The 230,686-nt window shown below is 54.4% G+C and carries 215 protein-coding genes, 3 tRNA genes, 2 pseudogenes, 1 riboswitch and 1 other annotated feature (2 of these 222 only partly in view); of the genes and pseudogenes, 96 read left to right on the top strand and 124 right to left on the bottom strand.

Going from position 1 to position 230,686, the window contains the following annotated elements; genetic code table 11:
- Nucleotides 1-175: the 3' portion of an adenosylmethionine decarboxylase gene (gene speD, locus DK872_RS17465; protein ID WP_007373183.1), read on the top strand. Its footprint begins 620 nt before the window's first position; only the last 175 of its 795 coding nucleotides appear in the window; its start codon lies beyond the left edge, outside the window; its stop codon occupies nucleotides 173-175.
- Between the two features lie 28 nt (nucleotides 176-203).
- Here the strand turns inward: speD and yacL are convergent, their stop codons facing one another.
- The 7 genes from yacL to pdhR form a co-directional block, all read right to left on the bottom strand.
- Complete coding sequence (gene yacL, locus DK872_RS17460) at nucleotides 204-566, bottom strand: protein YacL (protein WP_043954975.1); 363 nt, start codon at nucleotides 564-566, stop codon at nucleotides 204-206.
- Between the two features lie 317 nt (nucleotides 567-883).
- On the bottom strand, nucleotides 884-3,481 hold the full coding sequence (acnB, locus tag DK872_RS17455; RefSeq protein ID WP_144135729.1) for a bifunctional aconitate hydratase 2/2-methylisocitrate dehydratase: 2,598 nt from the start codon (nucleotides 3,479-3,481) through the stop codon (nucleotides 884-886).
- 272 nt (nucleotides 3,482-3,753) lie between these two features.
- Nucleotides 3,754-5,166: a hypothetical protein gene (locus DK872_RS17450; RefSeq protein WP_035943158.1), complete on the bottom strand. Its 1,413-nt coding sequence runs from the start codon at nucleotides 5,164-5,166 to the stop codon at nucleotides 3,754-3,756.
- A gap of 158 nt (nucleotides 5,167-5,324) precedes the next feature.
- Nucleotides 5,325-6,749 carry a dihydrolipoyl dehydrogenase gene (gene lpdA, locus DK872_RS17445; protein ID WP_161518631.1) on the bottom strand — a complete coding sequence of 475 codons (1,425 nt, stop codon included), beginning with the start codon at nucleotides 6,747-6,749 and terminating at the stop codon, nucleotides 5,325-5,327.
- Nucleotides 6,750-6,952: 203 nt separating this feature from the next.
- Nucleotides 6,953-8,833, bottom strand: a complete 1,881-nt coding sequence (gene aceF / locus DK872_RS17440; RefSeq protein WP_161518594.1) for a pyruvate dehydrogenase complex dihydrolipoyllysine-residue acetyltransferase — start codon at nucleotides 8,831-8,833, stop codon at nucleotides 6,953-6,955.
- 14 nt (nucleotides 8,834-8,847) lie between these two features.
- Nucleotides 8,848-11,511 carry a pyruvate dehydrogenase (acetyl-transferring), homodimeric type gene (aceE, locus tag DK872_RS17435; RefSeq protein ID WP_007373175.1) on the bottom strand — a complete coding sequence of 888 codons (2,664 nt, stop codon included), beginning with the start codon at nucleotides 11,509-11,511 and terminating at the stop codon, nucleotides 8,848-8,850.
- 161 nt (nucleotides 11,512-11,672) lie between these two features.
- Nucleotides 11,673-12,437, bottom strand: coding sequence for a pyruvate dehydrogenase complex transcriptional repressor PdhR (gene pdhR, locus DK872_RS17430; RefSeq protein ID WP_007373174.1), 765 nt, complete (start codon nucleotides 12,435-12,437; stop codon nucleotides 11,673-11,675).
- 532 nt (nucleotides 12,438-12,969) lie between these two features.
- On the opposite strand from pdhR, the gene aroP reads away from it, so the two are divergent.
- The 3 genes from aroP to DK872_RS17415 all read left to right on the top strand — a co-directional run bounded on the left by aroP (nucleotide 12,970) and on the right by DK872_RS17415 (nucleotide 16,870).
- Nucleotides 12,970-14,343, top strand: a complete 1,374-nt coding sequence (gene aroP / locus DK872_RS17425) for an aromatic amino acid transporter AroP (RefSeq protein WP_090398224.1) — start codon at nucleotides 12,970-12,972, stop codon at nucleotides 14,341-14,343.
- A 170-nt stretch (nucleotides 14,344-14,513) separates the two neighbouring features.
- Complete coding sequence (locus DK872_RS17420) at nucleotides 14,514-15,920, top strand: glycoside-pentoside-hexuronide (GPH):cation symporter (RefSeq protein WP_007373171.1); 1,407 nt, start codon at nucleotides 14,514-14,516, stop codon at nucleotides 15,918-15,920.
- Nucleotides 15,920-16,870, top strand: a complete 951-nt coding sequence (locus DK872_RS17415) for a family 43 glycosylhydrolase (protein ID WP_007373170.1) — start codon at nucleotides 15,920-15,922, stop codon at nucleotides 16,868-16,870. The genes DK872_RS17420 and DK872_RS17415 overlap by 1 nt, the downstream gene beginning before the upstream one ends.
- Nucleotides 16,871-16,884: 14 nt before the next feature.
- Here the strand turns inward: DK872_RS17415 and ampE are convergent, their stop codons facing one another.
- Together ampE and ampD are read right to left on the bottom strand one after the other, a co-directional pair.
- Nucleotides 16,885-17,739: a beta-lactamase regulator AmpE gene (ampE, locus tag DK872_RS17410; protein WP_007373169.1), complete on the bottom strand. Its 855-nt coding sequence runs from the start codon at nucleotides 17,737-17,739 to the stop codon at nucleotides 16,885-16,887.
- Nucleotides 17,736-18,299 carry a 1,6-anhydro-N-acetylmuramyl-L-alanine amidase AmpD gene (gene ampD / locus DK872_RS17405; RefSeq protein ID WP_007373168.1) on the bottom strand — a complete coding sequence of 188 codons (564 nt, stop codon included), beginning with the start codon at nucleotides 18,297-18,299 and terminating at the stop codon, nucleotides 17,736-17,738. Before ampD ends, ampE begins: the two co-directional genes overlap by 4 nt.
- 129 nt (nucleotides 18,300-18,428) lie before the next feature.
- On the opposite strand from ampD, the gene nadC reads away from it, so the two are divergent.
- The 4 genes from nadC (at nucleotide 18,429) to hofC (ending at nucleotide 22,525) form a co-directional block, all read left to right on the top strand.
- Nucleotides 18,429-19,322, top strand: coding sequence for a carboxylating nicotinate-nucleotide diphosphorylase (gene nadC, locus DK872_RS17400; RefSeq protein WP_071921823.1), 894 nt, complete (start codon nucleotides 18,429-18,431; stop codon nucleotides 19,320-19,322).
- Nucleotides 19,323-19,500: 178 nt separating this feature from the next.
- Nucleotides 19,501-19,935 (top strand): prepilin peptidase-dependent pilin, encoded by a 435-nt coding sequence (ppdD, locus tag DK872_RS17395; protein WP_007373165.1) that lies wholly within the window; start codon nucleotides 19,501-19,503, stop codon nucleotides 19,933-19,935.
- A 9-nt stretch (nucleotides 19,936-19,944) separates the two neighbouring features.
- Nucleotides 19,945-21,333, top strand: a complete 1,389-nt coding sequence (gene gspE, locus DK872_RS17390; RefSeq protein WP_161518592.1) for a type II secretion system protein GspE — start codon at nucleotides 19,945-19,947, stop codon at nucleotides 21,331-21,333.
- Entirely contained in the window at nucleotides 21,323-22,525 is a 1,203-nt protein-coding gene (hofC, locus tag DK872_RS17385; protein ID WP_161518590.1) for a protein transport protein HofC, read from the top strand. Before gspE ends, hofC begins: the two co-directional genes overlap by 11 nt.
- 36 nt (nucleotides 22,526-22,561) lie before the next feature.
- On the opposite strand, the gene DK872_RS17380 is transcribed toward hofC, so the two are convergent.
- Nucleotides 22,562-23,605, bottom strand: coding sequence for a GMP reductase (locus tag DK872_RS17380; RefSeq protein ID WP_007373162.1), 1,044 nt, complete (start codon nucleotides 23,603-23,605; stop codon nucleotides 22,562-22,564).
- A 323-nt stretch (nucleotides 23,606-23,928) separates the two neighbouring features.
- Here DK872_RS17380 and coaE point away from each other — a divergent pair, with 323 nt between their 5' ends.
- From coaE to yacG, 3 genes are read left to right on the top strand one after another with little or no spacing between them, the layout of a single operon-like run.
- Nucleotides 23,929-24,549: a dephospho-CoA kinase gene (gene coaE / locus DK872_RS17375; protein ID WP_071920213.1), complete on the top strand. Its 621-nt coding sequence runs from the start codon at nucleotides 23,929-23,931 to the stop codon at nucleotides 24,547-24,549.
- Nucleotides 24,549-25,292, top strand: a complete 744-nt coding sequence (zapD, locus tag DK872_RS17370; protein ID WP_007373160.1) for a cell division protein ZapD — start codon at nucleotides 24,549-24,551, stop codon at nucleotides 25,290-25,292. The genes coaE and zapD overlap by 1 nt, the downstream gene beginning before the upstream one ends.
- A gap of 9 nt (nucleotides 25,293-25,301) precedes the next feature.
- On the top strand, nucleotides 25,302-25,496 hold the full coding sequence (yacG, locus tag DK872_RS17365) for a DNA gyrase inhibitor YacG (protein WP_035886527.1): 195 nt from the start codon (nucleotides 25,302-25,304) through the stop codon (nucleotides 25,494-25,496).
- Nucleotides 25,497-25,519: 23 nt separating this feature from the next.
- On the opposite strand, the gene mutT is transcribed toward yacG, so the two are convergent.
- The 23 genes from mutT to leuO form a co-directional block, all read right to left on the bottom strand.
- On the bottom strand, nucleotides 25,520-25,909 hold the full coding sequence (gene mutT, locus DK872_RS17360; protein ID WP_007373158.1) for an 8-oxo-dGTP diphosphatase MutT: 390 nt from the start codon (nucleotides 25,907-25,909) through the stop codon (nucleotides 25,520-25,522).
- Nucleotides 25,910-25,968: 59 nt separating this feature from the next.
- The gene (gene secA / locus DK872_RS17355) at nucleotides 25,969-28,674 is read right to left on the bottom strand and encodes a preprotein translocase subunit SecA (protein ID WP_007373157.1); all 2,706 of its coding nucleotides are present in this window, start codon (nucleotides 28,672-28,674) and stop codon (nucleotides 25,969-25,971) included.
- Between the two features lie 59 nt (nucleotides 28,675-28,733).
- Nucleotides 28,734-29,240 (bottom strand): secA translation cis-regulator SecM, encoded by a 507-nt coding sequence (gene secM / locus DK872_RS17350; RefSeq protein WP_071921822.1) that lies wholly within the window; start codon nucleotides 29,238-29,240, stop codon nucleotides 28,734-28,736.
- Between the two features lie 279 nt (nucleotides 29,241-29,519).
- Nucleotides 29,520-30,437: a UDP-3-O-acyl-N-acetylglucosamine deacetylase gene (gene lpxC / locus DK872_RS17345; protein WP_007373154.1), complete on the bottom strand. Its 918-nt coding sequence runs from the start codon at nucleotides 30,435-30,437 to the stop codon at nucleotides 29,520-29,522.
- A gap of 100 nt (nucleotides 30,438-30,537) precedes the next feature.
- Nucleotides 30,538-31,686, bottom strand: coding sequence for a cell division protein FtsZ (gene ftsZ, locus DK872_RS17340; RefSeq protein WP_007373153.1), 1,149 nt, complete (start codon nucleotides 31,684-31,686; stop codon nucleotides 30,538-30,540).
- A 63-nt stretch (nucleotides 31,687-31,749) separates the two neighbouring features.
- Complete coding sequence (ftsA, locus tag DK872_RS17335) at nucleotides 31,750-33,006, bottom strand: cell division protein FtsA (protein ID WP_007373152.1); 1,257 nt, start codon at nucleotides 33,004-33,006, stop codon at nucleotides 31,750-31,752.
- Entirely contained in the window at nucleotides 33,003-33,851 is an 849-nt protein-coding gene (gene ftsQ, locus DK872_RS17330) for a cell division protein FtsQ (protein ID WP_007373151.1), read from the bottom strand. Before ftsQ ends, ftsA begins: the two co-directional genes overlap by 4 nt.
- Nucleotide 33,852: 1 nt before the next feature.
- Entirely contained in the window at nucleotides 33,853-34,773 is a 921-nt protein-coding gene (locus DK872_RS17325) for a D-alanine--D-alanine ligase (RefSeq protein WP_035886528.1), read from the bottom strand.
- The gene (murC, locus tag DK872_RS17320; RefSeq protein WP_007373149.1) at nucleotides 34,766-36,241 is read right to left on the bottom strand and encodes a UDP-N-acetylmuramate--L-alanine ligase; all 1,476 of its coding nucleotides are present in this window, start codon (nucleotides 36,239-36,241) and stop codon (nucleotides 34,766-34,768) included. Before murC ends, DK872_RS17325 begins: the two co-directional genes overlap by 8 nt.
- A gap of 55 nt (nucleotides 36,242-36,296) precedes the next feature.
- Entirely contained in the window at nucleotides 36,297-37,364 is a 1,068-nt protein-coding gene (murG, locus tag DK872_RS17315) for an undecaprenyldiphospho-muramoylpentapeptide beta-N-acetylglucosaminyltransferase (RefSeq protein WP_071920212.1), read from the bottom strand.
- Nucleotides 37,364-38,605 carry a cell division protein FtsW gene (ftsW, locus tag DK872_RS17310; protein ID WP_007373147.1) on the bottom strand — a complete coding sequence of 414 codons (1,242 nt, stop codon included), beginning with the start codon at nucleotides 38,603-38,605 and terminating at the stop codon, nucleotides 37,364-37,366. Before ftsW ends, murG begins: the two co-directional genes overlap by 1 nt.
- Nucleotides 38,605-39,921 (bottom strand): UDP-N-acetylmuramoyl-L-alanine--D-glutamate ligase, encoded by a 1,317-nt coding sequence (gene murD, locus DK872_RS17305; RefSeq protein ID WP_007373146.1) that lies wholly within the window; start codon nucleotides 39,919-39,921, stop codon nucleotides 38,605-38,607. Before murD ends, ftsW begins: the two co-directional genes overlap by 1 nt.
- Nucleotides 39,922-39,923: 2 nt before the next feature.
- Nucleotides 39,924-41,006, bottom strand: a complete 1,083-nt coding sequence (gene mraY, locus DK872_RS17300) for a phospho-N-acetylmuramoyl-pentapeptide-transferase (protein WP_007373145.1) — start codon at nucleotides 41,004-41,006, stop codon at nucleotides 39,924-39,926.
- Entirely contained in the window at nucleotides 41,000-42,358 is a 1,359-nt protein-coding gene (murF, locus tag DK872_RS17295) for a UDP-N-acetylmuramoyl-tripeptide--D-alanyl-D-alanine ligase (protein WP_007373144.1), read from the bottom strand. The genes mraY and murF overlap by 7 nt, the downstream gene beginning before the upstream one ends.
- A complete protein-coding gene (gene murE, locus DK872_RS17290) occupies nucleotides 42,355-43,842 on the bottom strand; it encodes a UDP-N-acetylmuramoyl-L-alanyl-D-glutamate--2,6-diaminopimelate ligase (RefSeq protein WP_007373143.1) in 1,488 nt (495 codons plus the stop codon). The genes murF and murE overlap by 4 nt, the downstream gene beginning before the upstream one ends.
- The gene (locus tag DK872_RS17285; protein WP_007373142.1) at nucleotides 43,829-45,595 is read right to left on the bottom strand and encodes a peptidoglycan glycosyltransferase FtsI; all 1,767 of its coding nucleotides are present in this window, start codon (nucleotides 45,593-45,595) and stop codon (nucleotides 43,829-43,831) included. The genes murE and DK872_RS17285 overlap by 14 nt, the downstream gene beginning before the upstream one ends.
- 25 nt (nucleotides 45,596-45,620) lie before the next feature.
- Nucleotides 45,621-45,986, bottom strand: a complete 366-nt coding sequence (gene ftsL / locus DK872_RS17280) for a cell division protein FtsL (RefSeq protein ID WP_007373141.1) — start codon at nucleotides 45,984-45,986, stop codon at nucleotides 45,621-45,623.
- Nucleotides 45,983-46,924, bottom strand: coding sequence for a 16S rRNA (cytosine(1402)-N(4))-methyltransferase RsmH (gene rsmH, locus DK872_RS17275; RefSeq protein ID WP_007373140.1), 942 nt, complete (start codon nucleotides 46,922-46,924; stop codon nucleotides 45,983-45,985). The genes ftsL and rsmH overlap by 4 nt, the downstream gene beginning before the upstream one ends.
- Before the next feature lie 2 nt (nucleotides 46,925-46,926).
- Nucleotides 46,927-47,385: a division/cell wall cluster transcriptional repressor MraZ gene (gene mraZ, locus DK872_RS17270; RefSeq protein WP_007373139.1), complete on the bottom strand. Its 459-nt coding sequence runs from the start codon at nucleotides 47,383-47,385 to the stop codon at nucleotides 46,927-46,929.
- A gap of 617 nt (nucleotides 47,386-48,002) precedes the next feature.
- On the bottom strand, nucleotides 48,003-49,007 hold the full coding sequence (gene cra / locus DK872_RS17265) for a catabolite repressor/activator (RefSeq protein ID WP_043955019.1): 1,005 nt from the start codon (nucleotides 49,005-49,007) through the stop codon (nucleotides 48,003-48,005).
- A 177-nt stretch (nucleotides 49,008-49,184) separates the two neighbouring features.
- Entirely contained in the window at nucleotides 49,185-49,676 is a 492-nt protein-coding gene (gene ilvN / locus DK872_RS17260; protein ID WP_007373137.1) for an acetolactate synthase small subunit, read from the bottom strand.
- A gap of 2 nt (nucleotides 49,677-49,678) precedes the next feature.
- Nucleotides 49,679-51,403, bottom strand: coding sequence for an acetolactate synthase 3 large subunit (ilvI, locus tag DK872_RS17255; RefSeq protein ID WP_064568436.1), 1,725 nt, complete (start codon nucleotides 51,401-51,403; stop codon nucleotides 49,679-49,681).
- A gap of 383 nt (nucleotides 51,404-51,786) precedes the next feature.
- Complete coding sequence (leuO, locus tag DK872_RS17250; RefSeq protein WP_007373135.1) at nucleotides 51,787-52,749, bottom strand: transcriptional regulator LeuO; 963 nt, start codon at nucleotides 52,747-52,749, stop codon at nucleotides 51,787-51,789.
- 478 nt (nucleotides 52,750-53,227) lie between these two features.
- Between leuO and leuL the strand changes: the two genes are divergently transcribed.
- The 5 genes from leuL (at nucleotide 53,228) to leuD (ending at nucleotide 58,085) form a co-directional block, all read left to right on the top strand.
- Complete coding sequence (gene leuL / locus DK872_RS28030) at nucleotides 53,228-53,314, top strand: leu operon leader peptide (protein ID WP_107146878.1); 87 nt, start codon at nucleotides 53,228-53,230, stop codon at nucleotides 53,312-53,314.
- 92 nt (nucleotides 53,315-53,406) lie between these two features.
- Nucleotides 53,407-54,978, top strand: coding sequence for a 2-isopropylmalate synthase (gene leuA / locus DK872_RS17240; protein ID WP_007373134.1), 1,572 nt, complete (start codon nucleotides 53,407-53,409; stop codon nucleotides 54,976-54,978).
- Complete coding sequence (gene leuB, locus DK872_RS17235) at nucleotides 54,978-56,069, top strand: 3-isopropylmalate dehydrogenase (RefSeq protein WP_007373133.1); 1,092 nt, start codon at nucleotides 54,978-54,980, stop codon at nucleotides 56,067-56,069. Before leuA ends, leuB begins: the two co-directional genes overlap by 1 nt.
- A gap of 2 nt (nucleotides 56,070-56,071) precedes the next feature.
- Nucleotides 56,072-57,469, top strand: a complete 1,398-nt coding sequence (gene leuC, locus DK872_RS17230; RefSeq protein ID WP_007373132.1) for a 3-isopropylmalate dehydratase large subunit — start codon at nucleotides 56,072-56,074, stop codon at nucleotides 57,467-57,469.
- 10 nt (nucleotides 57,470-57,479) lie between these two features.
- Nucleotides 57,480-58,085 carry a 3-isopropylmalate dehydratase small subunit gene (gene leuD / locus DK872_RS17225; protein WP_007373131.1) on the top strand — a complete coding sequence of 202 codons (606 nt, stop codon included), beginning with the start codon at nucleotides 57,480-57,482 and terminating at the stop codon, nucleotides 58,083-58,085.
- Between the two features lie 57 nt (nucleotides 58,086-58,142).
- On the opposite strand, the gene DK872_RS17220 is transcribed toward leuD, so the two are convergent.
- Together DK872_RS17220 and sgrT are read right to left on the bottom strand one after the other, a co-directional pair.
- Nucleotides 58,143-59,318: a sugar efflux transporter gene (locus tag DK872_RS17220; RefSeq protein WP_007373130.1), complete on the bottom strand. Its 1,176-nt coding sequence runs from the start codon at nucleotides 59,316-59,318 to the stop codon at nucleotides 58,143-58,145.
- A 122-nt stretch (nucleotides 59,319-59,440) separates the two neighbouring features.
- Complete coding sequence (sgrT, locus tag DK872_RS17215; protein ID WP_007373128.1) at nucleotides 59,441-59,593, bottom strand: glucose uptake inhibitor SgrT; 153 nt, start codon at nucleotides 59,591-59,593, stop codon at nucleotides 59,441-59,443.
- An 87-nt stretch (nucleotides 59,594-59,680) separates the two neighbouring features.
- On the opposite strand from sgrT, the gene sgrR reads away from it, so the two are divergent.
- From sgrR to thiQ, 4 genes are all read left to right on the top strand, one after another.
- Complete coding sequence (sgrR, locus tag DK872_RS17210; protein WP_161518587.1) at nucleotides 59,681-61,336, top strand: HTH-type transcriptional regulator SgrR; 1,656 nt, start codon at nucleotides 59,681-59,683, stop codon at nucleotides 61,334-61,336.
- Between the two features lie 36 nt (nucleotides 61,337-61,372).
- Nucleotides 61,373-61,473, top strand: a riboswitch (TPP riboswitch).
- A 32-nt stretch (nucleotides 61,474-61,505) separates the two neighbouring features.
- On the top strand, nucleotides 61,506-62,489 hold the full coding sequence (gene thiB / locus DK872_RS17205; RefSeq protein ID WP_144135748.1) for a thiamine ABC transporter substrate binding subunit: 984 nt from the start codon (nucleotides 61,506-61,508) through the stop codon (nucleotides 62,487-62,489).
- Nucleotides 62,465-64,075, top strand: coding sequence for a thiamine/thiamine pyrophosphate ABC transporter permease ThiP (gene thiP / locus DK872_RS17200; RefSeq protein WP_007373125.1), 1,611 nt, complete (start codon nucleotides 62,465-62,467; stop codon nucleotides 64,073-64,075). The genes thiB and thiP overlap by 25 nt, the downstream gene beginning before the upstream one ends.
- Nucleotides 64,059-64,760 (top strand): thiamine ABC transporter ATP-binding protein ThiQ, encoded by a 702-nt coding sequence (gene thiQ / locus DK872_RS17195; protein ID WP_161518586.1) that lies wholly within the window; start codon nucleotides 64,059-64,061, stop codon nucleotides 64,758-64,760. The genes thiP and thiQ overlap by 17 nt, the downstream gene beginning before the upstream one ends.
- Here thiQ and DK872_RS17190 read toward each other — a convergent pair.
- Complete coding sequence (locus DK872_RS17190; protein ID WP_007373123.1) at nucleotides 64,754-65,524, bottom strand: DedA family protein; 771 nt, start codon at nucleotides 65,522-65,524, stop codon at nucleotides 64,754-64,756. The genes thiQ and DK872_RS17190 overlap by 7 nt on opposite strands.
- Nucleotides 65,525-65,651: 127 nt before the next feature.
- Nucleotides 65,652-66,497, bottom strand: a complete 846-nt coding sequence (gene araC, locus DK872_RS17185) for an arabinose operon transcriptional regulator AraC (RefSeq protein ID WP_007373122.1) — start codon at nucleotides 66,495-66,497, stop codon at nucleotides 65,652-65,654.
- A 338-nt stretch (nucleotides 66,498-66,835) separates the two neighbouring features.
- Between araC and araB the strand changes: the two genes are divergently transcribed.
- From araB to rluA, 6 genes are all read left to right on the top strand, one after another.
- The gene (gene araB / locus DK872_RS17180; RefSeq protein WP_007373120.1) at nucleotides 66,836-68,527 is read left to right on the top strand and encodes a ribulokinase; all 1,692 of its coding nucleotides are present in this window, start codon (nucleotides 66,836-66,838) and stop codon (nucleotides 68,525-68,527) included.
- A gap of 10 nt (nucleotides 68,528-68,537) precedes the next feature.
- Nucleotides 68,538-70,040 carry an L-arabinose isomerase gene (araA, locus tag DK872_RS17175; RefSeq protein ID WP_007373119.1) on the top strand — a complete coding sequence of 501 codons (1,503 nt, stop codon included), beginning with the start codon at nucleotides 68,538-68,540 and terminating at the stop codon, nucleotides 70,038-70,040.
- A gap of 99 nt (nucleotides 70,041-70,139) precedes the next feature.
- Nucleotides 70,140-70,835 (top strand): L-ribulose-5-phosphate 4-epimerase, encoded by a 696-nt coding sequence (gene araD, locus DK872_RS17170; RefSeq protein ID WP_161518585.1) that lies wholly within the window; start codon nucleotides 70,140-70,142, stop codon nucleotides 70,833-70,835.
- Nucleotides 70,836-70,908: 73 nt separating this feature from the next.
- Entirely contained in the window at nucleotides 70,909-73,266 is a 2,358-nt protein-coding gene (polB, locus tag DK872_RS17165; RefSeq protein WP_161518584.1) for a DNA polymerase II, read from the top strand.
- A 160-nt stretch (nucleotides 73,267-73,426) separates the two neighbouring features.
- Nucleotides 73,427-76,333, top strand: coding sequence for an RNA polymerase-associated protein RapA (gene rapA, locus DK872_RS17160; protein WP_071920204.1), 2,907 nt, complete (start codon nucleotides 73,427-73,429; stop codon nucleotides 76,331-76,333).
- 11 nt (nucleotides 76,334-76,344) lie between these two features.
- A complete protein-coding gene (gene rluA, locus DK872_RS17155; protein ID WP_090398211.1) occupies nucleotides 76,345-77,004 on the top strand; it encodes a bifunctional tRNA pseudouridine(32) synthase/23S rRNA pseudouridine(746) synthase RluA in 660 nt (219 codons plus the stop codon).
- Between the two features lie 37 nt (nucleotides 77,005-77,041).
- Here rluA and djlA read toward each other — a convergent pair whose 3' ends face one another.
- A complete protein-coding gene (djlA, locus tag DK872_RS17150) occupies nucleotides 77,042-77,869 on the bottom strand; it encodes a co-chaperone DjlA (protein WP_072440129.1) in 828 nt (275 codons plus the stop codon).
- A gap of 196 nt (nucleotides 77,870-78,065) precedes the next feature.
- On the opposite strand from djlA, the gene lptD reads away from it, so the two are divergent.
- The 6 genes from lptD to apaH are packed head-to-tail and all read left to right on the top strand — an operon-like array spanning nucleotide 78,066 to nucleotide 84,787.
- Nucleotides 78,066-80,408, top strand: a complete 2,343-nt coding sequence (lptD, locus tag DK872_RS17145; RefSeq protein WP_071920202.1) for an LPS assembly protein LptD — start codon at nucleotides 78,066-78,068, stop codon at nucleotides 80,406-80,408.
- Between the two features lie 53 nt (nucleotides 80,409-80,461).
- Nucleotides 80,462-81,748 (top strand): peptidylprolyl isomerase SurA, encoded by a 1,287-nt coding sequence (gene surA, locus DK872_RS17140; protein WP_007373112.1) that lies wholly within the window; start codon nucleotides 80,462-80,464, stop codon nucleotides 81,746-81,748.
- Complete coding sequence (gene pdxA, locus DK872_RS17135) at nucleotides 81,749-82,735, top strand: 4-hydroxythreonine-4-phosphate dehydrogenase PdxA (protein WP_161518583.1); 987 nt, start codon at nucleotides 81,749-81,751, stop codon at nucleotides 82,733-82,735.
- Nucleotides 82,732-83,553 (top strand): 16S rRNA (adenine(1518)-N(6)/adenine(1519)-N(6))-dimethyltransferase RsmA, encoded by an 822-nt coding sequence (gene rsmA / locus DK872_RS17130; protein WP_035886538.1) that lies wholly within the window; start codon nucleotides 82,732-82,734, stop codon nucleotides 83,551-83,553. Before pdxA ends, rsmA begins: the two co-directional genes overlap by 4 nt.
- 3 nt (nucleotides 83,554-83,556) lie before the next feature.
- A complete protein-coding gene (gene apaG, locus DK872_RS17125; RefSeq protein WP_035886540.1) occupies nucleotides 83,557-83,934 on the top strand; it encodes a Co2+/Mg2+ efflux protein ApaG in 378 nt (125 codons plus the stop codon).
- 4 nt (nucleotides 83,935-83,938) lie between these two features.
- The gene (gene apaH / locus DK872_RS17120) at nucleotides 83,939-84,787 is read left to right on the top strand and encodes a bis(5'-nucleosyl)-tetraphosphatase (symmetrical) ApaH (protein WP_007373108.1); all 849 of its coding nucleotides are present in this window, start codon (nucleotides 83,939-83,941) and stop codon (nucleotides 84,785-84,787) included.
- 34 nt (nucleotides 84,788-84,821) lie between these two features.
- Here apaH and folA read toward each other — a convergent pair whose 3' ends face one another.
- The 7 genes from folA to DK872_RS17085 all read right to left on the bottom strand — a co-directional run bounded on the left by folA (nucleotide 84,822) and on the right by DK872_RS17085 (nucleotide 91,992).
- Nucleotides 84,822-85,301 (bottom strand): type 3 dihydrofolate reductase, encoded by a 480-nt coding sequence (folA, locus tag DK872_RS17115; RefSeq protein WP_007373107.1) that lies wholly within the window; start codon nucleotides 85,299-85,301, stop codon nucleotides 84,822-84,824.
- Between the two features lie 187 nt (nucleotides 85,302-85,488).
- Entirely contained in the window at nucleotides 85,489-87,351 is a 1,863-nt protein-coding gene (gene kefC, locus DK872_RS17110; protein ID WP_007373105.1) for a glutathione-regulated potassium-efflux system protein KefC, read from the bottom strand.
- Nucleotides 87,344-87,874: a glutathione-regulated potassium-efflux system oxidoreductase KefF gene (gene kefF / locus DK872_RS17105; RefSeq protein ID WP_007373104.1), complete on the bottom strand. Its 531-nt coding sequence runs from the start codon at nucleotides 87,872-87,874 to the stop codon at nucleotides 87,344-87,346. The genes kefC and kefF overlap by 8 nt, the downstream gene beginning before the upstream one ends.
- Before the next feature lie 122 nt (nucleotides 87,875-87,996).
- Nucleotides 87,997-88,491, bottom strand: a complete 495-nt coding sequence (locus DK872_RS17100) for a heme-degrading domain-containing protein (protein WP_071920199.1) — start codon at nucleotides 88,489-88,491, stop codon at nucleotides 87,997-87,999.
- A gap of 11 nt (nucleotides 88,492-88,502) precedes the next feature.
- On the bottom strand, nucleotides 88,503-89,810 hold the full coding sequence (locus tag DK872_RS17095) for an MFS transporter (RefSeq protein WP_007373102.1): 1,308 nt from the start codon (nucleotides 89,808-89,810) through the stop codon (nucleotides 88,503-88,505).
- A gap of 29 nt (nucleotides 89,811-89,839) precedes the next feature.
- A complete protein-coding gene (locus DK872_RS17090) occupies nucleotides 89,840-90,790 on the bottom strand; it encodes a 2-hydroxyacid dehydrogenase (RefSeq protein WP_035886541.1) in 951 nt (316 codons plus the stop codon).
- Nucleotides 90,791-90,999: 209 nt separating this feature from the next.
- Entirely contained in the window at nucleotides 91,000-91,992 is a 993-nt protein-coding gene (locus DK872_RS17085) for a LacI family DNA-binding transcriptional regulator (RefSeq protein ID WP_007373099.1), read from the bottom strand.
- Nucleotides 91,993-92,231: 239 nt separating this feature from the next.
- Here DK872_RS17085 and idnO point away from each other — a divergent pair, with 239 nt between their 5' ends.
- From idnO to DK872_RS17070, 3 genes are read left to right on the top strand one after another with little or no spacing between them, the layout of a single operon-like run.
- Nucleotides 92,232-92,996, top strand: coding sequence for a gluconate 5-dehydrogenase (idnO, locus tag DK872_RS17080; protein ID WP_007373098.1), 765 nt, complete (start codon nucleotides 92,232-92,234; stop codon nucleotides 92,994-92,996).
- Between the two features lie 10 nt (nucleotides 92,997-93,006).
- Nucleotides 93,007-93,537 carry a gluconokinase gene (locus DK872_RS17075; RefSeq protein WP_079516957.1) on the top strand — a complete coding sequence of 177 codons (531 nt, stop codon included), beginning with the start codon at nucleotides 93,007-93,009 and terminating at the stop codon, nucleotides 93,535-93,537.
- Nucleotides 93,534-94,004: a YhcH/YjgK/YiaL family protein gene (locus tag DK872_RS17070; RefSeq protein WP_161518582.1), complete on the top strand. Its 471-nt coding sequence runs from the start codon at nucleotides 93,534-93,536 to the stop codon at nucleotides 94,002-94,004. Before DK872_RS17075 ends, DK872_RS17070 begins: the two co-directional genes overlap by 4 nt.
- A 52-nt stretch (nucleotides 94,005-94,056) precedes the next feature.
- Here DK872_RS17070 and DK872_RS17065 read toward each other — a convergent pair whose 3' ends face one another.
- From DK872_RS17065 to DK872_RS28025, 11 genes and pseudogenes are all read right to left on the bottom strand, one after another.
- Entirely contained in the window at nucleotides 94,057-94,287 is a 231-nt protein-coding gene (locus DK872_RS17065; protein ID WP_035886663.1) for a YgdI/YgdR family lipoprotein, read from the bottom strand.
- Nucleotides 94,288-94,479: 192 nt separating this feature from the next.
- The gene (gene carB / locus DK872_RS17060) at nucleotides 94,480-97,704 is read right to left on the bottom strand and encodes a carbamoyl-phosphate synthase large subunit (protein WP_007373094.1); all 3,225 of its coding nucleotides are present in this window, start codon (nucleotides 97,702-97,704) and stop codon (nucleotides 94,480-94,482) included.
- Between the two features lie 17 nt (nucleotides 97,705-97,721).
- Nucleotides 97,722-98,870 (bottom strand): glutamine-hydrolyzing carbamoyl-phosphate synthase small subunit, encoded by a 1,149-nt coding sequence (carA, locus tag DK872_RS17055; RefSeq protein ID WP_161518581.1) that lies wholly within the window; start codon nucleotides 98,868-98,870, stop codon nucleotides 97,722-97,724.
- 454 nt (nucleotides 98,871-99,324) lie between these two features.
- Entirely contained in the window at nucleotides 99,325-100,146 is an 822-nt protein-coding gene (dapB, locus tag DK872_RS17050; RefSeq protein WP_161518580.1) for a 4-hydroxy-tetrahydrodipicolinate reductase, read from the bottom strand.
- A 138-nt stretch (nucleotides 100,147-100,284) separates the two neighbouring features.
- Nucleotides 100,285-101,199 (bottom strand): ribonucleoside hydrolase RihC, encoded by a 915-nt coding sequence (rihC, locus tag DK872_RS17045; RefSeq protein WP_161518579.1) that lies wholly within the window; start codon nucleotides 101,197-101,199, stop codon nucleotides 100,285-100,287.
- Nucleotides 101,200-101,275: 76 nt separating this feature from the next.
- Entirely contained in the window at nucleotides 101,276-102,226 is a 951-nt protein-coding gene (gene ispH / locus DK872_RS17040) for a 4-hydroxy-3-methylbut-2-enyl diphosphate reductase (RefSeq protein WP_007373090.1), read from the bottom strand.
- Nucleotides 102,207-102,677 (bottom strand): FKBP-type peptidyl-prolyl cis-trans isomerase, encoded by a 471-nt coding sequence (fkpB, locus tag DK872_RS17035; RefSeq protein ID WP_007373089.1) that lies wholly within the window; start codon nucleotides 102,675-102,677, stop codon nucleotides 102,207-102,209. The genes ispH and fkpB overlap by 20 nt, the downstream gene beginning before the upstream one ends.
- Before the next feature lie 118 nt (nucleotides 102,678-102,795).
- Nucleotides 102,796-103,296 carry a signal peptidase II gene (gene lspA, locus DK872_RS17030; protein ID WP_007373088.1) on the bottom strand — a complete coding sequence of 167 codons (501 nt, stop codon included), beginning with the start codon at nucleotides 103,294-103,296 and terminating at the stop codon, nucleotides 102,796-102,798.
- On the bottom strand, nucleotides 103,296-106,112 hold the full coding sequence (gene ileS / locus DK872_RS17025) for an isoleucine--tRNA ligase (protein WP_071920195.1): 2,817 nt from the start codon (nucleotides 106,110-106,112) through the stop codon (nucleotides 103,296-103,298). Before ileS ends, lspA begins: the two co-directional genes overlap by 1 nt.
- A gap of 45 nt (nucleotides 106,113-106,157) precedes the next feature.
- Nucleotides 106,158-107,099: a bifunctional riboflavin kinase/FAD synthetase gene (ribF, locus tag DK872_RS17020; protein WP_161518578.1), complete on the bottom strand. Its 942-nt coding sequence runs from the start codon at nucleotides 107,097-107,099 to the stop codon at nucleotides 106,158-106,160.
- Nucleotides 107,100-107,106: 7 nt separating this feature from the next.
- Nucleotides 107,107-107,321: pseudogene (locus DK872_RS28025) on the bottom strand (DUF2575 domain-containing protein).
- Nucleotides 107,322-107,425: 104 nt separating this feature from the next.
- Here DK872_RS28025 and rpsT point away from each other — a divergent pair.
- Nucleotides 107,426-107,689 carry a 30S ribosomal protein S20 gene (rpsT, locus tag DK872_RS17010; RefSeq protein WP_035886553.1) on the top strand — a complete coding sequence of 88 codons (264 nt, stop codon included), beginning with the start codon at nucleotides 107,426-107,428 and terminating at the stop codon, nucleotides 107,687-107,689.
- Between the two features lie 48 nt (nucleotides 107,690-107,737).
- Here the strand turns inward: rpsT and nhaR are convergent, their stop codons facing one another.
- The 4 genes from nhaR to dnaK form a co-directional block, all read right to left on the bottom strand.
- Nucleotides 107,738-108,637 carry a transcriptional activator NhaR gene (gene nhaR / locus DK872_RS17005; RefSeq protein ID WP_007373083.1) on the bottom strand — a complete coding sequence of 300 codons (900 nt, stop codon included), beginning with the start codon at nucleotides 108,635-108,637 and terminating at the stop codon, nucleotides 107,738-107,740.
- A 22-nt stretch (nucleotides 108,638-108,659) separates the two neighbouring features.
- Nucleotides 108,660-109,823 carry a Na+/H+ antiporter NhaA gene (gene nhaA, locus DK872_RS17000; protein WP_161518577.1) on the bottom strand — a complete coding sequence of 388 codons (1,164 nt, stop codon included), beginning with the start codon at nucleotides 109,821-109,823 and terminating at the stop codon, nucleotides 108,660-108,662.
- A gap of 166 nt (nucleotides 109,824-109,989) precedes the next feature.
- On the bottom strand, nucleotides 109,990-111,135 hold the full coding sequence (dnaJ, locus tag DK872_RS16995; protein ID WP_007373081.1) for a molecular chaperone DnaJ: 1,146 nt from the start codon (nucleotides 111,133-111,135) through the stop codon (nucleotides 109,990-109,992).
- 85 nt (nucleotides 111,136-111,220) lie between these two features.
- Nucleotides 111,221-113,134: a molecular chaperone DnaK gene (dnaK, locus tag DK872_RS16990; protein ID WP_007373080.1), complete on the bottom strand. Its 1,914-nt coding sequence runs from the start codon at nucleotides 113,132-113,134 to the stop codon at nucleotides 111,221-111,223.
- 298 nt (nucleotides 113,135-113,432) lie between these two features.
- On the opposite strand from dnaK, the gene satP reads away from it, so the two are divergent.
- Nucleotides 113,433-113,999: an acetate uptake transporter gene (gene satP, locus DK872_RS16985; protein WP_007373072.1), complete on the top strand. Its 567-nt coding sequence runs from the start codon at nucleotides 113,433-113,435 to the stop codon at nucleotides 113,997-113,999.
- A 183-nt stretch (nucleotides 114,000-114,182) separates the two neighbouring features.
- Here the strand turns inward: satP and DK872_RS16980 are convergent, their stop codons facing one another.
- From DK872_RS16980 to DK872_RS27355, 4 genes are all read right to left on the bottom strand, one after another.
- Nucleotides 114,183-115,490, bottom strand: a complete 1,308-nt coding sequence (locus tag DK872_RS16980; RefSeq protein ID WP_007373071.1) for an MFS transporter — start codon at nucleotides 115,488-115,490, stop codon at nucleotides 114,183-114,185.
- Between the two features lie 126 nt (nucleotides 115,491-115,616).
- A complete protein-coding gene (gene mog / locus DK872_RS16975) occupies nucleotides 115,617-116,204 on the bottom strand; it encodes a molybdopterin adenylyltransferase (protein ID WP_007373070.1) in 588 nt (195 codons plus the stop codon).
- Nucleotides 116,205-116,311: 107 nt separating this feature from the next.
- Complete coding sequence (tal, locus tag DK872_RS16970; RefSeq protein WP_007373069.1) at nucleotides 116,312-117,265, bottom strand: transaldolase; 954 nt, start codon at nucleotides 117,263-117,265, stop codon at nucleotides 116,312-116,314.
- Nucleotides 117,255-117,611: a hypothetical protein gene (locus DK872_RS27355; RefSeq protein WP_167290016.1), complete on the bottom strand. Its 357-nt coding sequence runs from the start codon at nucleotides 117,609-117,611 to the stop codon at nucleotides 117,255-117,257. Before DK872_RS27355 ends, tal begins: the two co-directional genes overlap by 11 nt.
- Between DK872_RS27355 and DK872_RS16965 the strand changes: the two genes are divergently transcribed.
- Both DK872_RS16965 and yaaA read left to right on the top strand, forming a co-directional pair.
- On the top strand, nucleotides 117,562-118,992 hold the full coding sequence (locus DK872_RS16965) for a sodium:alanine symporter family protein (protein WP_007373068.1): 1,431 nt from the start codon (nucleotides 117,562-117,564) through the stop codon (nucleotides 118,990-118,992). The two genes, DK872_RS27355 and DK872_RS16965, sit on opposite strands and share 50 nt — an antisense overlap.
- Before the next feature lie 80 nt (nucleotides 118,993-119,072).
- Entirely contained in the window at nucleotides 119,073-119,846 is a 774-nt protein-coding gene (gene yaaA / locus DK872_RS16960) for a peroxide stress protein YaaA (protein ID WP_007373067.1), read from the top strand.
- Nucleotides 119,847-119,883: 37 nt separating this feature from the next.
- Here the strand turns inward: yaaA and DK872_RS16955 are convergent, their stop codons facing one another.
- The 7 genes from DK872_RS16955 to yjjY all read right to left on the bottom strand — a co-directional run bounded on the left by DK872_RS16955 (nucleotide 119,884) and on the right by yjjY (nucleotide 126,635).
- Nucleotides 119,884-120,171 carry a DUF2502 domain-containing protein gene (locus DK872_RS16955; RefSeq protein ID WP_035886556.1) on the bottom strand — a complete coding sequence of 96 codons (288 nt, stop codon included), beginning with the start codon at nucleotides 120,169-120,171 and terminating at the stop codon, nucleotides 119,884-119,886.
- 195 nt (nucleotides 120,172-120,366) lie between these two features.
- Nucleotides 120,367-121,653, bottom strand: a complete 1,287-nt coding sequence (gene thrC, locus DK872_RS16950; RefSeq protein WP_072440111.1) for a threonine synthase — start codon at nucleotides 121,651-121,653, stop codon at nucleotides 120,367-120,369.
- A gap of 3 nt (nucleotides 121,654-121,656) precedes the next feature.
- Nucleotides 121,657-122,586 carry a homoserine kinase gene (thrB, locus tag DK872_RS16945; RefSeq protein ID WP_007373064.1) on the bottom strand — a complete coding sequence of 310 codons (930 nt, stop codon included), beginning with the start codon at nucleotides 122,584-122,586 and terminating at the stop codon, nucleotides 121,657-121,659.
- A 1-nt stretch (nucleotide 122,587) separates the two neighbouring features.
- Nucleotides 122,588-125,050: a bifunctional aspartate kinase/homoserine dehydrogenase I gene (gene thrA / locus DK872_RS16940; RefSeq protein WP_072440109.1), complete on the bottom strand. Its 2,463-nt coding sequence runs from the start codon at nucleotides 125,048-125,050 to the stop codon at nucleotides 122,588-122,590.
- Between the two features lie 24 nt (nucleotides 125,051-125,074).
- Nucleotides 125,075-125,192, bottom strand: a sequence feature (Thr leader region).
- Complete coding sequence (gene thrL / locus DK872_RS16935) at nucleotides 125,131-125,199, bottom strand: thr operon leader peptide (protein WP_071532065.1); 69 nt, start codon at nucleotides 125,197-125,199, stop codon at nucleotides 125,131-125,133. (Overlaps the previous feature by 62 nt.)
- Before the next feature lie 210 nt (nucleotides 125,200-125,409).
- Entirely contained in the window at nucleotides 125,410-126,096 is a 687-nt protein-coding gene (locus DK872_RS16930) for a tRNA/rRNA methyltransferase (RefSeq protein WP_035886559.1), read from the bottom strand.
- 398 nt (nucleotides 126,097-126,494) lie between these two features.
- Entirely contained in the window at nucleotides 126,495-126,635 is a 141-nt protein-coding gene (gene yjjY / locus DK872_RS16925; RefSeq protein ID WP_086870418.1) for a protein YjjY, read from the bottom strand.
- Between the two features lie 94 nt (nucleotides 126,636-126,729).
- Between yjjY and arcA the strand changes: the two genes are divergently transcribed.
- A complete protein-coding gene (arcA, locus tag DK872_RS16920) occupies nucleotides 126,730-127,446 on the top strand; it encodes a two-component system response regulator ArcA (RefSeq protein WP_003856501.1) in 717 nt (238 codons plus the stop codon).
- Nucleotides 127,447-127,496: 50 nt separating this feature from the next.
- Here arcA and creA read toward each other — a convergent pair whose 3' ends face one another.
- Entirely contained in the window at nucleotides 127,497-127,970 is a 474-nt protein-coding gene (gene creA / locus DK872_RS16915) for a protein CreA (protein ID WP_071920192.1), read from the bottom strand.
- A gap of 215 nt (nucleotides 127,971-128,185) precedes the next feature.
- Here creA and robA point away from each other — a divergent pair, with 215 nt between their 5' ends.
- On the top strand, nucleotides 128,186-129,058 hold the full coding sequence (gene robA / locus DK872_RS16910; RefSeq protein WP_007373059.1) for an MDR efflux pump AcrAB transcriptional activator RobA: 873 nt from the start codon (nucleotides 128,186-128,188) through the stop codon (nucleotides 129,056-129,058).
- On the opposite strand, the gene gpmB is transcribed toward robA, so the two are convergent.
- Complete coding sequence (gene gpmB, locus DK872_RS16905; protein ID WP_007373058.1) at nucleotides 129,055-129,702, bottom strand: 2,3-diphosphoglycerate-dependent phosphoglycerate mutase GpmB; 648 nt, start codon at nucleotides 129,700-129,702, stop codon at nucleotides 129,055-129,057. The genes robA and gpmB overlap by 4 nt on opposite strands.
- Nucleotides 129,703-129,801: 99 nt before the next feature.
- On the opposite strand from gpmB, the gene yjjX reads away from it, so the two are divergent.
- On the top strand, nucleotides 129,802-130,317 hold the full coding sequence (gene yjjX, locus DK872_RS16900) for an inosine/xanthosine triphosphatase (protein WP_071920191.1): 516 nt from the start codon (nucleotides 129,802-129,804) through the stop codon (nucleotides 130,315-130,317).
- Here yjjX and trpR read toward each other — a convergent pair.
- Together trpR and sltY are read right to left on the bottom strand one after the other, a co-directional pair.
- On the bottom strand, nucleotides 130,308-130,637 hold the full coding sequence (trpR, locus tag DK872_RS16895; RefSeq protein ID WP_007373056.1) for a trp operon repressor: 330 nt from the start codon (nucleotides 130,635-130,637) through the stop codon (nucleotides 130,308-130,310). The genes yjjX and trpR overlap by 10 nt on opposite strands.
- 98 nt (nucleotides 130,638-130,735) lie before the next feature.
- Nucleotides 130,736-132,676, bottom strand: coding sequence for a murein transglycosylase (gene sltY, locus DK872_RS16890; RefSeq protein WP_161518576.1), 1,941 nt, complete (start codon nucleotides 132,674-132,676; stop codon nucleotides 130,736-130,738).
- A gap of 214 nt (nucleotides 132,677-132,890) precedes the next feature.
- Here sltY and ettA point away from each other — a divergent pair, with 214 nt between their 5' ends.
- Entirely contained in the window at nucleotides 132,891-134,558 is a 1,668-nt protein-coding gene (ettA, locus tag DK872_RS16885) for an energy-dependent translational throttle protein EttA (RefSeq protein ID WP_035886665.1), read from the top strand.
- Between the two features lie 343 nt (nucleotides 134,559-134,901).
- Nucleotides 134,902-135,411: a hypothetical protein gene (locus DK872_RS16880; protein ID WP_007373051.1), complete on the top strand. Its 510-nt coding sequence runs from the start codon at nucleotides 134,902-134,904 to the stop codon at nucleotides 135,409-135,411.
- Between the two features lie 27 nt (nucleotides 135,412-135,438).
- Here the strand turns inward: DK872_RS16880 and nadR are convergent, their stop codons facing one another.
- Genes nadR through serB form a run of 3 tightly spaced genes read right to left on the bottom strand, consistent with a single transcriptional unit; the run spans nucleotide 135,439 to nucleotide 139,057 of the window.
- A complete protein-coding gene (nadR, locus tag DK872_RS16875; protein ID WP_035886562.1) occupies nucleotides 135,439-136,665 on the bottom strand; it encodes a multifunctional transcriptional regulator/nicotinamide-nucleotide adenylyltransferase/ribosylnicotinamide kinase NadR in 1,227 nt (408 codons plus the stop codon).
- Between the two features lie 29 nt (nucleotides 136,666-136,694).
- A complete protein-coding gene (gene radA / locus DK872_RS16870; protein WP_161518575.1) occupies nucleotides 136,695-138,077 on the bottom strand; it encodes a DNA repair protein RadA in 1,383 nt (460 codons plus the stop codon).
- 8 nt (nucleotides 138,078-138,085) lie between these two features.
- Entirely contained in the window at nucleotides 138,086-139,057 is a 972-nt protein-coding gene (serB, locus tag DK872_RS16865; RefSeq protein ID WP_161518574.1) for a phosphoserine phosphatase, read from the bottom strand.
- 118 nt (nucleotides 139,058-139,175) lie between these two features.
- Here serB and DK872_RS16860 point away from each other — a divergent pair, with 118 nt between their 5' ends.
- Together DK872_RS16860 and lplA are read left to right on the top strand one after the other, a co-directional pair.
- A complete protein-coding gene (locus DK872_RS16860; protein WP_007373047.1) occupies nucleotides 139,176-139,820 on the top strand; it encodes a YtjB family periplasmic protein in 645 nt (214 codons plus the stop codon).
- 51 nt (nucleotides 139,821-139,871) lie between these two features.
- The gene (gene lplA, locus DK872_RS16855; RefSeq protein WP_071920188.1) at nucleotides 139,872-140,888 is read left to right on the top strand and encodes a lipoate--protein ligase LplA; all 1,017 of its coding nucleotides are present in this window, start codon (nucleotides 139,872-139,874) and stop codon (nucleotides 140,886-140,888) included.
- A gap of 86 nt (nucleotides 140,889-140,974) precedes the next feature.
- Here the strand turns inward: lplA and deoD are convergent, their stop codons facing one another.
- The 4 genes from deoD to deoC form a co-directional block, all read right to left on the bottom strand.
- The gene (deoD, locus tag DK872_RS16850; RefSeq protein ID WP_007373045.1) at nucleotides 140,975-141,694 is read right to left on the bottom strand and encodes a purine-nucleoside phosphorylase; all 720 of its coding nucleotides are present in this window, start codon (nucleotides 141,692-141,694) and stop codon (nucleotides 140,975-140,977) included.
- A 57-nt stretch (nucleotides 141,695-141,751) separates the two neighbouring features.
- On the bottom strand, nucleotides 141,752-142,975 hold the full coding sequence (gene deoB, locus DK872_RS16845; protein WP_007373044.1) for a phosphopentomutase: 1,224 nt from the start codon (nucleotides 142,973-142,975) through the stop codon (nucleotides 141,752-141,754).
- 51 nt (nucleotides 142,976-143,026) lie between these two features.
- A complete protein-coding gene (gene deoA / locus DK872_RS16840) occupies nucleotides 143,027-144,349 on the bottom strand; it encodes a thymidine phosphorylase (protein ID WP_007373043.1) in 1,323 nt (440 codons plus the stop codon).
- A gap of 138 nt (nucleotides 144,350-144,487) precedes the next feature.
- Nucleotides 144,488-145,267, bottom strand: coding sequence for a deoxyribose-phosphate aldolase (deoC, locus tag DK872_RS16835; protein ID WP_072440101.1), 780 nt, complete (start codon nucleotides 145,265-145,267; stop codon nucleotides 144,488-144,490).
- A 256-nt stretch (nucleotides 145,268-145,523) separates the two neighbouring features.
- Between deoC and DK872_RS16830 the strand changes: the two genes are divergently transcribed.
- Together DK872_RS16830 and DK872_RS16825 are read left to right on the top strand one after the other, a co-directional pair.
- Complete coding sequence (locus DK872_RS16830; protein ID WP_161518573.1) at nucleotides 145,524-147,074, top strand: YjjI family glycine radical enzyme; 1,551 nt, start codon at nucleotides 145,524-145,526, stop codon at nucleotides 147,072-147,074.
- Nucleotides 147,046-147,909: a YjjW family glycine radical enzyme activase gene (locus DK872_RS16825; protein WP_161518572.1), complete on the top strand. Its 864-nt coding sequence runs from the start codon at nucleotides 147,046-147,048 to the stop codon at nucleotides 147,907-147,909. The genes DK872_RS16830 and DK872_RS16825 overlap by 29 nt, the downstream gene beginning before the upstream one ends.
- Here DK872_RS16825 and DK872_RS16820 read toward each other — a convergent pair.
- The 8 genes from DK872_RS16820 to DK872_RS16785 all read right to left on the bottom strand — a co-directional run bounded on the left by DK872_RS16820 (nucleotide 147,898) and on the right by DK872_RS16785 (nucleotide 154,391).
- On the bottom strand, nucleotides 147,898-148,680 hold the full coding sequence (locus DK872_RS16820; RefSeq protein WP_090398200.1) for a metal-dependent hydrolase: 783 nt from the start codon (nucleotides 148,678-148,680) through the stop codon (nucleotides 147,898-147,900). The genes DK872_RS16825 and DK872_RS16820 overlap by 12 nt on opposite strands.
- Nucleotides 148,677-149,786 carry a patatin family protein gene (locus DK872_RS16815; RefSeq protein ID WP_035886568.1) on the bottom strand — a complete coding sequence of 370 codons (1,110 nt, stop codon included), beginning with the start codon at nucleotides 149,784-149,786 and terminating at the stop codon, nucleotides 148,677-148,679. Before DK872_RS16815 ends, DK872_RS16820 begins: the two co-directional genes overlap by 4 nt.
- Before the next feature lie 120 nt (nucleotides 149,787-149,906).
- A complete protein-coding gene (locus tag DK872_RS16810; protein WP_007373037.1) occupies nucleotides 149,907-150,068 on the bottom strand; it encodes a DUF1328 domain-containing protein in 162 nt (53 codons plus the stop codon).
- 127 nt (nucleotides 150,069-150,195) lie between these two features.
- Nucleotides 150,196-150,813, bottom strand: coding sequence for a molecular chaperone OsmY (gene osmY, locus DK872_RS16805; RefSeq protein WP_007373036.1), 618 nt, complete (start codon nucleotides 150,811-150,813; stop codon nucleotides 150,196-150,198).
- Nucleotides 150,814-151,197: 384 nt separating this feature from the next.
- The gene (gene prfC, locus DK872_RS16800; RefSeq protein WP_007373035.1) at nucleotides 151,198-152,787 is read right to left on the bottom strand and encodes a peptide chain release factor 3; all 1,590 of its coding nucleotides are present in this window, start codon (nucleotides 152,785-152,787) and stop codon (nucleotides 151,198-151,200) included.
- A 91-nt stretch (nucleotides 152,788-152,878) separates the two neighbouring features.
- Nucleotides 152,879-153,556: a pyrimidine 5'-nucleotidase gene (gene yjjG / locus DK872_RS16795; protein ID WP_007373034.1), complete on the bottom strand. Its 678-nt coding sequence runs from the start codon at nucleotides 153,554-153,556 to the stop codon at nucleotides 152,879-152,881.
- Nucleotides 153,557-153,568: 12 nt separating this feature from the next.
- The gene (gene rimI, locus DK872_RS16790; protein WP_007373033.1) at nucleotides 153,569-154,009 is read right to left on the bottom strand and encodes a ribosomal protein S18-alanine N-acetyltransferase; all 441 of its coding nucleotides are present in this window, start codon (nucleotides 154,007-154,009) and stop codon (nucleotides 153,569-153,571) included.
- Nucleotides 153,978-154,391, bottom strand: a complete 414-nt coding sequence (locus DK872_RS16785) for a DNA polymerase III subunit psi (protein WP_007373032.1) — start codon at nucleotides 154,389-154,391, stop codon at nucleotides 153,978-153,980. Before DK872_RS16785 ends, rimI begins: the two co-directional genes overlap by 32 nt.
- A gap of 264 nt (nucleotides 154,392-154,655) precedes the next feature.
- Here DK872_RS16785 and rsmC point away from each other — a divergent pair, with 264 nt between their 5' ends.
- The 4 genes from rsmC (at nucleotide 154,656) to DK872_RS16765 (ending at nucleotide 156,175) form a co-directional block, all read left to right on the top strand.
- Entirely contained in the window at nucleotides 154,656-155,684 is a 1,029-nt protein-coding gene (gene rsmC / locus DK872_RS16780; RefSeq protein WP_071920184.1) for a 16S rRNA (guanine(1207)-N(2))-methyltransferase RsmC, read from the top strand.
- Nucleotides 155,685-155,854: 170 nt separating this feature from the next.
- Nucleotides 155,855-155,941, top strand: a tRNA-Leu gene (locus DK872_RS16775).
- 28 nt (nucleotides 155,942-155,969) lie between these two features.
- Nucleotides 155,970-156,056, top strand: a tRNA-Leu gene (locus tag DK872_RS16770).
- Nucleotides 156,057-156,088: 32 nt separating this feature from the next.
- Nucleotides 156,089-156,175: transfer RNA gene (locus DK872_RS16765), tRNA-Leu, on the top strand.
- A gap of 33 nt (nucleotides 156,176-156,208) precedes the next feature.
- On the opposite strand, the gene DK872_RS16760 is transcribed toward DK872_RS16765, so the two are convergent.
- Nucleotides 156,209-156,487 carry a DUF1435 domain-containing protein gene (locus DK872_RS16760; RefSeq protein WP_007373030.1) on the bottom strand — a complete coding sequence of 93 codons (279 nt, stop codon included), beginning with the start codon at nucleotides 156,485-156,487 and terminating at the stop codon, nucleotides 156,209-156,211.
- Between the two features lie 217 nt (nucleotides 156,488-156,704).
- On the opposite strand from DK872_RS16760, the gene DK872_RS16755 reads away from it, so the two are divergent.
- Together DK872_RS16755 and fhuF are read left to right on the top strand one after the other, a co-directional pair.
- Nucleotides 156,705-157,769, top strand: coding sequence for a GGDEF domain-containing protein (locus DK872_RS16755; RefSeq protein ID WP_071920183.1), 1,065 nt, complete (start codon nucleotides 156,705-156,707; stop codon nucleotides 157,767-157,769).
- 103 nt (nucleotides 157,770-157,872) lie between these two features.
- Nucleotides 157,873-158,661: a siderophore-iron reductase FhuF gene (gene fhuF, locus DK872_RS16750; protein WP_161518571.1), complete on the top strand. Its 789-nt coding sequence runs from the start codon at nucleotides 157,873-157,875 to the stop codon at nucleotides 158,659-158,661.
- A 45-nt stretch (nucleotides 158,662-158,706) separates the two neighbouring features.
- On the opposite strand, the gene DK872_RS16745 is transcribed toward fhuF, so the two are convergent.
- Complete coding sequence (locus tag DK872_RS16745) at nucleotides 158,707-160,047, bottom strand: PTS cellobiose transporter subunit IIC (protein ID WP_007373027.1); 1,341 nt, start codon at nucleotides 160,045-160,047, stop codon at nucleotides 158,707-158,709.
- A 337-nt stretch (nucleotides 160,048-160,384) separates the two neighbouring features.
- Here DK872_RS16745 and DK872_RS16740 point away from each other — a divergent pair, with 337 nt between their 5' ends.
- Complete coding sequence (locus DK872_RS16740; protein ID WP_007373026.1) at nucleotides 160,385-160,843, top strand: YbaK/EbsC family protein; 459 nt, start codon at nucleotides 160,385-160,387, stop codon at nucleotides 160,841-160,843.
- A 47-nt stretch (nucleotides 160,844-160,890) separates the two neighbouring features.
- Here DK872_RS16740 and bglJ read toward each other — a convergent pair whose 3' ends face one another.
- Both bglJ and DK872_RS16730 read right to left on the bottom strand, forming a co-directional pair.
- On the bottom strand, nucleotides 160,891-161,511 hold the full coding sequence (gene bglJ, locus DK872_RS16735; protein ID WP_071920181.1) for a DNA-binding transcriptional activator BglJ: 621 nt from the start codon (nucleotides 161,509-161,511) through the stop codon (nucleotides 160,891-160,893).
- Nucleotides 161,508-162,245 carry a LuxR C-terminal-related transcriptional regulator gene (locus DK872_RS16730; RefSeq protein ID WP_161518570.1) on the bottom strand — a complete coding sequence of 246 codons (738 nt, stop codon included), beginning with the start codon at nucleotides 162,243-162,245 and terminating at the stop codon, nucleotides 161,508-161,510. The genes bglJ and DK872_RS16730 overlap by 4 nt, the downstream gene beginning before the upstream one ends.
- Before the next feature lie 548 nt (nucleotides 162,246-162,793).
- Between DK872_RS16730 and DK872_RS16725 the strand changes: the two genes are divergently transcribed.
- From DK872_RS16725 to opgB, 9 genes are all read left to right on the top strand, one after another.
- A complete protein-coding gene (locus tag DK872_RS16725) occupies nucleotides 162,794-163,570 on the top strand; it encodes a threonine/serine exporter ThrE family protein (RefSeq protein WP_090398194.1) in 777 nt (258 codons plus the stop codon).
- Nucleotides 163,561-164,034, top strand: a complete 474-nt coding sequence (locus tag DK872_RS16720; RefSeq protein WP_007373022.1) for a threonine/serine exporter — start codon at nucleotides 163,561-163,563, stop codon at nucleotides 164,032-164,034. Before DK872_RS16725 ends, DK872_RS16720 begins: the two co-directional genes overlap by 10 nt.
- Before the next feature lie 65 nt (nucleotides 164,035-164,099).
- Entirely contained in the window at nucleotides 164,100-164,741 is a 642-nt protein-coding gene (locus DK872_RS16715; protein ID WP_035886576.1) for a TetR family transcriptional regulator, read from the top strand.
- Between the two features lie 44 nt (nucleotides 164,742-164,785).
- Nucleotides 164,786-165,235 (top strand): MarR family winged helix-turn-helix transcriptional regulator, encoded by a 450-nt coding sequence (locus DK872_RS16710; RefSeq protein WP_071920180.1) that lies wholly within the window; start codon nucleotides 164,786-164,788, stop codon nucleotides 165,233-165,235.
- Nucleotides 165,236-165,320: 85 nt separating this feature from the next.
- Nucleotides 165,321-165,749 carry an organic hydroperoxide resistance protein gene (locus DK872_RS16705; RefSeq protein ID WP_071920179.1) on the top strand — a complete coding sequence of 143 codons (429 nt, stop codon included), beginning with the start codon at nucleotides 165,321-165,323 and terminating at the stop codon, nucleotides 165,747-165,749.
- A gap of 158 nt (nucleotides 165,750-165,907) precedes the next feature.
- On the top strand, nucleotides 165,908-166,447 hold the full coding sequence (dnaT, locus tag DK872_RS16700; RefSeq protein WP_007373018.1) for a primosomal protein DnaT: 540 nt from the start codon (nucleotides 165,908-165,910) through the stop codon (nucleotides 166,445-166,447).
- Between the two features lie 2 nt (nucleotides 166,448-166,449).
- Nucleotides 166,450-167,187: a DNA replication protein DnaC gene (gene dnaC, locus DK872_RS16695; RefSeq protein ID WP_007373017.1), complete on the top strand. Its 738-nt coding sequence runs from the start codon at nucleotides 166,450-166,452 to the stop codon at nucleotides 167,185-167,187.
- A gap of 74 nt (nucleotides 167,188-167,261) precedes the next feature.
- Nucleotides 167,262-167,762 (top strand): DUF2501 domain-containing protein, encoded by a 501-nt coding sequence (locus tag DK872_RS16690; protein ID WP_007373016.1) that lies wholly within the window; start codon nucleotides 167,262-167,264, stop codon nucleotides 167,760-167,762.
- A 240-nt stretch (nucleotides 167,763-168,002) separates the two neighbouring features.
- Nucleotides 168,003-170,294, top strand: a complete 2,292-nt coding sequence (gene opgB, locus DK872_RS16685; RefSeq protein WP_161518569.1) for a phosphatidylglycerol--membrane-oligosaccharide glycerophosphotransferase — start codon at nucleotides 168,003-168,005, stop codon at nucleotides 170,292-170,294.
- Nucleotides 170,295-170,311: 17 nt separating this feature from the next.
- Here the strand turns inward: opgB and DK872_RS16680 are convergent, their stop codons facing one another.
- Together DK872_RS16680 and tsr are read right to left on the bottom strand one after the other, a co-directional pair.
- Nucleotides 170,312-171,124: a GNAT family N-acetyltransferase gene (locus DK872_RS16680; protein WP_035886580.1), complete on the bottom strand. Its 813-nt coding sequence runs from the start codon at nucleotides 171,122-171,124 to the stop codon at nucleotides 170,312-170,314.
- A gap of 86 nt (nucleotides 171,125-171,210) precedes the next feature.
- Nucleotides 171,211-172,884: a methyl-accepting chemotaxis protein gene (gene tsr / locus DK872_RS16675; RefSeq protein ID WP_071920177.1), complete on the bottom strand. Its 1,674-nt coding sequence runs from the start codon at nucleotides 172,882-172,884 to the stop codon at nucleotides 171,211-171,213.
- Between the two features lie 326 nt (nucleotides 172,885-173,210).
- On the opposite strand from tsr, the gene btsT reads away from it, so the two are divergent.
- From btsT to yjiA, 3 genes are all read left to right on the top strand, one after another.
- Nucleotides 173,211-175,364, top strand: coding sequence for a pyruvate/proton symporter BtsT (gene btsT / locus DK872_RS16670; RefSeq protein ID WP_007373012.1), 2,154 nt, complete (start codon nucleotides 173,211-173,213; stop codon nucleotides 175,362-175,364).
- Nucleotides 175,365-175,518: 154 nt separating this feature from the next.
- A complete protein-coding gene (locus tag DK872_RS16665; protein WP_007373011.1) occupies nucleotides 175,519-175,722 on the top strand; it encodes a YbdD/YjiX family protein in 204 nt (67 codons plus the stop codon).
- Nucleotides 175,723-175,732: 10 nt separating this feature from the next.
- A complete protein-coding gene (gene yjiA, locus DK872_RS16660) occupies nucleotides 175,733-176,689 on the top strand; it encodes a GTPase (protein WP_007373010.1) in 957 nt (318 codons plus the stop codon).
- An 87-nt stretch (nucleotides 176,690-176,776) separates the two neighbouring features.
- On the opposite strand, the gene DK872_RS16655 is transcribed toward yjiA, so the two are convergent.
- From DK872_RS16655 to DK872_RS16645, 3 genes and pseudogenes are all read right to left on the bottom strand, one after another.
- Nucleotides 176,777-177,082, bottom strand: coding sequence for a BrnA antitoxin family protein (locus DK872_RS16655; RefSeq protein WP_144136272.1), 306 nt, complete (start codon nucleotides 177,080-177,082; stop codon nucleotides 176,777-176,779).
- Between the two features lie 17 nt (nucleotides 177,083-177,099).
- Nucleotides 177,100-177,231: pseudogene (locus tag DK872_RS16650) on the bottom strand (BrnT family toxin); the annotation flags it as partial.
- 126 nt (nucleotides 177,232-177,357) lie between these two features.
- Complete coding sequence (locus tag DK872_RS16645) at nucleotides 177,358-178,728, bottom strand: NAD-dependent succinate-semialdehyde dehydrogenase (protein WP_007373007.1); 1,371 nt, start codon at nucleotides 178,726-178,728, stop codon at nucleotides 177,358-177,360.
- A 198-nt stretch (nucleotides 178,729-178,926) separates the two neighbouring features.
- Here DK872_RS16645 and DK872_RS16640 point away from each other — a divergent pair, with 198 nt between their 5' ends.
- A complete protein-coding gene (locus tag DK872_RS16640) occupies nucleotides 178,927-179,448 on the top strand; it encodes a VOC family protein (RefSeq protein WP_072440629.1) in 522 nt (173 codons plus the stop codon).
- A 1-nt stretch (nucleotide 179,449) separates the two neighbouring features.
- Here DK872_RS16640 and DK872_RS16635 read toward each other — a convergent pair whose 3' ends face one another.
- Genes DK872_RS16635 through DK872_RS16625 form a run of 3 tightly spaced genes read right to left on the bottom strand, consistent with a single transcriptional unit; the run spans nucleotide 179,450 to nucleotide 181,721 of the window.
- Complete coding sequence (locus DK872_RS16635; protein ID WP_007373005.1) at nucleotides 179,450-180,553, bottom strand: M20 peptidase aminoacylase family protein; 1,104 nt, start codon at nucleotides 180,551-180,553, stop codon at nucleotides 179,450-179,452.
- Nucleotides 180,554-180,577: 24 nt separating this feature from the next.
- Complete coding sequence (locus DK872_RS16630; RefSeq protein WP_007373004.1) at nucleotides 180,578-181,045, bottom strand: YjiG family protein; 468 nt, start codon at nucleotides 181,043-181,045, stop codon at nucleotides 180,578-180,580.
- Complete coding sequence (locus DK872_RS16625; RefSeq protein ID WP_161518568.1) at nucleotides 181,038-181,721, bottom strand: nucleoside recognition domain-containing protein; 684 nt, start codon at nucleotides 181,719-181,721, stop codon at nucleotides 181,038-181,040. The genes DK872_RS16630 and DK872_RS16625 overlap by 8 nt, the downstream gene beginning before the upstream one ends.
- Before the next feature lie 379 nt (nucleotides 181,722-182,100).
- On the opposite strand from DK872_RS16625, the gene DK872_RS16620 reads away from it, so the two are divergent.
- From DK872_RS16620 to DK872_RS16590, 7 genes are all read left to right on the top strand, one after another.
- Nucleotides 182,101-182,997, top strand: a complete 897-nt coding sequence (locus tag DK872_RS16620) for a LysR substrate-binding domain-containing protein (protein ID WP_007373002.1) — start codon at nucleotides 182,101-182,103, stop codon at nucleotides 182,995-182,997.
- A gap of 44 nt (nucleotides 182,998-183,041) precedes the next feature.
- Complete coding sequence (locus DK872_RS16615; protein WP_161518567.1) at nucleotides 183,042-183,806, top strand: AraC family transcriptional regulator; 765 nt, start codon at nucleotides 183,042-183,044, stop codon at nucleotides 183,804-183,806.
- A 49-nt stretch (nucleotides 183,807-183,855) separates the two neighbouring features.
- Entirely contained in the window at nucleotides 183,856-184,500 is a 645-nt protein-coding gene (locus DK872_RS16610) for a LysE family translocator (protein ID WP_144136275.1), read from the top strand.
- A gap of 40 nt (nucleotides 184,501-184,540) precedes the next feature.
- A complete protein-coding gene (locus DK872_RS16605) occupies nucleotides 184,541-185,821 on the top strand; it encodes a DUF445 domain-containing protein (protein ID WP_072440635.1) in 1,281 nt (426 codons plus the stop codon).
- A gap of 87 nt (nucleotides 185,822-185,908) precedes the next feature.
- Nucleotides 185,909-187,060: a double-cubane-cluster-containing anaerobic reductase gene (locus DK872_RS16600; RefSeq protein WP_035886588.1), complete on the top strand. Its 1,152-nt coding sequence runs from the start codon at nucleotides 185,909-185,911 to the stop codon at nucleotides 187,058-187,060.
- A 9-nt stretch (nucleotides 187,061-187,069) separates the two neighbouring features.
- Entirely contained in the window at nucleotides 187,070-187,834 is a 765-nt protein-coding gene (gene yjiL / locus DK872_RS16595) for a putative 2-hydroxyacyl-CoA dehydratase activator YjiL (RefSeq protein WP_035886589.1), read from the top strand.
- Entirely contained in the window at nucleotides 187,834-188,070 is a 237-nt protein-coding gene (locus DK872_RS16590) for a DUF3343 domain-containing protein (protein WP_007372996.1), read from the top strand. Before yjiL ends, DK872_RS16590 begins: the two co-directional genes overlap by 1 nt.
- Nucleotides 188,071-188,112: 42 nt before the next feature.
- Here DK872_RS16590 and DK872_RS16585 read toward each other — a convergent pair whose 3' ends face one another.
- The 9 genes from DK872_RS16585 to DK872_RS16545 all read right to left on the bottom strand — a co-directional run bounded on the left by DK872_RS16585 (nucleotide 188,113) and on the right by DK872_RS16545 (nucleotide 194,972).
- A complete protein-coding gene (locus tag DK872_RS16585) occupies nucleotides 188,113-189,180 on the bottom strand; it encodes a DUF2955 domain-containing protein (protein ID WP_007372995.1) in 1,068 nt (355 codons plus the stop codon).
- Complete coding sequence (locus tag DK872_RS16580) at nucleotides 189,170-190,237, bottom strand: HlyD family secretion protein (RefSeq protein WP_035943128.1); 1,068 nt, start codon at nucleotides 190,235-190,237, stop codon at nucleotides 189,170-189,172. The genes DK872_RS16585 and DK872_RS16580 overlap by 11 nt, the downstream gene beginning before the upstream one ends.
- A gap of 4 nt (nucleotides 190,238-190,241) precedes the next feature.
- A complete protein-coding gene (locus DK872_RS16575; protein WP_007372993.1) occupies nucleotides 190,242-190,709 on the bottom strand; it encodes a MarR family winged helix-turn-helix transcriptional regulator in 468 nt (155 codons plus the stop codon).
- Between the two features lie 108 nt (nucleotides 190,710-190,817).
- Nucleotides 190,818-191,234, bottom strand: coding sequence for a FosA family fosfomycin resistance glutathione transferase (locus DK872_RS16570; protein ID WP_035886670.1), 417 nt, complete (start codon nucleotides 191,232-191,234; stop codon nucleotides 190,818-190,820).
- Nucleotides 191,235-191,256: 22 nt separating this feature from the next.
- Complete coding sequence (locus DK872_RS16565; protein WP_369878902.1) at nucleotides 191,257-192,498, bottom strand: type II toxin-antitoxin system HipA family toxin; 1,242 nt, start codon at nucleotides 192,496-192,498, stop codon at nucleotides 191,257-191,259.
- Nucleotides 192,495-192,812 (bottom strand): helix-turn-helix domain-containing protein, encoded by a 318-nt coding sequence (locus tag DK872_RS16560; protein ID WP_172825163.1) that lies wholly within the window; start codon nucleotides 192,810-192,812, stop codon nucleotides 192,495-192,497. The genes DK872_RS16565 and DK872_RS16560 overlap by 4 nt, the downstream gene beginning before the upstream one ends.
- A 132-nt stretch (nucleotides 192,813-192,944) precedes the next feature.
- Nucleotides 192,945-193,994 carry a DUF1176 domain-containing protein gene (locus DK872_RS16555; protein ID WP_161518566.1) on the bottom strand — a complete coding sequence of 350 codons (1,050 nt, stop codon included), beginning with the start codon at nucleotides 193,992-193,994 and terminating at the stop codon, nucleotides 192,945-192,947.
- 115 nt (nucleotides 193,995-194,109) lie between these two features.
- Nucleotides 194,110-194,718: an ATP-dependent Clp protease proteolytic subunit gene (locus tag DK872_RS16550; RefSeq protein ID WP_007372988.1), complete on the bottom strand. Its 609-nt coding sequence runs from the start codon at nucleotides 194,716-194,718 to the stop codon at nucleotides 194,110-194,112.
- An 89-nt stretch (nucleotides 194,719-194,807) separates the two neighbouring features.
- Entirely contained in the window at nucleotides 194,808-194,972 is a 165-nt protein-coding gene (locus DK872_RS16545) for a DUF1127 domain-containing protein (protein ID WP_071920170.1), read from the bottom strand.
- A gap of 176 nt (nucleotides 194,973-195,148) precedes the next feature.
- Here DK872_RS16545 and DK872_RS16540 point away from each other — a divergent pair, with 176 nt between their 5' ends.
- Nucleotides 195,149-196,564 carry a PLP-dependent aminotransferase family protein gene (locus DK872_RS16540; RefSeq protein WP_007372986.1) on the top strand — a complete coding sequence of 472 codons (1,416 nt, stop codon included), beginning with the start codon at nucleotides 195,149-195,151 and terminating at the stop codon, nucleotides 196,562-196,564.
- Between the two features lie 83 nt (nucleotides 196,565-196,647).
- On the opposite strand, the gene DK872_RS16535 is transcribed toward DK872_RS16540, so the two are convergent.
- On the bottom strand, nucleotides 196,648-197,340 hold the full coding sequence (locus tag DK872_RS16535; protein ID WP_072440642.1) for a FliA/WhiG family RNA polymerase sigma factor: 693 nt from the start codon (nucleotides 197,338-197,340) through the stop codon (nucleotides 196,648-196,650).
- A gap of 488 nt (nucleotides 197,341-197,828) precedes the next feature.
- On the opposite strand from DK872_RS16535, the gene murQ reads away from it, so the two are divergent.
- Together murQ and murP are read left to right on the top strand one after the other, a co-directional pair.
- Nucleotides 197,829-198,740 carry an N-acetylmuramic acid 6-phosphate etherase gene (murQ, locus tag DK872_RS16530; protein ID WP_071920168.1) on the top strand — a complete coding sequence of 304 codons (912 nt, stop codon included), beginning with the start codon at nucleotides 197,829-197,831 and terminating at the stop codon, nucleotides 198,738-198,740.
- Nucleotides 198,740-200,179 carry a PTS N-acetylmuramic acid transporter subunit IIBC gene (murP, locus tag DK872_RS16525; protein WP_072440644.1) on the top strand — a complete coding sequence of 480 codons (1,440 nt, stop codon included), beginning with the start codon at nucleotides 198,740-198,742 and terminating at the stop codon, nucleotides 200,177-200,179. The genes murQ and murP overlap by 1 nt, the downstream gene beginning before the upstream one ends.
- 42 nt (nucleotides 200,180-200,221) lie before the next feature.
- On the opposite strand, the gene foxA is transcribed toward murP, so the two are convergent.
- The 3 genes from foxA to DK872_RS16510 all read right to left on the bottom strand — a co-directional run bounded on the left by foxA (nucleotide 200,222) and on the right by DK872_RS16510 (nucleotide 204,439).
- Nucleotides 200,222-202,312: a ferrioxamine B receptor FoxA gene (gene foxA / locus DK872_RS16520; protein WP_107146908.1), complete on the bottom strand. Its 2,091-nt coding sequence runs from the start codon at nucleotides 202,310-202,312 to the stop codon at nucleotides 200,222-200,224.
- A gap of 140 nt (nucleotides 202,313-202,452) precedes the next feature.
- Nucleotides 202,453-203,406, bottom strand: a complete 954-nt coding sequence (locus DK872_RS16515; protein WP_035886600.1) for a helix-turn-helix transcriptional regulator — start codon at nucleotides 203,404-203,406, stop codon at nucleotides 202,453-202,455.
- Nucleotides 203,407-203,533: 127 nt separating this feature from the next.
- On the bottom strand, nucleotides 203,534-204,439 hold the full coding sequence (locus tag DK872_RS16510) for a LysR family transcriptional regulator (RefSeq protein ID WP_079516984.1): 906 nt from the start codon (nucleotides 204,437-204,439) through the stop codon (nucleotides 203,534-203,536).
- Between the two features lie 86 nt (nucleotides 204,440-204,525).
- On the opposite strand from DK872_RS16510, the gene DK872_RS16505 reads away from it, so the two are divergent.
- The 5 genes from DK872_RS16505 to DK872_RS16485 all read left to right on the top strand — a co-directional run bounded on the left by DK872_RS16505 (nucleotide 204,526) and on the right by DK872_RS16485 (nucleotide 208,024).
- Nucleotides 204,526-205,311 (top strand): NAD(P)H-dependent oxidoreductase, encoded by a 786-nt coding sequence (locus tag DK872_RS16505; RefSeq protein ID WP_071920165.1) that lies wholly within the window; start codon nucleotides 204,526-204,528, stop codon nucleotides 205,309-205,311.
- Between the two features lie 191 nt (nucleotides 205,312-205,502).
- Nucleotides 205,503-206,075, top strand: a complete 573-nt coding sequence (locus DK872_RS16500; protein WP_007372977.1) for a TetR/AcrR family transcriptional regulator — start codon at nucleotides 205,503-205,505, stop codon at nucleotides 206,073-206,075.
- 66 nt (nucleotides 206,076-206,141) lie between these two features.
- Nucleotides 206,142-207,308, top strand: coding sequence for a multidrug effflux MFS transporter (locus tag DK872_RS16495; protein WP_161518565.1), 1,167 nt, complete (start codon nucleotides 206,142-206,144; stop codon nucleotides 207,306-207,308).
- 70 nt (nucleotides 207,309-207,378) lie between these two features.
- On the top strand, nucleotides 207,379-207,561 hold the full coding sequence (locus DK872_RS16490; protein WP_161518564.1) for a type II toxin-antitoxin system HicA family toxin: 183 nt from the start codon (nucleotides 207,379-207,381) through the stop codon (nucleotides 207,559-207,561).
- Nucleotides 207,562-207,586: 25 nt separating this feature from the next.
- Nucleotides 207,587-208,024: a type II toxin-antitoxin system HicB family antitoxin gene (locus DK872_RS16485; RefSeq protein WP_035943124.1), complete on the top strand. Its 438-nt coding sequence runs from the start codon at nucleotides 207,587-207,589 to the stop codon at nucleotides 208,022-208,024.
- Here DK872_RS16485 and DK872_RS16480 read toward each other — a convergent pair.
- Genes DK872_RS16480 through DK872_RS16460 form a run of 5 tightly spaced genes read right to left on the bottom strand, consistent with a single transcriptional unit; the run spans nucleotide 208,021 to nucleotide 212,781 of the window.
- Nucleotides 208,021-208,914: a MurR/RpiR family transcriptional regulator gene (locus tag DK872_RS16480; RefSeq protein WP_149289196.1), complete on the bottom strand. Its 894-nt coding sequence runs from the start codon at nucleotides 208,912-208,914 to the stop codon at nucleotides 208,021-208,023. The two genes, DK872_RS16485 and DK872_RS16480, sit on opposite strands and share 4 nt — an antisense overlap.
- Nucleotides 208,915-208,926: 12 nt before the next feature.
- Nucleotides 208,927-209,874: an iron-siderophore ABC transporter substrate-binding protein gene (locus tag DK872_RS16475; RefSeq protein WP_161518563.1), complete on the bottom strand. Its 948-nt coding sequence runs from the start codon at nucleotides 209,872-209,874 to the stop codon at nucleotides 208,927-208,929.
- 14 nt (nucleotides 209,875-209,888) lie between these two features.
- Nucleotides 209,889-210,941 carry an iron ABC transporter permease gene (locus DK872_RS16470; RefSeq protein ID WP_007372972.1) on the bottom strand — a complete coding sequence of 351 codons (1,053 nt, stop codon included), beginning with the start codon at nucleotides 210,939-210,941 and terminating at the stop codon, nucleotides 209,889-209,891.
- On the bottom strand, nucleotides 210,938-211,960 hold the full coding sequence (locus DK872_RS16465) for an iron ABC transporter permease (RefSeq protein WP_161518562.1): 1,023 nt from the start codon (nucleotides 211,958-211,960) through the stop codon (nucleotides 210,938-210,940). The genes DK872_RS16470 and DK872_RS16465 overlap by 4 nt, the downstream gene beginning before the upstream one ends.
- Nucleotides 211,957-212,781: an ABC transporter ATP-binding protein gene (locus DK872_RS16460; protein WP_071920160.1), complete on the bottom strand. Its 825-nt coding sequence runs from the start codon at nucleotides 212,779-212,781 to the stop codon at nucleotides 211,957-211,959. The genes DK872_RS16465 and DK872_RS16460 overlap by 4 nt, the downstream gene beginning before the upstream one ends.
- Before the next feature lie 434 nt (nucleotides 212,782-213,215).
- On the opposite strand from DK872_RS16460, the gene DK872_RS16455 reads away from it, so the two are divergent.
- The 7 genes from DK872_RS16455 to DK872_RS16425 all read left to right on the top strand — a co-directional run bounded on the left by DK872_RS16455 (nucleotide 213,216) and on the right by DK872_RS16425 (nucleotide 221,008).
- Nucleotides 213,216-215,372 carry a TonB-dependent siderophore receptor gene (locus tag DK872_RS16455; protein ID WP_090398167.1) on the top strand — a complete coding sequence of 719 codons (2,157 nt, stop codon included), beginning with the start codon at nucleotides 213,216-213,218 and terminating at the stop codon, nucleotides 215,370-215,372.
- A 221-nt stretch (nucleotides 215,373-215,593) separates the two neighbouring features.
- Nucleotides 215,594-216,466, top strand: a complete 873-nt coding sequence (locus DK872_RS16450) for a carbohydrate ABC transporter permease (protein ID WP_035886614.1) — start codon at nucleotides 215,594-215,596, stop codon at nucleotides 216,464-216,466.
- Nucleotides 216,456-217,343, top strand: a complete 888-nt coding sequence (locus tag DK872_RS16445) for a carbohydrate ABC transporter permease (protein ID WP_007372967.1) — start codon at nucleotides 216,456-216,458, stop codon at nucleotides 217,341-217,343. The genes DK872_RS16450 and DK872_RS16445 overlap by 11 nt, the downstream gene beginning before the upstream one ends.
- A gap of 11 nt (nucleotides 217,344-217,354) precedes the next feature.
- A complete protein-coding gene (locus tag DK872_RS16440; RefSeq protein ID WP_007372966.1) occupies nucleotides 217,355-218,179 on the top strand; it encodes a phosphodiesterase in 825 nt (274 codons plus the stop codon).
- Between the two features lie 4 nt (nucleotides 218,180-218,183).
- On the top strand, nucleotides 218,184-219,257 hold the full coding sequence (locus DK872_RS16435; RefSeq protein ID WP_007372965.1) for an ABC transporter ATP-binding protein: 1,074 nt from the start codon (nucleotides 218,184-218,186) through the stop codon (nucleotides 219,255-219,257).
- Nucleotides 219,250-220,572, top strand: a complete 1,323-nt coding sequence (locus tag DK872_RS16430; RefSeq protein WP_035886620.1) for an ABC transporter substrate-binding protein — start codon at nucleotides 219,250-219,252, stop codon at nucleotides 220,570-220,572. Before DK872_RS16435 ends, DK872_RS16430 begins: the two co-directional genes overlap by 8 nt.
- A 190-nt stretch (nucleotides 220,573-220,762) precedes the next feature.
- Nucleotides 220,763-221,008, top strand: a complete 246-nt coding sequence (locus DK872_RS16425; protein ID WP_071920158.1) for a zinc ribbon domain-containing protein — start codon at nucleotides 220,763-220,765, stop codon at nucleotides 221,006-221,008.
- Nucleotides 221,009-221,027: 19 nt separating this feature from the next.
- On the opposite strand, the gene DK872_RS16420 is transcribed toward DK872_RS16425, so the two are convergent.
- Nucleotides 221,028-222,125 carry an MFS transporter gene (locus tag DK872_RS16420; protein ID WP_161518561.1) on the bottom strand — a complete coding sequence of 366 codons (1,098 nt, stop codon included), beginning with the start codon at nucleotides 222,123-222,125 and terminating at the stop codon, nucleotides 221,028-221,030.
- Nucleotides 222,122-222,646: a TetR/AcrR family transcriptional regulator gene (locus DK872_RS16415; protein ID WP_035886672.1), complete on the bottom strand. Its 525-nt coding sequence runs from the start codon at nucleotides 222,644-222,646 to the stop codon at nucleotides 222,122-222,124. Before DK872_RS16415 ends, DK872_RS16420 begins: the two co-directional genes overlap by 4 nt.
- A 220-nt stretch (nucleotides 222,647-222,866) precedes the next feature.
- Here DK872_RS16415 and DK872_RS16410 point away from each other — a divergent pair, with 220 nt between their 5' ends.
- Complete coding sequence (locus tag DK872_RS16410) at nucleotides 222,867-223,877, top strand: alpha/beta hydrolase (protein WP_007372960.1); 1,011 nt, start codon at nucleotides 222,867-222,869, stop codon at nucleotides 223,875-223,877.
- A 19-nt stretch (nucleotides 223,878-223,896) separates the two neighbouring features.
- On the opposite strand, the gene DK872_RS16405 is transcribed toward DK872_RS16410, so the two are convergent.
- Nucleotides 223,897-224,295 (bottom strand): helix-turn-helix domain-containing protein, encoded by a 399-nt coding sequence (locus DK872_RS16405; RefSeq protein ID WP_007372959.1) that lies wholly within the window; start codon nucleotides 224,293-224,295, stop codon nucleotides 223,897-223,899.
- A gap of 166 nt (nucleotides 224,296-224,461) precedes the next feature.
- Here DK872_RS16405 and DK872_RS16400 point away from each other — a divergent pair, with 166 nt between their 5' ends.
- From DK872_RS16400 to DK872_RS16380, 5 genes are all read left to right on the top strand, one after another.
- Entirely contained in the window at nucleotides 224,462-224,893 is a 432-nt protein-coding gene (locus DK872_RS16400; RefSeq protein WP_007372958.1) for a DoxX family protein, read from the top strand.
- Between the two features lie 53 nt (nucleotides 224,894-224,946).
- Entirely contained in the window at nucleotides 224,947-225,495 is a 549-nt protein-coding gene (locus tag DK872_RS16395) for a flavodoxin family protein (protein WP_007372957.1), read from the top strand.
- Between the two features lie 242 nt (nucleotides 225,496-225,737).
- On the top strand, nucleotides 225,738-226,262 hold the full coding sequence (locus tag DK872_RS16390; RefSeq protein WP_035886624.1) for a hypothetical protein: 525 nt from the start codon (nucleotides 225,738-225,740) through the stop codon (nucleotides 226,260-226,262).
- 2 nt (nucleotides 226,263-226,264) lie between these two features.
- Nucleotides 226,265-226,696 carry a putative T6SS immunity periplasmic lipoprotein gene (locus DK872_RS16385; RefSeq protein WP_227136102.1) on the top strand — a complete coding sequence of 144 codons (432 nt, stop codon included), beginning with the start codon at nucleotides 226,265-226,267 and terminating at the stop codon, nucleotides 226,694-226,696.
- A 170-nt stretch (nucleotides 226,697-226,866) separates the two neighbouring features.
- Complete coding sequence (locus tag DK872_RS16380; RefSeq protein ID WP_161518560.1) at nucleotides 226,867-227,673, top strand: HNH endonuclease; 807 nt, start codon at nucleotides 226,867-226,869, stop codon at nucleotides 227,671-227,673.
- A gap of 118 nt (nucleotides 227,674-227,791) precedes the next feature.
- On the opposite strand, the gene zorD is transcribed toward DK872_RS16380, so the two are convergent.
- A protein-coding gene (gene zorD, locus DK872_RS16375; RefSeq protein WP_035886626.1) for a type I Zorya anti-phage system protein ZorD crosses the window boundary here: on the bottom strand, nucleotides 227,792-230,686 show its 3' portion. 351 nt of this gene lie beyond the right edge of the window; only the last 2,895 of its 3,246 coding nucleotides appear in the window; the start codon falls outside the window, past its right edge — the gene reads right to left on this strand; it ends in the stop codon at nucleotides 227,792-227,794.

Below are 230,686 nucleotides of genomic sequence, written 5' to 3'. Positions count from 1 at the left end.
TTATCAGGAAAACATCTTCCATACCAAAATGTTGCTGAAGGAGTTCGACCTGAAGCACTACATGTTCCATACCAGGCCGGAAGATCTGACGCCCGAAGAGCGCAAAGAGATCACCGAAGCGCTGTGGAAAGAGATGCGCGAGATCTACTACGGCCGAAATATCCCGGCCGTGTAACGCGCCAGGGGAGCAAGGAGGCTCCCGGTTAGCGTTGTTTCAGAAACTGACGGTAGGCAGCTACCACCTGCAAAAAGTCTTCCACGCCGCACAGCGAGAGGCTCTCTTCATCGTAGTAGCTCATTCCCTCTTCTATCTCATCGCCGGAAAACTCCAGTTGATTGGCACGAACCATCACTTCCTCGCCATCCAGCCACAGCGTATATTCATGCCCGGCGCGCTGCCAGGATCGCTCGCTGCCTTTCACCGTTTTTGCCGCCTGCTCAACTTCGTCCAGCAGGGCCAGGTTCTCTTTCACTTCTTCATTGAACCAGTGCCCGACTGCTTCATGCCCCATCGACATGCGCACCTTAACGGTTCCGGTGACATCGCGCAGAAATTCATAATCCATAGTTGCTTCCTCTTGCAGGCCTGATAACCGCCTATGCAGTAATTATCGCAGCACAATACAAGAAAAACAGCGCAGCGACCGGAAGCGTTGCAAAATATCCTTCTGCCTGCGCAGAAATCACCCGCCGGCTATCGACACCCGATGATCAAGCGGTTTGAGCCGGGCAAACATCGCCTACCGCGCCCGCTAAATGCGGCACGTAAGCAGCCTGTTTTTTATGGAAGTAGCAGGGTTTGAGAAGCATTTGCTGCGCTTAAACAAAACTTATTTGCGCAGTGAGGCAGGAAAAAAAGCCACCCCGAAGGGTGACTTGTCAGTCAGACGGCGGTCTGGAAAATCACGCCGTCAGCTTTTTCGGTGTACTGATTAAGCTGGTCGAAGTTCAGATAACGGTAGGTATCCACCGCCGTCTTATCAACCTGGGCAATATAGGTCTGGTACTCTTCCGGCGTCGGCAGTTTACCGATCAGCGCTGCAACCGCTGCCAGTTCTGCAGAGGCCAGGTAGACGTTTGCACCAGTACCTAAACGGTTCGGGAAGTTACGCGTCGAGGTCGAAACCACCGTTGCGCCATCGGCCACACGCGCCTGGTTACCCATGCACAGGGAACAGCCCGGGATCTCGATACGCGCGCCGCTCTTACCAAACACGCTGTAGTAGCCCTCTTCCGTCAGTTGCGCAGCGTCCATACGGGTTGGCGGCGCCACCCACAGGCGGGTCGGCAGCTGGCCTTTGTGCGCATCCAGCAGCTTACCGGCAGCGCGGAAGTGACCGATGTTGGTCATGCACGAACCGATGAACACTTCATCGATCTGCGCCCCCTGAACATCAGACAGCAGACGCGCATCATCCGGATCGTTCGGCGCACAAAGGATCGGCTCTTTGATTTCTGCCAGATCGATGTCGATCACCGCCGCATATTCTGCGTCAGCATCGGCTTCCAGCAGCTCAGGTTCCGCCAGCCATTTTTCCATGCCCTGGACACGACGCTCCAGCGTACGACGGTCGCCGTAGCCTTCTGCAATCATCCATTTCAGCAGCACGATGTTGGAGTTCAGGTACTCGATGATCGGCTCTTTGTTCAGCTTGATGGTACAACCTGCAGCAGAACGTTCAGCGGAAGCATCAGTAAGCTCAAACGCCTGCTCAACTTTCAGATCCGGCAGACCTTCGATTTCCAGAATGCGGCCGGAGAAGATGTTTTTCTTGCCTTTCTTCTCAACGGTCAGCAGACCCTGTTTGATGGCATACAGTGGGATAGCATGCACGAGGTCACGCAGCGTGATGCCCGGCTGCATTTTGCCTTTAAAGCGCACCAGCACTGATTCCGGCATATCCAGCGGCATGACGCCGGTCGCGGCGGCAAACGCCACCAGGCCGGAACCTGCCGGGAAAGAGATGCCGATCGGGAAACGGGTGTGGGAGTCACCGCCGGTACCGACCGTATCCGGCAGCAGCATGCGGTTCAGCCAGGAGTGGATGACGCCATCGCCAGGACGCAGGGAAACACCGCCACGGTTCATAATGAAGTCCGGCAGCGTATGGTGCGTGGTGACGTCAACCGGCTTCGGATAAGCAGCAGTATGGCAGAAGGACTGCATCACCAGATCGGAAGAGAAGCCCAGGCACGCCAGGTCTTTCAGTTCATCACGGGTCATCGGACCGGTGGTGTCCTGAGAGCCGACAGAGGTCATTTTCGGTTCGCAATAGGCACCCGGACGGACACCCGCAACGCCGCATGCGCGACCCACCATTTTCTGCGCCAGCGAGTAACCACGGTTACTTTCTGCCACATCTTTTGCCTGACGGAATACATCGCTGTGCGGCAGACCCAGCGCTTCACGCGCTTTCGTGGTCAGGCCGCGGCCGATAATCAGCGGAATACGGCCACCGGCGCGCACTTCGTCGATCAGCACATCGGTTTTCAGTTCAAAGCTGGCCAGCAGCTCGCCGGTTTCGTGGTTGCGCACTTCGCCTTTGAACGGGTAAACGTCAATCACGTCGCCCATGTTCAGGTTGCTGACATCCACTTCGATCGGCAGCGCACCGGCATCTTCCATGGTGTTAAAGAAGATGGGCGCGATTTTGCCGCCCAGCACCAGGCCGCCGCCGCGTTTGTTCGGCACGAACGGAATGTCGTCGCCCATAAACCACAGCACGGAGTTGGTGGCGGATTTACGTGAAGAACCGGTACCCACAACGTCGCCAACGTACGCCAGCGGGAAACCTTTCTGTTGCAGGGCTTCGATCTGTTTGATCGGGCCAACGGCACCCGGTTGATCCGGTTCAATGCCTTCGCGGGCGTTTTTCAGCATCGCCAGCGCGTGCAGCGGGATATCCGGACGCGACCAGGCATCCGGTGCCGGAGAGAGATCGTCGGTGTTGGTTTCGCCCGTCACTTTGAAGACGGTAACGGTAATTTTTTCCGCCAGCGCCGGACGGCTCAGGAACCACTCGGCATCGGCCCAGGATTGCATCACCTGCTTCGCATATGCGTTGCCCGCTTTGGCTTTCTCTTCCACATCGTAGAAGTTATCGAACATCAGCAGCGTATGGGACAGCGCTTTGGCAGCAATCGGCGCCAGTTTGTCGTTATCCAGCGCATCAATCAGTGGATGGATGTTGTAACCGCCCTGCATGGTACCCAGCAGTTCGATGGCTTTTTCAGGGGTAACCAGCGGAGAGGTGGCTTCGCCTTTGGCGACAGCGGCAAGGAAACCCGCTTTGACATAGGCGGCTTCATCAACGCCCGGCGGGACACGGTTGGTCAGCAGATCAATCAGGAATTCTTCTTCGCCAGCAGGCGGGCTTTTCAGCAGCTCGACAAGGCCTGCCATCTGGGTTGCATCTAATGGTTTTGGCGCAATCCCCTCAGCGGCACGTTCAGCTACGTGCTTACGGTATTCTTCTAGCACGACGGTTCTCCTCGCTCTCATTGTCATAATGCGGCAGGCGTTTCTCTTCACGCTCCTGTGAGACAGCAGTTTGTAGGGTAAATCCGCGAACCGCGTCGGGCAGCATAGCAGGATTTTCAGGGGGTGTTAATCTGTTTACAAAAAAGCAACATTAAATACTTGCTGAATCGTTAAGGGCGGAATAATGCAGGCTACAGACGGTTTTAACGAAACAGAATCGACGCTAAAAACCATAAAAAACGGCTCCGCAGAGCCGTTTTGTGATGACGGGGTTACGCAGACTTCAGCAGCGAAAGCACGTTACTGCGCGCGTACTGCACCGGCGTGACCGTTTGATCCACCAGCTCGCCGCGTACATATTTTTTCACCGTTTCACGGTTGTTCACTTGTTCGTTGTGACCGACAGACGCCAGCATCCCACGGCTGTTGTAATTCAGCGTGGTTGTACTCTCTTCATCATTTTCCAGCAGATGGTAGGTGTAGTTCTGCGACGACTTCATCTTATTCAGCGCCAGCGGAATCGAGGGATCGAGCGCTTCATGCCAGGCCGCACTAATGTGGCTGCGCGAGGTCTGTTTGACGCTTTTTGAACCGTCACTGAGCACGTTTTCTGTCGTCGACTGGGAGGCCTGATAAGAGAAACGATCTTTCTCATCATCGCGTGCCGGGTTGATCGATTTCTCAGTCTGCGTCAGCGACAGCGAGAAATCGTTCAGCCCGCTCAGTTGCGACCGGCCACTGTTATCAACACGAATATCCGCACCAACCGTAATCGCAGTACGCTGTGCGCTGGCGGTGGTATTTAACGCGCGGAATACCGACTTCAACGCCTCCATCTGATCGCGATCGCCGTGCCCGGTCGAGCGAGCCTTGTCAAACTTAGTATCGTAGGCGCTTAACGTAGCCTGCTGCTGAGCGTAGTCGCCAGCCAACGCTGGATTCGACAAGTCGCTGCTCACTTTCAGCGAGAAATCCTTGTCCTGATAAGCAACATAGCGTTCGGTGGTGCTGGCATGGAAATTCAGCGACTGTACCGAAGCATCATCAGCGCGAATATCCGTTTTTAAATCCACGGATTTCAGCACGCTGCTGTCAAAATTAGTTAGCCCGGAAATATCGATTTTCGGCGGATTTTGCCCCAGTCCGCTTAACGCTTTCTCAAGCGATGCGCCCAGGTTCGCAACGGCCGCAGCTTCATCATCATTCAGCGCTTCGCCATCGGTTTTTAACTCCACCACCACGCCATCCTCTTTCTGCGTCATGTTGAGGTGCAAGGTGGAGCCCGATTGCGTCACAATATCCAGCGAAACCGCAGATTGCTGGCCCGCCGCTCCCGCCGTAGCGCTGGTAACGGCGTGGGTGACGTCGGTACGACTCTCTTTCAGATTGCTCAGCAATGTGCTGCCAATGCTGCCTAAAGGGGATAGCGAGTTACTGCCAACGGCGGCCTGCAATAACCCCTTCATCATGGAATCTTGTGGTGAAGTCGCGCTGAGTTTTTTCGGCGACAGGCTGTAAACCGCTGCAATATCAGACGTCTGGCTGCCAAACATTACTTTTGTCGACGAGGGTGCTTCGACAGGCGTGGCAGCGCGCGTAGTTGTGCGAACCGTGGTGCTCGCCAGGGAAGTTGACGCCACTCTCATTGCTGATGAGAGCGATGACAGATTAAGTCCGGTGATCATGACGATGAAGCTCCTTATCTCGCCGGAAATGGCCGTTAGCGTTACTATCGGCAAAATCTGCGTAATATTTATACCTCTGGCAGAGAAAAACGCTGTTACCTGGTAAAATTGGCGCAAAAAAAAACGCCTCCGAAGAGGCGTTTATTGTCAGCGAAAACTTATTTCTTTTTCGCTTTCGGGTTCGGCAGGTCGGTGATGCTACCTTCGAACACTTCTGCGGCCAGGCCAACAGATTCATGCAGCGTCGGGTGCGCGTGAATGGTCAGCGCGATATCTTCCGCGTCGCAACCCATTTCGATCGCCAGACCGATTTCACCCAGCAGCTCGCCGCCGTTGGTGCCGACAATCGCGCCACCGATAACGCGGTGAGTCTCTTTGTCGAAAATCAGTTTGGTCATACCGTCAGCGCAGTCGGAAGCGATAGCACGGCCAGAAGCAGCCCACGGGAAGGTGGCGGTTTCGTAGCTGATGCCTTTCTCTTTCGCTTCTTTCTCAGTCAGACCAACCCATGCAACTTCTGGCTCGGTGTAAGCGATAGACGGGATAACTTTCGGATCGAAGTAGTGTTTCTTACCGGCGATAACTTCAGCGGCCACGTGACCTTCATGTACGCCTTTGTGCGCCAGCATCGGCTGACCGACGATATCGCCGATAGCAAAGATGTGCGGCACGTTGGTGCGCAGCTGTTTGTCTACGCGGATGAAGCCACGTTCGTCCACTTCAACGCCTGCTTTGCCGGCATCGAGGTTTTTACCGTTCGGTACACGACCGATAGCCACCAGCACGGCGTCATAACACTGCGCTTCAGCAGGGGCTTTTTTGCCTTCCATGGAAACGTAGATGCCGTCTTCTTTTGCTTCAACGGCAGTTACTTTGGTTTCCAGCATCAGGTTGAATTTCTTGCTGACGCGTTTGGTGAAGACTTTAACGATATCTTTGTCTGCCGCCGGGATAACCTGGTCGAACATTTCAACCACATCGATCTCTGAACCCAGCGCATGGTACACGGTACCCATTTCCAGACCGATGATACCGCCGCCCATAACCAGCATACGTTTCGGTACGGATTTCAGCTCCAGCGCATCGGTGGAATCCCATACGCGCGGATCTTCGTGCGGAATGAACGGCAACTGAATCGGACGGGAACCCGCCGCGATGATAGCGTTGTCGAAGTTGATCACGGTTTTGCCGTTTTCGCCTTCAACTTCCAGGGTGTTCGCCCCAGTGAATTTACCCAGACCGGTGACCACTTTCACTTTACGGCCTTTCGCCATACCTGACAGACCACCGGTCAGTTGGGTGATCACTTTCTCTTTCCAGGTACGGATTTTGTCGATATCGGTTTTCGGCTCGCCGAAGACGATACCGTGTTCAGCCAGCGCTTTGGCTTCTTCGATAACTTTTGCTACGTGCAGCAGCGCCTTAGAAGGGATACAACCTACGTTCAGACAAACACCGCCGAGGGTGCTGTAACGTTCAACGATGACGGTTTCCAGACCTAAATCAGCGCAACGGAAGGCAGCAGAGTAACCTGCCGGGCCTGCCCCAAGTACCACGACCTGAGTTTTGATTTCAGTACTCATCATGACCTCTTATTGATTTCCGGCGGTCAGGGGTACTTCGTGTCGCCCTTCATCCACCGGGACGTTCTATCCGCCCGCAGTTTACAAAAATGTTAACAATTTTGAAACAACAAACGGCAAACGATTTGTCCTTTGCCCCTGATAACCCCAAAAGCCCAATGAGATTATCAGAAAAAAGCCGGCCGTCAGGCCGGCTTTCTCGATTACATCACCAGACGGCGAATGTCCGACAGCATATTGTTGATGATGGTGATAAAGCGCGCACCATCAGCACCGTCAATCACACGGTGGTCGAAGGAGAGCGAAATCGGCATCATCAGGCGCGGCACGAACTCTTTACCGTTCCAGACCGGCTCCATTGCAGATTTGGAGACGCCCAGGATAGCCACTTCCGGCGCGTTCACAATCGGTGCGAAGTGGGTGGTGCCCAGGCCGCCGATGCTGGAGATAGTGAAGCAACCGCCCTGCATTTCGCCAGCGGTCAGCTTGCCATCACGCGCTTTTTTGGAGATGACAGTCAGTTCGCGGGACAGCTCAGTAATGCTCTTCTTGTTCACGTCTTTGAAGACCGGAACAACCAGACCATTCGGCGTATCCACCGCAACACCGATGTTGATGTATTTTTTCAGCGTCAGCTTCTGACCATCTTCAGACAGAGAGCTGTTGAAGCGCGGCATTTGCTCAAGCGCCGCAGCAACGGCTTTCATAATGAAGACAACCGGGGTGAATTTCACGTCCAGTTTGCGCTTCTCAGCTTCGGCGTTTTGCTGTTTACGGAACGCTTCCAGATCGGTGATATCGGTTTTATCGAAGTGCGTAACGTGCGGGATCATTACCCAGTTACGGCTCAGGTTAGCACCAGAGATTTTCTGGATACGGCCCAGTTCCACTTCTTCGATTTCACCAAACTTGCTGAAGTCCACTTTCGGCCACGGCAACAGACCCGGCAGAGAACCACCGGTTGCGCCAGCGGCAGGCGCGGATTCAGCGCGTTTGATCGCATCTTTCACGTAAGCCTGAACGTCTTCGCGCAGGATACGACCTTTACGACCGGTGCCTTTCACTTTCGCCAGGTTAACGCCAAATTCGCGCGCCAGGCGGCGGATCAGCGGCGTCGCATGGACGTAAGCGTCGTTTTCAGCAAAGTCGGATTTACCTTCAGCTTTCGCCGGAGCCGGTGCAGCAGCCGGTTTTGCCGTCTGAGCAGCAGGAGCCGGAGCGGCCGATGCAGCAGCCGGAGCGGCGGCAGGCGCCGCGCCTTCCACTTCAAACACCATGATCAGAGAGCCGGTGGAGACTTTATCGCCCACGTTCACTTTCAGCTCTTTCACGGTACCGGCGAACGGTGCCGGAACTTCCATAGAGGCTTTGTCGCCTTCAACGGTGATCAGTGACTGTTCAGCGGAGACTTTATCGCCCACTTTTACCAGCACTTCGGTCACTTCAACTTCGTCACCGCCGATATCCGGTACGTTAACTTCTTTCGGGCCAGAAGCCGCAGCCGGAGCTGCCGCCTGTGCCGGAGCCGCTGCTGGTGCAGCGCCTGCAACTTCGAAGATCATGATCAAGGAACCGGTGGAGACTTTGTCGCCAGTGTTGATTTTGATCTCTTTAACCGTACCCGCGAACGGCGCCGGAACTTCCATAGAGGCTTTGTCGCCTTCTACGGTGATCAGCGACTGTTCAGCCGCAACGGTGTCGCCCACTTTGACCAGGATCTCGGTGACTTCAACTTCGTCGCCGCCGATATCCGGTACGTTAACTTCTTTGGCAGCCGCAGCGGCCGGTGCCGCAGCTGGCGCTGCTTCTTTCTTCTCTTCTGCCTTAGCAGGTGCAGCGGCTGCTGCACCATCGGCGGAATCGAAAATCATGATCAGTTTGCCGGTCTCGGTTTTATCGCCGACAGAGACTTTGATCTCTTTAACGATGCCAGCCTGCGGAGACGGGACTTCCATAGAGGCTTTATCGCCTTCTACGGTGATCAGCGACTGTTCAGCTTCAACTTTGTCGCCCACTTTGACCAGGATCTCGGTGATTTCAACTTCATCAGCCCCGATGTCCGGTACATTGATTTCGATAGCCATTATCTCTTTACCTCTTACGCCAGACGCGGGTTAACTTTTTCTGCATCGATGTTGAATTTGGTGATTGCTTCCGCCACCACTTTCTTGTCGATTTCGCCACGTTTAGCCAGTTCGCCCAGTGCAGCAACCACCACGTAAGAAGCATCAACTTCGAAGTGGTGACGCAGGTTTTCACGGCTGTCGGAACGACCGAAGCCATCAGTACCCAGTACACGGTAATCATCCGCCGGTACGTAAGTACGAACCTGCTCAGCGAACAGTTTCATATAGTCAGTAGATGCCACTGCCGGAGCGTCGTTCATCACCTGAGCGATGTACGGAACGCGCGGAGTTTCCAGCGGGTGCAGCATGTTCCAGCGCTCACAATCCTGGCCATCACGCGCCAGTTCAGTGAAGGAGGTGACGCTGTACACGTCAGAGCCCACGCCGTAATCGTTCGCCAGGATCTGCGCTGCTTCACGCACGTGACGCAGGATAGAACCGGAGCCCAGCAGCTGAACTTTACCTTTGCTACCTGCAACGGTTTCGAGTTTGTAGATACCTTTACGGATACCTTCCTCGGCACCTTCCGGCATGGCCGGCATGTGGTAGTTTTCGTTCAGCGTGGTGATGTAGTAGTAAACGTTTTCTTGTTTCTCACCGTACATACGCTCCAGACCGTCATGCATGATGACAGCAACTTCGTACGCGTAAGCCGGATCGTAAGAGATACAGTTCGGGATAGTCAGCGACTGAATGTGGCTGTGGCCATCTTCGTGTTGCAGACCTTCGCCGTTCAGCGTGGTACGACCGGAAGTCCCCCCTACCAGGAAGCCGCGAGCCTGCTGGTCGCCAGCCTGCCAGCACAGGTCACCGATACGCTGGAACCCAAACATGGAATAGTAGATGTAGAACGGGATCATCGGCAGGTTGTTGGTGCTGTAAGAGGTCGCAGCCGCCAGCCAGGATGCACCGGCACCCAGTTCGTTGATACCTTCCTGCAGGATCTGACCTTTTTCGTCTTCTTTGTAGTAAGCAACCTGCTCACGGTCCTGCGGGGTGTACTGCTGGCCGTTCGGGCTGTAAATACCAATCTGACGGAACAGACCTTCCATACCGAAAGTACGCGCTTCGTCGGCGATGATCGGAACCAGGCGATCTTTGATCGATTTGTTCTTCAGCATCACGTTCAGGGCACGAACGAAAGCGATAGTGGTGGAGATCTCTTTGTTCTGCTCTTCCAGCAACTGGGAGAAATCAGACAGCGCAGGCAGTTCCAGCTTCTCGGTGAAGTTCGGCTGACGAGACGGCAGGTAGCCTTTCAGCGCCTGGCGACGTTCGTGCAGGTACTTGTACTCTTCAGAGCCTTCCGGGAAGGTCAGGTAAGAGAGGTTTTCAACCTGCTCATCGGTTACCGGAACATTGAAACGGTCGCGGATATAACGCACGCCATCCATGTTCATTTTCTTAACCTGGTGGGCAATGTTTTTGCCTTCAGCGGTATCACCCATGCCGTAACCTTTAATGGTATGGGCCAGGATAACAGTCGCTTTGCCTTTGGTTTCCTGCGCTTTTTTCAGTGCAGCGTAGATTTTCTTCGGATCGTGACCGCCACGGTTCAACGCCCAGATCTGCTCATCAGTCCAGTCTGCAACCAGCGCTGCGGTTTCCGGGTATTTACCGAAGAAGTGCTCACGAACGTAGGCGCCGTCTTTGGATTTGAAGGTTTGATAGTCACCGTCAACGGTTTCGTTCATCAGTTGGATCAGTTTACCGCTGGTATCTTTACGCAGCAGCTCGTCCCAACGGGAACCCCACATCACCTTGATCACGTTCCAGCCAGCGCCTGCGAAGATGCCTTCCAGTTCGTTGATGATTTTACCGTTACCGGTTACCGGGCCATCCAGACGTTGCAGGTTACAGTTGATGATGAAGCACAGGTTGTCCAGTTTTTCACGGGTAGCGATAGTGATCGCACCTTTGGATTCCGGCTCATCCATCTCGCCATCGCCGAGGAAAGCGTAAACGGTTTGTTCAGAGGTATCTTTCAGGCCGCGGTGTTCCAGATATTTCAGGAACTTCGCCTGGTAGATCGCACCAATCGGGCCCAGCCCCATGGATACGGTCGGGAACTGCCAGAATTCCGGCATCAGTTTCGGGTGCGGATAAGATGACAGGCCTTTGCCGTGAACTTCCTGACGGAAGTTGTTCATCTGCTCTTCAGTCAGACGACCTTCGACGAACGCACGCGCGTAGATACCCGGAGAAATATGACCCTGGAAGTAAACCAGATCGCCGCCATCTTTCTCGTTACGGGCGCGGAAGAAGTGGTTGAAGCAAACTTCGTATACGGTCGCAGAAGACTGGAAGGAAGCCATGTGGCCGCCCAGCTCAAGGTCTTTTTTAGAGGCGCGCAGAACCGTCATGATTGCGTTCCAGCGGATAGCTGAACGAATACGGCGTTCCAGTTCCAGATTGCCAGGATATTCCGGCTCATCTTCAACGGCAATAGTGTTTACATAGTTGCTCGCCCCTGTGCCAGCTGCCACTTTCACACCGCCTTTGCGGGCTTCAGAAAGGAGCTGGTCAATCAGATACTGAGCACGCTCAACACCTTCTTCACGGATGACCGATTCGATCGCCTGTTGCCAGTCGCGAGTTTCGATCGGATCCACGTCATTTTGGAAACGTTCTGACATGGGGGGTATTCCTTATCTATCTAATACGTTGATTGTCTGGAACCTGTCCCATTGCACCCTTCGGGAAAGACGCAATAAGACAGGTTCTGCGTTTAGTTGCCGCGCTCTAAAGTTTGGCGCTGGTGTTACAACTCTTCCGGCACAAATTGCGCCAGAAAATCTTAATTCTTTCTCTGCTCTAGCCGACGCAGCGAGCGTTCACGACGGCTCTGCTCACGGCTTCTGTCCAGCAAAATCTCTTCGATAAACGCCAGGTGACGGTGTGACGCTTCACGCGCCTCTTCCGGCTTTCCGGCCATGATCGCCGCGAAAATACTTGAGCGATGGTTGCTGACCAGCGGGAGCATCTCCCGGCGGGCGTACAGCAATTCGAAGTTCTGTCGGACGTTTTGCGCCAACATGGGCTCCATGCAGCGTAGCAAATGAAGCAGCACGACATTGTGTGCCGCTTCGGTTACGGCAATTTGATACTGCACGACAGCACTGGACTCCGCGTCCAAATCCCCGGACTGCTGCGCCAGTTCAATCGCCTGGTGCAGCTCGCTGATACGCGCTTTATCTTCATCTGTGCTGCGCAGCGCTGCGTAATAAGCCGCGATGCCTTCTAATGCATGGCGGGTTTCAAGCAGGTCAAACTGGGATTCGGGATGATCGTTGAGCAGCTCTACCAGCGGATCGCTGAAGCTCTGCCACAGACTGCTCTGGACAAAAGTCCCGCCACCCTGGCGACGAAGGAGCAGACCTTTCGCTTCGAGGCGCTGAATGGCCTCGCGCAGTGAAGGACGAGAAACATCGAACTGTTTCGCCAGTTCGCGTTCTGGAGGAAGTTTTTCACCGGGACGTAAGGTCCCTTCGAGAATCAAAAACTCCAGTTGCTGCTCAATCACATCGGAGAGTTTTGGTTGGCGGATTTTGCTGTAGGCCATGGTTCCCTGTCTCTGCCATTCGCCGGAGTAAATTGGTCTTACCAATTTCACGTTCTTGACGCTAAAGTAACAAAGTATTCACCTTCTGTCCATACAGGTTTTGATTGAAATCAGGAAACCACGCACATTTTAACAATCATACAGAAATGACGTTTCAAAGATGTAACCTTGCACAAATGTCCCATTTACCACGAAAGAGGCAGTTTTAACTTTCCTGAAACGACAGTTAAGGCATATGAACCGATTCAGTTGATTTATTTTTGATTTTTTATGCGATTAATTTGCATAAAACCAAAATGGATGCTCGAGAAGGGAGTCGTTGGAGTACTGACAAACGGTTTCTTTTTCATCAGTCGTCATAGCGGCTTCATAAAGCAGATGCATTCACGCGCACTTACCACTATTCTTGGCACTACGAAAGAGACAGGCGAAAAATCACGCCAGCAATTCGTAAATAATAAAATACAAAAAATGGAATTTATTTCTTACACGCAAACGACAGCGTAAACATAATAACCACACACGAGGTTTCATGATGGAAGGTCAACAGCACGGCGATCAGCTAAAGCGCGGCCTTAAGAACCGCCATATTCAGCTTATTGCGCTGGGTGGCGCTATTGGGACTGGCCTTTTTCTGGGCAGCGCATCAGTCATTCAATCCGCCGGCCCCGGTATTATTCTGGGCTACGCCATTGCAGGTTTTATCGCCTTTCTGATCATGCGTCAGTTAGGCGAAATGGTCGTGGAAGAGCCGGTAGCCGGTTCATTTAGCCACTTTGCTTACAAATATTGGGGTGGCTTTGCCGGTTTTGCGTCTGGCTGGAACTACTGGGTACTGTATGTGCTGGTGGCGATGGCGGAACTGACTGCGGTCGGGAAGTATATTCAGTTCTGGTGGCCAGAAATCCCGACCTGGGTCTCTGCTGCAGCCTTCTTTGTCATCATTAACGCCATCAACCTGACCAACGTGAAAGTGTTTGGTGAGATGGAGTTCTGGTTTGCCATTATTAAGGTGTTCGCGGTTGTCGCCATGATCATCTTCGGCGGCTGGTTGCTGTTCAGCGGTAGCGCTGGCCCGCAGGCGACCGTACGTAACCTGTGGGAACAGGGTGGCTTCCTGCCGCACGGTATCGGTGGGCTGGTGATGATGATGGCGATCATTATGTTCTCGTTTGGCGGTCTTGAGCTGGTGGGGATCACCGCCGCAGAAGCCGATAACCCGGAACAGAGCATTCCAAAAGCGACCAACCAGGTTATCTACCGTATCCTGATTTTCTATGTTGGCTCACTGGCGGTGCTGCTCTCGCTGATGCCGTGGACCCGCGTAACGGCAGATACCAGCCCGTTTGTGCTGATTTTCCACGAACTCGGTGACACTTTCGTCGCCAACGCGCTGAACATTGTGGTACTGACGGCTGCCCTCTCTGTTTATAACAGCTGCGTCTACTGCAACAGCCGTATGCTGTTTGGCCTGGCGAAGCAGGGTAACGCGCCGAAAATGCTGCAAAAAGTGGATAAACGCGGCGTACCGGTGAACACCATCCTGACTTCCGCGCTCTTCACCGCGCTGTGCGTGCTGATCAACTACTTCGCACCGGAATCAGCGTTCGGTCTGCTGATGGCGCTGGTGGTTTCCGCGCTGGTGATCAACTGGGCGATGATCAGCCTGGCACATATGCGTTTCCGTCGCGCGAAACAGTTGCAGGGCGTAACACCACGCTTCCCGGCGCTGTTCTACCCGCTGGGCAACTGGATCTGCCTGCTGTTTATGGCCGCTGTGCTGGTGATCATGCTGATGACGCCAGGCATGGGGATTTCGGTCTATCTGATCCCGGTATGGATTGCCGTGCTGGGTGTCGGCTATCTGTTCAAACAGAAAAGTGCAAAAACCGTAAAAGTCAGTTAATTCCTGTCTTGCCCCCTTTCCCCACGCGGGAGAGGGGGTTACCGCAACGTTACCTCCCTCACACTTTCTTTTACATAGCTATTTTGTCCATCTCCCCGCGCTGATTCTGCTACGCAAACGAAAATTTGCAGGCAAATAATTCATACCATATATCAATGGGAGAAGCGGCAATGGACAACAACAGGCTGTCTGTTAAAGAAAAGATCGGCTATGGCATGGGAGACGCCGGATGTAACATCATCTTTGGCGCAATCATGCTGTTTGTTAACTATTTCTATACGGATATCTTCGGCCTCGCTCCGGCGCTGGTCGGCGTATTGCTGCTGTCGATTCGTGTGATTGATGCGGTTACCGACCCGCTGATGGGCGCAATCGCTGACCGTACGCAAAGTAAATACGGACGCTTCCGCCCGTGGTTACTGTGGATTGCGGTTCCCTATGCTGTATTCAGCGTATTGATGTTTACCACGCCGGACTGGGCCTACAGCAGCAAAGTTATTTATGCCTTCGTCACCTACTTCCTGCTGTCGCTCACCTATACTGCCATTAATATCCCCTACTGCTCGCTGGGCGGCGTTATTACCAATGATCCGAAAGAGCGCGTTGCCTGCCAGTCGTACCGCTTTGTGATGGTCGGCATTGCCACGCTGCTTCTGTCGTTAACGCTGCTGCCGATGGCGGAATGGTTTGGCGGCGCGGATAAAGCTAAAGGCTACCAGATGGCGATGGCAGTGCTGGCATTTATCGGTATGTGCATGTTTTTGTTCTGCTTCGCTACCGTGCGCGAACGTATTCGCCCGGCGATACCGACCAATGACGATCTGAAAAATGATTTAAAAGATGTGTGGAAAAACGACCAGTGGGTGCGCATTCTGCTGCTGACGCTGTGTAACGTCTGCCCTGGCTTTATCCGCATGGCGGCTACCATGTATTACGTGACCTGGGTTATGGGGGAAAGTACCCACTTCGCCACGCTGTTTATTAGTCTCGGTGTCGTGGGTATGATGCTCGGCAGCATGATGGCGAAGGTGCTCACCGATCGCTGGTGCAAGCTGAAAGTCTTCTTCTGGACCAATATCGTGCTGGCGTTCTTCTCCTGCGCCTTCTACTTCTTTGATCCCCATGCCACTACGCTGATCGTGGTGCTCTACTTCCTGCTCAATATCCTGCATCAGATCCCTTCCCCGCTGCACTGGTCGCTGATGGCGGATGTCGACGATTATGGCGAGTGGAAAACCGGTAAACGCATTACTGGCATCAGCTTTTCCGGCAACCTGTTTTTCCTGAAAGTAGGGCTGGCGATCGCCGGGGCGATGGTCGGTTTTCTGCTCTCCTGGTACGGTTACGACGCCGGAGCCAAACAGCAGAGCGCCAGCGCCATCAACGGCATCATGCTGTTGTTTACCGTGATCCCGGGCGTCGGTTACCTGATTACCGCCGGCGTGGTTCGCTTGCTGAAAGTCGACCGCGAATTGATGAAACAGATCCAGGCGGATCTGGAAAAACGTCGCATCAACTACCATGCGCTGACCGATCGTCAGCACGTACCGGCAGGCGACAACGTAAGGAACGCATAATGAAAGAGTGGCCGAATCCGTTTATCGAACAACGCGCGGATCCCTTTATTCTGCACCATGAGAATGTCTACTATTTTGTCGCCTCCGTGCCGGAGTATGACCGGCTGGAGATCCGGCGCGCTGCCACGCTGGAGGGGTTGCGTCATGCCGAAGGCGTGGTCGTGTGGCGCAAGCCGCAAAGCGGACCGATGAGCGAGCTAATCTGGGCGCCGGAACTGCATCATATTGACGGTAAATGGTATCTCTATTTTGCCGCAACCTGGACGAAAGCGCTGGATGAGTTGAATATGTTCCAGCATCGCATGTTTGTGCTGGAGTGCGCAGATGCCGATCCGCTCAGCGGAAAATGGCTGGAGAAAGGCCAGGTGAAAACCCCGTTTGATACTTTCGCCCTCGACGCCACAACCTTTGTCCACCAGGGCAAACGCTGGTATCTGTGGGCGCAAAAAGCGCCGCACATCGCGGGAAACTCCAACCTCTATCTGGCGGAAATGGAAAATCCATGGACGCTCAAAGGCGAACCGGTGATGTTGAGTAAGCCGGAATTCGACTGGGAGTGCCGGGGTTTTCTGGTGAATGAAGGCCCGGCCGTCCTGTTTCACGACGACAAGCTATTTATCAGTTACTCGGCCAGCGCCACCGATGAGAACTACTGTATGGGGCTGCTGTGGATTGATATTACCGCTAACCCGCAGCTCGCGGAGAACTGGCACAAATCACCGCAGCCGGTGTTCAAAACCAGGCACGAAAACCGTCAGTATGGCCCTGGTCACAACAGCTTTACGCAAACGCCGGAAGGGGAAGATGTGCTGGTGTATCACGCACGGAACTACACCGAAATTGAGGGCGACCCGCTCTACGATCCCAATCGCCATACCCGTCTGAAAAAGATTCGCTGGCAAGAAAACGGGATGCCTGATTTCGGCATCCCGGCTGCGGATAATCAGTAAACTGCGGCACGCAATCAGATCAGCGTGCCGTAAATCGTCAACAATGCGACCACAACGACCAGCACCAGCGAGGTTTTCTTCGCCATCGACACCGCGGCTTTCGGCGTTTCGACTTTGTCCAGATGCGGCTCGCGCGCCAGTGAGAACTGCGCGAGGCGCGTCAGCACCTGGTATTGCGATGTATGGCCGTCGCCAAGAGAAGCAAACCAGGCGGGCAGCGCCTTTTCGCCGTGCCCAACCAGTGCGTACACCACGCCAGCCAGCCTGACGGGCACCCAGTCCAGCACATGTAAAATGGCATCGATGCCTGACTGCTGACGTTCGTTAGGCGTCTGGTAACGCGCCAGCCACGACTGCCAGGCACGCAAGAACGCATAACCTGCCAGCAGCACCGGCCCCCAGTATGCGCCGACAATAAACCAGAACAGCGGCGCCAGATAAAAGCGGAAGTTGATCCAGACCAGCGCGTTTTGCAGTTCGCGTAAAAACTCACGCTCACTGCATCCCGGCGGTACACCGTGTATCAGCGTTAACTCATTCGCCATCGCGTTATGGGCATGACTGTCATTACGTGCCGCCGCCTTCAGGTAAGCGTGGTAATGCAGACGCACCTTACCCGCACCAATGCATAACACACCAATCAGGATCCAGACCACCAGCAACGGTACGTTGAAAAACAGCCCCTGCAACGCGCGCAGGATCAGAAAAGTCACCAGCATCGCCAGCACTGTCATCAACAGCGTACGGAACATGGAGTAACGCTTAACCCGCCGGAACAGCACTTCCAGCCGGTGATCCAGTTGCCAGTGCTCTCCCAGTTTAAACAGCCGTTCTGCTGCCAGCACCAGCAGCATGGTGAATAACGTCATGGCATCTCCTTTTCTGACGAGCCGGCGACCAGCGCACGGAATCTGGCCCAGTCGAAAGCCGGCCCGGGATCGGTCTTCCGTTGCGGCGCAATATCGCTGTGGCCGGTCATATTGTTGGCAATCGACGGATAAAGCTCAATGAGCGTTCGCGTCACCGCCGCCAGTTGCTGATACTGCGCGTCGGTATACGGCAGATTATCGGTGCCTTCAAGCTCAATCCCAATCGAGAAATCATTGCAGCGTTCCCGGCCGTGATAAGAGGATACGCCTGCATGCCAGGCGCGTTTATCGAAAGGCACATATTGCACAACCTCGCCATCACGGCGGATCAGGCAGTGCGCGGAAACACGCAGATGAACAATTTCGGCGAAAAAGGGATCGGCATCGGGATCGAGCGTACCGGTGAACAACGCATCTATCCACGGGCCGCCAAATTTGCCGGGCGGCAGGCTAATATTATGTACCACCAGCAGTGAAGGCTGCTCATCGTCCGGGCGGCAATCAAAATGGGGAGACGGCACGTGCCGCGCTTCTACCAGCCAGCCCTTGCGTAACGGCATAAGGAACTCCTTTAAGAGGATGGTGCTAAAACACGCTTCAGAGTAGCATGTCCGGGCGGTGCCCCGTAATGGTCTCCCGGACAGGACATCGCCTAACTTTGTGATTCGTTACCCTTTTTGGAGTTTATCATGCCGCCTCGCCGCTATAACCCCGATCTTCGACGTGACGCGCTGCAAAAACGCATCGAACTGGATATCCCCGCCGCTGTCGCCCAGGCGCTGCGTGAAGATTTGGGCGGAGAAGTTGACGCTAACAACGACATTACCGCGCAATTATTACCGCCAGAGAACCGTTCTCATGCGGTGGTTATTACCCGCGAAGACGGCGTATTTTGCGGTAAACGCTGGGTTGAAGAGGTTTTTATCCAGTTGGCTGGCGACGACGTGACGTTGACCTGGCACGTTGCAGATGGCGACACGATCCGCGCCAATCAACCTCTGTTTGAACTGGAAGGCCCTTCCCGCGTACTGCTGACCGGCGAGCGCACGGCGTTGAACTTTGTGCAAACGTTGTCCGGCGTAGCCAGCGAAGTACGGCGCTATGTGGATTTGCTCAGCGGCACCAAAACCCAGCTTCTTGATACGCGTAAAACGCTGCCGGGCCTGCGCACCGCACTGAAATATGCGGTGCTGTGCGGCGGCGGCGCCAACCATCGCCTGGGCCTTTCTGATGCTTTTCTGATCAAAGAGAACCATATCATCGCTGCTGGCTCCGTTCGCCAGGCAGTAGAAAAAGCGTTCTGGCTGCACCCGGATGTTCCGGTGGAAGTGGAAGTTGAAACGCTGGAAGAACTGGACGACGCGCTGAAAGCAGGCGCTGACATCATCATGCTGGATAACTTCGAAACCGACCAGATGCGCGAAGCGGTTAAACGCACAAATGGCCAGGCGCGGCTGGAAGTTTCCGGCAATGTGACGAACGAAACGCTGCGTGAATTCGCCGAAACCGGCGTCGATTATATCTCCGTTGGCGCACTGACCAAGCATGTGCGCGCCCTCGATTTGTCGATGCGTTTTCGCTGAATCGACGCTTCAAAGAAACGGGCCAGTGGCCCGTTTTTGCGAACTCCCTTCCACGAAAAATGCGACACTTTGCAAAAGCGATAAAAGTGCCGGAAGCCATTATCACAAAATCATTTTTACCCCTCGTCCACCGATTCATCCGCTGACACAGTAACGGCTCTGCATAAGGAGCTGTTTAATGAAACGACAACAAGGATTTACTTTAATCGAACTGATGGTGGTGATTGGCATCATTGCGATCCTGAGCGCCATCGGCATTCCCGCCTACCAAAACTACCTGCGCAAAGCTGCCCTCACCGACATGCTGCAAACGTTTATTCCGTACCGTACGGCCGTTGAACTTTGCGCGCTGGATCGTGGCGGCGTGGATAACTGCGATGCCAGCAGCAACGGCATACCCGCCCCCACCACTACCCGCTATGTTTCGGCGATGAGCGTAACAAAAGGCGTGGTCTCGCTAACCGGGCAAGAGAGCCTGAATGGGCTGAGCGTGGTGATGACGCCGCAATGGAGCAACGCTGAAGGAATGCAGGGTTGGGCGCGCAGTTGCAACATTCAGGCAGACAGCTCGCTCCAGCAGGCTTGTGAAGATGTTTTCCGGACCGGCAAGTAAGGAGCGGCAATGCAACCCGATAAACTCATTGCGCTATGCCAGCGCCATAATGCGGTGGTGCTCAAAAGCGAAAACGATCTCTTAACGATTGCGGTGGTTGAAACACCCAGTACCGAATTAATGGAATCACTCACTTTTGCCGCCCAGAAGCGGGTCGATATTCGCTGCTGGACACCAGAGCAAATGGATAAACATTTACAGATGACAGCGCAAACCGTGGTGCCGGTGGTACAGGAAGAGAGCAGTACCGCCGCGATGGAGATCGTGGAACATACGCTTCAACAAGCGCTGATGCTACGCGCTTCAGATATCCATTTTGAGCCTGGTGAAACGCACTATGCCATTCGCCTGCGCGTCGATGGCGTATTGCATCCGCTTTCACCTCTGCCTGGCACGCTCGCCAGCACATTGACCGCAAGGCTAAAAGTACTCGGTAATCTCGACATCGCCGAGCACCGTTTACCACAAGATGGTCAGTTCAATCAGGAACTTTGCGGTCAATCGATCTCATTTCGCATCGCCACTCTGCCCTGTCGTCACGGAGAGAAAGTGGTCCTGCGCCTGCTGCATCAGGTCAACCAACCGCTGGAACTGGAAGCGCTGGGAATGACCTCTCAACAACGGGAGCTGTTTGCCGCCGCCCTTGCGCAGCCGCAAGGGTTGCTGCTGGTTACCGGCCCAACAGGCAGCGGTAAAACCGTCACGCTTTACAGCGCATTGCAGGCGCGAAATAAACCGGAAGTTAACATTGCCAGTGTGGAAGATCCTGTCGAGATCCCGCTCGCCGGGCTAACGCAGACACAAATCAATCCGCGCAGCGGGCTGACTTTTCAAAGCGTATTGCGCGCCCTGTTACGCCAGGATCCGGACATCATCATGATTGGCGAAATTCGCGATGGCGAAACCGCCGAAATCGCGATAAAAGCCTCCCAGACCGGGCATCTGGTACTGTCGACGCTGCACACCAATTCCACCAGCGAAACGCTGGTACGCATTCAACAAATGGGCGTTGCACGCTGGATGATCTCCTCAGCACTGTCGCTGGTGGTAGCGCAACGCCTGGTGCGTAAACTCTGCCCGCACTGTCGAAAACTTGCCGTGGAGAATATCCATCTTCCCGGTACGTTGTGGCCACGTCCGTTACCGCGCTGGCGGGCCGAAGGCTGTGAACAGTGCTATCACGGTTTTTACGGACGACTGGCACTGTTTGAAGTCCTCGCCATCACACCGGAAATACGTCAGGCCATCGCTGGCAATATGGGCGCGGAAGAGATTGGGCTACTGGCGCGGCAGAGTGGCATGACCACGCTATTTGAGCATGGCTGCCAGGCCGTGGAACAAGGGTTGACCACCTTTGACGAACCGGTACGCATTCTGGGTTTTCCGGATGGCGAGTAAACATCTTTGGCTGTGGTCCGGTCTTGATGACAGCGGTGCCCTGCAAAGCGGTACGCACTGGAACGAAAATCGCGACGGCGTGGTGTTACTGTTGCATCAGCGACAAATACATCTGCTGACGTTGAAGCGCTGTCCGGTACGTCGCACGCTCTGGCAAGCGGAGCATGGATGCTCTGTTTTGCAGCAACTTGCTACTCTTCTGCAGGCCGGGCTGACATTGCCGGAAGGGTTACAACTGCTGGCGGAGCAACACCCCGCCAGACAGTGGCAGGCGCTGTTGCGCCAGCTTGCACAAACGCTGGAGCAGGGAGAAACATTTTCGGCTGCGCTACGCCAGTGGCCTGATGTGTTTCCTCCGCTCTGGCTGGCGATGATTCGCACCGGCGAGTTAACCGGCAAACTGGATGAGTGCTGCTTCAAGCTCGTCAGCCAGCAGCAAGCGCAAAGGGAGCTGGCGTTGAAAGTGAAAAAAGCGCTTCGCTATCCGCTGATCATCCTCTCCCTGACGGCAGCAGTGGTGCTGGCAATGATATATCTGGTATTACCCGAGTTCTCTGCCATCTACCAGACATTTAACACACCGCTTCCGGCGCTCACGCGGGGGGTCATTGCCACCGCTGACGTTATGCAACGCTGCGCCCTGCCGTTGATAGTATTTATAGCGTTGATACTGGGCGTCATGAGATCGCTACGTCATCACCCCGGTTGGCTTCGTTACCGACAGCGGCTGCTGCTGGCCACTCCGGTGATGGGCCAATTGATACGCGGGCAGCGGCTCAGCCAGATATTTACCGTCCTGTCACTGACGCAGCGTGCGGGTATCGCCTTCTTGCAGGGCCTCGAAAGTGTCAAAGAGACGCTTACCTGCCCCTACTGGCGCGATATCCTGCAACGTGCGCATCAGGAGATAACTCAGGGTATGTCGATATCCGCCGCCCTGAAAGAAAGCGGTGAATTCCCGACACTTTGTATTCAGTTGATTCGCACGGGCGAGGTTTCGGGCGCGCTGGATACGATGCTGTACAACCTGGCGCAGCATCACAGCGAACAAACTCAGCGTCAGGCGGATGGTCTGGCAGCCGTGCTTGAGCCGTTGTTGCTGGGGGCAACAGGATTGATTATCGGGGTGCTGGTTGTGGCAATGTACCTGCCCATCTTCCATCTGGGGGATGCGATGAGCGGCGCAGGGTGAGCACAGGCGCGGCATAACGCTGCGCCTGTTTAGCGATCACAAGCTGTTAAAAACGCGGTTTTCCTGTTCCTGAACGCGAATGAAGGTCGTGCGTTTGGTCAGCTCTTTCAGACGAGATGCGCCAACGTAGGTGCAGGCTGAGCGCAGACCGCCCAAAATGTCGCGCGCAGTATTTTCTACCGGGCCACGCAGAGTCAGCTTGACGGTTTTACCTTCTGCAGCACGGTAACCGGCAACGCCGCCAACGTGGCGATTCATTGCAGATTCAGAGCTCATACCATAGAACAGCATGAATTTTTCACCGTTCTCTTCAACCACGGTGCCGCCGCTCTCTTCATGGCCTGCCAGCATACCGCCCAGCATCACGAAATCTGCGCCGCCGCCAAATGCTTTCGCTACGTCGCCCGGAACGGTGCAACCGCCATCGCTGACAATCTGGCCACCCAGACCATGCGCAGCATCAGCACATTCGATAACCGCAGAAAGCTGCGGATAGCCAACGCCGGTTTTCACGCGCGTGGTACAGACAGAACCCGGTCCAATACCCACTTTAACGATATCGGCGCCGGAGAGGATCAGCTCTTCACACATTTCACCCGTCACAACGTTACCGGCACAGATGGTTTTATTCGGCCAGGCTTCACGCGCTTTCGCAACAAACTGTACAAAATGCTCGGAATAGCCATTCGCCACATCAATGCAGACAAAATTCAGCGCGGGATGCAGCGCAAGGATCTGTTTTGTTTTATCAAAATCGGCGTCAGATGTTCCAGTAGAAACCATTACATGGCGCAACACATCCGCAGATTCGCGCTCAATGAAACCTTTCCAGTCTTCAACGGAATAGTGTTTATGCACGGCAGTGAGAATGTCGAATGAGGCCAGCGCTTTTGCCATCATAAAAGTGCCAACCGTGTCCATATTCGCGGCAATAATGGGTACGCCGGACCAGTTAATTCCTGAATGCTTGAAGGTAAACTCGCGCTCCAGCTCAACATCGGAACGGCTTTTAAGGGTAGAACGTTTAGGGCGGATAAGAACGTCTTTGAAACCTAACTTCAGATCTTCTTCGATACGCATGTGCGGATTCCTGGGGTTAATGGCGAAAATACAAACTCACAACTCCAGTGACGCTATCATACGCGCTAATAAGGGCAGTGCAAGACTGCGAATTTCTCTTTTTTTACGCTACAATCCTATAAATTTACCTGGTGAATCGGCAAGTTTAGGTTAATCGATTTCATTGTCGCTTGATTAACTCACAACACGTTGATTATATTATGAAATATATTCAATCTTTTACGTTTTTCTTCCCTTTTGCATGTGATAAAAAAGCGCCATGAATAGAGCGAAAAAGAACGTGGATTGTGATTTCAGGCAGACCCATTTTGGGATGAGGTATTATGGGGTATACGGTCGCGTTAACCGGCGGCATCGGCAGTGGGAAAAGCACTGTAGCTGATGCTTTCGCACAGCTTGGGGTTAACGTTGTCGATGCGGATATTATTGCGCGTCAGGTCGTGGAACCGGGTTCGCAAGCATTAAGCGCTATTACAGCACGTTTTGGGGCAGAAATGATCCTCTCCGACGGCTCGCTAAACCGTCGGGCATTACGTGAACGTATTTTTGCTTCTCCGGCTGATAAAGAGTGGCTCAATAGGCTGCTCCATCCGTTAATTCATCAGCAGACCCAGCGTGAGATTGCGCAGGCAACGTCGCCTTATGTACTGTGGGTTGTTCCCCTGCTGGTGGAAAACCAGCTATATCATAAAGCCGATCGGGTTTTGGTGGTGGATGTCCCGGTTGAGACTCAAATTGCACGCACCACGCAGCGTGATGGTGTTAGCCGCGAACATGCAGAACATATTCTTGCTGCTCAGGCCACACGCGAAGCGCGACTTGCCGTCGCTGATGATGTTATTGACAATAATGGCGCACCAGGTGCGATAGCATCGGATGTTGCCCGCCTGCACTCAGCGTATCTGGAATATGCTTCGCAGGCCGTATCACAGGAAAAACCGTAATGCACACCCACATCCTTTTTGAACACCCGCTTAACGAGAAGATGCGCACCTGGCTGCGTGTCGAATTTCTGCTTCAGCAACTCATCGTCCGTTTACCGCTGAGCGACCATGCTGATGCGCTGCATTTTTTCCGTAACGTTGGTGATTTACTGGATGTGTTCGAACGCGGCGATACGCGTACGGAATTACTGAAAGAGCTGGAACGTCAGCAGCGAAAATTGCGTGCCTGGAGCGAAGTGGAGGGAGTGGATCTCAACCGTATCGAATCCCTGCGCCAGCAACTGAAAGAGAGCGGCAATATCCTGATGGCTGCGCCACGCATTGGCCAGCTTTTACGTGAAGACCGATTAATTGCGCTGGTGCGCCAGCGTCTGAGTATCCCCGGTGGGTGTTGCAGCTTTGATCTGCCCACGCTGCACATGTGGCTGCATTTGCCGCAGGAGCAACGTGATGCGCAGGTCGCGGTCTGGCTGGAAAGCCTCGATCCGCTCAAAGCAACGCTTAAATTGATCCTCGATCTGATCCGCAATGCCGCGCCGTTCCGCCATCAGACCAGCCTGAATGGTTTCTACCAGGATAATGCCGAGGATGCCGATTTACTGCGTCTGAAACTGACGCTGCGAGACCGGCTGTACCCACAAATTTCCGGGCATAAGAGCCGTTTTGCTATCCGCTTTTTACCCCTCGACAGCGAAAACGGTATCGTGCCGGAACGGCTGGATTTTGAACTGGCCTGTTGTTAAGGAGCCAATATGACTGAAACAACCATTGTTAACTGCCCCACCTGCGGGAAATCTGTTGTCTGGGGCGAAATCAGCCCGTTTCGCCCCTTCTGTTGCAAACGCTGCCAGCTCATCGATCTGGGAGAATGGGCAGCGGAAGAAAAACGCATTCCCAGCGCTGGCGACCTGTCAGACAGCGATGAATGGAGCGAAGAGCAACAGTAATGTTTTTGCCGCTGGCGCACCGCTTAACGCTGCGCCAGCCGGGTAATAATGGGTTCATTGGCCGGCGGGAAATCTTCCGCTTTCAGCATCTGTTGTGCTATCCATTCTCCCGGCTGCCCCTCTTTCCCCCATGGCTCCCCTTCCCAGCTCTCAACCAGCCAGAACCACAGCGTGATATGGCGATCGGGAAACTGATACTCCAGCTTGTCAAACAGTGTTGCACTCAGCGGTGTAATACCGACTTCTTCCTGTAATTCACGGCTCATCGCCTGTTCCGGCGTTTCGCCCTCTTCTATTTTACCGCCCGGAAACTCCAGTTTATTCGCCATGTGTGCATCCGCAGCACGGCGCGTAATAAAGATTTCTCCTTGCGGGTTGCGAATGATCCCAACTGCGATGTTGAGTATTTTCATTAGGCAGGCTCCATAAAAAAGGCGCAGATATCTGCGCCTTTTACATTTTTATCAAAAGGTTATGCTAAACGGCCGTGGCACTGTTTGTATTTTTTACCCGAACCGCAAGGGCATGGATCGTTACGACCCACTTTACGCTCGCCCGTCTGCGCAGCAAGTTCTGCGGCCGCTGCGGATTCATCATCCTGATGGCTCAGCTGTTGCATTTGCGCCAGACGCTCAGCCTCCTGGCGACGCTGCTGCTCCATCGCTTCCACCTCTTCCGGCATACGTACCTGCACCTTGCTCAGCGTGCTGATCACTTCATATTTCAGCGACTCCAGCATCGCTGCAAACATGGCGAAGGATTCGCGTTTGTACTCCTGCTTCGGATCTTTTTGCGCGTAGCCACGCAGATGGATACCCTGGCGCAGGTAATCCATGGCCGCCAGATGCTCTTTCCACAGGGAATCCAGCGTCTGCAACATCACGCCTTTTTCAAAGTGACGCATCATTTCCGCCCCTACCACGTCTTCTTTGCGCTGGTAAGTTTCAATGGCGTTCTGCAGGATGCGCTCGCGCAGCGTCTCTTCATGCAGATCCGGCTCTTTATCCAGCCATTCCGCAATCGGCAGATCGAGATCGAAATCGTTTTTCAGGCGTTCCTGCAGACCCGGGATGTCCCACATCTCTTCCAGAGACTGCGGCGGAATATGCGCGTCGATAGTAGCCTTGAAAACGTCCTCGCGAATGCTGTTGATGGTTTCGCTCACATCAGACACATCCAGCAGTTCGTTACGCTGGGTATAAATAGCACGGCGCTGATCGTTGGCAACATCATCATATTCCAGCAGCTGCTTACGAATATCGAAGTTGCGGCTTTCCACTTTGCGCTGCGCGTTGGCAATCGCCTTCGTAACCCACGGGTGCTCAATCGCTTCGCCCGGTTTCATTCCCAGCTTACGCATCATGCCGGAAACGCGATCGGAGGCGAAAATACGCATCAGCGCATCTTCCATGGAGAGGTAGAAACGGGAAGAACCGGCATCGCCCTGACGACCGGAACGACCACGCAACTGGTTATCGATACGACGAGATTCGTGACGCTCAGTACCGATAATGTGCAGGCCGCCTGAGGCCAGTACGGCATCATGGCGTACCTGCCAGTCCGCTTTCACTTTTGCGATTTGCTCTTCGGTCGGATTTTCAATCTCAGCCAGTTCTGCCTGCCAGCTACCGCCCAGCATGATATCCGTACCACGGCCCGCCATGTTGGTGGCAATGGTTACCGTGCCAGGATAACCCGCCTGAGCAACGATATCCGCCTCTTTGGCGTGGAATTTGGCGTTCAGCACGTTGTGCTTGATACCTGCTTTGGTCAGTTCCTGAGAGACAACCTCTGATTTTTCAATGGAGATAGTCCCCACCAGTACCGGCTGCCCCTTGGCAGTACGCTCTTTAATATCTTCGATAATGGCCTGGATTTTTTCCGCTTCGGTCATGTAGACCAGATCCGCCATATCTTTACGGATCATTGGGCGGTTTGTCGGCACAACAACCGTATCCAGTTTGTAAATGGAGCTGAATTCAAATGCTTCGGTATCTGCCGTACCGGTCATACCGGCCAGTTTTTCATACAAACGGAAATAGTTCTGGAAGGTAATGGAAGCCAGCGTCTGGTTTTCATTCTGGATTTCCACGCCTTCTTTGGCTTCAACAGCCTGATGCAGACCGTCAGACCAGCGACGCCCCTGCATGGTACGACCGGTGTGTTCATCAACGATGATCACTTCGCCATCTTTAACAATGTAATCCACATCGCGGGTGAACAGTGCATGAGCACGCAACGCTGCGGTGACGTGGTGCATCAGCATAATATTGGCCGGGGAGTAGAGTGACTCGCCCTCATCCATGATGCCTTCTTTTACCAGCAGCTCTTCAATCAGCACCAGGCCGCGTTCGGTCAACGTTACCTGACGCGCTTTCTCATCCACCGAGAAGTGGCCTTCGCCCTGGAAAGTGTCAGAATCCTCTTTCTCCTGGCGAACCAGGTAAGGAATGATTTTGTTCACTTTTTTGTAGAGCTCAGAACTGTCTTCCGCAGGCCCAGAGATGATCAGCGGGGTACGCGCTTCATCGATGAGGATGGAGTCAACCTCATCCACCAGCGCATAGTGCAGTTTACGCTGTACGCGCTCTTCAGGGCTGAACGCCATGTTATCGCGCAGGTAGTCAAAGCCGTATTCGTTGTTGGTGCCGTAGGTAATATCGGCAGCGTAAGCTTCACGCTTGGCAACAGCAGGCATACCAGGCAGGTTAATACCGACTGTCAGGCCGAGGAACTCAAACAATGGACGGTTGTTTTCGGCATCGCGCTGCGCCAGATAGTCGTTCACCGTCACAACGTGAACACCTTTACCGCTCAGGGCATTCAGGTAAGCCGGCAGCGTCGCAGTCAGGGTTTTACCTTCACCAGTACGCATCTCCGCGATGCAGCGATCGTTCAGTACCATACCGCCCAACAACTGTACGTCAAAGTGGCGCATGCCAAACACGCGCTTGCTCGCTTCGCGAACCACTGCAAAAGCTTCAGGCAGCAGATTATCTACCGCCTCACCTTTTTCCAGACGGGCGCGAAACTCCGCGGTTTTACCTTTCAGCTCTTCATCACTGAGCTGCTCCATGGCCGGTTCCATGGCATTGATCTGGGCGACAACTTTACGCATGCGACGCAATGTACGATCGTTGCGGCTACCGAATACTTTCGTTAATAATTTGATTAGCATAATAAAAATCTCAAACGCTCCGCTCAGCGGAACTAAAAAATGGATAAAAGGCTCTTTTTTTAGCTGAAGCGTTGAGGGCCTGCGCGAATACCCTGCACCTGGCTCACCCAGGTGGGCACGCTAAACGCGGCTTGCGGCGTAGAAGGGATATAAACAGCCAGGCGGACAATCGTCGGCGGCTTGCTTTCCAGCATCAGCAGTGCGCTGAGCGAATCCAACAATGCCAGATGATGCGCCTGAATGGGCGATGGCTCTTCCGTTGCTACAGGTAGCGCCTGAGGCGCCATAGCGAACGAAAGATGACGAATCACGGTACGAATGGCGTGTTGATGCCAGTAATCGACAGTGAAGTTCGGGCGTCGTTTCGCTTCCAGCAAGGAGAAACTGGTGAAATTGCCGTTATTGACGCCATCGTGATTGCGAGTCGTTTCACGCGCAGGCTGATGTGACTCAGCGCTACTGGCAAATGCAGGCAAGCCAAAACTCGCCGCAACCATCCCTAATAAGAGATGCGGCCAGAAGTAGCGTCTACCAAATTGTCGCCAGCACGTCAGTATTCCGTTCACCTGCTCCACCCAAAAATCACGCTTGTCCGATTTTGCTTCTGTCGGTGCCATTTTGCGCCCAAATCTTACCACTAAAGCCGCCAGCACCGCAGTAGTATTCAGGCTTCAGAAGGGCGAAATTGACCAGGAAAGCAGCAAACACACCGCTCAAAGCGAAAAAAGAGAAAGTTCTACATCAAAGCGGGAGAAAGGCCTGGTGGGAAAAAAGAAATAAAAAACGACTGGTTTCCCTGACCGGAGAGAGTGCCAGGTTAACCAGTCGATTTTGTGGTTATGGCGTTATGCCAGAACCGTTGACGGTGCTTTAAATGCCAGCGGCAATTCGGCGTCGTCTTCGAAGGTCACATATTCCCAGGCTTCCTGTTTTGCCAGAACAGCCTGCAACAGTTTGTTATTTAATGCGTGACCGGATTTATATGCGGTAAACGCACCAATGATATTGTGACCACACATGAACAAGTCGCCAATTGCATCCAGCATTTTATGGCGAACAAATTCATCTTCGAAACGCAGTCCGTCTTCGTTCAGTACGCGATAATCGTCAACTACGATGGCACAATCGAAGCTACCACCCAGGCACAGTCCGCGAGACTGGAGGTATTCGATATCACGCATGAAACCGAAGGTACGCGCACGACTAATCTGGCGCATAAACGCGTCGGCAGAGAAGTTCATCGCATAGCGTTGAGTGCTTGCATCAATCGCCGGGTGGTTAAAATCGATGGTAAAGTCGAGCGTGAAACCATTGTGTGGTTTGAACTCAGCCCATTTATCACCGTCTTCAACGCGCACCGTATCTTTGATACGAACGAATTTTTTGGCGCTGTTAAGCTCTTCGATCCCTGCATCCAGCAGCAGATAAACGAAAGGTGCAGCACTGCCATCCATAATGGGAATTTCCGGCGCATCGACTTCAACAATAATGTTGTCGATACCCAGCCCCGCCAGAGCAGCATTTAAGTGCTCAACGGTGGAAATCCGCACGTCATGCTCGTTGACCAGACAAGTACAGAGCATAGTATCACGCACAGATTTAGCATCAGCCGGAAAATCTACCGGTGGATTCAAGTCAGTGCGACGATAGATGACCCCGGTATTTGCCGGCGCAGGGCGCAACGTCAGTGTGACTTTCTTGCCGGTATGTAAACCGACGCCAGTCGCCTGAACGATACGTTTAAGAGTCCTTTGTTTGATCATCGTATAATCTCGCCTTATTACCAATCCATCCGAAGTGTATAACACAATCGGTGGGGCAGTTTAGCACAAAGAGCGAAGAAGCCCAACTTCCAGTAAATTCTTAGTCCGCTTGCTTACGCAGGAACGCCGGAATATCCAGATAATCAGGTTCTTTAGTGGTTTGCGGCGTATTGTCGTTAACCACTTTCGCCGGTTTCTGCTCCTGTTGCATCGGTTGCATGCCGTGCTGCTGATAGCGATCCATCACTGGCTGCTGTGCCTGCTTGTTGGTCACCAGCGTAATTTCCGGACGTTTGTCCATGCCGATACCTGTCGCAACGACGGTCACACGCAGCTCATCGTTCATATCCGGATCAAGGGACGTACCGATAACCACAGTCGCGTTATCAGATGCGAAAGCTCGGATAGTGTTACCCACCGTTTCGAACTCATCCAGACGCAGGTCGAAGCCAGCAGTAATGTTAACCAGCACACCGCGAGCGCCAGAGAGATCAATATCTTCCAGCAGCGGGCTGGAAATCGCCATTTCTGCCGCTTCTTCCGCACGATCTTCACCGCTGGCCACACCGGAGCCCATCATCGCGTAGCCCATTTCGGACATTACAGTGCGCACGTCAGCGAAGTCAACGTTCATCAGACCCGGACGAGTAATCAGCTCAGCAATACCCTGCACAGCGCCTTTCAGTACATCGTTCGCTGCACCGAATGCATCGAGCAGAGAAATACCACGCCCAAGCACTTTCAGTAACTTGTCGTTCGGGATAGTAATCAGCGAGTCCACATGTTTGGACAGCTCAGTGATACCCTGCTCAGCAAACGCCATGCGCTTCTTGCCTTCGAAATTGAAAGGCTTGGTCACCACAGCAACCGTCAGGATACCTAAATCTTTAGCGACTTCGGCCACGACAGGAGCTGCACCCGTACCGGTACCGCCACCCATGCCTGCCGCGATAAAGACCATGTCAGCGCCTTCGAGCGCAGCGCGCAGGGCTTCACGATCTTCTTCAGCCGCATTGCGACCAACTTCAGGGTTTGCTCCAGCGCCCAGACCTTTGGTGATGCCACCGCCAATCTGAATGGTTTGCCCCACCGCCGTTTTACGCAACGCTTGCGCGTCGGTATTTACGGCGAAGAATTCAACACCCTCAATGCGCTCGCGCACCATATGCTCTACGGCGTTGCCACCGCCGCCACCGACGCCGATGACTTTAATCACCGCGTCGTTGGTTAATTCCATCGGTTCAAACATAATTTCTCTCCGTTTTGTGCCTGTCGCCTGAGACCGCTAATTTTCTGCGCTCTCTGAAAAAAATTAAAACTCTTTTCGCAGCCAGCTGTTGATTCGTTTGAACCATGACCCTACTGACGCGCGTTTTTCCACTTCTGCTTCACCACTGAGATGCGTCTCTTTTCCGTAGTGCAGCAACCCTACAGCCGTTGAGTAATACGGCTCCTGGGCATAATCGGTCAAGCCAGTAATGTTGAGCGGCGCACCAATACGCACTTGCGTATGGAAAACGCGCTGCGCGCAGGCCGCCAGGCCTTCCATCTGCGCAGCACCGCCGGTCAACACAATCCCCGCCGCCAGGTGATGCTTTACACCCTGCTGGCGAAGCTGTTCCTGCAACTGCAAAATCTCATCGTTAACCAGATTGAGCAACTCGGTATAGCGAGGCTCAATCACGTCTGCCAGCGTCTGACGCTGCAGGCTGCGCGGCGGACGACCGCCCACGCTGGGCACTTCAACGCTCTCATCTTTGCCGACTAACGATCCCAACGCGCAACCGTGGCGAACTTTGATCGCCTCTGCATCACTGGGCGGCGTACCGAAAGCGTAAGCAATATCGCTGGTGACCACATTCCCTGCATAAGGGATCACTTTGGTGTGGCGCAGCGCGCCGCCAGTGTAGACCGCCATGTCCATTGTACCACCACCGATGTCAACAACGCAGACGCCCAGTTCTCGTTCGTCTTCCGTCAACACCGAATAGCTGGAAGCCAGTCCGGCGAAAATAAGTTGGTCAACTTTTAACCCACATCGTTCAACGGCTTTAACGATGTTTTTTGCCATATCGTTATGGCAAGTAATCAAATGTACTTTTGCCTGCATACGCACACCAGACAACCCAACCGGGTTTTTAATCCCTTCCTGGTAGTCAATGGCGTACTCCTGCGGAATCACATGCAGAACACGGTGTTCATCGCGTACACGCACCGATTTGGCGGTATGCACAACGTTCTCCACATCCTCCTGCGTCACTTCCTCTTCCGAAATCGGCACCATCCCAATTTCGTTCTGGCAGCTAATGTGCTTCCCCGAAAGCGCCAGGTAGACAGAAGAGATCTGGCAATCCGCCATCAATTCAGCCTGATCGATAGCGCGCTGTACGCATTTCACTACCGATTCCAGATCGTTCACTCCGCCTTTATCCATACCACGAGACGGGCAACTGCCCACGCCAATGATATTCACAATACCGTCGGGCAGAACTTCCCCTACTAAAGCGGCTACCTTCGCGGTGCCAATCTCCAGTCCAACCACCAGTTTTCTGTCCGTCGCCTTGATCATTGTTGCTCTGCCTGTGCCTGATTCTGTTGTGCCTGATTTTGCTGCTGATTCGGTTCCTGAACAGGGGCTGCTTTCCAGCCTACAGCCGCGCCTGAGTCATAGCGTAAATCCACGTAACTGATCGTTTTACCGTCCGTTTGCGCCTGTTGCAGCAGAACCGGGTAGAGTTCCACGAAGCGCGCCAGGCGTTTCATTGTATCGCCACGACCCAGGTTGAGCCTGATGTCGTTAGTCAGCGTGACCTGCCATGAACGTCGCGCCGTCATCGCCGCTTCTTTTAACGTGAATTTATCCTTCGCCAACAATTGCCCCATATCGCGGTAGCCTTGCAAGACTTCGCTTTCACTGCCTTCAGGGCCATACAACATGGGCAAAACCTGCTTACTGGTTCGTTCGGACGGCACGCTGAACGCATTACCGTCGGCATCGACCATATGCTGATCATTCCACCGCGCAATCGGCACGTATTCAACCAGATGAATCTTCAATTCGTCTGGCCACTGCTTTCTGACGCTTGCCTGTTTTATCCAGGGCAGACGCTCTATCTGACTCTGAATAATATTGACGTCCTGGGTCATAAAGGTGCCGGGTGCCCCCAGCGCCAAAATAGACTGACGAATATCATCATTACGGGTGTAATGACGATCGCCCGTCACCACCAGCTTCGACAACGGCAAGCGTTGTGCATCATCCATCCAACCCAAAACCACCCAGCCGCTAGCAAACACGGTGCACAGCACCGCCAGCAGGAACAAAATCCCTGCAAGACGCGTTCCATTGTTGCGGCGGGAGGCAGTTACGGCCTCCGCTTCGCGGTTTCGCGTGTTCAGCGCAGCCTGTGACATATCACTCCGCCAGATCCAGAATGCGAACAACAAGTTGTGAGAAGCTCAAACCCGCCTGGCGCGCAGCCATCGGCACCAGGCTGTGGCTCGTCATCCCTGGCGATGTATTCGCTTCCAACAAATAAAACTGACCGTCGCTATCCAGCATGGCATCAATTCGTCCCCAGCCACGGCAACCTAAAAGACGCCATGCTTTCAATACCAGGGACTGTAATGCCGCCTCTCGCTCCACTTCCAGACCTGAAGGGCAGAAATATTTTGTCTCATCAGAGAGATACTTCGCCTCATAATCATAGAAGATTCCCGCTGGCTGGATACGTATAGACGGTAAAATTTCGTTCCCAAGCAGCGCTACGGTAAATTCCGGGCCACTTAGCCATTTTTCGATCAGAACTTCATCATCATGTTGAAACGCAAGCGCTAACGCCGCATGCAGATCTTCACTTTTCTCTACCTTCGACATCCCAACGCTGGAGCCTTCACGACTGGGCTTGACAATAACAGGTAACCCCAGTTCATCAATGCGTTGAATATCGTCAAAACTTAGGCCTGATTCAAACTCACTGCGTTCGAGCGCGACCCATGGTGCAACCGGTAATCCGGCGCCCTGCCACAACAATTTGCTGCGCAGTTTATCCATGGAGATCGCGGATGCCATAACGCCGCTGCCGGTATAAGGCATATCGATCAATTCAAGCAGCCCCTGCAAGGTGCCGTCTTCGCCGCCGCGACCATGCAAAGCAATAAATGCTTTGCTAAAACCCATCTCTTTCAGGCGGGTGACATCCACATCACGCGGATCCACGCCGTGCGCATCCACTCCGCCTTCCCGCAAACCCACCAGCACCGCTGCACCGGAATTAAGCGAAACTTCACGCTCGGCGGAGGTTCCGCCCAGCAGAACCGCTACTTTCTCAGCCACGGCGCTCCTCCTCAGTGCTCTGCGATTTCAGTTTGCTCTCAGCCAGGCTGCGGGCAATCTTGCCGATATTCCCAGCTCCCTGAATCAGGATCAGGTCATTACCGGTCAGTACCGGCGCCAGCATCGCCGCAACCTGTGCCGGATCGGACACGAGGATCGGATCAATTTTGCCGCGTCCGCGAATAGTACGGCACAGCGAACGGCTGTCAGCGCCCGGGATAGCTGCTTCGCCAGCCGGATAAACCTCCAGCATCAGCAGAGAATCGACCTGCGTCAGTACATTGGCGAAATCGTCGTACAAGTCGCGAGTACGGGTAAAACGGTGCGGCTGAAACAGCATGACCAGGTTTTTATCCGGCCAGCCCGCACGCGCTGCTTTAATCGTGGCATCCACTTCTGTCGGGTGATGACCATAGTCATCCACCAGCATGGCGGTACCGCTTTTGCCATTCACCGCTTCCAGCGGGAATTCACCAAGGAAATCAAAACGGCGCCCGGTGCCCTGGAAACTTTCCAGCGCGCGAAGGATCGCTTCATCTTCGATCCCCTCTTCTGTCGCTACTGCTACCGCCGCCGCCGCGTTCAACGCATTGTGGCGGCCTGGCGCATTCAGCGTGACACGCAGTTCCGGTTTATCCTGGCGCACCAAAGTGAAGTGCCCCTGCGGCCCGACCTGGCGATAATTTTCTACACGAACATCAGCATCATCGCTAAATCCGTACGTCGTCGTCTGACGCCCCACGCGCGGCAGCAATTCCCGGATAACCGGATCGTCCACACACATTACCGCACGGCCGTAGAACGGCAGGTTGTGCAGGAAGTTGATAAACGTCGTTTTTAAATTCTCGAAGTCGCCATGGTAGGTATCCATGTGATCGGCTTCGATATTGGTGACAATGGCCACCATCGGTTGCAGATGCAGGAATGAGGCGTCGCTCTCATCAGCTTCTGCAATCAGGTAACGGCTGTGCCCCAGGCGCGCATGCACCCCGGCGGCTTTCACCAGCCCACCGTTAACAAAAGTCGGGTCCAGCCCGGCTTCTGCGTAAATACTGGCCACCATCGCAGTCGTGGTAGTTTTGCCATGCGTACCGGCAATCGCGATGCCATGACGGAAACGCATCAGTTCAGCCAGCATCTCCGCACGGCGGATAACTGGAATACGCGCTTCATGCGCCGCAACAATTTCAGGGTTATCGGCAGATATGGCGCTGGAGACCACAACAACACTGGCATCGCTCACATTTTCCGGGCGATGATGGAAATAAATAGTGGCGCCGAGCGACGCCAACTGCTGCGTCACTGGGTTTGGCGCCAGGTCGGAACCGCTAATCTGGTAGCCTTCATTGGCCAGCACTTCGGCAATACCGCCCATGCCAGCACCGCCAATGCCGACAAAGTGAATGTGCCGGACACGTCGCATCTCGGGCACAATTGAACGCAGTTTCGCCAGTTCTTGTGTATTCATTCTCTAAACGCCATCGACTACTTAAATTTGCGCGACGCTAACGCGCCGCCAGTATTTACGCCTGAGCTGCCAGGCTGACTTCATTCGCCACGCGCTCGGTGGCATCCGGGATGGCCGCCGCGCGTGCGCGTTCCGCCATCGCCAGTAACGCTTCGCGATCCCACCCCGCCAACGTCGCGGCTACCGCATCAACGGTGAACTGCGGCTGTTCGAGGATCTTCGCAGCACCCGCTTTTTCCAGCGGTAATGCATTCCAGTACTGCTGACGATCTTTGTGCTGGAAAGGTACAAACAGCGCCGGTAAACCTGCGGCTGCGATTTCGCTGACCGTCAGCGCGCCTGAACGGCACACCACCACATCCGCCCACGCGTAGGCTTGCGCCATATCGTCAATAAATTCCGTCACTTTATGCTGCGGTTCGCCCGCGGCGGCATATGCTTGCTCAACATCCTGTTGCGCGCCTTTACCGCTCTGATGCCAGATGGTCACAGCATTGCCCAGCTTCGCCGCGACCTGCGGCATCGTCTGGTTCAGCACGCGCGCACCCTGCGAGCCGCCAACGACCAGCACGCGAACCGGCCCTTCACGGCCAGGTAAACGCTCCTGCGGTAGCGGCAGTGCCAGCACATCGATGCGCACCGGGTTTCCAACGACTTCCGCTTTTGGAAACGCACCGGGAAACGCCTGCATCACTTTGGTGGCGATTTTCGCCAGCCATTTATTTGTCAACCCGGCAATCCCGTTCTGCTCATGGAGCACTACCGGAATACCGAGCGACCAGGCAGCCAGCCCGCCAGGACCAGAGACATAACCGCCCATCCCCAGCACCACATCCGGCTTAAAGCGCTGCATGATGGCGCGAGCCTGTCGCCAGGCGTTAAAAATACGTACCGGAGCCAACAACTGCGCTTTGATCCCTTTGCCACGCAGGCCGGAGATACGGATAAAATCGATCTCGATACCGTGTTTGGGCACCAGATCGGCTTCCATGCGATCGGCGGTTCCGAGCCAGCGCACTTGCCAGCCCTGATCCATCAAATGGTGCGCAACTGCAAGCCCGGGGAAGACATGCCCGCCGGTACCGCCCGCCATCACCATTAACCGCTTTGGTTGACCACTCATCACAAACCTCGTGTAAACGCCTGGGCTTTTTCCAGACGCGTTTCATAATCTATGCGTAGCAGCAGCGTAATCGCCACTGACATAATCAGTAAGCTGGAACCACCGTAACTGATAAGCGGCAGAGTCAGCCCTTTGGTCGGCAGCATACCTGCCGCCGCACCGACATTAACCAGAGCCTGGAAGCTAAACCAGATACCAATCGAGCAGGCCAGGAAACCAGAGAAACGATGATCGATTTCCAGCGCTTTTCGCCCGATGGACATGGCGCGGAAAGCGACGAAGAATACCATTAAAAGTGCCACTACCACACCGATATAACCGAGTTCCTCCCCGATAATGGAGAAGATAAAGTCCGTATGTGCTTCAGGCAGATACTCCAGCTTCTGTATCGAATTTCCAAGCCCTTGCCCCCACAGCTCACCGCGACCAAATGCCATCAGCGACTGTGTTAACTGATAACCGCTACCGAAGGGATCTTCCCACGGGTTCCAGAAAGAGGTTACGCGGCGAATACGATACGGTTCGGCGAGGATCAGCAGCACAACCGCTGAAATCCCCATACCGATGATGGCGATGAACTGCCACAGTTTCGCCCCGGCAAGGAACAACATCGCCAGCGTGGTGATAAACAGCACCACCACCGTACCGAGGTCCGGCTGCGCCAACAGCAGAACCGCCAGCACCAGGATCACGCCCATCGGTTTGAGGAAGCCGCGCAGGTTATTACGCACTTCGTCCACCTTACGTACCAGGTAGTTAGCCAGGTAACAGAACAGCGACAACTTGGTGAACTCCGCTGGCTGAAAGCGCATGACTCCGAGGTCGATCCAACGAGAGGCCCCGTTGATCGAGCTACCAACCACCAGTACCACCAGCAGCATAATGATCGCGGCGATCAACATCGCCGAGCTGTATTTCTGCCAGAAATCCATCGGCAAACGCAGCGTGATCATCGACATACAAAACGCCAGGAACAGATACAGCGCATGACGCTTGGCAAAGAAGAAAGGATCGTCCGTCAGGCGTTGCCCTACCGGCATCGAAGCCGAGGTCACCATAATGAAACCGATCGCCGCCAGGCCCAGCGTCAACCACAACAACGTGCGGTCGTACATCACCAGACTGTCGGAATCTTTTTGCCGTGATCCCATAACCCAGCCTTTCAATGCCGTAAACAGCCATGCCAGGAGGCTAAATCCTGGCAGGCGCGGCATTCTCGGGCGTGGGAGCGTTAAACGCATCAGCCTAACTCCTGCGCCAGACGGGTAAAGACATCACCCCGTTGTTCGAAATTCTTGAACTGATCGAGGCTGGCGCAGGCTGGCGACAGCAGCACCATATCGCCCGGCTGCACGCGCGTGGCGATCAGACGCATTGCCTCTTCCATCGTTTCAACCTGATCGGCAATTTCCGGACGTAAATCCGCCAGCTCTCCACCATCGCGACCAAAGCAATAAAGACGAATACGATCGCCGCCGAGATAGCGCTTCAGCGGTGAGAAATCGGCAGATTTACCGTGCCCGCCCAACAAAAGATGCAGCGTACCGTCAACCTGCAAGCCGTTCAGCGCCGCCTCAGTGCTGCCGACGTTGGTCGCTTTCGAGTCGTTGATCCAGCGCACCCCGTTATGATCCAGCGCCAACTGGAAGCGGTGCGCCAGTCCGGTGAAGGTCGTCAGCGCCTTCAGGCTGCTTGCCCGCGGTAAACCAGCGGCATCTGCCAGCGCCAACGCCGCCAGCGCGTTGGTATAGTTGTGCTGGCCACTCAGCTTCATCTCTTTAACGTTCAGAACCTTTTCACCTTTTACACGCAGCCAGGTTTCGCCCTGCTGGCGGTTCAGGTGATAGTCGCCGACGTCAACGCCGAAACTCACGCAGCGCTCATCAGCACCCCGCACCGGCATGGTCAGCGCATCATCCGCGTTGACCACACATACTTTCGCGTTTTCGTAAACGCGCAGTTTTGCGGCGCGATACTGTTGCAGCCCGAACGGATAACGATCCATATGATCTTCCGTCACGTTCAGGATGGTTGCCGCCGCCGCGTGCAGGCTGAAAGTAGTTTCCAGTTGGAAGCTGGAAAGCTCCAGCACATAGAGCTCGCGGGCTTCATCAAGCAGCATCAACGCAGGCAGGCCAATATTGCCGCCAACGCCTACATTAACGCCTGCCGCCTCTGCCATTTCACCCACCAGTTTGGTGACGGTGCTTTTACCGTTTGAACCGGTAATCGCAATGACGGGCGCTTGTGCTTCGCGACAGAAGAGTTCGATATCGCCGACGATCTCAACGCCAGCATCGGCTGCCGCGCTCAGAGAAGGATGAGCCAGTGCGATGCCAGGGCTTGCGACAATAAGGTCGGCCGCCAGCAACCAGTCATCATTGAGACTACCAAGATGGCGCTCTACCGCTTCCGGCAGCTTATCCAGCCCCGGTGGCGAAACGCGCGTGTCCATAACGCGTGGCGTAACGCCGCGCGCGAGGAAAAAGTCAACGCAGGAAAGACCTGTCAGACCCAGACCGATAATGACGACTTTTTTACCCTGGTAATCTGCCATAATTAACGTACCTTCAGCGTTGCCAGGCCAATCAGCACCAGCATCAGCGAAATAATCCAGAAGCGCACGATCACGCGCGGTTCCGGCCAGCCTTTCAGTTCATAGTGATGGTGAATCGGCGCCATGCGGAAAATACGCTGGCCGCGCAATTTAAACGACCCCACCTGCAAAATCACCGACAGGGTTTCCACCACAAACACCCCGCCCATAATCACCAGCAAGAACTCCTGACGCAGCAACACGGCAATGATCCCCAACGCGCCGCCGAGAGCCAGTGAACCCACATCCCCCATGAAAACCTGCGCCGGATAGGTGTTGAACCACAAAAAGCCCAACCCTGCGCCGACAATCGCCGTGCAGACGATCACTAGCTCTCCCGCGTGACGCAGATAAGGGATATGCAGGTAGTTAGCAAAATTCATGTTACCGGTAGCCCAGGCCACCAACGCAAAGCCCGCGGCGACAAACACCGTCGGCATAATCGCCAGACCGTCAAGACCGTCCGTCAGGTTAACGGCGTTGCCGGTGCCGACAATCACAAAGTAAGCCAGCAGAATGTAGAAAAGGCCCAGTTGCGGCATCACATCTTTAAAGAAAGGCACCACCAGTTCTGTCGCTGGCGTATCTTTCCCCGCCAGGTAAAGCGCAAACGCCACGCCCAGCGCAATCAGCGACATCCAGAAATATTTCCAGCGAGCAATCAGGCCCTTGGTATCTTTACGCACCACTTTGCGGTAATCGTCAACAAAACCAATCGCACCGTAACCTACCAGTACAACCAGCACGCACCAGACATACGGGTTAGAGGGATAAGCCCACAGCAGTACGGAAACCACGATTGCCGTGAGGATCATAATTCCCCCCATCGTTGGCGTGCCGCGTTTACTGAAATGCGACTCCGGACCGTCGTTACGCACAACCTGGCCGAAAGAGAGTTTTTGCAGACGGGCAATCATGCGCGGCCCCATCCACAGAGAGATGAAGAGCGCGGTCAGCAGGCTGACAATGGCGCGAAACGTCAGGTAGGAAAAGACGTTAAAGCCGGAATAATATTTGACCAAATGTTCGGCCAGCCACACTAACATGTTCCATTCTCCTGTAATTCGCGTACCACCTCTTCCATGGCGGAACTACGTGAACCTTTCACCAAAATGGTAATAATCTGCTGTTCAGCGATCAGCGCCTTCAACCGCGCCACCACTGCCGCTTTATCGTTAAAATGTTCGCCAACACCGCTGGCAGCGCTCAGAGCCTTGCTCAGCTTACCGACGCTCAGCACTTTATCGATGCCAACGCCTTTAGCCGCTTCACCCACCTGAATGTGGCAGGCTTCGCTCTCATCGCCTAGCTCTGCCATATCGCCCACCACCATCACCCGGTAACCCGGCATTTCCGCCAGCACATGTGCGGCGGCGGTCATTGAACCGACGTTAGCGTTGTACGTGTCATCGAGCAGCAATTTATTTTCGCCCAGTTGCACCGGGAACAGACGCCCCGGCACCGCTTTCAGGTTTGCCAACCCTTTTTTCACTGCCGCCAGGCTAGCGCCCACCGCCATCGCCAGCGAGGTCGCTGCCAGCGCATTGGCAATATTGTGTCGTCCCGGCAGCGGCAGTGTCACATCCACATTGCCCATCGGGGTTTGCAGCGTGAACTCAGTTCCGTGCGAGGTCACATGAATGTTGGTGGCCGTAAAATCACTGTTCGCCGCATTTGGCGAGAAGCGCCACACTTTGCGAGCGCCAATAATGCTCTGCCAGTTCAGCCAGTCATTATTGTCAGCATTCATGATTGCCACACCGTTGGCAGGCAACCCGGTATAGATTTCTCCTTTGGCTTTCGCCACGCCCGCAAGCGATCCGAAGCCTTCCAGGTGTGCCGCCGCCAGGTTATTGACCAGAGCCGCTTCCGGGCGGGTAAGCCCGACGGTCCAGGCGATTTCCCCCTGGTGGTTCGCGCCCAGCTCAATCACCGCGTATTGATGTTCTTTGGTTAAACGCAGGAGCGTCATCGGCACGCCGATGTCGTTGTTCAGGTTTCCTGCGGTATAAAGCGTGTTGCCACATTCACTCAGAATGGCGGCCGTCATCTCTTTCACCGAGGTTTTGCCGGAAGAACCGGTTAACGCAACCACACGCGTCGGCACCTGCTGACGTACCCAGGCGCCCAGCTCGCCGAACGCCTGGCGAGTGTCTTTGACCAGCAGTTGCGGCAGATCGCAGTCCAGCTTACGGCTAACCAGTAGCGCGCCCGCGCCGCCCGCTTTAGCCTGTTCGGCAAAATCATGGGCATCGAAACGCTCGCCTTTCAGCGCCACAAACAGGCAGCCCGGCGTTAGTTTGCGGGTATCGCTGGTTACCGCATCAATCGTCGCATCCTGACCATGTAATTCACCCTGCAGAATGTCGGCAAGCTGGCTTAGAGTTACGCTAATCATGCCACTACCCCCAGCAAACGTGCCGCGGTGACGCGATCGGAGTAATCCAGTCGGTGCGTCCCGACAATCTGATAATCTTCATGGCCTTTGCCAGCCAGCAGAACCACATCATTCTCTTTCGCCTGCATAATGGTGTTGGTCACGGCTTCCGCACGCCCTTCGACCACATGCGCACGCCCGGCATCCAGCATACCGGCGAGAATATCGTTGATAATGGCGCGCGGCTCTTCGGTGCGCGGGTTATCGTCCGTCACCACCGGCACATCGGCGAACTGCTCAGCAATTGCGCCCATGAGCGGACGTTTACCTTTATCGCGATCGCCACCGCAACCAAACACGCACCACAGTTGACCGGTGCAGTGCAGACGTGCAGCCTGTAAGGCCTTTTCCAGCGCATCCGGCGTATGGGCATAATCCACCACCACCGTCGGTTTACCCGGCGCACTAAATACTTCCATGCGTCCGCAAACCGGCTGCAACTGTGAAGCGGTTTTCAGCAAATCGCTTAACGGATAACCCAGCGCCAGCAGCGTGGCCAGCGCCAGCAGCAGGTTACTGACGTTAAACGCGCCCATCAGACGGCTTTCGATTTCGCCTTGACCCCATGAAGAGTCAAAACGAATAGTCGCCCCGCTATCGTGGTACTCCACGCCGGTAGCCTTGAGCCAGCGGCCGTGACAATCCGGGTTGATATGGTCTTCCATCGATACCGCAACCGCATCCGGCAGATTCGCTAACCAACGGCGGCCCACTTCGTCATCGGCATTGATAATCGCCTGTCCGTAGTGGTGAGAGGAGAACAGCAGCCATTTCGCCGCTTCGTAATGCGCCATATCGCCGTGATAATCGAGGTGATCGCGGCTTAAATTGGTAAATACGCCAGCGGCAAACTTCAGCGCCGCCACGCGATGCTGTACCAGACCGTGGGAAGAGACTTCCATCGCGGCAAACGTCGCTTTCTGCGCAACCAGCCCGGCAATCACATGCTGAACATCCACCGCAGAGCCGGTGGTATTTTCAGTCGGGATGACTTTACCCAGCAGACCATTTCCGACCGTCCCCATCACTGCGCTGGTTTCGCCCACCAATTGGCTCCACTGCGCCAGCAGTTGCGTGGTCGTTGTTTTGCCGTTGGTGCCGGTTACGCCAATCAGGCGCAATTGTTCAGATGGTTCACCGTAAAAACGGCCCGCCAGCGCGGAAAGGCGCTCATTCAACTGGCTGAGGTAAATGACCGGAACGCCGTGCATTTCACGAATTTCACCGTCATTTGCTTCGTCTTTCGCTTCAGCAATAATGGCAGCAACACCTTGCGCAATCGCCTGCGGGATATATCGACGCCCGTCCGCCTGATGACCGACCACCGCCACAAAGAGATCGCCCGATGCAGCCGCACGGCTGTCGAGTGTCATCTCCCGCAGTGCTCGCTCCGGTGCGCCTGGCACCCACGGAGCGAGAAGGTCGCGCAAATTACGATCTGCCACCTGTACCCTCGCCTTGATTAATTACAAACTCACTTTTTTCGCCCGTGGTCAGCGCGTCCGGCTCAATGTTCATGGTGCGCAGAACGCCGCCCATGATGGCACCGAAGACCGGTGCGGACACGGCACCACCGTAGTATTTACCCGCTTGCGGATCGTTAATCACCACCACCAGCGCAAAGCGCGGGCGGCTGGCAGGCGCGACGCCAGCGGTGTAAGCAATATATTTGTTGATATAACGACCATCCGGGCCGACTTTTTTCGCCGTCCCGGTTTTGATAGCAATGCGATAGCCTTTGATGGCTGCTTTCACCCCGCCGCCGCCCGGCAGCGCAACGCTCTCCATCATATGCACCACGGTGCGCACGATAGACTCATTGAAAATGCGTTCGCCCGGCACGGGCGGGTCAACTTTGGTAATTGACAGAGGACGGTAGATACCGTAACTGCCAATCGTTGCGTAGACTCGTGCTAACTGTAACGGCGTTACCATTAGCCCATAGCCGAAAGAGAAGGTGGCCCTCTCTATGTCAGACCACCGTTGTTTTTGAGGAAATAAGCCACTGCGTTCCCCGACCATCCCCAAATTGGTCGTTTTTCCCAGTCCAAAACGTGAGTAAGTATCTACTAACGCTGAGGAGGGCATCGCTAACGCCAACTTCGAAACACCGACGTTACTCGACTTTTGTAGCACCCCGGTAAGGGTCAATTCGCTGTAGCGCGCCACGTCTTTGATTTCGTGGCCGTTAATTCGGTAAGGCACGGTGTTCAGCACCGTATTTGGCGTGACGACACCGCGCTGCAGCGCCGTCATTACCACCATGGGTTTCACCGTCGAACCCGGTTCAAAAACGTCGGTGATCGCGCGGTTACGCATTGCATCCTTCGACGTGCCGGTGAAGTTGTTCGGGTTGTAGGAAGGGCTATTGGCCATTGCCAACACTTCGCCGGTGTTCACATCAACCAGCACTGCGCTTCCGGATTCAGCCTTATTAAACGCCACCGCGTTATTCAGCTCGCGATAAACCAGCGCCTGCAAGCGTTCATCAATGCTCAGCGCCAGGTTATGCGCAGCCTGGCTGTCGGTGGAAGAGATATCTTCAATAACGCGCCCGTAGCGATCTTTACGCACAATACGTTCGCCAGGTTGGCCGGTAAGCCATTTGTCAAAGCTCTTCTCAACGCCTTCGATCCCCTGACTATCTACGTTAGTAAAACCGATAAGGTGAGCGGTCACTTCCCCGGAAGGATAGTAACGGCGGGATTCCTCACGCAGATGAATCCCCGGCAACTTGAGCTTTTTAATATACTCCCCGAGATCGGGGTTCACCTGGCGCGCCAGATAGATGAAACGCATCTTCGGGTTGGCATTAATGCGGGAAGCCAGCTGATCCAATGGCATGTTCAGCGCGTCAGAGAGCGCTTTCCAGCGGTTATCCAACGTGACGCCGCCAGCATCATGTAACTCTTTTGGATCGGCCCAAATCGCTTTCACCGGCACACTAACAGCCAGCGGACGCCCGGAGCGGTCGGTAATCATTCCACGCGACGTTGCGACTTCCTGCACGCGCAAGGAACGCATATCCCCTTCGCGCACCAGCATTTCCGGATTGATAACCTGCAGCCAGGCGACACGCCCAAGCAGAAACGCCATCGCCAGCAGAATGCAACCGCAAAGCAACGCAAAACGCCAACTCACAAAGTTGGCCTGTTCTTCCTGGCGTTTCGGTTTAAGCGTTTTCGCCGCTGCTTTCATGCGTCGCGTAATTCCTTATTCATTTCTATTTCTGCACTACGATATTTTCCTGAGAGGGATCCACGTGCTGCATTTGCAGCTTTTCCGTCGCAATCCGTTCAACCCGGCTGTGATCGCCGAGCGCATTCTCTTCAAGAATCAGGTTGCGCCATTCGATATCCAGCGCGTCGCGCTCGAGAACAAGTTGTTCACGCTGCGCGGTTAATAAACGTGTGTGGTGAGAGGTAGTAACAACCGTCACTGCCGTCATGATGATGCAAATGAACAGACAGAGTGGCAGTTTCCCAAATCGCAAAAGATCGTCGCCGATCACGCCAGGCAAGGCATGGCGCTCGTTGCTTCCTAACGATCCTTTCACTTTGCTTAGGGTTTCTGTCACTCTGCCGATCATGCGTTCGTCCTCTCTGCAATGCGCAGAACTGAACTACGGGCACGTGGGTTTTCAGCCACTTCTTCTTCGCCCGGCATCAACTTTCCTAAGGCTCGCAACTGACGGCCACCCAGTTTCCTGAGTTGCTCTTCGGTCATCGGCAGCCCGGCAGGAACCTGCGGGCCGCGGCTTTGCTCACGCATGAAGCGTTTCACAATGCGATCTTCCAGAGAATGGAAGCTGATTACCGAAAGCCGCCCTCCCGGGGCAAGCACGCCGAGCGAGTTTTTTAGCGCCAGCTCTATTTCCTCCAGTTCACTGTTTACCCAAATGCGCACCGCCTGGAAGGTACGGGTCGCGGGATGTTTGAACTTATCTTTCACCGGTGTTGCCGCCGCAACGACTTCCGCCAGCTCTTTAGTGCGGGTCATCGGGTCGAGGCGGTTACGCTCTACAATGGCGCGCGCGATACGTTTAGCAAAACGCTCCTCGCCAAAGGTTTTCAGCACCCAGGCGATGTCTGCTTCTTCAGCTGTTTGCAGCCATTCGGCAGCAGACTGGCCGCGAGTGGGATCCATCCGCATATCAAGCGGACCATCGCGCATGAAGGAGAAGCCGCGCTCAGGATCGTCAAGCTGCGGTGAAGAGACACCAAGATCGAGAAGAATACCGTCGATCTTGCCAACAAGTTCGCGCTCGCTGACATAATCAGCAAGCGCAGAGAAAGGACCATGAATGATGGAGAAGCGGGGATCATCAATGGTTTGGGCTACAGCAATTGCCTGTGGATCGCGATCGATCGCCAGCAAGCGTCCTTCCGCACCCAAACGGGAGAGGATCAGGCGCGAGTGACCACCGCGACCAAAAGTGCCATCGATGTAGATGCCATCCGGACGAATATTCAGGCCATTAACGGCCTCATCCAGCAGCACCGTCGTATGTTTAAAATTTTCCATCATCATTACAGAGACAAATCCTGCAACCGATCTGAAAGTGCTTCAGAACCCGATTGCTCAGCGTCGATATCTTCCCTGACCTGTTGATACCAGGTCGTTTCGTCCCACAGCTCAAATTTATTGAACTGCCCGACCAGCATCACTTCTTTGGTTAGCCCGGCATGCTGCCGTAAAACAGGCGCAATCAATAAACGCCCGGCGCTATCCATCTGGCACTCGCTGGCATGCCCCAGCAATAAACGTTGTACGCGTCGTTCAAGCGGATTCATGCTCGACAGGCGCGCCAGTTTTTGCTCAATAATTTCCCATTCAGGAAGGGGATAAAGCAGCAGACATGAATGGCGAATGTCGATGGTACACACCATCTGACCGGAGGCATTCTCCAGCAGCAAATCCCGATAACGGGTCGGAACGGCTAACCGCCCTTTGCTGTCGAGATTGACTAACGTCGCGCCACGGAACATGTCCGATTCACCCCCAAGTGACCATTTTCACCACTTTATCCCACAAATCCCCACCAAGGGAGTTTACGGAGCGGAGGAAAAGCTTGTCAAGCCAGCACAAAGGCTAACCAGAACAAAAGATCTCTTATTTGCAGCGAATATCTGCAAAGGTGAAATAGTGCTCAACTTACGAGGCAAATTAACGTCATGAATATTTGCAAGAAAAAAAACAGAATATGCGTATCCGCGTTTAAAACCATTTGATTTCTGCGCGCGAAATATAAAGTGTCAGTTTGCGACGCGGGCGGCATTTTAAGACATATCAACCCAACTGAACAGCACCAGTTGCATCCGTTCACACTCAGCGCGACGGCAGAGCCACTAAGGAAATAGCCCTACGCTGATAATGGATGCTATAGAAGAAAGGTAACACTTTTCTGAGATGTAACAATTTAAGACAGAAATCATAATTACTGCTTTAAAAATATCCTTTTAAAACCCGATTTAAAGAAGCAATTAGAATTAACTTATCACGTCCCGTTTAAAAATTAAGGATTTATCTTAGGAGCCAACAGGGAATAATTTGATTCAAGGTAAGACAAAACAAAAAAGGCAGCTTACGCTGCCTTTATCTGAACTTATACGCGGCTTAATATCCCGCGACGATAGAGATTACGCCGGATACGGCTAAGACCCGCTTTCGGCTTACGCGGTTCGTCGAGGCTTGCCAGCACAATTTCCAGAACCCGCTCCGCAACATCGCGATGGCGCTGCGCCACCGCCAGTACCGGACATTGCAGGAAATCGAGCAATTCGTGATCGCCAAAAGTCGCGATCGCCAGATCCGACGGCAATTTACCGTCGCGACGTAACGTAACGTCAAGCACGCCCTGCAATAATGCAAACGAGGTTATAAACATCGCCTGCGGCATTGGGTTAGTTTCCAGCCATTTATCAAATAGCTGGGCGGCTGCTTCACGCTCGTAGCTATTGGCATAGAGATACTGCACTTCACGCGGATCGTCTTTCCACGCCGTGCGGAAACCCTGCTCACGCAGGAAACTAACAGAGAGTTCTGGTAACGCCCCAAGGTAAAGCACGCGCTCCGCCGGAAACTTACGCAGCTCTGCGGCCAGCATCTCCGAATCATCCTGATCGGCACCAACAACGCTGGTGAAGTGTTCACGATCCAGCGCGCGATCCAACGCGACAATCGGGAACGAATCATTAGCCCAGCGCTGATAGAACGGATGCTCTGGCGGCAATGAGGTGGAGACAATAATAGCGTCCACCTGCCGCTGCAACAGGTGCTCGATACAGCGCATTTCATTATCGGGTTGATCTTCCGAGCAGGCGATCAGTAACTGGTAACCGCGCTGACGCGCCTGACGCTCCAGATAGTTGGCAATGCGGGTGTAGCTTGTGTTTTCAAGATCGGGGATCACCAGCCCAATCGAACGAGTGCGTCCTGCGCGCAGGCCAGCTGCCACCGCATTTGGGTGGTAGTTATGCTCACGAACAACCGCCATCACTTTCTCAACGGTTTTGTCGCTGACACGATACTGCTTCGCCTTACCATTGATGACGTAGCTTGCCGTGGTTCGTGAGACGCCGGCTAGCCGGGCGATTTCATCCAGTTTCACAATTGCCCCTTAAATTAATGTACTCCATAACCTTTTTAGGGATATAGGTTAAAATCCTTAACATCTAAGCGCAGAATACTCACTCCGGCAACCGCTTTCGTGTCTGGTTCCGGCGGATTTCGCAAAAAAAAGCCCGGCGTAGAACACCGGGCCTGTAAATATGGAAGGTTATTCTATTCAGCGCATGATTTTATCGCCGCGCGACAACCCCACCACACCGGAGCGCGCAACTTCAACAATTTTCGCCACATCACGAATGGTGGCTAAAAACGCATCCAGCTTGTCACTGGTGCCTGCGAGCTGAACCGTGTAAATCGATGGCGTAACGTCAATGATCTGTCCGCGGAAGATCTCAGCGTTGCGTTTCACCTCTTCGCGACCGTAACCGCTGGCCTGAATCTTCACCAGCATGATTTCACGCTCAACATATGCCCCCTGCCCCAGCTCGTTTACGCGTAACACATCGACCAGCTTGTGCAGTTGCTTTTCGATCTGCTCCAGCACTTTTTGATCGCCGACAGTCTGGATCGTCATCCGCGATAAGGTAGGATCGTCAGTCGGCGCAACGGTCAGGCTTTCTATGTTGTAACCGCGCTGAGAGAACAGGCCAATCACGCGCGATAACGCGCCCGATTCATTTTCCAGTAATACAGACAGTATCCGGCGCATAATCAGGTTCTCTCCGTTTTGCTTAACCACATCTCATCCATGCCGCCGCCGCGGATCTGCATCGGATAAACGTGTTCACTACCGTCAACGGTAACGTCAACAAACACCAGGCGATTGTTTTTCACCTGCTCCAGCGCTTCCGCCAGCTTCGCCTCCAGCTCATCCGGACGCGTAATACGAATTCCCACATGGCCATAAGCTTCTGCCAGGCGCGCAAAATCAGGCAACGACTCCATATAAGATTGTGAATGGCGGCCGGAATAGATCATGTCCTGCCACTGCTTCACCATCCCCAGATAGCGGTTATTGAGGTTCAATACCAGCACCGGTAGTTCATACTGCAAGGCCGTAGAGAGTTCCTGAATGTTCATCTGGATACTGCCATCGCCGGTCACGCAGATAACCGTCTCCTCGGGCAGTGCCATCTTCACACCGAGCGCAGCGGGTAAACCAAAACCCATCGTGCCCAGCCCACCGGAGTTGATCCAGCGGCGCGGTTTATCAAAACGGTAGTAGAGCGCGGCAAACATCTGATGCTGGCCAACATCGGAAGTAACGTAAGCGTCGCCATTCGTCAAACGCCAGATAGCTTCAATCACTGCCTGCGGTTTGATCTTTTCACTCTGGGTGTCATATTTCAGGCACTGACGCGCGCGCCACTGTTCAATGCGCAACCACCAGTCACGGATCTCATCCAGTGGCTGCGGCTGCTCTTCCTGCTCCAGCAGTTCGAGCATTTGTTCCAGAACCAGCCGCGCATCGCCGACAATAGGCACATCCGCCTGTACGGTCTTGGAAATGGAAGTGGGGTCGATATCGATATGCAGAACCGTCGCATCCGGACAGTACTTCGCCAGATTATTGGTAGTGCGATCGTCAAAACGCACGCCAACCGCGAAAATGACATCGGAGTGGTGCATCGTCATATTGGCTTCGTAAGTCCCGTGCATGCCCAGCATGCCCAGCGCCTGACGATGCGATGCCGGAAACGCGCCCAGCCCCATTAAGGAGGAGACCACTGGCAAATTCAGTTTTTCAGCCAACTGACGCAACTGAGCTTCGCACGCGGAGTTAATCGCACCGCCGCCCACATAGACCACCGGCCTCTTCGCCGCCACCAGCGTTTGCAAAGCGCGCTTGATTTGCCCTTTGTGACCCTGTGTCGTCGGGTTATAAGATCGCATGCTGACAGATTCCGGCCAGAAATAGGGCAGCTTGTTGGCCGGGTTCATAATATCTTTCGGCAGATCCACCACCACCGGCCCCGGACGCCCACTGGCTGCCAGCCAGAACGCTTTCTTTAATACGCCGGGAATATCTTCGGTTTGTTTGACCAGGAAGCTGTGCTTCACCACCGGGCGGGAAATCCCCACCATGTCGCACTCCTGAAACGCGTCATAGCCAATCAGCGACGTTGCAACCTGCCCGGAAAGCACCACCAGCGGGATAGAATCCATATAAGCGGTGGCGATACCCGTGATTGCATTCGTCGCACCAGGGCCAGACGTGACCAGTACCACCCCAACCTCACCCGTTGCCCGCGCCAGCCCATCGGCCATATGCACTGCAGCCTGCTCATGACGTACCAACACATGTTCAATACCGCCAACAGTATGCAGGGCATCGTAGATATCCAGGACTGCGCCTCCGGGGTAGCCGAATACTTTCTTTACGCCTTGATCGATAAGCGATCGGACGACCATCTCGGCTCCAGACAACATCTCCATGCTTTGCCTCCAGGCTTATATTTGTCGACTGGGCGGAATTCATTTCCACGCTGTCGCTCTGTTCAGAGCAGGAAACCCTGCATTCTGATTATGAATGGCAGTTACCATAACCGCTCAAAATCTGGCAGGCAATTAGCAAACCGCAGACGTCAACGGCGTACAAAAGAGGAAAAACAATGCGAGAGCTGCAGATTTGGTGAAAACATCTGTGATAAGGAAAGACGATGACCATTCATCATCCAAATGGCATGTTGTACAGAAAATCATGCATTTTTCGCACGACACGGGAAGTCGCTGACGACCGAAATTGAAATAAAATACTCCCCATTCAGGATTAAGCAGAATAAACCGACTAAACAAGCCCGATCTATTCTGCGAGCGGATTACAGCGTACAAACCGAAGTCAGTAACTCTTCCATCCACTGGTGGCCTTTATCGCGGCCTGCCGCTTCATGCCACGAGAGATAGCAGGTACGAGTATTAAGCGCCAGCGGCAAAGGTAATACCTGCAATGGCAAGCCATGAGTAAATCGTTCAACCAACCAACGCGGCGCAATCGTCACCAAATGCGTTTGCGCGACAATGTTTAATACGCTGGTGACTGCCATTCCCTGATAGGCAATACGGCTCTTCTTTTCCGCCGTATCATACCAGGGCTGACTAAAGGAAGCATAACGGTCCAGCGAGACCACTGCATGTTGTTCATTGAATACATCAGCTTCCGTAACAAGATTCGCCATGCGCGGATGTTCTTTACTGGTCACCAGTACCATTTCGTCTTTAAATAATGGAACGCAAGAGAATTCCGGACGACGAAACTCTTCGTAGCCGATCACAAATTCAATTTCCTGGTAACGCAATTGATGCTCAGTACTGTGATTAAGATCGGCTTTAAACACCAGATTAATATTAGGCGCAGCCTTTTCAACGCTATTGTAAATAATTGACGTTAAGAGATTATCCAGCGGACTGCATACACAAAGATTAAATACACGCTCACTGCTCAGTGGATCAAATCCCGAGCCGGGCAACTCATTTTGTACCAACTGCAATGCCTGACGGATTGAGCCAAACAGCTGATATGAACGCGCAGTGGGTTGAATCCCACGGCCGTAGCGGACAAAGAGCTCGTCATTAAACATGACTTTAAGCCGCGCAACGGCATTACTCACTGCGGGTTGAGACATTCCCAGCGCGTGCGCCGCACGGGTAATGTTTTGTTCCTGCATCACCGCATCAAAAACGGTAAGCAAATTAAGATCTACTGAACGCAACTGTGGTTTGTCCACATCGACAATCTGATGATTATCAATAGTTTCCCCTGGAACATTGCAATCCGTCGTCATGATAAAACTCCCTTAACTGTGTAATAATAATATTCAGGAAGATGATTTATCATGCATATAGCATTATTAGAAGCATGGCGTGAAAAATTAGGAATATTTAAAGCTCCCTTTTTATATTTTTTTCAAGGATAATTGCGCCGATAAATAATGCGATAACCAGTGACGGATTAATATATTTTTACTTTATCAAACATTCCGCAACTCATCTGATGATAAAGATAACAGCCATCCATTCCATAACGCAAAGCGTAAAAGGGTTGTTCTGTAAATTTATCTTTAAATTAGTGATTGTCCACTAAAAAATACTTCAATAGTAATTCGCACGAAATACGCATTTCATTCTACGGTACAGAATAATTAACTGAAAAGCAGCCATACAACCCACCTGTTCTGAGGATGGTTTTCAGGAGCAGGGGTTGACTTTAACAAGCGTATCCAGTACCACTAAAAGCATATCGTTTTTCCTGGAGCTTGATTCATGATTCGCAACGTCGGTTTCGCTGGTCTACTACTACTAAACGCATCTCTTGTGCGCGGTAGACCGGTGGACGACATTCAGAGCTGAATTGTCTGCCAGTTAAGACAGAAAACCCGCGCCTTGGCGCGGGTTTTTTTATGCTCGTAGCGAGGCGACCTCAGATAACAAGGACCTAAACCATGAGCCAGCAAGTCGTTATTTTCGATACCACATTACGTGATGGTGAACAGGCGTTACAGGCAAGCCTGAGCGTGAAAGAGAAGCTGCAAATCGCCCTGGCGCTGGAACGTATGGGCGTCGATGTGATGGAAGTCGGCTTTCCGGTTTCGTCCCCGGGTGACTTTGAATCCGTACAAACCATCGCGCGCCAGGTGAAAAACAGCCGCGTTTGCGCCCTCGCCCGCTGTGTTGAAAAAGATATTGATGTCGCCGCAGAATCCCTGAAAGTCGCTGAAGCGTTCCGCATCCATACGTTTATCGCCACCTCGCCGATGCACATCGCCACCAAGCTGCGCAGTACGCTGGATGAAGTGATTGAACGTGCAGTTTATATGGTCAAACGCGCACGTAACTATACCGATGACGTAGAGTTCTCTTGCGAAGATGCAGGCCGCACGCCAATCGACGATCTGGCGCGAGTGGTCGAAGCTGCGATCAACGCCGGGGCGAAAACCATCAACATCCCGGATACCGTCGGCTACACCATGCCGTTTGAATTCGCCAATATCATCACCGGCTTGTATGACCGCGTACCGAACATCGATAAAGCCATTATCTCCGTACATACCCATGATGATTTAGGCCTGGCCGTTGGCAACGCCATCGCAGCGGTACACGCCGGTGCGCGCCAGGTTGAAGGTGCGATGAACGGTATCGGCGAACGTGCCGGTAACTGTTCGCTGGAAGAGGTGATCATGGCGATTAAGGTGCGCAAAGACATTATGAACGTGCACACCCGCATCAATCACAATGAAATCTGGCGTACAAGCCAGACCGTCAGCCAGATCTGCAATATGCCGATTCCGGCGAACAAAGCGATTGTCGGCACCGGCGCTTTCGCCCACTCCTCCGGTATTCACCAGGATGGCGTGCTGAAAAACCGCGAAAACTACGAAATCATGACTCCGGAATCCATTGGCCTGAATCAGGTGCAGTTAAACCTGACTTCCCGTTCCGGCCGTGCGGCGGTGAAACATCGGATGGAAGAGATGGGTTACCAGGAAGCCGATTACAACCTGGATAACCTGTACGAAGCGTTCCTGAAACTGGCGGATAAAAAAGGCCAGGTCTTCGATTACGACCTGGAAGCGCTGGCATTCATTAACAAACAGCAGGAAGAGCCAGAACATTTCCGTCTGGACTACTTCAGCGTGCAGTCCGGCTCCAACGACATCGCAACCGCCTCTATTAAGCTGGCCTGTGGCGATGAAATTAAAACCGAAGCCGCCAATGGTAACGGCCCGGTTGATGCCATCTACCAGGCCATTAACCGCGTCACCGAGTACGACATCGAGCTGGTGAAATATGGTCTCAGCGCCAAAGGCCACGGCAAAGATGCGCTGGGGCAGGTTGATATCGTTGCCAATTACAATGGCCGCCGCTTCCACGGTGTAGGTCTGGCGACCGATATCGTTGAGTCCTCAGCCAAAGCCATGGTGCACGTGCTGAACAATATCTGGCGCGCAGCCGAAGTCGAAAAAGAGTTGCAACGCAAAGCGCAGAACAAAGAGAACAACAAGGAAACCGTGTGATGTCGAAGAATTATCATATTGCTGTGTTACCGGGTGACGGTATTGGTCCGGAAGTCATGGCGCAAGCCCTGAAAGTACTGGAAGCCGTGCGTAGCCGTTTTGGCATGCACATTACCACCAGCCATTATGACGTGGGCGGTATCGCCATCGACCGCCATGGCAACCCGCTGCCACAGGCAACCGTTGAAGGCTGCGAGCAGGCCGATGCCATTCTGTTTGGCTCCGTTGGCGGCCCGAAATGGGAAAATCTGCCGCCGGCACAGCAACCGGAGCGCGGTGCGCTGCTGCCGCTGCGTAAGCACTTCAAATTATTCAGCAACCTGCGCCCGGCCAAACTGTACCAGGGGCTGGAAGCTTTCTGCCCGCTGCGTGAAGATATCGCCGCTAACGGCTTCGATATTCTGTGCGTACGTGAACTGACTGGCGGCATCTACTTCGGCCAGCCGAAGGGCCGTGAAGGCAGCGGCCAGCACGAGAAGGCCTTCGATACCGAGGTCTATCACCGTTTTGAAATCGAGCGTATCGCGCGTATTGCGTTTGAATCGGCGCGTAAACGCCGTAAAAAAGTGCACTCGATTGATAAAGCCAACGTTCTGCAAACTTCTCTGCTGTGGCGCGAAATCGTCAACGAAATCGCCAGCGAATATCAGGATGTTGAACTGGCGCATATGTATATCGACAACGCCACCATGCAGCTGATTAAAGATCCGTCCCAGTTTGACGTGCTGCTGTGCTCTAACCTGTTCGGCGACATCCTCTCCGATGAGTGTGCGATGATCACCGGCTCGATGGGTATGCTGCCTTCAGCAAGCCTGAACGAACAAGGTTTTGGTCTGTACGAACCGGCGGGTGGCTCCGCGCCGGATATCGCCGGTAAAAATATTGCGAACCCGATTGCGCAGATCCTGTCGCTGGCGCTGCTGCTGCGCTACAGCCTGGACGCGGGTGAAGCGGCTTCCGCGATCGAAAGCGCAATCAACCGTGCATTAGAAGAAGGCGTGCGTACCGGTGATTTAGCCCGTGGCGCTGCGGCTGTCAGTACCGATGAAATGGGCGACATCATTGCCCGTTATGTCGCCGAAGGGGTGTAATCATGGCTAAGAGTTTGTACGAAAAATTGTTTGATGCGCACGTTGTGTATGAAGCGCCAAACGAAACCCCATTGCTGTATATCGATCGCCATCTGGTGCACGAAGTGACCTCGCCGCAGGCGTTTGACGGCCTGCGCGCACACAAACGCCCGGTGCGCCAACCGGGTAAAACCTTCGCCACCATGGATCATAACGTCTCCACGCAGACCAAAGACATTAACGCTTCCGGCGAAATGGCGCGTATCCAGATGCAGGAATTGATCAAAAACTGCAACGAATTCGGCGTTGAGCTGTATGACCTGAATCACCCGTACCAGGGGATTGTCCACGTGATGGGGCCAGAACAGGGCATCACCCTGCCGGGTATGACCATTGTTTGTGGCGACTCGCACACCGCAACCCACGGCGCGTTTGGCGCGCTGGCCTTCGGTATCGGCACGTCGGAAGTTGAGCATGTGCTGGCAACGCAGACCCTGAAACAGGGCCGCGCCAAAACCATGAAGATCGAGGTGAAAGGCACTGCGGCTCCGGGGATCACCGCCAAAGATATCGTGTTAGCGATCATTGGCAAAACCGGTAGCGCAGGCGGTACTGGTCATGTGGTGGAATTCTGCGGTGATGCAATTCGTGCGCTGAGCATGGAAGGCCGCATGACGCTGTGCAACATGGCCATTGAGATGGGCGCGAAAGCCGGTCTTGTCGCACCGGACGAGACCACCTTTAACTACGTGAAAGGCCGTCTGCATGCGCCGAAAGGCAAAGATTTTGATGAGGCTGTTGCTTACTGGAAAACCCTGCACACCGACGAAGGGGCAACTTTCGACACCGTTGTAACCTTGCAGGCAGAAGATATCGCGCCGCAAGTAACCTGGGGCACCAACCCGGGCCAGGTGATTTCGGTGACGGATATCATCCCCGATCCGGCATCGTTCGCCGATCCGGTTGAGCGCGCCTCAGCAGAAAAAGCGCTGGCTTATATGGGCCTGAAACCGGGAATTCCACTGACTGAAGTGGCGATTGATAAAGTGTTTATCGGTTCCTGCACAAACTCGCGTATCGAAGATTTACGCGCCGCAGCGGAGATCGCTAAAGGCCGCAAAGTTGCGCCGGGCGTACAGGCGCTGGTAGTACCTGGCTCTGGTCCGGTGAAAGCGCAGGCGGAAGCGGAAGGTCTGGATAAGATCTTTATCGAAGCCGGTTTCGAATGGCGTTTGCCTGGCTGCTCTATGTGCCTGGCAATGAACAACGACCGCCTGAACCCCGGCGAACGTTGTGCATCCACCAGTAACCGTAACTTTGAAGGCCGTCAGGGCCGCGGCGGACGCACGCATCTGGTCAGCCCGGCAATGGCTGCCGCTGCGGCGGTAACCGGTCATTTCGCCGATATTCGTAGCCTGTAAGGAGATCAACATGGCAGAGAAATTTACCCAACACACCGGCCTGGTTGTTCCGCTGGATGCCGCCAACGTCGATACGGACGCGATTATCCCGAAACAGTTCCTGCAAAAGGTTACGCGTACCGGTTTTGGCGCCCATCTGTTTAATGACTGGCGCTTCCTTGATGATAAAGGCGAGCAGCCGAACCCGGAGTTCGTGCTGAACTTTCCGCAATACAAAGGCGCATCGATTTTGCTGGCGCGCGAAAACTTTGGCTGCGGCTCCTCACGCGAGCATGCGCCGTGGGCGCTGACCGATTACGGCTTCAAAGTGGTGATTGCGCCGAGCTTCGCCGATATCTTCTATGGCAACAGCTTTAACAACCAGTTGCTGCCGGTGACGCTGAGCGAAGAGGATGTTGATGCGCTGTTCACGCTGGTACAGAACAACCCGGGCACGACCTTTGAGGTGGATCTGGAAGCGCAGGTGGTAAAAGCGGGCGGGAAATCCTACAGCTTTAACATTGACGCCTTCCGCCGTCACTGCATGCTGAACGGTCTGGACAGCATTGGCCTGACGCTTCAGCATGAAGACGCGATTGCCGCTTACGAAAGCAAGCAACCGGCGTTTATGAGCTAACAGAAGCAGACTGCTTGCCGGATGGCGCTAACGCTTATCCGGCAGGCAAATAAAAACTCACACATCCTTCACGCGGCTGGTCAGCAGCAGCGCCGCCACGGAAATCACCGCAATCCCTACGTACACCGCCCCGTGACTAAAACTTTGCGCCAGCGCGCCCTGAATCACCCCGGCAAGAATCACCCCGGTTGAAATACTGTTGGTAAACAACGTTGTCGCCGAACCGGCACGCCCTGGCATTAAATCCTGAAACCACAGCATACCGATACCGGCGACGATGCCGATAAAGATCGCATTGAACAGTTGCAGCACCAGCAGCGCCGTCTGGCTGTGGAAGAAGATCAACCCCAGATAGAACACCACGCCCGCGGCGACGGCTGTCACCATCATCCTCCTCTTGCCCAGATGTTTGACAAAATATCCGGCCAGGATCATCGCCGGGATCTCCAGACCAGCAGCGGTGCCCATCAGGATCCCGGCGAGTTTATCCGGCAGCCCCAGCTCCTGGCTAATCCACAGTGGCATGTCGATGATGTACATGGTGTTGCAGGTCCACATCAGCGTTGAGGCGATAAACAACATACGCACGTTCTTATCGCCCCAGCCGCTCACTTCCGTGACTGCGACGGCGGGCTGCGCCACGCGCGGCACCGAGGGCAGCCAGAAGGCAATCATCACCAGGCTTATCACAAAAAGCCCGGCTGCAATGGTGAACATAGCGGTAAAGCCGTAATTGAGCGCCAGCATAAACGCCAGCGGCGGGCCAATCACCCACGCCAGCGAGAGCTGCGCACGCATCACCGAACTAAACATCACCACTTCCCGCGCAGAACTGTCGGCATATTCGCGCGCCAGCGCAAAGAGTTGCGGCATCGCGGTATTGGCGAGCGAGGCCAGCAGCACGCCGCAGGTGATAAGCGTCAGATAGTGACGGTTGAAGGCAAACAACAGCGCGTTACCCACCGCCATCAGGCAACAAAAGAGGATCAGCTTGCGGCGATCGCCCTGGTTATCGGAACGTTTTGCCAGCCACAGGCTGACCAGGATCCCGGCTACCGCGTTGACGGTATAAAACAGCCCGATCCAGAAAGGCTGCGCCCCCACTTCGCGGCTGAGAAACAGGCTTAGCGTCGGTGCCTGCACCGCGCCGGCAACCCCCATCATAAACGCAACGATCATAAAAGCGATGTAAACACCGTTGAGACGGCGTCCCATCGTCATTAACCAGAGCATGAACGTTTCCTTTTCAAAAGCGGCAAAAGCCGCTGAAATCATAAACGAAAAAAGCCAGCAAAAAATATTTTGCTGGCGGGTGCATTCGCACTTAATACTCAGTCACACATGATGGCCGCGATTCAGTCCTTCGAGATCGGCGTTGTCACTTCCCACTGCATCAGTTCTTCCAGCATTTTCAGGCGCTGCCCTGCACTCTGACGGGCGAGCCAGCACACATCCTGCGTGGCGCGAAAATAAGCCAGATAAAACCGTCGTATGGATGATCTCTGCATACCACCTCCTCGCTTTCATCGAAGAGAAGTATTGGCTTAATATAGGGAGAAATAAATTGCTGAGTTTTTATCAGGAGTTCCCCTTTTATGTCTTCTGGCCGCCTGCAACAGCAGTTCATCCGTTTGTGGCAATGCTGCGACGGAAAATCTCAAGAAACCACGCTCAATGAGCTGGCCGAGCTGCTCAGTTGCTCGCGCCGTCATATGCGCACGCTGCTAAATACCATGCAGGAGCGCGGCTGGCTGACATGGGACGCAGAAGCGGGGCGCGGCAAGCGTTCGCGTCTGACGTTCCTCTATACCGGGCTGGCGCTCCAGCAGCAGCGGGCGGAGGATCTGCTGGAGCAGGATCGTATCGATCAGTTGGTTCAACTGGTGGGCGATAAAGAAGCCGTCCGCCAGATGCTGGTCTCCCATCTTGGACGCACCTTTCGCCAGGGGCGACATATCCTGCGCGTGCTCTATTATCGCCCGCTGCGCAACCTGCTGCCGGGCACGCCATTACGACGCTCTGAAACCCATATGGCGCGGCAAATCTTTAGCGCGTTGACGCGCATAAATGAGGAAAATGGGGAACTGGAAGCGGATATCGCTCATCACTGGAAAGCGATTTCCCCTTTACACTGGCGCTTTTATTTACGCCCCGGCATCCACTTTCATAATGGCCGCGAGCTGGAAATGAGCGATGTGATTGCTTCCCTGCAACGGGCGACCGCCCTGCCGCTCTATTCGCATATCCGCGAGGTTGTCTCTCCAACCCCCTGGACGCTGGATATTCATCTCTGGCAGCCGGATAACTGGCTCCCCTGGCTGATGGGGCATGTGCCCTCCATGATCTTGCCGCAGGAGTGGAACACCCAGCATCATTTCGCCAGCCAGCCGGTTGGCACCGGCCCGTATGCCGTGGTGCGCAATACCAATAACCAATTAAAAATTCATGCCTTTGATGACTATTTCGGCTTCCGCGCCCTGATTGATGAAGTGAATGTCTGGGTGCTGCCGGATCTCAGCGACGACCCGACCTGCGGGCTGACGCTGGAAGGGCCAACCGGCGATGAAAAAGCGGTCGAAAGCCGACTGGAAGAGGGCTGCTACTATCTGCTGTTTGACGCGCGTTCCAGCCGCGGCGCCAGCCCGGCGGTCAGAGAGTGGGTAAGCCAGATCCTCTCCCCCGCCAGCCTGTTATGGCATGCCGACGGGCGCTATCAACGTTACTGGTTCCCGGCCTACGGCCTGTTGCCGCGCTGGCATCATGCCCGTCCAGGCGTCGGCGAGAAGCCTGCCGGGCTGGAATCCCTGACGCTCACCTTTTACCGTGAACACAACGAGCACGAGGCGCTCTCCCGTATCATGAGCGACTTACTGGCAGAACAGGGGGTAAAACTTCACGTACAAAGGGTGGAGTACGCCGAGTGGCATCGGGGTGAAGCAACCAGCGATCTGTGGCTTAACAGCGCCAACTTTACCCTGCCGCTCAACTTCTCGGTCTTTGCCAACCTGTATGAAGTGCCGTTGTTGCAGCACTGTATTCCGATCGACTGGCAGGCCGCCGCTACCGAGTGGCGCGCCGGAAAGATGAACCTCGCCGCCTGGTCTCAGCAGTTACTGGTCAGTAAAGCGATGGTGCCGTTAATCCACCACTGGCTAAGGATCCAGGGGCAACGCAGTATGCGCGGGCTGCGCATGAACACGCTGGGCTGGTTTGACTTTAAATCGGCCTGGTATGCGCCGCCCGATCCATAACGCTTTCGCATTTTTTACCAAATCATTACAATAGCGGCGTTCTCAACGGGGTGCTGCGCCAATGGCGTGTGCTGAGAAAATACCCGTCGAACCTGATCCGGATAACGCCGGCGAAGGGATTTGAGGCTGCCTCTCAAAATCCTTTGCCACCCATTTTTTGAGGTGCAAAGTGTTAAAAAAATCATTGCCATTACTGCTGTTGATTGCCGCTCCCGTTTTTGCCAAACCCGTACTCACCGTCTACACCTATGACTCCTTCTCCGCAGACTGGGGCCCCGGCCCGGCAGTGAAGAAAGCCTTTGAAAGCGACTGCAACTGCGAACTGAAATTTGTGGCGCTAGAAGATGGCGTCTCGCTGCTCAATCGTCTGCGTATGGAAGGCAAAAACAGCAAAGCGGATGTGGTGCTTGGGCTGGATAACAATCTGCTGGAAGCGGCAACGCAAACCAAACTGTTCGCCAGAAGCGGCGTGGCGACGGATGCCGTCAACGTGCCTGGCGGCTGGAAAAACGACACCTTTGTGCCGTTCGACTACGGCTGGTTCGCCTTCGTTTACGATAAAAACAAACTGAAAAATCCGCCGAAAAGCCTGAAAGAACTGGTGGAAAGCGATCAGAAATGGCGCGTGATCTACGAAGATCCCCGTACCAGTACGCCGGGCCTTGGTCTGCTGCTGTGGATGCAAAAAGTGTACGGCGACAAAGCCCCGGACGCCTGGCAGAAGCTGGCAGCCAAAACGGTGACTGTCACCAAAGGCTGGAGCGAAGCCTACGGCTTGTTCCTGAAAGGGGAAAGCGATCTGGTGCTGAGTTACACCACCTCGCCCGCCTACCATCTGATTGAAGAGAAAAAAGACAACTACGCAGCGGCGAATTTCAGCGAAGGGCACTACTTGCAGGTCGAAGTTGCCGCCCGCACTGCCGCCAGCAAACAGCCGGAGCTGGCGGAAAAATTTTTGAAATTTATGGTGTCTCCGGCCTTCCAGAACACCATCGCCACCGGCAACTGGATGTACCCGGTCAGCAAAGTACCGCTACCGGCAGGGTTTGATACGCTGCAAAAACCGCAAACCTCGCTTGAATTCACGCCGCAAGAAGTCGCGACTCAACGCGCATCATGGATTAATGCATGGCAACGCGCCGTCAGCCGCTGATTGCCGGCTGGCTGCTCCCTGGCCTCACCGCCGCCACGCTGATGGTGGCGGTGGCGCTGGCCGCTTTTCTGGCGCTGTGGCAAAACGCACCGCTAACCGATCTGTCGGCCTTCTGGCACGACAGCTATCTGTGGCATGTGGTGCGTTTCTCCTTCTGGCAGGCCTTTCTCTCTGCCCTGCTCTCCGTTTTTCCGGCGATTTTCCTCGCTCGCGCCCTGTACCGACGGCGTTTCCCTGGCCGCCTTGCGCTGCTGCGTCTGTGCGCCATGACGCTGATTCTGCCAGTGCTGGTGGCAGTATTCGGCATTCTCAGCGTGTATGGCCGCCAGGGCTGGCTGGCCTCGCTGTGGCATATTTTCGGGCTGGAGTGGCATTTCTCGCCCTATGGCCTGCAAGGCATCTTGCTGGCGCATGTGTTCTTCAACCTGCCGATGGCAGCGCGTTTGCTGCTACAAGCGCTGGAGCAGATCCCCGGCGAGCAGCGCCAGCTTGCCGCGCAATTAGGCATGCGCGGCTGGGCTTTTTTCCGCTTTGTTGAATGGCCGTGGCTGCGCCGCCAGATTCCACCAACCGCAGCGCTGATCTTTATGCTCTGTTTCGCCAGCTTCGCCACGGTGCTGTCGCTGGGCGGCGGACCGCAGGCCACCACCATTGAGCTGGCGATCTATCAGGCGCTGAGTTTTGATTTTGATCCGGCCCGCGCCGCACTGCTGGCGCTGATGCAGATGATTTGCTGCCTTGGCCTGGTGCTGTTAAGCCAGCGCATGAGTAAAGCCATTGCTGTCGGCAACCACCAGATCCAGGGCTGGCGCAATCCGGAAGATCGCTTATTCAGCCGAATAACAGATATCGCCCTGATTGTACTGGCGCTGCTGTTACTGCTGCCGCCGTTGCTGGCGGTGATTGTTGATGGTCTCAATATGAGTCTGCTGAAAGTGCTGGGCGAACCGGTTCTCTGGCAGGCAACAGCCACATCGCTGCGCATCGCGCTGGCCGCCGGGTTGCTGTGTGTCGTGTTGACGATGATGATGCTGTGGAGCAGCCGCGAGCTGCGCGCCCGCCAGCAGACAATGGCTGGCCAGGCGCTGGAGTTGAGCGGTATGTTGATCCTTGCGATGCCGGGGATTGTGCTGGCAACCGGCTTCTTCCTGCTGCTCAATAACAGTATCGGGTTGCCCGCTTCCGCCGACGGCATCGTGATTTTCACCAATGCGCTGATGGCCATCCCTTACGCATTAAAAGTGCTGGAAAACCCGATGCGCGACATTACCGCCCGCTACAGTATGCTGTGCCAGTCGCTCGGAATGCAGGGTTTCCGCCGTCTTCGGGTGGTGGAGCTGCGCGCGCTGCAACGCCCGCTGGCGCAGGCGCTGGCATTCGCCTGCGTATTGTCGATTGGCGATTTCGGTGTGGTGGCGCTGTTTGGTAATGACGACTTCCGCACGCTACCGTTTTATCTTTATCAGCAAATTGGTTCCTATCGCAGCCAGGACGGTGCGGTAACGGCACTGATCCTGCTGCTGCTCTGCTTTATCTTATTCACTGTGATTGAAAAACTTCCGGGCCGCCATGCTAAGACTGATTGATGTCACCTGGCTTTATCAGCATCTGCCGATGCGTTTCACCCTGACGGTGAAAGCGGGCGAGCAGATAGCCATTCTCGGGCCGAGCGGCGCGGGGAAAAGCACCTTGCTGAATCTGATTGCCGGTTTTCTTACCCCGGCGAGCGGCACAATAACCATTGCAGACAACGATCATACCCATACGCCGCCGTCGCAGCGCCCGGTATCCATGTTGTTTCAGGAGAACAATCTGTTCACGCATCTCACGGTGCGGCAGAACATTGGGCTGGGGCTTAATCCGGGACTGAAGTTAAACAGCGAACAGCAGCAAACGCTGCGCCAGATCGCCGAAACCATGGGGCTGGAAGAATTACTGGATCGCCTGCCGGAACAGTTGTCCGGCGGCCAGCGCCAGCGTGTCGCCCTCGCCCGCTGCCTGGTGCGTGAGCAGCCGGTGCTACTGCTGGATGAGCCATTCTCCGCGCTCGATCCGGCGCTGCGCCAGGAGATGTTATTGCTGGTGCAGGAGGTGTGCCGCCGCCAGCAACTGACATTGTTGATGGTTTCGCACAGCGTTGAAGATGCAGCTCGCATCGCTGAACGCTCGCTGGTGGTTGCCGATGGGCGCATTGCCTGGGACGGGAAAACGGATGACCTGCTGAGCGGCAAATCATCGGCCTCTGGGCTACTGGGTATTCGCGGTCAGTGACCGCGGATCACTTTCCCCAGAATCGAGAGATACACTGGCATCAACGGGTGATTAATCAACGTCACCGCAGCCGCGACGCCCGCCACCAGCATTCCCGGTGCCAGCAACAGCAAACGCTGCCGCGGCAGGTAACGGGTTAACTTATCCACGCCCGCCTTGCCGGAACGCCACAGACGCCAGCACAGCCAGCACGCCAGCCACAACAGCACGGCGGTCAGCAGCAGCAACCATTTGAAGTTGCCGCTTTGCATATCGGCAGGAATATCAATCGCCGCACCAGCCAGAATACCAGGCAGGAAATAGAACGGCGGCCAGAACAGGCAGCCAATAATATTCGGCGGCAGGAATTTACGTACCGGCAGATCGAGCATACCTGCGACCATCGGCACCAGCGGACGGGTTGGCCCGACAAAACGCCCAACCAGAATGGTAAACATGCTGTGTTGATGCAGCGCGTGCTCGGTCTTATCCAGCAGCGCTTTGTTCTTTCTCATAAAGGACCAGCGGTGCAGCGGCGCTTTGAAGCGCCAGCCCAACCAGAACGAGATCCAGTCGCCCAGCAGGCAGCCAATAATACCCGCCAGCCACGCCTGCCAGAAATTAACTTCGCCGCTGCCAATCAGCGCGCCCAGTCCGGCCATCATCACCGTACCGGGCAGAATCAACCCGACCAGCGCCAGCGACTCAAAAAATGCCACCAGCGCAATGGCCGTCAGCGAGTATATTGCCGATTGCGTAATAAAATGATCCAGCAGTGCTTCCATAACCCGTCCTGTTCAGCATGAAGGCTGGATTCTCCGGAGCGACTCCGTGAACGTCAACCTTTCAATTATCTGAAAGTTTTACAGGTTATGTCGTATTGCCGAACCCTTTATTGCCAAACTTTACGTTTTATTCGCACCCCGCGCGGAATTCGCTGGGGCTGGCGCCAGTGCATTTCTTAAATACCCGGGAAAAATAAAGCTGATCGTCAAAGCCAACATTGCGCCCAACGCTGGCTATCGGCATTCGCGTGGTGCTAAGCAGCAATTTTGCCTGGCTGATGCGCTGATCCTCGCGCCAGCTCAGGACACTCACGCCCAGTTGCTGACGAAAAAGGTGCGACAGCCGCGACGGTGAAAGACAGACATGTTGCGCTACGCTGGCGATATCAAAATGGTTGTCTGCCAGGTGATCGCTGATGTACTGGCAAGCGTCGCGCACGCGGTTATCCAGCGGTGGATGCAACGATTCGTTGATCGCCTCCATGCGCCGCAGCAATAGCTGCTCCAGCAGGTTGATTGCCAGCAGTTCAGCGTAACGCCCGCCACTTTGCCCGGCATCGATAATTTGCGCGAAAAGATCGCGAAAACATTGCATATTGCCGTCATCAGGACGGTAAAATCCTGTCTGGGAAAACAACGTCGGCCAGTTAAGCCACTCGTGCCAGTAGGCGCGCGGTCGGAAGTAAACCCACTGGTGATACCACTCCGACGCATCGGGATGACGACCGTAGTGGTGAATTTCCCCCGGTGGAAACAGCAAAATATCGCCAGGACGGCAGATAAACTGCTTACCGCCGTTTTTGACCACCCCTTCTCCCTTCACCGTCAGGTTGAGGATATAGCCCTTCATCCCCAGCGGACGATCGATGAAAAAGTCGAGATAGCCTTCCGAATCAATCGGCGTTAAACCCGCAACCAGATGCGCGTTAAACGAGTACCCAGGCAGCAGTGGATCGTTTTGTGATTCAGCCATAAACGCAATACTCCCATACCCGGTAAGGAAACCAATTGTCCATATTGATAAAACCCTCATCCTGCGGCAGCCCGCCGCCCTGAGGCACAGCACACTGTTACGGATTAATCCCGCCAGACGAAAGCAATTACGCCTTTTTTTCGCCCTGAAATGGGCTGAAAAGGGATAACGAAAGTGTCTATAAAGGTGGCAGAAATGTCCACATCGAATTTTTGCACGGCGTCACACTTTGCATTGCCATAGCATTTTTATCCATAAGATTAGCGAATCCTGCCTGACGGTTTTAAGCGCCGCTCACTATGGTTTTCCTAACGGTTATTTTTCATGGAGCAACATACATGGCAATCACAATTGGCCTCGATTTCGGCAGCGATTCAGTACGTGCGCTGGCGGTAGACTGCACATCCGGGGCGGAGATCGCCACCAGCGTTGAGTGGTATCCGCGCTGGCAGGAGGGGCGTTATTGCGATGCGCCAAACAATCAGTTTCGCCACCACCCGCGCGACTACATCGAGTCGATGGAAGCCGCACTAAAAAGCGTGCTGGCTGAACTCAGCGTCGAACAGCGCGCATCGATTAAAGGCATCGGTGTGGACAGTACCGGCTCGACGCCAGCGCCGATAGACGCGGAAGGACGCGTGCTGGCGTTACGCCCGGAGTTCGCCGACAACCCGAACGCCATGTTTGTGTTGTGGAAAGATCACACCGCCGTCGAAGAGGCAGAAGCCATCACCCTGTTGTGCCATAGCGCCGGTAAAACTGACTACTCGCGCTACATTGGCGGCATTTATTCCAGCGAATGGTTCTGGGCCAAAATCCTGCATGTCACCCGCGCCGACAGCGCCGTTGCTCAGGCGGCCGTTTCCTGGATTGAGCTGTGCGACTGGGTGCCAGCCCTGCTCTCCGGCACGACGCGTCCGGAAGCGATTCGTCGCGGACGTTGCAGCGCCGGGCACAAATCGTTGTGGCATGAAAGCTGGGGCGGCCTGCCTCCGGCGGCGTTCTTTGACGAGCTGGATCCGATTATCAATAAACACCTGCGCTGGCCGCTGTTTACCGACACGTACACCGCAGACCTGCCGGTTGGCACGCTAACCGCGGAATGGGCTCAGCGTCTGGGGCTTTCCGAATCGGTGGTGATTTCCGGCGGCGCATTCGACTGCCATATGGGTGCCGTCGGCGCGGGCGCACAGCCCAACACGCTGGTGAAAGTGATTGGCACCTCGACCTGCGACATCCTGATTGCCGATAAGCAGAGCGTTGGCACTCGCGCGGTGAAAGGGATTTGCGGTCAGGTGGATGGCAGCGTCGTGCCCGATTTTATCGGCCTTGAAGCCGGGCAATCCGCCTTTGGCGATATCTATGCCTGGTTTGGTCGCGTCCTCGGCTGGCCGCTGGAACAACTGGCGCAGCAGCATCCGGAACTGAAAGCACAAATCAAAGCGCAGCAGAAACAGTTGCTGCCAGCCCTGACTGATGCCTGGGTTAAAAACCCGTCACTCGAACATCTGCCGGTCGTGCTCGACTGGTTTAACGGCCGTCGCACACCCAACGCCAACCAGCGTCTGAAAGGGGTGATCACCGATCTCAATCTGGCGACCGATGCGCCCGCGCTGTTCGGCGGCCTGATCGCCGCCACCGCCTTTGGCGCGCGCGCCATTATGGAGTGCTTCACCGAACAAGGTATCGCCGTGGATAACGTGATGGCGCTCGGCGGTATTGCCCGTAAAAACCTCGGCGTGATGCAGGCCTGCTGCGACGTACTTAACCGCCCATTACAGGTCGTGGCCTCTGAACAGTGCTGCGCGCTGGGTGCCGCGATTTTCGCCGCCGTAGCGGCAGAGGTTCATGCGGATATCCCGGCAGCACAGCGCTCGATGGCCAGCGCCATCGAGAAAACCCTACAGCCTTCGGCGCAGGCACCACAGTTTGAACGGCTCTACCGCCGCTACCAACAGTGGGCAAAAAGCGCCGAACAGCACTATCTCCCTTCCGCCGCGACAACCTCGCAGGCCGCGTTAACTCATTAAGGACAAGATCATGACTATTTTCGACAATTATGAAGTATGGTTCGTTATTGGCAGCCAGCACCTGTACGGCCCGGAAGCCCTGAAGCAGGTGACAAAGCATGCCGATCAGGTGGTCAACGCCCTTAATGCAGAAGCGAAACTGCCCTGTAAGCTGGTGCTGAAGCCGCTGGGAACCTCGCCAGATGAGATCACCGCAATCTGCCGCGACGCCAACTACGATGACAAGTGCGCCGGGATGGTGGTGTGGCTGCACACCTTCTCTCCAGCCAAAATGTGGATTAACGGCCTGACCATCCTCAATAAACCGCTGCTGCAATTCCACACTCAATTCAACGCGTCCCTGCCGTGGGACAGCATCGATATGGACTTTATGAACCTGAACCAGACCGCGCACGGCGGCCGCGAGTTCGGTTTTATCGGCGCGCGCATGCGCCTGCAGCACAGCGTGGTCACCGGCCACTGGCAGGATCGCCATGCCCATGCGCGCATTGGCGCGTGGATGCGTCAGGCGGTTTCCAAACAGGATACCCGCCATCTGAAAGTGGTGCGCTTTGGCGACAACATGCGCGAAGTGGCGGTGACGGACGGCGATAAAGTCGCTGCACAGATCAAATTTGGCTTCTCGGTGAATACCTGGGGCGTCGGCGATCTGGTGCAGGTGGTGAACGCGGTTAGCGATGGTGATGTCAATGCGCTGGTGGATGAGTATGAAAGCAGCTACCGCCTGACACCTGCGGCGCAGGTTCATGGCGACAAACGCCAGAACGTGCTGGATGCCGCGCGCATCGAACTGGGGATGAAACGCTTCCTTGAAGAGGGTGGTTTCCATGCTTTTACCACCACCTTCGAAGATCTTCACGGTCTGAAACAACTGCCGGGTCTGGCGGTGCAGCGTCTGATGCAGCAGGGCTACGGCTTTGCCGGTGAAGGCGACTGGAAGACCGCCGCGCTGCTGCGCATCATGAAAGTGATGTCCGGCGGTTTAAGCGGCGGTACCTCCTTTATGGAGGATTACACCTACCACTTTGAGAAAGGCAACGACCTGGTGCTGGGTTCTCATATGCTGGAAGTGTGCCCGTCTATCGCCCTTGATGAGAAACCGACGCTGGATGTGCAGTACCTGGGTATCGGCGGTAAAGCCGATCCGGCACGTCTGATCTTCTCGACCAAAACAGGACCGGCGATCAATGCCAGCCTGATCGATCTGGGCGATCGCTTCCGCCTGCTGGTGAACTGCGTCGATGCGGTCAAAACCCCGCACGATCTGCCAAAACTGCCGGTGGCGAACGCGCTGTGGAAAGCGCAGCCGGATCTGCCAACCGCTTCCGAAGCCTGGATCCTGGCGGGCGGCGCGCACCACACCGTCTTTAGCCACGCCCTGACGCTGGACGATATGCGCCAGTTCAGCGAGCTGCATGACATCGAGCTGACGGTTATCGACAACGATACCCGCCTGCCGGCGTTTAAAGATGCGCTGCGCTGGAACGAAGTCTATTACGGTTCAAAACGCTAACGCCAGATGCCCGCGCCCGGTGGCACTTCTTTTACCGGGCCTGCGGGTATCCCCGGCCGGGTAAACGCTAGTGCCATCCGGCAATAGCAGGAGAAGGAAATGCTCGAAGATCTTAAACGTCAGGTGCTGGAAGCTAACCTCGCGCTGCCGAAACACAATCTGGTGACGCTGACCTGGGGTAATGTCAGCGCAGTTGATCGCGCGCGCGGCGTGCTGGTGATCAAACCTTCTGGCGTCGATTACAGTGTGATGACCGCCGACGATATGGTGGTCGTCAATATCACGACCGGTGAAGTGGTGGAAGGCAACAAAAAACCCTCCTCGGACACCCCAACGCACCGCTTGTTGTACCAGGCTTTTCCTGGTATTGGCGGCATCGTGCATACCCATTCCCGCCATGCCACCATCTGGGCACAGGCTGGTCAGCCAATCCCGGCAACCGGTACCACGCATGCGGACTATTTTTACGGCGAGATCCCCTGCACACGTAAGATGACCGATGAGGAAATCAACGGAGAATACGAGTGGGAAACCGGTAATGTGATTGTCGAAACCTTTGAAAAACAGGGTATTGATCCCGCCCAAATGCCCGGCGTGCTGGTGCATTCTCACGGGCCTTTCGCCTGGGGGAAAACCGCCGATGACGCAGTGCATAACGCGATTGTGCTGGAAGAAGTGGCTTATATGGGCATCTTCTGTCGCCAGCTCGACCCGCGTCTGCCCGCCATGCAGCAAACGCTGCTGGATAAACACTACCTGCGCAAACACGGTACCAAAGCTTACTACGGCCAATAACTGTATAAAACCACAGCATAACTGTATAAACCAGGCTATAATATCGCCTGGTTTTATTTTATGAGAGAACGCTGTGGCGCAGGCGCAAGAAGGCTTTTTATTAACCCGTCACTGGCGGGATACTCCTGGCGGCACCGAGGTGGAATTCTGGCTGGCGACGGATAACGGCCCCTTGCGCGTTGTGCTACCGCCGCAGGAGTCGGTGGCCTTTATCCCCGCTGCGCAGGCAGAAATGGCCCGTCGCCTGTTAAGCAATGAAAAACAGTGGCGGCTCACGCCGCTCGAACTGTGCGATTTCCACCGCCAGCCTGTATTCGGTCTCTATTGCCGCGCTCATCGCCAGCTGATGCGCCTGGAAAAGCTGCTGCGCGAAGGCGGCGTAACGCTCTACGAAGCCGATGTTCGCCCGCCGGAGCGCTTTCTGATGGAGCGCTTTATCACCGCGCCGGTATGGGTAGATGGCGAACCGCAGGGCGACGCGCTGATCAATGCGCGCCTCAAACCTAATCCCCACTATCGCCCGCCGCTGAAATGGGTGTCGCTGGATATCGAAACCAGCCGCCACGGCGAGCTTTACTGCATCGGTCTGGAAGGCTGCGGACAGCGTACGGTCTATATGCTGGGGCCGGAAAACGGCAGCGCGCAGGGGCTGGATTTCGATCTGGAATATGTTGCCAGCCGCCCGCAACTGCTGGAAAAACTCAACGCCTGGTTCGCCACGCACGATCCGGATGTCATCATCGGCTGGAACGTGGTGCAGTTCGATCTGCGCGTACTGCAAAAAAGCGCCGAGCGTTACCGCGTGCCGCTCACCCTTGGACGGCACGGCAGCGAGCTGGAGTGGCGCGAGCACGGTTTTAAAAATGGCGTCTTCTTCGCACAGGCCACTGGTCGGCTGATTATCGACGGCATCGAAGCGCTGAAGTCCGCTTTCTGGAATTTCTCCTCTTTCTCGCTGGAAGCAGTATCACAGGAGCTACTCGGCGAAGGTAAAGCCATCGACAACCCGTGGGATCGAATGGACGAAATCGACCGCCGGTTCGCCGAAAATAAACCGGCGCTCGCCACCTATAACCTGAAGGATTGCGAGCTGGTGACGCGCATCTTCCATAAAACGGAGATCATGCCGTTTCTGCTGGAGCGCGCCACGGTCAACGGCTTGCCGGTAGACCGGCACGGCGGGTCGGTCGCCGCATTCAGCCATCTCTATTTTCCGCGCATGCACCGCGCAGGTTTCGTGGCGCCGAATCTCGGCGAGGTGCCACCGCAGGCAAGCCCTGGCGGCTATGTGATGGATTCCCGTCCAGGGCTTTACGATTCGGTGCTGGTGCTGGATTACAAAAGTCTTTATCCCTCGATTATCCGTACCTTTCTTATCGATCCGGTCGGTCTGGTGGAAGGTATGGCACGACCGGAGCCCGCACACAGCACCGAAGGCTTTCTTGGCGCGTGGTTTTCCCGCGAGAAACACTGCCTGCCGGAGATTGTCGGCCAAATCTGGCACGGGCGCGATGATGCTAAACGACAGGGAAATAAACCGCTGTCGCAGGCATTAAAGATCATCATGAACGCCTTTTACGGCGTGCTCGGCACCAGCGCGTGCCGCTTTTTCGATCCCCGTCTGGCGTCATCGATCACCATGCGCGGCCATCAGATCATGCGCCAGACCAAAGCGCTGATTGAAGAACAGGGTTTTGATGTCATTTACGGCGATACCGATTCAACCTTCGTCTGGCTGAAGAAGGCGCACAGCGAAGAAGCGGCAGCGCGCATCGGTCAATCCCTGGTGGAACACGTCAACGCCTGGTGGGCCGCGTATTTGCAAAATGAGGGGCTGGAGAGCGCGCTGGAGCTGGAGTTTGAAACCCATTTCTGCCGTTTTCTGATGCCGACCATTCGCGGTACTGAGCAGGGCAGTAAAAAACGCTACGCCGGGCTGATTCAGGAAGGCGACAACCAGCGCATGGTGTTTAAGGGGCTGGAAACGGTGCGTACCGACTGGACGCCGCTGGCGCAGCAGTTTCAGCAAACGCTCTATCTGCGCGTATTTCGTAATGAACCGTATCAGGATTACGTACGGGAGACGATCGCCAGCCTGATGGCGGGCGAACTGGATGAGCAACTGGTCTACCGTAAGCGTCTGCGCCGCGCGCTGGGCGAGTATGAGCGTAATGTGCCGCCGCATGTGCGCGCTGCCCGCCTGGCCGATGAAGAGAACGTAAAACGCGGCCGCCCGGCACAATATCAGAATCGCGGCACCATTAAATACGTCTGGACCACCAGCGGCCCTGAGCCGGTGGATTATCAGCGCTCGCCGCTCGATTACGATCACTATCTCAGTAAACAGCTACAGCCGGTCGCCGACGGAATTCTCCCTTTCATTGACGACGATTTTGCTACACTTCTTACGGGGCAACTGGGGCTGTTTTAATGGCGCATTTGCATTAAAGCTGCACTTTTCAGGCTATACGAATGTGACGTCATCCAGTACCATAGCGCCCTTCCTTTTTCTGGTCCCAATTTTGTTCGCCCCCGCCTCCCTTCAGGCGGCGACGAGCTATTGCCTGCAATTTGAGATATAGAGTTCATTTATGCCCTTTACACTTGGTCAACGCTGGATTAGCGACACGGAAAGCGAACTCGGACTTGGTACAGTCGTTGCCATCGATGCACGCACGGTTACGCTCCTTTTCCCTGCCACTGGAGAAAATCGCCTGTATGCCCGTAGCGATTCCCCGGTTACCCGCGTCATGTTCAACCCCGGTGATACGGTTACCAGCCATGAAGGCTGGCAGTTAACGATTGAAGACGTAAAAGAAGAAAACGGACTGCTTGCCTACACCGGAACGCGTCTGGATACCCAGGAAAACGACGTCATCCTGCGCGAAGTGCTGCTCGACAGCAAACTGGTATTCAGCAAACCACAGGATCGCCTGTTTGCCGGGCAGATCGACCGTATGGACCGTTTTGCGCTGCGTTTTCGTGCCCGCAATTATCAAAGCGCGCAATACCGTATGCCGTGGAGCGGCCTGCGTGGCCAGCGCACGAATCTGATCCCGCATCAGTTGCACATCGCTCACGATGTGGGTCGCCGCTATGCGCCGCGTGTGCTGCTGGCGGATGAAGTCGGTCTCGGGAAAACTATTGAAGCCGGGATGATCCTGCATCAACAACTGCTCTCTGGCGCAGCGGAACGTGTGCTGATTGTGGTGCCGGAAACCCTGCAACACCAGTGGCTGGTGGAGATGCTGCGTCGCTTCAACCTGCGCTTCGCCCTGTTCGACGATGAACGCTATGCGGAAGCGCAACACGACGCAGATAACCCGTTTGAGACCGAACAACTGGTGATCTGCTCCCTCGATTTTGTACGCCGCAACAAGCAGCGCCTTGAGCATCTTTGCGATGCGGAGTGGGATCTGCTGGTGGTGGACGAAGCGCATCACCTGGTGTGGAGCGAAAACGAAGCCAGCCGTGAATATCTCGCCATTGAGCAGCTGGCCGAGCGCGTACCCGGCATTTTGCTGCTGACCGCCACGCCGGAACAGCTGGGCATGGAGAGCCACTTTGCCCGTCTGCGCCTGCTTGATCCAAACCGTTTCCATGACTTCGCCCAGTTTGTCGAAGAGCAGAAAAACTATCGTCCGGTCGCTGATGCAGTGGCGCTACTGCTGGCAGGTGAACGGCTTAGCAATGACGATCTGAATACGCTGAGCGATCTGGTGGGTGAGCAGGATATCGAACCGCTGCTGCAAACCGCCAACAGCGACCGCGACGGTGCAGCCGATGCGCGCCAGGAGCTGATCACCATGCTGATGGACAGACACGGCACCAGCCGCGTGTTGTTCCGTAACACCCGCAACGGCGTGAAAGGCTTTCCGAAACGCGAACTGCACACGGTTAAATTGCCGCTGCCGACACAGTATCAAACCGCCATCAAAGTTTCCGGCATTATGGGCGCGCGTAAGAGTCTGGAAGAACGCGCCCGCGACATGCTCTATCCGGAACAGATTTATCAGGAATTCGAAGGCGATAGCGGTACCTGGTGGAACTTCGACCCTCGCGTAGAGTGGTTAATGGGCTACCTGACCAGCCACCGTTCCCGGAAAATCCTGGTGATCTGCGCCAAAGCGGCGACCGCGCTGCAGCTGGAACAGGTTCTGCGTGAACGCGAAGGCATTCGCGCGGCCGTGTTCCATGAAGGCATGTCGATTATCGAACGCGACCGTGCAGCCGCGTGGTTTGGCGAAGAAGACAGCGGCGCGCAGGTACTGCTGTGCTCGGAGATCGGCTCTGAAGGCCGTAACTTCCAGTTCGCCAGCCATCTGGTGATGTTCGATCTGCCATTTAACCCGGATCTGCTGGAGCAGCGTATCGGTCGTCTGGATCGTATCGGTCAGGCGCATGATATTCAGATCCATGTGCCGTATCTGGAGAAAACAGCGCAGTCCGTACTGGTTCGCTGGTATCACGAAGGGCTGGATGCCTTTGAACATACCTGCCCGACCGGTCGCACGATTTACGACAGCGTCCACGGCGAGCTGATTAACTATCTGGCCGCACCGGAAAACACCGACGGGTTTGAAGAGCTGATCAAATCCTGCCACGAGCAGCATGACGCGCTGAAAACGCAACTGGAACAAGGGCGTGACCGTCTGCTGGAGATCCACTCTAATGGCGGCGAAAAAGCGCAAGCCCTGGCAGAAAGCATTGCAGAGCAGGATGATGACACCGCGCTTATCACCTTCGCCATGAACCTGTTTGATATCGTGGGGATTAACCAGGACGATCGCGGCGAAAACATGATCGTTCTGACGCCGTCCGATCATATGCTGGTGCCGGATTTCCCGGGCCTGCCGGAAGATGGCTGTACCATCACTTTCGATCGCGATGTCGCGCTCTCCCGCGAGGATGCGCAGTTCATCACCTGGGAACATCCGCTGATCCGCAACGGTCTGGATCTGATCCTCTCCGGCGATACCGGCAGCAGTACCATTTCGCTACTGAAAAACAAAGCGCTGCCGGTCGGTACGCTGTTGCTGGAGCTGATCTATGTCGTCGAAGCGCAGGCACCGAAACATCTGCAGCTTAACCGCTTCCTGCCGCCGACGCCGATCCGCCTGCTGGTGGATAAAAACGGCACTAACCTGGCCGGACAGGTTGAGTTTGAAAGTTTCAACCGTCAGCTCAGCGCCGTGAACCGCCATACCGGCAGTAAGCTGGTGAATGCGGTGCATCAGGATGTACACAACATTCTGCAAAAAGGTGAAATGCAGGTTGAGAGCGCAGCGCGCGCGCTGATTGATGCCGCCCGCAGCGAAGCAGACGAGAAACTCTCTGCTGAACTGTCGCGTCTGGAAGCGCTGCGTGCGGTTAACCCTAACATTCGTGACGATGAAGTGGCCGCTATTGAAAGTAATCGCCAGCACGTGCTGGAAAGCCTGGATCAGGCGAGCTGGCGACTGGACGCGCTGCGTCTGATCGTTGTGACGCATCAATAACGGAGCTGTTTATGGTGATGGAGCCTTACAATCCGCCGCAGGATCCCTGGCTGGTTATTCTCTATCAGGATGAGCACATTATGGTCGTCAACAAGCCCAGCGGCTTGTTGTCGGTTCCGGGTCGTCTTGATGAGCATAAAGACAGTGTGATGACACGTATTCAGCGCGACTTTCCGCAGGCTGAATCCGTGCATCGCCTGGATATGGCCACCAGCGGTGTGATTGTGGTGGCTCTTACCAAAAATGCCGAACGTGAACTAAAGCGCCAGTTCCGCGAGCGCGAACCGAAAAAGCAGTATCTGGCGCGCATCTGGGGTCACCCGGAGAAAGCGGAAGGGCTGGTGAATTTACCGCTGATTTGCGACTGGCCGAATCGCCCGAAGCAGAAAGTGTGTTACGAAACCGGCAAAGCGGCGCAGACCGAGTATGAAGTGTTGTCGCTGGATGATGATGGCAACGCCCGCGTACGGCTGAAGCCGATTACGGGTCGCTCGCATCAACTGCGCGTGCATATGCTGGCTATTGGTCATCCGATTCTCGGCGATCGCTTTTATGCACCGCCGCAAGCGCTGGCGCTGGCGCCGCGTTTACAGTTGCATGCCGAAACACTGACGATTACTCATCCGGAATTCGGCAATAGCATGACGTTCAAAGCACCGGTAGATTTTTAATACTCTCCCCCGACCGCGCGCCGGGGGAGTATTACGCTTAGCGAAAACCCTTCTGCTCGCGAATCAGTTCGTAAGCTTTCTGAATTTCCTGCGCTTTTTGTTTTGCCATTTCCATCATCTCCGGCGGCAAACCTTTTGCCACCAGTTTGTCCGGATGGTGTTCGCCCATCAATTTACGGTAAGCACGCTTAATGGTTGTCGCATCGTCTGTCGGTTTCACGCCCAGCACATTACAGGCATCTTCCAGCGTCGGACCACGCTGTGCCTGCTGCCAGCCGCCGCCGTTACCGCCCGCCTGCTGCTGATAATGGTAACCGTCGCCAAATTGCGCGCCGCCCTGCATCATGCGCAGGAACTGATCGAATTGCAGGCGCGAGATGCCCAACTCCTCAGCAATCACATACAACACTTCGCGTTCACTGGGGTGCAGGGAGCCATCGGCAAAAGCAGCCTGGATTTGAATTTCCAGAAACATCCGAATCAAATCGAAGCGGCCAAAACAGACGCTGCGGAACTGACGCATCTTGTCGCGAAGCGGGTAATTATCCGCTTTACCGTCGCGAAACGCGCGTTGTGCCGCCATACGCGACTCGCCATGCAGATTCATGCGATCCATAAAAAGGCTGGCGACCTGGATGTCAGCTTCGGTGACACGGCCTTTCGATTTGGTCAGATGCCCCATCACCTCAAAGGTGGTGGCGAAGAAGAGCGACTGACGTTCACGCTGGTTAGCAAACCAGGCCATTTTACGGCTGCGCGCCTTATCAAACATATGACCGATAATCAGCCCCAGAACCGCGCCCCAAAAGCCGCCGCCCATGAAAAGAGCGATGACCACACCAACCACTTTTCCCCAATACTGCATATACTCCCCAAATCGTCATGCCGTCGGCTAAAATTTGCTTTATCATACCCGTCATTCTATGCCATGCACAGGCGCAGTCTTCTCTCCCTGGCTCGAACGCGGGCAGGATTAAAACTAGCGTTGCAAAGGCGAGTAAGTTAGTCTCAGACCGTTTGCCAGCGTAAAGCCACAGATGACGGAACAACAAATACAACGTATGAAAAAACGTATCCCCACCCTCCTGGCCACCATGATTGGCTCCGCCCTTTATAGTCAGCAGGGAATGGCAGCCGATCTTGCCTCGCAGTGTATGCTTGGCGTCCCCAGCTACAATCGCCCGCTGGTACAGGGTGATACCAATAACCTGCCGGTGACGATCAATGCCGATCACGCAAAAGGCAACTACCCTGACGATGCCGTTTTTACCGGCAATGTCGATATTAATCAAGGGAATAGCCGTTTACAGGCCGATGAGGTGCAGCTTCATCAGCAGCAGCCGGAAGGTCAGACAGACCCGGTACGCACAGTGGATGCACTGGGTAATGTGCACTATGACGATAACCAGGTCATCCTGAAAGGTCCTAAAGCCTGGTCAAACCTGAACACCAAAGATACCAACGTCTGGCAGGGTGATTACCAGATGGTGGGTCGCCAGGGGCGTGGCACCGCCGACCTGATGAAACAGCGCGGGCAAAACCGCTATACGATTCTGGATAACGGCTCCTTTACCTCCTGCTTGCCGGGTTCTGATACCTGGAGCGTCGTGGGTAGCGAAGTGATTCAGGATCGCCAGGAGCAGGTCGCGGAGATCTGGAACGCGCGCTTTAAACTCGGCCCCGTACCGGTGTTCTATAGCCCGTACTTACAGTTGCCGATCGGTGACAAACGCCGTTCCGGTTTCTTGATCCCGAATGCCAAGTACAGCACCAGTAACTACTTCGAGTTTTACCTGCCGTACTACTGGAACATTGCGCCAAATATGGATGCGACCATCACGCCGCACTACATCCATAAACGAGGCAATATTCAGTGGCAAAACGAATTCCGCTATCTGACACAGGCCGGGGCTGGCCTGGTTGAATTTGACTATCTGCCGTCCGACAAAGTCTACGAAGATGAGTATCCGACGGAGAGCAACCGCCACCGCTGGTTATTCTACTGGCAGCACTCTGGCGTAATGGATCAGGTGTGGCGTTTTAATGCCAACTACACCAAAGTCAGCGATCCTTACTATTTTAATGACTTCACATCAAAATATGGTTCCAGTACCGATGGTTACGCGACCCAGATCTTCAGCGTGGGTTACGCAGTGGAAAACTTTAACGCCACGGTATCGACAAAACAGTTCCAGGTATTTAACCGCGAAAACAGTAACTCCTATGCCGCTGAACCCCAGTTGGATGTGAACTGGTATCACAATGACCTTGGGCCGTTTGACTTGAGTGTGTATGGCCAGGCGGTTCATTTCACCAATACTAACGCTAACTATCCGGAAGCGACGCGTGTTCATCTGGAGCCGACGTTAAGTCTGCCCGTCTCCAACGACTGGAGCAGCCTGAATACCGAAGTGAAAATGCTGGCGACCCACTACCAGCAGAGCAATCTGGATGATTACAACGCAAGTAACAACACGGATTACAAAGAGACAGTCAACCGCGTCATGCCGCAATTTAAGATGGACGGCAAGATGGTGTTTGAACGTGATATGAACTGGGCGGAAGGTTATACCCAAACGCTGGAGCCACGCGCGCAATACCTGTATGTGCCGTATCGCGATCAGAGCCATATCAACAACTACGACTCAACGCTCTTACAATCCGACTACAGTGGGCTGTTCCGCGATCGCACCTACGGCGGGCTTGACCGTATCGCCTCTGCAAACCAGGTTACCACCGGCGTCACAACGCGCATTTATGATGATGCGGCAGTTGAACGTTTTAACGTTTCTGTTGGTCAAATCTACTATTTCACCGAGTCTCGCACCGGTGATGACAATATTAACTGGGAGAAAGACAACAAAACGGGGTCGTTGGTTTGGGCGGGTGATACCTACTGGCGTATCTCAGATCGCTGGGGTCTGCGCGGTGGCGTGCAGTACGACACGCGTCTGAATGCCATCGCCAACAGCAGCTCGTCACTGGAATACCGTCGTGATGAAGACCGTATGCTGCAACTGAGCTACCGTTACGCCAGCCCGGAATACATTCAGGCAACGCTGCCAAGCTACGCGACTTCCGCGCAGTATAAAGATGGTATTTCGCAGGTGGGCGCTGCCGGAAGCTGGCCGATTGCCGACCGCTGGTCGATCGTCGGGGCTTACTATTTCGACACCAATACACACAAATCCGCTGACCAGATGGTTGGCTTGCAGTACAACTCCTGCTGTTATGCTCTCCGCGTCGGCTATGAGCGGAAAATTAACGGCTGGCAAAATGACCAAAGCAAGTATGACAACGTCATCGGTTTCAACATTGAGCTGCGCGGTCTGAGTTCTAACTACGGTTTGGGTACGCAACAAATGCTGCGTTCAAACATTCTGCCGTACCGTAGTTCAATGTGATCTGTTTGATTTGCAACGTAATCCGCATTGCGGTTAATTGAAATGGAAAAGGTATGAAGAACTGGAAAACGCTGCTTCTCGGTATCGCTATGGTTGCGAATACCAGTTTTGCTGCGCCTCAGGTTGTTGATAAAGTCGCTGCTGTCGTCAATAACGGCGTAGTGCTTGAAAGTGACGTTGATAGCATGATGCAGTCCGTAAAGGCCAATGCAGGCCAGGCGGGTCAGCAACTGCCGGACGACGCCACGCTGCGCCATCAGATCCTTGAACGTCTGATCATGGATCAAATCATTCTGCAGATGGGCACCAAAATGGGTGTCAAAGTGACGGACGAGCAGCTTGATGCCGCCATCGCCGACATTGCCAAACAGAACAATATGTCTATGGATCAATTGCGCAGCCGTCTGGCTTACGATGGGGTGAATTACAACACCTATCGCAACCAGATCCGCAAAGAGATGATCATCTCTGAAGTGCGCAACGGTGAAGTGCGCCGTCGTGTGACTGTCCTGCCGCAGGAAGTGGATGCCCTGGCACAGCAGATGGGAAACCAGAACGATGCCAGCACCGAACTGAACCTGAGCCACATTCTGATCCCGCTGCCGGAAAACCCGACATCGGATCAGGTTAACGAAGCTGAAAACCAGGCACGTTCCATTGTCGATCAGGCGCGTAAAGGTAGTGATTTCGGCAAGCTGGCGATCACCTACTCTGCCGATCAGCAAGCGCTGAAAGGCGGACAGATGGGTTGGGGACGCATCCAGGAGCTGCCAAGCATCTTCGCTCAGGCGCTGAGTACGGCGAAAAAAGGCGACATTATCGGGCCGATTCGTTCCGGTGTCGGTTTCCATATCCTGAAAGTTAACGATTTGCGCGGCCAGTCTCAGAACATCTCCGTGACGGAAGTTCACGCTCGTCACATCCTGCTGAAACCGTCACCCATCATGAGCGACGATCAGGCTCGCGTGAAACTGGAAGAGATCGCAGCGGATATTAAGAGCGGTAAAACCACGTTTGCTAATGCAGCGAAAGAGTTCTCACAGGATCCGGGTTCTGCAAACCAGGGCGGCGATCTGGGCTGGGCGGCAGCGGATATTTATGATCCGGCATTCCGCGATGCGCTGATGAAGCTGAAACGCGGCCAGATGAGCGGCCCGGTGCACTCCTCCTTCGGCTGGCACCTGATCGAAATGCTTGATTCGCGTAACGTTGATAAAACAGACGCCGCGCAGAAAGACAGAGCGTATCGCATGCTGATGAATCGCAAATTCTCTGAAGAAGCCGCGACCTGGATGCAGGAACAACGCGCCAGCGCCTACGTGAAAATCCTGAGCAACTAAATGAAAACACAGCGTGTCGCTATCACTCCCGGCGAGCCCGCCGGGATTGGTCCGGATCTGGTGGTTCAGCTCGCCCAGCGTGACTGGCCGGTTGAACTGGTTATCTGTGCAGACGCGACGCTGTTAGCCGACCGGGCAGCCCTGCTCGGTCTGCCGTTGCAGTTTCGGGATTACGATCCCGCAGCTGCTGCGGTTGCGCAGCAAGCCGGTACGTTAACCGTGCTGCCCCTCGCTCTGCATGCGCCGGTAACGCCGGGCGTACTCAACCCTCTTAATGGCCCTTATGTTGTGGAAACCCTTGCCCGCGCCTGCGACGGCTGCCTGAACGGTGAATTTGCTGCGCTGGTAACCGGCCCGGTACATAAAGGGGTGATCAACGACGCGGGTACGCCGTTTACCGGGCACACGGAGTTTTTCGAGGAGCGCTCGCACGCCGCCAAAGTGGTGATGATGCTGGCCACCGAAGAGTTACGCGTTGCGCTGGCAACCACCCATTTGCCGCTCAAAGACGTAGCACAGGCCATTACGCCAACACTGTTACGCGAGGTTATTCACATTCTGCACGGGGATTTACAGCAGAAATTTGGTATCCGCCATCCGCACATTCTGGTCTGCGGGCTGAATCCACACGCAGGTGAAGGCGGGCACATGGGGACGGAAGAGATCGAGACGATCATTCCTGTGCTGGAAGAAATGCGGGCCAGCGGTATGAATTTGAGCGGTCCATTGCCTGCCGATACGCTGTTTCAGCCCAAATACCTTGATAATGCCGACGCCGTACTGGCGATGTACCACGATCAGGGCCTGCCCGTGCTAAAATACCAGGGATTTGGCCGCGGCGTGAATATCACTCTCGGTTTACCTTTTATTCGCACATCCGTTGACCACGGCACCGCGCTGGAACTGGCGGGCCATGGAACAGCAGATGTCGGCAGTTTTATTACGGCGCTTAACCTCGCCATCAAAATGATTGTTAATACTCAATGACTAATCGAGTCCATCAGGGCCATTTAGCCCGTAAACGCTTCGGGCAAAACTTTCTCCACGACCAGTTCGTGATCGACAGCATCGTATCGGCCATCAACCCGCAAAAGGGTCAGGCGATGGTTGAAATCGGCCCAGGCCTTGGCGCACTGACCGAACCGGTTGGCGAACGTCTGGATAAGCTGACAGTTATCGAACTTGACCGCGATCTGGCTGCACGCCTGCAAACACATCCGTTCCTCGCGCCAAAACTGACAATTTATCAGCAAGATGCGATGACCATGAATTTTGGCGAGCTTTCACAGACGCTCGGCCAGCCGCTGCGTGTTTTCGGCAACCTGCCGTATAACATCTCCACACCATTGATGTTCCATCTGTTTAGCTATACTGATGCCATTGCCGATATGCACTTTATGTTGCAGAAAGAGGTGGTAAATCGTCTGGTTGCAGGACCAAACAGTAAGGCGTATGGTCGGTTAAGCGTGATGGCGCAGTACTACTGTCAGGTTATTCCGGTGCTGGAAGTGCCGCCGACAGCGTTCGCGCCGCCGCCGAAGGTGGATTCTGCCGTGGTTCGTCTGGTGCCGCATACTACGTTGCCGCATCCGGTCAAAGAGATTCGCACGCTGAGCCGCATTACCACCGAAGCCTTTAACCAGCGTCGTAAAACCATCCGCAATAGCCTCGGCAATGTGTTTACGGTTGAGGTGCTGGCATCGCTGGGGATCGACCCGACGATGCGCGCGGAAAATATCTCTGTTGCGCAGTACTGTCAGTTAGCCAACTACCTGACGGAAAATGCGCCGCCGAAGGAGAGTTAACTCATGATCAATTCGCCCCGAGTTTGTGTTCAGGTACAAAGCGTCTACATTGAGTCTCAGTCAACCCCCGACGATGAACGTTATGTGTTTGCTTACACCATCACCATCCGGAACCTGGGGCGAACCCCTGTCCAGTTGTTGAAACGCTACTGGCTGATCACCAATGGAAATGGCCGCGAAACAGAAGTACAGGGCGAAGGTGTCGTCGGTGAACAGCCGCACATTGAGCCGGGCGGCGAATATCAATACACCAGCGGCGCGGTCATTGAGACGCCGATGGGCACCATGCAGGGCCACTACGAAATGATCGACGCGCAGGGCACTGCGTTTCGCATCGCCGTCCCTGTCTTCCGACTCGCTGTTCCAATACTGATTCATTAATCCAATGGCTACATATCTGATTGGTGACGTTCATGGTTGCTATGATGAACTGATCGCGCTGTTAAAACAGGTTGAATTTTCACCAGAGCAAGACACCCTATGGCTTACCGGCGATTTAGTTGCCCGTGGGCCGGGGTCGCTGGATGTACTGCGTTACGTAAAATCATTGGGCGACAGCGTACGTATCGTACTGGGCAATCACGATCTGCATCTGCTGGCCGTCTTTGCCGGTATCAGCCGCAATAAACCCAAAGACCGGCTCAATTTATTGCTGGAAGCGCCCGACGCCGACGAACTGATCAACTGGCTGCGTCGTCAGCCGCTGCTGCAAATCGACGAAGAGAAAAAGCTGGTGATGGCGCACGCCGGGATCACCCCGCAGTGGGATTTGCCGACGGCGATACACTGCGCGCGCGATATCGAAGCGGTGCTCTCCAGCGATTCCTATCCGCTATTCCTGGATGCAATGTATGGCGATCTGCCAAACCACTGGACGCCGGAACTCAGTGGGCTTGCCCGACTGCGCTTTATCACTAATGCCTTCACACGTATGCGTTACTGCTTCCCGAACGGGCAGTTGGATATGTACTGCAAGGATATTCCCGAACGTGCTCCTGCACCGCTTAAACCGTGGTTCTCGATTCCGGGACCGGTTTCTCAGGAGTACAGCATCGTCTTTGGCCACTGGGCATCGCTGGAAGGCGCTGGCACACCGGAAGGGATTTACGCGCTGGATACCGGCTGCTGCTGGGGCGGCGTACTGACCTGCCTGCGCTGGGAAGACAAAATGTACTTCACGCAACCGTCAAATCGCCAGATGGATTTAGGGGATGGTGAGGCGATAGCCTCTTAAAGGACTCCCCGGCGGCGACCCGCCGGGGGACATCTTAGCGGCGCTCGAGGATCTCAAAGCAGTAGCTATGCGAGTTCTGCGCATCAGCATCATGGAATTCGCTAAATACCGATTCCCAGTCGTCCGGGTCGTAATCCGGGAAGTGGGTATCGCCTTCCACTTCAGCATCAATGTGCGTCAGGTAGAGGCGCTGCGCCTTCGGCAGACACTGTTCGTAAACACGCCCGCCGCCGATCACCATGATCTCTTCCACATCACCGCAGGCAGCAATAGCTTCATCCACGGATTTCACCCATTCGACACGATCGTCAGTACCCGGCTGGCTACTGATCACAATGTTCTTGCGCCCCGGTAACGGACGGCCGATGGATTCCCACGTCAGACGCCCCATCACCACCGGTTTGTTTAAGGTATTGCGCTTAAACCAGGCGAGATCGGCCGGTAAATTCCACGGCATGGCGTTCTCCATACCAATCACGCGATCCACGGCTAGCGCGGCAATCAGACTGATCATTCATTCATTCCTGGATGCAAAAAAATTGTCGCCACTATACGGAAAGCACAATCTTTCGTCGATGGGGGGCAAGGCAAAGGATAAGAAAATTTTTCATTCTGCTGGCGATACCGCAACCTGTTGCTGCACCGCCAGCTTTCCACTCGCTTTAATTCAAAACGTTACCCGTAAACCACTCTGAACAGGTTCACGCCTGCGGTTTCACCGCCGGTTCGTCTGCCGGATCGTCCGTATGCCGCCCCTCTTCCGTTCCCTGCCAGCCATGACGCTGCGTTAACGAAAGATGTGCGCGATCCTCTGAGATGATTTCCGTCAACATGGCGCTGGTGCGCTTAAACACGGCAGCGCGCGCCTGCGCATCATTCTCGACCTGCGCCATCTCTTCCACCATCGACGTATTGAAACGGCGGAAATGGTCGGCGCGCTCGCGGGCTTCATAGGGGCCTAATCCTAACCCTTCCAGCGCCAGACGCCCGGTTTTCAGCGCCGCTTCGAAGGTTTCACGTTCCGGTCTGTCGACGCCAGCCTGTCGCAGGCGAATATAGTGATCGACATCGCGAGCGCGGGCAATAATGCGCAGATCCGGGAAGTGCTCTTTTGCCAGCTCAGTCAATTGCAGGCTGGCCTGTGGATCGTCAATCGCATTAATCAACACCTCAGCACGCCCGGCACCGGCGGACTCCAGCAGATCGACGCGCGTGGCATCACCGTAGAAAACTTTCATGCCGAATTTACGCAACGTTTCGATATGATCGGGATCGTGGTCAAGCACCACCATTTTCACGCCGCTGGAAAGTAACAGACGCCCGGCGATCTGACCAAAACGACCAAATCCGGCGATGATCACCCGCGCCTCTTCTTCATCGATCTCATCGGCTTCGCGCTCCTGCTGTGAACCGGCAGTTTCCAGCCGCGCCAGCAGTACCAGCAGGACTGGCGTCGCCGCCATTGATAACGCAACCGTCAGCGTTAGCGCTTTCGCCCATTCCGGATCGAGCACCTGTGCAGTTTGCGCGGCGCCAAACACCACAAAGGCGAATTCACTCCCCTGCCCCAGCAGCGCGGCAAACCACATCCGCTGTTTACCCGGCACACGTAACGGACGGGCGATCAGCCACAGCACCACGCTTTTAATCACCAGGAAACCCACCAGCAACAGCAGGATACGCAGCGGGTGCGTCACCAGCGTACCGAAGTCGATGGACATGCCGACGCCAATAAAGAACAATCCAAGCAGCAGGCCTTTAAACGGTTCGATGTCGCTTTCCAGCGCGTGACGGTATTCAGAGCTGGCCAGTAACACCCCGGCAAGGAAGGCGCCCATCGCCATCGACAATCCCGCCTCTTCCAGCAATAACCCAAAGCCGAACACCAGAAACAGCGCCACGGCGCAGAACACTTCCCGCAGCCCGGAGCGAGCGACAAAGCGTAGCGCCGGACGCGCGACATAACGCCCAATCAACACCACCAGCGCCAGTGCGCCCACCACTTTCAGCGCCGAAAGGGTAAACGCGCTCAACGTCATCGCACCGCCGCTGGCCGCCAGCAGCGGAATCATCGCCACCAGCGGGATTGCCGCGATATCCTGGAACAGCAGCACCGAGAAGGCGCTGCGCCCCATCTGCGAAACTGTCAGGTTGCGTTCATTCATCGCCTGCATGGCAATCGCGGTGGAAGAGAGCGCCAGCGTCAGACCAATCAGCAGCGCCACCGGCCACGCCAGCCCCAGCAGGGCGCAAAACACGCCAAGCAGCAGGCCACAACTCACCATTTGCAGCGCGCCGCCGCCAAACACCGAGGCGCGCAACTTCCACAATCGTTGCGGATCCAGCTCAAGACCAATCACGAAAAGCATCAGCACCACGCCAATTTCGGCGAAATGGAGAATGGATTCGGCATCGGTGACCAGGCGCAATCCCCACGGCCCAATAATGCCACCGGCAATCAGGTAGCCAAGCACCGACCCCAGCCCCAATCGTACAGCGATGGGAACAACCAGCGCGGCCGACCCCAGGTAGATCAGCGCCTGTATTAATGAATGGCTATCCATGTGCCGCCTCCTGCCACTCCAGCAAACGTTGTTTGTAATGACGCGCCTGCGCCTGCAGGGTTTCATCGTCGCAAATAAAGGTACAGTGCACGGCAAAAGGCGGTAACCAGTTCATCCCGCAGTAAATCGCTGTTGCCTGCAATGGCTGCGAAAGCACATCAAAGCCGGGGTGCGATCCGATATCAAAATGGTGGTCGCCGCCGCCAGTGGTCACAGCCCACATCACGTTTTTTCCTTTAAGCGCAGTGCCCTCATGACCATAGGCCCAGCCATGCGACAACACTTTATCCAGCCAGAGTTTCAGCAACGGCGGAACGCTGTACCACTGCATCGGATGCTGCCAGATAACCAGCGAAGCGCGGGAAAGCGCCTCCTGCTCGGCGGCCACATCAATATTAAAGTCAGGGTATAGCTCATAGAGAGAACGGATTTCGACGCCTTCCAGCGTCCTTGCCTGCTCAATCATTCGCTTATTCGCATGCGAATGCTGCGGATAAGGATGGGCATAAATTATAAGGATCATCGATCAACCTGTTTTTCACTGCGTTCTTTTGCTTGAGAGTGTAGACAGTTAATCATCAGGCTTAAAGCGACAATCTGTGCGGGAATGGCAGACGCAACCCGCGCGCCTGCCAGTGAAGGGAGTTACATCGGAGGGACGAGCGTCAGTGGCGCGACATTCAGCGTCTGTGCCAGCGTACTCAGCACAAGGTTATGATCATCACGCTGCGGCGCGCCGGAGACCGTCACCGTACCAATCAGGCAACCGCTGGTCAGATAAAGCGGATAACTGCCGCCAAATGCTGCATAGTCTCGCGCATCTACGCCATAACGTTCACTCAGCGTCGTACCACGGGATTGCAGCATCAACCCTGCAGCCCAGGAGCTGATACCGAGAAAATCCACCAGATTACGCTTACGCCGCACCCAATCCACATTTTCTGCCGTCGCGCCGGGCATTAGCGCGCTGAACAGGCACAGTTGATTGACACGAACCTCAATCGCCAGCGCATAATCGTTGCGCAGTGCCTCCTGGTATAACGCATTCCCCAGCGTCCAGGCATCCGCATAATCGAAGGCTGCAAAGCGCAACGTGGCGTGGTGGCTTTCGCATAATGCGATCTGTTGTTCCAGTGTCATGGTGCTCTCCGCTATGCGCGATGCGGCTGATCGTCGGTGCTGGCCAGAACCCGATCATCGGCTTGCAGATCGCATTTCTTCGGCAACAGGAAGGTGATCGTCCCGGCGATAATCAGTGAACCCGCCAGGGCGCAGACGGCCACATTCTGCCCGTAAAAGTAGATCATCACGCCGACCAGATACGGGCCGCAGAAACCACCCAGATTGCCCAGACCGTTGATCACGCCACGCGCGCTACCGGCCACTTCCGGCGAGGCAATCCTTCCGGGAATAGACCAGAACGGGCTGGTCGCCGCCTTGAGGAAGAAACCGCACATCACCAGCGCAATATAAGCCGCCACCACATGTTCGCGTAACAATACCGAAGCCAGCAGTGAGGCAGCGAAACAGTACAGGGAGAGACGCACCCAGGCGCGACGTTTACCGCTGCGATCGCTGAATAGCGAGATGGTATAGATCCCGGCAAGCGTGGCAACAAAAGGTAAGATCGCCAGAACTCCGACCCCGGCCATATTGGCGCCAGTCAGATTTTTCAGGATCGTCGGCAACCACAGTGTGTAGCCATAATCCCCGGTCTGGTAGAAGAAGTTGAGCACCACCAGCTTCATCAGGCCGGCATTGCGGAACACATCTTTTACCGGCGCATTGCTGACCGCCTCTTCCGCCAGCCGCGCTTCGCGCTCGCGCGCCAGCGTGGTGACCAGATATTCGCGTTCGCTGGCTGGCAGCCAGTGCGCCTCTTCCGGCCGATCGCTGATCAGCCGCCACCACACCAGCAGCACCACCAGTGAAAGCAGCCCTTCGATGATAAACAGCCAGCGCCAGTCGAGCGCCGCGATGATCGCCCCGGAAACCGGCGCAGTCAGCATGCCGCCAAGCGGGGCAAACATCATGACAAACGCATTCGCCCGGCCCACCTCTTTTTCCGGGAACCAGTTGCTGACCATCGTCAGCACCACCGGCAACATTCCCCCTTCGGAAACGCCGAGAATAAAGCGCAGTACCAGCAGTTGATACTCATGCGTTACGAATCCGGTGGCGACAGAAACCACCGCCCACGCCAGCAGCGACCAGGCGATAAAACGCTTGCCGCTGCCGTTTACCGCGCTACGCCCGCCGGGAATTTGCAAGAACAGATAACCGATAAAAAAGATCCCGCTGGCGACGCCAGCCATCTGACTGGTGATGCCTAAATCCGCTTCCATACCGCCTGGCAGCGCGAAGCTGATATTAACCCTGTCCATAAACGAAATAATGCAGGCAATAAGCACAGGCGCAATGATCCGCCACCAGCGCGTGCCGGGTATTTTAGTGTTCATATGTTTTCTCTCTGAGGCAGAGGTGAAGATCAGGCAATCACATTGGGCAGCGGCGCCTGAGCAAAATAAGCAGCAACGTTGGCGTACACCACATCGCTCATTTTTTGTCGGGTTTCATGCGTTGCGCTGGCAACGTGCGGTTGCAGTACAACGTTGTCGAGCGCGATCAGCGCTGCCGGGACATTCGGTTCATCTTCATAAACGTCCAGCCCAGCACCGGCGATAACACCGTTTTGTAACGCGTGGATCAATGCCGTTTCATCGACCAGTGAACCGCGCGCGATGTTAATTAACCAGGCATGTTTCGGCATCACATTAAATACCGAGGCGTCGATCAGTTTGTGGTTTGCGGCTCCGGCAGAAGCCGCAATCACCAGAAAATCGCTCTCATGAGCGAGAGTATGCAGATCTGCGCACCAGTGGTAATCCAGCCCGGCAATCGGCTGCCGGTCGTTGTAGAGGATCTCCATATCGAAACCGCTGGCCCGACGGGCGATGGCCTGGCCGATATTGCCCATACCGAAGATGCCAATGCGTTTGCCGCTGACCTGCGTTGCCAGCGCTGGCGCGGAGGTTAACCAGTGTCCCTCACGGACAAAGCGATCGCCCTGACAGAGCTGACGCGCCCCCGCCAGCAGCAGCCCCATCGCCAGATCGGCTACTCCTTGCGTTAACACGCCAGAAGTGATGGTGACAGCAATATTGCGTTTGCGGGTGTAGTTCAGATCAACTGCATCGGTGCCTACCCCGAACAGCGCCACCAGCCCCACCTGCGGCAAGGCTTCCAGCACCTGATGAGTAACGCCGATATCGCCCCGCGTCACGACGACCTGAATGTCGGCGCCAACACGTTGCAGAAAAGCCTCTGCGTCAGCTTGTTCATAAAGGCGATGCACCGTGAAAGCAGTGGAAAGGCGATCGAGCAGGCTGTCTACAACAGGAGCGATCAGCAGTACGGTCTGGTTAGTTTTTGTATTCATCGTGATACCTGTTTGAAAGTTTCAGTACGTCCTGGGTCTTATCAAACGGGTTTTCGGCGGGTATTTTTGCGATCTTCATCACGCTGAATGGTGTTAAAAAAGCGTGTTACCTTCTTCGTGATCGGCGCGGGTAAAATGCCGCATTCCCCCTGAAAAGGGGCGACATAAGCACAACAAAATACTAACAACAGCCTGCGCGACTGAAAGGTTCAGATGGTTTCGCCCATCGACAGGCGATAGTGCAAATCGACGTGTTCAATGGTTGGCAAGCCTTTGATTTTCTTGAGCAGGATTTCGGTCGCGACCTTTCCCATCTCGAATCGCGGGGTCAAAACGCTGGCCAGACGCGGGCTGATAACCTGCCCAATCTCCAGGCCGTGGAACCCGGCAATCGCGATCTCAGCAGGCACTTTTATCCCGGAAGTAAGGCACTCCTGTAACACCCCAACGGCAAGGTCGTCGTTAGTACATAAAATACCGTCCATATCCGGGTACATTTGCCGCGCCAGTGTCATCATGCCGGTGCCGATAGAAATCGAGGACACCTTATTTGGCGCAATGCGTCCGACCGGTAAACCCTGCGCTTCCATCGCCTGGCAGTAACCGGTATAACGCTGCTCGTCGCGCACATCAGACATCGAGCCGAAGTAGATAATGCGCCGCTTGCCGCTGGCCAGCAGCATCGTGGTCATATCAAAACCGGCCTTCATATTGTCGAAACCGACATTGATCCGATCGGCATTCGACGACAGCCCCATCACTTCGGCAATCGGAATTTTGGCCGCTTTCAGATACTTTTCCGCCCGCAGACTATGAACCGACTCAGTAAGCAGCAACCCTTTGACATTAAAGGCTAAAACCGTAGCAATTTGCTCCTCCTCGCGCTGACTGTCGTAGTCATAATTGACCACCAGCGTCTGGTAGCCCTGCGCAGAGGTGACCGATTCAATCCCGGCGAGCAAGTCGGCAAAGATTTGATTATTAAAAGAGGGGATCAGCACGCCGATGCGCGGCAGCACGTTGGCAGACATCGCCGGATTATCCGGGTCGGGTTGGTACCCCACTTCAGCAATGACGCTGGCGATACGCTCGGCCGTGTCGGGCTTCACCTTCTCCGGCGTGCGCAGATAGCGGCTGACCGTCATTTTAGTTACGCCCGCCAGCGCAGCGATATCATGCAAAGTAATACGTTGTGCCTTCATGGTTGCTACCTGTCCTGACGCCAGCCCGAGCCCGTTATTATGCCCCTTGTCGCCGGAAAAGAGAATTGCCCAACCGCGCTGCAACGCGCGGTTAACCACCGGATTGCCCTCAGTTTTCCGCCTGGCTTCACACTAAAAGTAACCCCTTTTCGTAACATGGATTTGAGTGATCTGCGTCACAGTTCAGCCAGGGTAAAAACCGTGAGATAGAGGCCACATAATTCGCTCAGGAAATACCAATGAACGATCTTTTCAGTTTAAACGGCAAACGCGTTTTAATTACCGGTTCAGGTCAGGGGATCGGTTTTGTTATGGCGCAGGGGCTGGCGCAGTACGGCGCGGAAATCATCATTAACGATATCTCGGCGGAACGCGCCGAACAGGCCGCGATGAAACTGCGCGATGAAGGCGCAACCGCGCATGTCGCGGTATTCAACGTGACCGATGCCGAATCCGTCGAGCAGGCGATTGACAATATTGAACGCCATATCGGCGCCATCGACGTGCTGTTCAATAACGCGGGCATCCAGCGCCGTCATCCTTTTACCGAGTTTCCGGTGGATGAGTGGAACGCGGTTATCGCCGTCAACCAGACTGCTGTTTTCCTGGTTTCGCAGGCCGTCGCTAAACGCATGATGGCGCGCCAGCAGGGCAAAATCGTCAATATCTGCTCAATGCAAAGTGAACTGGGCCGCGACACCATTACGCCATATGCCGCCGCGAAAGGCGCAGTGAAAATGCTGACGCGCGGCATGTGCGTTGAACTGGCGCGCCACAATATTCAGGTTAACGGTATCGCGCCAGGCTATTTCAAAACTGCCATGACGCAGGCGTTAGTGGATGACAAAGCGTTCACCGACTGGTTATGCAAACGCACTCCTGCCGCACGCTGGGGCGATCCGCAGGAGCTGGTTGGCGCTGCGGTGTTTCTCTCCTCTAAAGCCTCCGACTTCGTTAACGGGCATTTACTGTTCGTCGATGGCGGTATGCTGGTCGCGGTATAAGGAGCGCATGATGGCTGGTCAGTGCGTGATTTTAATGGGCGTCTCCGGTACCGGGAAAAGCACGGTAGGTCTGGCGCTTGCGCAGGCAATGCAGGCGAAGTTTATCGATGGTGACGATCTGCATCCCCGACAGAACATTCGTAAAATGGCCTCGGGCCAGGCATTGGATGATGACGATCGCCTGCCGTGGCTGGAACGCGTTTCCGACGTTATTTTTAGTCTGGAACAGAAAAATGAATCTGGTGTGCTGGTCTGCTCTGCGCTGAAAAAACGCTATCGCGACCAGCTTCGCCAGGGGAACAGCAATCTCTGTTTTCTCTGGCTCAGGGGCGATTACACCTGCGTGCTGGAGAGAATGCGCCAGCGTCAGGGGCATTTTATGCCCGAAGCGCTGCTGCAAAGTCAGTTCGCCGCGCTGGAAGTTCCCGCTGATGACGAACCCGACATTCTGGCGGTGGATATCGCACCGCCGGTAGCCACGATCGTTTCGCAAAGCCTTTCCCTGTTACAAAACTACGTTAACCAGGATGTTCCCGCATGATCATTGATACCTTATCCGCTGGCGCGGTGAATCCACTCTATCCGGCGATTATTCGCCAGACGCTCCAGGCCATTCTCGATAAGAAACCGCACTCGCTGGCGGCGGGAAAATATCCGTTGCAGGGCGACAGCGTTTTCTTCTCAGTGGTTGAAGGACATACCAAGCCGCTGGCTGAGCAGCGCCCGGAATTTCATCGCCAATATATTGATATCCATATTGTATTAGACGGTGAAGAGGTGGTTGGCGCGGGTGTGGACGGCTTGCCGCTTGAACTTAGTGAGCCGTTTAATGACGCCTACGATCTCGGTTTTTGTCAGCACATTGCCAGCGAGACACTGATCCATTTACAGCCTGAAGAACTGGCAATTATCTTCCCGCTGGAGCTGCACCGCCCGATGTGCAGCCTGACGTCGCCCGCCCCGCTACGTAAAATCGTGGTGAAAATCGACGCGGCGCTGCTGAAATAAGCGCATAAAAAAAGTCCCGCCGTAGCGGGACTCTTTCTCACAGCAAGCCGGATCAGTTATCCAGCTCACTCATGTTTTTCACCTGGTCGCGGTTAATCTGCTCGGTTTTACCGGTTTCGGCATTTTTATAGGAAACCATCCCGGTGTCATCATCCACCTTCGGTTTACCATCGGTCACAATGGTGCGGCCATCCGTGGTGCGAACAGCCTGATTTGAAGAACAACCAGCCACGGTAAACAGCGTTGCGGCAGTAAAAATCGACGTCATCAGAAGTTTGTTCATTTGCATGGTTATCTCCCTGCTTTTCATTGAATTTCATTCGTCTGTTAACCCATTTTAGGTTAACGCTCTGTAAGCGTGGGAAAATGCAGAACACTCTGAAGATTGCAGGTCTGATGGTGCTTCGCTTATCAGGCCTACAGAACTTAGAAGTCAGGAAAGGAAACCGGCCCGCGAAACGGGCCGGTGTCAGGCTTACTTGCGGATTTGCGCGTGCATTTCCTGCACGGAAATCACTTTCTCGGTGGCATCCGCATTCAGCGCCATCGCGGTGGCGAAGCCGCCGTTCAGCGTGGTGTCGTAATGCACTTTGTATTGCAGCGCGCTGCGGCGAATCAGTTTGGAATCCTCAATCGCCTGACGGCCTGCCGTGGTGTTGATGATGTAGGTGTACTCGCCATTCTTGATACGATCCTGAATGTGCGGACGGCCTTCATGCACTTTGTTCACCAGGCGCGGGTTGATACCGGCTTCGCCCAGCACAATCGCTGTGCCGTGGGTTGCATCCAGCTCGAAGCCTTGTTTCAGCAGCTTAGCCGCCAGATCCACCACGCGCTCTTTATCGCCTTCGCGAACAGAGAGCAGTGCGCGGCCGTATTTCTTCATCGTCGAGTTGCTGCCGAGCTGCGCTTTGGCAAAGGCTTCAGCGAAGGTGCGCCCGACGCCCATCACTTCACCGGTAGAGCGCATTTCTGGCCCTAACAGCGGGTCAACGCCAGGGAACTTGTTAAACGGCAGCACCACTTCTTTCACTGAGTAGTACGGCGGGATGATCTCTTTGGTGTGACCCTGCTGCGCCAGCGTTTTGCCTGTCATCACGCGCGCCGCCACTTTCGCTAACTGCACGCCGGTCGCTTTGGAGACGAACGGTACGGTACGCGCCGCACGCGGGTTCACCTCAATCAGGTAAACTTCGTTGTCTTTCACCGCGAACTGCACGTTCATCAGACCGCGCACCTGCAACTCGAACGCCAGTTTCTGCACCTGCTGGCGCATGACGTCCTGAATTTCCTGGCTCAGTGTGTAAGCCGGCAGAGAGCAGGCGGAGTCGCCGGAGTGAACGCCCGCTTGTTCGATGTGCTCCATGATGCCGCCAATCAGCACCATTTCACCATCGCAGATGGCATCGACATCCACTTCCACCGCATCATCGAGGAAACGGTCAAGCAGAACCGGCGCATCGTTGGAAACACTGACTGCCGTCATAAAGTAGCGACGCAGGTCGACTTCGTCATAGACGATTTCCATCGCGCGGCCGCCCAGCACGTAGGATGGGCGCACCACCAGCGGGTAACCAATCTCTTTCGCCTTTTCTATAGCCTGCTCAATCGCCGTGACGGTGGCGTTCGCTGGCTGTTTCAGCTTCAGGCGGTCAACCGCCTGCTGGAAGCGCTCACGGTCTTCCGCACGGTCAATCGCATCCGGGCTGGTACCGATAACCGGCACGCCTGCAGCTTCCAGCGCACGCGCCAGTTTCAGCGGTGTCTGTCCGCCATACTGCACGATGACGCCTTTCGGCTTCTCAACGCGAACGATTTCCAGCACGTCTTCGAAGGTCACCGGCTCAAAGTAGAGGCGATCAGAGGTGTCGTAATCGGTCGAAACGGTTTCCGGGTTACAGTTAACCATGATGGTTTCGTAACCGTCTTCACGCAGCGCCAGCGATGCATGTACGCAGCAGTAGTCGAATTCAATGCCCTGGCCGATACGGTTTGGACCGCCGCCCAGCACCATGATTTTTTCGCGATCCTGGCTCGGGTTAGCTTCGCACTCATCTTCATAAGTGGAGTACATATAGGCCGTATCCGTGGCGAACTCTGCCGCACAGGTATCCACACGTTTGTAGACCGGGTGCAGATCGTACTGATCGCGCAGTTTGCGGATTTCCGCTTCGCGCACGCCAACCAGTTTCGCCAGACGCGCATCGGCAAAACCTTTACGTTTCAGGGTGCGCAGGAAGTCAGCGTCCAGACCGTTAATGCCCACCGAAGCAACCTGCTCTTCCAGACGCACCAGCTCTTCAATCTGCACCAGGAACCAACGGTCAATATTGGTCAGGTTGAACACACCGTCGATGGAGAGACCAGCACGGAATGCATCAGCGATGTACCAGATACGCTCTGCGCCTGCGTCTTTCAGTTCGCGGCGGATTTTAGTCAGCGCTTCCGGATCGTCAAGGCTCACTTTCGGGTCAAAGCCGGTTGCGCCCACTTCCAGACCGCGCAGCGCTTTCTGCATCGATTCCTGCTGCGTGCGGCCAATGGCCATCACTTCACCGACAGATTTCATCTGCGTGGTCAGACGGTCATTGGCACCGACAAATTTCTCGAAGTTGAAGCGCGGAATCTTGGTCACAACGTAGTCGATGGACGGTTCGAACGACGCTGGAGTACGGCCGCCAGTGATGTCGTTCATCAATTCATCCAGCGTATAACCTACCGCCAGCTTGGCCGCCACTTTCGCAATCGGGAAGCCGGTCGCTTTCGAGGCCAGCGCAGAAGAGCGGGATACGCGCGGGTTCATTTCAATCACAATCAGACGACCGTTTTTCGGGTTCACCGCGAACTGTACGTTGGAACCGCCGGTTTCCACTCCGATTTCACGCAGTACCGCCATCGAGGCGTTACGCATGATCTGGTACTCTTTATCGGTCAGAGTCTGTGCTGGCGCCACGGTGATGGAGTCACCGGTGTGGATCCCCATGGCGTCGAAGTTTTCAATGGAGCAGACAATGATGCAGTTGTCGTTTTTATCACGCACCACTTCCATCTCGTACTCTTTCCAGCCAATCAGCGATTCATCAATCAGCAACTCATTGGTTGGCGAGAGATCCAGCCCGCGGGCGCAAATCTCTTCAAACTCTTCACGGTTATAGGCGATGCCGCCACCGGTGCCACCCATGGTAAAGGAAGGACGGATGATGCACGGGAAACCCACGTCAGCCGCGACGGCCAGCGCTTCGTCCATGGTATGTGCGATACCGGAACGCGCGGTGTCGAGACCGATTTTCTTCATCGCGATGTCGAAACGACGGCGATCTTCGGCTTTATCAATCGCATCAGCGGTCGCGCCAATCATGGTGACGCCGAACTCTTCCAGCACGCCCTGACGTTCCAGTTCCAGCGCACAGTTCAGCGCGGTTTGACCGCCCATGGTTGGCAGCACGGCATCCGGGCGCTCTTTTTCGATGATTTTGCGTACCACTTCCCAGTGGATAGGCTCGATATAAGTGGCGTCCGCCATCTCCGGGTCGGTCATGATCGTCGCCGGGTTGGAGTTCACCAGGATAACGCGGTAACCCTCTTCACGCAGCGCTTTACACGCCTGCGCGCCGGAGTAGTCGAACTCACACGCCTGGCCGATAACAATCGGACCAGCGCCAAGGATCAGGATACTTTTTATGTCTGTACGTTTTGGCATGGCTCTTCTTCTCCTGATTATTTGGCGGTGTTGCGATACTGCTCAATGAGCTCAATAAAGTGGTCAAACAGCGGTGCGGCATCGTGCGGCCCCGGGCTGGCTTCCGGGTGGCCCTGGAAACTGAACGCCGGTTTGTCGGTGCGATGGATGCCTTGCAGCGTTCCGTCGAACAGCGATTTGTGCGTCACCCGCAAATTGGCAGGCATTGAGGCTTCATCTACGGCAAAACCGTGGTTCTGCGCAGTGATCATCACAGTATTGTTATCAATATCTTTTACCGGATGGTTGCCGCCGTGGTGGCCGAATTTCATCTTCATGGTTTTCGCGCCGCTCGCCAGTGCCAGCAGTTGATGGCCAAGACAGATGCCGAACACCGGAATATCCGTTTCGAGGAAGGTTTTAATCGCCTCAATCGCGTAATCACACGGCGCCGGGTCGCCAGGACCGTTGGAAAGGAAGATACCGTCCGGATTGAGTTTCAGTACGTCTGCCGCCGGGGTTTTCGCCGGTACGACCGTTAAACGGCAACCGCGATCGACCAGCATACGCAGAATATTACGTTTCGCGCCGTAGTCGTAAGCGACAACGTGGAACGGTAATTCGCTCGCCGCTTTCGCCTGTGGCAGTTCGCCTGCCAGCGTCCAGCTGCCTTGCGTCCAGCTGTAGGTTTCCGCTGTCGTCACTTCTTTTGCCAGATCCATTCCGTTCAGGCCCGGGAATGCTTTCGCTTTCTCCAGCACCACTGCGGCATCGACATTATCGCCAGCGATAATGCAGCCGTTTTGCGCGCCTTTTTCGCGCAGCAAACGCGTCAGCTTACGGGTATCGATATCGGCAATCGCCACAATGTTATGGCGCTTCAGGTAAGAAGAGAGATCTTCAGTATTGCGATAGTTGCTGGCAATCAGCGGCAGGTCGCGAATGACCAGGCCTTGCGCATGTACCTGAGAGGATTCTTCGTCAGCGGAGTTGGTGCCGACATTGCCGATATGAGGATAAGTAAGAGTGACGATTTGGCGGGAATAGGAAGGATCAGTGAGGATTTCTTGATAACCGGTCATTGAAGTATTGAAAACGACTTCCCCAACTGCCGTGCCCGTTGCCCCAATGGCCCGACCGTGAAACTGGGTTCCGTCTTCCAGAACCAATAGCGCTGACTTAATCAAAACGTCCTCCAGAGAATATTCACTCACTTTATTTGCATATTAATTCATATCGAGATGATGAATCAATGCAAATTTGCTGGCCGTGGATTTTTGGCAAACGGCGGCATTCTGGAGAGATGTAGGTTAAAAGTCAACTTTTCTCACATATTTTTCTTAGTCTTTTACGCCACTGCCCTTCATTACTGGATTTAACAGACAAAAAGATCAAAAAAACCAGCCACGAAAACGCTTTCGTAGCAAGAAAACTTCGGGATAGGCGATCCTGGCACAAGAAAGTGGACCAAACGGTCAAAATTTACATTTCAGCGCGAAAAAAACAGAAGATAAGTAAAGATTAGACCACTCAGGCATGAAAAATAGAGGAAAAAAGAGAAAATAAAAGGGCAATAAAATACTGCCCTTTGCAATCAAGTAATTACGACTGCAACAACCACATCACGATGGGTAATAACTCTTACAAATTGTTGAGATCAAGCACATCTCGCATATCAAAAAGTCCATTATGCTTTCCTTTCAGCCACAAAGCAGAACGCACGGCACCATTGGCAAAAGTCATGCGGCTGGAGGCTTTATGCGTAATTTCTACACGTTCGCCAATATCGGCGAACATAGCCGTATGTTCGCCGACGATGTCACCTGCACGCACCGTGGCAAAGCCAATCGTGCCAGGGACACGCTCACCGGTATGCCCTTCACGTGAATAAACCGCACACTCTTTTAAATGTTTATTCAGAGACTTCGCGATGGCTTCTCCCATCGCCAGCGCCGTGCCCGACGGCGCATCAACTTTATAGCGGTGATGCGCTTCAACGATTTCGATATCGGTGTAATCACCCATCACTTTCGCCGCTTTCTCCAGCAGCTTCAGCATCACATTTACGCCAACGCTAAAGTTCGCCGCGAAGACAATCGCGATGTCTTGCGAGGCATCGCTAATTGCCTGTTTGCCCGCGTCGTCAAACCCGGTCGTACCAATGACCATGCCTTTGCGCTGCTGGCGGCAAAAGGCCAGATGCGCCAGCGTCCCTTCCGGGCGAGTAAAGTCGATAAATACGTCGAAATCGTCTTTCACTGCATCAAGGCTGCTCTGTACCGTCACACCGGTTTTCGCCATACCGGCCAGTTCACCCGCGTCGACACCTGCCAGGGAGGACCCTTCACGTTCCAGAACCGCGCCAAGCGCCACGCCGTCCATAGCCAGTGTGGCCTGAATCAATTGGCGGCCCATACGCCCGCCGGCACCCGCGATGGCTACGCGGATTGGTGCATCATACATAGTTGTACTCTTTTGTTAAAAAAATGCGTAAGAATCGTTTCCAGATTAACCAGCCCACGCCGGGGCCACCAGCCGAAAACACCGATAATTAGAAATTAATGATATACAGCCGGAAATATCAGTAAAAGGCATGATTCATCAGGGCGCGAGTGCCAGCACTTCTGCCACCCAGTGACGAAAACCCTCAACATCAATATCCAGCGCAACCTGCGCATTCGGTTTCTGCTTCAGCTTGCCGTCGATATCCACCACCGTTGTGCCGGAGGTGTATTGCCCCTGCGTCTCCACCGCCACAAAACAGGATTTCAGCGTAAACAGTTCCGGACGGGCCAGCCAGGCAATCGCGCAGAGATCGTGCATACGCAGCTCGCTGGTCATGCTACCGCTACGATAGTGACTAAACAGAGCATGCAGCATATGCCCGGTTTTGTTGAGCGCGGGCAGCGTCGCGAGGAACTCAGGCGTCAACGTCGCCCGATTCGTGACATCCAGCCCGCACATCACGATCTCAAGGCCGCTCTGAAAAACACGGGCAGCAGCTTCGGGATCGATAGCAATATTGAATTCAGCGTTTGGTGTGAAGTTACCCCGCCCGGCGGAGCCCCCCATCATCACCAGACGACGGATATTGAACTGGCACTCCGGGTAGTGTGACAGCAGCAGCGCGATATTGGTTAACGGGCCGATGGTCACCAGCGTAACGGGTTCAGCAGACGCCATTAGCGTATCGCGTATTGCCTGAAATGCCGGTTTAGCCAGAGGCTGGCGCTGATGCTCGACAAAGTCGTAGCCATCCATGCCGGACTCCCCGTGCACTTCGGCGGCGCTGTGCAGCGGGCGCAATAGGGGCGTCGACGCCCCTTGCGCCAGCGGGATATCGGCCTGCCAGAAGTTGAGCAGTTGCAGGGCGTTGCGAGTAGTTTTTTCCAGCGAGACATTACCGGCGACGGTGGTAATCAGTTTAAGTTCGCACTGCGGTGCATACAGCGCGGCAGCAATGGCAACGGCATCGTCAATGCCCGGATCGGTGTCAAGAATCATTGGCAAACGCATAGTGCCTCCTGAAGTGAAATCCATAAAAAATGCCAGACTCAGTCTGGCATCTTCGCATAAAGTTTAGGGCAAAATGTTATTCGACCTCGCGAACATCAACCCTTAGCTCTTTTGGCACTTCAAAGACAATGTTTTCTTCACGACCTTCCAGCGGGATGGCTTCACCGCCGCCCAGCTCCTGCAGGCGGGCAATCACGTTCTGCACAAGAATGTCCGGCGCGGAGGCACCGGCGGTTACGCCTACACATTTGATGTCTTTAACCCAGGCTTCCTGGATATCAGAAGCGTCATCAATCAAATAAGCGCTTTTCCCCATCCGCTGCGCCAGCTCGGCCAGACGGTTGGAGTTGGAAGAGTTTTTCGAGCCGACTACCAGCACCACTTCCGCCTGTTCAGCCAGCGCCCGCACCGCTTCCTGGCGGTTAGTCGTGGCGTAACAGATGTCATCTTTACGCGGGCCAACAATCTGCGGGAAGCGGGCGCGCAGTGCGTCAATAACATCAGAAGTATCGTCCACTGAGAGCGTGGTCTGCGTCATAAATGACAGTTTACCCGCATCTTTGATGTTGAGCGTAGCAACATCGGCAGGCGATTCAACCAGGTACATACCCCCTTTCGGGTTGCTGTACTGCCCCATTGTACCTTCTACTTCAGGATGCCCTGCGTGACCGATCAGGATCGCTTCCTCACCGCGTCGGCTGGCGCGAGCCACTTCCATATGCACTTTTGTCACCAACGGACAGGTGGCGTCGAAAACCGTCAGATCGCGGCTTTTCGCTTCGTTACGTACCGCCTGGGAAACACCATGGGCAGAAAAAATCAGGATTGCGCCATCCGGCACTTCACTTAACTGCTCAATGAAAATAGCCCCGCGCTCGCGCAGGCTATCAACAACATAACGGTTGTGCACCACTTCGTGACGCACATAAATTGGCGCGCCGTACAGAGCCAGCGCGTTTTCAACAATGCTGATAGCGCGGTCAACGCCGGCGCAAAAACCGCGCGGGTTAGCCAACAGGATCTGCATTTGTTTCCTCCAGTACCGGATCAACTTCCAGTACATCGACATCAAAGTGGACGGTTCTGCCCGCCAGCGGATGGTTGAAATCGACGGTGATAGAGTCGCCGTTAATTTCACGGATCACGCCCGGCATTTCGCTGCCATCCATTGCGGTAAAGAGCATAATCGCCCCGATTTCAGGCTCCCCGGCATCCATAAACTCACGGCGGGAGAAGTACTGAATCAGATCCGGGCTCGGCGTACCGAAAGCGGCATCCGGTTCGAGAGAGAAAACCTTTTTCTCCCCGGCTTTCAGACCCAGCAGATGTTGCTCCAGCCCCTCGGAGAGCGAACCGTCGCCCAGACGAAACAGCGCCGGTTTGCCGTTGTTGCGGGTTGACTCGGCAAGAGAGCCATCTTCGAGCTTGAGCGTGAAGTGCACCAGCACTGCGCTATCGCTCTGTACGGATTTAGACATGCAGGTTGCTCGCTTGTTTTGACTCACCCGTTTGCCCGGTAGCGCTTTGCTTACCGGGCAAACAAGCGGCCACAAATTCTGTAGGCCGGGCAAGCAAAGCGCCGCCCGGTATTTACATTTAAACCTGCTCTTTCGCTGCAGGTTTAGGCAAAAAGCCTTCCAGCACAATCAGCGCCGCGCCGATACAAATTGCGCTATCGGCAAGGTTAAAGGTAGCAAAATGCCAGTCGCCGACGTAGAAATCGATCATATCGACGACGAAGCCATGCCATAAGCGGTCGAAGAGATTACCGAGCGCACCGCCGATAATCAGCGCATAAGCGATGTTATTCAGCTTTTGCGCGGCTTTCCCACGATACATCAGCACCGTCAGCACCACGCAGATACCGATAGCGATACCGGCAAAGAACCAGCGCTGCCAGCCGCCGCTGTCCGCCATAAAACTGAATGCCGCGCCATAGTTACGCGCATAGTGCAGATTGAGCGATGGGAACAGCGACACCGTATCCCCCAGAGCAAAGTTCTGGAGGATCAGGTACTTACTGCCCAGATCGATAATCAGCACAACCACAACCAGCCACAGCCAGCGCAGTCCTGTAGAACAGAGAGGCTTACTCATCAGGCAAACTTACGTTTTTCGCCGTCACCGGCGACGTTGCTCACACAGCGTCCGCAGATATCTGCGTGTTCCGCCACCTGGCCGACATCATTGGTGTAATGCCAGCAGCGCGGGCACTTATCACCTTCGGCTTTGCTCAGCGCGACTTTCAGCCCTTTGAGCAGTTCGCTCTGCTGAGCGTCCGCTGAAGCGCTGGCATAATCCGCAACTTTCGCCCCGGAGGTCAACAGGACAAATCGCAATTCGTCGCCCAGCGCAGTCAGCTTCGCCGCCAGTTCCGGCTCGGCGAACAGCGTAACTGCCGCTTCCAGAGAGCCACCGACTTTCTTGTCAGCGCGCGCCTGTTCAATCACCTTGTTCACTTCACCGCGCACCTTCAACAGCTCGTCCCAGAAGGCGTCGTTCATCGCTTCGCTTTCCGCCAGGCCGAACAGGCCTTCGTACCACTCGCCGGTAAAGACATACTTCTCACGATCGCCCGGCAGGTAGCCCCAGATTTCATCGGCAGTAAAGGACATGATTGGCGCCATCCAGCGCACCAGCGCTTCCGCGATGTGGTACAGCGCGGTCTGGCAGCTGCGACGCGCCACGCTGTCCGCTTTCGCGGTGTACTGGCGGTCTTTGATGATGTCGAGGTAGAACGACCCCATTTCGATGGAGCAGAAACGCATCAGGCGTTGTACCACTTCGTGGAAATCATAGGAATCATAGGCCTGAACAATGTCTTCCTGAGCCGCTTTCGCACAGCCGACCGCCCAGCGATCCAGCACGACCATCTCTTCCGGTTTCACCATGTCTTTCACCGGATCGAAGCCGTTGAGGTTCGCCAGCAAGAAGCGCGCTGTGTTACGGATACGACGATAGCTGTCCGCTGCGCGTTTCAGGATCTCGTCAGAAACCGCCATTTCGCCGGTGTAATCAGTGGAAGCGACCCACAGGCGCAGGATATCCGCGCCCAGTTTGTTCATCACATCCTGCGGGGAAACGGTGTTGCCGATGGATTTGGACATCTTACGGCCCTGACCATCCACGGTGAAACCGTGAGTCAGCACCTGACGGTACGGCGCTTTGCCCTTCATCGCCGTGGAAATCATCAGCGAGGACATAAACCAGCCGCGATGCTGATCCGAACCTTCCAGATACATATCCGCTGCGTGACCAGCAAACTCCGGGCGCACATCAACCACGGAAGCATGAGTTGAACCAGAATCGAACCAGACGTCCAGCGTATCCGGCACTTTGACATAGTTGTCAGCGTCATCGCCCATGATGTCGCGCGGGTCGAGATCCCACCATGCCTGAATACCGTCGGCTTCAACGCGTTTGGCAACGGCTTCGATCAGCTCCAGCGTGCGCGGATGCAGCTCTTCGGTGTCTTTGTGCACGAACAGCGACATCGGAACACCCCAGGTACGCTGGCGGGAGATACACCAGTCAGGACGGTTGGCGACCATCGATTCGATACGCGCCTGGCCCCAGTCCGGGATCCACTGCACCCCTTTGATTTCGCTCAGCGACTGTGCACGCAGACCTTTCTGGTCCATGCTGACAAACCACTGCGGCGTCGCACGGAAGATAATCGGCGATTTATGACGCCAGCAACACGGATAGCTGTGCTGCATCTTTTCAACGTGCAGCAGCGCGCCTTTTTCCGTCAGCAGCGCCACGATGATGTCGTTTGCTTTGAACACATTTACGCCATCCAGCGTCGGGTAAGTACCTGGCAGATAGGCACCGTCCGGTCCAACCGGGTTGGCGATTTCCAGACCGTATTTCAGGCTGATGGTGTAGTCGTCCGGGCCGTGACCGCCAGCGGTATGAACCGCACCGGTACCGGCTTCCAGCGTAACGTGATCGCCGAGGATCGCAGGAACATCAAAATCCAGGAACGGATGTTTAAAGCGCATCAGCTCCAGCTCTGCGCCTTTCACCGTACCCAGCACGTTGTATTCTGCGGTGCCGATGCGTTTCATCACGCTCTCGACCAGATCTTTCGCCAGGATCAGCGCCTGACCATCAATCTGCACCAGCGCATACTCAAATTCCGGCGCGAGAGAAATTGCGCGGTTAGCCGGCAGTGTCCACGGCGTAGTGGTCCAGATAACCAGTGAAACCGGGCCGTTAACTGATGCAACGCCAAATTTGGCTTTTACTGCCTCCTGGTCAACAGCGTGGAACGCCACGTCGATGGACGGCGACGTTTTGTCGTAATACTCCACTTCTGCTTCCGCCAACGCGGAACGGCAGTCAACACACCAGTGCACCGGCTTGGCACCTTTAAGCAGGTGGCCATTGCCGATGATTTTGCCCAGCGCGCGGATAATATTGGCTTCGGTTTTGAAATCCATGGTCAGGTACGGGTGCGACCAGTCGCCCAGCACACCGAGACGGATAAAGTCTTTGCGCTGACCATCAACCTGAGTTGCGGCATATTCACGGCATTTGGCGCGGAACTCAGCAGCGGTGAATTTCTCACCCGGCTTGCCGAACTCCTGCTCCACTTTCAGCTCGATAGGCAGACCGTGGCAGTCCCAACCCGGAACATAGGGAGAGTCATAACCTGCGAGTCCTTTGGACTTCACAATAATGTCTTTCAGAATCTTGTTAACCGAGTGACCAATATGAATGCTGCCATTCGCATATGGAGGGCCATCATGCAGAATGAAGGTTTTTTTGCCTTTTTTCGCTGCACGGATGATGCCGTACAGGTCATCATCAGTCCAACGCGCCAGCATTCCCGGCTCACGCTTGGCGAGATCGCCGCGCATCGGGAACCCTGTTTCCGGCAAATTCAGGGTAGATTTATAGTCACTCATCAGATTCTCGGTTCCGTATTTCGGTTTGATTAATACCACCAGGCCTTAAGAAGCCGGTTTAGATAGCCCAAAAAACTCGCGGGCCGCTACCTCATCGCGGGCGATTTGCGCTTTCAGCTCATCGAGCGAGGCAAATCGCTGTTCATTGCGTAATTTTTTACGCAACACGACATCTATATGGCGCCCGTAGAGGTCTATTACAACATCCAACAGATGCACTTCCAGTTGCTGGCGCACGCCTGCAACCGTCGGGCGCGTGCCGATATTGGCAACGCCCGGGTAAAGCGTATCGCCCAATCCAGCCACTTCCACCGCATATACCCCTTTTACCGGGGAGACCTGACGGCGCAGCGGTAAATTCGCCGTCGGGAAACCAATGGTGCGCCCCAGTTCATCGCCGTGCACCACGCGCCCGGAGATACTGAATGGGTGGCCGAGCAATTGTTCAGCCAGCTCAAGATTGTCGTCAGCCAACGCCTGACGCACCGCCGTGCTGCTCACACGAACGCCGCCATCAAAGAAAGTTTGCGTACTGGTGACGTCAAAGCCATATTTCTGACCGGCCTTCTGTAATAACAAGAAATCCCCCTGGCGACCAGCGCCAAAACGGAAATCGTCACCCACTGCGAGAAATTTCACACCAAGGCGGTCAACCAGCAGTTCGCTGACAAAGGTTTGTGCGGTGAATGCCGCAAAACGGCGGTCAAAACGGACGCACAGCACGTAATCCGCGCCGCAACCCGCCAGCCAGCGCAGCTTTTCACGCAGCCGGGTAAGACGCGCAGGGGCTTTCTGCCCGGCGAACAGTTCCAGCGGTTGCGGTTCAAAGATCATCACCACCACCGGCAAACCACGCGCCCGGCCTTCTGCGCCAAGCCCTTGTAAAAGCGCCTGATGGCCACGATGCACGCCATCGAAATTACCAATCGTCAGCACACACCCGTGGGGGGCCTGGCTGAGGTTATGTATGCCGCGTATCAGCTTCATGTCTGGCTCAAAACAGTGAAAATCGTCGGATTATACCTTGTACAACGGGCAACGTTAACCGACGATTGCCTTCACAAAGCAGAAAGGAGAAGGATTTCATCAGGCTGCCCGCTGCTGGCATGAAAATCTGGCACCGTGAGCGATTTTTCTGGTGGAAAAGCTGTATTCGCGACAAGCAAGCTGTTAGAATCTTGCGCCATCACTACGTAACGAGCGTTGTATCTTAACGGCGCTTATTTGCACAAATCCATTGACAAAAGAAGGCTAAAAGGGCATATTCCCCGGCCTTTGAATTGTCCATAAAGATCATATTTGGGAGTTGGACCTTGGCTAATATCAAATCAGCTAAGAAGCGTGCCGTTCAGTCTGAAAAGGCCCGCAAGCACAACGCAAGCCGTCGCTCAATGATGCGTACTTTCATCAAGAAAGTATACGCAGCAATTGAATCAGGCGACAAAGCGGCTGCGCAGAAAGCATTTAACGACATGCAACCGATCGTGGATCGTCAGGCCGCTAAAGGTCTGATCCACAAAAACAAAGCAGCGCGCCATAAGGCTAACCTGACCGCGCAGATCAACAAACTGGCTTAATCGCTACGTTTGTTGGCTTTGTGAAGAAACCCGCTTCGGCGGGTTTTTTTATTTCTGCGGCAGGTCGAAAAGTGTCGAGTAATCCTGATTGCAGATACGCTGCACTGCAGGATGCTGAATCATCCGCTCGGCAAAAATCGCGTGATACTCCTCCATTACATTATCCACCCGACCAATTTCAACCATGCTTTCATCGGCAAAAAGATCGTGAGCGTAACGCGTCGGGGCAACAAAAATAGCATTGTGCGCGGTGCCAAACGCCTTCATCAGCGCGGCATCATCAAACTCCCCCAGAATCTCCACCTGCAAACCTTGCGCATTGAACCAGTTCAGCAGCCTGCGCCCCAGCATTGAACGTCGCCCTGGGATCAATAAGCGCCGTTCCTGCAAACAAAACGGAAAAGGCGTTTGAGACCGCGGATTACTGCCCCAAAAACTGACGCTGCATTCGCCAATTTTCACCGAAAAAAGCCCCTCTTGCTGAGTGGAATCGATCGGGCAGTCAGAGATAATCATGTCGAGTTTATGCTGGCTTAGCTGCTCCAGCAGAAGTTCATGCGTCGATTCAAAACAGCGCAAATGGATCGGCTCGCCCTCGCTTACCGCCGCACTGAGGATATTGCTGACCAGCCGCTTGGAGAGCGCGTCCGCCACGCCGACATCAAATAACAGGCTGGACTCTTTGCGGTAGTTAATGATGTCAAGCATCTCCTGACTGAGCGTGAACATCTTATCCGCGTAGCGGAACACCAGTTCGCCCAACTCTGTCGGTTCCAGTCCCCTGCCCTTACGTTTGAAGAGCTTGCCTTGTAGCCGCTCCTCAAGGGATTTAATTTGCCCGGTAATAGTCTGCGGCGTCAGAAAGAGCGACTCCGCCGCACCAACGACGGAGCCTTCACGGTAGACGTGCCAGAAGTAATACAAATGGTTGTAATTGATATACGACATAGCCCTCTACTCACTCCCGTCGCTAAGCGCGAACGATCCGCGTACGCAGCAGGCAATAACCCGCCACTGCTGAGATAATCGAGCCGGTGAGGATCCCCAATTTACTCCACGCAATCATCTCCTCATGGGCATCGCCAAAGGCCAGCGAAGCGATGAAAATCGACATGGTAAAGCCAATGCCGCACAGCACGCCTACCGACATAATCTGCTTAAATGCAGCGCCCTGCGGTAACTTCGCCAGCTTAAAACGTAACGCCAGCCAGCAGAATATTGTGATACCCAGCGGCTTACCAAGAACCAGCCCGGCAATAATGCCTAACGGCAGCACATCTCCCAGCCCGGATACAGACATGCCGCTTAGCGATACGCCTGCATTCGCAAAAGCAAATAATGGAAGGATCAGCCATCCAACCCACGGATGAATCGCATCGACCAGTTGGCGGGCCGGAGAAACACCGTTCTGCTCGCGCAGCGGAACAAAGAAACCAACAACCACCCCGGCGAGCGTCGCGTGGACACCAGATTTTAGCACCGCCGTCCACAACACTATCCCAACCAGCATATAGATGCCGACGCGCCGCACATTACAGGCATTCAGTATCGCCAGCACGGCAATGGATGCCGCCGCCACACCCAGCGCTGTGGTTGAGAGATCGCTGGTGTAGAACAAGGCAATAATAATAATCGCCCCCAGATCGTCAATGATCGCCAGCGCCATCAGAAACACTTTCAGCACCACAGGCACGCGATTACCCAGCAAAGCAAGGACACCGAGAGCAAAGGCAATATCCGTCGCGGTTGGAATAGCCCAACCGTGTCGCGCCAGTGGATCGTGGAAATTGAACAGCAGGAAGATCAGCGCGGGCGCAACCATACCGCCAAGGGCAGCAATCACCGGAAATACGGACTGCTGACGGCTGGCAAGTGCGCCCTGGACCAGTTCATATTTCACTTCCAGGCCAATCATCAGGAAAAATACGGCCATCAACGCATCGTTGATCCATAGCAGCATATTTTTATTAATTTCCAGCGAACCAAACTTGAATTCGACGGGCGTCGACAGGAAGTTGTGGTAAAGATCCTGTGTTACTCCGAGGTTGGCACACAGCATTGCGAGCACTGCCGCAATGATAAGTACGATGCCCCCAGCGGCATCGCTGCTAAAGAAACGCTGTAAAAGCTTCATGTTATTCTCTCGTTCACTATTCCGTTGTGCGGACTATCTTACCCCTCGCGAATCCTCGATAAAATCAGATTATAATTGGGTATAGATTCTCTTTTTCCGAGTAGTGGCAAAAACGATAAAAAAAGCCCGGCATAAAGCCGGGCCTGATGTACGCGGTGCAGAAGGCTTAGCGCGTCAAATCATCGAAGAATTTTTTCACACCGTCGAAGAAACTCTTGGAGCGCGGGCTGTTGTTCTCGCCCGTCGGGCCACCAAAGCTGTCCTGCAGATCTTTCAGCAGTTGCTTCTGCTTTTCGTTCAGGCCAACCGGCGTCTCAACAACGACGCGGCACAACAGATCGCCCTGCGCGCCACCACGGACGGACTTCACGCCCTTACCGCGCATGCGGAACAGTTTACCGGTCTGGGTTTCGCTGGGTACTTTCAGCTTCACGCGACCATCCAGCGTCGGCACTTCGATTTCACCGCCCAGCGCCGCCATAGCAAAGTTGATCGGCACTTCGCAGTACAGGTTATTGCCTTCACGCTCGAAGATAGGGTGCTGTTTCACCTGCACCTGAACGTACAGATCGCCTGCCGGTGCGCCATGCTCACCCGCTTCGCCTTCGCCGCTCAGGCGGATGCGATCGCCGGTGTCCACACCTGCCGGGATTTTGACGGACAGGGTTTTGGATTTCTCCACGCGGCCATGACCGTGACATTTGTTGCACGGATCTTTAATTAGCGTACCGCGCCCCTGACAGTGCGGACATGTCTGCTGTACGGCAAAGAACCCCTGGCGCATCTGTACCTGGCCGGAACCATGACAGGTCGGACAGGTTTGCGGCTGAGTGCCGGGTTTAGCGCCGCTGCCGTGGCAAACGTCACACTCTTCCAGCGTCGGAATGCGAATCTCTTTGGTGACGCCGCGAACCGCTTCTTCCAGCGTCAGATCCATGTTGTAGCGCAGGTCTGCGCCACGGGCTGCACGCTGACGGCCACGCCCCCCGCCGAAGATATCGCCGAACACATCGCCGAAAATATCACTGAAGTCAGCGCCGCCGCCAAAACCGCCGCCGCCGAATCCACCGCCACCCATTCCGCCCTGCTCAAATGCAGCATGGCCGTACTGATCGTAAGCCGCACGTTTTTGGGCATCGGTCAGGACTTCGTAGGCTTCTTTTATTTCTTTAAATTTGGCTTCAGCCTCTTTATCGCCCTGGTTGCGGTCCGGGTGATATTTCATGGCCAGGCGTTTATACGCCTTTTTGATTTCACGCTCTTCCGCTGTTTTCGGAACGCCTAAAATCTCGTAATAATCTTGCTTCGCCATCGGTTTATCTGCCCCTTAACATACGAGCACGGGCGTGGAGAAAACTCCGACGCCCGTGCTGGTTATCTACCCTGCATCAGGGCGATTATTTTTTGTCTTTGACTTCTTCGAACTCGGCGTCGACAACATCGTCATCTTTCGCGTTGTTCGCGGAAGCATCAGCGCCCGCTTGCTGCTGTGCGTGCTGCTGTTGCGCGATTTCCAGCAGTTTCTGAGAAGCCTGCGCCAGCGCCTGCATTTTCGCTTCGATTTCAGCTTTGTCTTCGCCTTTCAGCGCAACTTCCAGCTCGCTCAGTGCAGACTCGATAGCCGTTTTGTCTTCTGCCGGCAGTTTATCGCCTGCTTCTTCAACCTGCTTACGCGTGCTGTGCAGCAGATGATCGCCCTGGTTACGGGTTTGCACCAGCTCTTCGAATTTACGGTCAGATTCCGCATTCGCTTCTGCTTCACGAACCATTTTCGCGATTTCTTCTTCGTTCAGACCCGAAGAAGCCTTGATGGTGATCTTCTGCTCTTTACCGCTGTTTTTGTCTTTCGCGGAAACGTGCAGGATACCGTCAGCATCGATATCGAAGGTGACTTCAATCTGCGGCATACCGCGCGGCGCCGGGTTGATACCATCCAGGTTGAACTGACCCAGAGATTTGTTATCGGACGCACGTTTACGTTCACCCTGCAGCACATGGATGGTTACAGCGGACTGGTTATCTTCCGCAGTAGAGAATACCTGGCTGTGCTTGGTCGGGATGGTGGTGTTTTTGTTGATCAGCGCAGTCATCACGCCGCCCATGGTTTCGATACCCAGCGACAGCGGGGTAACGTCCAGCAACAGAACGTCTTTAACTTCACCAGTCAGAACACCGCCCTGAACCGCAGCACCGATAGCAACGGCTTCATCCGGGTTAACGTCTTTACGCGGCTCTTTACCGAAGAACTCAGCCACTTTTTTCTGCACCATCGGCATACGAGTCTGGCCACCGACCAGGATCACGTCGTTGATGTCGGATACGGACAGGCCAGCATCCTGCAGTGCAACTTTCAGCGGCTCGATTGAACGGTTAACCAGATCTTCCACCAGGCTTTCCAGTTTCGCGCGAGTCACTTTAATGTTCATGTGTTTCGGACCGGTCGCGTCTGCGGTGATGTACGGCAGGTTCACGTCGGTCTGCTGTGCGGAAGAAAGCTCGATTTTCGCTTTTTCTGCCGCTTCTTTCAGACGCTGCATCGCCAGCGGATCGTTGCGCAGATCGATACCCTGATCTTTCTTGAACTCTTCCACCAGGTAGTTGATCAGGCGGCTATCGAAGTCTTCACCACCCAGGTGGGTATCACCGTTAGTAGCCAGTACTTCGAAGGTTTTTTCGCCGTCAACTTCATCGATTTCGATGATAGAGATATCGAACGTACCACCGCCCAGGTCGTAAACCGCGATGGTGCGGTTACCGGTTTCTTTATCCAGACCGTAGGCCAGCGCTGCCGCTGTCGGTTCGTTAATGATACGTTTCACTTCCAGACCTGCGATACGGCCAGCGTCTTTGGTTGCCTGGCGCTGAGCATCGTTAAAGTAAGCAGGTACGGTGATAACCGCTTCAGTTACCGGCTCGCCCAGGTAATCTTCGGCAGTTTTCTTCATTTTTTTCAGCACTTCGGCAGAGATCTGCGGCGGTGCCATTTTGGTGCCTTTTACATCAAGCCATGCATCGCCGTTATCAGCAGCAATGATTTTGTACGGCATGATGGCTTCGTCACGCTGGACTTCTTCGTCCTGGAAGCGACGGCCGATCAGGCGTTTGATCGCAAACAGGGTGTTTTGCGGGTTCGTCACGGCCTGACGTTTAGCCGGCTGACCTACCAGAGTTTCACCATCCTGTGTGTAAGCAATGATAGAAGGAGTGGTGCGATCGCCTTCAGCATTCTCCAGCACACGAGCCTGAGTGCCATCCATAATGGCTACACAAGAGTTGGTTGTCCCAAGGTCGATACCAATAATTTTACCCATCTAAACGTCTCCACTAAAAATTCGTCATCATGTGGTTGTGAACCTGTAATAAGGGCGAAACGTGCTGTTTCAACCACCCTGTATCGTTTTTTTTTCAGGCCCACACACTGCGGTTGACTACAAGATGGGGTCGCTAAGCGGCTCATCAAGGGGCAAACGATAAAAAATTTTTTAATTTACACCTGTTCAGATCATAGACAGGCCCATTACCGCTATTTATGATGCCGCGCCCCGCCAGTTCAACAGGGCGCGGGGACTTTCATTTCTCCCTTTTCATATTGATTTATTTTGAGGAATTATGGGCAACACTAAGTTGGCTAATCCGGCTCCGCTGGGCTTAATGGGTTTCGGCATGACCACTATTCTGCTTAACCTGCACAATATTGGTTTATTCCCAATGGACGGCATTATTCTGGCGATGGGCATTTTCTATGGCGGTATCGCACAAATTCTCGCGGGCCTGCTTGAATATAAAAAAGGCAACACCTTTGGTTTAACTGCATTCACCTCTTACGGTTCTTTCTGGTTGACGCTGGTCGCTATTCTGCTGTTTCCGAAAATGGGCCTTGCGGATGCGACAAACGGCCACTTCCTTGGCGTTTATCTGGGGATTTGGGGCGTCTTCACCCTGTTTATGTTCTTCGGCACGCTGAAAGGCGCTCGTGCGCTGCAGTTCGTTTTCCTGAGCCTGACCATACTGTTCGCCCTGCTGGCGGTAGGTCATCTGGCTGATAACGAAAGCATCGTACATGTCGCGGGCTGGATCGGTCTGGTTTGCGGCGCGAGCGCCATCTACCTGGCGATGGGCGAAGTGCTGAACGAACAGTTCGAACGCACAGTTCTGCCAATTGGTGAAAAGCATTAATTCCTGCGCTGAATTCTAAAATGCGAAGCCTGGCTTCGCATTTCTGCTATACCACTATTCCTGATATTTTCCCGCCCTCAGCCGTTACAGTCCTTAATTAAATTGGCGCATAAAAACAGGATATTTCGCTGTTAATTATTCCCGGCCGTTCAAACTGAAAACGGAGCCTGCGGCTCCGTTTGTTTATGCTTGCTCTACCGGTCGCTCCGCTACGCTATCCTGATGATGGAGATCCTGGCGCAGCCAGATCCCCAGCGCCAGACCAATCAGCGACAACGCCAGTACATACCAGGCCGGCGCCATCGGCGAAACGCCCATTAGCATGGTCACCGCAATCGGCGTCAGGCCACCGAAAATAGCGTATGAAACGTTATACGAGAATGAGATTCCCGTGAAGCGAACCTCCGCCGGAAACGCCCGCACCATCACGTAAGGAACCGCGCCGACCACGCCAACGCACAACCCCACCAGGCCATACAGGACAAAAAGCTGCTCAGGGTGTGCGCCCACCAGGTGATAGAAGAACCAACTGGTACAGGCAAGCAGCACGCTGCCAATGATAAAAGTGCGACTGGCACCAAATTTATCGACCAGCAGCCCGGCGGCCAGACAACCGAAGCACAGCATAATGGTCGCAATGCTGTTGGCCTGCAACGTCAGGGCCGGAGCAAAGCCATACTGTTTTTGCAGCCAGACCGGCGACATCAAAATGACCACAACAATCCCGGCGGAAAGCAGCCAGGTCAGCAGCATGGAAATCACCACTGCTTTTTTATGTTTCAGCACGACCGATTTAACAGGTAATTCCTGCGCCAGCGCTTTACGTTGCTGCATCTCAAGAAAGATCGGTGTTTCTTGCAACCAGCGGCGCAGATACATCGCCACCAGGCCAAATGCGCCGCCCAGCAGGAACGGAATACGCCAGCCACCATCATGAATAGCTTGCTGGGTCATGCTGGTATTAACCAGCGTCGCCACCACCGAACCGAGCAAAATCCCTACGGTCAGGCCCGCAGTCAACGTACCGCAAGCAATACCGATGCGACGCGCCGGAACATGTTCCGCCACAAACACCCACGCGCCAGGCACTTCGCCACCGATGGCCGCGCCCTGTAAAACACGCATTGATAGCAGCAACAGCGGTGCCACAATGCCTGCTGAGGCGTACGTTGGCAGCAAGCCAATCGCCAGCGTCGGCAACGCCATCAGCAGAATACTCAGGGTGAACATTTTCTTGCGCCCGACCAGATCGCCGAAGTGCGCCATGACAATACCGCCGAGCGGACGCGCCAGATAACCGGCGGCAAAAATGCCAAAGGTTTGCACCTGGCGCAGCCATTCCGGAATATCCGCCGGGAAGAAAAGCTCGCCGACGACAGCGGCGAAGAAGACGAAAATGATGAAATCGTAAAACTCCAGCGCACCGCCGAGGGCAGCAAGCGTCAGCGTTTTATAATCCTGTTTGTTCAGAGGACGAGTGGGATTTGACATAGCGAACCATTTGTAAATAGGGAGTGCTGATTTAATTATTACGAATTGTGTAAATTAAAACTTACTATACCGTAAATGAATCAACACGCCATGGTTCGCCGTCTTTATTTCAGAAAAGATTAACTTTTAGGATAATGTTTCGCGCCTTGCATTTTTAGGCCGGAAAGATGCTACGACTTGCGGATTGGTTTCAACATAAGGTCCGTCAAGCAACTGTACACAATACGGTACGCTGGCAAAAATACCGGGCACTTTCACTTCGCCATCAGCGCTTTTTAGGCCTTCAAGCGTCTCTTTGATCGATTTGGGCTGGCCGGGTAAATTCAGGATCAATGCCTGTTTGCGGATCACGCCGACCTGGCGGGAGAGGATAGCCGTCGGTACAAAATTGAGGCTGATTTGGCGCATCTGCTCACCAAATCCCGGCATTTCGCGATCGGCAACCGCCAGCGTCGCGTCCGGCGTTACGTCGCGTCGCGCAGGCCCCGTGCCGCCGGTTGTCAGCACCAGATGGCAGCTCATTTCGTCCACCAGCTCGCACAGCGTTTGTTCGATGATGCTTTGCTCGTCCGGGATCAACCGGGTCTCAATCTGAAACGGGGTGGTCAGCGCGCTCGCCAGCCACTCTTCAAGCGCTGGAATGCCCTTATCCTGGTAAATACCGCTGGATGCACGATCGGAAACCGAAACTAAACCAATGCGTAGTGTGTCCATATTCATTCCGTTCAAAAAAACTATTTAACGAAATGATACACGCTGAGGGGAAAGGCAGACAGTAGGGAGAGAAGAAGCGTGGCCGGCAAACCGGCCACGCCTGAAGATTACAGCAGATCGCCGATCATTTTTTCCAGTTTTTCCTGGTCAACGGCAAACTTACGGATACCATCCGCCAGTTTATCCACCGCCATCGGATCCTGGTTATGCTGCCACAGGAATTCCGCTTCGGTGATGCGTTCCGGACGCGCTTTCACTTCGCCGGTATACGCCAGTTTGCGCTCAATGGTACCAGCACTTTCAGACAGTTCTTTCAGCAACGCCGGAGCGATGGTCAGACGGTCGCAGCCTGCCAGTTCGATGATTTCACCGGTATTACGGAAGCTGGCGCCCATCACCACGGTTTCATAACCATGCTGTTTGTAGTACTGGTAAATTTCGGTTACGGAAACCACACCCGGATCTTCTGCCGGCGCGTACTCTTTCTTGTCGGTGTTGGCTTTGTACCAGTCGAGAATACGGCCTACAAACGGGGAGATCAGGAATACGCCCGCTTCGGCACATGCGCGCGCCTGCGCGAAGGAGAACAGCAGCGTCAGGTTACAGTTAATGCCCTCTTTTTCCAGCTGTTCCGCAGCGCGAATACCCTGCCAGGTAGAGGCCAGTTTGATCAGGATGCGATCGTTGCTGATACCGGCATCGTTATACATCTTGATCAGACGTTTCGCTTTGGCGATAGAGGCTTCGGTGTCGTAAGAGAGACGAGCATCAACTTCGGTAGAGATACGGCCCGGGATCAGTTTGAGGATTTCCAGACCAATGTTCACCGCCAGGCGATCTGTCGCGTCAACAATCTGCTGCGCGCGATCGCTGCTCTGAGCGCGAGCCCATGTTACGGCATCATCGATCAGCTTACGGTATTCCGGGATTTGCGCAGCGCCAAGGATCAGAGAAGGGTTCGTTGTTGCATCCTGCGGCTGGTACAGTTTCATTGCCGCAATATCTCCGGTATCAGCCACGACTGTTGTGTACTGACGCAGGGAGGTCAATTTATCCGTCATGATAGTATTTCTCTTTAAAGATACCCTGAATAATCCATGTCAGGCTCACGACACGTTTGCGCCCCTGAAGCACAACCGCAGCCAGCGCACCTGAACGTGAAGTATGACGAGTATACTTGTTAGGGGGATGTAACCGGTCTGCCCTGATGATAACACGACGACCTGCCAGCGCAACCGCAGACAATGCTGTGTAAATAGTATGGTAAACTCTCCTAATTAATTGCCTGCGAAGTGATGTGCTTCCAATGACAGCCTCGCCCCAGGTTACAAACCCGGCATCAACAAGAGGAATGTTAATGCCTGAATTTTTCTCGTTTATCAGTGAAATACTCTGGGGCTCATTCATGGTGTACCTGCTGGCGGCGGCGGGTATCTGGTTTGCTGTCCGCAGCCAGTTTGTCCCCTTTCGTTTTCTGCGCGACTTTGGGAAAAGCCTTAAAAGCAGCCGCACCCCGCAACCCAACGCGCTCACCGCTTACCAGGCACTCTGTCTGAGCCTGGCAACAAGGCTGGGCAGCGGCAACCTGGCGGGCGTGGCCTTTGCATTAACCTCCGGCGGGCCTGGCGCCGTTTTCTGGATGTGGATCTCTGCGCTTATCGGCATGGTGATCAGCTTTGCCGAATGCTCTCTGGCGCAGCTGTATAAAGAGCGTGATACGGAAAATCAATTTCGTGGCGGCCCGGCATGGTATATGGCCCGCGGTTTAGGTATGCGCTGGATGGGCGTACTTTTCTCAGTGTTCCTGCTGCTTACGTATGGCCTGGTGTTTAATACCATTCAGTCCAGCGCCGTCGCACGGGCCATGCACTTTGCCTGGGGCGTTCCGGGAATCGCCAGCGCCATGGCACTGGCGCTCTGCGTACTCTTTTTCATCGTTCGGGGATTAAAACCTGCCGCCCGGCTGATGCAGTGGTTGGTGCCAGTAATAGGGCTTGTCTGGATCCTGGTCAGTCTGTGCCTCAGTCTTTGGCATGCCAACTTACTGCCAGGGATTTTTACCACCATCATCAAAAGCGCTTTCGGCTGGCAGGAAGCAGCGACAGGCACGATGGCTTACACCCTGAGTCAGGCAATGACCAGCGGTTTTCAGCGCAGCATGTTTGCCAACGAAGCCGGACTGGGATCGTCGCCTAACGCCGCCGCTATGGCCGCTTCATGGCCGCCGCACCCGGTAGCACAGGGAATTGTGCAAATGATCGGCGTGCTGACGGATACCTTCCTGGTCTGCACCGCCAGCGCACTGGTATTGTTGCTGGCGGGTACGGTTCCGCTAAGCGACGCATTTGGTGGCATCCAACAGCTTCAGCAAGCCATGGCTTCATTGACCGGGGGCTGGGGTGCGGGATTTGTCGCCTGTATCGTCGTGCTCTTCGCATTTACTTCGATCGTCGCGAATTATATTTATGCGGAAAATAATCTGATCTTTTTACGCTGCAACAGTAATCGAAATCTCTGGCTGCTGCGCATCGGTATTTTATTGATGGTAGTGGCAGGTCCCATACTCAGCGTACCGCTTATCTGGCACATTGCCGATGTCGTGATGGCGCTAATGGCGATGATTAACCTGACCGCCATTTTGCTGCTTTCACCGGTTGTCAGAGTGCTGGCCCGCGACTATCTGCGCCAGCGCAAACTGGGAGTCATGCCGGTCTTCAACCCGCAGCGTTATCCGGAAATAGAGCGTCAACTGGCGCCAGGCAGTTGGGATGACATTCCCCGCTCGTAGCGCTAATCGCAACTATCGATCAAGTCTGTCGGTTTTTTTGCTAAAGTCAGCGGAAATTTCTCGCACAGCAAGGACTGAGTATGCTGATTCTGATTTCACCTGCCAAAACACTCGATTACCAAAGCCCGCTGGCGACAACGCGTTTTACCCAGCCGGAACTGCTGGATCACTCGCAGCAACTGATTAACAGCGCACGTAAGCTCTCCGCGCCGCAAATCAAAGCGCTGATGGGGATCAGCGACAAGCTGGCCGATCTGAACGCTACGCGTTTTCACGACTGGCAGCCTGATTTCACTCCGGAAAATGCGCGCCAGGCTATCCTGGCATTTAAAGGAGATGTCTATACCGGCTTGCAGGCAGAAACCTTTAGCGATGCGGATTTCGATTTCGCGCAGCAACATCTGCGTATGCTTTCCGGTTTATACGGCGTGCTGCGTCCGCTGGATCTGATGCAGCCGTACCGGCTGGAGATGGGCATTCGCCTGGAAAATGCTAAAGGGAAAGATCTCTACCAATTCTGGGGCGATGTGATCACCCACAAACTCAACGAAGCCATTGCGGCGCAAGGCGATGAGATCGTTATCAACCTGGCCTCTGATGAGTATTTCAAATCGGTCAAAACGCAAAAGCTGAACGCCCGGATCATTAAGCCGGTGTTTCTTGACGAGAAAAACGGCAAGTTCAAAGTCATTAGCTTCTACGCCAAAAAAGCACGTGGCCTGATGAGTCGTTTTATTATTGAGAATCGCCTGACGAAACCGGAGCAATTAACCGGGTTTAACAGCGAAGGCTATTTCTTTGATCGGGAAGTTTCATCGCAGGAAGAGTTGGTGTTTAAGCGGCACGAACAGTAAGAAAAACCCTCTCCTGCTCGGGAGAGGGTCAGAAAGGCTATGGATGGCGATGCCAGTCATCATCCGGCCCGCCACGGTGATCGTCATGGCGATCATCATGCCGGTCGTCAAAGTGGCCGTGCGGCTGCCAGCGGTTCTCACGCCATTCGTAGTGTCTCTGCCACCAGCCATGATCGCGCCAGTGGCCGCCATCCCAGTAATTTCCACCGCGGTCGCGATCGCCGATTTGCAGTTTCACTGCCGGCACAAGGGTGATTTCTTCGGCCTGAACCGCCAGAGGAGCCACCAACATCATAGAAAGCGCTAACATCACAGGTTTCAACATAGGTTACTCCTTTGCATCATCTTGCCCGTTATGGGCCGATGTCAGGAGGTTACGCAACGCCAGATGTTGTTGTTATTGTCCGCAATCCTAATCTCTGAACCCCCGCATTTATTGGGAATTCATCCGTTTTCCCTGCCATTTTTCTACATAATTTCTCCCTGATTCCCCCGCTTGCAGGCAGGGGAAGCAGAGAAATTACGCGTTGCGCATCATCAACTGGCGTAATGCCGCGAAATCCGCAGGTAACTGATGGGAAAGCAGCGGCAGATCCGCGCGATCCGCCAGTTCCTTCGGCAACGGTAACGGTTCGCCCAAAATCTCTTCTACGCTCTCTTTGAATTTCGCAGGATGAGCCGTACCGAGGAACAGACCGTACTCGCCCGGATTAAGCTGATCGCGCAGGGCGCGATATGCAATCGCGGCATGCGGTTCAGAAACGTAACCTTTATCCTTCAGCTCGCGCATGGCCGCTTTCGTCGTTTCATCGTCCACAGCAGCGTAACCCAGCTCATTCAGACGCCAGATTTTACGGCGGAACAGCTCTTCAACGCGCGGCCAGTTATTTGGCTGGCTAACATCCATGGCGTTTGAGAGCGTCGCTTGCGTTGCTTTTGGCTGCCATTGCCCCTCTTTGAGGAAACGCGGCACGGTATCGTTGGCATTGGTCGCTGCGATAAAGCGTTTGATCGGCAGCCCCAGCGATTTCGCCAGCAAACCAGCGGTCAGATCGCCGAAGTTACCGCTCGGTACGGAAACCACCAGCTGGTTGCGCGCTTCCTGTGGCAACTGCGCAACCGCTTCGAAGTAGTAACAAATCTGCGCCAGCAAGCGGCTGATATTGATCGAGTTCGCCGAGTTCAACCCCAGCGCGGCTTTCAGTTCTTCATCGTCGAAGGCTTGTTTCACCAGCGCCTGGCAGGCATCGAAGTCGGCATCAATCGCCACAGTTTCGATATTACCGCCCAGCGTACAGAACAGTTTTTCCTGCAACGGGCTGATTTTGCCTTGCGGATAGAGGATCACCACGCGCACATTTTTCATGCCGTAGAAGGCATGAGCAACCGCAGCGCCGGTATCGCCCGAGGTAGCAGTCAGGATGGTCACCGGTTTATCGCCGCTGATGGCGCTCAGCATCTGCGCCATAAAACGTCCGCCGAAATCTTTAAATGCCAGCGTTGGCCCATGGAACAGCTCCAGACAGCCGATATCGCTCTCTACCGGTTTAACCGGTGCCGGGAAAGCAAACGCGGCGCGTACCCGCGCTTCCAGTTCGTCCTGCGGAATTTCGTCGCCAATAAAAGCGGCTAGGATCTTCGCGCTGCGGCTGACGAAATCCTGCTCCAGCATCGCGTCGATTTCCGTCAGGTTAAATTCCGGCAGCTCGTGCGGGAAAAACAGGCCCTGATTTTTGCCAAGCCCCTGCGTTACGGCCTGCGCAAAGCTGACCTGCTCGTTGTGATCTTTTAAGTTGTAGAGTTTCATTGGTTATCCCACTACTCGTGCGCCCGCCGTATCCAGCCGGCAAATATGAACAAAGCCTTCCTGATTCTGCAGATAGTGTTTGCCAAGCCAGTCGGCTACGCGCTGAGCGGTATCCGGCTTATCGCATAAAGCAAACAGCGTTGGCCCGGAACCGGAGATCCCACAGGCCAGCGCGCCAATATCGGCCACTGCCTGACGCGCTTCGCCAAAGCCCGGCAGCAATTTCATGCGGTACGGCTCGGCAATCACGTCTTTCATCAATTTTGCCGCCAGCGCGGGCTGGCGGGTGTAGCAGGCGTGAATAAAGCCCGCCAGATGCCGCCCGTGAGCGATGCAATCCTGACGGCGATATTGCGCGGGCAAAATAGCGCGCGCTTCCGCCGTTGAGACTTTAATGCCCGGATAGGCCAGCACCCACAACCATTCATCAAAGCCTGGCACCTGCTGGCTGATAATGCCGCTTTCCTCGATCATCAACTGCATACCGCCGAGGAAACAAGGCGCGACGTTATCGTAATGCACGCTGCCTGAAATACGCCCTTCCAGCTCGCCCATCAGCGCCAGCATGCGCGTATCATCCAGCGGTTTACCGCAATACTCGTTCATCGCCACCAGCGCGGCAACAACGGAACACGCGCTGGAGCCGAGCCCCGAGCCAATCGGCATGTTTTTTTCCAGCGTCATTGCCACCGGAACCTGCTTGCCAATCGTCTGGCAGAACAGTTCCCAGCACTGATAAACGATATTTTCCTGCGGTTCAGTCGGTAATTTACTGGCAAAACGGCCAATATTCTTCAGGCTGAAATGTTCAGCGGCTTCCACCGAAACATTATCGCCCAGCAAAGTTCCATCTACCGGCGTCACCGCCGCGCCCAGCACATCAAAGCCAACACTCATATTGGCGCTTGAAGCCGGAGCATACACCTTCACCATGTCAGACTCCTAACTTCCAGGACAGGGTACGCAGCAGGTCTGCGAATACGCCAGCTGCTGTTACATCGTTACCCGCGCCGTAACCGCGTAATACCAACGGCAACGGCTGATAATAGTGGCTGTAGAACGCCAGCGCATTCTCACCATTTTTCACTTTGTAGAGCGGATCATTACCGTCAACAGCGGCGATCTTCACCCGACAGGTGCCATCTTCCTCAATATTACCGACATAACGCAGCACTTTTCCTTCATCACGGGCTTGCGCCACGCGAGAGGCGAACTCGTCATCCAGTTGTGGCAGGCGCGCCATTAAGCTCTCAACATCGCCGGACGCATCAAACGTTGCGGGTAAGACGGGCTCAATGACAATATCAGAAAGCTCCAGTTCTCGTCCGGTTTCACGAGCCAGAATCAACAGTTTACGCGCGACATCCATCCCGGAGAGATCGTCTCGCGGGTCCGGTTCGGTGTAACCCAACTCGCGCGCCAGTGCCGTGGCTTCCGAGAGGTTCATTCCCTCATCCAGTTTGCCGAAAATAAACGACAGTGAGCCAGAAAGGATCCCGGAGAAGTGCTGTAACTCATCACCGGCATTGAGCAGGTTTTGCAGGTTTTCAATCACCGGCAGGCCGGCACCAACGTTGGTGTCATACAGGAATTTACGGCGAGATTTCTCCGCTGCGCGACGCAACTGGTGATAGTAATCCAGCGACGAGGTGTTGGCTTTCTTATTCGGCGTGACAACGTGGAAACCTTCCCGCAGGAAATCCGCGTATTGATCGGCCATCGCCTGGCTGGAGGTACAGTCAACAATCACCGGGTTAAGCAGATGATACTCTTTCACCAGACGGATCAAGCGCCCCAGATTGAAAGGTTCTTTCGCCTCCGCCAGTTCGGCCTGCCAGTTTTCCAGATTCAGGCCATGCACATTGGTCATCAACGCTTTTGAATTCGCCACGCCGCAGACGCGCAGATCGATATGCTTGTTTTTCAACCAGCCTTGCTGACGCTTCAACTGCTCCAGCAGCGCGCCGCCGACACCGCCAACGCCAATGACAAAAACTTCAATCACCTGGTCGGTGTTAAACAGCATCTGGTGAGTAACGCGCACCCCAGTCGTCGCATCATCATTGCTCACCACAACCGAGATAGAGCGTTCAGAGGAGCCCTGAGCAATCGCCACAATGTTGATATTGGCGCGTGCCAGAGCGGCAAAGAATTTCGCCGAGATACCACGCAAGGTACGCATGCCATCGCCGACCACGGAGATGATCGCCAGACGCTCCATCACTGCCAGCGGTTCCAGCAGCCCCTCTTTGAGTTCCAGATAGAACTCTTCATTCATCGCTTTCTGAGCGCGAACACAATCGGACTGCGGCACACAAAAGCTGATGCTGTATTCCGAGGAGGATTGGGTGATCAAGACGACGGAAATCCCTGAGCGTGACATCGCCGCAAATACGCGGGCAGCCATGCCGACCATGCCTTTCATGCCCGGGCCTGAAACGCTAAACATCGCCATGTTGTTCAGGTTGGAGATCCCTTTCACCGGCAGACCATCTTCGTCCGACGTTGCACCAATGAGTGTGCCGGGAGCTTGTGGGTTACCGGTATTTTTAATCAGGCAAGGGATCTGGAACTGGGCAATCGGGGTAATTGTGCGGGGGTGAAGAACTTTGGCGCCGAAGTAGGAAAGCTCCATGGCTTCCTGATACGACATGGACTTCAGCAGCCTGGCGTCCGGCACCTGCCTCGGGTCGCAAGTATAAACGCCATCGACATCCGTCCAGATCTCACAACAATCGGCGCGTAAACAGGCGGCCAGCACAGCGGCAGAGTAATCCGAACCGTTGCGCCCCAGCACCACCAGCTCACCTTTTTCGTTACCGGCAGTGAAACCAGCCATCAGCACCATATGATCTTGCGGAATGCGGCTGGCAGCGATGCGGCGAGTTGATTCTGCAATATCAACAGTCGATTCCAGATAGTGACCAACGGCGAGTAATTTTTCCACCGGATCGATAACGCTGACTTTATGACCACGCGCTTCCAGCAGACCGGCCATGATGGCGATAGAGAGTTTTTCACCACGACAGATCAGCGCCGCATTGATACTGTCCGGGCACTGGCCCAGCAGGCTGATACCATGCAGGACATGCTTGATCTGCGCGAACTCTTGTTCGACGAAGTTTTTTAACTGTGTGAGGGGAAATCCAGGTTGCGCATCGGCCAGCCCTTGCAGCAGGTCAGCAAAAATACGTTCTGCATCGCTAATATTCGGTACTGCATCCTGGCCACTGATGGTCTTTTCGATCATCGCCACCAGATGGTTGGTAATTTTCGCCGGGGCAGAAAGTACGGTCGCTACCTGCCCCTGCCTGGCATTGCTTTCCAGAATGTCGGCAACACGCAGAAAACGTTCTGCATCTGCCACTGATGTACCGCCGAACTTCAACACTCGCATGGTTTTACCCCTTGATCTTTGGTCGAAAAAAAAGCCCGCACTGTTCAGGTGCGGGCTTTTTTCTGTGTTTCCTGTACGCGTCAGCCCGCACCGTTACCTGTGGTAATGGTGATGGTTGTAATAATGGTAATGGTGCTGATGCGTGTCATAGATGTTGTGTGCTCTGTAATATTATCTGTCTGTGCTGCATGCCTATATTGGTTAAAGTATCTGCCCGCTTAAGTCAATTTATTTTTATTTTTTACATTTTTATTCGCCTTCCCGGCTGCGCTGAAACGACAGTTAATTTCAGCGCGACAGGGTCATTACAACAATAGATTTCAGCGGCTTTAACTATAAAACAAACTTATCGCAGTGACTTACTCGGAGAGTTTTTTTTCAATATCATGCAACAATCGGTGCAACATTGCCGTGTCGCGCTGTTCAAGCAGACCAAGACGCTGATCCAACCAGTCCGCCATTTTTATATCGTCCGCAACGCCAAGTTTCTCCAATAATTCACGAGCCCGCAAACGCAATGCGCGCAACTGATTATCATCAACCGGAGCCGCTTGCTGAGGTGCTTGTTGCATTAATGACGCTAATTGATAGCAAAAAACCATTACTGCCTGCCCCAGATTCAGCGATGGATAATCCGCAGCCATCGGCACGCCGGTTAAGATGTCCGCTAGCGCCAGCTCTTCATTGGTTAAACCGGAATCTTCGCGACCAAAAACCAGCGCAGCACTGCCAAGCCACGTGCGTTTCTCTTGCAATAGCGGCACCAGTTCTGCTGGCGTCGCGTAATAATGGAACTTCGCCCGGCTACGCGCCGTGGTCGCAATGGTGAACTGAACATCCGCCAGCGCGTCGGCAAGCGTCGCATAACTTTTAACATTATCAAGGATATCGCCGGAACCGTGGGCAACACGGCGCGCACCTTCCTGTAAATGCGCATCGCTATCGACAATGCGCAAGTCATGAAACCCCATGGTTTTCATCGCCCGGGCAGCGGCGCCGACATTTTCGGGCCTTGCGGGGCAAACGAGTACAACAGCCAATTGCATCTTACTTTCTCTTCTTACTGATTCCGCAGGAGAATGTGACAGACATCAACATACTACGCAGAGCGAATTTACAATTTTCTAACACGAATCACTGATTTTCAGATTACGCACAATTAAAAAAAGCTAAACTGTTTATCAGCAATCGTACCTGCTAAGATGTTAACAGAAGGGGCTTATCCCTATGTTTATACATAGTATTTTATTACAGTATTTCGTTCTTGTATTGGATTCATCATATTTATCAATTAATATGCGCAACTAGTTGGTTTATTGATAAATAGTCGCAAGCGCTGGCATTTGGCTGTGAGGATTTCGCCAGACTGTTAACGTGCTACAATTGAACTTGATATATGTCAACGAAGCGTAGTTTTATTGGGTGTCATTTACGTCTTAGCCTGTTATGTTGCTGTTAAAATGGTTAGGATGACAGCCGTTTTTGACACTGTCGGGTTCAGAGGGAAAGTGCCCACGACCAAGCTAATGATGTTGTTGACGTTGATGGAAAGTGCATCAAGAACGCAATTACGTACTTTAGTCATGTTATGCCGTCATGTTAATTTTCGACATGCACCAGGCTGGTCAGGGACTTTTGTACTTCCTGTTTCGATTTAGTTGGCAATTTAGGTAGCAAACATGCAGACCCCGCACATTCTTATTGTTGAAGACGAGTTGGTAACACGCAACACGTTAAAAAGCATTTTCGAAGCAGAAGGCTACGATGTCTTTGAAGCGACTGATGGCGCTGAAATGCATCAGATTCTTTCTGAAAATGATATCAACCTGGTGATTATGGATATTAACCTGCCAGGTAAAAACGGTCTTTTGCTGGCGCGCGAACTGCGTGAGCAGGCGAACGTCGCCCTGATGTTCCTGACCGGACGTGATAACGAAGTCGATAAGATTTTGGGACTCGAAATTGGTGCCGACGACTACATCACGAAGCCGTTCAACCCACGTGAACTGACTATCCGCGCACGCAATCTGCTGTCCCGTACCATGAATCTGGGCACGGTCAGCGAAGAACGCCGCAGCGTTGACAGCTACAAGTTCAACGGTTGGGAGTTGGATATCAACAGCCGCTCACTGATCAGCCCAAACGGCGAACAGTATAAGCTGCCGCGCAGTGAATTCCGCGCGATGCTGCACTTCTGCGAAAATCCGGGGAAAATCCAGTCCCGTGCCGAACTGTTGAAAAAAATGACCGGCCGCGAGCTGAAACCACACGACCGTACCGTGGACGTGACGATTCGCCGCATTCGCAAACATTTTGAATCCACGCCGGACACACCGGAAATCATCGCCACCATTCACGGTGAAGGTTACCGTTTCTGCGGCGACCTGCAGGAATAAGCGAAGATTGATAAAAAAAGCGGCGCTCAGGCGCCGCTTTTTTATTTCCACTATTTGCTCCACGGAATGATAGGAACTGCGCTTAAGGCATTCTTCGGCGAACCTTCGACGACTTTGTCGGAGTAGGCTAAATATGCCAAAGTGTTACGTTTTGCGTCATAGAAACGCACCACCTGCAATTTTTTAAATACCAGCGAAGTCCGTTTCTGGAAGACCACATCGCCCTGTGCCTTGCCGTTTTTAATTTTATCGCTCAGTTCAACCGGCCCAACCTGCTGGCAAGAAATGGCAGCATCTGAAGTATCCTCCGCCAGCCCCAGCCCGCCTTTGATACCGCCGGTTTTCGCCCGGCTGATATAACAGGTCACGTTTTTAACGTCCGGGTCGTCAAACGCCTCAACTACAATTTTGTGATCCGGGCCAAACATTTTAAATACCGTATCCACAGAACCAATCTGTTCCGCCTGGGCTGAACTCCACGCCATCAATATCAACGCAGGAATGCATAACTTCGTGTATTTCATATTGTTACCATTTTTGAATATTACGTTTAGCAACTATTCAGTTTTCAAATGAGAAACTGTTTGCAGATCACCGATTTACAAAATTTATGATGAAAATCAGTCACAATGCGGATTTGTGCACAAAAAAAACACCGAATGCTAAAGCCTTAAAAACCCGCTATTATCCGTCCCCTGGTATCAGGTGTTCATCGCTGTATTAAGGAAGAGGATATTGTATGGATCAGGCTGGGATCATTCGCGACCTACTCGCCTGGCTGGAAGGCCATCTGGATCAGCCGCTCTCATTAGATAATGTGGCGGCAAAAGCGGGCTATTCCAAGTGGCATTTGCAACGGATGTTCAAAGACGTCACCGGCCACGCCATTGGTGCTTACATCCGCGCTCGTCGCCTGTCAAAATCCGCAGTCGCATTACGGCTTACCGCCCGTCCTATTCTTGATATTGCGCTACAGTATCGTTTCGATTCACAGCAAACGTTCACCCGTGCTTTCAAAAAACAGTTTACCGTCACGCCAGCGCTCTATCGCCGTTCGCCGGACTGGAGCGCCTTTGGCATCCGCCCGCCGCTGCGTCTTGGCGAGTTTACCTTGCCTAAACATGAATTTGTAACGCTGCCGCAAATGCACCTGATCGGCACAACGCAGAGCTATACCTGCTCGCTGGAGGAGATCTCCGATTTCCGCAACCAAATGCGCATCCAGTTCTGGCGTGAATTTTTAAGCAATGCGCCGACGCTTCCTCAGGAGTTGTACGGGCTGCACGAACCGCGCCCCAGCCTCGAGAAAGATGATGAGCAGGAGGTGTTTTACACCACGGCGCTGACGCCGGAAATGGCGAATGGTTATTTGAGCAATGCGCAGCCGGTATTACTGGAGGGCGGCGATTACGTGGCTTTCTCTTTTGAAGGCTCTCCGGACGGGCTACAAGACTTTATTCTGACCGTTTATGGCACGTGCATGCCAATGCTCAACCTTACGCGCCGCAAAGGTCAGGATATTGAGCATTTCTACCCGCAGCATGACGACTCACGCGATCGTGAGCCGCCGTTACACATTCGCTGCGAATATCTGGTGCCTATCCGCCGTTAACGCTGTAATTCATCCAGCGCAGGGGCGTCGAGATGCGAAACATCGCCTGCAGTTTCCACCACCCAGCCGGATGCCAGCCACGGGCTGTGCTGGTAATCGATGCGGGAGATGGAGCAGTTGCGCAGACGCAGACGGCGTTCAGCATAAGCCGGAAGCCCGAGAATGGTACTCACCAGGCAGCCCAGCGCCATACCGTGACTGACTAGCATCGGGCGGCTTCCTTCCGGTAGCTCCAGACAAGTAGCCAGCGCAGCGTGCATACGATCGCTCAGCTCCTGCATCGACTCACCGTCAGGAATACGGCCATCTGCCGTGCCATTCACTAACTGCCGACGCCAGCTCTCTTCTTCTTCCGTCAGGGAATCGATATGGCGGCGTTCGAGCACGCCCATGTCCAGCTCGCGCAGGCGTGGCTCAAGCGTAATTTCGCAACCGCAGGCATCAGCGATGATCTCCGCCGTGCGACGGGTACGCCCCAGATCGCTGGCAATAATATGGGTGATGCCCAGCGCTTTCGCGCGTTCAGCCACCTGCCACGCCTGCGTTTCCCCTTTGTCGGTTAACGGACTGTCTGACTGGCCTTGAATACGACGCTCGGCGTTCCACTGCGTTTCACCGTGGCGAACAAGGTATACCTGTAACATGCTTTTTTATCCATTATACTGCGATGAATTTATTATCTGAGGAAGGTCTTTGTCCGGGATAAAGAACGCGTCTCGTTTCGGACAAGCCAATTATAGATTATGCACCATGTTGTCTCAGCTACCACAAATCCCGCGAAAATTCGGGCTATTCTGCACGCTTTTAACGAGATCTTCGGCGAAGGATCCTGCCATATAGAATCTGTCTCCGTCGATAGCGGCGTGCCTGAACAGCCGTTTGGCAGTCAGGAAACGCGGGCTGGCGCACGTAATCGCGTGAACAATGCCCGCAAGCTACGGCCTGACGCCGATTTCTGGGTTGCCATTGAAGCAGGTATTGATGAAGGCAGTACGTTTAGCTGGGTAGTCATCGAAAACCCTCAAATGCAGGGCGAAGCGCGTTCAGCCACGCTGCCGCTGCCAGAGATCATTTTGCAGAGAGTGCGTGCCGGTGAAGCGCTCGGACCGGTGATGTCAAACTACACCGGCATTGATGAGATTGGCCGGAAAGAGGGGGCGATTGGTGTTTTCACTGCCGGTAAACTCACCCGCGAGAGCGTTTACCATCAGGCGGTAATTCTGGCGCTAAGCCCGTTTCATAACGCGGTTTACCGCTGATCGTTCAGCAGCGTCTGCTCCAGCCACAGGCGCAAATCGGCAGGCGCTGCTTTCAGGCTATTTGAGCCGCGGGTAATGGTCGCAATGCCCGCGCCCAGTTCGCTCTTCAGTTCGCGCTGGCTCATCTCGCCGCGCAACAACTCTTCGATAATTCGCACCCGCGTCCCCAACGACTCGCGCTCATCCGGCGTAAGCATCAAATTAAGCAACGGAAGATGCAGATCCTTTTCATATGACTGCCTGACCAACTCGACAAAGCGTCGCCACTCCTGGTCACGCTGTTCGGCCATTGCTGCTGAATAAGGAGATTGCTGAGTCATAGTTTTCCGCCATTCGTTGGTTTCGGAAGCCCTTTAGACAGGCTTCCGAAAAGTGTGTACTCGTTAAAGAGTACACAGCATAGCATAAACCTTAGAAATCAGTAACGGCGCTGCAACTCGGCGTCAGTAAAGATGACAGGTTTGCCACCATTAAGGAAATAGCGGTAGTAGGCATCGTAAGCGAGGACGTTTTTCACATAGCTGCGGGTTTCCGAGAACGGGATACTTTCTACAAACGCCACGGCGTCCAGTTTTCCGGCGCTGTTGTTCAACCAGCTACGTACCCTGCCCGGCCCGGCGTTATATGCCGCCGAGGAGAAAATCCGGTTGTTGCCGAACTGCTGATAAACATATTGCAGGTAGCTGGTGCCAATGTTGATGTTGGTTTCCGGATCGAAAAGCTGGCTGGGATTGCGATAACCGGCAATGTTAAACATCTTCACTGTATGGGTGGCAGTGCCGGGCATAATCTGCATTAACCCGCTCGCGCCGACCGGCGAACGCGCCGTTGGATTCCACGCGCTCTCCTGGCGGGAAATCGCCATCGCATAGCTCTGGCTAATGGCTTTACCGTTGGTGTAACGCGCATACAAATCGCTGTAGGCCAGCGGGAATCGCTCTTCCAGATGATCCCACAATTTACCGGCAATGGTGGCCTGCACGCTGAGATCCCACCAGTGCTGGTTGAATGCATAGCGCGCCAGTTGCGCCTGCTCTTGCTGCGAGCGGCTGGTGACCAGATTCGCCCATTCACTGCGGGCGGTATTATCCAGCCCCCAGTACATCAATTCGCGCACGCGAGCCATTTCAGCGCCCTGAACCAACGCCGGATCGGGATTACCAGGCACTTTATCGATCTGAAGTTGGTAATCCTCCCCTAAGCGTTGCGCCGCCGCCATCGGGTAAAAACCGCGCTGCTGCATCAGCGCATGCAGGATCGATTTGGCCTCTTCATCGCGGCCACGCTCCAGCAACAAATCAGCCTGCCAGTAACGCCACTCATCTTTCTCTTTCGCCTCCATCGGCAAACGGGAAAGCCAGGTATTCAGACCGCGCCGATCGCCGGCGCCGATCGCCATCCGCACCCGCCGCTCCAGAAGCGATGTGGATTGCGAGCGCATCACCGTATCATCGCGCCAGCGCGCCTGTTCGCTGGTCACGTCATTCCCCATCAAACGCCAGGCGACAATGTCACGCAGCGTCTGGATTTGATCCTCCGTCAATTGCTGCGCCTTCGCCAGCGAAGGGATCAGCAAACGGGCATTTTCCACATCCTGCCGGGCAACACTTTCAAACGCTTCCGCCGCCATTTGCCGGGTGAAGTCGGTCGCGCCGGTGGTAGTGGCAAACGTCATGACGCTGTTGGGATTGTTCGCAAGGTTAATGATGGCCTGGGAGATAGTTTGATAATCAGCGGGCATCTGCCCGGCCAGCAGCGTCACCAGTTGCGTATTACCGGCTTTCATGGCCAGCCGGATGCGTTCAAGAAATGCCAGCGGATCCTGCTTTCCGGAAGCGCGCCAGGCGCCAAACAACCGGTCACAGGCATTCGGTTGGCTTTTACCGCTCAACCAGAGCTCTTTTGCTCCCGCCCACGCCTCATCTGCCTGCCCGGTGTTCCACTTGGCGAAATAGTAGTTACATTGCGCTTCGGTAGTGGCGGGTTTCTCCGGGCTGAAAGCCAACAGCCCGCGCCAGTCTTCACGCCGCGCCAGTTCGTTAACAAAACGGGATTTCAGAGTGCGTGCTGGCGGCAGGGTCGGGTTCTGCTGCACAAAGTTAGTCACCGTGATGGCCGGTTGATTCATCAAATCGTCGGTAATCTGGCGATATTGTAAATAGGGATACAGCGGATAATTAGTCAGCGTGGGCAGCAGTTGCTGCACGACATCCATTTGCTTGTTATCCCATGCGCTTTTGATCTGCGCATAACGGTTACGTTGTTCATCCAGTGAATCTGCGCGCGCCATATTGCTGAGGGACAGCAAACAAACGCAGGCCGCCGCAAATCGCCAGGCGGCATGTTTAGCTCTCTGCACAGCTCTTTCCTCTTTCTGTCACGTTATTGGCAGCATCATGCCGCGTAATGAGTTAATGCTAACCGGGCATGCCGCTACGCGCCATGTTCTGCACACTTTTTTACCTTTTTGTGGTGATTTAACAGTGTGGGCGCTGTTGGCTGGGATTAAGCGTCGAAAACCGCTACACTCCGCTGTTGAATACTACTCTCATGACAAAGAGGCGAAGTCCAACGTGGCTCAATTCGTATATACCATGCATCGTGTCGGCAAAGTTGTCCCGCCGAAACGTCATATTCTGAAAAATATCTCGCTAAGCTTCTTCCCGGGCGCAAAAATCGGCGTGCTGGGTCTTAACGGTGCCGGTAAGTCTACCCTGCTGCGCATCATGGCCGGCATCGATACAGACATCGAAGGTGAAGCCCGCCCGCAGCCCGGCATCAAAATTGGTTATCTGCCGCAGGAACCACAACTGAACCCGGAACATACCGTCCGTGAATCGGTTGAAGAAGCCGTTTCCGAAGTGGTTAACGCGCTGAAAGGTCTGGATGAAGTGTACGCGAAGTACGCGGAACCGGATGCGGACTTCGACAAGCTGGCCGCGCAGCAAGGTAAGTTTGAAGAGATTATCCAGGCGCACGACGGTCACAACCTGAACGTGCAGCTGGAGCGCGCGGCGGATGCCCTGCGTCTGCCGGACTGGGATGCCAAAGTCGCGAATCTTTCCGGTGGTGAACGCCGCCGCGTCGCGCTGTGCCGTCTGCTGCTCGAAAAGCCGGACATGCTGCTGCTCGACGAACCCACTAACCACCTTGATGCTGAATCCGTTGCGTGGCTGGAACGCTTCCTGCACGACTTCGAAGGCACAGTGGTGGCAATCACCCACGACCGTTACTTCCTTGATAACGTCGCAGGCTGGATCCTCGAGCTCGACCGTGGCGAAGGCATTCCGTGGGAAGGCAACTACTCCTCCTGGCTGGAACAAAAAGATCAGCGTCTGGCGCAGGAAGCCTCTCAGGAAGCAGCTCGCCGTAAATCCATTGAGAAAGAGCTGGAGTGGGTTCGTCAGGGTGCGAAAGGCCGTCAGTCGAAGGGCAAAGCCCGTCTGGCGCGCTTTGAAGAACTTAACAACACGGAATACCAGAAACGTAACGAAACCAACGAACTGTTTATTCCGCCTGGAGCACGTCTGGGAGACAAAGTGGTTGAGGTCAGCAACCTCAGCAAATCCTACGGCGATCGCCAGTTGATTGATAATCTGTCCTTCTCCGTACCGAAAGGCGCCATTGTCGGCATCATCGGTCCAAACGGCGCGGGTAAATCGACGCTGTTCCGTATGATGTCCGGTCAGGAGCAGCCAGATAGCGGCTCCATCACCCTGGGTGATACCGTGAAACTGGCCTCAGTTGACCAGTTCCGTGACGCGATGGATAACAGCAAAACCGTATGGGAAGAAGTTTCCGGCGGGCTGGATATCATGCGCATCGGCAATACCGAAATGCCGAGCCGTGCTTATGTGGGTCGCTTTAACTTTAAAGGCACCGATCAGGGTAAACGCGTTGGCGAACTCTCTGGCGGTGAGCGAGGCCGTCTGCATCTGGCGAAGCTGCTGCAGGTCGGCGGCAACGTATTGCTGCTCGATGAACCAACCAACGACCTGGATATCGAAACGCTGCGCGCGCTGGAAAACGCCCTGCTCGAATTCCCGGGTTGCGCGATGGTTATCTCGCACGACCGCTGGTTCCTTGACCGTATCGCCACCCACATTCTGGATTACCAGGATGAAGGTAAAGTCGAGTTCTTCGAAGGTAACTTCACCGAATACGAAGAGTATAAAAAACGTACGCTTGGCGCTGAAGCGCTGGAGCCCAAACGTATTAAATACAAACGTATCGCTAAATAAGCACCGTCAAAGCGGATGGATTTCCCATCCGCTTTTTCCCCCTTCCCTACCACGCTTCCCCCGAAACGCGCAGAGAATTCATCTGCAACGCTGAGCAAAAAAAGTGTTTTCGTTTTTGCATAATATTCGCATCAAACCCAGGCATTTGTGCATTCACCGCTCACGGCCAATCAAAGCAAAAGCGCACCAAAAACCATAGATGCAGAATAAAAATACAAAAAAAATATAAATAAATAGTTTTATATTTTGATGATTAATGAAAAAACCACGCTCTTGCTTAACGAAAAAACCACCGGATAACATTGATTACCCTTTAAGCCGAATCAATACGTGGTTATATTCAATGCAGATCATTACGGAAAATGCATATTTAAAATGCGGTCTGCGCACGCTTATTCAGCAGCATGCGATAAAACTGAATGCGGATGATGTGATTATAGATTTTGATAATCACCTGCTTGTTATTACCACCTTGACAACGCTGAATGAAATTACGGAAGGCGATAATTCTTTTGAAAAATTTCTGCTGTATCCCTTTTTCAAAATAAGTAAAAGCCTGCCAATCGACGTCTTCCAGCGAACCTTACAACAGAAGTCCTGGAGAAATAAAAAGAGGCGCGAAGGGAAATTAGCACTAACCCGAAAAGAAAGGGTGCTGCTCAAACATATTATTAACAGAGAAGCGCAGACCGATATATTCAGCAACGGCGAAATGGATGTGAAAACGTTCAGCACTCATAAATACAATATGCTGAAGAAAGTGAACCAGCCTTCTGTCGCGACGCTGAATCAGGTTTACTATCACTGGGAAAGTTTGTGTAACCAGCCGACCAGTTATCCGCTTGCCGGGTAAAGTGAAATACCCGGCCAGTAGCCGCGCTTATGCGCCCATCAGCTTCTTAACCAATTCGACACACTGCAGAAACCGCGAATCATAGTCGGCCGATTCAACGCGAACAAAATCAATATGGTTCTCCCGTAGCATAGAAACCAACAGATCCTGAAACTCTTTCCGGTCAACCGAACTGCCCAGACTTCTTAAGCCATCATTCACCCATGGCGTATTATTTTCCAGCAGGATCACTAAATCGAAGCGATATTCATCAATTAACGCCTGTACGAAGGGATGTTCACGCCCCTCATATTTTTTGCAAAACGCCTGCGTGGTAACAAAATCCGTATCGATAAAAGCCACTTTATTCGCATATTTCACCGCGAAATCGATATATTGCGCATGGCCTAAGGCAATTTTATCGTAATCAGAATATTGCAGCGCCATCTCATCGCCGCCGAGATGAGAAAATACGTAGTCCCGGCCATATTCCCACGCACTGGTCGTATTAAAAATATTGGCGAGTTTATTCACCAGCGTCGATTTACCGCTGGATTCACCGCCCAGAATAGCCACAGTGCGGACAAAGAAAGGTTTTACTTCCGTCGGAATATAATCCCAGTAGCGGAATGGATTTTCGCGGATCTGCGAGCCGCTGATATTCATAAACGTACGCTGCGGATCCACCAGCACGGCCTCAATGCCCAAATGTTGCAGATACTGCGACGCATCAGCCTCTTCCGAGGTGTAGATCCAGTTTGGCGTGATGCCTTTCTCTGTCATAAACGCTTTGATGCCTTTACTCCAGACATCCCAGCCGTGCGGATACGGCTCCATGCCCTCTTCATTAAAAGCATGAATACGAATATTTTTCTGATACTTAAAGGTTTGCAGCAGCCAGCGCAGCCGATCGCTGACCGTCGGCTGCTGCGACATTGCGCTGTCTTCAAACAGCTCGCGATCGCGCGTTTCGTCGTAACCGAGGATAATGTGCAATTCATCAACCTGGCTACAGGCGCGCTGGATCAAATAGATATGGCCGGTATGCAGCGGATAAAACTTACCGAATACCACACCAATATTTTTCTGCCGCCGGGGAAATTCAAGGTCGAGGAAGCGGTGCAACGCTTCCAGCTTTTGCGCGCTGGGGCTTTTAATCTTGGCATTCAGCAGCTGGCTTAAATAGCCTTTGGTCATACCGCTGGCATCTGCCACTTGTTGTAATGTGCAGCCCTTCTGGCGAATCGCGGTTTTTAAATAATCAAATGACGACATTGTTGCCTCCTGCAAAAATCTTTAGCCAATTATAAGTCGTCAAAGACGTTTAGCGCATCCGAGAGCTTCTTCACGCCGAAAATCTGCATTCCTTCCTGCACTTTTTTCGGCACGTTTGCCGCCGGAACAATCGCGCGGCGGAAACCGTGTTTGGCCGCCTCGGAGATACGCTCCTGGCCACTCGGCACCGGACGGATCTCACCGGCCAGCCCCACTTCGCCAAACACTACCAGGTCCTGCGGCAGCGGTCTGTCGCGCAGGCTGGAAACCATCGCCAGCAGCAGCGCCAGATCGGCACTGGTTTCGGTTACTTTCACCCCGCCGACAACGTTCACGAATACGTCCTGATCCGCCATCTGCAAGCCGCCGTGGCGATGCAACACCGCCAGCAGAATCGCCAGCCGGTTCTGCTCCAGGCCAACCGCCACGCGGCGCGGGTTCGACATCATCGAGTGATCCACCAGCGCCTGGATCTCAACCAGTAGCGGGCGCGTCCCTTCCCATACCACCATCACCGAGCTACCGGAGGTCACTTCATCCCCGCGGCTAAGAAAAATGGCCGAAGGGTTGCTGACTTCACGCAGCCCCTGTTCGGTCATCGCAAACACGCCGAGCTCATTCACTGCGCCAAAGCGGTTTTTGTGGCTACGCAAGGTGCGAAAACGGGAGTCGGCATCGCCGTCAAGCAGCACCGAGCAGTCGATACAGTGCTCCAGCACTTTTGGCCCCGCCAGCGAACCATCTTTCGTAACATGGCCGACCATAACAATCGCCACGCCGCGGGTTTTGGCGAACCGCGTCAGATATGCTGCCGTCTCACGCACCTGGGCAACGCTACCGGGCGACGACTGAATGTCCGCCATATGCATCACCTGAATCGAGTCGATCACCATCAATTTAGGTTGTTCTTCATCGGCAATCATGCAGATTTGCTCGATGCTGGTTTCCGAAAGCATATTCAGATTGCCCGTCGGCAGCCCCAGACGGTGGGCGCGCATCGCCACCTGTTGCAACGACTCTTCGCCGGTGACATACAGGGTTTTCATCTGTTCGGCGAGCTTACACAGCGTCTGCAACAGCAACGTTGACTTCCCTGCGCCCGGGTTACCGCCAATCAGAATGGCGCTCCCCGGCACAACACCGCCGCCAAGCACGCGGTCAAACTCTTTAAAACCGGTCGAAAAACGCGGCAGCTCTTCCAGACTGATTTCCGAAAGTTTCTGCACTTTCGAGACGCCCGCGCTCCCGGCATAGCCAGAGAGGCGCTCATTACGCGCCACGGTGGGCGAAGCGGCCACACGGATTTCAGTAATGGTATTCCATGCATGGCAGGCGCTGCACTGCCCCTGCCAGCGCGGATAATCCGCGCCGCATTCATTACAGACAAACGCACGTTTGGGAGCTTTCGCCACAATCACCTCTACTTCTTATTGATACTGCCGGAAAGAATACAAAATACGCCCATCAGGTCGGCGTGACGAATGGAGACTTCCGCTTTCTCATTAACTTTAGGTTTAGCGTGGAAGGCGATCCCCAACCCGGCGGCTTTGATCATTGGCAGGTCATTCGCGCCATCGCCAATGGCGACGGTTTGCGTGACCGGAATCTCGTACTTCTCAGCCAGCGCTTTCAATGTGTTGGCTTTGTACTGGGCATCGACGATATCGCCCAGCACCTGGCCAGTGAATTTGCCGTCCATGATCTCCAGCTCATTCGCCACTGCCGCTGTGAGGTGCAGCTTGTCACGCAGGTAATCTGCAAAGAAGGTAAAGCCGCCGGAGGCAATCGCCACTTTCCAGCCCAGCGTCTCCAGCTTCAACACCAGTTGCACCAGGCCCGGCATCAGCGGCAACGATTCGCGCACCTGCATCAGGATATTGGCATCCGCCCCTTTCAGCGTTGCCACGCGGCTGCGCAAGCTGGCGGCGAAATCAAGCTCGCCGCGCATCGCACGTTCGGTCACTTCCGCCACCATCTCGCCCGTACCGGCAAGCTTCGCAATCTCGTCAATGCACTCGATCTGAATCGCGGTGGAATCCATATCCATCACCAGCAGCCCTGGCGAGCGCAAATGCGGGATTTTACCCAGCGGCGCAACATCCATGCCTTCGTCATGCGCCAGACGCGAAGCGCGCGGCGTTAACGAACCGGCCAGACGGATCACCTGATAATCATCGACGCACCAGGCCGCCACAATCACCATTGCCGCGCCCAGTTTGCGCTGGTAGGTCGTAAGACGCGTTTTATCAAGATTGCGCCCATACAGGAGCCAGCCGCTTCGACCGGCGTGATAGTCCAGAGGCATGACCTCATCACCACTTAAAGAGAGCGGCAATCCTGGCCACTGAGAAACATCGTCGGGCAGATCGCACCAGGTCAAACTGTTAAGCATTAAAGCTCCTGTAAAAACATTCGCGCCAGAAAGCATCGGAGGGGAAAATAACGCATGAGGCTACCTTGTAACCAGCGCTTCTGGCAACATTAAGCCTCAAATTTTCAACAGGTGGAATATGGCTCGCGCAAAACTTAAATTTCGGCTGCACCGCGCCGTAACAGTCCTCATCTGTCTGGCATTGCTGGTCGCGCTGATGCAGGGCGCATCCTGGTTCAGCCAGAACCATCAACGCCAGCGCAATCCACAGTTTGAAGAGCTGGCCAGAACCCTGGCGCGTCAGGTGACGCTCAACCTTACGCCGCTGCTGCGTACCGAAACGCCGGATGAAAAACGTATTGGTGTCGTGTTACGCCAGCTTACGGAAGGGAGCCGGATCCTCGATGCCGGCGTGTATGACGCGCAGGGCGATCTCATCGCACGTTCGGGCGAAAGCATTGACGTTCGCGACCGGCTGGCGCTCGACGGCAAGAAAGCCGGCGGCTATTTCAATCAACAAATTGTCGAACCCATTCAGGGGAAAAGCGGCCCGCTGGGTTATCTGCGCCTGACGCTGGATACCCACACGCTGGCGACGGAAGCCCGCCAGGTGGATAACACCACCAATATTCTGCGCCTGATGCTGCTACTGTCGCTGGCCATTGGCGTTGTGCTGACACGTACGCTTCTGCAGGGCAAACGCACTCGCTGGCAACAATCGCCGTTCCTGCTGACGGCTAACAAATCCGTGCCGGAAGAAGAAGAGCACGAAAAGAAAGAGTAGCAGTTACCGCTAATGGTAATCTGTTGAAAAGTAAAAGAAAGGAAATCGGCTATGTCGACGCTTCGTCTGCTTATCTCTGAATCTTACGATCCGTGGTTCAACCTGGCTGTGGAGGAGTGTATTTTCCGCCAGATGCCCGCAACACAGCGCGTGCTGTTTTTATGGCGTAACGCCGATACGGTGGTTATCGGCCGGGCGCAGAACCCATGGAAAGAGTGCAATACGCGGCGCATGGAAGAAGACAACGTGCGGTTGGCTCGCCGTAGCAGCGGCGGCGGCGCGGTTTTCCACGATCTCGGTAACACCTGCTTTACCTTTATGGCCGGGAAACCCGAATACGACAAAACCATCTCTACGGGTATTGTGCTCGCGGCGCTGAATGCACTCGGCGTAACGGCGGAAGCCTCCGGGCGTAACGACCTGGTCGTGAAGACCGCAGAAGGCGACCGCAAAGTGTCTGGCTCTGCCTACCGTGAAACCCGCGATCGTGGCTTCCACCACGGCACGCTGCTGTTAAATGCCGATCTCAGCCGTCTGGCTCACTACCTCAATCCGGACAAGAAAAAACTGCAAGCAAAAGGCATTACCTCCGTACGCGGACGCGTCGCCAACCTGGTGGAATTACTACCGGGCATCACCCACGAGCAGATTTGCCAGGCGGTAACGGAGGCCTTCTTCAGCCACTATGGCGAACGCGTTACAGCCGAAATTATCTCGCCGGAGAAAACGCCGGATCTGCCCAATTTCGCCGAAACCTTTGCCCGCCAGAGCAGTTGGGAGTGGAACTTCGGTCAGGCGCCAGCCTTCAGCCATTTACTGGATGAGCGTTTTACCTGGGGCGGCGTGGAGCTGCACTTTGACGTTGAGAAAGGCCATATCACCCGCACGCAGGTGTTTACCGACAGCCTGAACCCGGCGCCGCTCGAAGCGCTAGCAGCGCGTCTGCAGGGCTGTCTGTACCGGGCGGATATGCTGGCGCAGGAGTGCGATGCGTTATTGGTGGATTTTCCGGATCAGGAACAGGAACTGCGCGAGCTGTCGGCGTGGATTGTCAAAGCGGTGCGTTAACTTCAAATGCCTGATGGCGCTGCGTTTATCAGGCCAGAGGAATGCAGGCCGGGTAAGGCATCGCCTCCACCCGGCACAACAAAGAGTTACGCTTTATCGCCCAGCAGGACAGATTCCAGCGCAATTTTGATCATGTCATTAAACGTCGTCTGACGCTCAGCAGAGGTGGTCTGCTCGTGGGTGCGGATATGGTCGGAAACGGTGCAGATAGTCAGCGCTTTCGCCCCGAATTCTGCCGCCACGCCATAAATACCCGCCGCTTCCATTTCCACGCCGAGAATGCCGTATTTCTCCATCACATCGAACATTTCGCCGTCCGGAGAGTAGAACAGATCGGCAGAGAACAGGTTCCCCACGCGGGCGTCAACGCCCAGCGTTTTCGCCGCATCGACCGCGTTACGCACCATGTCGAAATCAGCAATCGCCGCAAAGTCGTGATCTTTAAAGCGCATGCGGTTTACTTTGGAATCGGTACAGGCACCCATACCAATCACGATATCACGCAGTTTCACATCCATACGCACCGCACCGCAGGAACCGACGCGAATGATTTTCTTCACGCCGAAATCGGTGATCAGCTCTTTGGTATAGATGGAGCAGGACGGAATGCCCATACCGTGGCCCATTACCGAGATTTTGCGGCCTTTGTAAGTACCGGTGTAACCCAGCATGCCGCGCACGTTGTTCACTTCGCGGTAATCTTCGAGGAATGTTTCGGCAATGTGCTTCGCACGCAGCGGATCGCCCGGCATCAGCACAACATCCGCGAAATCACCCATTTCTGCATTAATATGTGGGGTAGCCATCGTTAATTCCTTTATGTCGTTAGAACAGAAAGGGCGGGAAGCTCCCGCCCAAAATCATCAGAACATGGCTTTGCCATAGTCCATATCAGAAACGCCAAAGTATTTCGCCAGCGTCTGGCCAATGTCCGCGAACGTTTCACGGTGGCCAAGCGAACCGGGTTTTACTTTCGGGCCGTAAACTAGCACCGGAATGTGCTCACGGGTATGATCAGTGCCTTTCCAGGTCGGATCGCAGCCGTGATCGGCGGTAAGGATCAGGATATCGTCCTCGCCCACCAGTTCCATTAGTTCCGGTAGACGGCGGTCAAACAGCTCCAGCCCGCCCGCATAACCGGCGACATCGCGGCGATGGCCCCATGATGAGTCAAAATCAACGAAGTTGGTAAAGACAATTGTCTTATCGCCCGCTTCTTTCATCTCTTTCACGGTGGCGTCAAACAGCGCATCCAGCCCGGTAGCCTTCACTTTTTTGGTGATGCCGCAGTTGGCATAGATATCGGCGATTTTGCCCACGGAAACCACCTGGCCGTCTTTCTCTTCCACCAGTTTTTGCAGCACGGTGGCTGACGGCGGCTCAACGGCCAGGTCATGGCGGTTACCGGTGCGCTGGAAATTACCCGCCTTATCACCGACAAACGGACGCGCAATCACGCGACCAATGTTGTAACCCCCTTCGGTCAGCTCTTCGCGGGCGATTTCGCACAGTTCATACAGCTTATCGAGACCAAACGTCTCTTCATGACAGGCGATCTGGAAGACAGAATCCGCAGAAGTGTAGAAAATCGGCTTACCGGTTTTCATATGCTCTTCGCCCAGTTGATCGAGGATCACCGTCCCGGAAGAGTGGCAGTTGCCGAGATAACCCGGCAGATTTGCGCGTTCTACCAGTTTATCCAGCAGCGCCTGCGGGAAGCTGTTTTCGGTATCGCTAAAATAGCCCCAATCGAACAGCACCGGCACACCAGCGATTTCCCAGTGGCCTGACGGCGTATCTTTGCCGGAAGAGAGCTCATGCGCCCACGCGTAAGCACCAGTGATTTCTGCGTTACCGTCCATCCCGGCCGGGATAAAACCGGTCGCGCCTTCATGGGCTTTCGCCAGCCCCAGACGGGTCAGATTAGGGAGATGCAACGGCCCTTTACGCCCGGTATCGGCTTCACCTTTCGCACAGGCTTCAGCAATGTGGCCAAGCGTGTCAGAACCCGCGTCGCCGAAGCGCTCCGCGTCTTCAGTCGCGCCGATGCCGAAAGAGTCCAGCACCATAATAAATGCACGTTTCATATGTTCTCCGTACCTTGTGCTTTGTAAAAAAGCGATCAGATCAGTATACCGTTATTCAGTAATACGGCGATAGACCGTTGGTGTCTCTTTTGCTGCGATGTCGTCCACAACGAGGGCAGCCTTCACCGCCTGCGCGGCGTCCTGCCAGCTGGCTTCATCCTTCGCGTGAATGACGGCCAACGGACGCTGCCCATCCACGCGCTCGCCCAGACGCACCATATCGGTAAAACCAACGCTGTAATCGATACTGTCCGTCGCCTGGCGACGGCCGCCGCCCATCGACACCACCGCCATGCCCAGCGCACGGGTATCCATTGCGGTAATAAAGCCTTCGTCGTCGGCGTAAACGGCTTTGCTCAACGTGGCGGAGGGCAGATAGTTGGCGTAGTTCTCAACGAAATCCGTCGGCCCTTTCTGCGCCGCGACCATGCGGCCAAAGATCTCTGCCGCTTTTCCGTTATCCAGCACCGCTTGCAGTTTCGCCCGGGCTTCCGCGTCATCTTTCGCCAGTTTGCCGGAAATCAGCATCTCCACGCACAGCGCCATCGTGACATCAAACAGGCGCGGGTTACGGTATTCTCCGGTGAGGAATTGCACCGCTTCACGCACTTCCACCGCATTGCCCGCGCTGGAAGCCAGCACCTGATTCATATCGGTCAGCAGTGCGGTCGTGCGCACGCCTGCGCCATTCGCCACGCCCACAATTGCCTCCGCCAGTTGTTCGGAGAGCGCATAAGTCGGCATAAACGCGCCGCTGCCAACTTTCACATCCATCACCAACGCATCAAGGCCTTCAGCCAGTTTTTTCGCCAGAATGGAAGCGGTGATCAGCGGAATCGAGTCTACCGTCGCGGTGATATCGCGGGTGGCATAAAAACGTTTATCGGCCGGGGCCAGTGAGTTGGTCTGGCCGATAATCGCCACGCCAACATCCTTAATAATGTCGCGGAAGCGGCTATCGTCCGGGAAAATGTCGAAGCCAGGAATGGCCTCCAGTTTATCGAGTGTGCCGCCGGTATGCCCCAGGCCGCGCCCGGAAATCATCGGAATATAACCACCACAGGCGGCAACCATCGGGCCAAGCATTAATGAGGTCACATCCCCGACGCCGCCAGTAGAGTGTTTATCAACAATCGGGCCATTGAGATTAAGGTGTTTCCAGTCCAGAACCGAACCGGAATCGCGCATTGCCATGGTCAACGACACGCGTTCTGGCATGGTCATGTCATGGAAAAAGATGGTCATGGCAAGCGCGGCGATCTGGCCTTCAGAAACGGTGTTATCGCGAATTCCGTTGATAAAGAAACGGATCTCTTCATCACTCAGCGCGAGACCATCGCGTTTTTTACGAATAATTTCTTGAGCGAGAAACAAGGTAACCCCCTGAAGAATGATACGGCCGGGCAACCAAAGCGACCCGGCAAAACATGGTGTTATCGGCCCATACCGCCGAATGGCGGCAATATCTTACCCGGCCTGCGAGGTAGAGTGCAGGCCCGGTAAATGAAGCCATCAGTAGCTGCTTGCGCTCTTACCGTCGCCGTGTCCCAGCGCTTTCAGCAGGCTTGCCAGCAGGCTGGATGCGCCAAAGCGATAGTGACGGGCATCGGCCCAGTCAGCGCCAAACAGTTCATCGGCAATCGCCAGATAGTGCTGCGCGTCTTCCGCGCTGCGCACGCCACCCGCCGGTTTAAAGCCCACGGTTTTCTCAACGCCCATATCGCGGATCACTTCCAGCATGATGCGCGCGCTTTCCGGCGTGGCATTAACCGGTACTTTCCCGGTTGAGGTCTTGATAAAGTCAGCGCCCGCTTTAATCGCGATTTCTGACGCCTTACGGATCAGCGCTTCTTCTTTCAATTCGCCGGTTTCGATGATTACTTTCAACAGCACGTTGGCTGCGGCACACGCCTCTTTACAGGCTTTGACCAGATCAAAACCGACCTGCTCGTTACCGGCGATCAGCGCACGGTACGGGAATACTACATCAACTTCATCAGCACCGTAGGCAATCGCCGCGCGGGTTTCTGCCAGCGCAATGTCGATATCATCGTTACCGTGCGGGAAGTTGGTTACCGTCGCAATACGTACGTCCGGTGTTCCCTGTGCGTTCAACGTCTTACGCGCAATCGGGATGAAACGCGGATAGATGCAAACGGCGGCGGTATTCCCCACCGGGGTTTTGGCCTGATGACACAGCGCAATGACTTTCTCGTTGGTGTCATCGTCGTTCAGGGTGGTCAGATCCATTAATTGCAACGCGCGCAGGCTGCTTGCCGTTAAATCACTCATATTCTCTCCGACGGCGTAATGCCGATTTTCTGTTCGGGCTTGTTAATATTCTAACATCAACCCACGATTACACTTCGATACTCATCACAGTTAATGAAAACTTAATTCACGTTTGCAAAACAATAATGAGACATTCATCAAACTTTAAAACGCAAAAGCGGTCGTGATTACCGCTAAGGTGCGCATGGATCAAAAGTGGTTATCCGCCGGTGTCTTACACTCTTCGTCCTGAATGCACGGGATAAAGAGGAAGATCATGTCGATACCGGTTAATCCAGGATTACAGACACGCTGCCAGCAGATTGTTACCAGCCCAACGCTCACGCCGCAGCAGAAACACCATTTTCTCGCGCTGGAGGCGGAAAATAGCCTCCCCTATCCGGCGCTGCCGCAAGCCGCGCAGGAGGCGCTCGACGAAGGGGCAATTTGCGATATGTTTGAAGGGCACGCGCCCTACAAACCGCGCTATGTCCTGCCGGATTACGCCAAATTTCTGGCTAACGGATCCGCATGGCTGGAGCTGGAAGGGGCAAAGGATCTCGATGATGCGCTCTCTTTGCTGACCATTCTTTATCACCATGTTCCCTCTGTTACCGGCTTGCCGGTTTACCTCGGGCAACTGGATGCGTTACTGCAACCATATGTTAGAATTCTAACACAAGAAGAAATCGATATTCGAATAAAACGCTTCTGGCGCTATCTCGACAGAACCTTACCGGATGCCTTTGTCCACGCCAATATCGGCCCTTATGACACGCCAGTCACCCGGGCTATCTTACGCGCCGATGCTGAGCTAAAGCAGGTCGCGCCGAATCTGACGTTTATTTATGATCCGCAGATCACGCCAGATGATCTGCTGCTGGAAGTTGCTTGTAACATCTGCGCGTGCAGCAAGCCGCATATCGCCAATGGACCTTTGCATGATAATATTTTCACAAAAGGCGGTTATGGCATTGTCAGTTGTTACAACTCGCTGCCACTGGGCGGTGGCGGCAGTACGCTGGTAAGGCTGAACCTGAAAGTCATCGCTGAAGGCAGCCGTTCTCTGGAGGAATTCTTTACCCGGCGGCTGCCCCATTATTGCCAGCAACAATTGGCCATTATCGATGCGCGCTGCGACTTCCTGTATCAACAATCCGGTTTCTTTGAGCATAGCTTCCTTGTGCAGGAGGGGCTGATCGCCGCCGATCGTTTTGCGCCAATGTTCGGCATCTACGGGCTGGCTGAAGCGGTCAATATTCTGTGCGAGAAAGCGAGCATCGCAGGATGCTACGGCAAAGATGAGCAGGCGAATGCTCTCGGCTACCGCATCAGCGAGCAACTGGCGGCGTTTGTTGAAAACACACCGGTCAAACATGGATGGAAACAACGCGCGTTACTGCATGCGCAGTCCGGCATCAGTTCCGATATCGGTACCACACCGGGCGCGCGTCTGCCTTATGGCGATGAACCCGATCCGATTACCCATTTGCTGGCCGTTGCGCCGCACCACGCCTGGTACAAAGCCGGGATCAGCGATATTTTAACCCTCGACGAAACCGTTAAACGCAACCCGCAGGCCGTGGTGCAACTCTGCCTTGGCGCGTTTAACGCCGGAATGCGCGAGTTTACCGCCAACGTCGCGGGCAATGATTTGGTGCGCGTTACCGGTTATATGGTGCGCCTGTCGGACCTGGAGAAATTCCGCGCCGAAGGTTCGCGCACCAACACCACCTGGCTGGGTGAAGAAGCCGCGCGCAATACGCATATTCTTGAGCGACAACCCCGAGTGGTAAGCCATGAGCAGCAGATGCGCTTTCGTCAGTAACCTGATCCCCTTCTCTTGCGTCGACGGGCCGGGCAGCCGACTGGCGCTGTTTTTACAGGGCTGTAATCTGCGCTGTAAGAGCTGCCACAATCCGTGGACGATCGGCCGCTGCAACCACTGCGGCGACTGCGTGCCAGGTTGTCCGCATCAGGCACTGGCGTTTGACGACGGGCAAGTACAGTGGAACGCCGTAACCTGCCAGCAGTGCGATACCTGCCTGCAAATGTGTCCGCAACAGGCAACGCCGATGGCACAAATGATGTCTGTAGAAGAGGTGGTGGCGAAGATCCGCAAAGCCGCGTTATTCATTGAAGGCATCACAGTCAGCGGCGGCGAGGCCACGTTACAACTGCCGTTTCTGCTCGCGCTGTTTTCTGCGCTGCGCGCCGATCCGCAGCTACGCCATCTGACCTGCCTTGTCGACAGTAATGGAATGCTGAGCGAAACAGGCTGGCATAAGTTGCTGCCGGTTTGCGACGGGGCAATGATCGATCTTAAAGCCTGGAACAGCGAACATCACCGTTTTCTCACCGGGCGGGATAATACACCGGTGAAAAATAGCCTGCGCCTGCTGGCGGCACAGAACAAGCTGGCCGAATTGCGTTTGCTGGTGATCCCGCGACATAGCGACTATTTGCTGCATATCGACACGCTGGCGGCGTTTATCTGTGAACTGGGGCGTATTCCGGTGCGGCTCAACGCATTTCACGCGCACGGCGTTTACGGCGAGGCAAAAAGCTGGCGCAGCGCAACCGAGGAAGATATCGAACCACTGGCGGAAGCGCTGCAACAACGCGGCGTCACCACTGTGCTTCGTCCGGCGCTATATCTGTAAAGCGAAAAGCTGCTGCGTATTCTCCAGCAACGTTTGGGCGATCACATCCGGGGCTTCTGGGCGCAATTCACACAGCGTGGCAAAAACCCGCGCCGCCTGTTCCGGCCGGTTAGGCTGCCCCTGGAAGCCGTTCAGCGGCATATCCGGCGCATCGGTCTCCAGCAACAATGCGGATAGCGGCAACTGCGCCATTACATCACGGGTTTTACTGGCGCGTGGATAAGTGATCGTTCCGCCGACGCCAATGTAATACCCCAGTTCGATAAAACGCTGCGCCTGTTGCAGGCTACCGGAAAAGCCGTGAACCACGCCGGTGCGCGGCAAAGCCTGCTTTTTCAGGTGCATCGCCAGTTTGTCATGCGTGCGCCGCGAATGGAGGATCACTGGTAAATCAAAGCGTTTCGCCAGTTTTAGCTGCGCATCCAGTACCTGCTGCTGGCGCTCAAACTGCGGATTATCGCGATAGAGATCGAGGCCAATTTCGCCAATCGCCAGCACCTTTTCCGGCCTGGCGGCCAGCGCCTGCTCAAGCTGCTCAAGGCTTTGGGCCGTGTGTTCTTCAATCACAATTGGATGCAGACCCAGCGCGGCATACAGCGCGGAATGCTCGCGCGCCAGAGAACAAACGCGATCAAAATAGCGCGCAGCGATGGCGGGTACGATAATGCGCCCGACGCCAGCGTCTGCCGCGCGGGCGATACTGGCGACTTCATCGCCCGTGAAGGGCGGAAAATCAAAATGACAGTGCGTATCGATAAAGCGGAAACTCACGCCGTATCCTCTTTATTAATGGGTAAGTCGTTGGCTTGTACCGCGTTAACCAGCGGCGCATCCAGCACATCATTGGCGACGGCGGCAGGCGGAACCACGCGGGTGGCAGGAACGGGCGCGGCAACGACCTCGGGCGGCACAATAAGGGGAGCCGGCACCACAGTATGACGAATCAGTGGCGGGGTTTCCGCCAGCAGTTTTCCTACCGTCGCCAGGAAATAACGTCCACACAGCCGACCAATTTTATAATCATCACGCAGCGCCGGTAACCGGCTGCCCAGCGCCATGCTATGCAAAAGTTTCGGCGGATAGATTTCAAGTATGCGTAGTTTTCCCGGCGGCGTTTCGATAAACCGCTGAATCGCCGAGTAACTTTTCTCGTGGTGCTGTACCAGATTAACCAGCGACTGCAAGCTGCTGTCGCCCAGCCAGCGTTCCATACGTTTAAACCACTGCGGCGTGTAGTACGTCTGAGAAGGCACGGTGCGGATCACCACGATGGTTTTTGCTCCGCGCTTAGCCGCTTCCTGAACCGGGATCGCATCGCTGACGCCGCCATCGAAATAGTTCACGCCATTGAGCGACACCCCAGAACGGTAAAAACCCGGAATCGCGCTGGAGGCACGGATCAGATCCAGCCATGTCTGGTGGGTCGGCGCAAAATATTCCGCGGTGTAATCATCCTGGCGGCAGGCACACATATAGAACGCCTTACCGGCATCAAAAGAACGCGCGGCAAAATCCATCGCCAGCGGCATCTGGCGGGATGTCGAATCCACCAACCAGTCAAGATCGATAAGGTTACCGCCGCGCACAAAGCGCACCGGATCAAAAAAGTCACGCGTGGTGGTGTAGCGCATGATCACTTTGCGGGCGTAGCCGGGCTGGTTGCATACATAAGCCGAAAGGTTTTGCGCGCCCGCAGAGGTACCAAAGTAGAGATCGAAGGGGTTAAAGTTTGCCTGCATAAACTCGTCAAGCACCCCGGCGGTGAAAATACCACGCTGACCTCCGCCTTCACACACCAGTGCGAGACGGCCCGGACGAAACGGTTTTATCGCCAGGGGCGCAATATTGCCCAGCGTTATTGGAATATATTGCCCCACCCTGCTTTCCTTTTGGCTGCGTTGTATCTGCCAAAGTAACGCAATTTCTGCCGGGCCGAAATAGTAAAGCCAGTCACGAGGACTGGCTTTAATGTAAGCGAAATTTAAGCGCTAACTATGCTATGGACGCCGACGGCCCATAAACAGGCTGACCAGGAACAGGATGATACCGACGATAAAGACGATTTTCGCTGCGCCTGCTGCCGTCCCCGCCAGACCACCAAAGCCCAGAGCGGCGGCAATTAACGCGATAACCAGAAATATAATGCCCCAACGAAACATAAGACTCTCCTTTACCATAGTTAATGTCGACCGCTTGCGATGAGCGCTCAGGTTGCTCATCTGCGATGTTTTCCCGGCACGTATTCGTCGCGCCCGTCCACGCGGGCGCTGACGTTTTCAGGAATGGTTACTTAACTTTTAGATCGTTTTTGACGCTTTTAACGCCCTCAATCGCTTTTGCGATACTTTCGGCGCGTTCACTTTGAGCCTGAGAATCAACCGTACCGGACAACTGCACGACGCCGTCGGTGGTTTCAACTTTCACCTTACGAGACGGTACAAGGTCATCGGCCAGCAATTTGGCTTTGATTTCACTGGTTGTAGCGGTGTCGCCCGCATAACCTTTCATTGACTGGTTTTTCCCGTCACGAACATGCAGCTTGTCGCTTACCGAAGCCACGCCTTCCACACCTTTGGCCACAGAGACAGCCTGTTCGGCCTGCGCCTGGCTTTCAACGAAGCCACTCAGCGTGACTACTTTGTTGTCCGTTTTGACGGAAATATCGGTGCTTTTAATGCTTTCATGATCCACCAGCGCCGCTTTCACTTTTGCAGTGATGGAGCTGTCATCCATGAATCCACCGACTTTAGTCATCGAGCTGTCGATTTTTTCCCCCGCGCTGGATGCGGCGTTTTGCGCTTTGTCAGTGGTGGTGTTTGCCGCAAAAGCGGAGCCACTTGCCACTACAGAGCCCAGCACGACGGCCAGCAGAGTTTTAGAAATCTTCAGTTTTGTCATAGTCATCGATGTCGTTCCTGTTGGTTTGCCCACAATTTGGGCCGCTTGCAGCAACTCAGGCTGCTTAACTGCCGTGGCGAAAAATCACCCAATCCAGCGTCGGATAGTCGCGGATACAATGCCGCTACTTATCTGGCTGAGGCAGTTATTAATCTCCCTTAGTGAGATTCTGGTGGATAAAAGACCATTAAACACGCAATGAACAGGACTTTTATCCACCAGAAATGTCATCACTTTGTTAAATATAGAACACTATCGACAAAAATCCTGGCTCACAGGTTAAAAAACGAGCAGAGAGGGGAAAAAGGGTGGGTTTTAAGAACATTCCGCAAGGGGCTAAAAAGACAGGAAAAGTGCCGGAGCACGGCGAATACCGTGCTCCGTGGGGGATTAATGCTCACGAGTTTTATGGAAAGTCACTTCCGGATAGCGTTCCTGCGTCAGGTTCAGGTTCACCATCGTCGGCGCGATATAGGTCAGGTTATCGCCGCCATCCAGCGCCAGCTGGATCTCGTTCTTACGCTTAAACTCTTCGAATTTCTTCACGTCGCTGCTTTCAACCCAGCGCGCTGTCGCCACGTTAACGGATTCATACACCGCTTCTACGTTGTACTCGCTCTTCAGGCGCGACACGACCACGTCAAACTGCAACACACCGACTGCACCCACGATCAGATCGTTGTTGGCGATGGGTCGGAATACCTGCACCGCGCCCTCTTCCGAAAGCTGTACCAGGCCTTTCAGCAACTGTTTCTGCTTCAGCGGATCGCGCAGACGGATACGGCGGAACAGCTCCGGGGCGAAGTTCGGAATACCGGTGAACTTCATCATTTCGCCCTGAGTAAAGGTATCGCCAATCTGAATGGTGCCGTGGTTGTGCAGCCCGATAATGTCGCCAGGATAAGCTTCTTCAACGTGAGAACGGTCGCCGGCCATAAAAGTCAGCGCGTCAGAGATAACCACATCTTTACCGGTGCGCACCTGACGCAGCTTCATCCCTTTTTCGTATTTGCCTGACACCACGCGCATAAATGCGACGCGGTCGCGGTGTTTCGGATCCATGTTCGCCTGGATCTTAAAGACGAAGCCGGTAAATTTGCTGTCGTCTGCTTTCACTTCGCGCAGATCCGTTTGACGCGGCATTGGCGCTGGCGCCCACTCAACCAGGCCGTCCAGCATATGGTCAACGCCGAAGTTACCCAGCGCGGTGCCGAAGAAGACCGGGGTAATTTCACCGCTCAGGAACAGCTCTTTATCGAACTCGTTGGACGCGCCCTGTACCAGTTCCAGCTCATCACGCAGTTGCTGCGCCAGATCTTCACCCACCGCTTTGTCGAGATCCGGGTTGTTCAGCCCTTTAACGATACGCACTTCCTGAATCGTATGGCCCTGCCCGGTCTGATAAAGATAGGTTTCATCTTTATAAAGATGGTAAACACCTTTAAATAACTTACCGCAGCCAATCGGCCAGGTGATGGGCGCGCAGGCGATCTTCAGCTCGTTTTCCACTTCATCCAGCAATTCCATTGGATCGCGGATGTCACGGTCGAGTTTGTTCATAAAGGTCAGGATTGGCGTATCGCGCAGACGGGTAACTTCCATCAGTTTACGGGTGCGATCTTCAACACCTTTTGCCGCATCGATAACCATCAGGCAGCAGTCCACCGCCGTTAATGTGCGGTAGGTATCTTCAGAGAAGTCTTCGTGCCCCGGGGTATCCAGCAGATTCACCAGACACTCGCGATACGGGAACTGCATCACGGAAGTGGTGATGGAGATCCCACGCTGTTTTTCCATCTCCATCCAGTCGGATTTCGCATGCTGGCTGGAGCCGCGACCTTTTACCGTACCAGCGGTCTGAATTGCCTGTCCAAACAGCAAGACCTTTTCGGTGATGGTGGTTTTACCCGCATCGGGGTGCGAGATAATGGCGAACGTACGGCGCTTCGCCACCTCTTGTAAATAAGGAGACAACGTCATAATAAAAATCTTCTGTGTAATTGCGCGGCCCAGGCCACGCGATGAAATACGAAAAATGCGGCTATTGTACTCAACAGCGAAGTGCAGACAATCAATGTTTACACAGGCGTTGCTCCAGTTCGTTCAGGGACGTTACGGTCCATGTCGGGTTAATGCCTTCAGGCAGCGCGCGATTATGCGCGTTTAGCCAGCAGGTGGACAGCCCGGCGTTGATGCCGCCCAGAATGTCAGATTCTGCCGTATCGCCCACCATCATGACGCGATCGCGATCCGGGTTGCCGGCCAGTTGTAGCGCGTGATCGAAGATGCGGCGATCGGGTTTGGCAACACCGACTTCTTCGGAGATCACCAATAAATCAAAATAGTCACGCAAGCCGGTGCGTTCCAGACGAATTCGCTGCAACGCGGTAAAACCGTTGGTAATGATACCCAGCTTCACCTTGCCTTTCAGGCTGTCGAGCAGCGAAACAGCGCCCGGCAGCGGCGCGCAAATCTCAGCCATCGCATTAAGAAATGCGTCGTTCAGCGAACCCGCCGGAACGTTCAGGCGCTCAGACCAGCCCTGAAAACGGCGGTGTTGCAGTTGCAACGCAGTGATGGCGCCATTCTGGTAATCAACCCACAGAGGCTTATTAACAGACTGATATTCAAGAAAATCCTGGTCGGTGAATGTCACGCTATAGTCAAGAAACATCCGTTGTAAGCCGCCAAACGCATCAAAGGTAAACAGCGTTTCGTCAGCATCAAAGAGTATCCAGTCCCATTTCATTACATCACCTTTTTAAATTGACAGGGCCATCACTATCGCGTCTTCGCGCCCATTGGCGGTGGGATAGTAATTGCGGCGGATTGTCGCCTCGTTAAAACCTAAACTTTCATACAGTGCAATCGCGCCAACATTGGAGGCGCGCACTTCCAGCCACAGGGTTAATACCTCGCGGGCTTCCAGTTCGCGGATCAGATGTTCCAGCAACTGGCGGCCAAACCCTTTCCGTTGCCAGGCGGGATCAACCGCGATGTTGAACAATGTGGCTTCATCCAGCACAACCTGGGTAATGGCGAAAGCCGCCATCTCATCGCCCACCATCAGCCGGTAGTTGAGGTAGCGATCCCCTTGATTGCTGGCGAAGGTCTTTTCGCTCCAGGGGAAGGCGTGCGCCCGTGTTTCAATCTGGTATGCGCGGGCTAAATCAGCCGTGCTGAGGGAAGAAATCGTGTTCATGTTCGCAGATTTGTTGCCATAACGCGGCGCGTGCCGCAGGGTTAGTGCGTAATTCATCCACGCCGGGCGTTGCGACCTGTGCGCCCGCCAGCGACTGCAGTTCATCGACACCCAGCCACCAACTGTTGCACTGGCTGCCAGGCGGCAGCATCGCGACGCGATCCGGCGTCAACTGTAATACCTGATCCGCCGTAATGGTAAGCGCGCGCAGTACGTCGCTCACCAGTGGATCGGCAAGCATCGGCGGTTCGGAAGCGACCATCACCAGACGAATATGCGCAGGCAGCGAAATGGCGATTTCGCCCTGCAACACCGCCGGGCGTCGCAAGCTCCACTGAGTAATGCCCAGTTGCTGTAATTGCCAGTCGCGTCGGGAAGTCATAGCGAAACACTCCTGTGTGTCAGGCGCGCAAATATAGCAAACCCGGCGAAAATTCGCTATCAACGACGCTCGTCAACAAAGAGGCAGTTTGCAGGATAACGTGTATACACAAAATCATTCACACTGCGTCGAGGCGGCAAGACTGAGCAGCCCCAGGAGCTTACATAAGTAAGTGACTGGGGTGCAAAGGTGAAGCCAACAAAGAGGCAGTTTGAAGGATAACGTGTATAATCGCCGCCTGAGTTAAACGAGGAACCCCCATTCATGTCTGCTTTTACCCCGGCAAGTGAAGTCTTGCTGCGCCACAGTGACGATTTCGAAACCAACCGCATTCTGTTTGCCGGTGATTTGCAGGATGACCTGCCCGCTCGTCTGGAGACGGCTGAAAGCCGTGCCTGGACGCAACAGTTTCACCAGTGGCAAACCTTAAGCCAGCAGATGGGCGAACGTACCCGTTATAGCCTGGTCGCTGACAGCGAGACGATCGGCGATGTCGATACGCTGATCTATTACTGGCCAAAAAACAAACCCGAAGCGCAGTTCCAATTAATGAACCTGCTGTCGCTGCTGCCAATGGGCTGCGATATTTTCGTCGTCGGCGAAAACCGTAGCGGCGTGCGAAGCGCCGAGCAGATGCTGGCTGCGTATTGCCCGCTCAACAAAATAGACAGTGCGCGTCGCTGCGGACTGTATTACGGTCGTCTGGAGAAGAAATCTGACTTCGATGCGAATGGTTTCTGGGGCGAGTATGCGCTGGGCGATCTGACGATCAAAACCCTGCCGGGCGTCTTTAGCCGTGACGGATTAGATGTGGGCAGCCAATTGTTGCTCTCGACCCTGACGCCGCACACGAAAGGTAAAGTACTGGATGTTGGCTGCGGTGCCGGTGTGCTGGCAGCGGTGCTGGCGAGCCATTCGCCGAAAGTGCGTTTAACCCTGTGCGACGTTTCCGCACCGGCGGTGGAAGCCAGCCGCGCGACGCTTGCTGCCAACGGCTTTGAAGGTGAGGTTTTTGCCAGCAATGTCTTCTCTGAAGTCACTGGCCGCTTCGATATGATTATCTCCAATCCGCCGTTCCATGATGGCCTGCAAACCAGTCTGGAAGCCGCTCAGACGTTGATACGCGGCGCGGTGCGCCATCTGAACAGCGGCGGTGAGCTGCGCATCGTCGCTAACGCCTTCCTGCCGTACCCGGACGTATTAGATCAGACCTTCGGTTTCCATGAAGTGCTCGCCCAGACCGGACGTTTCAAGGTTTACCGCACAGTAATGACGCGCCAGGCGCTGAAATAATCACTCTTCTCCCGGCGAGCGCTGTTCGCCGGGTCTCCCCGATTTACCCATTCACAGCGCCCATTTTTGCAGCAATCAGTGTTGCTCTCAGCAATTAACTATTGACGAAAAGTTGAAAACATCTAGAATGCGCCTCCGTGGTAACGATACTTCAAAGGTATCGATGGTATGCGAAGGTGGCGGAATTGGTAGACGCGCTAGCTTCAGGTGTTAGTGTCCTTACGGACGTGGGGGTTCAAGTCCCCCCCCTCGCACCATAAACCACGCAGATATCGCTCGCACTGTGCGAAGGTGGCGGAATTGGTAGACGCGCTAGCTTCAGGTGTTAGTGTTCTTACGGACGTGGGGGTTCAAGTCCCCCCCCTCGCACCAACGAGGCGATATCTAAAAAGTAAGATGACTGTGCGAAGGTGGCGGAATTGGTAGACGCGCTAGCTTCAGGTGTTAGTGTCCTTACGGACGTGGGGGTTCAAGTCCCCCCCCTCGCACCAGATATCTTATACTCTCCCTGTATGACTCCCCCGTTACACCATCATTTTCAAATTCAGCAGCATCATTATCATCCCCCCGACAAGCGCAACGCCCGAAGGCAACAAAACAAAATGTCGTAACCGCTTATGGTAAAGCATCGCCGGAGTCAGCAATAAACCCAGCAAAATCACCATCCGCCATGCGTCGATCGAAAGATCAGCCAGTGCCAGAACGGCAACAATCATGCCCGGCAGGACGATCCCCCAACCACTTCCCAGCGCTCGCTGCAACATGTTTCCATCTCTGATATCGATAATGATAACCAATATCATATGACATCATTTCTCATTTGTCAGCATACTGCCAATACCACAGTATGAAGATCGCTCATCTTCTGATGACAGACATTCCTTAAGGTGATAAATTAAGCACTGCTTAAATAAAAATCCAAATCACTAATTTTCCGCGATGACTGTTTCTTCGCGTTATTTCTTTTCTTATCGACTCACTGCGTAGTACTACATTGTGGATAAATAACGATTTTTAGGTATGACATTACAAACCTGGCAATCTCTGTGTAACAAGAGATATCGTTTGTCGCTGCGACTCTTCTTGCTGCTCAATGCACTCTCAGCAATGTTCTCCATGGCTCTGCCGCTCTATAACCTGCTCGCCTTCACGCTGCCAGCGTGTATTATTTTTGCGGTGAGCGTTTTGTTGCCCGTATGGCACAGATACTATCCGAAAAAGAAAATCAGTATCACATTGATTTCTCTTATGTTTGGCTGCCTTTGGGCATGGCATGTAATCGTGAAGATCGATTTACTCCAGCACAACACCTCATCGTATTTGCTGATCGCCCTCCTGAATGTCCTCTTTATTGGCTCGATTGCTTTTTCTAATAACATTGCCGCGTTCCTGCTGCATTCATTGCCGGTATTCGCCGCTTGTCTCTATTTCTCCGGATCGGAGAGCGAGCTCCGTTTAATATTTAGTTTTGCTTTGCCGGTATTAGGTATCTCCATACAACATGCAATTCAGAAGCGTAATGATAATTTCGCCCAGGCATTAATGAACCGTTTAATGCAGGAACGGAAAACCCTGAACGATTTGAGCATGCTGGATCCCCTTACCGGGTTGTATAACCGTCGCGGCCTGCAATCCAAAATCGATAACCTGCTGGCACTGGATGATAGTTCACGGTTTGTACTGCTGCTGGATATCGACCACTTCAAAGCTTATAACGACCACTACGGCCATATGATGGGCGATCAGGCGCTAATTCGCGTCTCTGCCGCATTGCGCGATGCCGTGCGTTCCCGCGATATCGTCGCGCGCTTTGGCGGTGAAGAATTCATGATCCTGCTGAATAATACCGATCTGGAACATGCGCGCCTGGCTGCCGAGCGTATTCGTCAGAAAGTGTACGATCTGAAGATTCCGCATATGTTTAATGAAAGTGTCGCCACGAATGTCACCATCAGCATTGGTATTGCACCGTTGCTGGATGACAATATCGACGCCGCTATTGAGCGGGCAGATAAAGCGTTATATGAAGCCAAGCATTTGGGCCGCAACAATATTCTGGTGAGCGGGGAATTGCGCCTCGCCTGAGGCGTAGCAGCACCAACTTTACGATAAAAATCTTGCTATCAATTTTACCTCTGGCTAGGATTAGTAATCATTATCATTTCGATTCTGAAATCCAGCTGGCGCCATGACCTACCGTACCGCATCGATCACTGAACATGTTATCTGGCGAAGCCGTCTCGTTGATGAACGCGATTCGTTGGCTAATGCTATGCGGGAAGCCATCGCCAGCACGCGCGCCCACCTGCTCGATTTTATTCGCCTTAATGAGCCAGCGCCCTGGCAAGCACAGACGCTGGCGGAATGGTCACGGCCTGCCGCGCTGCAATCGCTGATTGCGACCTATTCCGATCATATTTACCGTCATCAACTGGCGCAGCCACGCGAAAACAAACCGCTGCTGTCACTATGGGCACAATGGTATCTGGGATTAATGGTACCGCCCTTGCTACTGGCGTTGTTAACGCAGAAAAGTGCCATTAGCCTCGCACCTGAACATTTTCACGTTGAATTTCATGAAACGGGTCGCGCGGCCTGTTTCTGGATTGACGTGCAGCAGGATCATCAACTGACCTTACAAAATGATGCGCAGCGGATTACTGCACTGGCTTCGCAGGCGATGCTCCCGGTAGTTCAGGCACTGGAAGCCACGGGCGATATCAACGGCAAACTTATCTGGAGCAATACCGGCTATCTGATCAACTGGTGTCTGGGTGAGATGATCCCGCAACTGGGTGAAGCTCGCGTCGCGGCATTACGCCAGACCTGCTTCTTCGAAAAACAGCTTTCCGATGGCAGCGATAATCCGCTGTGGCGCACTGTTGTGCTGCGCGATGGCGCGCTGGTACGTCGTACCTGTTGCCAGCGTTACCGGTTGCCGGATGTGCAACAGTGCGGTGACTGCACGCTGAAATAATCAGGGAGGCGTTACGCCTCCCTTATGATTCTCCTTGATCCTGTTTTAAGCGACCTGTTTTTCATCCTCTGTACGCTGTGCCTCTTCCGCTTCCTGCTCCAGGAGCTGTTTCTCATACACTTTAAAGAAAGGGAAATAGATGACGGCTGAAATACAGGCCAGCAGTACGACAAGAATTGCGGCACGGAAATCCCAGCCGAGCGCCCACGCCCCGCCAATCGGTGCAGGCGCCGTCCACGGCACAACAGAAATCACTCTGCCGATCAGATCCAGCTTCATGGCTGCCCACGCAATAATGGCATTGACCGTCGGTGCCAGCAGGAAAGGAATAAAGAACACCGGATTCATGACGATCGGGGTGCCGAAAATCACCGGCTCATTGATATTGAAGATACTGGGTACGACGCTCAACCGGCCAATCGAACGCAGGTGAACCGAGCGGCTGCGTAAATAGCAGAACACCAGCCCCATTGTTGCACCGGAGCCACCTATCACGATAAAGAAAGTCCAGAACGCTTCCATAAAGATATGCGGCAACGGCGCGCCCTGTGCCAGCGCGCTCTGGTTGATCCCCAGATTGGTTAACCAGAACATTTGCAGCATGCCCGAAACAATGGCCGCGCCATGAATACCGGCAAACCACAACAGATGAGCAATAATCACCGCCAGCAGGATCGCCGGAAGAGAATCCGCCGCCGCCACCAGCGGTTTGAACAGCGCCATAATCGCCTGTGGGATGAGCATATTGAACTGCGACTGGATCAGCAGGCTTAACGGGTAGAGTGTCAATACGACGACAAGCACCGGGATCAGCAGATCAAATGAATTTTTGATCATCGGCGGCACCTGGTCCGGCAGGCGAATGCCAATATTGTGCGCCTTCAGGAAACGCATCATTTCGACACAGTAAATCGCCACCAGTATTGCGGTGAAAATACCGGTTCCGCCCAAGCTGTCCACCGGAAGCGTACCGTTGGTTTTCGGTGCCGCAACCAGTAAAAACGCCATCAGCGACAGCATTGCGCACATGAAAGGGTCGAGCTGGTGCGATTTCACGTAATGCTTACCGAGGTTATAAGCAATCGCCGCACAGATATAAATGGACATAATGCCCATCGTCATATCGAAAGGCGTGAGGATCCGACCTTCATACTGTTTCGCCAGATCCAGCCAGGCGCGCGCAAAGCCCCAGGTGGTATCCGGTGAAAAGGGCGGATAGGCAAAGACCAATAAGAATGAGCCAACAATCATAAACGGCATCGCAGAAATGAAGCCGTCACGGATGGCCATAACATGACGTTGAGAAGAGATCCGCCCGGCGATCGGGCTGACGTAGTTTTCTATAAACCGGAAAATCAGGTTAAACGCAGCATGGTTAGCAGACATATCAGCTCTCCTGTCAGGCTAAAAAAATAAGCGCACCAGCGAATGTTTTGCCGTGCAGCGATCCATTTTTAGGTTTGAAACCATGCGGTTTTTTAAACCAGCATTACGACAAAGCAGTGTAGGTTTCATAGACGGCTCTTTATTTGATTTTATGTACAGAAGGAAGGACAAAATCAGTATTAACCCGCAATGTGGACACTGCAACCGGTTACTGTAACCGGTTTCCGCGATTGTGAAGGCGATCGAGAAACTTTGTAGAGTGGTTTGTTACATCGGGATATTTACATGGATAACAGGCTTATGACAGATTAATAGCGGTCCCAGGCAGGAGAACATCATGAGTTTGCAGTCCGTGCGGCAATTCTTTGCCGACAACGCCCCCGATATCGATATTATTGAACTGAACCAAAGTACCGCGACTGTTGCACTGGCCGCTGCCGCGCACCATGTTGAACCAGGGCAAATCGCCAAGACGCTGTCATTAAAAGTGAAAAACGAAGTCATTCTCGTGGTTGCTAAAGGCGACGCGCGCCTGGATAACAAAAAACTGAAAAACACCTTTGGTGCGAAAGCTCGCATGCTGAGTAGCGATGAGGTCGTTACGGTTACCGGGCACCCGGTGGGCGGCGTCTGTCCGTTTGGGTTAGAAAACCCACTGACAATCTATTGTGATATCTCACTAAAACAATATCCGGAAGTCCTGCCCGCTGCGGGAGCTACCCATAGCGCAGTCCGCATTTCTCCTGAGCGAATGGCTGAACTCACACGCGCAAAATGGATTGACGTTTGCCTGTAACGTCTCAGCGCCAGGTACAGCACGCCTGGCGCTGAGAAGTCCCTGAACTACATCAACTCCGACGCTGAACGAGGAGCTGGTGGGCTCCAGGTCAGAATATCTGCGGCATCCAATAACCCGACGTCAGACGTAACACCCAGCTTCGTCATCGCATTGAATTTATGCGCGCGGATGGTTTTCACATTCCGATCCAACAGCGAGGCTATCTCGGCCAGCGAGAAACCGCGCGTCAGGTAATTCAGGATCTCCCACTCTGTCGGGCTGAGCATACGGCACTGGCTCACGTACCAATTATTAATCATGTTCTCATTAATGCGCCGGGTTTCACCCAGTAGCATCCCCAGTTGTTCCTGTAACACAGGCAGCGGAGACGATTTGCTCAAAATACCATGCAGCCGCGAGGGAGAGAGATGCCCGACCAACTGGGCCTCCCGATCGTCTCCCGCCAAAACAATATGCTGAACACCCGGGTGAGAAAGCGAAAGCCAGTGCAAACACATCAGGCACTCCCGCCGCTCTTTCCGGTGCCCAAAAAGTGAATAGATAACGGAAAAAAAGGGCGTGTGCTTCAGTGCCTGATGAAACACCGAATGCTCTTTAAAAAAATGAAACGAATACTGATTAATAGACGATTCACTAAATAAATGTCGTAATCCCTCCCGACTCATTGTGCACTTTTCAATAATGGCGACATTTCCCTTTTTGTAGCTATTTTCCATTCATTTCGGTCTCCATACATCGTGCCTGAATTCAACTCAGCCATTCCCTGGCTGCTATTAATCCATATATATAAATCTGCATTACTCCGTAATGATAACCGCCTCATTGCACTATTTTTCTGCGCACTCACTGTTTTATTACTTTTTTTGAGCAGCATTGCAATTTGGTTTATTCCCCAGCCTTTTCCAAGAAGACGTAACACGTTACGTTCAGATAGGGTAAGTATTTTACTTAGGGGAGCATTAGCCGCACTCCTGCTCATTCCCTCTGGCATAAGCACCTGGCTAATTTCTCCTTCGCTCCCATATCCGTGGCGAATAGCATTAATCACCCCTTCAACGGACTCCTGGCTGGAGAGCAACGTAATACGCGGGCGTAACAAAAACTCCATTGCCACAGGCAGCACCGTACGTGGGGTGAAAAAGATCCAGTGTGAGCTATCACTTTGAGAAAAAAGAGAATAATAATTCTGACAGCGTCTTCTTGCATAGAAAAGCTCGTCAGAGATGTCAACAATGACCAGGCGAGCGCTCTTTAATTGCAGCAGATCTATCTCTTCTACACAGGAATAATAATTGAGGATGTATTCAGGAAAATGACGTTCAAGTATACCGCCAATCCCGGCCCTGAGAACCGGAGTCTGGCTAATAACAATCCCATGAGTGTTGTCTGCTGATAACATAAAATCTCCACGTCCATTTGCGAGTTCTATCAATCCGCACGATGACTTTTTCCAATAGGAGCCAATAATAACCACAGATAATGACATTATCTGGATAAGCGTCGCCGTAAGAATTGGCGAAATTTATGAGTTGGGGTCAAACATAAAGAGCCGGAATTATAGTATTACCAACTTACATGTCAATATAACATACAGCCCACCAGATTATCTCGCGTATTATTAAAAAATAAAAAGGAAATTTAAAATAATCAAAGACAATATAATTAAGATAAAAATAATAATCTTAACAAATGTTTAAGAAATACTTTACGAAAACCAGTCTGTTAGACGCAAATAATCCCCCCCTTTTCTTTTCATATGTTTTTTTATAAAAAAACCTTAAATGAATTCTTAACCGGGTAATTAAGAAGACTTCAGAGCAAACTTCAGCGTGACTTACTGCACAAATCTTGATCTACCTGAGCGCCATTCTGCCTGTCACTTGTGCTAAAACTATCTTTTACGCTCCATCCTTCGTGAGCGTTGTGTTAACAGATACCAGGGTAATCATGCAAACAGACCAGTCATCACAGCGTGCTATTACGCGGCTGTGTATTCAGTGTGGCCTTTTTTTGTTGCAGCATGGCGCTGAGAGCGCATTAGTGGAAGAGCTATCAACGCGTCTGGGCATCGCGTTGGGTATGGACAGCGTTGAAAGTCTCATCTCCTCTAACGCCATCGTTCTGACAACCATCAAAGATGGGCAATGCCTGACTTCAACACGTAAAAACAGCGATCGCGGTATCAATATGCACGTAGTAACGGAAATACAGCATATCGTGATCATGACCGAACATAAGTTGCTGGATGCCAGAGACGTTGAAAAGCGATTTGCCCAGGTTAAACCACTGCGCTACCCACGCTGGCTGGTCACGCTTATGGTTGGCCTTTCCTGTGCCTGTTTCTGCCAACTCAATAAAGGCGGATGGGACGGCGCATTTATTACATTTTGCGCCAGCAGCGTGGCGATGTATGTGCGGCTGCTACTGGCGAATCGCCATATGCATCCACAGATTAATTTCTGCATTACCGCCTTTGTGGCCACGACCGTTTCCGGCTTGATGCTGACTCTTCCTGCCTTTATTCATTCATCAACCGTCGCCATGGCCGCCAGCGTGCTGTTGCTGGTCCCCGGCTTTCCGCTGATCAACGCGGTTGCTGATATGTTCAAAGGCCATATCAACACCGGTCTTGCGCGCTGGGCCATCGCCAGCTTATTAACCCTCGCCACCTGTATCGGTGTGGTAATGGCAATGACACTGTGGGGGCTACGCGGATGGATGTGATCGCCTTTGTTCTGGCTCTTATACAAGATATGTTGCTGGCCGCAATCCCCGCAGTCGGGTTTGCCATGGTTTTCAACGTTCCCCATCGTGCCCTGCCCTGGTGTGCGCTCCTTGGCGCACTGGGCCACGGTTCCCGCTTTGCGCTGATGTACTGGGGTTTCAATATCGAATGGTCAACCTTTGTGGCCGCCATGCTGGTGGGATCGATAGGCATTCGCTGGTCGCGATGGTATCTGGCGCATCCTAAAGTGTTTACCGTGGCGGCAGTCATTCCCATGTTTCCGGGCATCTCGGCCTACACAGCGATGGTTTCGGCCGTGAAAATCGGCCACTTTGGTTACAGCGAAGAGTTAATGATCCTGTTACTGACGAATTTCCTGAAAGCCTCATCGATCGTTGGCGCGCTTTCTATTGGCCTGTCGATTCCCGGTCTGTGGATATACCGCAAACGCCCGCGCGTTTGAGATTTGTTTTCTGTCGCGGCCATGGTGATAATCCACAGACAAATGACGGCCAGTAAGGAGTGGATGTGGAACACCGTGGCAGCGATCTTTCCGAACATTTTGATGAATCCAACCTGAAAGACAAAATTTTCATCAGCGCCATCGCTCTGTTTGCCGAATACGGCCTGACAGGCGCACGCATGGAGCAAATCGCCGAGCGCGCCGCCACCACAAAACGCATGGTGGTGTACCATTTCAAAACCAAAGAAAACCTCTATTTACAGGTACTTGAATATGTCTACACCATGATTCGCCGCAGCGAGAAAAAGCTGAATCTTGCGGATATGCCGCCCGTAGAGGCGATGGTGCAACTGGTCGAAAGCACTTTCGATTACCATGCCGCTCACCCTGATTTCATTCGTATTATCTGTATGGAGAACATGCAGCGCGGGCGTTTTATTCAGCAATCGGTCCTGCTGCGCGATGTGAACCGCAGCGCGCTGACCTTACTGGAAGATATTCTCCGCCGCGGCCAGCAAAAAAGGCTGTTCAATAAAAACGTCAATGCCCGCGATGTGCACCGTCTGATGAGCAGTTTCAGCTTTCACTACGTCGCCAACAGCTACTCTTTTTCCATGCTGTTTGAAGAGAACCCTGATGCGACTGCGCAGCGCCAGTACTATCGGGAGATGGCAGTCGAGGTTGTGCTACGTTATACCTGTCCGTAAAAAATATCTTGCAATTAAATCGCACACTATATATATTAAAAAACATGAAAACGACACCGACCAAAAACGCACAGCTCGCCTTAGATAACCAGTTTTGTTTTGCACTCTACTCAACAAACCTGGCGCTGCATAAGCTTTACCGGCAGCTTCTGGCTCCGCTGAATCTTACTTATCCACAGTATCTGGTCATGCTGGTACTGTGGGAGCAGGACGATATCACCGTGTCAGAGATTGGTGAGCGCCTGTTTCTGGATTCAGCAACGCTAACGCCGCTGCTTAAACGGCTGGAAAGCGCAGGGCTGATCCACCGTCAGCGTTCACGCCAGGATGAGCGGCAAGTGGTGATTACGTTGAGTGAAAGCGGGCGCGCATTGCAGCAGCAAGCGACGTCCATTCCGGAAGCGATAGGCTGTGCCATGGCCTGCGATAGCGCGACGCTGCACGATATCAAGCAGCAACTGGAACAGCTTCGCCAGAACTTTCAACGGGCATAAACTCCCTTTCGTGGGGAGTTTATCTCAACCAACTAAATAGCATGCTATTTTATAGCAACCAATCAAGATAATTAAGGAACCTGCCATGTCATTAGAAAAAGTCGTCTACACCGCTAAAGCTAAAGCCACCGGAGGCCGTGACGGCCGCGCAACCTCTTCTGACGGCGTCCTGGATGTCAAACTGGGCGTACCAAAAGAGATGGGCGGCGCGGGCGGTGAAGTGACCAACCCGGAACAACTGTTCGCTGCGGGCTACTCAGCCTGCTTCCTGGGCGCCATGAAGTTCGTCGCTGGCCGCGACAAAATTGCCATTCCGAAAGACGCATTTATCGAAGGTGAAGTCGGCATTGGTCCGCTGCCTTCCGGTTTCGGTATCGAAGCGAAACTGAATATCCATCTGCCAGGTATGGACGCAGCCGAAGCGAAAAAACTGGTCGATGCCGCGCATATCGTTTGCCCTTATTCTAACGCCACCCGTGGCAACATCGACGTTACGCTGAACATTATTGCGTAACACGCAAGCGACACGTTGAGAAAATCAACAGCCGGGGAAACCCGGCTTTTTTCATGCTGTACTGCCCTTTCCGTTCACTGTGTTACTATGTGTCATTATGCCTGTGTGAAAAAAACACAGATCGCCTTATCCGTAGTAATCCTGTTTGAGAACGCGTTATGTCTTCCAGAATCCTGACATCGAATGTCATCGGCATTGATGAATTTGTGCGCGATCACGCCAGTGTCCTGGCCCGTACGGAAGGCGGCGCTGTCGCTGTTTTTGCTAATAACAGCCCCGCGTTTTATGCCGTTACGCCGCAACGCCTTGAGCAATTACTGGCGCTTGAAGCCCGCCTTGCGCGGCCAGCCAGTGACATTGCCCTTGATGCACAATTTTATGAAGAACCCACCGCCGCGCCGGTGAATGTGCCAATGGGCAAATTCGCCATGTATGCAGGCTGGCAGCCGGATGCAGATTTCCAGCGTCTGGCTGCGTTGTGGGGCATTGCGTTAACGCAGCCCGTTACACCAGAAGAGCTGGCCTCGTTTGTTGCCTACTGGCAGGCCGAAGGCAAAGTGTTCCACCATGTGCAGTGGCAGCAAAAGCTGGCGCGCAGCGTACAAATCGGTCGTACCAGCCAGAATAGCGCGGCGAAACGCGATATCAATGCACTATCAGAACCGGACAATCAAATCCCACCAGGCTTTAGAGGATAACGATGAAAAACGTCGGCGAATTGATGAAGCGACTGCAAAAGATGATGCCCGCCAACACCGTGCCTGCCTTTAAAACGGGCGAGGAGCTAATGGCCTGGCAGAAAGAACAGGGCGCAATCCGTTCGGCGGCGCTGGAGCGAGAAAACCGCGCAATGAAAATGCAGCGCACGTTTAATCGCTCCGGCATTCGTCCGCTGCACCAGAACTGCTCTTTTGAAAACTACCGGGTCGAAACGGAGGGCCAGATGCGTGCCCTCAGCCAGGCGCGTCAATATGTCGAAGAGTTTGAAGGCAATATCGCCAGTTTTATCTTTTCCGGCAAACCAGGCACCGGCAAGAATCACCTCGCCGCCGCTATCTGCAATGAACTGTTGCTGCGCGGTAAATCGGTGCTGATCATTACCGTTGCCGACATTATGTCTGCGATGAAAGAGACGTTCGGCAATCGCGAAAGCAGTGAAGAACAGTTGCTGAACGATTTAAGCAGCGTCGATCTGCTGGTGATTGACGAAATCGGCATGCAGACAGAATCCCGCTACGAAAAAGTCATTATCAATCAGATAGTCGATAGGCGTTCTTCGTCCAAACGCCCGACCGGCATGCTCACTAACAGCAATCTGGAAGAGATGAATAAGCTGTTGGGCGAGCGCGTAATGGACAGGATGCGTCTCGGCAACAGTCTGTGGGTGATCTTCAACTGGGAGAGCTACCGTAGCCGCGTCACCGGTAAAGAGTATTGAGAGTTTTCACCTCTGTGGCGGATCTGCGCAGGTGTATACTCAGCGCTTTACTGAAACATCGGGATCTGCACGATATGAAATTCGCCAAACGCCTGCTCTGCGCTGCTGCCATCAGCAGCGCCCTGCTAACCAGCTTTGCCAACGCCGCTTCCTGGCAGGATACGCTCTCCAGCGCCGCCAGCCAGCTCAGCCAGAAAAATCAGAGCAGCACCGCCTCGCAGCAGGGTGGGTTGTCGCTCTCCTCCCTGACCGGCCTGCTTAACGGCGGTAATCAGGCGCTCAGTTCCAATACCATGAACAATGCGGCAGGCGTAATGACCTGGTGCGCCAAAAACAAGCTCTCCTCGCTCACCAACACCGAGAATGTGAAAAACCAGGTGCTGGATAAACTGGGGCTCGGCGCCAGCCAGCAGAAACAGGACACCAACTATCTGGATGGCCTTCAGGGTATGCTGAATACCAAAAACGGCGAGCAGTTAAACCTGAGCAACATCGGCAGCACGCCGCTGGCCGAAAAAGTGAAGTCAAAAGCCTGTGATATCGTTCTGAAACAGGGCGTCAACTTCCTCTCCTGATCTTCCGCCGCGTTGAGCGCTTTTTCGGCCTGAACGCGGCATTTTCCCTCTCTTTTTCCGCCGTTCCGCCCGTTCACAGACATGATGTACAGCAACATTGTCGCTTTCTAAACCATTTCTTAATCAACTCAGAATAAAGTGACACTACAATTGCAGCAGTGTGACATCACTATTAAATTAGTTTTCCTGTTACAAAAATTATTAACCAGCAATATGTCTGGTCTTGATGAGGAATGACGGTTGTCCGAGTTGCTCTCTATTGCTCTGTTTCTCGCCTCGGTCGTGATTTACGCCTGTAAGGCGGGGCGAAATAGCTGGTGGTTTACTGCAACGCTGCTGGTATTGGGTCTGTTTATTATTTTGAATATCACGCTGTACGCCAGTAATTACTTTACCGGCGATGGCATTAACGATGCGGTGTTGTACACCCTCACCAACAGTCTGACCGGTGCGGGCATCAGCAAATACATGTTACCCGGAGTGGGGCTGGTTCTCGCGCTGGTGGCTTTGTTCTGCGCGCTGGGCTGGGTGCTGCGCCGTCGCCGCCATCTGCCCCACCATTTTGGTTACAGCCTGCTGGCACTGGTTCTGGCGCTGGGTTCGGTCGATGCCAGCCCGGCATTCCGCCAGATCACCGAACTGGTGAAATCCCAGACGCGCGAGGGCGATCCCGACTTCGCCACGTTTTATAAAGTCCCGGCGAAGAAGATCCCGGAACCGAAACTCAACCTGGTCTACATCTACGCCGAAAGTCTGGAGCGTACCTACTTCAATGAAGAGGCCTTTCCTGGCCTGACGCCGGAACTGGGCGCGCTGAAAGCGCAAAGCCTCGACTTTAGCCATACGGAACAACTCCCCGGCACGGATTACACCATCGCTGGCATGGTCGCCTCGCAGTGCGGTATTCCACTGTTCGCGCCTTTTGAAGGCAACGCTTCCGCTTCGGTGTCCAGTTTCTTCCCACAGAATCTTTGCCTCGGCGACATTCTGAAAAATTCTGGCTACGAGAACCATTTTATCCAGGGAGCGAATCTGCGCTTTGCCGGGAAAGATGTGTTCCTGAAATCACACGGTTTTGATTACCTCGTTGGCGCAGAAGAGCTGAAAAGCCAGGTCGCCGATCCCCACTACCGTAATGACTGGGGCTTCTACGATGATACGGTGCTGGATGCCGTCTGGAAACGCTACGAAGAGCTGTCGAGTGCGGGCAAACGTTTCTCGCTGTTTGCGCTGACCGTCGATACGCACCATCCGGATGGTTTTATCTCGCGCACCTGCGAGCGGAAAAGCTACAGCTATGATGGCAAACTGAACCAGTCATTCAGCGCCGTCACCTGTAGCCAGCAGCATATCGCGGCGTTGATCAATAAGATCAAAGCGTCGCCGTGGTTTAAAGACACGGTGATCGTAGTCTCTTCCGATCATCTGGCGATGAACAACACGGCATGGAAATACCTCAACAAACAAGATCGCAGCGATCTGTTCTTTGTGATGCGCGGCGATGAGCGCCAGGAGGATGTTTCCGGGATCAAACGCAGCACGCTGGATAACGGCGCAACCGTGCTCGATATCCTCGGCGGCGACAACTTCCTCGGCCTTGGGCGCAGCAGTATTTCCGGCCAGTCGCTCTCCGGGGTATTCCTGAATATGAAAGAGAAAGTGCTGGCATGGAAACCGGACGTCATTCGCCTGTGGAACTTCCCGAAAACGATGAAAGAGTTCACGGTGGATAGCCAGAAACAGATGGTCGCCTTCTCCGGCAGCCAGTTCCGTTTACCGCTGCTGGTGCGCGTTTCCAGTCATCGCGTTGAACCGCTGCCCGAAAGCGAATACTCCGCGCCGCTGCGCTTCCAGCTTGCCGACTTTGCACCGCGCGATAACTTCGTGTGGATCGATCAGTGCTACAAAATGGCGCGCCTGTGGTCACCAGAACTGGCGCTCTCTACCGACTGGTGCGTCTCGCAGGGGCAACTTGGCGGCGAACAGCAGGTTCAGCATATCGATAAGGCATTATGGAAAGGCAAAACCGCGTTTAAAGAGAGCGTGATCAGCGCCGATCGCTACCGGAATAACGTCGATACGCTGAAGATCCTCGATAACAACATTCGCTACAAAGCCGACAGTTTTGTCTTTAACGTTCCTGGCGCACCGGAAGAGGTGAAATCATTCAACGGCATTTCCCGTCCGGAAAGCTGGGGGCGCTGGTCCAACGCGCAGTTGGGCAAGGAAGTGTCGATTGAATATAACCAGCCGCTGCCGGAACATTTCGAACTGGTCATTACCGCCAAAGCGTATGGCCCGAACGCCAACCGCCCGATTCCGGTGCGTGTCGGCGATGAAGAGCAAACTCTGATGCTGGATAACACGCTCAGCACCACGACATTGCGCTTCAATAATCCTTCCCGCAGCAGCACGCTGGTGATTGTCCCCCCGGACCCGCAATCCACCAACGAAGGGAATATTCTCGGTCACTCGCCGCGTCAGATTGGAATCGGGCTGGCGGAAATCAAAGTGCTGAGTGACGAAGGTTAAAAATCGAAGGCTGGCCGTTACAGGTCAGCCTTCATCTCATACTGGCTAAGCGCAAGCTTGCTGTAACCCGCACGATCGAACAGCGGCGCAAATACGCCGGGCACCACCACCGAGGTGCTCAGACCGGGAAAATGCTGATTCAACGTCCGCAGAAGTTCACTGGCAAATCCTCTGCGCCGGTACTCCGGCTCCACATAAATAAACCGTAGCTGCGGCGTCTCCATGTGCGTGGCAATCACTGCCAGCGCATGATTACGGTACTCAAACGCCCGCGCCGGTAATGATACGGCGGAGAGCGGATCGGTCAGCCAGGAGAGCGTGGCATTACTCTCGCAGACCGCTTTGCGCACCACGATCAACGGATCAATTTCCCGCAACGCATTATCTTCACCGTCCACCTCCTTCGCGCCCTGAAAGCCATAAAGTGGCTGGACTGTGGTAAAGCCCAGCGAGTGATACAGAGCAACCGCCGGATGATTATCCTGAATGACTTCCAGCCGCAGCAACCGCACGCCTTTATCGCGCAGCGCGATTATTAAGGGCGGAAGAAGACGTTTGCCCAACCCCTGCGCACGATATTGCGGGCGAATGGCGAACGCTGCCAGCCTCGCCGATGCGCCGCGCCGGGTGATCAGGGCCACCGCCGCAGGCTCCTCGTCATCCAGCCAGACGCATGAGTCCACGAGGCTAAGCCCTTCGGCGATAAAACGCTGGGCAAATACCGCTGGCGGCAACGAAAACGGCATGCTGTAACCTTCAAAACATTGCCCAACCAGGGCGGCAAGTTGCGTGCAACTGTAGTGAATGGCAGGGATAGCGACGAAGTTCATAAGGCTTCTCCACGAAATGATGCAGTGAGCATAGCACGGGGAAGCGGAGGGGAAATGCGCCCTGCATGACAGGGCGCAAATAACCGTCAGAAAGTTTCCCAGTTATCACCGGCATCGGTCACTGCCGCTTTACGCGGTAGTGCGCTTGCCGGAGAGGCCCGGGTGAAACTGGCTGGCGTCGCGCTGTTCAGCCTGCTCTGCTGCTGGCTAATGCGAAATACGGAAACCGCCTGCGTCAGACGGCTGGCCTGCTCTTCAAGCGCCGCCGCAGCAGCAGCGGACTCTTCCACCAGCGAGGCGTTCTGCTGTGTCACCCGATCCATCTCGGAAACCGCCAGACCCACCTGGTCGATACCACGGCTCTGCTCATCGGAGGCAGACGCGATTTCACCCATAATGTCGGTCACGCGGGTCACCGCATTCACGATTTCACCCATGGTTTCCCCGGCGCTTTCCACCAGCGTAGAACCCAGTTCAACGCGACCGACAGAGTCTTCAATCAGGCTTTTGATTTCACGAGCGGCCTGGGCGCTGCGCTGCGCCAGGTTGCGAACTTCGCCCGCCACCACCGCAAAGCCACGCCCCTGCTCGCCCGCACGCGCGGCTTCAACAGCGGCGTTCAGCGCCAGGATGTTGGTCTGGAAGGCAATACCGTCGATTACGCTGATAATGTCAGCGATCTTCTGCGAACTGGCGGCAATATCACGCATCGTCTGCACAACATTATCCACCACTTTACCGCCTTTCTGCGCGGTTTCAGAGGCGCTCAGCGCCAGGTGGCTCGCCTGACGGGCGTTATCGGCGTTCTGTTTCACCGTTGCCGTCAGTTCTTCCATGCTGGCTGCCGTCTCTTCCAGTGAAGCGGCCTGCTGCTCGGTACGGGAGGAAAGGTCGTTATTCCCCACCGAAATTTCACTGGCCCCGCTATAAATCGCGTTGGCGCCATTACGCACATCGCTGACGGTACGCACCAGCTCACTCTGCATATGACGCAGGCTGTCAGCCAGCACACCCATCTCATTGGAACCGTGGACATCAATGCGCTGCACCAGATCGCCGCCGGCAATATGACGAATGTTGTCGATCAGGTGGTTCAACGGCCCGATCAGCGCTCGTTTGATCCCAGCCCAGACACCGATGATCACCAGCAGCACAACGATCAGCACCGTAATAATGATCCAAATGGCAGAGCCGTAAGAACTTTCGCTATCGCTGACCGCCGTTTCATACAGATGATCGTTCTGCTGCAAATAATTGAGGTACTGCTTCTCGAAACCGTCCTGATAGCTCTGGGTCGGCTGATCGAAGAAGGCATTAATTTTGCCTGCGCCCAGCAACTGGATCAGCTCCGCCAGCGCGTTGTGGTAGATATCGTAGTTACGCTTGATCTCTGCCGCAGCTTCCTCGCTCTGGCGCGGATCGCGCGGCAGTGCCTGGTAAGCATTCCAGCTTGCTTCTGCCTGTTTCAGCGAGATGCTGGCAATCTGCATCAGATCGGACACCGTCGCGCCGCTGCCAATATTGTTCTGATCCATCATGTAGCGGATCCCGGCGCGGTTAAGGGTATTACGGGTTTGCAGCAGCGCAACCCAGCTGGCGTTCAGCGTGGACTGTTGCTGGCGAATGGTTTGCAGAACGGTGAAGTTTTCTTTGTCGTGTTTCAGCGCGTTAAAGAACAAGCCGCCAGAAGTGAGTTGTAAAAGGCCAAATAATCCCAGCACCAGCAATAAACTGGTGACAAGTTTGATGCGAGTTAACATGTTTTCTCTTTCCTTATAGACAGACGTTAGGTTTTCGGCCTGCATAAGAAAAACTTTATGGTGCATCGTGCTATTTTTGTTCGCTTTTCACCGAACAAAAGACAACCAGCCTTTTCTCTCTGCGTGATCAAAATCACATATTTTCCGGCACTTACGCGCCGCTGAAACCGCTCACCACCACCCCTTTACCGCTCAGCAACCGTTTCTGACCACTGAGTCAAATCATCGCCGCTTTGCGCGCGTAATTTGTCATGATCGCAGCCAGCATTCAGTCAAAACAACACTTCAAGTCCAGTTCACTCATTCTGCAAAAAACCAGGTCTGATATGGATACTAAAAAACTCTTCAAGCACATACCCTGGGTGATTCTCGGGATTATCGGTGCTTTCTGTCTCTCTGTTGTCGCCTTACGCCGGGGTGAGCACGTTAGTGCTCTGTGGATCGTTGTTGCATCCGTCTCCGTCTATCTGGTGGCTTACCGCTACTACAGCCTTTACATCGCGCAAAAGGTGATGAAACTCGATCCGACCCGCGCAACACCGGCGGTGATCAATAACGACGGCCTTAACTATGTGCCAACCAACCGCTACGTGCTGTTTGGTCACCACTTTGCCGCCATCGCTGGTGCAGGCCCGCTGGTCGGCCCGGTACTGGCCGCGCAAATGGGTTACCTGCCCGGCACATTATGGCTGCTGGCAGGCGTAGTGCTGGCCGGTGCGGTACAGGATTTCATGGTGCTGTTTATCTCCTCCCGTCGTAACGGCGCCTCTCTCGGTGAGATGGTGAAAGAGGAGATGGGCCGCGTACCCGGCACCATCGCGCTGTTCGGTTGCTTCCTGATTATGATCATCATCCTCGCGGTGCTGGCGCTGATCGTGGTGAAAGCACTGGCGGAAAGCCCGTGGGGCGTGTTCACCGTTTGCTCCACCGTACCGATTGCCCTGTTTATGGGGATCTACATGCGCTTCCTGCGCCCTGGCCGCGTGGGTGAAGTGTCGGTGATCGGTATTGTGCTGCTGGTGGCTTCCATCTGGTTTGGCGGTGTGATCGCCCACGACCCGTACTGGGGACCGGCGCTGACCTTCAAAGACACCACCATCACCTTCGCTCTGGTTGGTTATGCCTTTGTTTCTGCGCTGCTGCCGGTCTGGCTGATCCTCGCGCCGCGTGACTATCTGGCGACCTTCCTGAAAATCGGCGTGATCGTCGGTCTGGCGCTGGGCATCGTGATCCTCAACCCGGAACTGAAAATGCCTGCGGTGACGCAGTACATTGACGGCACCGGCCCGCTGTGGAAAGGTGCACTGTTCCCGTTCCTGTTTATCACTATCGCCTGTGGCGCCGTATCTGGCTTCCATGCGCTGATCGCTTCGGGTACGACACCGAAACTGCTGGCCAACGAAACCGACGCGCGCTTTATCGGTTATGGCGCAATGCTGATGGAATCCTTCGTTGCGGTAATGGCGCTGGTTGCAGCATCGATTATCGAACCGGGCCTCTACTTTGCGATGAACACCCCGCCAGCCGGTCTGGGCATCACCATGCCAAACCTGCATGAGCTGGGCGGTGAAAACGCGCCGATGATTCTGGCGCAGTTGAAAGATGTAACCGCGCACGCGGCGGCAACCGTCAGCTCCTGGGGCTTTGTGATTTCACCTGAGCAGATCCTGCAAACTGCAAAAGATATCGGCGAACCGTCGGTACTGAACCGCGCAGGTGGCGCGCCAACGCTGGCAGTCGGTATCGCTCACGTGTTCCACAAAATCATCCCGATGGCAGACATGGGCTTCTGGTACCACTTCGGTATTCTGTTTGAAGCGCTGTTTATCCTTACCGCGCTGGACGCGGGCACACGTGCCGGTCGCTTTATGTTGCAGGATCTGCTGGGCAACTTCGTACCGTTCCTGAAGAAAACCGATTCGCTGGTAGCAGGCGTTATCGGTACGGCGGGCTGCGTGGGTCTGTGGGGTTACCTGCTGTATCAGGGCGTGGTCGATCCGCTGGGCGGCGTGAAGAGCCTGTGGCCGCTGTTCGGCATCTCTAACCAGATGCTGGCCGCAGTGGCGCTGATGCTGGGCACGGTGGTGCTGGTGAAAATGCAGCGCACCAAATACATCTGGGTGACCGTGGTTCCGGCCATGTGGCTGCTGCTGTGCACCACCTGGGCGTTGGGTCTGAAACTGTTCAGCACCAACCCGCAACTGGAAGGCTTCCTGTATATGGCTAACCAGTACAAAGAGAAGATTGCCGCGGGCGGCAGTGACCTGACTGCGCAACAGATTGCCAACATGAACCATATCGTGGTGAACAACTACACCAACGCCGGTTTGAGTATTCTGTTCCTGGTGGTGGTTTACAGCATCATCTTCTACGGCATCAAAACCTGGCTGAACGTACGTAACAATAAAGTGCGTACCGACAAAGAAACACCGTATGTTCCGGTGCCGGAAGGCGGCGTGAAAACCTCTTCACATCATTAAACCTGATGCCGGATGGCTACCTACGCCTATCCGGCCTAACAAAACTTCATGATGTAGAACCCCGCAGAGCGGGGTTCTACATGAGTTCCGCAGTCATCGCAGGCCGGATAGGGCGAACGCCGCCATCCAGCATAATCAATATCCGGGAAGAATAATGTTTGGTAACTTAGGCGAAGCAAAAAAGTACCTCGGTCAGGCGGCAAAGATGCTGATTGGTATTCCGGACTATGACAACTATGTTGACCATATGAAGACCAACCATCCCGACAAACCGTACATGACTTACGAAGAGTTCTTCCGCGAACGCCAGCAGGCGCGTTACGGCGGCGACGGCAAGGGCGGTGTCCGCTGTTGCTAAAGGAGATGTTATGACCCCAATTGCAGTCACACTGTTGACCGGTTTCCTCGGCGCAGGCAAAACCACCCTCTTACGCCATATCCTCAATGAACAGCACGGCTACAAAATCGCCGTCATCGAAAACGAATTCGGTGAAGTCTCCGTTGACGATCAATTAATTGGCGATCGCGCCACGCAAATCAAAACCCTGACTAACGGCTGTATCTGCTGTAGCCGCTCCAGTGAGCTGGAAGATGCGCTGTTGGATCTGCTCGACAGCCTCGATCGCGGCGATATCGCCTTTGACCGCCTGGTGATCGAGTGCACCGGCATGGCGGATCCAGGCCCGATCATTCAGACCTTTTTCGCCCATGAGACCCTCTGCCAGCGCTATCTGCTCGACGGGGTGATCGCGCTGGTCGATGCTGTCCACGCCGATGAACAAATGAACCAGTTTACGCTGGCGCAATCGCAGATTGGCTATGCCGACCGCATTCTGCTGAGCAAAACCGATGTTGCCGGCGAGAGCGAAAAACTGCGCGAACGCCTGCGCCGCATCAACGCCCGCGCGCCGATTTACACCGTTACTCACGGTGATATTGAGCTGGCGAACCTGTTTAATACCAACGGATTTATGCTGGAAGAGAACGTGGTCGCCGCGAAGCCGCGCTTCCACTTTATGGCCGACAAGCAGAACGACATTAGCTCGATTGTGGTAGAACTCGATTACCCGGTGGACATCAGCGAGGTGTCGCGCGTAATGGAGAGCCTGCTGCTGAGTTTTGCCGAAAAGTTATTGCGTTACAAAGGAATGCTGTGGATAGACGGCGAGCCAAACCGTCTGCTTTTCCAGGGCGTGCAGCGCCTCTACAGCGCCGACTGGGATCGCCCGTGGGGCGATGAAACCCCGCACAGCACGCTGGTGTTTATCGGCGTGCAACTGCCGGAAGACGAAATCCGCGAAGCCTTTGCAGGGTTAAAGAAATAGCCTGATGGGCGAAACGCCTTATCCGGCCAGGGATTTGCAGAGCAGAACGCAGGCCGGATAAGCGCAGCGCCATCCGGCAACTATCCGTTACTTCTTGTTCTGCAAATCGCGCATCATTGCCTCACGCAAAATGGCATTGAGCCGCGTCTGATACCCTTTCCCCGGTCGTTTTAACCACTCCATCACATCAGCATCAATACGCACTGATGCCTGCGTTTTTAACGGACGAAAAAACTTACCGCGCACAGCGCCAGCCCATAACACGTCATCTGTGGACGGAATATCGCTGTAATCAATCTCTCCGTCCGATTTATTTGCCAGCGCTTTTAATTCAGCTTCACGCTGCTTGTTGAGCGCTGGCAACTCACCCGATTTATGTTTAACCATGCTCATAACGATCCCTTTCTTTATTCGCCATTCTCGAACCGGTCCTGGATGGACAAATGGTAAGGATCCTCGAAAACCGATACGGCTTCTTCAAAGCGAATGCCATGCTTGCGTTGATTACTTCTTGCTTTAGTGACGTCCCATTCAAACTCCATGACATGCTTTTCTCATCCTTGAGTGTATATACAGAAAAGTATATACATTTTTGTATTTTGATCTGCTGTTTTTTTCATCATGGAATGTAAAGATTCCCCCTCCTCGCTGGAGGGGGAAAGGGAAAATTACTGCCGTACCACCACCAGTTTCTGGTTCACAAACTCTTTAATGCCTAAATCAGAGAGTTCGCGGCCAAAGCCGGAGCGCTTCACGCCGCCGAACGGCAATTCTGCGGCGGTATCGGTCAGCCAGTTGATCCACACCATTCCGGTTTCAATGCGCGAAGCCATCTGTTTCGCGCGCTTGATATTACGGCTGAAGATTGCCCCGCCGAGGCCATAGTGCGAATCATTAGCCAGTCGAACAGCTTCATCATCGTTATTCACCACATAAATTTGCGCCACCGGGCCAAAGAACTCTTCAAAGTAAGCCGGGTTATCGCGCGTAATATGGGTCAAAATGGTTGGTTCAAAGAAGTTGCCTTCGCTTTTGGCAGGTTTACCACCGAAATGCAGTTTCGCCCCTTTTTGTACCGCCTCGCTCACCTGCTGGCTTAGCGTATCCAGCGCCTCTTTCGACGAAAGCGGGCCAAGCGTGGTGCTTTCATCCAGTGGATCGCCCAGCTTCACCTGGCCGAAAGCGTCCGTGAATTTGCGCAGGAATTGATCGGCAATATCCTGATGAATAATAAAGCGTTTAGCTGCCGTACAAACCTGGCCCGCATTCGCCAAGCGCGCCTGCACGCCGGTTTCCACCGCCTTATCCAGATCGGCGTCATCCAGCACAATAAACACGTCATTCCCGCCCAGTTCCAGCGTCGATTTTTTGATGTGCTTCGCCGCCTGCGCCGCTACCGCGCTACCGGCTTTTTCCGAACCAGTCAGCGCCGCGCCCTGCACGCGCGGATCGGCAATAATGGCCGATACCTGATCGGAAGAGATAAACAGATTGGTCCACGCCCCTTCCGGTGCGCCCGCTTCCCGCACCAGATGGGCAAAAGCTTCGGCGCACTGCGGCACGATGCTGGCATGTTTACAGAGAACCGGGTTACCGGCGGCGAAGTTTGGCGCCAGTACGCGCATCAACTGGTAATAGGGGAAGTTCCACGGCTCCACGGCCATGATCACGCCAATCGGATGGTGCTCAACCCACGCTTCGCCGAGTTCAGACGGGTATTTCACCGGTGCCAGGAAGGTTTTCGCGTTATCGGCATAGTAGCGGGCGATCTGCGCACAGAGCTGTACTTCGCTGCGGCTTTGCGCAATCAGTTTCCCCATCTCACGGCTGGCGATTTTTGCCAGCGCTTCCTGCTGGTTATCAATCAGATCGGCCAGTTTGTGCAACACCGTAAGCCGCTGATCAATATCCCCCTTCGACCACGAAGAGTGATACAGCGCATCCGCTTTTGTCAGTGCCACTTCAATCTCGGCATCATTGTGGTTCGCGTACTCTTTAATGAGCTGATTGTTAAAAGGATTCACTGTTTTATAAGCCATATTACATGTCTCCTGGTATCGTCATTCATTAAGTTTTAAACGCTGGCACAAGTCTTAAGACTAGTTGATACATGATATCTTGTAAGAATAAACAGGATAAAGATAAGTAAAGATAATGATTAACCGGCAGGTTATAGCGTTGATTTTGGCAGACGTACGTTGCGCTATGCTTATGCGATGAACATCACAGGAGGCAGCATGCAGCAGACCGTTCGCGGGATCGATCATATTGGTATTACCGTTCCGGATATCGAAGAGGCCACGCAATTTCTCACCCAGGGGCTAGGTGCCGAACTGATTTATCAGTCCGTTTCGCCGGAAGATAACGATCTTGATAACGATGCGCAGCAGAAGACGTTAGGCCTGGTGCCGGGTACGGTGGTGAAAGCGGTGAGGATGTTGAAACTCGCGCATGGCCCCGGCATTGAGCTGTTTGAAATGCAGGGACCATCACAGCGGGAAGCGCAGCGGGCCAATGATTTTGGCCTGCAGCACTTTGCGGTTTACAGCGACGATATTGAACGCGCGTTACAGCGTTTTCGCGCGGCGGGCGGCGAAGTGTTTACCGCGCCGCAGCCGCTGAGTTTTGCCACCGAAAAAGGCGAGGGTAATGTGTTTTGCTACGGCCGCACGCCGTGGGGCAGCATCGTCGAGTTTATCTCCCGGCCCTCGCCGATGCCCTATGAGCGTGAAACGCCACTGCGCCGCTGGAAGCCCTGACTCAGCCCAGCACATCCTGCACACAGGCTTTAAACACTTTCACGCCGAGCGCTAATGCTTCGCGGTCAAAGTGCATTTCCGGGTGATGCAGCCCCGGCGTCAGGTTGGCGCCCAGCCCCCAGAAACCGCCTTTCACCTGCGGGCGCAGACGCAGGTAGTGGAAGAAGTCTTCACTGCCTGGCGTTGATTTCGGTTCGGTCAACCCGGCATCGCCAAACACGCTACGAATTGCGCGGGAAACCACTTCCGTTGCCTCATCATGAATAATGGCGGCAGGCATCTCTTTCAGGATGCGGATCTCCGCGCGTGCGCCATACGCCGCGGCGCTGCTCTCAATGGCGCGCAGCACCTGTTGCTTGAGTGTATCCATGGATTCGTTCTGCGCCGCACGCAAATCCCAGCACACCTGCGCTTTATCGGGAATCGAGTTTGTTACTCCGGCATCGCAGAGAAAACGCGTGGCTTTCGCGCTCCAGGTCAGCGACGGCGCAAGGTGAATGCCATTCACAGCCTGTACCGCGTGCGCCGCGGCATCCAGCGCGTTCACCCCTAAATGCGGGCGCGCGGCGTGGGCCGCTTTACCGTGGAACATCACTTCAACAGTGGCAGATGCCGAGTAGTACATCGCCGGAACAGCCTGCCCCATCGGGCACTCTTCCAGCGGGCGCAGGTGGAAGCCGAGCAGCATATCGACATCTTCCAGCACGCCAGCCTCGGTGAGGGCGATCGCTCCGGTGCCCAGTTCTTCAGCTGGCTGGAAGATAAACTTCAGCTTGCCCTTTTTCACCACCCCTTCCGCCATCACTTCCTGGGCGGTGGTCAGCACCACGGAAGAGTGACCATCGTGGCCGCAGGTGTGGCGCGCGACATGCTCGCCATTGATGATATGTCCCAGCGCGTCCATATCGGCGCGCAACGCCAGTACCGGGCCGGGTTTACCGCTGTCCAGCACGGCCACGATGCCGGTGGTGTTATTCACCTGGCGCGTGACCTGGTAGCCCGCCGCCTCCAGTACGCCTGCGATGTAGGCAGAGGTTTTGTACTCTTCGAATCCCAGCTCCGGGATCTGATGCAGGTAATTAAAGTGTTCTAATGTGCGTGACACGTCTTACTCCTTGGTATTCTTTACTCAGGCAATAGCGCGCATGATCAGCATAGAAATAATCGCGTTAAGAATGCTGACGGCCATCAGTAACGGCCAGTACTTCTTCGGGACATCGGCCACACCCAGCAGGCGGCCCATATACTGTAGCTGTGAACCCATTAAAAAGATGGCCGGGGCGAGAATGGTGATCTGCCCGACATCAAGCTGACCTTTACTCAGCAGGCTGATAGCAACGCCGGTTCCAGCGGAAGAGGAGAGCCAGGCGGTGAGCAGCACGGTCACGGCTTCGCCCGGCAGGCCGAACACGCCCATCAGCGGTGCGAAGAGATGACCAATAATCTGCATCACGCCCAGTAAGTTGAGCATTTCAGCAATCACATAGGCCATTACGACATTCGGCATCAGGTTATTAATGGCGATATTAAAACCTTTACGTGCGCCGATAACGAAAATATCAAACGGGTTGCCGGAGACTTTGGCGGTATTATTCATGGTCGAAATCTCTCTTATAGACAGTATTTAATGTCAGGCGAACCACGGCGGCGCCAACGAATTTCAGGACAAACATTAAGACCAGCGGAATAATGATCGGAATGGTTAATGAGGCAAACATCGCCGATCCAATCGAGAAGTAATTATTAATTAATCCGGCACCGGAATATTGCCACGCGCCCATAATTACCACGTCCTTACGGGCAATTTTTCCGCTGTCATACAGTTCTTTGGTGAGCGCCGCACCGGCATCGGTACTTTGCAGGTCGGTGATCAACGCCAACCCGGTGTAGCCCGGAATACCCAGCAGCGGTTTCAGCAGCGGCGTCAGTAATTTGTGCGCCGCGCGAATAGCACCATAGTGGGTGAATATCTCCAGCAGCCCCAGCGCCAGCATAACCGTTGGCACCAGCGACAGCGCAAACAAGAAACCCGCTTTGGCGCTGATGCCGCCGCTGCCGATAAAGGTGCTGGTTTCCGGCGACTTCATGGTGCCAAAACTACCGCCCAGCGTGGTGAAGTCGAAGGCGCCCAGCCACGCCATACCGTCCACTTTAAAAAAGAAACCGGAAAAAACCAGCAGCACAATGATCAAGGAGATCCAGGCACCCGGCCCCACTTTCCACTCGTTTGCTTCTTCGTTTGTCGGTTGCTCCAGCGTTTTAGATTCGCTCATAACATCTCTCTTTAAATATAAATTAGATGACCATGTTGTATGAATAAGCAGGATCCGTGCCTGAATAACAAAATGCTAAAATAAATAACTGGCATTGCATTTTTTAACGCAATAAAAAACCTTCCCGAAAAATACCGGGAATAAAAAGCAAAGTTAGCGAAAATTTATTTAATTAAGCCCTGACACTGCCCTAATAAAATAACCTCTCACCGTTTTCGGGCACCGTTTTGGTGCAATTCTATCGGCGTTGTTTTTCATTTCCTCCCGGCAGAATAAATTAAGCATTAATTTGATTATCTCTATTAAACCGGCATGATAAATGCCTGCAAATGAATGTTATTGTTGCTTTCAGGTCAACAGTCGAGCGAGGAAACGGCGCATGTTTCAGGACAAACCGGTCGGTTATCTGTATGAAGTGGGCATCCAGGGTGGCATTCGCCGCGCGGCGGATATCCTCGGAGTTAACCCGTCGGTTATCAGCCGTCAGATAGCCCAACTGGAACGCGCGCTCCAGCTACCGTTGCTGGAGCGGCGTGGACGAAACGTGGTGCTGACGGAAGCTGGTCGCCTGCTGGCCGAAGACTATTTCGCCAGCCGCCAGCGGCGGGAGAAGCTGGAAAGCCAGCTAAAAGATCTGCGCCATATGCGCGGCGGCACGATTTCGGTCCGCATTGGCGGCGGGCTGATCACCGCCTTTATCGAAGGCGTGATGCGTGAATTCGCCAAATCTTATCCGCAAGTGTTTGTCGATATCGTGGTGGGCAGCATGCAGGAGATGCTCAACGATATTGTCAGCGGCGAAGCCGATATGGCGCTGGCATTCGGCCCGATCGGTACGCCAGAGCTCAAACGCCACAGCTTCCAGTGGGGGCCGATTTGCGCGGTCGTGTCGCCGCAGCATCCAATCGCCGGGCGCAGCAGTATCACCATTGAAGAGCTGGCGGAGTACCCGCTGATCGCGCTGACGGAAAACTTTGGCCTGCAACGCCATATGAATGCGATGTTTAAAAGCCAGGGGTTGCAGTTTCACCCGGCGTACCGCTGCAACCAGTTTTCCACCGCCATGGGCATGAGCCAGGCCGGGCTGGGTATTTCGTTTATGACCGCTTATGCCGCCGCCGATCCTATTCGCCAGGGCTCGCTGGTTGCCGTGCCGCTCGATCATCCGATTGCCAGCAGCGCGCAGTGCCATCTGCTGCGTAGCTCCGACCGCCGCTTTACCCCGGCGGCCCACCATATGTGGCAGCTACTGCGCAATGCGTTTAGCGACAAATAACAACCTGTGATATACCTGAAATCACATCACTCACCAGGGCAGCTATGTCGATCATCCGCGATATTCAACAAACGTTCCGCCGTCTGCCCGGCGTCGAGTTGCGCAGCACCTGGCGCAGCCAGCAGGCTTATAAACGCCACAGCCATCCGCAACTGTCGATTGGCGCGATACTCGATGGACAAACCCGCTGCGTCTGCCATCAGCAAGAATACCTGCTACAGGCGGGCGATCTGATGGTTATTCCGGCCTTAACGCCGCACAGCTGTAATCCGCTTGCCGGGCAACCACGCAGCTACCATATGCTGTATCTGGCGCAGGAAGTCCGCCCTCAGCCCGCATTGCAGGTGATCCGCAACCCACGGCTTTTCCACCAGTATCTGCAAATTGTGGCGCTTATTGAGCATGAGAAAGCGCGGGAGTTACCGGCGGCCATCGCTCATCTGCTGAATGCGCTGCCCGCCAACGGCAATCATCCTTCCGCGCTGCGTCCACTGAGCCAGCAATTGCAGGCCGCGTTAACCGATAACCTGCAATCGCCTCCGACGCTGGATGCGCTGGCGTACGGCTTTTCGCTGCGCAAAGAGACGCTGATCCGCGCTTTTAAGCAGGACACCGGCCTGACGCCCGGCAGCTTTCTGAATATCGCCCGCGTGGAGTTTGCCAAAAGCCGCCTGCGCGCCGGGGAAACGCTGGCCGACGTCAGTTACCAGAGCGGTTTTGCCGATCAGAGCCACTTTCACCGTACCTTTGTGAACTACACCGCCGCCACACCGCGCCAGTACGCCCGATCAATATCCGACAATAAATAGCGCTCCCTCTGCGCTACGGTGGCCTCTGTTTTTTCCTGTTGAGGTCACTATGGAATCGCTATTTCCCTCTGCTTTTCCCGCACTGGCGCTGGCGCATTTTGTTGCGCTGCTTAGCCCAGGTCCAGATTTCTTCCTGCTGATCGGCTTTGCCATTCGTTACCGCCTGCGCGGCAGCGCCGGGTTATGCGTCGGCATCGCCACCGGCAATGCACTCTATATTGTGCTGGTGATTATGGGTGCCAGCGCCCTGCGTCAATTCGCGCCGCTGTTCACCGCCATCGAACTGCTCGGTGCGCTCTATTTGCTGTGGATTGGCACCCATTTGCTGCGTAGCCGCCCGCAAACGCTGGCCATCACACACACGCAGCAGCAGCGCCCGTCGTTGCGAAAACAGTGCCTGCTCGGGCTCGGTTCCGCTTTGCTGAACCCGAAAAATGCGCTGTTTTATCTTGCGCTGATGACCGCACTGCTGGGGCCGGAGGTGACGCTGCTTCAGCAATCGGCAAGCGGCATCTGGATGGTGCTGGTGGTGCTGTTGTGGGATCTGGCGCTGGTCACGCTGATTGGCCTGCCCGCCGTGCAACAACGCCTGAGCCGCAGCATCTGCTGGATAGAACGCAGCGCTGGCGCAGTACTGATTGTGTTTGGGGTGTGGATCCTTGCTGGATTACTGCGGGATCTGCTTGCGATTTAACCTTTTGCATGAATCTGTCGTTGGGTTATATGCTTAAGTCATGGAAAAATTAGCCGAACTTAAGCGCGCCAAGCGTCTGGCGCTCTCGCTGTTGCTGGTTGCAGCCGCAACGTTTATCACTACGCTGTTCCTGCCGCCAGGGTTCTGGGTGAGCGGGATCAAAGCCATTGCTGAAGCGGCAATGGTAGGCGCGCTGGCGGACTGGTTTGCCGTGGTGGCGCTGTTTCATCGCGTACCGTTGCCGTTCATTTCCCGCCATACGGCGATCATCCCGCGCAATAAAGATCGAATCGGCGACAACCTTGGCCAGTTCGTGCAGGAGAAGTTTCTCGATACGCAGTCGCTGGTGGCACTGATCCAGCGCCACCAACCAGCGCAGATGATCGGCGTCTGGTTTAGCCAGCCGGAAAACGCGCAGCGCGTCGGCCAGCATCTGTTGCAGGTCATGAGCGGTTTTCTGGAAATGGCCGATGACTCCCGCATTCAGCGCCTGCTGCGCCGCGCGGTGCATAAAGCTATCGATAAAGTCGATCTGACCGAAACCAGCGCCATCATGCTGGAGAGCCTGACGCGCAACAATCGCCACCAGAAGCTGCTCGATACCTTAATCGCCCAGCTTATCGCCCTCCTGCAGCGGCAGAGCACCCGCACCTTTATTGCCCGCCAGGTTGTGCACTGGCTGGAGACCGATCACCCGATGAAAGCAAAGCTGCTGCCAACGGAATGGCTCGGCGAGCAGAGCGCGGATCTGGTCTCCGAGGCGGTGAATTCTCTGCTGGATGATATTAACGAAGACCGCGCGCATCAGATCCGCCAGGCTTTTGATCGCGCAACCATCAAGCTGATCGCCAATCTGAAAACCGATCCGGAAATCGCCGAGCGCGCAGACAACCTCAAAGAATATCTGAAGAATGACGAAGCCTTTAATCGCTATGTCGGCGAGATGTGGGCGGATCTGCGCGGCTGGATGAAAGCGGATATGCAGTCCACTGATTCGCGCATGAAAAAGCGCATCAGCGATGCCGGGCTGTGGTTCGGCGAAACACTGCTGGCAGACGGCGCGCTGCGCGCCTCGCTGAATGAGCATCTGGAGCAGGCGGCATATCGCGTCGCGCCTGATTTTGCCGCTTTTTTAACGCGCCATATCAGCGACACGGTAAAAAGCTGGGACGCGCGGGACATGTCGCGCCAGGTGGAACTGAACATTGGCAAGGATCTGCAATTTATCCGCATCAACGGCACGCTGGTCGGCGGCTGCATTGGCCTGATCCTTTATCTGCTGTCACAGTTGCCCACGCTGCTGCACTTTTCTCCTTTTTGAGCCGTCGCGATCAACAAAACCACATATTTATCGCGGCTATAATGCGGCATCTTTTTATCATCTCCCGTGTCACGGGGAAGGAAAATCATGTCGCTTATCACCGCACTCCCGGATGTTTTCGAGCAATTCTCCGCCGCCCGCCAGAAAGGCTTTCTCACCGTGATGGATCTGAAAGAACAGGGCATTCCGCTGGTCGGCACCTACTGCACGTTTATGCCGCAAGAGATCGCCATGGCGGCCGGAGCGGTGGTGGTTTCGCTCTGTTCCACCAACGATGAAACCATCGAAGAAGCCGAAAAAGATCTGCCGCGCAACCTCTGCCCGTTAATCAAAAGCAGCTATGGCTTCGGTAAAACCGACAAATGTCCCTACTTCTACTTTTCCGATCTGGTAGTCGGCGAAACCACCTGCGACGGCAAGAAAAAAATGTACGAGTACATGGCCGAATTTAAAGCCGTACACGTGATGCAGCTGCCGAACAGCGCTGCGGATGCGGCCTCCCGCGCGCTATGGAAAGCGGAAATTTTGCGGTTACAGCAGGTTATCGAACAACGTTTTGGTCAGCCAATTAGCGAGGCCGCGCTGCGCGAGGCCATCGCGCTGAAAAACCGCGAACGCCAGGCGCTGGCGAACTTCTATCGCGTCGGGCAGCTTAATCCTCCTGCGCTTAGCGGCGTCGATATTTTGAAAGTGGTCTACGGCGCGACCTTCCGCTTCGATAAAGAGGCACTGATTAGCGAACTGAACGCGATGGCTGAACAGGTCAGAGCGGACTGGCAGGCCGGAAAACGCCTCGATGCCCGCCCGCGCATTTTGATCACCGGCTGCCCGATTGGCGGCGCGGCGGAAAAAGTGGTGCGCGCCATTGAAGAGAACGGCGGCTGGGTGGTTGGTTACGAAAACTGCACCGGAGCGAAAGCGACCGAACGCTGCGTTGACGAGAGCGGCGATGTCTATGATGCATTGACCGACAAATACCTGGCGATTGGCTGCTCATGCATCTCCCCCAACGACGAACGGCTGAAGCTACTCAGCCAGATGGTGGACGAGTACCAGGCCGATGGCGTGATCGATGTGATTTTGCAGGCCTGCCACACTTATGCGGTCGAATCGCTGGCGATCAAACGTCACGTACGCCAGCAGCACAACATTCCTTATATGGCGATTGAGACGGATTACTCGACATCCGACATCGGGCAGCTCAGCACCCGCGTCGCCGCGTTTATTGAGATGCTGTAAGGAGCTGTTGTGGCACTGACCATAGGCATTGATTCCGGCTCGACCACCACGAAAGGCATTCTGCTGGAGGACGACAGCATTGTGCGGCGCTTTCTCTGCCCGACCTCGTTTCGCCCTGCTGATTCGATTATCGAGGCCTGGGAAACATTGCGTGCCGGTGTGGCGGAAAAACCTTTTTTGACGCTCACCGGTTACGGTCGGCAATTGGTGGATTTCGCCGATAAGCAGGTCACCGAAATCTCCTGTCACGGCCTCGGCGCGCGGTTGCTGCGATCGGATACCCGCACCGTTATCGATATCGGTGGCCAGGACAGCAAAGTAATCGCCCTCGATGAGAACGGAAATCTCACCGATTTTCTGATGAATGATAAATGCGCCGCCGGTACTGGCCGTTTTCTGGACGTTATCTCGCGTACGCTGGGCACCCAGGTGGAGCAACTGGATGCCATTACCGATGGCGTGGAGCCGCATCCACTCACCAGCATGTGTACGGTGTTTGCCGAATCGGAAGTGATCAGCCTGCGCTCGGCGGGCATCGCGCCGGAAGCGATCCTCGCCGGGGTAATCAACGCCATGGCACGGCGCAGCGCGCATTTTGTCGCGCGTCTCTCCACGCAAGGCCCGCTGCTGTTTACCGGCGGCGTCAGCCACTGCGCCAGCTTCCGCCGCATGCTGGCCGGGCACCTGAACAGCGAGGTGTTTACCCATGATGATGCGCAGTATGCGGGCGCGCTCGGCGCCGCGCTGATAGGTCAGCGGCAGGGAAAACGGTGATGAACGAATATCTGCTGCTGTTTCACAATACGCCCGGCGTGCTGCAAACCCGCAAAGCGATGCAGGCCGCAGGCATGACATTTCGGGTGCAGGATATTCCCCGCCAGTTACGCGGCGGATGTGGGTTGTGCATCCGTTTTCACTGCCAGCCCGGCGAGGAAAATCAGTGGATCATCCCCGGCGTGACGCAGGCGGTTTATCGCTGCGAAGGCGAGAGTTTCACGCCGGTGGTGTAATTCGCCGGGTGTCGGCTTTGCCTTATCCGGCAAATCCCGGCCTTACTGCTCCTCAATCACAAACCGTGTTGCTTCGAAACGGTTCAAAATAAGGTGCACCAGCCAGACCATGGTTAAGGTCGCCACCAGCGACACGGTGACGGACACGATGCGGTAGAGATCGCTGAACACCAGGTCCGTATCCGGATGGAGGTTTTGACCAAACATAATGCCAATGGTGGTGACGCTGGCGAACCCCACGCCTGCGCCGACTTTTTCCATCACATGCAACCGGGCGCTGAACGCCAGACCCAGCCCAATCAGCGGCATCATCAGCAGCATATGGCTACTGTGGTTATAAAGGATCAGTTGGACCAGCAGAATATAGAGGCAGGAGATCACCACGCCCACCACGCGCCACAGCGAACTGAGCACCGAACCGCGATAATGCATCGGGAACAGGATCAAGATGCCCGCCATCAGCGCCGACAGCGAATCGCTTAAGTCGCTGATCTGAAAAACAACAAAAATGATTGTCGCCACGGTGCCGGAAAGCAGCGATTCATGGCGCACGCGGGCAGCGTTTTTCTCAATCAACGGCGGACGCGTGCGCGGTTCCACATCCGGGATCAGGTAATTCATTAGCGCACTCAGCGCCACCGCCATCACGCTGGCTTCAATATTGGAAAACAGCAGCGTGTGCCAGTCGCTGGTGGGATAACTCATAAAGTTGAGCATCGTGCTCTGGCACACCACGCCCGCCGAACCGAACAGAAACAGCGCGCCTTTGCTCATAAAGCGAAAACGCATCACGTACAGCCCGAAAACCACCAGCGTCATAATCACCGGCCAGCGCGACAGATAGCCGATGATGAACACCATTTCGATGCAATTCAGCACCGCGCTAAAGATAAATTGCTTTGCGACGTGGCGGTTAAACACCGGTACCAGCGATAACAACATGACCGGATAGACCACGTAAAACACGCCATATTGCGTGTTGTAAAAACTCGACACGCTCAGGGCGATCATCCCGGCGAAGACAATACGCAGCGTCTGCCGAAAATCATTCGGCGTATAAACGATATTGCCATGGGGCGTAAATACGCGCGCCAGTGTGTTAATAGACATAGTGCAGCAAACTTACCAGGCGGATTTGCAGGCCGGAGAAGAAGCGGGCAAAGACCCCTTCACTGTTGTAGAGCTGCACCGTTGCGCGCGCGCCGGTCGGCAACGGCTTCGGCAATGGCTCATCGAGTGCGACGTGGATCCGCATCCGCTGCGCATCACGCACCCAACGGTTCGACGTTTCCGGCGCGGAAAGCTCGCCATTTACCGCTTCCTGACCCGCCAGAATCCCCGCGTCGTTGCTGGTCACATGCGCTTTAAACACGTGCCCCGGCAGAGCATCGAAAACCACTGCGGCATCGGTTCCGGTATGGGTATGACGCAAGCTCTTCTCGCGGAAATCCGCCACGATATCGGTTTTATCATGCACCAGCGCCAGCGAAGCGCTACCGGCAGCGGCGTAAAAACCGGGGCTTAATTGCAGGTTACTGACGGTACCATCAACTTCCGCGCGCACCTGCGTCCAGCCGAGGTTCAGCTGCGCCTGCTGTAGCGCGTTGCGATATTTTTGTAGCGTCACGTTGCGCGCGTCATCGCGGTCGCCGCGCTCAATGGTTAACGCATTGATGCTGGCATTGATGTTATTTACCGACTGCACGCTGGTCTGCCAGGTGGTGCGGGCTTTATCCAGATCGGACTGCGAAACATTGTGCATCGCGCCGAGATTCTGGTAGCGCTCAAAGGTGACGCGATCGTTTTGCGCGGTGATCTGCGCGGTCTTCAGGCTGGCCTGCGTAGCAACGATTTGCGCATCCAGTTGCTGGTTGCTGAGGCGCGCCTGTTCCAGCGCAATTTCCGCCGCTTCGACCTGGTTTTTAAACGGCGTCGGATCCAGTTCAAACAGCAGATCGCCTTTTTTTACCTGGCTATTGTTCTGCACGTGAACCTTTGCGACATAGCCGGAAACGCGCGCGGAAACCGGCGTCACTACGCGCATGACAGTAGAGTCCGGCGTCAGCGGGATCCAGATATCGGCAACGATAAAATAGACAAACATCAGCAGGAAAGAGGCAATACTCACCCTTACCCAGCGGGCAAATTTTTGTTCTGGCGTCATCATTTTCTTATTCGGTTTTATTGTCTTCTTCGCGCATCACGCGCAAGTTACAGGCGATTTGATTCAGGGTGTCGCTAAAAGCGTGCATCTGCGCTGGCGGGATATTTTCCGCCGCCCGCTCCTGGCACGCTTCAATCACCCGCGTGATCTTCTCCAGCAGGCGTTGGCCCTCAGCGGTGAGCGTCAGCAGACGAATGCGTTTGTCGTACGGCGATGTCGTACGCACAATCAGCCCCTGATTTTCCAGCTGCGTCAGGGTGCGCATCAGCGGCGGTAATTCAATGCCGTGCACTTCCGCCAGTTCGCTGACCGAAACGTTGTCCCCCAACTGGCGCAACTGCATCAGTACCGTCCAGCTCGCCTGGGTGATACCGGTATCGCTCAGCGCGTGATCGATGGTGGCGCGCCACTGACGCACCACCATCGCCATACGCATTCCCAGCGGTCGGCGGGCAAACAGCTCATCTTCGGTCATAGGAGTTCCCCTGATTCACAGGCAGGGAAAGATAATGGTTATCAAGGTAAGTATCAAGAAACGGGAGAGCGAACAGCATGGATTGTGAAAAGCAGGCACCGAACGGCTTCAGTCAAAAAATACCATTCCCTTGTAAGGTTTCTCGCGGCAGGCCGCCAGCCGCTGGGCAAGGTTACCGACGTGCGCTTCGAGTTTGTGCCCGTCCGGATCGAGGAAATACCAGGAGTCGCCTTCACTTTTGTTGGCTTTCCAGCTTACAACGCCAGACTGTTCGAGGCGCGCAACAAAACCGGTGAAATCGCTTTCGCTAATGCTAAAGGCGTAATGGGTGTAATCGCTGCGCTGCGGCGGAACATATTCACGCTGCGCATCCACCGACAAACACAGCCACAGTTCGCCGCAGGTAAGGTAAGCGCCGTTGTCCCAGCGCGCATGCAGTTTCAGCCCGAGCAGCTGATGGTAAAAATCGACGCTGCGGGCAAGATCGCTGACTGCGAGTGTTAAATGGTTGGGACCCTGCAACATGGTCTGTTTCCCCCGAAAACGTTCAAACATTAAATGCCGGAGCCATTCTTTCCTGCTCAGCACGTGAAATATTCATAGATTCAGCGATCTCACGCCATTTGCGGACGCTGGATGTGACCTCTTCCATCACTTCTTTGGCTTGCGCGAACGTGAGCCGGAAAAAATCAATCACCGACATTGCCAGTTCATAATCCAGTTGATTATCGACATCACTGATATTCAGATGTAACCCCTGCGCATCCGGCACAGGATTGATATCGTAAGCGGGAGAAAGAATCCAGCCACCATTCTGGAAAATAAAGCCATGATTTCGTAGATGATCGTCATTATTCGACACTGCAATATTAAAAACGATTCGTCGCCACAGTTGAGACAAGTCCTCGCGGCTGCGCGAGCCACGTTCAGTCAGGAACTGCGCCAGTTCAAGGTATGAAGCTTCGTAATCGCCATCGTAATAACCGAGTTGCGTCATGGCGGATGTAAAATGCAGCCGGGTATCAGGCGTGCGATCAAAGCGTTTCGTTAAAAAGGTATGATGCTCACGCTCAAAGCGTTCGATGCGACATTCCGCCATTTCGATTCCCGCATTCCGTGCCAGTTGTGAAGTTAAAAACTCCCACGCTGCAATATCATAGTCATCATAACGACTGGGGAATTTTGCAATCCACAGTTGGTTTTTCTCATCACGTACGCTGGCTTTAGGCCGCGCGCCGCCTAAAGATGAACCTGGCGACATCAACATATTGAGCCATTGCAGGTATTCAGCATCGTCACGATCGTCATTACTTTCGATTTGCTTCGCTGCCCACGCTAACTCTCTCAGCGAGGCCATCGGCGGTGCGGCGAGCCGGTCGTTATCATCGAGGAAGGGACCCGTAAGAGCACGTTTAAAACGTAGAGCCCCCTGACGGTGAAAATCATGCACTCCCAATAAGAAATCAATTTCTCCCAGCAACCTGGGACGACGCGCTTCCTGCCGGGCAAGAATCGCCTCCCGCCTTTTCATCAATACCCGCCCCCAGCGATCCGGGCATGAATCAAGAAACACTCTAAAGTTTCGCGATACAGCGCTATGTTGTTCACCGGAATAAAGCTCAAGATCGGGATCGACTTTCTGCACGAAGGGCGAAAGCAGCCACGCATCATCATAGCGAAAACTAAAATGCTCGCTATTACGTACCACTTCCGAACGCAGTGTGCCAACCAGCCCTGGCTCTGCAAAGTCCTGCCAGTCTGCAAAAACAAAAACGTCTGTCGCCATCAATATGCTTCTCCTTTCTTCCTTAAAAGTTCAATATCCTGCAACTTGCGCCCCAACTCATCATCCTTTGCCACATCAAGAAAATCTTCGACCAGTCCAAGAACAGCAAGCACGGCCACATAGTGCCCAAGTGACACGCCAGGATCGCCCTGTTGGATTTTGCGGATAGTTATGCGGCTTAACCCCGTGCGTTCAGAGAGCATGGTTTGGGTGAGTTTTCTGCGCTTGCAGGCAAGCGTGATGTTTTCACCTAACTGCCGGAGAATCTTTTGGTTACGGGGAAAGACAACCGCACTACGTTTTTCAGCTGATGGCATGGAAACTATACTTACCGTAATCATGAATTTTGGTAAGTATAGTATCCAATAAATGATCAGGGGAGAATAAATAATGAACACTACACTTACCAAAAAGCGTGATTTTGATAAGTGCAGTGTCCATATATCTACTTACTGCGCCTCTTTCACCTCGGTGACGAACTCTGGCAGATCCCAGGTGCCGCCCGCGCGGATATAACGGCACATGCCGGTGGTGGATTCGCTGCTTTTACGGAAGGTTTCTCCGTCCCACACCCACTCGGCAGAGGCCCAGCAATCACCGATACCGCGACCGCGCTGCCCCAGCGAGATGATGCCGTCGGCATAATCGGACGCCGAGTTGGTGATAAATTGCGGGTTGCCTTTCAAGGCCTTATCCAGCACCCAGTAGCCGTAACCTTCGTTGTACGCACCGCGCCAGCAAAGGGCGGAGATCAGGACATGCTTACGGTCGAGCGGCGTTAGCGTAACGTCATTGTCGCCATCAATGACCGGTTCTTCCGGTGATGCAAGACCTTCACACTCATTATTGCCAGGGAGCGCCGCCAGCAGACGCGGCTTCAGCGTGTTGACTTCGGCTACGGTCAGCGCGCGGTCTTCGCCGCTTTCTACTTTTGCCGCCTGAATGACCGGCGCAGCCACTGCGGGCGTCACCGTGCTTTCGGCTTTATCGCCTTTTTGACTGAGCGCGCCCGGCGTGCCGACCCGTCCCTGCACATCATCAAATTTCAGCAGCACGGCATACGCGCCATCGCCGGAGAGCACAAAGGGTTTTGCTGCGCCTTTGAATTCCACTTTGCCGCTGCCTTTCACTGCGTCAATCAGGCTGTGCTCCTGCGCGTCCGATAAGCGCCAGGTGTCATTATCTTCAGTGGCGATTTCGCCCTGTGACTTACCGTCGATCCACAGCGAGAGCGCCGCCTGCGGCGCGGTTTCATCCGCGTCCATCTCGGCCAGCACCACATCCACGGTAACCGGCGTGTCCGGCCCGGCTTTACGGGTGATCAGTACCGATCCGCTGGCTTCCTCTTCCGCGCTGTAACCCGCTGCGCGGCAGGTAAGCGTGTTGTCGCACACCACTTCCCAGTCTTTATGATCAAACGAGATGCCCGACTGCTCCGCCAGCGCGGGCGCACTCAGCGTCGCTGCCATCACCAGCGCCGCCCTGATACCACTGTTCATGCCATCACTCCGTAATGAGAAATGCCGACAGTGTGCAGAAATTATCGATTGGGGAGAAGTCTATTTTGGCGGGATAAAGCGAAATGAGGCGAGAAACATTTCCCGCCCCAATAGATCAATCGAGGTTAAGGTCGCTGTAGGATTTCACCACACGGGAAACGATGCCGTAATCGATCGCCTCTTTGATGTTCATCCAGTAGTTACGATCGGTATCCTGCTTCACTTTTTCGACCGGCTGACCGGTTGCATCGGCGATCAGCTGGTTAACGCGTTCCAGCATGCGAATGATCTCTTTGGCTTCAATCTCAATATCGCTCGCCTGACCACGCACGCCGCCCAGCGGCTGATGGATCATAAAACGGGTGTTCGGCAGCGCGTAGCGGTGCTCTTTTTTCGCCGCAAGGAAGATGGTGATCCCGGCGCTGGCCACCCAGCCGGTGCCGATAATGTGCACTTCCGGAGTGATGAACTTAATCATGTCGTGAATGGTATCGGCCGCTTCGACGTGACCGCCCTGGCTGTTGAGATAGATCTTGATCGGCGCGTCGCTGATGCCCTGCAACAGCAGAAGCTGGGTGACCACTTTCTCGGTCAGCGCCTGGTTGATCTCGCCAGAGATAATGATGGAGCGGGCATCCAGCAGCTTTTGCTGCATCAGTTGTGAAGCGTTGCCGCCCTTCTCTTCTTTTTTATCGTCTTCATCGTTGCTGTTAATAAAGTGCATCTGTTCTCTCCCCTTCAGGTTATGAGCTAAGCATAGCCCAACGCTGAAGAGGCGGAAATAACAAGATGTTATCTCCGCATTTTCTATCATTAACCCAGCTCTTCACGACGCAACCCGAGGTCTTTAAGCTGCTCGTCGCTTAAGGCGCGCAAAATCTTGCGCGTTTGCCAGCGTAAGCGCAGAGCCTGAAACTTGCGCCAGAGAAAAATAAACCCGCTAAAAGGGCCTTTGTGTCGATTTTCAAAAAATTCCATCGGTGCTCTCCTCGCCTGAACAGAGCCCCATTTTCTCCGTAATCCCGCCTTGCAATACAGATTCAGAAAATACTTTTCTTTAACATACAGATCGCTTAAAACAGCATCTGAACGGCATTATTTCCGCGAATCTGTACTGGTTTTTAAATCTGTATGGCAAAGAAAAGGAATACAGCATGACCCGCTACCAACATCTGGCTACCCTGCTGGCCGGGCGTATTGAACAAGGTTTATATCGCCATGGCGAGAAGTTGCCCTCGGTGCGCAGCCTCAGCCAGGAGCATGGCGTCAGTATCAGTACCGTACAGCAGGCTTATCAGGTGCTGGAAAATCTGCAGCTAATTACCCCGCAGCCGCGTTCCGGCTATTTTGTCGCGCCAAGCAAAGCGAAGCCACCCGTCCCGGCGATGTCGCGCCCGGTTCAGCGCCCGGTGGATGTTACGCAGTGGGACGAAGTGCTGACTCTGCTGGAAGGCCGCGAAGACAAAACACTCGCCACCTTCGGCGGCGGCGCGCCGGATATCACCCAACCGACACTTAAACCGCTGTGGCGGGAAATGCAGCGCGTGGTGCAACATCAAATCCAGGACGTGCTGCGTTACGATACGTTGCCTGGCCGCCGCGAATTACGCGAGCAGATCGCCCGCCTGATGCTGGATGGTGGTGCGGCCATCACCGCTGATGAAATCGTGATCGCCAGCGGTTGCCACCCCGCGCTGTCGCTAGCGCTGCTGGCCGTCTGCCAGCCGGGCGATATTATCGCTGTTGAATCGCCTTCCTATTACGGCACCATGCAATTGCTGCGCGGGCTGGATATTAAAGCCATTGAAATTCCGACCGATCCGGAAACCGGCATCAGCATCGAAGCGCTGGAATTAGCGCTGGAACAGTGGCCGATTAAAGGCGTGATTCTGGTACCGAACTGTAATAACCCGCTCGGTTTTATCATGCCGGAAGCGCGCAAAAAGGCGGTACTGGCGCTGGCGCAACGTCACGACATTGTGATTTTTGAAGATGATATTTATGGCGAGCTGGCGGCAGTTTACCCGCGCCCTTGCACCATCAAATCGCTGGATATCGATGGCCGCGTGCTGCTGTGCAGCTCCTTCACCAAAACCGTAGCGCCGGGTTTGCGGGTGGGCTGGATTGCGCCAGGACGTTATCTCGACCGGGTATTGCACAAAAAATATGCTGCTATCGGCACCAACACGCCCGGCCCACAACTGGCGATGGCGGCGTTTATCCGCGATGGTCACTATCACCGCCATGTGCGCCGCATGCGTCAGATTTACCAGCAGCATCTGGAAACGTACACCTGCTGGGTGCGCCAGTATTTTCCCTGCGGGATCTGCGTGACGCGCCCGCAGGGCGGCTATCTGCTGTGGATCGAACTGCCGGAAACTGTGGATATGGTTTGCGTTTCCCGCATGCTTTGCCGTCTGAAAATCCAGATTGCGCCCGGTTCGCTGTTCTCCGCTTCCGGCAAGTACCGAAACTGCCTGCGGCTGAACTGCGCCTTGCCGCTCACCGATGCAAACCGTGAAGTGATCAAACAGTTAGGAGAAGCGATTCACACCGCGCTGGAGGAGTGAGGAATTTTGGCAAAAAAAATGCCCCAAAACGTACGGAGCGAGCTCCGACCGGGGCGTAAAGGTGGATGATAAAAAGTAATATGTTACTGCGCTAAAAAGCGCTGAATCTTCTGGCTTATCGCCTTGTTAAGCTGGCAAACCCGAGCTTCCGTCAGGCCAAGGAGCTGGGCTATCTCTTTCTGGCTCATTTCATGCTGGTAGTAGAGCGCAAAAATCTTCTGCTCGCGCCCGTCGAGGCTTGCTATCGCGCCGCGTAATGTCCGGCTGAGCACCTCTTCATCTTCCAGCTGGCGGCTATCCAGCGCGGCCGGAGTCGCTTCACTGGCAGGCAGTGCATCAAGGCTCTCCACTTCGCTGGCCGTGTCGAGCAGACGATACTGTTGATACTCTTCTGCACTTAAGGCAAAGCGCGCATTCAGTTCGCCAAACCCTGGTGTATGGCCCAGCTCGCGCTCCATTTCACGAATAGCATCGTTGAGTTTGTGCGTCTTTTGCCGCAGACGACGAGGACGCCAGTCCTGTTGACGTAATTCATCCAGTACGGCGCCACGAATACGCTGCGCAGCATAACCTGAAAAGTGCGTATCCGGATGCCCATAACGTCGCAAAGAGGAAAGCAATCCCATCAGGGCAACTTGCTGCATATCGTCTTTGCCCATGACGCTATTTCGCTGCCAGGCCAATTGTTTGACCACTTTATTCACCAGCGGCAAGTAAGTGCTGATATAGCGCGCTTCATCACGCGGCGTCAGGTTTTCTGAAATTGTCAAACTCATTGTTTATGCTAGAAAATGTTATGTAAGTTTTATTTGAACATGTCTTCTAAAATATAAAATGGCAAAATAAACACGGTGAAATAAGAATAAATTGCATATGCCAGCAACGTAATGAAATACATCTTAATAATGACACCCGCTGAACTGGTAATTAAAACAATACACCAGCATCTTTATTTTTAATTACCCGAAAAACGACAATTTCTGATTTTGAATATTTCAGAATGGTAAAAGATACTCAATATATTCCGGCGTTGATTATCTGCGTTAATTAATAACAATTGTTCAACATCAATATGAATGAAAAATAACAACCAACCGCTAAGCAGTGCGACTTGCACAAAATGAGCAGCGTCACACTCTTGCCACTCATCCGGCACAAGAATAAATTATTCTTATTTTTACTGTAAGGAATAATATATTATTCCTTACAGTACGCCGTCACCGCAGCGTAACGGCCAACCCTTCCCGTAAACGTGGAGCGAGACATGAACATTGATCTATCCAGACTGACCACCGAAGGCCGCAATACCGCCAGTGAAAACATCGACATGCTCGATACCGAAGCGATGCTGCGCGTGATCAATAACGAAGACCAGAAAGTGGCGCTGGCGGTGGAAAAAGTGATCCCGGCTATCGCGCAGGCGGTGGATGTGATTGTCGCCGCGTTTAAACAGGGCGGTCGTTTAATCTATTGCGGCGCGGGCACTTCCGGGCGTCTTGGCATCCTCGATGCCAGCGAATGTCCCCCGACGTACGGAACGCCGCGCGAGCAGGTTGTCGGCCTGATTGCTGGCGGTCATCGCGCCATTTTGCAGGCAGTGGAAAACGCCGAAGACAGCCTGACGCTGGGCGTTGACGACCTGAAAGCGCTCAATTTCACCGCGCGCGATGTGCTGGTCGGCATCGCCGCCAGCGGGCGCACACCGTATGTGATTGCCGCTATGAAATACGCACAAAGCCTGAAAGCGACGACCGTGGCGCTCACCTGTAACGAAAACAGCGAAATGGCGCGCATCGCCGATATTGCGATTGTGCCGGTGGTTGGCCCGGAAGTGGTGACCGGCTCCTCGCGCATGAAAGCGGGCACCGCGCAAAAACTGGTGCTCAATATGCTGACCACCGGCGCAATGATCCGCAGCGGCAAAGTCTATGGCAATTTGATGGTGGATGTGGAAGCCACCAACCTGAAGCTGGTGCAGCGTCAGATAAACATTGTGATGGAAGCCACCGGCTGCACCCGCGACATCGCCGAACAGGCGCTGCAGGCCTGCGGCGGGCGCTGCAAAACCGCCATCGTGATGGTGCTGGGCCAGCTCAGCGCTGAACAGGCCACGCATTTGTTAGCCGATAACGGCGGCTTTATTCGCCAGGCGCTGGTTGATGCGGGGATCAAGTAATGGCCAAAATCAGTGAACATCTGATCGCGACAATTATCGAAAAGGTCGGTGGTAAGGAGAATATCAATACCTGCGGCAACTGTATGACGCGCCTGCGCCTGACGCTCCGCGACGATTCACGGGTGGAGACGGAGAGCCTGAAAGCCCTGCCCGGCGTACTGGGCGTGGTGAACAGCGACGATCAGTTGCAGATCATCATTGGCCCTGGCAAAGCGCAAACCGCAGCGGAAATGCTGAATGCAATGATCGGCGGCCACGCCGCGCCCGTAGAAGCCGCGTCGCTGAAGAGCATTGCCAGCGACACCAAACAGCAAATGAAAGCGAAGCAGACCAGCGGCGTGCATCAGTTTCTGGCGAAGTTCGCCACCATCTTTACGCCGCTGATTCCCGGTTTTATCGCCGCCGGGATGCTGCTGGGCTTTGCCACCTTAATTGAGCAAAGCCTGCTGCTCAACGCGGCAGAAAAGAACACAGCAGTGGCGCACCTCGTCGGCTATATGAAGGTTTTTGGTAAAGGCCTGTTCACCTTCCTGCCGATTCTGATTGGCTACAACGCGCAAAAAGCCTTTGGCGGCAGCGGCGTTAACGGCGCCATTATCGCCGCGCTGTTCGTGCTGGGTTATGACCCGAAAGCCACGGTCGGTTATTTCTCCGGTATCGATAACTTCTTCGGCATGGGAATTGATCCGCGCGGCAACATTATCGGCGTACTGCTCGCCGCGATCCTTGGCGCGTGGATCGAACGCCAGATCCGCAAAGTGGTGCCGGATAACCTCGACATGATCCTCACTTCGCTGCTGACGCTGCTTATCACCGGCGCACTGGCGTTTGTGGTGATTATGCCGATTGGCGGCGAGCTGTTTAAAGGCATGTCGTGGCTGTTCCTGCACCTCAACGGCAACCCGTTTGGTTGCGCGGTGCTGGCGGGCCTGTTCCTTATCGCCGTGGTGTTTGGCGTTCATCAGGGGTTTATTCCGGTTTACTTCGCACTGATGGATGCGCAGGGTTTCAACTCGCTATTCCCCATTCTGGCGATGGCAGGCGGCGGTCAGGTGGGCGCGGCGCTGGCGCTCTATTTCCGCTCGGCGCCGCATTCGGTGCTGCGTAACCAGGTGCGCGGGGCGATCATTCCCGGTCTGCTGGGCGTTGGCGAGCCGCTGATTTACGCGGTGACCTTACCGCGCGTGAAGCCTTTCGTCACCGCCTGTATCGGCGGCGCGTGCGGGGGATTTTTTATTGGCACCGTCGCGTGGCTGGGTTTGCCGGTCGGCCTGAATACGGTGTTTGGTCCTTCCGGGCTGGTGGCGCTCCCGTTGATGACCTCCGGCCAGGGCATTTACGCCGGGATGGCGGTTTACGCGGCAGGCGTCGTCATCGCCTATCTGTGCGGTTTTATTGCCACCTGGCTCTTTGGTCATAAAAACGTGGATCTCAGCTAATCACCTGCAACCACCCGGCGCACTGCCGGGTGGCGTATTGCATCAGAATGCCCAGGAAACGCTGCCTACAACGCTGCGCTCCGCACCAAAATAGCAGTAAGAGAGCGAGTTACAGGCGGCTACGTAGCGTTTGTCAGTCAGGTTATTGACGTTCAACTGCGCGCTCATCCCCTTCAGGCCAACATTTCCCAGATCGTAGCCGACGGCCAGATCCACCAGCGTATAGGACGGCAGCGTATGGGTGTTCTGGCGATCGGAGGTAATGCCATTCACATAACGCACGCCGGAACCTACCGTCAGCCCGTTGAACAGCCCCGTTTTCACGTCATAGCTGAGCCAGGCGCTGGCCTGATTGCGCGGCGCATACACCGCACGTTTTCCCTGCTCTTCCGCGCTGCTTTTCTTGTAGCGAATATCGTTGTAGGTGTAGGCGGCCTGCAAACGCAGGTTGTCCGTCAACTGACCGACCGCTTCCAGCTCCACCCCTTCCGATTCGATTTCACCAATTGAACGGTACGGATCGGTCGGTTCCACTTTGGTGGCGATATTTTTCTGGTTGATGCGATAGACCGAGGCGCTGTACATCGTCTGTGAACCTTCCGGCTGGAATTTCAGCCCCGCTTCCCACTGCTTGCCTTTCATCGGCTGCAAAATTTTGCCGTATTCATCGGTAAAACTGGTCGGCGTGAAGGCGGTTGAGTAGCTGACGTACGGCGCAAACCCGTTGTCGAACAGGTACATCAGCGCCGCGCGGCTGCTGAAGTGATCCTGATCCAGCGTATCGCGGGTATCGTTAATCTTGTTGACGTTGGTGATCTTCACCTGATCGTGGCGGCCGCCGAGCGTCAGCCGCCAGCGATCGAACGACATCTGATCCTGCAAGTAGATCCCGGTCTGCTCCAGTTTGTGTTTTTCCCGGCTGTAGACCGAAATTGACAGCGGATCGGCGCCGTAAACCGGGTTAAATGCATCAATCGCCGGGAAGCTGCCATACGAAGCGGTGACATTATTGCTGCGACGCTGATAATCGACGCCGAACAGCAGACGGTGGTTAATAATGCCGGTATCAACGCTGCCATCAATCTGGTTATCCAGCGTGATCGCCGACAGCGATTCGTCGGAACCGGAATAGCCGCGGTTCAGTTCCGTATCATTCAGCCAGCCTGCGGCATACACCTGGTTGAGATTCACTTTGGTGTGCAGGTAGCGCAGCTTCTGGCGGACCGACCAGCCGCTGTCAAAAGCGTGCTCGATGTTATAACCGACCATATTTTCCCGGCGGTCATACTTATCGTAATCATCTTCCCCTTCAAAGAAGGTATTGGAGATTTTTCTGCCTGCATGCGGGGTTACCGTGCCTTCATACGGCAAACCGGAGTGACTACCGCCTTCAGGATCGCGATGCAGATAGGCCATCAGTTCAAGGCGGGTTTGATCGGTGATACGCCACGTCAGGCTCGGTGCAATGGCATAACGCTGCTCTTTTAAATGGTCGAATTGCGAATCCGCATAGCGGGTCATGCCGGTTAAACGTACCGCTACGCGGTCGTTATCGTCTACCGGCCCCGTAACATCAAATGCCGCGCCGCGCTGGTTGTTATTACCCGCGAACAGTTTCACTTCGCCGCCAGGATCAAACGACGGTTTGCGCGAGTTCAGCGCGACAATCCCGCCCGGCGAGGAGCGGCCATACAGTACCGAAGCCGGGCCGCGCACCACTTCCACGCTGTCGAGGAACCAGGGATCGATAACCAGCGAGCTGTGCGAGTTGGTGTCGCCCATCAGTTTCAGGCCATCGAGGTAGACGTTATCCAGGCTGCCGTCGGAGAAACCGCGCAGCACGATGTAATCAAAACGGTTCGATGCGCCGATCTGGTTGCTGTACACGCCCGGCGTGTAACTCACCGCCTGGCGTACGCTGGTTGCGCCCTGCTCTTCATACTGCTGGCGCGTGACAATCGATACTGCCTGCGGCGTTTCGATATCCGGCGTCTCCAGCTTGGTGGCGCCGCTTTGCATTTGTGAGGTGACCACCACAGTATCGTGGGTGGTTGAGGTTTCCTGTGCCAGAACCGATACGTTCATCCCGCCGGTAATACCAATCATTAGCGCCAGTCGCGTTTTTGCGAACATGAAAATCTCCAGAAGCCGTTATTATTGTAAATAAGAATTATTACCCTTTTGGCTTCCGCGATAGCTATGCGCAATGACGATTCACCTATGCGCAGTGACAAAACGCACGCAAAAAAGTCGCCATGATCTATGGCAGGAAATCAGGCGAGACGCATTTCGCTCGGCGCCACGCCGTAGCGGCGACGAAATGCGGTAGAGAAATTCGTGGCATGCTGGTAGCCCGACATCCAGGCCGCCTGCTGTACGCTATACCCCTGCGCCAGATAGCGCCGCGCCAGTTCAAGGCGGCAATCGCGCAGGTAATCAAACACGGAAAGGCCATAAGCCTGGCGGAACTTCACCCGCAAACTGCTGGAACTCATTGCCGCCAGTTGGGCTAATGCGGTGAGGGTGTACTCTTTTTCCGGCTGCTGTTCCAGCAAACGGCGCACGGTTTCCAGCCGGTGCTGCTCGCCGCCAGGCGCGGAACTGCGTTTTTCGCTGCCAGGCAAGGGTTGCGACAGCGCATGCCCGAGCAGTTGCAACATCACGCCTTCAAGGATCAACTGGCGCGATAAACCCGGTTGCTGGTTCTGCTGCGTGTGTTGCAGCCCGGAAAGCAAAAATGCCGGAACGGACCATAAAAAGGTCGGCGCGCCGTGCGCTTCCCACTGCTGCAGGAGCGCCATCAGCAGCGGCGATTGCCGGCAGCGCAGCGGATCAACGCCCATCGACAGCGTACGCAAGTGGTTATCCGCCTGATGGCTGGCGTTCATCACCTGTTGTTCGCTCAGGCGCGAGGTAAATGCCATGCCCGCGCGCACGATAAACGCTTTGCCGTTCAGGCGCAGCTGCACGCAACCTTCCAGCACCACCAGCATATAGAGCGGGCAGCTGTGCAGCGATGTGGTTTCATAGGGCTGAAGTACGCGAACATCCGAGCGGGTAAGATTCAGGCCGGAGGAGAGCGTCATCTCTTCGACTTCCCCCTGAATCACCATGCGCTTCTCTTTGTGAAACGATCGGCCGGACGCCAGCGCCGGGAAACGGTAATCAATCCCGTAGCGCTCGCCAAAACCGATAAAGTCGTCAATCGAAAAGTCTCTTTTTTGCATAGCCAACAGCCGCCGCGAACCCGTGCCCGACGCCGGGCGAAACGGCTTACACCTTATCATCCGACCTGGTGTGCTTCAATAATATTGAGAATTATTCTCACATAAGTGTGACAAGATATTACCCGTTTTAGCGCGTCCCCAACGAGGCAATAATCTGCTGGCGCAGCCATTGATGACCGGGATCGCGGTGTAACCGTTCATGCCAGAGCATCAGCATGTCGAAGCCCGGAAGTTCCAGCGGCGGCTCGACCACCTGCAGAGTGTGGTTGTTCGCGACCAGCCGTTCCGGCAGTACCGCCACCAAATCGGTACGGGCCAGCGCCTCAAGCATAAACAGGAAATGGGGGACGGAGAGCACCACGTTGCGCTGCAAACCGCGCTCCGCCAGCGCGATATCCGTTGCCGCATAAAAACCACCGCCTTCTGGCGAGACAACCACATGTTCCAGTTGGCAAAACTGCGCAAGCGTCGGGCGGCCGTTTGTTAACGCCGGATGGTGCAAACGCCCGGCCAGCACATAGCGTTCGGTGAACAATAACCGCTGGTGCAGAGCAGGCGGCGCGCCTTCGCGCAGATGGAAAAAGAGATCAATATCGCCCTGCCCGGCCTGGCGCTGGATCTGCAACGGGCTGAGTTCAAATATCGCCAGACGGCTGCCCGGCGCGGCGACGCGCAAACGGCTCAGTAAAGGGAGCAGTATCGCCGATTCCGTATAGTCGGTGGCCGCCACGCGCCAGGTGACGGCGGCACGGGCTGGATCGAAAGCGCTGGCTGGCACCACCGCACGTTCCAGCGCTTCCAGCGCCTGGCGCAGCGGTTCGCGCAGTTCGTCGGCCCTGGCGGTCGGCTGCATACCGCGCGGCCCCGGCAGGAGTAACGGATCGGCAAAAATATCCCGCAACCGCGCCAACTGCACGCTGACGGAAGGCTGAGAAAGATTCAGCCGCTGCGCCGTACGCGTCACATTGTGTTCGCTCAACAGCACATCCAAAGTACGCAGCAGATTGAGATCCAGCCGGTGCAGATTAACCATGACTATACCTGTGATATAAGCAATTAATTTCTACTATATCCGCCACTCTCCTACCCTGCATATTCAATTTGTTGCCAGGAGTTGTTATGAACGTACTGATTGTTTATGCCCACCCGCAGCCCCATTCGCTCAATGGCGCGCTAAAGGATTTTGCCGTGCAGCATCTGGAAAATGCCGGTCATCAGGTCGAGGTTTCCGATCTCTATGCCATGCAGTGGAAATCGCAGCTTGATGCCGATGACAGCAGCTCGCCGCCGGTGGGTGATTTTTATCATCCTTCGTCTGATTCAAAACAGGCATTTGAGCTGGGAACACAGGCGGACGACATCGCCCGGGAACAGGCCAAACTGCAACGCGCCGATGCGGTGATTTTCCAGTTTCCGCTGTGGTGGTTCTCCATGCCGGCGATCATGAAAGGCTGGGTCGATCGCGTTTATGCCTGCGGGTTTGCTTACGGCGTGGGCGAACACAGCGATACGCACTGGGGCGATCGTTACGGTGAAGGGAGCCTGGCGGGGAAACGGGCGATGCTGCTGGTGACCACCGGCGGCTGGGAATCGCATTACGCTCCGCGCGGTATTAACGGCCCGATCAACGATCTGCTGTTTCCGATCCAGCATGGGATCCTGTTTTATCCTGGCTTCGAAGTACTGCCGCCGCTGGTGTTTTATCGCAGCAATCGCATGGACGAAACGCGTTTTACCGAATGTTGTACGGCGCTGGCACAGCGGCTGGATACGCTCTGGTCAGCAGAACCGCTGGCCTTTCGTCGGCAAAACGGCGGCGATTACCTGATTCCACAACTGACGCTGCACCCGGACATTGCCCCCGGCGAAAGCGGGCTGTCGATCCATCAACAACGTAAACCATAACCTGCTCACCGGTGCGTGTCATGCGTGCCGGTTATTGTTATCTCACCTTTTCCTCATCCTCTCTTCACAATCTGTTTTTTTGTAACTTTCTATAAGTTCCGGGGAAAAACGTTACCCCGAACGCGCGGATTCGTTTATTTTAATCACTCATGAGAACGATCACTCTCACCAAAACGACACGAGGGACAGAGATGCCGACGAAACTATCGCAGGAGCAGCGCCACCAGCAACGCCAGGACGAGATTATTGCCGCCGCGCGCCGACGCTTCCGCATTAGCGGATTCCACGCGGCCAGCATGTCGCAGATCGCCCTCGAAGCTCAGCTCAGCGTTGGGCAGATTTACCGTTATTTCGTCAATAAAGACGCCATTATCGAAGAGATGATCCGCCGGATTATCGACTACCGCATCGCCGAAATGCAGGATAAGACCGAAACCGAACACCTGCCGGAAATACTGGCCTGGCGGCACACACTCAGCCCTGACGATGATGCGCTGATGCTGGAAATGGCGGCCGAAGCAACGCGCAATCCGCGTGTACAGGAGATGCTGGTCGAGGCCGACGCCAGGATGTTTGAAAACGCCTGTGCACATATGCAGAGCCGCTATCCGCAATTAAGCGATGAACGCATTCGCTGTAGCGTGGAGCTACTGGCAACGCTGATGGAAGGCACCACTTTCCGTCGCCTGACACCGCAAAAAAGCGACCCGGCGCAAATGCAGGGGCTGTATCAGGAAATCACCACCATGCTGTTTAAAAATTAAATCCCCGGATATTCGGTTCTGATGTGATTTCACCGGAGCCGACGCCGTATTTTCACCGGAGTTGTTATGCCACGAATCTCTCTTGCCTGGGCAATCGTGCTGGGCATGCTGACGGCCATTGGGCCGATTTGCACCGATCTTTATCTTCCCGCACTGCCGGATATCACCCGACAACTCAGCGCTACTACCACGCTGACGCAGCTCTCGCTGACCGCCTCGCTGCTGGGGTTGGGACTGGGGCAGCTTTTTTTCGGCCCGTTGAGCGATCGGCTGGGACGTAAACGCCCGCTGACGCTTTCCCTGCTGCTGTTTATCCTCTCTTCCGTATTGTGCGCGACCACGCAGGATATTCACTGGCTGATCTTCTGGCGTTTTATCCAGGGTCTGGCGGGCGCAGGCGGTTCAGTGCTCTCCCGCGCGATTGCTCGTGATAAGTATCACGGCACGCTGCTGACACAATTTTTTGCTCTGCTGATGACGGTAAACGGCATTGCGCCAATCGTCTCGCCGGTACTCGGCGGCTATATCGCCTCTACGCTGCACTGGCGCGCGCTGTTCTGGACGATGGCGGCGGTTGGCGTGGTATTACTGCTCTCCAGCATGGTGGTACTGAAAGAGACATTGTCGGAGAAAAGCAGCGGCGGCGGGCTGCTCAAAACCTCGCTTATCGTGCTTAAAAATAAGCAGTTTTCTACCTTCTGCTTTATTCAGGCCTTTATGCTGGCCGGGTTATTTTCCTATATAGGGTCATCGTCATTCGTTCTGCAAAGCGAATATGGCCTGACGGCGATGCAGTTCAGCCTGCTGTTCGCGGTGAATGGCGGCGGGCTGATTATTTCGGCACTGATCTTTGCCCGGCTGGCGCGGTTTATCGATGGGCAAAAGCTATTAACGCGCGGTCTGTTCCTGGCCGTTTGCAGCGCCGTACTGACTGCGCTGTTTGCCGGATTCGGCATGCCCGAGCTGGCGCTGGTGGGGTTGTTCTTCACCGTGGCGCTGAACAGCGGGGTTTCAACCATTGCCGGTTCAGCCGCGATGAACAGCGTCGAAGCCCGCCATTCCGGCACCGCGTCGGCGTTACTGGGAATGCTGATGTTCGTCTTTGGCGGCATCGCCACGCCGTTGTCCGGTATCGGCGGCGAAGCGATGTGGAAGATGAGTTTCGCCATTGTGCTGGCTTATAGCGCCGCGCTGGTGATTCATGTTTGCGGGCGCATAAAAACACAACACTAAAGTTGCATTAATAAACAATTAAGTTATAGTTTTCGCACTCTGAAAAGGAAAATATAAGGCAGGATGCCGAATGAAATACAGCGAGTTCAGAAAGTGGTTGTTATCTCAGGGAGCGGAGCTAACCAAAGCTCCAGGTGGAGGAAGCCATTTTAAAGTCAGGCTTAATGGTAGGGCATCGGTTCTCCCTTTTCATGGTTCGAAAGAGATTCCTGAGCCGTTGAGGAAAAAGATTATGAAGGACTTAGGCCTGTAAGAACTTAGCGATAAAGAGGTGTTAAATGTTTAATTATCCCGTCCACATTGAACGAGACGATGCTACAGGTCAGTTCGTGGTCTCATGCCGCGATCTACCGCTCATGAACTCCGTTGGCGATACGCTTGATGAGGCTTTACTGCAGTCGATTGATGGGATTGTTGTTGCGATTGCTATCGAAATTGACGAGCGGCGTCCAATCCCGGCGGCAAGCGCGCCGCTAAAAGGCGAATACATCGTATCGCTGCCCGTACTCGTAGCCATGAAAGCCGCACTGCATAACGCCATGATCGAAACCGGGACGCGAAAAGCTGAGCTGGCAAGAAAGCTAGGACAGAAAGGGCCGCAAATTGACCGCTTGCTCGATGTGGAGCACTCATCGAAGGTGGAAACGGTTGAACTGGCGCTACATCAGTTAAATCGACAGATTGATCTGACCATTACGCCGCAGCACAGAGCTTAACCCTTCTTCCCGCCCGGCTTTAACCCACGGTGAAACTCATTAATGCGTTTCACCGTTTTAATAGCCTGCTGCGAAGTGGCGGACGCGACCGACAAAACAATCATCTCCAGACACAGCAGTACCGTGCCGTGCAGCGGGATCTTACCCTTCTCGCCGCCGCGCGGTACCTGGATTATCACATCCGCTTGCTGGCTAAAACGCGAGTCCGTCGCATTGGTCAGCAGGATCACCGGGATCCCCAGGCGCCGCGCCTCTTTCAGCGTGGTCAGCCCTTCGCGGTGCGCTGATTTTTGCGCCATCATGATCAGCACATCGCCACGCTGCAAATTGATCAGTTGCTCGGAGAGGGCAATACCGGTGCGATTGAGCGGTGTCGCAGGCAGGCCAATGCGGCTGAACAACCGCGCGGTATACTCCGCCAGGATTCCCGACGCCCCGATGCCGAAAATCGCCACCTGCCGTGCCCCCACCAGCAGGGCCACCGCCTGCGCAATCGCATAGCGGTTGTCCGGCGCGGAAAGTACTTCACAGGTGTGCTGATGCCCTTCGAGCACAAAATCGATCCCGGAATTCACATCGCAGGCGAGCGCATTTACCGTGGTGCTCATCTTCTCTGCCGATGAAATGGCCGGGCCAAACCAGTGCTCCAGCGTCTGTTTTAGATCCCGCAGACCGGCAAAGCCCAGCGCCTGAATGGCGCGCACCACCGTGGCATCTGAAGTCTGCGTCGCTGCCGCAATCTCAATCGCGGTATGCTCCAGCACCACATCGCGATTTTCATTGATATAGCGGGCAACGGCCTGCAAACGCGGCGACAACGTGTGCGCCCGCGCGCGAAAGCGTTCACCGTACACATCCACGCGATTTTTCACTTTTTTTGTGTTCAGCATCGTTGCGGCTCCTTACTTCGCGGCAGGTAGCGGCCGCCCGGCGATTTGTGATTGCACCTGCGCCACCATCAGGCTCAGGGAAGCAAAGGAGTTGGAGATCGCTTCCTCACGGGAGATCAGCACGTAATGCCCGGTACGGCAGGCATTGAGAAAATCGCACCAGCCAGGCATCACCGCATCCATCGCCGCTATCTCATCCTGCGGTTTACCGCCGGTATCGCCGCGCCAGGTGGCAAAGACAAAATCAGCGTCCAGCTCCGGCAAACGTTCGGCACTGACATCGATGCGCCCACCTTCAGGAATGCTGTCGATCAGTTTCGGAAAACGAAAGCCGGCATCGCGCAGCACGCGCCCCAGCGAATGATAGCTGTGTAATGCATTGATTTTGCCGTTGTTCGCCTGGATCACCGACACGGTGATTTTGCTGGTGTCGATCGTACTTTTTAGCGCCGCAATCTGCTCGCGGTAACGTCGCTCAAGGATCTGCAAACGCGCCTGCGTACCGGTAAGTTGTGCCAGCTTGCGGTAGATCTCCGGCGCACCGCCTTGTAAGTGATCGATACTTACCGTTGGCGCGATCTTCTCTAACTGCTCTACCGGCGTGTTGCGGCTCGGCTCGGTGATGATCAGATCCGGTTTCGCAGCGGCGATCGCTTCAATATCGATATCCGCCGTACCAATAAACGCAATGTCCGAGTTATCAAAATCGACGCCGGTCAGCATGCCGCTGGAGCGCAGCGTATGGCTGCCGTCGGCGCGGGTACGCCCGTGGCTGGCGACCGGTGGCACACCTAACTCAATCAGAGGAATGGTGATATCCAGATCGTGCAGCGACACGATGCGCTTTGGATGCAGCGGTACCGTGACCACGCGGCCCAAATCATCGGTGAAGGTTTGTGTCGGCTCCGCAGCGCCAGCGCTCAGACCAACCAGCAATAACAGTAAAAAAATCAGGCGCATACGGCTCCTTAAGCTTATAAACGATCGCGTCGCCGCCACAGCAGCAGCAGAAAAAACGGCCCGCCAATCAGTGAGATGACGATCCCGGCGGGAATTTGCAGCGGCGCAAACGCCAGACGGCCTGTCGAATCCGCCACCAGCACCAGCAGGCCGCCGAGCAGCGCACTGCCCCACAGCAGCGCCCGCTGGCCGCCGCGCAGCAGAAAACGCGCCATATGCGGAGCGATAAGCCCGACAAAACCGATACTGCCGACGCAGGAAACGCTGGCGGCCGTCAGCAATACCGGCGCGATCACCCGCAGCCATGCAAGGTGCGACAGGCGAACGCCGAGCCCGGTTGCCGCCTGATTGCCCAGTAGTGCCACATCGGCGGCGCGCGCTGTTAACAACAAAATCAACGTCGCGGGCAGTGCCCAGCACAGCGCAACGATCAGCAGTGGCCAGGTGGCGGCGTGCAGGCTACCTGCCAGCCACATCATTGCCGTCTGCACATCACGCACATCAGCCGTGGTCATAAATACGCCGATACCGGCGGCGAAGGTCCAGGAGACGCCAATGCCAAGCAGCACAAAGCGCGGACGAGAAACATCACGCGCCAGCCCCATCACCAGCCCGGCGGCCAGTAAACCGCCCGCCATGCCTGCCAGCGGACGCCAGACCAGCCCGACAGCCGGGAAGCAGAGCACCAGCGTCAGCACCACCACGCAGGCACCCTCTTTCACGCCAATCAGCCCCGGATCCGCCAGCCCGTTGCGGGTGATGGACTGCATCGCTGCGCCCGCCATACCCAACATCGCGCCGCACAACAGCGCCATCAGCACCCGGGGCAGGCGAATATCCCACACTACGTAGTGCTGTTCAGCGCTCAGCGCATCAGGCAGCAACAGCGCCCGGCCAATGGCAGAAGCGGGAACCGGTAACGAACCTTGCGTCACACCGGAAAGCAGCAGTATTAACGACAAAAAACTCAGGCCAGCCAGCCACCACAGCGCGTGCGGGCGCAGCAAGCGCGAGAAGCCGCCAAGCCGCAAGCCGCGCAGCCCGGCGTGTTCAGGCAGGTGGCTCATTTGAAAAACCTCGCCGCCAGCAGAATAAAGAGCGGCGCGCCCACCAGCGCAGTCATCACGCCGGTAGCGAGTTCCTGTGGCGACAGCAACGTACGGGCGGCGATATCCGCCAGCAGCAGCAATAATGCGCCACCGAGCGCTGACAGCGGGACGACCGCGCGCAAATCATCCCCGGCAAGGCGTCGCACCATATGCGGAACGACGAGGCCAATAAACCCTATCGGCCCGGCGACCGAAACGGCCGCACCGCACAACAAGGCAATAGCGGCCAACGACAACACGCGAGTGCGCAGCAGAGAAACGCCCAGGCCGCGCGCCATATTGTCGCCAAGCGCCAGCATATTCAGCGCTGGCGCGAGCCACAGCGCCAGGGCAAATCCACCACCAGCAACCAGTGATGCCGCCCGCAACACCGGCCAGCTCAGCCCGGCGAGATCGCCCGCCAGCCAGCTACGGATGCTCAGCAGCGTCTGTTCATCAAGGATCAGGATGGCGGCGGTGATGGAGGAAGCAAAAGTGGAAATCGCCACGCCGCACAGCGTTACTTTTAATGGCGTAAAGCCGGAGCGCCCGGCAGCAGAGAGCGCCATCACCAGTGAAAAAAGCAGCGTAGCGCCGCCTGCGGCGATAAAGGCGCGGCTGAAGCTGGCATCGCCAACGCTTACCCCCAGCGCCGTTGTGGCAACCACCGCCAGCGCCCCCCCCGAGTTCAGCCCGAGAATATGCGGCTCGCCGAGCGGATTGCGGATCACCGACTGCAACAACGATCCGGCAACCCCTAACGCCGCGCCGGTAAATAGCGCAGCCACCAGCCGCAGTAAGCGCAGGCTGATAATGACGCGATGATCGAAATTGTTGGGATCAAAATCCACCAGCGCCTGTAACACCGTGAGCGGCGCGATGTAGCGCGCGCCAAGGCCGAGATGCGCCACAGCCGCTGCCAGTAACAGCAGCAGCAAGCCAAAGGCCGTCGCGCTGATGCGCCCGCTGCGTCGGGTTGAAAGCGCAAGCGAACTCATACGCCGGAACCTGCCGGTTTACGAAAAGGCATAAAGAAGGGCTTTCCGGTCAACGGGTTAACCGACATTTGCACATCTACATCGAACACATTTTTGATCAGCGCAGGCGTGCAACTGTCGCCTTCGTGGATCACGCCCTGCAAACGGCCCTGCTTGAGGAACACCAGCGTGTCGCCATAATTCACGGCGAAATTGAGGTCGTGCAACACCACCACCACCGTGCGGCCATGATCGCGGGTTAAGGTCTGCAAGAGTTCGAGGATCTCGACCTGATAGCGTAGATCGAGAAAAGTAGTCGGTTCATCCAGCAAGATCACCGGCGTTTGTTGTGCCAGAGCCATCGCGATCCAGCAGCGCTGGCGCTGTCCGCCGGAGAGGCTATCAACCGTTTGGTGGGCAAATTCCGCCGTGCCGGTCAGATGCAACGCTTCCAGTACCGCCAGTTCGTCCTCTTCCGACCACTGGCGCATAAAGCTTTGCCACGGAAAACGCCCGCGCGATACCAGTTCAAAAACGGTCAGGCCTTCCGGCACCAGCGGCGACTGTGGAAGGATACCTAACTGGCGGGAGATGGCTTTGGTTGGCTGTTGATGAATGGCTTTGCCATCAAGCAACACGCTGCCGCCAAGCGGTTTGAGCATGCGGGCAATAGTGCCGAGCAAGGTAGATTTGCCGGAGCCGTTGGCCCCGACCAGCACGGTCATCTTTCCATGCGGGATAGTGAGTGTGATGTCATCAACGATGACCTGCTTTTGATAGCCCGCCGACAGGCCGTCGAGCACAATCCCCTGCTGAGCTTGCTGTTCCACTCGCTGTGGCATGTTAACTCCTGCGCCGCAACCGCGTGGAAAACCCGTGCGCGCTAATCTTTCAAATAAAAATAACTCTCATTCTCTTTTCGATTTTGCCGTCTGGCACTGTAGTAGTCAAGCAGCATGATGACACAATCCAGCAGCCACAAAACAAGTGTTACTACAGGCGACTACATCGATCGTGAAAATAATTAATCTTATTTATTTCACTTGGTTAAAAAGATCAACCTGCGTAATCCCGCTGCGTTTTCCTCACTCTTTCCCGTTGTAGCAAAATTCTTTCATTTTGCATTTACTACTACAAATGCTCGTGTTTGAATGATTCTCAATTACATATCCGACGCCAGATTCGGCGACTTAACGGATAGATTTTGCGCAATCGGGCAATACATTAGAAACGTCCACGTCTGTGTTATGCACAGTTTTTTGGGAAAACAGATTAAATGGTTCAGTTCACTCACGGTATCTATGGGCTGAAAGGGCGCGCCTTGTTCTCTGCGCTCTTTCTGGGATCATGCTTCACGCCGGTTACGCACGCGGCGGAAACAACAAATAAAACCAATAACGACACCATCACCGTCAACGCGGATGCATCATCGGCCGATCAACCCGCCACGTCCGGCTATCAACCCATCAGCTCATCTACGGCAACGCTGACCTCAATGCCGCTGCTGGATATTCCGCAAGTGGTGAATACCGTTAGCGATAAAGTGTTGGAAGATCAGCACGCTACCAGCCTTGATGAAGCGCTGTATAACGTCAGTAACGTGGTGCAAACCAACACGCTAGGCGGTACGCAGGATTCGTTTGTGCGTCGTGGTTTTGGTACCAACCGCGACGGTTCGATCATGACCAACGGCCTGCGCACCGTGGTGCCGCGCAGCTTTAATGCCGACGCCTCGCGCGTGGAAGTGCTGAAAGGCCCGGCCTCAACGCTGTATGGCATTCTCGATCCTGGCGGGCTTATCAATGTTGTTACTAAACGTCCACAGACCCAATTCGGCGGCTCCATTTCCGCCACCTCTTCCAGCTTTGGCGGCGGCACCGGTCAGTTTGATGTCACTGGCCCGATCGAAGGCACGCGGCTGGCGTATCGTCTGATCGGCGAATACCAGAACGAAGATTACTGGCGCAACTTTGGCAAAAATAAGAGCACCTATATTGCTCCGTCGTTAACATGGTTCGGTGATAACGCCACCGTCAACGTGCTCTATTCACATCGTGATTATCAGACGCCATTCGACCGCGGCACGATCTTCGATCTCACCACCAAACAGGCGGTGAATGTCGATCGTAAAACCCGCTTCGATGAGCCGTTTAACATTACCGATGGCGAATCCGATATTGCGCAGTTGAATGCAGAATATCGTTTTAACAGCGCCTGGACCGGCAAGCTGGAATACGGCTACAGCCAGGACAAGTACAGCGATAACCAGTCACGCGTAATGGCCTACGATGCCGCTACCGGTAATCTCACGCGCCGCGTGGACGCCACGCAGGGATCCACTCAGCGGATGCACACGACGCGTGCCGATTTGCAGGGGAATGTCGATATCGGCGGCTTCTACAACGAGATCCTCACCGGTATTTCGTACGAATATTACGATCTGCTGCGTACCGACATGATCCGCTGTAAGAACGTGAAAGACTTCAATATCTACAACCCAAGCTATGGCAGCGCCAGCAAATGTACGACCGTCTCCGCATCGGACAGCGATCAGACCATTAAGCAGGAGAGCTACTCGGCTTACGCTCAGGACGCGTTATATCTGACCGACAAATGGATCGCCGTTGCCGGGATGCGTTATCAGTACTACACCCAGTACGCCGGTAAAGGCCGTCCGTTCAACGTCAACACCGACAGCAGCGATGAGAAATGGACGCCGAAATTCGGCCTGGTCTATAAGCTGACGCCTTCAGTGTCGTTGTTCGGTAACGTGGCGAAAGCGTTTATGCCGCAGTCCTCCATCGCCAGCTATATTGGCGATCTGCCGCCGGAAACCTCGACATCTTACGAAGTGGGCGCCAAGTTTGACCTGTTCGACGGTGTTACTGCGAATATCACCATGTTTGATATCCATAAACGCAACGTGCTGTACAGCGAAATCGTGGGTGATGAAACGGTTGCCAAAACCGCCGGGCGTGTCCGTTCGCAGGGTGTAGAGATGGATCTTGCCGGTTCACTGACGCCAAACATGAATGTCATCGCCAGCTACAGCTACACCGCTGCGAAAGTGCTGGAGGATCCGGATTACGCCGGTAAACCGTTGCCGAACGTGCCGCGTCATACCGGCTCCGTGTTCCTGACTTACGACATCAATAACGTGTTTGCCGGTAACACGCTGACCCTTGGCGGCGGCGGTCACGGCGTGAGCCGCCGTTCAGCCACCAACGGCGCGGATTACTACCTGCCCGGCTATTTTGTTGCCGATGCCTTTGCCGCCTACAAAATGAAGCTGCAATACCCGGTAACGCTACAGGTAAACCTGAAAAATATCTTCGACAAGACGTATTACACCTCGTCGATCACCACCAATAACCTCGGCAACCAGATTGGCGATCCGCGCGAAGTGCAGTTCACCGTCAAAATGGAGTTCTGAGTCCCCAACGTAACGCAGTGAGAAAGTTGCCCCGCACGACGCGGGGCTTTTTTCTGACATGCTATTTTGCCGCCATCCTGCTGGTAACATCCCGGTTTCACCATGAAACGCCCCCAATGAACACTCGTTCATTAAACGGTCACCTTTACGCAATCCTTTTGCAGCATTTTTTTCACAGACTCTCTGGCTTTCGAAACCCGTAAATTCGCGGTTCAAGGCTTATGAGAAAATACTGGCTTCCGTGGCTGATCCTGTCACCGTCTCTGCTGTTCCTGGCGCTGTTCACTTACTTTCCGCTGTTGCGCTCGGTGTATGACAGCCTGTTCGATACCCGCATCGTCAGCAATGATGCGCCGTTCGTTGGGCTGGGAAATTTCGTCCGCCTGCTGGATGATTCGGTGTTCTGGCAGTCTCTGTTCAATAACCTTATCTACATCCTGCTCACTGTCATTCCGGGGGTAACGCTGGCGCTACTGCTGGCGGTGGCGCTGTGGGAAAACCATCGCATCAACCGCTGGTTACGTACGGCGTTTTTCTTTCCGATGATTATCCCGATGGTCAGCGCCGCCGCGCTGTGGCTGTTTATTTTTATGCCTGGCCTCGGGATGCTCGATCACTACCTCGCGCAGCTTTTCGGGCCGATGAACAACAACTGGCTGGGGCGCAGCAATAGCGCGTTGTTGGCGCTGGCGTTGATTGGCGTGTGGAAGTTTGCCGGGTATTACATGCTGTTCTTCCTTGCCGGTTTGCAGGGCATTCCCGCCTCCACACGTGAAGCGGCGGTAATGGAAGGCGCAACCTCCACGCAGGTTTTCTTTAAAGTCACCCTGCCGTTACTGCGCCCGACCATCAGCTTTGTGGTCACTACCGCGTTGATTTACTCGATTACCCAGATCGACCACGTCGCCGTGATGACGCGCGGCGGCCCGGACAATGCCACTACCGTACTGCTCTATTACATCCAGAATCTCGCCTGGGACACTCACGATCTCGGTAAAGCCTCTGCCGCCACGTTTTTAACGCTGGTCGGGCTGTTTGTCTTCTCGCTGGTCAACCTGAAACTGCTTGAGAGAGGAGCGCATTATGAGCGTTGAGGTTACTCCTGTTATCAACCGGGCTGCTGTCGTGCCGCGCCCGTTGTGGCTGCGTCTGCGTCATTCGCGCCCGATCACGCTTACGCTGCTGATGGTTTGCCTGGCGCTGCTGTGGGTAAGCCCGTTTATCTGGATGCTTTCATCCGCGTTTAGCGCCACCACCTTTGGCGAAGATATGGCATCAATTCTGCCGCGCTTCCCGCTGACGCTGGATAACTTTCGCGATGCGTGGGACAGCGCCAACTGGCTCAGCCTGTACGCCAACACGCTGATCTTCGCCTTCGGCACGTTCTTTGTGCAGTTGTTCACCATTACCACTGCCGGTTACGTCTTCGCCTGCCACGAATTCCGCGGCAAGAAAACGCTGTTCATCCTGTTCCTGGTACAACTGATGATCATGCCGGTGGTGATGATGATCCCCAACATGCTGACGCTGAAAACCTTCGGCCTGCTCAACACGCTGACCGGCGTGATGATGCCCTACTTCACTTCTGCGTTTGGCGTCTTTCTGATGCGCCAGGCGTTTCTCGCCATCCCAAAAGAGATTGAAGAGGCGGCGCTGATGGAGGGCTGTCGCTGGTGGCAGGTGCTGTTCCGCGTGATGTTGCCGATGTCGTGGCCGTCGGTGCTGGCGTTCGCCACCGTCAGCATTACCTATCACTGGAACGAGTATTTATGGCCGCTGATGATGCTCAACGATCCGGACAAACAGGTGCTGACAGTCGGCCTGGTCTCCTTCGCCATGGGCGCAGAATCCGGCGGCCAGTGGGGAATGATCAGCGCCGGGACGCTGATGGTTTGCCTGCCGCTGATGGTCGCGTTTATTGCTTTCCAGAAACAGTTTCTCCGGAGCTTTGGCTTCTCCGGTATTAAATAAGGAGTGTAGTTATGTTTTTAGCGCAAATTTCCGACACCCATTTCCGCAGCCAGAACGAGAAGCTGTACGGTTTTATTGATATCAACGCCGGGAATGCCGACGTCGTGTGTCAGCTTAACGCCCTGCGCGAACGCCCGGATGCGGTGGTAGTGAGCGGGGATATCGTCAACTGCGGCCGCCCGGAAGAGTACCGCGTGGCGCGCCAGATCCTCGGCGGGCTGGATTACCCGCTGTTTGTCATTCCGGGCAACCACGACGATAAAGCGCACTTTCTGGAATATCTGCACCCGCTGTGCCCGCATCTTGGCAGCGATCCGCAGAACATTCGTTATGCGATTGATGATTTCGCGACGCGTCTACTGTTTATCGATTCCAGTCTTGCCGGGGAATCAAAAGGCTGGCTGACGAATGAAACCCTGCAATGGCTGGAAGCGCAACTGAGCGCCAGCAAAGACAAACCGACCGCGGTATTTATGCATCATCCGCCGCTGCCGCTGGGCAACGCGCAGATGGATCGCATCGCCTGTGAAAACGGTCACCTGCTGCTGAAACTGGTTGAGCGCTTCCCGTCGCTGACGCGCATTTTCTGCGGCCATAACCACAGCCTGACCATGACGCAATATCGCCAGGCAACGATTGCCACCATTCCGGCCACCGTGCACCAGGTACCGTATTGCCACGAAGATACCCGCCCGTACTACGACATGTCTCCGCCGTCGTGCCTGATGCACCGCCAGATTGGCGATCAGTGGGTGAGCTACCTGCACTCGCTGTCGCATTACGCGGGCCCGTGGCTGTATGACGAAAACATCAGTTGCCCGGTGGACGAGCGCTAATCCCATGTTAAGACTGAACAATGTAAGCAAGCAGTTTGATGGCAAAGCGGCGCTCAGCGCGCTGTCGCTGGATATTCACGATGGCGAATTTGTGGTGCTGGTTGGCCCGTCCGGCTGCGGCAAAAGTACACTGTTGCGGCTGATTGCCGGGCTGGAGAATGTCAGCGATGGCGCCATCTGGCTCGATAATGATGACATCACCGCCCGCTCGCCGCGCGAGCGCAACTTCGCGATGATCTTCCAGAACTATGCGCTGTTTCCGCACCTGTCCGTGCGCGACAACATCACCTTCGGCATGAAAGTGCGTAACGAAGAGAAAGCCAGCTGGCAACCGCGCCTCGATCGCGTGGCGCAGATGTTGCAGCTTGATGCATTACTGGAGCGAAAGCCCGCCAAACTCTCCGGCGGCCAGCGCCAGCGCGTGGCGATGGCGCGCGCCATCGTGCGTAACCCGAAACTGTTCTTAATGGATGAACCGCTCTCTAACCTTGATGCGCGCCTGCGTACTGAAGTGCGCGACAGCATTATGGAGATGCACCAGCAACTGAAGACCAGCACCATTTATGTGACGCACGACCAGACCGAAGCGATGTCGATGGCCGACCGCATTGTGGTGATGAATGGCGGCCACGTGCAGCAAGTTGGCCGCCCGGAACATTTGTACGCGCATCCGGCAAATCTGTTTGTTGCCGGGTTTATCGGCTCTCCGGCCATGAATCTGCTGTCGCTCTCCTGCGCCAATGGCGAGGTGCAATTGGGTGAGCAACGCCTGCCGCTGCCTGAGCACGCTAGCAGCGCGTCGCAAGTGTGGCTGGGCATTCGCCCGGAGCACATGACCGACACGCCGGAAGCGGGCCAGTTGGTGCTGCCGGCCACCGTCATGCAGCGGGAACTGATGGGCGCGGATTATCAGCTTCACGTCAGCACGCCCATCGGCAACCTGCGTTACATCCGCCGACACCGGGGTGATGTGCCCAACAAAGGGGACACACTCAGCGTCGGTTTTTCACCCCTTGATTGTCATCTTTTTGATGCGCAAACCTTGCTTAACTTACACCAGGAGAACGACCATGCATAAGCCTCTGCCAAAAACATTGCGAGCGCTTACTTACAGTATAACCCTCGCAATGAGTGGCACCGCACTGGCGCAGGAGAAGATTGATTTCATGTTTCCGGCCCCGGTGGACGGCAAACTGACCATGGAAATGACGCGCGTCATCAAAGCTTTTAACGATTCGCAAAAAGAGGTAGAAGTGCGCGGGATTTTTACCGGCAACTACGACACCACGAAAATGAAAGCTGAATCGGCGCAGAAAGCAGGCCAGCCGCCTGCACTGGTGATCATGTCCGCCAACTTCACTACCGATCTGGCGCTGAAAGATGAAATTCTGCCGATGGACGAACTGTTCCAGTACGGCGACAAAAAAGCAGGCGATTTCCTGCAAAACGAGTTCTGGCCTGCGATGCGTAAAAACGCGCAGGTGATGGGCGTGACCTACGCCATTCCGTTCCATAACTCAACGCCAATCCTCTATTACAACAAAACGATGTTCGAGCAAGCGGGCATTAAACAGCCGCCGCAGAACTGGAAAGAGTTACTGGAGGATGCGAAAAAGCTGACCGACCAGAGCAAAGGCCAGTGGGGCATTATGCTGCCTTCCACCAACGACGATTACGGCGGCTGGATCTTCTCCTCGCTGGTACGCGCCAACGGCGGTAACTACTTCAACGAAAACTATCCTGGCGAAGTCTATTACAACGCGCCCACTACCATCGGCGCACTGCGTTTCTGGCAGGATATGATCTACAAAGACAAAGTGATGCCGTCCGGCGTGCTGAACTCGAAGCAGATCAGCGCTGCGTTCTTTTCCGGCAAACTGGGAATGGCGATGCTGAGTACCGGCGCGTTGGGCTTTATGCGTGAAAACACGAAAGATTTCGAGCTGGGCGTGGCAATGATGCCTGCTCAGGAACAACGTGCCGTGCCAATTGGCGGCGCCAGCCTGGTAAGTTTTAAAGGCATTAACGATGCGCAGAAAAAAGCGGCGTATCAGTTCCTGACGTATCTCGTCAGCCCGGAAGTGAATGGCGCATGGAGCCGCTTCACCGGTTACTTCTCACCGCGCAAAGCGGCCTATGATACAGCGGAAATGAAAGAGTATCTGAAGCAGGATCCGCGCGCCGCCATCGCGCTGGAACAGTTGCAGTACGCACATCCGTGGTATTCCACTTACGAAACGGTTGCCGTGCGTAAAGCGATGGAAAACCAGCTGGCGGCCGTGGTGAACGATGAGAAAGTCACCCCGGAAGCGGCCGCAGAAGCGGCGCAGAAAGAAGCGGATACGCTGATGAAACCCTATGTGGAAAAAACCGCGCTGCAAGCGGTGAAATAAGATGTTGTTCCCCGCAGGGATGCGGGGAGATGTCCCCTCACCCAGCCGTAAGCGCTTACTAACTTAACAACGAATACGGTGTCACCTCAAAAATAACCACTATGAATACGGGGTTTATTGATCAGCCAGACATTTCCTTGCTTGCCGGGACTGTATATTTTTCACTCACCCAACTGACAAGGAGCACACCATGTCTTACACCGAACAGCACTGCCACTCCTGCGGAATGCCGCTCTCCGCGCCAGATGCCCGTGGTGCCAGCGATAAATATTGCGTGTACTGCACCGACAGCGAAGGCAATCTAAAATCCTGGGATGATGCCGTTTCCGGCCTCGCGCAATACCTTGATTCATGGCAGAAAGTGGGCAACGAAGAAGCGCGTAAACGTGCCATCCGCTATCTGACATCAATGCCTGCGTGGGCAGACAGAGCCTGAAGCTATTAACCTGGCGGCTTCAATCCGGGGTAAAAAACAGCAGTAGCAACCCCAGCAGCGCAAACAGGCCAAATGCCAGTGCAACCCCAGCCTGTGCGTAGATCAAACCCAATATCACCGCGCCAGCCACCTGGCCTGCGGCCAGCATAAAAAACGCTATGCCGACCCCGAAAGCCGGGGTCGCGGGCGTGGCTTCTGCGCCCCTCACCAGCAGCACGCCGGAAAGCGTGATATAACCAGCCCCACAGAGCGCCACCGCCGGGATTAACCACCAGGAAAATGCGTGGCTGAAGGCCATCAACAATAACGGTGCGGTCATAAACAACAGTGCCAGCCGGTAGACCTGGCGCATACCGATATAACGCGCAATCGGGCCGGTGAAGGCCCCCAAAATGCCCGCCGCGCCGCAAACACACCACAGAATACTGATGAGCGAATCCGCCACCGCCATCTGCTGGCGCAACACTTGCGGGCCAAAACTCCACCACGCGGCGCTCATCATCCCGCTCAGCAACGCTATCAGCGCAAGACGGACAACACCGCGCGAGAAAAGCGTTCCCTTGCGCGCCTCCGCCTGCAGTTGTGCGCCACGCGGTAAATAGCGCAGCACCGGCCACAGGCACAGCAGTGCAATCACCGCGAACACGAGACACGCGGTTCGCCACGGCAGAAACGACAGGAGCGGCACAGAAAGGATGATCCCTGCCCCGGTTCCGGCGTTAATCAGGGTATTCACCTGCGTTTGCCGTGATGCGCTCACGCAACGACTGACCGCAGCCGCCAGCGAAGGCGACGAAAACCCGGCGCTGATCCCGGCAATAAATAATCCGACGCCCAGCATCACGGGAGAAGCGGCTGCGGCGAGCAGCAACAAGCCAAACGCGGCACTCAGCGCAGAAACCGCCGAGGGAAATCGTGGTCCATAGCGCTTATTCAAGGTGGCGGCTGCGCTTATCGACAGACAATAAGCCGCGAAAATACAGGCCGAAAGGATGCCTGCAAGGCGCGGGCTGAAAGGGATATCCTGCGCCACGGCAGGCATCATCAGCCCCCATGAGAAACGGGCGAGGCCATAAGAAACGGCGATCAGCGCGAAACCGGTCATGCCGAGCTTCATTGTTTCGCCTCCTCGCCAGCCATCAGGATCGCCGCCGCTTTTCCGGCATCATAAGCCGCCTGCGGTCCGCGAATTAACGCTGCGGTAATCGCCCCTTCAAACAGCATCCAGACGGCATCAGCCAGCGCGCTATGTTTCATGCTCGTGGCGATGTAATCCCGTAGCGCATAGCGAAAATCCAGCGCCAGCGCGCAGAGCTGTATGTTTTCCTGCGCATACTCGCCCCAGGCTTTCAGGAAAAAGCATCCGCCCGCGCCGTAACCCGTCATCCATTCCCCGAGCACGGCAAAAAGTTTTTCCACCGCCTGTGGGTGTTCGGGCGCGTAGAGATCGGCGAAAAAACGCTGCTGGCGAGCTTCCATGACCGCTGCGGTTAATCGCTCTCGCGAAGGGAAATGGCGATACAGCGTGCGCGTTGAAACACCGGCTTCCTCGCAAATACGATCGGTGCTGGTGGCGTGAAAACCATTGTTATAAAACAACCGCTCGGCGGCCTGAATGATGTCTTGTCGTTTTTTCATTCTTAAAAAGTAAACCGATCGTTTTACTTTCGCCAGCAACCATAAAAAAGTAAAAATAAAACACATTAAAATTCAATGAGTAAGGAGATGATATATTTTTATCGCGAAAAATTAACTTGCAATTAAATCGCGCGCTATTTAAATTCCTCTCCAGACACAAGCACAACCCACTTTCACAACCATTTAAATAGCACGCGATACAATCGCAAAGGAGATAAAGATGTCCCGTTCATTACTGATTGCCATGAGTTTAACCGCCGCCAGCGTATCTACTGCCTGGGCCGCCGATGCGCCCGCGCCGACTGCCGGTGTAGCGAAATTCCTTTCTGTACTGAACAGCAGCGGCGGCAAACCTATCGAACAACTCTCTGTACCGGATGCTCGCCAGGTGCTGATCGGCGCGCAGAAAGGCGCCAAACTGCCCGCAGCGGATGTGACAGAAAAAACCATCACCGTAAACGGTAAACCGTTGACGCTGACCATCGTCAAACCGCAGGGCGCAACCGGGACGCTGCCGGTGTTTATGTTCTTCCACGGCGGCGGTTGGGTGCTGGGCGATTATCCAACCCATGAACGTTTTGTCCGCGATCTGGTGAACGAATCCGGCGCTGCCGCCGTGTTCGTGAATTACACGCCGTCACCGGAAGCGCACTTCCCGGTCGCCATTAATCAGGCGTATGAAGCCACGCGTTGGGTCGCCGAACATGGCAAAGAAATTGGCGTGGATGGTTCTCGTCTGGCGCTGGCGGGTAACAGCGTCGGCGGTAATATGGTGGCTGCTGTGGCACTTCAGGCCAAAGAGCACCATGCACCGGCGATTCGCTACCAGGTGATGTTCTGGCCGGTCACCGATGCGCGCTTTGATACCGGTTCCTATAACCAGTTCTCGAATGGTTATTTCCTGAGCAAAAACATGATGAAATGGTTCTGGGATAACTACACCACCAAAGAGAGCGATCGCCGCAACATTCTGGCTTCACCGCTGGAAGCAAGCAGCGAGCAACTGAAAGGCTTACCGCCTACGCTTATCCAGACCGCCGAGCTGGACGTGCTGCGTGATGAAGGTGAAGCCTTTGGCCGCAAACTGGATGCCGCAGGCGTGCCGGTTACCGTTACCCGCTATAACGGCATGATCCACGACTACGGTCTGCTGAATGCCCTGAGCGAAGAGCCAACCGTTCGCACCGCGCTTTCCCAGGCTGCCAATGAACTGCGTGTCCACCTGAAATAAGCACTTCCCGGAACCCACCCTATGCGGTGGGTTCTTTCATTTTGAGCAAATTCGCCTCGTCATACGCAGCCTGCGCCGCAAGCACTGCATCCATATTGTTTTCCACCCAGTGCGCCAGCACCGAGACGGTTTCCGTCAGCGTACGCCCCAGCGGCGTCAGGCTGTACTCCACCGCCACCGGCACGGTATAAAACACTTCACGGGCGATGATGCCATCGCGCTCCAGCTTGCGCAGCGTCTGGGTTAAGACCTTTTGCGTGATCAGGCGGATATCCCGTTTCAGGCCATTAAAACGCATGGGCCCATTTTCCAGACGCGCCAGCACCAGCAAGGCCCATTTGTCCGCCAGCCTTGCCAGCATATCGCGCGTCGGGCAGCGGTTATCATAAATATCGTAAGGAATGGACGGCTTAATCATAACGACAAATTCTCGTAGTAGGTTTCCTTGAGGAAACGTAGTGCCCTTTGGGTGCCTTCTTCCGCAACCGAAGCGGGATGTGTATAACTCAAAGCCTAAGTTTCTATTTGATACTAAGGTGCCAGAAATGGCAAAAGTTCTCCTGCGGAATAGAAAGGAATAAAGGATGATTAGTCGGCTGAACAACGCATTTCTCAGTCTTACCACGCACCCGGAGTTTGGCAAGCTATTGCTGCGCCTGACATTTGGCGTGCTGATGCTGTTTCACGGCGTAGCCAAAGTGCAGCATGGTGTAGGCTGGATTTCCGACATGCTGGTCGCGCAGGGTTTACCGGGCTTTATCGCTTACGGTGTATTTGTTGGCGAAATTATTACGCCGGTACTGATTATTATTGGCCTGTTCACGCGCCAGGCGGCATTTATTTACGCATTTAATATTCTGGTTGCCACCTTACTGGTCGGCATGGGGAAATTCTTTACCCTGACCAACGTCGGCGCATGGGGTCTGGAAAGTGAAGCCCTCTATTTCCTCGGCGGATTAAGCATTATGTTTCTGGGTGCAGGGAAATACACCCTGTTTGCCGGAAAAGAAAAATAATGACGGTCGTGCAAACTCATTTGTACGTTATCTCTCTTAGATAGGGGAAAAATATGTCTATTGTTGTGATCTATTATTCTGGTTACGGGCACACTAAAGCGGTTGCCGAGAAAGTCGCCGAAGGGGCAAATGCAACGCTGATCGCTGTGGATAATAACGGTGATATTCAGGAAAGCGACTGGCAATTACTGAACGACGCCAAAGCCATTATTTTTGGTGCCCCAACGTATATGGGCGGCGTGCCATGGCAGTTTAAGAAATTCGCTGATGCCAGCTCTAAAGCCTGGTTTACCCGCGCCTGGCAGGACAAAATATTTGCCGGTTTCAGCAACAGCGCCAGCCTGAACGGTGACAAACAGGTTTCGCTGCAATACCTGCAAACGCTGGCATCACAGCATGGCGGCATTTGGGTGAGCCTGGGCCTGCTGCCGGCGAACACGCTTGCTGCAACCCGCGAAGACATCAACAACCTCGGCGGTTCTGTCGGCCTGCTGGTGCAATCGCCATCTGATGCAGGCGCCGATAAAATCGCCTCCGGCGACCTCGATACCGCAGTGAAATTCGGCCAGCGCGTGGCCGATGTAGCGAGCCGTTTTAATTAATTTTGTATATCAAGGCCGGGGAAACCCGGCTTTTTATTTCGGACTTCAGAGCGACAAATCTCTCGACACCTTCCGGAAAAATCTCATTCCCTCTTCGTGAATATGCATTACACATCCAGCTTAGCATCGATGAAATTTGATTTTTCGTTACAGTATTCACCCCAAATTCAAAACAGATGGAAATTAAAGATAAGCCGTTCTATTTTAATAGCTCGTCTTTTAGAAAATGGAGCATTTTTTTCATGGAAAAGGAAGGGACGCTACGCTTACTCACACCAGGCGAAGTGCGAATGGCCCGAGCCGTATTCGGCGACGCAATTGAATATCACAAAGTTTGGGTCCACCACGACAGTTACTTTCCATTCGGACTTCAGCCAGATAATGCGGGCATGGCTCCAAATGGAGAACTCTATTTCCGGGCATGGTATACCCATGATTTTTCGCAGTCAGACCTCCCTCATCGTCATATATTTATTCATGAGATGTGCCATGTCTGGCAGCGAGGCAGAGGAATGAACGTACGTCTGAATGGGCTGATAAGCAGCCTGGTTAGCTATCGCTATGCGCTTAATGGTCGTCCTTTAAGACGATATCCAATGGAGCAGCAGGCACAGATTATTACCGATTGGTACATTCTAAATACTTACGGTTATATAGCATGGTGCACACTCAGAGAACGAGGAGATATCACCCTGGATGGTGATACTACTGAAAGTGTCATAAGAGCCCAATACCAAAAAACACTGCAAAATTTTCCATGGTGCTGATAATGAAAAACATAATCTTGTTTTTATTCTTACTTCCATGTTTATTTACATTGACAGGATGCCCAGGTCAGGGCGACAGATTACAAGCCGATGAAATAACCACAGTACAAAAATCAGGAAATAATCTCTGTTTTCTGGTGCCTGACGCGGGTGAATATCAGCCAACCATACTGACAATTGGTCAACGCAATAAACCAGCAGAAAAAATGTGGCGTAGCGGTAATCCCGATTTGAAAGTAGAGGATGGCCAATTGTGTATTCCCCCTGCGCTGTATACTTTTCCTGAGCAGGGCCAATTTGTTATCCGCTACGTCCTGAAATCCGGTCAGGAGAATATGCCTGTGAGAAGTGTCGTAGCCGCGATTGAAGTATCTAAAACCGGCGTACGTAATCTCCCGCTCCAGAGTAATGAAGGTGTCAGACCGTATCAATAGCGATGGTTACAGAGCTTGCCGCTATCCGGCAGGCTCTGAGCTGATAGAGTAAGCCTTCTGAAAACATTGTCGTCACATCAATTATAATGACATTTACACTTAAGTTATTCCCGCAGCAAATGTTTTCATGCCACGATACTGCATGATGACACCGAATTGTGAGGAACAACATGAGCACGCCAGAAGAAGGGCTCCTGGAAGTTGCCTGGTATATGTCGAAATATGGGTTGGAAGATCCGCCGACGATATTTGGTGTCGGGCAATGGAATGAAGCCTACGCCCTCTTCTATCCGAGATTTGGTGCGGGCAAATCATCAGAGGAATTTTACAATAGTCTTAAAAACTGTCGTGATCGATTTGACTCATGGATGACAAACCCCCGCAGAGGCTGGCGTAACCCTGATGGCACTCCGAGGGAACTGCCCGTCGCTTCTCAACGTGTTATGGAAAGAATGAATGCGCTTGCAGAACCTATGGCGGAACAACGTGTTTTGTCATGGATAATGGCAGACTCCTTTGAACAAACACAACAAGATGTGCAACTTATCCGTAAAGATAAAGGTCTCGACGAAACGACAGGAGAGAGATTGGTTGCCGCTCGGCTGGGTCAGGGAGACTTCAGAAAGGGCTGTTTAGCCCATTACCCTGCCTGCCCCATTACTGGAATCTCCTTTCAACCGGTGTTAAGGGCCAGCCACATAAAACCCTGGTCAGCATGTAACACAGGAACAGAACGTCTCGATCACTTTAACGGAATAATGCTGGCAGCGCATATTGATGTACTTTTCGATCAAGGTTGGATGTCGTTTGAAGATAATGGGCGACTCTTAGTCAGTGATGAACTAAATGCTGAAGTGATAGAACAATTACAATTACCAATGCAAATTAAAGCATTCCCCGCAGAATCTCGTCCTTATCTAAAATGGCATCGTGAAAATGCATTAAGAGTTTCCAGGAAAAAAGAACCGAAAAAATGATAAGCGAGGTTCCCGATAACAGCATCATATTTATCGGGACAGCGACTCACTCTTCTACCTGTTCAAATCGTTCTGCGTTTATCACCCTGCCATCGTTGCAGTACTTATTGATAATTAGTCAGGAACGAAGAAGCTGATTAAAGTCTTCAGAGACTAAATCGCCTTTCGTACAGAGCATATCTCGCGCAAGAGCCCGCCGTTTTTGTAGCAGAGCATCCAGTGTTTCTTCAAAAGTGGGTATGCTCTCATCCGTTATCGTTGGATAATAAACATACACATCTTTTGTTTGCCCAATGCGGTAAGCGCGATCTGTGGCCTGATCCTCTTTTGCTGGGTTCCAGCAACGGGTGAAATGAATAACATGATTGGCTTTTTGTACATTTACACCAAACCCGACTGCCACGGTTGAAAGAATAATAATTCCAAATCCGGGCTGCTCCTGAAAAATATCGATAAGTTTTTGACGGCTGTTCGCGCTCTCACTTCGGGTGCTGGTATCACCATTGATTACATAAGGTTTGAAACCAAATCGCTGATGAATGGCATACTGCAATTCGCGCTGAATATCTCTCAGCTCGGTAAATATAATAACTTTATCATCACCCTTTTTCGAAATGTCTTCGAGTTTACGCATCATCCACTCCAGTTTGGGTGAGTGATTCCTTAAGCGGTTATCCGGTTTTACGCTGTAGGGATGTGCGCAAATGAGCTTCAGACGGTGCAATAAACCAAGCATTCCCGCCCCAGGTTGCTCCAGTTCATCCTGCATTTTTTGTCGATTCTGATAGGAGGCAATCGACGAAACATACAAATCGCGCTGTAAAGGAGCCATTGTCAGCTGTTTGCAGGAGATGTCCTCAATTTTTGATGGCAAATCTTTCGCGACTTCCTCTTTGGTGCGCCGCAGCGTCTGCAATTCGATAATACGTCGTAGTGACTCAAGTACGAGATTATTCCTTTCCGTCGCACCTTCAATTGGCCGCAAATACTGCTTACCGAAGTCGTTGAGCGCGCCAAGCAAACCTGGCTGGGCAAAATCAAACAAACTCCATAGATCCACCAGCGTATTTTCAACAGGTGTTCCGGTGCAGGCCACTTTAAATTGCGCCTGGATAGCATTCGCCGCATGGGTAATTAATGCCGCTGGATTCTTTATTTTTTGAGCTTCATCGCAAACCATAATCGACCATTTTTGGCGTGCGAGAGAAAACTCTTGATCGCGCAAGGTTTCGTAAGTGGTTAACACGATTTTTGCACCACCAACCCAGCCCGGACGCAGCAGGTTTTTAATGCCCTGCGCTCTCAGTTCTACTGGGATTTCATCCTTATGGAACTTCACCGCTTTTACGGCATTACCATAAAGTTTAAGCACCTCAAGGTTTGCGGTATGAAAGAAATTATCCAGTTCGCGCTCCCAATTATCTAATAACGATACGGGTGCAACGATCATTGTTGGTAAACCATCAGGATTTTTTTCGATATACCATACAATAAAGGCCAGTATTTGCAGCGTCTTACCTAACCCCATATCATCAGCCAATAAACAACCTGAGATTTCTTCCGGCGACTTAAGAAACAACTGCTGCAACCACGCTAAGCCCTGTCGTTGATGTTCACGAAGATGAATATGTTCTTTAAGCAAAACAGGTAATGCAGGTTCTGCATCTTTCGCGCTCAACAATGCCTCACGTCGCTGTTTTATATACGCTGCATGTTCAATGTTTTGCTCTATCTGCAGAACAGCTCTTTTTTCTGGCTCGGCGATGTCTTTATCTGTGTCGCTCTCCAGAGTCTCAATTTTCTTCTGCCAGTTTTTCAATAATGATTTAGCATCGTCAATCGGCAATGATTGCTCATTCCACGGCATGGAGACGGTTGTTTCTTGTAAAGACGCCGCTGATTCAATGCGTTCTTCAAGGTCCGATAATTGTTCCTGGCTCTGCGGCTCCCAGCCCTCAAAAAAATCACTCGCCAGTAATGCTTCACCTAACGTCTCTGGCAACCAGTCTTCACTTTCACCCTTTATTAAAAAGGGAGAGGAAATCTTTTCAAACTCACCAATGCCAATGACACGATCGCCATATTTATTCAGATCTAAAACTTCATCAAATTCGATACCGGCAATCTCTTGCTGCCAACGAAGCAGGAGTGATTGGTAGTGTTCAAGTTGTTCTAACGTTAATTGGCTCAACTCTAATTCATAACCTTGCCATATTCCCGCAGGTAGGCCCGACGCCAGTTTAACTGCCAGTTCCTGAATAAACTCTTCAAACTCATAGGGTTTGGTCAGAGAAAAAGTGATAGCGGGTTGCGGCCTGGCGGCAATAGGTTCTAAGACAAGAGATACGGATGAGATTCTTTTTGCTTCATCATCAAGCACAGGTGTAACAGAGAAACGGTGGAAAAAAATATGCGCATCCTGCAACGCTTCTTCATGTTGTTCAGGCGGGATAACACTGGCTGCATCCTCACCAATGAAGGTGTAGGGATTGCGAATAAAAGAGACGGCATCATCACCCGCTATACGCCTGCCAGTAATTGAATGCACAGAAGAGAGGACTTCTTTCACTTCCGGGGAAATGATCACATGGCTGAGGGATCCATCATCACCCAGAACACGGTATTGATCCTGAACTAACTTACTGTTATCGAAACTATTGAGCCATTGCGTTGGTTGATCATCGAAAGAAGGTTCAATTTCGATGACCGGTGTGTTGTGAATGGTTGCTTTGCGTAGCTTGAGTCTTAACGATTCGGGCTTAACCACAATCGTCTTCGCCAGATAGTTATCTAATTCTGCCTGCGCCTTTTTTGTTAAGCGCCGTATTTTCGCCCAGCCAAGCTGATTGGTATTTTCTCCCGCTCTGTGCTGCTGCTCATCACGAAATTGCTGCAAAGCAGAGAGGAGCAGCCAGTTCTCGTGGGTCTGTAAAAATTGCCCCTCAGAGTTGCGAAATATCGCTCCTGTTCTTTCGATCTGAACAGATCGGCCAGTCGCGCTTTCCTTCCAGTC

This window comes from Kosakonia sp. MH5 (genome assembly GCF_009935945.1).
In the GTDB taxonomy this organism is placed as follows: Bacteria; Pseudomonadota; Gammaproteobacteria; order Enterobacterales; family Enterobacteriaceae; genus Kosakonia; species Kosakonia radicincitans.
Note: the sequence above shows the minus strand (reverse complement) of the source record. Positions and strands in the feature narration are given on the sequence as shown.

Coding starts and splice junctions, on each gene's coding strand:
- DK872_RS16745 (WP_007373027.1), bottom strand. CDS start 160,047: ATGTCTGCTAACCATGCTGCGTTTAACCTGATTTTCCGGTTTATAGAA.
- leuL (WP_107146878.1), top strand. CDS start 53,228: ATGATTCGCAACGTCGGTTTCGCTGGTCTACTACTACTAAACGCATCT.
- mraY (WP_007373145.1), bottom strand. CDS start 41,006: ATGTTAGTGTGGCTGGCCGAACATTTGGTCAAATATTATTCCGGCTTT.
- idnO (WP_007373098.1), top strand. CDS start 92,232: ATGAACGATCTTTTCAGTTTAAACGGCAAACGCGTTTTAATTACCGGT.
- DK872_RS16450 (WP_035886614.1), top strand. CDS start 215,594: ATGAGAAAATACTGGCTTCCGTGGCTGATCCTGTCACCGTCTCTGCTG.
- DK872_RS16545 (WP_071920170.1), bottom strand. CDS start 194,972: ATGGAATTTTTTGAAAATCGACACAAAGGCCCTTTTAGCGGGTTTATT.
- DK872_RS16505 (WP_071920165.1), top strand. CDS start 204,526: ATGAACGTACTGATTGTTTATGCCCACCCGCAGCCCCATTCGCTCAAT.
- DK872_RS17220 (WP_007373130.1), bottom strand. CDS start 59,318: ATGCTCTGGTTAATGACGATGGGACGCCGTCTCAACGGTGTTTACATC.
- rsmH (WP_007373140.1), bottom strand. CDS start 46,924: ATGATGGAAAATTTTAAACATACGACGGTGCTGCTGGATGAGGCCGTT.
- DK872_RS16680 (WP_035886580.1), bottom strand. CDS start 171,124: ATGAACTTCGTCGCTATCCCTGCCATTCACTACAGTTGCACGCAACTT.
- lpxC (WP_007373154.1), bottom strand. CDS start 30,437: ATGATCAAACAAAGGACTCTTAAACGTATCGTTCAGGCGACTGGCGTC.
- leuB (WP_007373133.1), top strand. CDS start 54,978: ATGTCGAAGAATTATCATATTGCTGTGTTACCGGGTGACGGTATTGGT.
- lptD (WP_071920202.1), top strand. CDS start 78,066: ATGAAAAAACGTATCCCCACCCTCCTGGCCACCATGATTGGCTCCGCC.
- DK872_RS16580 (WP_035943128.1), bottom strand. CDS start 190,237: ATGATGACGCCAGAACAAAAATTTGCCCGCTGGGTAAGGGTGAGTATT.
- DK872_RS16480 (WP_149289196.1), bottom strand. CDS start 208,914: ATGCTGAACACAAAAAAAGTGAAAAATCGCGTGGATGTGTACGGTGAA.
- mog (WP_007373070.1), bottom strand. CDS start 116,204: ATGGACACACTACGCATTGGTTTAGTTTCGGTTTCCGATCGTGCATCC.
- DK872_RS16585 (WP_007372995.1), bottom strand. CDS start 189,180: ATGTCTATTAACACACTGGCGCGCGTATTTACGCCCCATGGCAATATC.
- ftsW (WP_007373147.1), bottom strand. CDS start 38,605: ATGCGTTTAACGCTCCCACGCCCGAGAATGCCGCGCCTGCCAGGATTT.
- DK872_RS16625 (WP_161518568.1), bottom strand. CDS start 181,721: ATGAGCGAATCTAAAACGCTGGAGCAACCGACAAACGAAGAAGCAAAC.
- nadR (WP_035886562.1), bottom strand. CDS start 136,665: ATGTCGTCATTTGATTATTTAAAAACCGCGATTCGCCAGAAGGGCTGC.
- zapD (WP_007373160.1), top strand. CDS start 24,549: ATGCACACCCACATCCTTTTTGAACACCCGCTTAACGAGAAGATGCGC.
- DK872_RS16705 (WP_071920179.1), top strand. CDS start 165,321: ATGTCATTAGAAAAAGTCGTCTACACCGCTAAAGCTAAAGCCACCGGA.
- dnaJ (WP_007373081.1), bottom strand. CDS start 111,135: ATGGCGAAGCAAGATTATTACGAGATTTTAGGCGTTCCGAAAACAGCG.
- tal (WP_007373069.1), bottom strand. CDS start 117,265: ATGACGGATAAATTGACCTCCCTGCGTCAGTACACAACAGTCGTGGCT.
- DK872_RS16620 (WP_007373002.1), top strand. CDS start 182,101: ATGTTTCAGGACAAACCGGTCGGTTATCTGTATGAAGTGGGCATCCAG.
- foxA (WP_107146908.1), bottom strand. CDS start 202,312: ATGTTCGCAAAAACGCGACTGGCGCTAATGATTGGTATTACCGGCGGG.
- DK872_RS17285 (WP_007373142.1), bottom strand. CDS start 45,595: ATGAAAGCAGCGGCGAAAACGCTTAAACCGAAACGCCAGGAAGAACAG.
- DK872_RS16470 (WP_007372972.1), bottom strand. CDS start 210,941: ATGAGCCACCTGCCTGAACACGCCGGGCTGCGCGGCTTGCGGCTTGGC.
- araD (WP_161518585.1), top strand. CDS start 70,140: ATGCTCGAAGATCTTAAACGTCAGGTGCTGGAAGCTAACCTCGCGCTG.
- DK872_RS16485 (WP_035943124.1), top strand. CDS start 207,587: ATGTTTAATTATCCCGTCCACATTGAACGAGACGATGCTACAGGTCAG.
- DK872_RS16510 (WP_079516984.1), bottom strand. CDS start 204,439: ATGGTTAATCTGCACCGGCTGGATCTCAATCTGCTGCGTACTTTGGAT.
- DK872_RS17420 (WP_007373171.1), top strand. CDS start 14,514: ATGGACAACAACAGGCTGTCTGTTAAAGAAAAGATCGGCTATGGCATG.
- sgrT (WP_007373128.1), bottom strand. CDS start 59,593: ATGCAGAGATCATCCATACGACGGTTTTATCTGGCTTATTTTCGCGCC.
- murP (WP_072440644.1), top strand. CDS start 198,740: ATGGCCAAAATCAGTGAACATCTGATCGCGACAATTATCGAAAAGGTC.
- leuC (WP_007373132.1), top strand. CDS start 56,072: ATGGCTAAGAGTTTGTACGAAAAATTGTTTGATGCGCACGTTGTGTAT.
- DK872_RS16540 (WP_007372986.1), top strand. CDS start 195,149: ATGACCCGCTACCAACATCTGGCTACCCTGCTGGCCGGGCGTATTGAA.
- rapA (WP_071920204.1), top strand. CDS start 73,427: ATGCCCTTTACACTTGGTCAACGCTGGATTAGCGACACGGAAAGCGAA.
- yacL (WP_043954975.1), bottom strand. CDS start 566: ATGGATTATGAATTTCTGCGCGATGTCACCGGAACCGTTAAGGTGCGC.
- DK872_RS16645 (WP_007373007.1), bottom strand. CDS start 178,728: ATGGCTTATAAAACAGTGAATCCTTTTAACAATCAGCTCATTAAAGAG.
- DK872_RS16390 (WP_035886624.1), top strand. CDS start 225,738: ATGGAAAAGGAAGGGACGCTACGCTTACTCACACCAGGCGAAGTGCGA.
- kefF (WP_007373104.1), bottom strand. CDS start 87,874: ATGATCCTTATAATTTATGCCCATCCTTATCCGCAGCATTCGCATGCG.
- pdhR (WP_007373174.1), bottom strand. CDS start 12,437: ATGGCCTACAGCAAAATCCGCCAACCAAAACTCTCCGATGTGATTGAG.
- leuA (WP_007373134.1), top strand. CDS start 53,407: ATGAGCCAGCAAGTCGTTATTTTCGATACCACATTACGTGATGGTGAA.
- lplA (WP_071920188.1), top strand. CDS start 139,872: ATGTCGACGCTTCGTCTGCTTATCTCTGAATCTTACGATCCGTGGTTC.
- trpR (WP_007373056.1), bottom strand. CDS start 130,637: ATGACTCAGCAATCTCCTTATTCAGCAGCAATGGCCGAACAGCGTGAC.
- DK872_RS16785 (WP_007373032.1), bottom strand. CDS start 154,391: ATGACTTCCCGACGCGACTGGCAATTACAGCAACTGGGCATTACTCAG.
- yaaA (WP_007373067.1), top strand. CDS start 119,073: ATGCTGATTCTGATTTCACCTGCCAAAACACTCGATTACCAAAGCCCG.
- gpmB (WP_007373058.1), bottom strand. CDS start 129,702: ATGTTACAGGTATACCTTGTTCGCCACGGTGAAACGCAGTGGAACGCC.
- DK872_RS16755 (WP_071920183.1), top strand. CDS start 156,705: ATGACATTACAAACCTGGCAATCTCTGTGTAACAAGAGATATCGTTTG.
- yjjY (WP_086870418.1), bottom strand. CDS start 126,635: ATGACTAAAGTACGTAATTGCGTTCTTGATGCACTTTCCATCAACGTC.
- rluA (WP_090398211.1), top strand. CDS start 76,345: ATGGTGATGGAGCCTTACAATCCGCCGCAGGATCCCTGGCTGGTTATT.
- coaE (WP_071920213.1), top strand. CDS start 23,929: ATGGGGTATACGGTCGCGTTAACCGGCGGCATCGGCAGTGGGAAAAGC.
- DK872_RS16560 (WP_172825163.1), bottom strand. CDS start 192,812: ATGCCATCAGCTGAAAAACGTAGTGCGGTTGTCTTTCCCCGTAACCAA.
- DK872_RS17065 (WP_035886663.1), bottom strand. CDS start 94,287: ATGAACAAACTTCTGATGACGTCGATTTTTACTGCCGCAACGCTGTTT.
- DK872_RS16385 (WP_227136102.1), top strand. CDS start 226,265: ATGAAAAACATAATCTTGTTTTTATTCTTACTTCCATGTTTATTTACA.
- dapB (WP_161518580.1), bottom strand. CDS start 100,146: ATGTATGATGCACCAATCCGCGTAGCCATCGCGGGTGCCGGCGGGCGT.
- DK872_RS16600 (WP_035886588.1), top strand. CDS start 185,909: ATGTCGCTTATCACCGCACTCCCGGATGTTTTCGAGCAATTCTCCGCC.
- DK872_RS16465 (WP_161518562.1), bottom strand. CDS start 211,960: ATGAGTTCGCTTGCGCTTTCAACCCGACGCAGCGGGCGCATCAGCGCG.
- bglJ (WP_071920181.1), bottom strand. CDS start 161,511: ATGAGTCGGGAGGGATTACGACATTTATTTAGTGAATCGTCTATTAAT.
- thrC (WP_072440111.1), bottom strand. CDS start 121,653: ATGAAACTCTACAACTTAAAAGATCACAACGAGCAGGTCAGCTTTGCG.
- dnaC (WP_007373017.1), top strand. CDS start 166,450: ATGAAAAACGTCGGCGAATTGATGAAGCGACTGCAAAAGATGATGCCC.
- DK872_RS16740 (WP_007373026.1), top strand. CDS start 160,385: ATGAGTTTGCAGTCCGTGCGGCAATTCTTTGCCGACAACGCCCCCGAT.
- yjjG (WP_007373034.1), bottom strand. CDS start 153,556: ATGAAATGGGACTGGATACTCTTTGATGCTGACGAAACGCTGTTTACC.
- DK872_RS16955 (WP_035886556.1), bottom strand. CDS start 120,171: ATGTTGAAACCTGTGATGTTAGCGCTTTCTATGATGTTGGTGGCTCCT.
- DK872_RS16880 (WP_007373051.1), top strand. CDS start 134,902: ATGCAGATCATTACGGAAAATGCATATTTAAAATGCGGTCTGCGCACG.
- nhaR (WP_007373083.1), bottom strand. CDS start 108,637: ATGTCGTATATCAATTACAACCATTTGTATTACTTCTGGCACGTCTAC.
- pdxA (WP_161518583.1), top strand. CDS start 81,749: ATGAAAACACAGCGTGTCGCTATCACTCCCGGCGAGCCCGCCGGGATT.
- dnaT (WP_007373018.1), top strand. CDS start 165,908: ATGTCTTCCAGAATCCTGACATCGAATGTCATCGGCATTGATGAATTT.
- ftsA (WP_007373152.1), bottom strand. CDS start 33,006: ATGATCAAGGCGACGGACAGAAAACTGGTGGTTGGACTGGAGATTGGC.
- DK872_RS16965 (WP_007373068.1), top strand. CDS start 117,562: ATGCCTGAATTTTTCTCGTTTATCAGTGAAATACTCTGGGGCTCATTC.
- ispH (WP_007373090.1), bottom strand. CDS start 102,226: ATGCAGATCCTGTTGGCTAACCCGCGCGGTTTTTGCGCCGGCGTTGAC.
- robA (WP_007373059.1), top strand. CDS start 128,186: ATGGATCAGGCTGGGATCATTCGCGACCTACTCGCCTGGCTGGAAGGC.
- thiP (WP_007373125.1), top strand. CDS start 62,465: ATGGCAACGCGCCGTCAGCCGCTGATTGCCGGCTGGCTGCTCCCTGGC.
- ampD (WP_007373168.1), bottom strand. CDS start 18,299: ATGCCGTTACGCAAGGGCTGGCTGGTAGAAGCGCGGCACGTGCCGTCT.
- apaH (WP_007373108.1), top strand. CDS start 83,939: ATGGCTACATATCTGATTGGTGACGTTCATGGTTGCTATGATGAACTG.
- araA (WP_007373119.1), top strand. CDS start 68,538: ATGACTATTTTCGACAATTATGAAGTATGGTTCGTTATTGGCAGCCAG.
- fkpB (WP_007373089.1), bottom strand. CDS start 102,677: ATGTCTAAATCCGTACAGAGCGATAGCGCAGTGCTGGTGCACTTCACG.
- murQ (WP_071920168.1), top strand. CDS start 197,829: ATGAACATTGATCTATCCAGACTGACCACCGAAGGCCGCAATACCGCC.
- serB (WP_161518574.1), bottom strand. CDS start 139,057: ATGCTTAACAGTTTGACCTGGTGCGATCTGCCCGACGATGTTTCTCAG.
- DK872_RS17380 (WP_007373162.1), bottom strand. CDS start 23,605: ATGCGTATCGAAGAAGATCTGAAGTTAGGTTTCAAAGACGTTCTTATC.
- DK872_RS16930 (WP_035886559.1), bottom strand. CDS start 126,096: ATGCAATTGGCTGTTGTACTCGTTTGCCCCGCAAGGCCCGAAAATGTC.
- DK872_RS16555 (WP_161518566.1), bottom strand. CDS start 193,994: ATGAACAGTGGTATCAGGGCGGCGCTGGTGATGGCAGCGACGCTGAGT.
- ftsL (WP_007373141.1), bottom strand. CDS start 45,986: ATGATCGGCAGAGTGACAGAAACCCTAAGCAAAGTGAAAGGATCGTTA.
- deoC (WP_072440101.1), bottom strand. CDS start 145,267: ATGAGTGATTTAACGGCAAGCAGCCTGCGCGCGTTGCAATTAATGGAT.
- mraZ (WP_007373139.1), bottom strand. CDS start 47,385: ATGTTCCGTGGCGCGACGTTAGTCAATCTCGACAGCAAAGGGCGGTTA.
- DK872_RS16605 (WP_072440635.1), top strand. CDS start 184,541: ATGGAAAAATTAGCCGAACTTAAGCGCGCCAAGCGTCTGGCGCTCTCG.
- lspA (WP_007373088.1), bottom strand. CDS start 103,296: ATGAGTAAGCCTCTCTGTTCTACAGGACTGCGCTGGCTGTGGCTGGTT.
- DK872_RS16380 (WP_161518560.1), top strand. CDS start 226,867: ATGAGCACGCCAGAAGAAGGGCTCCTGGAAGTTGCCTGGTATATGTCG.
- DK872_RS17075 (WP_079516957.1), top strand. CDS start 93,007: ATGGCTGGTCAGTGCGTGATTTTAATGGGCGTCTCCGGTACCGGGAAA.
- ppdD (WP_007373165.1), top strand. CDS start 19,501: ATGAAACGACAACAAGGATTTACTTTAATCGAACTGATGGTGGTGATT.
- sgrR (WP_161518587.1), top strand. CDS start 59,681: ATGTCTTCTGGCCGCCTGCAACAGCAGTTCATCCGTTTGTGGCAATGC.
- DK872_RS16665 (WP_007373011.1), top strand. CDS start 175,519: ATGTTTGGTAACTTAGGCGAAGCAAAAAAGTACCTCGGTCAGGCGGCA.
- rsmA (WP_035886538.1), top strand. CDS start 82,732: ATGACTAATCGAGTCCATCAGGGCCATTTAGCCCGTAAACGCTTCGGG.
- araC (WP_007373122.1), bottom strand. CDS start 66,497: ATGGCTGAATCACAAAACGATCCACTGCTGCCTGGGTACTCGTTTAAC.
- aceF (WP_161518594.1), bottom strand. CDS start 8,833: ATGGCTATCGAAATCAATGTACCGGACATCGGGGCTGATGAAGTTGAA.
- DK872_RS16435 (WP_007372965.1), top strand. CDS start 218,184: ATGTTAAGACTGAACAATGTAAGCAAGCAGTTTGATGGCAAAGCGGCG.
- DK872_RS16710 (WP_071920180.1), top strand. CDS start 164,786: ATGAAAACGACACCGACCAAAAACGCACAGCTCGCCTTAGATAACCAG.
- thrA (WP_072440109.1), bottom strand. CDS start 125,050: ATGCGAGTGTTGAAGTTCGGCGGTACATCAGTGGCAGATGCAGAACGT.
- ileS (WP_071920195.1), bottom strand. CDS start 106,112: ATGAGTGACTATAAATCTACCCTGAATTTGCCGGAAACAGGGTTCCCG.
- murF (WP_007373144.1), bottom strand. CDS start 42,358: ATGATTAGCGTAACTCTAAGCCAGCTTGCCGACATTCTGCAGGGTGAA.
- leuD (WP_007373131.1), top strand. CDS start 57,480: ATGGCAGAGAAATTTACCCAACACACCGGCCTGGTTGTTCCGCTGGAT.
- DK872_RS16830 (WP_161518573.1), top strand. CDS start 145,524: ATGTCGATACCGGTTAATCCAGGATTACAGACACGCTGCCAGCAGATT.
- DK872_RS17100 (WP_071920199.1), bottom strand. CDS start 88,491: ATGACACTGGAACAACAGATCGCATTATGCGAAAGCCACCACGCCACG.
- arcA (WP_003856501.1), top strand. CDS start 126,730: ATGCAGACCCCGCACATTCTTATTGTTGAAGACGAGTTGGTAACACGC.
- apaG (WP_035886540.1), top strand. CDS start 83,557: ATGATCAATTCGCCCCGAGTTTGTGTTCAGGTACAAAGCGTCTACATT.
- deoD (WP_007373045.1), bottom strand. CDS start 141,694: ATGGCTACCCCACATATTAATGCAGAAATGGGTGATTTCGCGGATGTT.
- DK872_RS17190 (WP_007373123.1), bottom strand. CDS start 65,524: ATGGAAGCACTGCTGGATCATTTTATTACGCAATCGGCAATATACTCG.
- DK872_RS16515 (WP_035886600.1), bottom strand. CDS start 203,406: ATGCAAAAAAGAGACTTTTCGATTGACGACTTTATCGGTTTTGGCGAG.
- gspE (WP_161518592.1), top strand. CDS start 19,945: ATGCAACCCGATAAACTCATTGCGCTATGCCAGCGCCATAATGCGGTG.
- dnaK (WP_007373080.1), bottom strand. CDS start 113,134: ATGGGTAAAATTATTGGTATCGACCTTGGGACAACCAACTCTTGTGTA.
- DK872_RS16535 (WP_072440642.1), bottom strand. CDS start 197,340: ATGAGTTTGACAATTTCAGAAAACCTGACGCCGCGTGATGAAGCGCGC.
- DK872_RS17090 (WP_035886541.1), bottom strand. CDS start 90,790: ATGAATACAAAAACTAACCAGACCGTACTGCTGATCGCTCCTGTTGTA.
- DK872_RS16430 (WP_035886620.1), top strand. CDS start 219,250: ATGCATAAGCCTCTGCCAAAAACATTGCGAGCGCTTACTTACAGTATA.
- yjjX (WP_071920191.1), top strand. CDS start 129,802: ATGCACCATGTTGTCTCAGCTACCACAAATCCCGCGAAAATTCGGGCT.
- ampE (WP_007373169.1), bottom strand. CDS start 17,739: ATGACGTTATTCACCATGCTGCTGGTGCTGGCAGCAGAACGGCTGTTT.
- DK872_RS17095 (WP_007373102.1), bottom strand. CDS start 89,810: ATGAACACTAAAATACCCGGCACGCGCTGGTGGCGGATCATTGCGCCT.
- murG (WP_071920212.1), bottom strand. CDS start 37,364: ATGAGTGGTCAACCAAAGCGGTTAATGGTGATGGCGGGCGGTACCGGC.
- leuO (WP_007373135.1), bottom strand. CDS start 52,749: ATGACGACGGATTGCAATGTTCCAGGGGAAACTATTGATAATCATCAG.
- lpdA (WP_161518631.1), bottom strand. CDS start 6,749: ATGAGTACTGAAATCAAAACTCAGGTCGTGGTACTTGGGGCAGGCCCG.
- mutT (WP_007373158.1), bottom strand. CDS start 25,909: ATGAAAATACTCAACATCGCAGTTGGGATCATTCGCAACCCGCAAGGA.
- DK872_RS16690 (WP_007373016.1), top strand. CDS start 167,262: ATGAAATTCGCCAAACGCCTGCTCTGCGCTGCTGCCATCAGCAGCGCC.
- btsT (WP_007373012.1), top strand. CDS start 173,211: ATGGATACTAAAAAACTCTTCAAGCACATACCCTGGGTGATTCTCGGG.
- DK872_RS16415 (WP_035886672.1), bottom strand. CDS start 222,646: ATGAAAAAACGACAAGACATCATTCAGGCCGCCGAGCGGTTGTTTTAT.
- DK872_RS16440 (WP_007372966.1), top strand. CDS start 217,355: ATGTTTTTAGCGCAAATTTCCGACACCCATTTCCGCAGCCAGAACGAG.
- ftsQ (WP_007373151.1), bottom strand. CDS start 33,851: ATGTCACAGGCTGCGCTGAACACGCGAAACCGCGAAGCGGAGGCCGTA.
- DK872_RS16490 (WP_161518564.1), top strand. CDS start 207,379: ATGAAATACAGCGAGTTCAGAAAGTGGTTGTTATCTCAGGGAGCGGAG.
- djlA (WP_072440129.1), bottom strand. CDS start 77,869: ATGCAGTATTGGGGAAAAGTGGTTGGTGTGGTCATCGCTCTTTTCATG.
- DK872_RS16410 (WP_007372960.1), top strand. CDS start 222,867: ATGTCCCGTTCATTACTGATTGCCATGAGTTTAACCGCCGCCAGCGTA.
- nhaA (WP_161518577.1), bottom strand. CDS start 109,823: ATGAAGCTTTTACAGCGTTTCTTTAGCAGCGATGCCGCTGGGGGCATC.
- fhuF (WP_161518571.1), top strand. CDS start 157,873: ATGACCTACCGTACCGCATCGATCACTGAACATGTTATCTGGCGAAGC.
- ribF (WP_161518578.1), bottom strand. CDS start 107,099: ATGAAGCTGATACGCGGCATACATAACCTCAGCCAGGCCCCCCACGGG.
- DK872_RS16615 (WP_161518567.1), top strand. CDS start 183,042: ATGTCGATCATCCGCGATATTCAACAAACGTTCCGCCGTCTGCCCGGC.
- DK872_RS16425 (WP_071920158.1), top strand. CDS start 220,763: ATGTCTTACACCGAACAGCACTGCCACTCCTGCGGAATGCCGCTCTCC.
- folA (WP_007373107.1), bottom strand. CDS start 85,301: ATGATCAGTCTGATTGCCGCGCTAGCCGTGGATCGCGTGATTGGTATG.
- DK872_RS16405 (WP_007372959.1), bottom strand. CDS start 224,295: ATGATTAAGCCGTCCATTCCTTACGATATTTATGATAACCGCTGCCCG.
- rihC (WP_161518579.1), bottom strand. CDS start 101,199: ATGCGTTTGCCAATGATTCTTGACACCGATCCGGGCATTGACGATGCC.
- DK872_RS16730 (WP_161518570.1), bottom strand. CDS start 162,245: ATGTTATCAGCAGACAACACTCATGGGATTGTTATTAGCCAGACTCCG.
- rsmC (WP_071920184.1), top strand. CDS start 154,656: ATGTCTGCTTTTACCCCGGCAAGTGAAGTCTTGCTGCGCCACAGTGAC.
- DK872_RS16455 (WP_090398167.1), top strand. CDS start 213,216: ATGGTTCAGTTCACTCACGGTATCTATGGGCTGAAAGGGCGCGCCTTG.
- DK872_RS16610 (WP_144136275.1), top strand. CDS start 183,856: ATGGAATCGCTATTTCCCTCTGCTTTTCCCGCACTGGCGCTGGCGCAT.
- DK872_RS17085 (WP_007373099.1), bottom strand. CDS start 91,992: ATGAAGGCACAACGTATTACTTTGCATGATATCGCTGCGCTGGCGGGC.
- yjiA (WP_007373010.1), top strand. CDS start 175,733: ATGACCCCAATTGCAGTCACACTGTTGACCGGTTTCCTCGGCGCAGGC.
- DK872_RS16980 (WP_007373071.1), bottom strand. CDS start 115,490: ATGTCAAATCCCACTCGTCCTCTGAACAAACAGGATTATAAAACGCTG.
- DK872_RS16590 (WP_007372996.1), top strand. CDS start 187,834: ATGAACGAATATCTGCTGCTGTTTCACAATACGCCCGGCGTGCTGCAA.
- araB (WP_007373120.1), top strand. CDS start 66,836: ATGGCAATCACAATTGGCCTCGATTTCGGCAGCGATTCAGTACGTGCG.
- prfC (WP_007373035.1), bottom strand. CDS start 152,787: ATGACGTTGTCTCCTTATTTACAAGAGGTGGCGAAGCGCCGTACGTTC.
- DK872_RS16395 (WP_007372957.1), top strand. CDS start 224,947: ATGTCTATTGTTGTGATCTATTATTCTGGTTACGGGCACACTAAAGCG.
- DK872_RS16475 (WP_161518563.1), bottom strand. CDS start 209,874: ATGCGCCTGATTTTTTTACTGTTATTGCTGGTTGGTCTGAGCGCTGGC.
- DK872_RS17450 (WP_035943158.1), bottom strand. CDS start 5,166: ATGATCACCGGACTTAATCTGTCATCGCTCTCATCAGCAATGAGAGTG.
- deoB (WP_007373044.1), bottom strand. CDS start 142,975: ATGAAACGTGCATTTATTATGGTGCTGGACTCTTTCGGCATCGGCGCG.
- thiQ (WP_161518586.1), top strand. CDS start 64,059: ATGCTAAGACTGATTGATGTCACCTGGCTTTATCAGCATCTGCCGATG.
- creA (WP_071920192.1), bottom strand. CDS start 127,970: ATGAAATACACGAAGTTATGCATTCCTGCGTTGATATTGATGGCGTGG.
- DK872_RS16500 (WP_007372977.1), top strand. CDS start 205,503: ATGCCGACGAAACTATCGCAGGAGCAGCGCCACCAGCAACGCCAGGAC.
- DK872_RS16575 (WP_007372993.1), bottom strand. CDS start 190,709: ATGACCGAAGATGAGCTGTTTGCCCGCCGACCGCTGGGAATGCGTATG.
- DK872_RS16460 (WP_071920160.1), bottom strand. CDS start 212,781: ATGCCACAGCGAGTGGAACAGCAAGCTCAGCAGGGGATTGTGCTCGAC.
- carB (WP_007373094.1), bottom strand. CDS start 97,704: ATGCCAAAACGTACAGACATAAAAAGTATCCTGATCCTTGGCGCTGGT.
- satP (WP_007373072.1), top strand. CDS start 113,433: ATGGGCAACACTAAGTTGGCTAATCCGGCTCCGCTGGGCTTAATGGGT.
- DK872_RS16630 (WP_007373004.1), bottom strand. CDS start 181,045: ATGAATAATACCGCCAAAGTCTCCGGCAACCCGTTTGATATTTTCGTT.
- aceE (WP_007373175.1), bottom strand. CDS start 11,511: ATGTCAGAACGTTTCCAAAATGACGTGGATCCGATCGAAACTCGCGAC.
- osmY (WP_007373036.1), bottom strand. CDS start 150,813: ATGACTATGACAAAACTGAAGATTTCTAAAACTCTGCTGGCCGTCGTG.
- DK872_RS16445 (WP_007372967.1), top strand. CDS start 216,456: ATGAGCGTTGAGGTTACTCCTGTTATCAACCGGGCTGCTGTCGTGCCG.
- DK872_RS16810 (WP_007373037.1), bottom strand. CDS start 150,068: ATGTTTCGTTGGGGCATTATATTTCTGGTTATCGCGTTAATTGCCGCC.
- DK872_RS16550 (WP_007372988.1), bottom strand. CDS start 194,718: ATGCACTTTATTAACAGCAACGATGAAGACGATAAAAAAGAAGAGAAG.
- kefC (WP_007373105.1), bottom strand. CDS start 87,351: ATGGATAGCCATTCATTAATACAGGCGCTGATCTACCTGGGGTCGGCC.
- DK872_RS16655 (WP_144136272.1), bottom strand. CDS start 177,082: ATGAGCATGGTTAAACATAAATCGGGTGAGTTGCCAGCGCTCAACAAG.
- DK872_RS16640 (WP_072440629.1), top strand. CDS start 178,927: ATGCAGCAGACCGTTCGCGGGATCGATCATATTGGTATTACCGTTCCG.
- rimI (WP_007373033.1), bottom strand. CDS start 154,009: ATGAACACGATTTCTTCCCTCAGCACGGCTGATTTAGCCCGCGCATAC.
- hofC (WP_161518590.1), top strand. CDS start 21,323: ATGGCGAGTAAACATCTTTGGCTGTGGTCCGGTCTTGATGACAGCGGT.
- DK872_RS27355 (WP_167290016.1), bottom strand. CDS start 117,611: ATGAATGAGCCCCAGAGTATTTCACTGATAAACGAGAAAAATTCAGGC.
- thrB (WP_007373064.1), bottom strand. CDS start 122,586: ATGGTGAAGGTGTATGCTCCGGCTTCAAGCGCCAATATGAGTGTTGGC.
- DK872_RS16495 (WP_161518565.1), top strand. CDS start 206,142: ATGCCACGAATCTCTCTTGCCTGGGCAATCGTGCTGGGCATGCTGACG.
- DK872_RS17070 (WP_161518582.1), top strand. CDS start 93,534: ATGATCATTGATACCTTATCCGCTGGCGCGGTGAATCCACTCTATCCG.
- DK872_RS16420 (WP_161518561.1), bottom strand. CDS start 222,125: ATGAAGCTCGGCATGACCGGTTTCGCGCTGATCGCCGTTTCTTATGGC.
- murD (WP_007373146.1), bottom strand. CDS start 39,921: ATGGCAGATTACCAGGGTAAAAAAGTCGTCATTATCGGTCTGGGTCTG.
- tsr (WP_071920177.1), bottom strand. CDS start 172,884: ATGTTAACTCGCATCAAACTTGTCACCAGTTTATTGCTGGTGCTGGGA.
- DK872_RS16720 (WP_007373022.1), top strand. CDS start 163,561: ATGGATGTGATCGCCTTTGTTCTGGCTCTTATACAAGATATGTTGCTG.
- DK872_RS16760 (WP_007373030.1), bottom strand. CDS start 156,487: ATGATATTGGTTATCATTATCGATATCAGAGATGGAAACATGTTGCAG.
- aroP (WP_090398224.1), top strand. CDS start 12,970: ATGATGGAAGGTCAACAGCACGGCGATCAGCTAAAGCGCGGCCTTAAG.
- ilvI (WP_064568436.1), bottom strand. CDS start 51,403: ATGGAGATGTTGTCTGGAGCCGAGATGGTCGTCCGATCGCTTATCGAT.
- DK872_RS17415 (WP_007373170.1), top strand. CDS start 15,920: ATGAAAGAGTGGCCGAATCCGTTTATCGAACAACGCGCGGATCCCTTT.
- DK872_RS16825 (WP_161518572.1), top strand. CDS start 147,046: ATGAGCAGCAGATGCGCTTTCGTCAGTAACCTGATCCCCTTCTCTTGC.
- surA (WP_007373112.1), top strand. CDS start 80,462: ATGAAGAACTGGAAAACGCTGCTTCTCGGTATCGCTATGGTTGCGAAT.
- murC (WP_007373149.1), bottom strand. CDS start 36,241: ATGAATACACAAGAACTGGCGAAACTGCGTTCAATTGTGCCCGAGATG.
- DK872_RS16400 (WP_007372958.1), top strand. CDS start 224,462: ATGATTAGTCGGCTGAACAACGCATTTCTCAGTCTTACCACGCACCCG.
- secA (WP_007373157.1), bottom strand. CDS start 28,674: ATGCTAATCAAATTATTAACGAAAGTATTCGGTAGCCGCAACGATCGT.
- DK872_RS16860 (WP_007373047.1), top strand. CDS start 139,176: ATGGCTCGCGCAAAACTTAAATTTCGGCTGCACCGCGCCGTAACAGTC.
- DK872_RS16725 (WP_090398194.1), top strand. CDS start 162,794: ATGCAAACAGACCAGTCATCACAGCGTGCTATTACGCGGCTGTGTATT.
- ilvN (WP_007373137.1), bottom strand. CDS start 49,676: ATGCGCCGGATACTGTCTGTATTACTGGAAAATGAATCGGGCGCGTTA.
- nadC (WP_071921823.1), top strand. CDS start 18,429: ATGCCGCCTCGCCGCTATAACCCCGATCTTCGACGTGACGCGCTGCAA.
- yacG (WP_035886527.1), top strand. CDS start 25,302: ATGACTGAAACAACCATTGTTAACTGCCCCACCTGCGGGAAATCTGTT.
- ftsZ (WP_007373153.1), bottom strand. CDS start 31,686: ATGTTTGAACCGATGGAATTAACCAACGACGCGGTGATTAAAGTCATC.
- DK872_RS16570 (WP_035886670.1), bottom strand. CDS start 191,234: ATGTTGCAGGGTCCCAACCATTTAACACTCGCAGTCAGCGATCTTGCC.